Origin of the sequence: Sporosarcina sp. P26b (assembly GCF_002743245.1) — a bacterium.
In the GTDB taxonomy this organism is placed as follows: domain Bacteria; phylum Bacillota; class Bacilli; order Bacillales_A; family Planococcaceae; genus Sporosarcina; species Sporosarcina ureae_C.
The window spans coordinates 1-230,686 of the sequence record NZ_PDYW01000002.1 but is presented as its reverse complement, the minus strand read 5'-3'; the positions used below and the strand labels follow the sequence as shown (position 1 = coordinate 230,686).

The following is a 230,686-nucleotide window of genomic DNA, read 5'->3' as shown; positions in this document are numbered from 1 at the left end:
AACACTTCCCCTTTATCGCAGCCCGAACCAACTATTATGCCTTTTCGATACTTTACGAGCAACGAACGAGGGATACGTGGCACCCGATAGAAGAAGTCCATATGCGATATAGATACGAGCTTGAATAGATTTTTTAACCCTTCATTGTCTGTTGCAAGCAACGTGCAGTGTGAAGGTCTTGACCGCTTATAGGCATCTCCTTCACCGATGTTTTTATTAAGATCATCTAACCACTCGATCCCTTTTTCCTGTGCATCTGATAATAAACGCAAAAATAGATGTGCTGTAGCTTCTGTATCGTATATAGCACGGTGATGTTGTGTTAGTTCAATATCGAATTTTTTAGCTAACGTATTTAGACGATGATTTCGTAGTTCTGGATATAGGAATCGCGAAAGTTCCAACGTATCGATAACAGGATAAGCTACAGTTTCAATCTTCGCGCGCTTACATGAAGCATAAAAGAAGCCCATATCGAATGAAGCGTTATGAGCAATCAACACACTATCGCCTATAAAGTCTATAAACTCTGCCATGACATCTTCAACTTCGGGTGCATTTTCAACCATGTCATCTGTAATACCTGTCAAATTGGTAGTGATAGAAGACAGCGGATGATGCGGATTGGCAAAACGTTCAAAGCGATCAATGATTTCCCCATCTTTCACCCGCACAGCCGCCAGTTCAATGATTGTGTCGTAGACTGCTGACAAACCTGTAGTCTCAACGTCGAATACGACATACGTATCTGTTTCTAGCAAACGGTGTTGTTCTTCATAAACGATTGGCACACCGTCATCGACCAAGTTGATTTCTAAACCAAACAACACTTTTATACCATGCTTTTTACCTGCATTATACGCGTCAGGATAAGATTGTACGTTCGCATGATCGGTAATGGCAATTGCGGGATGTCCCCACTTGGCTGCTTGAGCAACTAAAGCTGAAGCTGAAACGACTGCATCCATTTGACTCATGGAAGTATGTGCATGTAATTCCACACGCTTCTGCCCATCTGGAGCTTTATCTTTCTGTTCAATTGTTGGAATAACCGCAATGTCCTGCGCCATCATGATTAAGTCTCTAACGAATGTATCGTTCTGTATACCGCCACGCGCACGAACCCACATACCTTTTTTGAAAGACTTCATGATTTCAGCGTCCTCATTATCTCGTGAAAACATTTTAACTAAGATCGAATCGGTGTAATCCGTTACTTTCAGTGTCAATAAAGAACGACCACTTCTTAATTCACGTACTTCTGCATCAAATACAAAGCCTTCTATAATCAAACGTCTTTCTTCATCTTGTATTTCATGGATTGGAACGATTGGCTCGTTAGCTTTGATTGGTGTACCAAGAGCAAGTACTTTATCAGAATCACCTTGTTCACTTTTCATCGATTCACGTTGTTGCAGCTGATGATAGGCCTGCTTGGATAGTACATCCTCTTCTTGTTTCTTTTGTGAGAGGAATTGTTGACGTTCTTCTTCTGCATTATGATTTTCAACTATTGAAACATCTAACATATACTTTGGAAAACCGAATTGTTGATACAGGGCTGATATGGTTTCGATATATTTGTTTTTTAACGTTTGACACTCCAAGTCGCTTGAGCAATTAAGCAATAACTTCTCACCATGTATCTTAGGTGTTTGACCCACTAAACATTGACGCAAAGGGGGAGATATATCTGCTAATTCATCAATTATAATTGGCCAATAATCTATAATTAATTGTTCGTTTACTTCGTTGTTTCTTGCTTCCATTTCAAGATGAACATTCGCTATCGCAGCAAACGATTCATGAACGCGTTGTTGCATAAACTGAAAAACATCAATCGGCAACACTTTATCCAATGTAATGTTGAATTTCCACACTCTTGATTTCTTCTGTACGGTGACACGATTCAACTCACCATTTTGAAAATAGTTCATTAACTGATCATCTGTTAGACCTGTCTGTTGGAGCAATGTTAAAAACTTTTGAGCGGCATCCACTATATATTCCTCCGTTCTATCGCGAAAAGAAGGGAAGTTCCGTTAACGGACTCCCCTTCTTGGATTAATCTGCACTAAAGAAGGACTGTAGTTTTTCCAACACTTCTTCTTTTTGCCATTCTATTGACTCACCACTGTGGCGATACATAACTTCCACAATTCCTTCATCTGCTCTTTTACCAATTATAATGCGAACCGGCAAACCAATCAAGTCTGCATCAGCGAATTTCACACCCGCTCTTTCGGCACGATCATCATATAATACATCATATCGATATGACTCTAGTACAGCATATAATTCATCAGCTAGTTGTACTTGCACTTCATCTTTAACATTCATCGCAATTAAATGTATATCAAACGGCGCTAAATGTTTTGGCCATTTCAAACCATTTTCATCATTAAACTGCTCAGCAATTGTCGCCAGTAAACGTGAGATTCCCATACTATAACTTCCCATAATGAATGGCTTTGTTCGACCGTGTTCATTGAGGAAAGTTCCTTTCATCTGCTCACTGAAAACAGTACCTAGTTTACGAATATGCCCGACACCAATTCCTTCAGTGAATTTAATCGTACCCATTCCGTCCGGTGAGGCATCTCCTTCTTGAATAAAACGAAGATCCACGTAATCGTCTATGGCAAAGTCACGTTCTGGGTTAACGTTCAATAAATGATAATCGTCAATATTTGCTCCTGCTACTACGTTAACCATTGCATTAACCGCATGATCTGCATATACCCTTACACCAATAGGTAGTTTCACAGGACCAATTGAACCAATATGACAGCCTAGTAATTCTTCGATCTGTTGTTTAGTTGCCAGTTCTATATGAGTTACATTTAAAAAACGCTTTAATTTATGTTCATTGATGCTATGATCACCACGACATATAACCATAACAAAATCTTCATCTGCTTTATACACCAATGACTTGATGATACGCTCAGGGTCAACCGATAAAAATGAAGCGAGATCCTCAATTGTTTGTTGGTTTGGCGTGGAGATTTTTGACATTTCCAATTGCTTTTCATCTGGTGTCTCATACTCCGCATTCACTTCAGCAAACTCCATATTCGCAGCGTAGGAGGAGCTATCACTATACGCAATCCGGTCTTCTCCATTTTCTGCTAACGCTATGAACTCATGAGATCCTGCCCCCCCATCCGACATGACCATGCGGAAATGCATTCCAAGACGGGTTAACATATTGGTATAGGCTTGCATGACTTCCAAATACTTTTCATCCAAACTTTCTTGTGTGGCATGAAATGAATAGGCATCTTTTCTTATGAATTCCCTACTATGAAGTAAACCTGCACGAGGTTTTACTTCATCCCGGAACTTCGTTTTGATTTGAAAAATGGTTAGAGGCAACTTTTTATATGATCGAACTTCGTCACGCAACAAGTCGATGATTGCTTCTTCATCACTTGAGCTCAACGTCAATTGATTAGTTTGTCTGTCAGCGACATGGAACATTTCCTTACCGTATGAGTCCCAACGCTCGGTTTCTTTTAGGATACTCGAGCTTTGCAATGCAGGCAAAGAGATTTCTATTCCTTCGATAGCTTCCATTTCTTGACGGATAATCGTCGCGATCTTTCTAAACACTTTTTGTGCAAGAGTTAAATACGTGTACACACCATTGGCATTCTGTCGGATATAACCTGCCCGCAACAATAACTGATGTGAACGCATCTCTATATCTGCTGGATTTTCACGCATTGTGGGTATAAACGTTTTCGATTGTTTCATCATATACTCCCACCTTCTTTAGAAGAAAAATCGTTGGATGTCATTCCATGTCACAACAAGCATCAAAACCATTAATAGCATGATCCCTACAAAATGCACCATACCTTCTTTTTGTTTATCAATTGGTTTACCTCGTAAGCCTTCAAACAGGAAGAATAATAATCTACCGCCATCTAATGCAGGCAATGGCAGTAAATTCATGATTCCCAGATTGATACTCAGCACAGCGCCCCAATTCATTAAGTTGAAAATACCATGTTGGGCCACTTCTTCTGTCGCCTTATAAATACCAACAGGACCCGATAGTGCGTCTATTGTAAACTGACCTGTAACGAGCATACCTAATAATTCGAAGATCTTCACAGTCCATGTGTACGTCTGTTCAGCGCCGAACACAATGGATTTGATAATTCCTTTTTCCAATGGACTTGAATACATAACGCCAATTTGACCGAATTCCTGTCCTGCATCTTCTACTGTATCAGGTACTACATCTAAAACAACTTGTTTACCTGCACGTTCCACTTCTATAGACATAGGGACTCCGGCACTGTTTTGAATTGCTTCAGAAAACTTTGGCCAAGAATCAATTGACTTACCGTCTACTCCAGTAATTAAATCATCTTTTTTCATTCCGGCCATTTCTGCCGGTGTATCCGGCTTCACTTCTGAGATGATGGGTTCATTGGTTGGTACACCATTCATTAAACCCAAAGCCAAGAAAATAAAAAATGCTAGAATAAAGTTGAATAGAGGTCCTGCAAATATTGCCAACGCCCTGCTACCCAATGACTTGGATTCAAATTGACGATCATAAGGAGCAATTAATGTTTCTTGACCTTTTTCGATAATCATTGCCGTTCTGGCAATTTTCAGATGAACCAGTTGGCCATCTTCGTCATATCCTTCAATATATAGTTCTCTATCTAAATCCGACTTTTCTACTTCTACGTTTAAAATATTCGGATTAGAAACATTTCGATTCAAATAAATCTTTTCTATCTCGTCTTGTGCATTCAATAATAGACCTACGCGGTAACCTGGCTGCAATTCGACTGTATCGAAATCTTCACCAGCCATGCGTACATATCCACCTAAAGGCAACAAGCGTATCGTATATTGCGTTTCACCTTTGCGGATCGCTAAAATTTTAGGTCCCATTCCGATAGCGAACTCTCGAACCATGATGCCGGCTCTCTTAGCAAACAAGAAATGACCAAACTCATGAAATGCTACAAGTGTCCCGAATATTACTATAAACGCAATAACCGTTTCCATTCAGTAACCACCTTCACCGGCTGTGTCAGCCTGAAATTAATCTTGATACTTAACTATACCATAGACTTTTTTTCTCGTATTGCGATCTGTCTCTAAAATTTCTTCCAAATCAGGATTTTGAATAGTTTGATGCTGATCCATCATTCTTTCAATAATATCTTCAATTTGCATGAAGGAAATATGTCCTTCCATAAACAGTTGAACCGCCACTTCATTGGCCGCGTTCATCGCTGTAGGCATAGTACCTCCTTCCCTACCTGCATCATATGCAAGAGACAAGGCTTTAAATCGTTCATAATCCATTTTTTGAAAGTGTAATTTCCCAATTTCATCAAGACGAAGACGTTTGGCATCAGCCATCGGAATACGATCCGGATACGTAAGTGCATACTGAATTGGAACACGCATATCAGGAGACCCCAGTTGTGCCATAACGCTTGTATCTTCAAACTCCACCATAGAGTGGATAATACTTTCTTTATGTAGTAAACATTCAATTTGATCATAAGGCATCGCAAATAAATGATGTGCTTCAATCACCTCAAGCCCTTTATTCATCATGGTTGCCGAATCGATTGTCAACTTATTGCCCATTGACCAGTTAGGATGCGCAAGCGCTTGTTCCACTGTGACGTGTTGAAGTTGATCCCGAGTATAGTCCCTAAAGCTTCCACCGGAGGCCGTTAAAATCAAATTGGTAATTCGCTTCGGATTTTCCCCATTCAGCGATTGGAATAAAGCAGAGTGTTCACTATCTACCGGAACAAGCGGTACGTTATGGTGCTTAGCTGCTTCTACAACTAAGTCCCCAGCCGCCACTAATGTTTCCTTATTAGCAATAGCAATTGTCATACCTGCTTTAATTGCAGCAAGTGTCGGTCTAAGTCCTACACTACCGATAACTGAGTTCAGCAAGACATCGGCTTCCATCCCAACCGCTGCTTCAATAAGTCCTTCATCACCATGAACGAATTGAACGTCAGGAAACTCATTTTGTAAGCGTACTGCGTCTGCTTCTTCCAATACAGAAACTAACTTAGGATGAAACTGTGCAATGATTTCACTTACTTTTTGAATATTTCTTCCTGCCGACATTGCTGTTAATTCAAAGCGATCAGGATGAGCTGCAATAATGCTTAATGTTTGAGTACCGATAGAACCAGTCGCACCAAGCAAATTGATTTTCTTCATATTATGAACTTCCTTTCCATTATCCTATGAATTGAACAAAATGAAGCAATGGGAGTACAAACAGTAAGCTGTCAAATCTGTCCATAATACCGCCATGTCCAGGCAACAACTTCCCTGAATCTTTTACGTTATAGAAACGTTTCAGTGCAGATTCAACTAAGTCTCCCATTTGACCTACAACCGATGCCACTATTGTAATAATAATGAATGATACATACGATGTAGAGATAGGATAGAACATATTATAAATCAAAGTAATTGCTACCGCACAAATAATACCTCCGACAAATCCTTCGATGGTTTTGTTAGGTGATATTTCAGGCCAAAGTTTTCGTTTCCCTATTTTCCGACCAACAAAATATGCACCAGAATCTGTTGACCAAATAATAAGTAACGCATAGCCTATGTATTCTAAACCAAATAAACGCGTTTCAATTAAATAGTAAAAACCGATGCCGACATATAATGCGCCAATCGCACTGAATGCAATGTCCTCAAATGTCCACTTGTTTTTCATGACTACAGTATAGACTAATAATAATAATACCAGTACATAGATCATTTCAAGTTTCCCTAACCGCAGAAAACCTTCTACCTGTCCCGTCCATCTTGAAGGAAGTAAAATGACGAGTAAAAGTAACCAAGAGATAAATCCACCTATTGAAAAGATGGACATATTCCGCATACGTAGTAGTTCATATAAACCAATCGTAGATATTGCAAAGATCATAATAATAAACGGTAATCCACCGACGATAATCAAAGGTACGAAAAATGCGAGTGCTACAATGGCTGTGATGATTCTTTGCTTCATCTTTTCTGATCTCCTTCCAAGCTTCCAAAGCGCCGATCTCTATTTTGGAAATCTTCTATCGCTTGTAAAAAGCATTCTTCATCGTAATCAGGCCATAGTACATCGGTAAAAATGAATTCTGCATACGCTAATTGCCACAGCATGAAATTGGATAATCGCACTTCACCACTTGTGCGAATCAGTAAATCTGGCTCCGGTAGATGTGCAGTCATCAGCTTAGATTCAATTGAATCTTCATTAATTTCATCCACTCTTAATGTTCCAGCAGCCACTTCTTCTGCCAATTCTTTCATAGCATGAACTAGCTCGACTCTACTTCCATAATTCATCGCAAAGTTCAATACTAAGCCTTTGTTATCTTTCGTTTGCTCTATTGCTTTCTTAATTGCTTTTTCTGTATGACTTGGAAGTGCATCCATATTGCCTATCATTTCCACCTTGATACCCTTTTCCATTAATTCGGGTAAATACGTATTAAGGAATTCACCAGGAAGATTCATCAAAAAGTCAATTTCGATTTTCGGTCGTTTCCAATTTTCGGTCGAAAATGCGTAGAGAGTGAGGGCCTTCACACCCATGGCATTTGCGAAATTGGTGATTTGACGAACCGTTTTCATTCCTTCATGGTGGCCGGCAATTCGCGGCATTTTACGTTGCTTTGCCCATCTTCCGTTTCCATCCATGATAATTGCCACATGGTTAGGAATCTGTCTATTTTTAACAGCGTCAATCCGTTCATCCAGCAACTGAATATCTGCCGTTTTTTTTCGCATTAGTTTTCTAAGCATAGCGTTCCCCCACTTGGCTCTATTCGGATACTCCTACTGACTATCCTACCAAATTGCATGGTAAATAGCATGCAAAAGAAAGAAAAGAGCGTCCTAAAAGTAGGACGCTCCTCCTTATAGAAAGTTCTGTACTCAAATTTCCAAGATTTCGTTTTCTTTATCTTTTGCTGTTTGATCAATCTTTTCGATAAATTCATCTGTCATCTTTTGTACTTGTTCAGTAAAACGGCGTAACTCATCTTCAGTAATTTCTGCATCTTTTTCAAGCTTTTTCAAATCTTCATTGCTGTCGCGACGAACATTACGAATCGCTACTTTTGCATCTTCCGCTTCACGCTTTACATCTTTAACTAAATCTTTACGGCGTTCTTCTGTAAGAGCAGGTACCGCTAGACGAATTACTGAACCATCGTTGGACGGTGTGATACCGATATCCGATTTCATAATCGCTTTTTCGATTTCACCGATTGTTGTTTTATCATATGGTTGAACTACTAGCAATCGTGGCTCAGGAACAGAAATTCCCGCCATTTGATTTAATGGTGTAGGTGCACCATAATAAATCACTGAAATTCTGTCTAATAGGCTTGCATTAGCTCTTCCAGCACGGATAGAAGCCAATTGTCTTGAATAGGCGCTATGTGCTTTATCCATACGTTCTCTCGTCTGATCCATTATTTCTTTAGTCATTGCTTGTTCCTCCTAACGACTGTCCCGATTTTATCACCGAGTACAGCTTTTTTGATGTTGCCATTTTCCATGATTGAGAATACTACAAGTGGGATATCGTTGTCCATACATAGTGTAGATGCAGTCGAATCCATTACTTCAAGACCTTGACTAATAACTTCAAGATAAGAAAGTTCCAAGTATTTCGTAGCAGATGAGTCTTTCATTGGATCGGCTGTATACACCCCGTCCACATTGTTCTTCGCCATTAAAATAACATCCGCTTCGATTTCAGCAGCACGTAATGCAGCTGTTGTATCTGTGGAGAAATAAGGGTTACCTGTTCCTGCCGCAAATATTACGACACGTTTTTTCTCTAAATGACGGATAGCTTTTCGGCGTATGTAGGGTTCAGCTACTTGTCTCATGTCAATAGACGACATAACCCGTGTTTCTGGTCCTAACTTTTCAAGAGCGTCTTGAAGTGCAAGAGAGTTCATGACCGTTGCAAGCATTCCCATATAGTCAGCTGTTGTACGGTCCATTCCCATTTCGCTTCCGACTTTCCCGCGCCAAATGTTTCCGCCGCCTACTACTACTGCTACTTCTACACCAAGCTCTACTACTTCTTTAACTTGGTTTGCGACCGATTTCACAACTTCCGGAGATAGTCCGTAACCTTGCTCACCAGCTAATGCTTCACCACTTAATTTTAACACGATACGCTTATATTTTGGAATACTCATGTTGGCCCTCCTGCAATTTCTTATTCTCAAAAAAGAGGAACACATAATGGATGTGCCCCTCTGTAAGATTGTATTATACTTAGTTACCTTTAACTTGACTCATTACTTCGTCAGCAAAGTTGTCTTCACGCTTCTCGATGCCTTCGCCTACTTCATAACGAATAAACTCTACTAATGTTCCACCAGTAGTTTTAACGAAATCACGAACTTTTTGGTCAGAGTTTTTAACGAAAGCCTGGTCTAGGACACAGATTTCTTCAAAGTACTTTCCAAGACGTCCTTCTACCATTTTCGCTACGATATTTTCTGGCTTACCTTCGTTTAGAGCTTGCTCAGTCAATACGTTACGCTCTTTTTCTACTTCATCAGCAGATACTTCATCACGTGAGATGTATTTCGGGTTCATTGCTGCGATATGCATTGCTACATCTTTCGCTGCATCTGAATCTGTTGAACCTTCAAGAACAGTCAACACTGCGATACGTCCACCCATGTGTAGGTATGGTCCGAAAGCATCTTGATCTGTTTTCGTACGGATTTCAAAACGACGAAGAGTGATTTTCTCTCCAATTTTAGCCACTGCGTTTGAAATGTGTTCAGATACAGTCAAGCCGTTATCCAATTTCGCAGAGTTTGCTTCTTCAACTGAAGCTGGTTTAGTAGCAATCAAGAACTCAGAAATTTCTTTAACAAGTGTTTGGAAGCCTTCGTTTTTCGCTACGAAGTCTGTCTCCGCATTCACTTCAAGGATTACTGCTTCGTTACCTTGAACTAGAATGTTTGCAACTCCTTCAGCTGCAATGCGATCTGCTTTCTTAGCTGCGCTTGAAAGACCTTTTTCACGCATGAAGTCCATTGCCGCTGCCATATCACCGTCTACTTGAGTTAGAGCTTTTTTGCAGTCCATCATACCTGCGCCTGTTTTTTCACGAAGTTCTTTAACCATTTGAGCTGTAATTGTTGCCATTTTGAAAATTCCTCCTATTATATATAATCTGAAGTCGCTTATTACTTTAAAAAGAGACGATAAGGGGTAAGCCACCTATCGTCTCGTCATTTACTAATTTCAGTCTGCAGAAACAGTTGCTGTTTCGTTCGCTGTTTCAGCTACTTCTTCATCTTCACCTTGACGGGATTCAATCAAAGCATCGGCCATTTTACTTGTTAGTAGACGAACTGCACGGATTGCATCGTCGTTCGCAGGGATGACATAATCGATTTCGTCCGGATCACAGTTAGTATCAACGATTCCAACAAGTGGAATATGCAATTTGATTGCTTCAGCTACCGCAATACGCTCTTTACGTGGATCTACAATAAAGATTACATCTGGTAAGCCTTTCATGTCACGGATACCGCCTAGGAATTTCACAAGACGTTCGTGCTCTTTATTTAATTGAGAAACTTCTTTTTTAGGAAGTACGTCAAACGTGCCATCCTCTTCCATTTTCTCAATAGCTTTCATACGCGCTACACGCTTTTGAATAGTTCCGAAGTTAGTTAATGTTCCACCCAACCAACGTTGGTTGATGTAGTACATTCCAGCACGTTCTGCTTCTTCTTTGATTGCTTCTTGTGCTTGTTTCTTCGTACCTACGAAAAGAACTTTACCACCATCAGCACCGACTTGGCGCATGAAGTTGTAAGCTTCCTCTAATTTTTTGACCGTTTTTTGAAGGTCGATGATGTAAATGCCGTTACGCTCCACGAAGATAAATTTCTTCATTTTTGGGTTCCAACGACGTGTTTGGTGTCCGAAATGTACACCAGCTTCTAGCAATTGTTTCATTGAGATTACTGACATGTTTAATTCCTCCTATTGGTTTTTATCCTCCGCGTACTTCTAGCGAATAAGTGACCACAATGGCACCAACTCATTCATCCGCACGCGTGTGTAGTAATACCATCTACAAAAATAACACAATTCTACGTTCTTTGCAACCTTTGCATTTAACTTTAGCCAAACTTTAATAATAATTCGATTTCAGTCTTACCTTTTTTTAGCTCTCTTGCAATATCTGAAATGGATTTCCCTTCAGCATATAGCTGTTTTGCTTTCTCCCTGTCATCGAGTGGTCTAGCTTGTGGCTCTTTTTGCGTTTCTTTTTCGTTCCTTTCGTTCTCCACCGTTTTCTGGTAAGATCGTAAAGCGAAATGGACAGGAACCGGATGAGGCTTCGGCTTTGGTATCGACTCGGGCGTTTCAGCTTCTTCATCTATTGAATACTCAGGCGTTGCTGTATTTGATAAAGGGTTCACATTGTCTTCCGTCCGTTGATTCAATTGATGGATCAAACGATCATTTTCTTCCTTGATCTCTGATAGATAAGCTAACACCGATTGATCCATCTCTTTCATAAGTTGTTGTTGCTTTTTCTCCAGATCATTGAACTTAGAAATTCTCAAGTACAGCAATGTCATTACCATAAAACCTACGATTTGTAAGATGAATAAAATAGCTAATAAAATCCCCATACTCATTACCCACTGTAATCAACGAACGAACCTTTAAACGGGTGCTTGGCTTGTTGTTGCTCTTTCTCTTTTTTTTCTTGTTGTGGAGATCCTTCTTTGGGTTGCCCATCATCTGCATCCAACTTTGCATACGGATCGGATTCCAAAACGGTTTCCTGATTTTTTAGTGCCTGCTTTTCTGTTTGCATATTCGCACTGTCCTGAGCAAGTTGAGACTGCTGTTGTTTTTGCTCCGCAATCTTTCCCGCTTCAAATGTTTTGGGTATAGCAATTTGAAGTTCAATCGCTTTCAAACTCATAAAATCCCTCCATCTGTAATTTCAGCGGCTAGTAACGACCGTAATTTAAACAGCGCTTTTGAATGTATTTGCGAGATTCTAGATGTAGATAAGCTTAATATCTCTCCGATTTCCGTCAACGTCATGTCTTCTTGATAAAAAAGACTGAGCACCAATTGTTCATTTTCATTCAGTTCTTTAATTTTCGTAACCAAATCCCCTATCAATTCGCTTTTTACAGCTTGTTGTTCAGGCGTTTTCGTTTGTTCATCTTGCAACACGAAAGTCTGATCGTGATCATCGTCTTCGTTCATTTTTTCATCGATCGATAATACATTTGCAAAATACTGTTCATGCACAGTTTGATAGACTTGATCGGTTGTCATGCCTAAATGATCCGCTACTTCCTCAGGTGTTACCGTTCGCAGGTAGGACTGTTCAAGCTTACTGATTTCTTCATCCATCTTTTTTGTTTTTTCTCGTGAAGAGCGTGACAACCAATCTTCCTTTCGTAGTCCATCTATAATGGTACCTCGGATACGAAAAGATGCATATGTGTCAAATTTCAAATCACGTGAAGGATCAAATTTTGTTAATGCGTCGAAAAGGCCTTGATAACCAAGTGATTTAATTTCATCACGCGATACATTTTTCGGCAACCCAGCGCTGATTCGTTGAACGTGATAATTCACAAGAGGTGTATACATTCGAACTAGCGTATCACCTGCATCAGGATCACGGTCTTCGATCCATAACTTCCACTGATGTCGTTCAGTTACATCTTGATTTGCCATCGAATTCACGCCTTTCCTGTGAGGTTTCTTCTACCGATCTTATCTCTTATGTATAAGTATAACAAATGCCAATAGATAAAGGCGACTAATGCATTAGCCGCCTTTGCTCTTACTGTTAAATTTCCTGTGTTCCGGCATTGACGGTACGAACATGTAGGATACCTGTATCAGGATCAAATTCAATTGTACGTCCACTCGAGCCACCCGTATCCTCTGCAACAATTGGGATTGAATATCTCTTCAATTCCTTTTTAACAGCTTCTACATTGCGCGGGCCGATACGAATTGTATCATTCGAACCGAATTGAAACATTTGTGCGCCACCCGCAATTTTTGCTTTAATACTGAAAGGTCTGACCCCTTCTGATTTTAATAATTCTAACAAAGCATGAATACCCGTGTCAGCGAATTTCGCTACATTTAGTTTTGTCGATTTACCTAACTCGCTGTCAGGCAACATAACATGTACCATACCTGCTATTTTCTTTGAAGAATCATACAGTATTACACCTACACATGAACCCAGTCCTGATGTGCGAATCGTGTGAGGGGATTTCACGATATTCATATCTGCAATCCCTACGCGTACTACTGTTTGGATAGCTGCCATCTACAAGACTCCTAGCGAACTGAATATCGTACGGTAAGACGGCGGGTCGGGTAATAAGAAGAAGTGTCCAGCCAGACTAGACATTCCTTGTTCACCTTCTTGCAATATTTCCGTCTCAATGACGATTACTTCATCACTATACTGAGATACTTCGATCAGGCCGAAGCTGACAATGGCACCCACCATGTCAATACTTAATGAGGGTACAGTTGGATAAATATTTAATGATGTGAAATCAGAAAGCGATGATAGATAGGAACCTGATAAGATATTTCCCAGTTCCTGAAGCGCAGATGCACCCATTCCCAAATCCTCTGCATCAGTAAAAGTAAAGCTCGTATCACCAGTTAGTTTGCGGATAAATTGTGTAGCAGATTCAATAGTCAGCACAAAAAACATCGTCCCTGTCAAATCGCCTTCTATGCGTAAAAAGATGCCAGCAACCACTTTTTCACTACCGCCTGCCAGATTAAACATTTCATCAAATGTAACTAGTTCAACATTAGGTACGCGCATATCAATCTTCTGACCTAAAAGCTGAGATAGTGACGTTGCTGCATGCGCTGCTCCAATATTACCGATTTCCTTTAAGACATCCAAATGCATTTCTGTAATTTCATTTTCAGAATTCATCTGCATTCGCCTTCTTAATCGGCTGCAAAACTTTATCTAGATTCAACATGACCAATAATCTCTTATCGACTTTTGCTACTCCTGAAATGAATTCGGACTCCACAGATCCCACTACTTCGGGTTGAGGCCCTATTGCACTTGTCGGCACATCCATCACATCATTCGCATCATCTACAATTAATCCGACCTCAGAATCTGCATGCGACACAATTATAATACAACTTGTCTCATCAAACTCTTTAGTCTCCATATCAAAACGTTCACGCAAGTCTACTACAGGCGTTACTACACCACGTAAATTTAACACTCCTTTGACATAAGAAGGCATACGGGGAACGCGTGTAATGGATAAAGATTTCTCAATCGATTCCACCACATCAATACCAATCGCATATTCTTTATTCATCAATTGGAAGACGATTACTTTCATATCACTTACTTCTACTGTATTTGTCATGTCATCACCTCGATTATTTAATCAATGCATTACAGTCAACAATTAATGCGACTTGACCATTTCCTAGAATCGTAGCACCTGAGATCGCAAAGACACTCTGCAAGTATTCTCCGAGTGATTTTAATACGATTTCTTGTTGACCAATAAATGAATCTACGACTAAACCAGCTAAACTTTCACCTTTACGAACAATTACGATAGACTGGAACTCATCTTCTTCATTACTTCTATTCTTCATTTCAAATATATCTTTCAAGTCTACTAACGGCACAATAGTCCCACGGAAGTCAATGACCGGTTGATTATGCGCATTTAAAATATCAGACTTCTGAATAATGGCAGTCTCAATAATAGAAGACAATGGGATTGCATATATTTCTTGATCCAATTCTACTAACATGACAGAAATAATAGAAAGAGTAAGAGGTAACTGCACCTGGAATAACGAACCTTTTCCTTCTGTCGAATCGATAGATATGTGTCCACCGAGAGATTCAATTGTATTTTTAACTACGTCTAGACCCACACCACGACCTGAGACGTCAGTTATGGAAGCTGCAGTTGAAAATCCTGAAGCTAAAATCAATTCGGCCACTTGCTTATTTGTTAATGAATCTGCCGCTTCCGGACTGATAATTCCTTTTTCAATTGCTTTACCTACTACACGCTCACGGTTTACACCAGCTCCATCATCTTCAAGCTCAATGAATACATGGTTACCCGAATGGTAGGCACGCAATGTTACAGTCCCTACTTCTGGCTTACCTTTCGCGATACGTTCTTCAGGCATTTCAATACCGTGATCTAAAGCATTTCTTATTAAGTGAACAAGTGGATCCCCTATTTCATCGATTACAGTACGGTCTAGTTCTGTTTCAGCTCCCACAATCTCCAAATCGATTTTCTTATTGAGATCCCGTGCCAATTGACGCACCATTTTAGGGAATCGATTGAAGACAGTTTCCACAGGCACCATTCGCATATTCAGTATAATATTCTGCAAGTCTCCTGATACACGTGTCATTCTCTCAACGGATTCATTCAATTCCGGGTTATGCAATTCACTCGCGATCGATTGAAGACGTCCGCGATCGATGACCAGTTCTTCAAATAAGTTCATCAAAATATCGAGTCGATCAATATTTACCCGTATAGTTTTATTGGAGTTTGAAGACGCAGACTTTTTAGTTTTAATAGCTTCTTTTGACACTTTTTCTGTTGGCGTAACATTAGCAACTGGCACTATTGTCGTTTCAATCACTTCTGGAGGCGTTTCATTTTCATTTATCGCAGCTTGCTTATATTTTTGCACATATTCATCTGTAATATGTGTGATTTTCACGTCTTCTATTTCAGAAACTTTCATTACTTTTGCTTTTAGGTCTTCAGCGTCCTCCTGTGTCAATAACACAATCGTAAATTTCTGATCGAAATCTTCATTTTCCAATTGTTCTACTGTAGGAACGGTTTTTATAACTTCGCCTGATTTTTCTAAAATCTCAAACGTCATGAATACGCGTGCCACTTTTAACAAGCAGTCTTCACGTAATGTAACCGTAATCTCTAGTGCATTAAAACCTTGCTCAGCAGATTGAGAAATAACCGTCAACTCAAATTCATCATATTGAACCCCTGTAGAAGTGACCACTTCAATTGGTGCTTCCTCAGTAGTCGCTGATACAGAATCCTCGACCAAATCAAGCGGTTGGCCTGCTTCAATTCGATTTAGCGTATCAACTAATTTGCTGACGTCTTTTTTTCCATCTCCACCAGATTCAATGTCTTGTACCATTAGTTCAAGATCATCCACCGCTTCAAATACAACGTCTAGTATTTCAGTTGTGACACTGATCTTTGAATTTCGAATTGCATCTAGAACGTTCTCCATCTTGTGCGTTAAATCTGCGATATCTTCATATCCCATTGTCGCTGACATTCCTTTAAGCGTATGTGCCGCTCTAAAGACTTCATTGACAATTGCCAGATCATCCGGATCATTCTCTAACGCGAGTAGTTGCTCACTACAAGCTTGTAAGTGTTCTTTACTTTCTTCGATGAACATGTCCAAATACTGACTTACATCCATTGCAAAGCCCCCTAGTTACTTCAAATTTCCCAATATGGCATTGGCGATCTCTTGCACGTCTTTTACTTCATCACTCAGACCCGCATCTATTATGGCTTTGGGCATTCCATACACAACGGAAGTTTTCTGGGATTCCGCTATGGTAATCGTTTTGCATGACGCACGTAAAAGTTCCATGCCTTCTTTTCCATCAGATCCCATGCCTGTCATGATAGCTGTTACAAATTTCAATTCTTTATGTGTGGCCGCTGATTCTAATAACACATTTACTGCTGGGCGGTGTCCAGAACGAGGTGCTTCGTTTCCATCCAATACAATTTGATAACCTGTTCTGGATTTCTCGAACTTCAAATGTAACCCCCCTGGTGCAATATAGGCTGTTCCATTTTCGATTAGCTCTCCATGTTCAGCTTCTTTAACTGCGATTTCACTTAAGCCATTAAGTCGTTCGGCTAATGACTTTGTGAAGCCGGGCGGCATATGCTGAACAATAAGAATTGGATAGGGAAATTCTGCAGGAAACCTAGTTATAACTTCTTGTAAGGCTCTTGGACCCCCAGTCGATGTACCTATTATAACAAACGTTTGGGCAATAAGTGTAATATTTTTAGAAAAATTTACAGTTTGTACCGGTACCGATGGAATGATTCTACTATCACTCGCTGTATTCATTCTAGTTGGCGGTGCTGTATACCTTTTTTGTGGCGGGGTAATTTTTCTTGTTAACGTCTGAATCCCCACATTTGAAGCGGCAAATACTTTCTCCACAATCTCTTTTTCTATTTCGTGAAGATTTAACGAAATAGCGCCACCAGGTTTCGCTATAACATCCACTGCTCCGTATTCTATAGCGAGTACGGCATTTTCCGTATTATGTTTTGTCGTACTCGATAATATCACTACAGGGATCGGCATTTGATCCATAATAAGCTTTAAAGCTTCTAGCCCATTCATCATAGGCATTTCAATATCCATTGTAATGACATCGGGATGAAGGTCACGTACCTTTTCCACTGCATCCTTGCCATTCCTAGCGATGCCGATGACTTCCATCAAGGGGTGTTTATTCAACATATCGGAAATTAACTTCCGCATAAAAGCTGAGTCGTCAACAACTAGAACTCGCCTTTTCTTTCCAGTAATCAAATCACACACGCCCCTTCTGAAATATACCTTTGATTTTATCTATGAATCCAGAGGTTTCAATAGAAGTGCTAGGCTTATCGCCATGCATAAATGTATCAGTGATGGCCAGCATACGCTTGCTGACTTTTGCATCGGGATACAACTTAACGAAAGGTGACTGTGCAATCACCGCATTACGTACATGTATATCATCAGGCAAGAATCCTAAAATACTGGTTTCGACAGATAAAAATCTTCGCATAGCTAATTGAAGACGTGCGACGGAATCCCGACCATCTTGCTCCTTCAGTACACGATTACTGACTATGCGGATGGTTTTATTCGCATCTTGTAAACAGATGAATTTTATCATCGAATAAGCATCCGTAATCGACGTTGGCTCAGGTGTCGCAATTAAAATTATCTCGTCCATCGCCAATATTAAATCGATAGAACTCTTCGTAGCTCCTGCACCCATATCGAATAAAATAACATCATACTCCATCTGTAAAATAGAGAACGCTTCAATCAATCGATTAAACATCGTATCCGACCATTCAACGACTGTTTCCAGTCCAGAACCTCCTGCAATAAATGCCAAGTTTTCTTCAATCGGTGTCACGACATCTTCTAATCTTTGGATGTCAGTCAAGTAATCTTTTAAATGATAAGTAGGAGTAGCGCCAAATAATATATGAATATTTCCCATTCCAATATCCATATCCACAATTAAGACTTTCTTGCCCTTTGCTACTAAAGCATAAGAAAAATTCGCAGTAAAGTTCGACTTGCCTACTCCACCTTTACCACTGATGATGGCAATTGAGCGAGCTACAGGTCTTTGATTTCTGATCATTTTTAGTCTAAGTGCTTCCGCCTGATCATGCATGTGGTTCACCTTCTAACAGAAGATTTATCACTTTTTCAAAACTGGCTTCTGTCAAATCCTCAGGTACCTCTTGTCCATCTGTGAAGTATGCCATGCCTATACCATATTTCATCATTAGGTTAATAATCGAGCCTACAGAATTTGTTTCATCTGTTTTCGTGAATATAAATTTATTGATCGGAAATTTATCAAATTGTCTGATGATAGTATCCATATCCTGTTCCTTTGAAGTCGTGGATAACACAAGAAACGTTTCCATTTCTAATGAAAAATCTATAAGTTTTGTTAAATCATCAACAAATTTTGCTTCTTTATAATTTCGTCCCGCTGTATCAATAAATATAAGATCTAGATCTTTCAATTTTTCAATTGCAGTACGGAAATCTTCTTCGTTATAAGCAATTTCAACTGGTGCCTGAAGTAAATTAGCATATGTTCGTAATTGTTCAATTGCCGCAATACGGTACGTATCCGTTGTGATGAAACCCACTTTCTTTTTTTCTTCTAATAATGCACGTGCTGCAATTTTGGCAATCGTTGTTGTTTTCCCGACACCTGTAGGACCTAGTACATTAATAAACTTCTTCTGATAAGAGATTCCACCAAACGGCATATTGTGAAGTTGATCCCAGAACCAGCTTCGAATCAATTCGATTTGCTGGTCTTCTGTAAAGTCCGTCTTATCTTGTTTCATACGATCGAATACCAAATTGCCGATTTCCATAATATGTTCATTTGCTAAACCTTGCACTTGCAATCTCTTCAACACTGGAAGAAGTTCATCAGGATATTTTCCTAATGTATGATCTACTTGCTTAATGTCTTTCAGCATTTGTTTGATTTCTCGCATTTCCCTCTGCATACGCTCAACCGACTCGGGTTGTGCAACAGGTTGTATAGTACGAACCTGTGATTCATAGGCACGTTGATCATTCGTTTTATCATAGCTTGCAACTACTTCTACTGAACGTTTACGAAATAGACCAAGAAAACCTTTTGTTTTTGTGACATTTGAACTAAGGATGACGGCGTCGTCTCCAAAATCTTCACGTACTTTCGCCATCGCTTCGACCATAGTAGGTGCTGTATACTTTTTCATTTTCATTAAATATCCACCACCCCTACACTTTGAACTTCCACTGATGCTTCCAATTCATTATAGGACAGTATAGGTATCTGTGGAAAATACCGTTCTGTGATTTGCCGCAAGTACATTCGAATTGCAGGTGAACATAAGATTACAGGGGACTGGTCGAGCATAGCTACCCGTTCAACTTCCTGCGCAATCCGTTCCAAAATCATTTGAGATTGTGATGGATCAATGGACAAGAAGTTCCCTTGATCAGTCTGTTGGATGCTATCCGCAATGAGTTTCTCCACTTTTCCGGATACCGTTAAAACTTTTAACGCTTCATTTCCTACTACGTATTGCCCCGTAATCTGACGCGCTAATGATTGTCTTGCATATTCTGTCAGCACATCGACATCGGAAGTATACTTTGAATAGTCTGCAAGTGTCTCGAAAATAATAGGTAGATTACGAACAGAAACTTGTTCATTTAATAATTTAGCAAGTACTTTTTGAATCTCACCAATCGATAGTGGAGTAGGTGTCAGTTCATCAACCAAAATCGGATACGTCTCATGAACGTGATCCACAAGTTGCTTCGTTTCCTGACGGCCTAGTAAGTCGGATGCGTTAGCACGAATGACTTCTGTCAAGTGTGTTGATACAACACTTGGCGGATCCACAACTGTGTAGCCCATGATCTCCGCTTCCTCTTTCGCTTCTTCAGTAATCCATTTTGCCGGCAATCCGAATGAAGGTTCAACAGTATCGATTCCTTCTATCAAATCTTCGCCACCAGGACTCATCGCTAGATAATGATCTAACAAGAGCTCTCCCCTGGCCATTTCATTTCCTTTAATTTTGATTCGATATTCATTTGGTTGTAATTGAATATTATCTCGGATACGAACAACTGGAATTACAAGACCAAGTTCTATTGCCAACTGACGACGAATCATTACGACACGATCCAATAAATCTCCGCCTTGTGTTGCATCTACGAGAGGAATTAGTCCGTAGCCAAATTCAAATTCAATTGGATCGACATTCAAAAGATCCACGACATTTTCTGGTCTCTTCAATCCTTCTGTTTCTACATCTTCTTCCATTTCCAATAATTCATCTGGATCTTCATCTTTTTTACGTGACATCATGAACGCACCCGTTGCCAATGCGCCTGCAATTGGAATTGTCAGTATGTCATTGATAGGAGTGGCAAGACCTAGTAAAAAGATCGTAATGGCAGCAACATAAAGTAGTTTAGGTTGACCTAATAATTGATTCGTAATGTCCGTACCTAAGTTTCCTTCTGATGCAGCTCGTGTAACTACGATACCCGTCGCTGTAGATATTAACAGTGCAGGGATTTGAGAAACAATTCCATCACCTACAGTTAATGTAGAGAATTGAAGAGCCGCTTCTGCAAACGGTAAGCCCATCTGCACAACACCGATAATCATACCGACCAACAAGTTGATCATGACGATGATAATTCCGGCAATCGCATCTCCTTTGACGAATTTTGTCGCACCATCCATCGCACCATAGAAATCGGCTTCATTACTAACTTTTTCACGACGTGTACGTGCCTCTATATCAGAAATCATTCCTGCGTTTAGATCAGCATCAATACTCATTTGCTTACCTGGCATCGCATCAAGTGTAAAACGTGCAGCAACTTCAGATACACGCTCCGAACCTTTCGTTATAACAATAAATTGAATAATAATTAAAATAACAAATACCACAAGTCCAACAATTATATTTCCCCCGGTAACGAACGTACCGAATGTATCGACTACTCCACCTGCATTACCTTCTGAAAGAATCGCACGTGTTGTAGAAACGTTAAGGCCTAACCGGAATAATGTAAGGAGTAGCAAGAGTGATGGAAAGATAGAAAACTGAAGTGCTTCTTGCATATTCATCGCAGTCAGTAAAACCATTAAACCAAGCGTGATATTTATAATAATCAAGAAACTTAATAACCAAGGTGGTAAGGGGATGACAAGCATCGCAATGATCATAATAACCGCTGCGAGTACTCCAATATCTTTAAACTGCATGCCACCCCTACTTTCTAATTTCACTTATATTTTTCTTTGAATCCGATAAACATATGCTAAGATTTCCGCAATTGCTTTGAAAAACTGTTCAGGTATCCGATCACCAATTTCTACCTCGTCATACATAGCACGTGCGAGAGGCCGATTTTCTACCATGACAATATCGTGTTCAGCTGCAATCATCTTAATCTTTTGTGCGACAAAATCTGCACCTTTTGCAATAACAATTGGCGAGTCCATCTGATCTTCATCATACTTTAACGCTATCGCAAAGTGAGTAGGATTTGTGATAACTACATCTGCTTCGGGTATTTCCTGCATCATACGTCGCATCGCCATTTCCCGCTGACGTTGTCTGATGCGAGATTTAATAAGCGGATCGCCGTCCATGTTTTTACTTTCATCTTTAATATCTTGTTTCGACATTTTAAGATTTTTTTCATAGTCAAATTTCTGATAAAGAAAGTCTAAAATAGAAATGAACAATAGTACTAGTGACGCGATGATTCCCATCATTCCGACTAATTTTGCAACAGTCACCAAAGTTACTTGTGGTGTTTTAAAAGCTAAGTCGAGCACTTGGCCAAGATTACTCCATACGATCAGTGTTGTAACTGTACCAATAAAAGAAATCTTTAAAATAGATTTTAGCAATTCTACAATTGCCCGAATAGAAAAGATTCGTTTTAATCCTTTTATAGGATCAATTTTCTTTAGATCAAATTTCAATGTCTCCGTAGTAAATAACAAACCAAATTGCAAAAGATTCGCTGCAATACTCGCAATAACTGCAATGATCATAATAGGCAACAAAATAATCGCCATTTGTTTAATAACACTTATGTATACTAACATGACTTGTTCTTCATCCATTGTTTTGATAGGGATAAAGTGTGTAAACGATTCTCGGAAAAACACAAAGAAATTATCTCGCATAAAACCTGCTGCAAAGAACATAAATGTGAAAATAGAGAACAGTACGATTGCAGCCGTTACGTCTTGACTTTTTAGTACTTGTCCTTTCTTACGCGAATCTTCCCTTTTTTTCGGGGTAGCTTTTTCCGTCTTCTCACCGGCGAAAAATTGTAAATCCAGCCTCAGTAACAAGTTAGCCACCTCCGAGCAATATCATCAGATTTCTCATCGTCACAATCATAATCTCAAACATTTTCTTCATGACGACTATGAATACACTCGCCATTGTCACGATCACCAAGAAACTGACACCAATTTTTATCGGGAAACCTACAACAAAAATATTCAATTGGGGTACAGCACGAGCTGTTATTCCAAGAGCCAGATCGACGAGAAATAATGTCGCCACGACAGGAATTGCCATTTGGAAAGCAATCGCAAATGATTTCGCAAACGTCAAGACAATGAATTCCGCCATATTAGGACTACCAAAAGGAGGCCACATAGCTGTAATTGGAACAAAGTCATAGCTGTAAAATATTCCATCCAACAACATATGATGGCCATTCACGACAAGTAATAACAACATCGCCAACGAATTTAGAAATTGTCCAAGCAGCGGCGACTGTGCACCTGTCTGAGGATCAATTACGTTCGCTATCGCAAACCCCATCTGAAAGTCGATGAATCCTCCAGCTACTTGAATAGCCGACATAATAATAAAAGCGGCAATGCCGATTGACAAGCCGACTACCGCTTCTTTAAGTACAAGTAATATGTATTGTCCATCAATCACCAATTCCGGCATTGTAATTGAGTAAGACATCATCCACGCCAATATGGCTCCGAATAGTAAACGCTGCGTGGCCGGAATGGTTTTATATGAAAATAATGGCAGTGTCACAAAGAAAGATGTAACACGGGTCAGAATAAGCAAAAATGCGGGTAAAGACGGAATGATTTCATTCATTCAATCACCCGACATACCTGGAGAGACTGGAAAAGATATCGCTCGCATAATTGGTTACATACGATAACATCCAAGGTCCAAAAAATATAATAGCAACCATTACCGCTACAATTTTAGGCACGAATGCCAATGTCTGTTCCTGGATCTGTGTAGTTGCCTGAAATATACTCACGGCAAGTCCTGTCATTAAAGCGACTATTAAGAGAGGACCTGAAGCGAGAAGAATAACCCAAACTGACCGTTCTGCAATGGTAATAACAAATTCACTCGTCATTCAAATTCCTCCCTAAAAGCTTTGCAGCAATGACTGGATGATAAGATACCATCCGTCTACCAGAACAAATAATAATATCTTGAACGGCAATGAAATCATAACAGGCGGAAGCATCATCATCCCCATGGACATAAGTACACTGGCAACAATCATATCGATGACTAGAAAAGGAATGAAAATCATGAAGCCCATTTGAAATGCGGTTTTAATCTCACTAAGGGCAAATGCCGGTACCATCATCGTCAACGGAATATCTTCAATCGTATCCGGTCGTTCCATTTGATTATATCGCATGAATAATTCCAAATCTTTCTGTCTCGTATGTTGACTCATAAACTCTTTGAACGGAATACTGGCACGTTCGTATGCCTCGTCCAAGCTAATTTCTTCATCAAACAGCGGAGTCAAGGCTTCTTCATTCACCTGAGATAACACAGGTGACATAATGAAGAATGTTAGAAATAAAGCTAAACCTACTAGCACTTGGTTAGGAGGCATTTGCTGTGTAGCAAGTGCCGTTCGTACAAATGACAAGACGATAATAATCCTTGCAAACGAAGTCATAAGGATTAAAATCGCTGGTGCGAGTGACAAGACTGTAAGTAACAACAACATCTTTATAGAAGTAGAGACGTTGGTCGGATCACTGTCGGAAAATGTTTCCAGAAAATCAACCATCGCGGTCGCTCTCCTTCCGATTTAACCGATTTAACTGTTCTCTACGATCAGATTTGATTTCATCCATTTTGGTTGAGAACACTTGACTGAAAGTGGGTTCTTCTACATGAGATTGCTCGGCCTTTGAGAAAAACCGGGTGTACAAATGTGAAAATATTCCCTTCTGAACTTCATTGCCTTGATCATAACGTTCAAGCAAATCCGCGATTTCATCAGGATCATCTATTTCTCTTAGTAGCTGAACATTTTCCCCTACACCCACCACAAAATAATGACTACCCATTTTTACTAGTTGAATAGATTTATGTTGCCCTAATGGAACACCGCCCAAATTCGTCATGAGGCGATTTTGATCAAAGCTTCTATTGCGCTTATTCATGAATCGCAGCAACCACACGAGCAAACCTATTACAAATATAAAAGCTAGAATAGTCCGGATGTAATCTTTTGCTGTAAGACCTTTCGGCTCGTCCAGGTCATTATCAGTTATGTTTTTTTCATCATTCTCAGCAACCGGTGCTTTTTCTTCACAATCTTTACCTTTTCCAATACAATCTGACACGCTGATGTCGGGATCCGTATCTGCAAGCGCTAATGGTGTCATAGTAAAACACAGAAGGAATAGTATAAAATATTGGACTACTCTTTTTACATTCATAAGACGCACTTAGCTCAATGCTTTGTCGATCGCTTCAATAACACGGTCCGCTTGGAATGGTTTAACGATAAAGTCTTTTGCTCCAGCTTGGATTGCATCGATGACCATTGCCTGCTGCCCCATTGCCGAACACATGATGATGGTCGCAGATGGGTGTGTACCTTTAATTGCTTTCAATGCGGCAATTCCATCCATTTCAGGCATTGTGATATCCATTGTGACTAGATCGGGCTTCAATTCATTATACTTTTCGACAGCTTGTGCACCGTCTGCAGCCTCTCCAACTACTTCATAGTTATTCTTCGTTAAGATATCCTTGATCATCATGCGCATAAATGCTGCGTCATCTACTACTAAAATTCGTTTTCCCATTCATATTCCCTCCAAGTATCTTCTATCGTAAATTGTTTAACCGATCCATTTGACTCAAAATATCCGTAATGCGGACTCCGAAGTTTTCGTCAATGACTACTACTTCCCCTTTTGCTATATAGCGATTATTGACTAATATATCAACAGGCTCCCCTGCCAATTTATCTAGTTCAATAATCGATCCTCCAGACATTTCCAGTATTTCTTTAACAGAACGCTTCGTACGTCCTAATTCTACTGTTACTTGGAGTGGTATATCAAGTAGTAAATTTAAATTATTTGATTCTTCCTTGTTTAAAGATGGTGCTTGGAAACTAGCGAACTCCGCTTGCTGAACGTGCACAGGCGCTTGAGTCTGTCTCGGTGCAGCTGGTTGTTGAACAGGTGGCGCTTGATAGGCTGTTTGTTGTTGCACGGGTGCAGGCTCTTCTGGTGCATACATAGGCTCTGGTTCTGAATAGTGGGATGTCTGTGGTGTGGGCGGTACTTCTGTCATAGTAGCCGCTTCTTCATCCCCCATCAGGGAAGACACTAACTTTTTACCGAACTCCAGTGGGAACAATTGCATTATGTCAGAGTCAATCAAATCACCGACTTTTAAATTGAATGACACGCGAATCAATAAATTATGTGCAGGAATATATTCGGTTCCTTGATCGATTTGAATATTCAACAAATCAATAGTGGGTGGTGAAATGTCGACTTTTTTATTAAAGATGGTAGACATCGAAGTAGCTGAAGATCCCATCATTTGATTCATCGCTTCTTGAACTGCACTCAAATGAATTTCACTTAAGTCTTGATTTGGTGCTGTGCCGTCTCCGCCGAGCATTAAGTCAGCGATAATGGCCGCGTCCGTTTGTTTGATGACAAGCAAATTAACACCGCTTAATCCTTCAGTGTATTCCACTTTGATCGCAACATATGGATGAACGAAATCATCTTCCAAGTTATCACGTTGGATTAGTGTAAGTTTAGGTGTTGTGATTTCTACTTTTTGGCCAAGCAAAGCGGACAACGCTGTTGCTGAACTACCGAATGAAATATTACCGACTTCACCTAATGCGTCTTGCTCCATTTCGGTCAAGTAATCGTTAATGTCGATAGTTTCTGATGCAGGTTCGGTCGTTTCCGCAGGCTCTAATGTTTCACCACGCAATAACGCTTCAATCTCTTCCTGTGAGAGAATATTATCACTCATCATCTTCATCCTCTCCCGTATTCAGTATTTCTAGTATTTGAACAGCCATACGGTTACGTAATTTTCCTGGCTGAGCAGTGAATTTAGGTTTTTCTCCTATCCGTATCGTCAGAGGTTCCTCAATACTAGTATCCAATGAAATAACATCCCCAAGCTGTAAATGCAAGAAGTCGTGAATGGATATTTCGCCTTTTCCAAGGTCTGCTACTACGGGCAGCATCGCATTTTTTATTCGTCGTTCCAACTGTATGCTTTGTTCAGGGGTAGGTTCTTTTTTATTCGTTTGCATCCAATACTGCACGGACAAGTTCGGAATAATTGGTTCTAGCACCACATGGGGAATACAAATGTTGATCATGCCGCTAGATTCACCAATCATTATATTGAACGAAATAACGATAACGGTTTCGTTCGGTGAAATCATTTGAAGAAACTGCGGATTTACTTCCATCTCGGTCAAATATGGATCAATTTCAATCAGTCCTGACCAAGCTTCCCGTAAGCTATCAAATGAACGCTCAAATAAATTCGTTAAAATCTTCGTTTCAATTTCAGTCATATTATCTGTTTTTCCTGAACTTGACCCAAAGCCGCCCATCAGTCGCTCCAACATGGAATAGGCTACGTTTGGATTGACTTCCATTAAAATGTTTCCTTCAAGAGGAGACACATCAAATATATTGATCAGTGTCATATTAGGTATAGAGCTGATAAACTCTTCAAAAGGAATTTGGTCTACCGACATTACATTGATCTGTACATACGTACGCAGCTGGGCTGAAAAGTACGTCGTCAGTAATCTGGCGAAATTTTCATGAATCCTAGTCAAACTTCGAATTTGATCTTTTGAGAAACGAAGTGCACGCTTAAAGTCATAGACACGTACTTTTCTTGTTTCTTCTTCTTTTTTCATTTCTTCTGCTGACATTTCACCCGTCGATAAAGCAGACAGCAACGCATCTATTTCATTTTGGGACAGTACATCTCCCGACATAAGCCCACCTCCCATCGCGCACACTTCTCTAGTACGTCATTCCAGCCGTCACTGGATGATATAAGAGACAATATACACCTTCTGTATTTCACCATCTTGCATCAGCTCATTCAACTTCGCTTTAATGGTATCTTCAAATTGCTGTTTGCCCACTTTCCCTTCAAGATCTTTTGCGGTCATTTCAGACAATTCTTGAATGGCTAGATTCTTCACTTGGAAATCACGTTTGGTTAATTCTTCAGCCGCTTTTTTACTATCTGTTTGGATTTTTAACGACACACGGACAAAATTACGACCTGACAAGTTCGTGGTAATCTCTTCCATATCCACTGACGACTCAATAATTTCATCAATCGATGGGGCTTTCTCTTCTCCATCACTATCTTTATTAAAATTCATAATCAAAACGACCGCCACGACACCGATCAACGTAATACTCACTAAAATGATCAATGAAATCGTCAACAACTTATTCTTCATCTTCTTCATCACCCCGGATATGCGGATTGGATAGCAGCTGGACCGCTTGATAAAATTCTATGATTCGGCTATTAACCTCTTCAGCTGAATCAAGAACAACATACTTTGACCCAGTCGTCAATGTGATCGTCGTGTCTGGAAACGACTCAACTCTCTCTATGTACAATGCATTTAACGTAAACGTCGTTCGATTTAGTCTTGTCACTTTAATCATATGTAAGGGGCCAGGCCAAGGCCGGCCCGACCCTCCTTCTCAAACTATGCTATGTTATCGCTTCAAGTTTACTAGTTCTTGCAAGATTTCGTCTGAAGTCGTGATGATTCGCGTGTTGGCTTGGAATCCACGTTGTGCAACGATCATTTCTGTGAATTCTTCGGATAGGTCAACGTTGGACATTTCTAGGGAGCCTGATTTGATTGCACCGCGGCCGTCTTCTTGGGGGGAACCCGTATTACCTAACGCCGGTCCAGAGTTCGCACTTTCACGATACAAATTCCCTCCCATTTTTGTCAAACCGCCAGGATTCGCAAATTTGGTCAGAACAATAACATCCTCTCCCTCAAGTTCCCCGTCTATTACGAACTTGACTTCTCCATTTTGACCTATTGATAGAGAAGTTGCATTTGGAGGAACAATAATACTACCGCCACCATCTTTAGATAGAACTCTTCCCTCACCATCGACAATCGCACCTGTTTCGTCCAAATAAAAATTACCTGCGCGTGTATATAGCGTTTCACCATTCGGATCCTCAACTACAAAAAAACCGTCTCCCTCAATAGCTATATCTAAGGTGTTTCCAGTGAATTGTGTTGAACCAGCACTGTGTATTGTATCAATGGCAGAGATTTGGGATCCAAGTCCTACCTGTTTTGGATTCATACCACCACGGTCATTACCGGGTCCTGTTGCTTCTGATATAGTTTGAGAATATAAATCCTTAAATACAACTCGTCCTTTTTTGAAACCATACGTATTGACGTTCGCGATATTATTACCGATTACATCCAATTTTGTTTGAAAGTTTTTCAATCCTGATATTCCTGAGTACATTGAACGAAGCATAATGTAGTTTCCCCTCTCGTTTTTAGAGTGCACCGCGTCAATCAGTCGGCGGGGCAATGGCATCCTGTTAAGGTCCTGCCGTGTTTAGCTAAGTAGTATCGTGCCGTCTATATTCGTAAATAGTTGGTCCTTCGCTTCCATGCGGTTCATCGCTGTGATGACGGTTGAGTTCTTCGCACTGACAATGAGTGCGGCTTGATCGGTCAACACGAGTGAATCACGGATTCCCTTCCTCTTCGCCTCGTCTACTTTTTGTGAGATATGCGCCCATTCTGAGTCGGTCATTTGAATACCCCGTTCTTGCAGCCGGTCGTTCGCATGTTTACTGATCTTTAGTTTTTCTGGCTGTGTCGCGAGCTGTAAGTGTTCGAGAAATGACTGCTTCGATTGTGCTTGTATCTGTCCTTGGCGTATAGGTGGCGGTGATGGAATGCGATGGATATCGATCTTGTTCATGACATCGCTCCATTCAATTATTCACTGATCGTTGTAAGTTGGTTACCTTCGATTTTCGTACCGTTTTGTAATATATAGTGTAAACTGCCTTCTTTATTCGTAACAGATATGACTTTTCCAGTAAATTCTTCGTCGCCTTTCATATAGCCTACTGTCTTGCCGATTAGCATACTAGCTTGTACTAGATTATTGGGTTGACCAATTGCGCCAGAGCCTGAACTAGAACCATTCCCCATTACTTCGGAAATGTTTCCTGGTGATAACTCTTTGCCATCTGCCATTGTGAAGATTACTGAGCCGTCGATATACTTAATTGACTGTATGACCCCTGTACCCTCATTGATAATCGGCTTATCATCCTCGCCTTTTTTGTCAGATACTTCGTGCCAACGTATTTCTTTTCCAACAAAGCTATTGTATTGAATCAATTGACTTTGGTTTTGAGAAGCAGCGAATTTTTCAAATGCATTCGCTAAGTTCATCGTTTGTTCCAATGAAGAGAATTGTGCCATCTGTGCAACAAATTCTGTATCTTTCATCGGATTCGTTGGATCTTGATTCGCCATCTGTGCAATCAATATTTTCATGAACGCGTCTTTACCCATTGTATCGGGTCCAGTTTTCCGCTGATCACGTTGCTTATTGACTAGATACATGGAATCTGTAATCGCACTATTAGTTGTTGTAGAATTTGTTCCTTCTGGCAATGTTTACGCCTCCAGTTCAATCATGAATTCTTGGAATGTTTGTTGTTGTTCATCTTGAGTTTCATTTTGATCGGTAGCTTGTTCTTTTTGTTGCTGGTTTTGCTTGTTGAAAGCTTGTTCTCTATCACTCTTCGACGGATCTTGAAGTGTTTGTGATAGATCAATTCTATCCATTTGCAAGTTCTGTTGATTGAAGGCATGTCGCAGTTGATGCATTTGGCTGTCGAGCATTTCACGTGCCATCGCTGTAGATGCCAAAATCCTCGCTGTCATCACACCGTTTACTTCCAGTAATTCTATTCGAATTTGTCCAAGATGTTCCGGATACAGTTTGATTGAAATCCGGTTCATTCCATTCGTCTGACCAAAGTTCGCGCGGTTCAATACAGCTTGGAATTCACGCATCAGAGCTTCACTTCGACTTTCTGGTACTTTCTCTGTGGTATTCATCTGGAATACAGGTCTAGCTTCATTCTGTGTGGTGGCTGTTACTGGTGTGACTGTCTCATTTGCCTTAGATTGTTGATCTTGTTGTTTCGCATCAGCTGCAGATTGCTCTGTTGTAAATCGAATAACATGTTGCATAGCAGATGGAATTTGTACAGGTTGCTTCGCTTCAGGTTGTACGACATTCGCCTCTAACTGACTTGCAAACTGGGATAGAATTGGTTGGATTGTTTTCACTAAATTCAATTGTTTTGTAAATAAATCCATCTTATGTGCTGTTAGTTCAATTGTTTTAAGCAATGCAGTTAATTCAACAGTGACTTTTGGTGGTAATTGCTCCATAGCTATTTTAATTTTTTCAGGCGGCAATTGCTGTAATACATCGAGCACAAACCAAATATCTCCTGTAGCTGCAATCTCATCTAGTTGTGTTTTTGTCACGCCGACATCTTCTAGGACATTTGTAACTACTTCTATAAGTTTATCAGGATTTTCACTAATAAGAGCAGCTAATTGTTGCAGACTTGGAAACTTATGAAGATTTGGTAGATCCGTTATAGTTAATTCCGTATTACCATTAACCAAACTTTCCTTTTCGAGACTAGCAATCATTTGCCCAAGCAACTCTTCAGCTTCTTCTGTTAGTTGAACAAGAGAATTTTGTATTTGATTTTGATTTTGTGTTGGTGTTGCTTGTTCAAGTTTTAACTCTTCTGTTTGTTCTTCTATAGTTTTTTCAATTATTTCAGTAGAGATTTTCTCAACAGCAGTTCCTTTTACCGAAATCGTTTGTCTTAATCCAGCCTCTTTCAATAATTGAGCTACAATAGGCGACTTCACAGATTGCTTTAACTCCTCAAGAAGTCCTTCTAACTCTTCCAACGAATCAGCGTTAAGAACTTCGCCGAGTAATTTAGTCAACTCTTGATCAGCGCCTAGTGTCTGGGGTTTTGCCGGTATAGCGGTTGCGGACATCAAACTTTGGAATACACTTCCGAACCCTTCTCCTTCAATATTCACTGTAGAAGGGGCTGAATTCATAGGAATGCTTGGAGAACCTATGCCCATTAATAGTCCTAAGTTCACTTTTTCACCTCCCTCAATTACTATTATACTACTTTGTAAGCATAGAAGTATATTTAGCGGCCTCTTCAGGGGACATTTTCTCTAGTATAGCTGCTAGCGTAGCGGGCTTTAGACTAGATAATATTTGAATGGCTTCTGCATCGCCCATTTTGGTAATGACAGGAGCCGATGATTTAGCCGACATTTGCTCATATGTCGTAACAATTTCTTTGAAATCACGTTTGGATTCACTTTGTTCTAGTTTTAGCTTCTCGATCTCTTCATTTAGTTTTTCTTTTTCGATTACAAGTGTTTCATTGGAGTCTTTCACTTGAGTAAGCTCATCTTGCACTTCGAATAATTGTGCTTCTTTTTCTTGGATTTCTGCTTGTAGAGAAATCACACGTTCTTCTAATATTAGATCTCCTTCGACTTTTTCATCAGGTGCTTTTTGTTCCAAGAACGGGACTTTTGATGTCCATTCTTTCGCCTGATCGAAAACGTTAACATCTGCTACTTTAGCTATTATTAAGACAACAGCTGTTGTGAACATAAGAGGAATGATGATCCATGCGAGTAAAATCTGAAAAAAGCCGATCGACTTTTTTTCTGATACTTCGACAGAGTCTTTAACCTCTTTTTTCTTTTTCGATTTAGCCACTTTACCACCCGTCTTCTTTTGAACGAAACTTCATCGTCGATAGTTCGTCAATTCGATTTGCTTCCACATGTTCCATCTCGGCATTATGTTGTTCTTTACCGATTTCCTTCATCTTCTCAAACTTCTTTACTTCTATGTTCTTTTCCAACAGCTGCGTTTCATACCAATTCATTTTTGAACGAGATTTCATTACTTCTTGTTGAATGTGATCTATCGTTACATCAAGTGTAGTAATAAAACGAGAGTAGTGGTGCAAGTCATCAATGGAAAAACCTGTAGTCATACGTTGTTGCTGTTCTTCCAAGATATTTTCTTTCTTTTTCATCTGGTCATACAACTGTGTTGCCACTTTTTCGAACTCTTCGATCGCTTCTTTATAAGCCATTTCTGTTTCATCACGCTCTTGTTCACGCAAATCTAAAACTTTATCAAAACGATAATGGAAAGAAGTCATTTACGCTCTCCTCCTCCAGAAGCTAACGCGACCATTTCATTTACCGTGTCTTCTAATTGGATATTCTCATTAAATTTTTGCTTTAGAAAATTGGTAATGATCGGCTCATATTCAATCGCTTCATCGATTTCTCGTGACGTTCCTTTTTTATATGCACCAATATTGATTAAATCCTCTGATTTGTCATAGGCATAATACAATTCACGCAATTTCGCTGCTGCTTTCAGGTGTTCTGGATCCGCAATATGATTCATTAGACGACTGACACTTTTCAACACATTGATTGCAGGATATTGGCCTTTATTGGCTAGCGTACGATCTAACACTATATGACCGTCAAGAATCCCTCGCACAGCATCTGCAATCGGCTCATTCATATCATCACCGTCAACTAACACAGTATAAAAAGCGGTGATAGCACCTTTTTCATTCGTACCACTGCGTTCTAATAGTTTGGGTAGAATAGCGAAAACAGAAGGAGTATACCCTCTTGTGGCTGGCGGTTCACCAACCGCTAAACCAATTTCACGCTGCGCCATGGCTACACGTGTAACTGAGTCCATCATCAGCATAACGTTCAGTCCTTTGTCGCGGAAGTACTCCGCAATCGCTGTAGCTGTCATCGCACCTTTTATTCGCATTAGCGCCGGTTGATCGGAAGTGGCAGCTACGACAATTGTTTTCTTTAATCCCTCTGGCCCTAGATCACGATCGATAAACTCCCGAACTTCGCGACCACGTTCCCCAATCAGTGCGATCACATTGATGTCCGCCTCCGTATTGCGTGCGATCATCCCAAGCAATGTACTTTTACCAACACCCGACCCCGCAAATATCCCGACACGCTGACCACTTCCCACCGTCAGCATGCCATCGATTGCCTTTACGCCTACAGCCAACTTGTCATTAATAGTAGGGCGTGTCAAGACGTTCGGTGGGCTGTTTTCCGTTCGTACTGTTGCCAGACCTTTAGGTAGGGGGCTATTATCAATCGGTTTTCCTAAAGAATCTAGAACTTGTCCTAGTAGATTCATTCCTACTTTCACTTCAAGTGGTTTACCTAGCGTTTCCACTAAACAACCACTTGAAATATTACGAATATCCGTATAAGGCATCAGCATGACAATTTCTTCTCTAAATCCTACAACTTCGGCTTGAATTAAGGAACGTCCTTCTTCTGGGACGTTCAAGTGAATAAAGCATACATCACCTATAGATGACTCGGGACCTTCGGATTCTATCAGCAATCCTACTACTCGAATAACGCGCCCAAACTTCTTTAACGTATTGATATTCGGAATGATTGGAATGAGATCTTCAGCTTTTTTCAAATTCACACACCATCTTCCATTATTTTCACCAATTGTTCTTTCAGTTCATTCAGTTGATCATCTACACTCACTACGATGCGACCATGGTTCGTTTCGATAAAACAATCTGTTGCATTGAAATCTTCATTGACAAAAATAAGGAACGGGGTTTCGGGCGGAAAAATCGAAGCGAGTTCCGACCGATGTGTCGTGACCATTTTAAACTGCTCAGTCGGTACGAATAATTTAATTTCTTTACTCTCCTGAGCTTCTTTAATGCCTTTGCGGACAATGGATAAATACGCTTCATCGTCTTCCTCTATCACTCTATTAATAATTCTTTCGGCTGAGTGCATGCCAATATCCAAAATCACGCGTTCTTGATTGATTAAGTATTGGGTTGCGTTCTCGTAAGATAAAGTAGTAGTTTCGTTCGCAGCCTCTATCATTTCACGCATTTCAGCCACTGCTTTATTACGACCATCTTCATACCCCGCCTGAAAACCTTCATCATAGGCTTGTTGCTGCAATTCTTCTTTTTCACTAGCCCACGCGGCATGCATCGATTCGACATCTGCAGCAGCTTGATCTAGTCGTTGTTTTATTTCGGTATCTACTATGCTTTTACGTTGCTCCATCTCCTGCAATAAGCGATTGCGTTCCATGAATACTTTACCCATACTTACCGGCTCTACTGTCTCTTCAACCGGTTGTGAAGGTTGCAAGTTACGGATTAAAATTTCTTTTGTAGGACTTTGATTCATTACCGTACGCTCGGATCGAAACAGATTAGACAATGATGTCATCTCCTCCACCACGCGCTATGATGATTTCTCCTGCATCTTCAAGTCTACGGATGATTCCGACGATACGGGATTGCGCTTCTTCTACATCACGAAGTCGTACCGGCCCCATAACATCCATTTCTTCCTTGAATGACTCTGCCATACGCTGTGACATATTCTTGAATAATATATCTTTTACTTCTTCGCTTGATACTTTCATTGCTAAAATCAAATCTTCATTTTCACAATCACGAATAACACGCTGAATGGAACGGTTATCCAATGTGATGATATCCTCAAAGACAAACATTCTCTTGCGAATTTCTTCTGCAAGTTCTGGATCTTGAATTTCAAGCGCATCGAGAATCGTTTTTTCTGTCGAACGGTCTACACCATTCAACACTTCCACGACTGCGTCTACGCCACCTGTTTCGGTAAAGTCCTGGGTAACAGTAGAAGATAATTTTCGTTCAAGGACTGCTTCAATCTCACTGATTACTTCCGGCGAAGTAGATTCCATTGTAGCAATGCGTTTTGCTATATCGGCTTGCATTTCTTGTGGGAGTTGTGACAGGATCAATCCTGCCTGCTCCGCTTCCAAATAAGATAAAATCAACGCGATTGTCTGTGGGTGTTCATTTTGTATAAAGTTTAAAATCTGTGATGGTTCTGCACGTCTAGCGAAATCAAACGGTCGCACTTGAAGTGAAGAGGTCAAACGGTTAATGATAGCTTGGGCATGGTCTTTTCCGAGTGCTTTTTCAAGAACTGTCTTGGCATAGCCAATACCGCCTTGTGAAATATAATCCTGCGCAAGAGCGATATTATGAAATTCTTCAATAATTTCTTCTTTTACAGAGGATTCGACTTTTTTCACACCCGAAATCTCCAACGTCAGTTGCTCGATCTCTTCTTCATTCAAATGCTTATAGACTGAAGCCGAAACTTCTGGCCCAAGAGAGATGAGCAATAAGGCAGCTTTTTGTTTACCTGACATGACTTTATCTTTCTTAACCAACTAATACCCCTCCGTTACTCCTTGGCAATCCATGTTCGCAATAACTTCGCGAATTCTTCCGGTTTATCTTTAGCCATTTTTTCTAGTTGTTTTCTTCTTGCTGTCGCCTCTGTTTCTGTTTCCAAGTTGATGTCATCAATTTGGACGGAATCTAATTGGGCTTGAGCTTGTTCCATCGCGAGCTCTTCATCCATTGCTGCTTCATTACGTCTCTTACGCAAGAACAGCACGACGAGTACGATAACTGCTAGCAGTAATACACCGCCAATTAAATACGCCCACCAAGGAATCACTGTCTTCGTATCTTCAAACGCGATATTCTTGCCTTTAAGTGGTTGAACGGAAACCGCGATTTTTTCGGCCAGTATTTCATCCGTTAATTCCCCAGCTGCTTCTTTATCCAAGGATGTACGTACAATAGTCTCCAAAATACGTTCAACATCTTGTCTAACTTCTGGAGCTAATGAAGTTGGATCATCTGCAGTTGGAGGTTCGATCATAACTTGAATACCGATATTGCTAATTTTGTACGGGCTCTCTACTATATCTTTTTTAATTCTGTTCACTTCATTATTAATAGTTTCTTCAAGACGTTCGTAATCTCCGTCTCCGCCTTCACCTTCTACATAAGTCGTACGATTATCGGTAGGGTCTTCTCCTTCAGGGGTTCCACCTACTGCCGGATTCGTACCAGAGAATGATTCCGTTATCCGTTGCACACTAAGAGCAATACCTTCCATGTTTTCGGGATCTACTGGCGTAACCAAGTTTTCTTCACGTTGTTCTTTCTTGAAGTCAATATCTGTCGTAACCGATACAACTACTTTATCTTGCCCCATCAATGTACCGAGCATCATTTGAACCTGTCGTTGCAAGTCGCGTTCAATGGTCTTTTTCACGCCCATTTGATCCGTCACACTAGCTCCATAAGAATCTCCTGAATCTTTTAGATCAAAGTACTCAAAATATTGGTTCTGTATGACGATATTATCATTGGATAGGTTAGGTAAGCTTTTTGAAACTAGATTATAAAGTGATGTGATTTGTTGTTCCGAAAAACTTTGTCCTGGATTCGTCTTCAACATGATCGCTGCACTAGCTTCGGATGTAGTATCGTTTACGAAGATTCCTTCTGTCGGTAAAGTAAGCATAACTTTTGCGTCCTTAATACCTTCTATACCCTTTATTAGATTAGCTAATTCTGTTTGCATCGCAGCAAGCTTAATCATATTGAATTCATTATCTGTAGTACCAAACCCTGCGTTATCCGAGAAGAATGAATAATCGATCAGTCCAGAGTCTGGGAAACCTTCTGCCGCAAGTGAAACACGCAAGTTATCTAGTTGCTTCTCAGGCACAGATATCGCTGTACCGCCAGGCTCTACAAGATAAGGAACGCCCTGACCGTCTAGCACTTCTTTTATGCGACCGATTTCAGATGGTGATACTTCTGAATAAAGTGTTACATACGTAGTACGTGACAAAGCCACTGTCAAAAAAACCGCCAGCGCGATTACACTGGCTGCTGTCACTATATATATAATTTTTTGATTTTTTGTTCGACTTCCCCAGAAGGCTTTAAGATCTGCTCTGAGTTTTGTCAATCTTTCTTTCATTCTAATCCCCCGGTCAGCCTCACTAGGCACGATTCCGCTTCTACCTAGTGCTTTCTATCTGTTAGACAGGCATTCTAATGATTTCTTGGTATGCTTCTACGACTTTATTACGCATTTCTACTGTTGCATTTAATGCGATACTCGCTTTTTGTGCCGAAATCATCACATTATGTAAATCGACATCTTCACCCTTAACAAGTTTAGCTGTCATAGTATCTGAGACTTTTTGTGTTTGATCCACTTGATGAATTGCATCATTTAACATTGCTGAGAAGTTCTGTTGAGCCTCGAAAGGTGTCCTTTGTGCTTTCATGTCAGATTGTTGGATCGACATAGCAGGCATTGCACCTGTAATAGATTGAATCGCCATCTAGTTCACTCCTAATAAATTACTAATATATTTATCTTCCGATCTCCAACGCTTTCATCAGCATGGATTTGTTTGCATTCAACGCCGTTACGTTCGCTTCATACGATCGAGTAGCAGACATTAAATCAATCATTTCGCGTAAAGGGTCAATATTCGGCATTTCGACATACCCTTCATCATTAGCATCTGGATGTGATGGGTCGAACACCAATTTAAATGGAGTTTCTCGGTCTTCTTTGACACGTGTTACTGCCACACCATTTCCTGCATTCCCATGCGAATGAACTCCTTTAGCTACTTGTAGGAATGAGGAGAATTGACCTTCCTTGGGTTGTAAGGTAACTGTTTTCCTTCTGTATGGCTGCCATTCGCCATCTACTTGCTTCGCCCTAGTTGAATCGACATTCGCCATATTGGACGAGATAACATCCATCCGTAACCGTTGAGCTGTTAATGCAGAAGTCGATGAATTTAGACTATGAAAAATACTCATGATTAACGACCTCCCTTAATAACACTCTGTAATGAATTGAATTTGCCATTTAATCGTTCAATCAAAGCAGAGTTATATATTTGATTAGCTGCTAAATCCGCTTGTTCTTTGTCCATATCCACACCATTACGATCTTGTCGATAACGCAAAGCAGATACATCGAATACTTTACTCGATGCTGAATGGGTAAAGTCTATATGTTTTGAATCAGTCTTATAAGCTTCAAGACCTTTACTTTTTTCACTGGAAAATACCTCTTTAAAGTTAGCATTCTTCGTTTTATAGTTCGGCGTGTCTACATTCGCTATATTTTGCGAAATCGCCTTGCTTTTTGCAGAAGAGTAGTCCAAACCTTTTTCAAGCAGGTTGATGGTCCCGCCATAAATCTCCATCGTCTCCCACCCTTTCCTCATTTAGTCCAATCTTCATGGTTTTTAATAGAGTTTTATTGATTAATATTGTTCTTCACTAATAAGTTTGTAGAAAAAGGATATTTTTCATGATACTACTACTCTATTGTAGCGGAGATTAATGATTTTTGTCCAATGTTTTCTAAAACATTTCATAGTATAAAGTAACCATTTTACCAGATTCATAGTAATAAACATAAATCATCTCGTTACTTTATATCATGTAAATCAATATTACTACATAATTAATATGATCTATTTAGTGGGTTGCTTACGTTTTTTGTCGTATAAGCTCATATAATGTAAACATAATATTTTCAGCAGACAGTATTTCCTTTTTCTTCCGTGAAGCAACTTTTTTTAATGAACGTAACAAACTTTATGAAAATAATGACCTTTCTTGTTGAAATGGTATAGTTCTTCCGCACTAGATACAGGAACACAAAGTATTTAGAAACTAAAAAACTGAAGCAAAGTCCGCAGTTACGGATCTCACTTCAGTTCTTAGATATGTTTTTTAGTGGCAATATTTTTTATGAATTATGCTTTTCAAGTTCTTCGAGGAATTTATCATTCAATACTTTAATATACGTACCTTTCATTCCTAAAGAACGTGATTCAATAACGCCAGCACTTTCTAATTTACGAAGCGCATTTACGATGACTGAACGCGTAATTCCAACTCGATCGGCAATTTTAGAAGCTACAAGAAGTCCTTCGTTACCGTCTAATTCTTTGAAGATGTGTTCGATTGCTTCGTGCTCACTGTAAGACAATGAGTTGATCGCCATTTGCACGACAGCTTTACTGCGTGCTTCATGCTCAATTTCTTCAGATTTCTCACGTAAGATTTCCATACCGACTACTGTCGCGCCGTATTCAGCAAGAATTAGATCATCTTCTGTGAATCCTTCTTTTAGTCTGGCAAGAATCAAAGTACCCAAGCGCTCGCCGCCACCAATAATTGGTACGATCGTAGTTAAACCGTCTTGGAATAGTTCTTTGTTTTCGATAGGGAATACTGTATGTTCGCTCTCGATATCAATGTTTGGAGACGTTTCATTAATCTGGAACAAGCGAGTCGTATACTCCTCAGGGAATTTACGATCTTCAAACATTTTCTTCATGCGATCATTGTCGATTTGGTGGTGGATTTCTAAACCAAGTAATTTACCTCTTCTGCTTACGATAAACGCGTTACAATCAATTACGTCACTTAGCTCTTCCGCCATCTCTTTAAAGTTAACAGGACCGCCTGCACCTTTTTGTAACATTGCATTAATTTTTCTTGTTTTAACTAATAAACTCATTTCTATTGTTCCTCCTCAAGGATTTCTTCTGACTTTAATGAATATTCTAAAGGTTTTCAATCGTTAAATAAACTATTACGACTCCCTTATAGAATAAAATGTGACAAATCTTTGTTCTTTACAATTCCATCCAGCTTTTCGTCCACATAGGCTGGTGTAATCTGTATAGATGCAGGGCCGATTTCTGCCGCTTCGAATGATAAATCTTCTAGCAACTTTTCCAAAATCGTATGCAATCTTCTAGCACCAATATTTTCTGTTTCATTATTTACTTCGTATGCAATTTCAGCCAGCTTGCTGATCGCTTCGTCTGTAAATTCAATTTCAACTTCTTCTGTCGCAAGAAGGCGTTCATATTGTTTTAATAAAGAAAAATCCGGTTCTCGCAGTATGCGCTCAAAATCATCTTTTGTCAATTTGTCTAATTCTACACGAATCGGGAATCTACCTTGAAGCTCCGGAATAATATCAGATGGCTTCGACATATGGAAGGCTCCAGCAGCAATGAACAAAATATAATCTGTCTTAACAGCCCCGTATTTTGTTGTGACTGTAGAACCTTCGACGATTGGCAAAATATCGCGTTGTACACCTTCGCGAGATACTTCACCAGAAGACTTTTGGTTGCTACTTGCGATTTTATCCATTTCATCAAGGAAAATAATTCCCGCTTGTTCTGTTAATTCAATCCCCTTGCGTGCCACTTCATCTTGATCAATTAACTTATCCGCTTCTTCTGCTTCCAATACGATTCTCGCGTCTTTTACTTTCATGCGACGCTGAACTTTCTTCTTCGGCATTAGTGATGATAAAGCGTCTTGCATGCCCGACATTTGATCCATACCAGACCCTTGCAACGCATCAAATAAAGAAGGTTGTTGCGCTTGCACTTCTACTGTCACCATTTTTTCTTCTATTTGACCATTCGCTAGCTGATCTGCAATATCTGAACGCTTTCGTCTAATCTCAGATTGATCTTCTGTTTGCACTGGTTCAGGTTGTGTCTTTTGACCAAAAAACATTTCAAATGGATTTTGACCTTCTGTATTCTTTTTCGCTTCAGGAACAAGTAATTTCACTAAACGTTCTTCCGCCAGCTTTTGAGACTGTGTTCTAACCGCTTCGCGCATATCTTCTTTAACCATACGCACTCCCACTTCAGTTAAATCACGAATCATGGACTCAACATCTCGTCCCACATAGCCTACTTCAGTAAACTTTGTCGCTTCCACTTTTACGAAGGGTGCATGAATTAACTTTGCAATTCTTCGAGCAATTTCTGTTTTCCCGACACCTGTAGGCCCAATCATCAAAATGTTTTTGGGTATGACTTCTTCCTGTTCTTCAGGTGTTAATTGCATACGGCGGTATCGATTACGCATAGCAACTGCCACTGCCTTCTTTGCTTTTTCCTGCCCAATAATAAAACGGTTTAAATACGCCGTGAGCGCTTTAGGAGTCATTTCTTGCTTCATTAGTTAAAGCACCTCCACGATAATATTATGATTAGTAAATACGCAAATGTCGGCTGCTGTCTCAAGTGAAATCTTCGCAATTTCTTCTGCTGTCAATTCACTGCTATGTTTTTTCAATGCACGTCCAGCAGCTAGAGCATAATTACCACCCGATCCGATTGCCAATACCCCGTCATCCGGTTCTATTACTTCGCCAGTACCTGAGACAAGCAATAGTGTATTTTCATCCATAACAAGTAACAATGCCTCTAGTTTACGCAGTATTCGATCCCCACGCCATTCTTTGGCAAGTTCAACAGAAGCTCTTTGAAGATTACCGTCGTATTCATTCAGTTTTGCTTCAAACAAATCAAATAACGTAAATGCATCTGCTACAGAACCAGCAAAACCAGCTAAGACTTTACCATTAAACAATCTGCGAACTTTCTTTGCTGTATGTTTCATGACGACTGACTCACCCATCGTCACTTGCCCGTCTCCTGACATAGCACATTGCCCATCATGATGAATAGCAAATATCGTTGTTGCATGAAATTCCATTATAGTTCCTCCTAAGCACGAGGGTGCGTTTGTAAATAAGTCTGGCGTAAGTGTTCATTTGTGATATGGGTATAGACCTGAGTTGACGACAGATGACTGTGCCCTAGTAGTTCCTGTACTGACCGAAGATCGGCACCAGCACTGAGCAAGTGTGTCGCAAACGTATGACGGATCATATGTGGTGAAATATTGGTATGCAATGATGCCTTCTTCATCAAGTCATCTAGTACATAGCGTACACCACGATCTGTTAATGGATCCCCACGTAGATTAACAAATAACTTCGTATGTTTCTTTTGCTTCATTAATCGTGGACGACTACTGTCTATATAGTTTTGCAATGCTTCCCCTGCAAAACTCCCGAACGGCACAAAACGTTCTTTTCGTCCTTTACCCATTACTTTCACAATTCCTAAATAATGATCCACATCTTGCACTTCGATTTCCACCAATTCACCTACACGGATACCGGTTGCATAAAGCATCTCAAGTAGAGCGCGATCCCGTAATGACCGAAAATCTTCACCCATCGTGGCATCAAATAATTTCTCCAACTCTTGTTGATAGAAAAAAGCAGGAAGACGTTCTTCTTGCTTCGGATGATACAATAATCGAAATGCCTGATCTTCAATTCCATATCGAGCATTAATGAATTTAAAAAAAGATCGGATAGCTGATATTTTTCTAGAGATACTCGTTCTAACGTACGAACGATCATATAAACGGGTAACATACAATCTAGCTACAGGATAATTAACATCATCCAACGCATCGATTTTCTCTTGCTGCAAGAATAATAAAAAATCTTGAAGATCTTTTTCATATTCTGCGACGGTATAGGATGAATAATTTTTCTCCAGACGAATATAGGATACGTATTCTTTTGCTAGTTGTTCTATTTCAGGAATCATTTTATCACCTCGATACGAATTTATCATCGTACAACGTGCACCTGAAGCTTCGAAAGATTATTGGTTGCAAATAATTGGGAATAGAATATTAAATCTAAATGTTGTCCATAAAACACTATACAATAGCAAGGAAATTTGGGCAACTTTGAAAACTGATTCCTGATCATATCTGTATTTATGAAGTATTTCCGTCACATAACGGTCAAATTAGTTTAACTTCCAACTACTTATACATTATATGTATGATCGTTTCTTCCTAACTACAAGACGTTATATCGATGAAGAAGTTGCACCGTTCAAATACAACTCAAAAACTGAAGATAGAGCTCCGATTAGATGGAGTCCTATCTTCAGTTTAATTTCAAACATATTAGATGATGTGATCATTATATATTTGTTGTTGTTTTGAATTCTTGTAGTGCATCTAACGCACGTGTCGCATGTTTGTTTGCACGTTCAGATTTTGTTCTATATCGTCTATTCAGTTCAGGGAACAACCCGAAGTTGATATTAATTGGCTGGAAGTTATTCGGATCAGCTTCCGTGATGTAGCGAGCCATGCTACCGAGGGCCGTTTCTCTAGGGAATCGGACCGGCTTCTCGCTCTTCGCCAATTGCGCCGCATTAATACCCGCTATCAACCCTGAACCTGCTGATTCTACATAACCTTCTACGCCAGTAACTTGACCTGCAAACAAGATCGTTGGTTTTGATTTCAGTTGGTATGTGCAGTTCAATACTCTAGGAGAGTTGATGAATGTATTACGATGCATGACCCCATAACGCACAATATCTACATTTTCCAATCCCGGGATCATTTGTAATATTTCTTTCTGTGCTCCCCATTTCAAATGTGTCTGAAATCCAACCAAATTATACAATGTTCCCGCTGCATTATCCTGTCGTAACTGAATAACTGCTTTTGGTTCTCTTCCCGTTTTAGGATTTTCAAGACCAACCGGTTTCAATGGACCGAATAACATCGTTTTCACACCGCGCTTCGCCATTTCTTCAATCGGCATACATCCTTCAAAATACAGTTCTTTTTCAAAGTCTTTTAAAGGGGCTACTTCAGCTGAAATTAACGCTTCATAGAAGCGTTCGAATTCTTCCGCATTCATAGGGCAATTTAAATATGCCGCTTCGCCTTTATCATAACGTGACTTCAAGTAAACTTTATCCATATCGATCGAATCTGCCTCTACAATCGGCGCCGCTGCATCATAAAAATATAAGTACTCTTCACCTGTCAGTTGTCGTATTTCTTCCGCTAATGCCGGGGACGTCAGTGGACCTGATGCAATTACCGTAATGCCTTCAGGTAATTTTGTTACTTCTTCATTGACTACTTCTATGTTCGGATGGGTACGGATCTTTTCAGTGACGTTGTTAGCGAATTCATGTCGATCTACTGCAAGCGCGCCGCCAGCAGGTACGGCACAAGCATCCGCGGCTTGAATGATCAAAGAATTGAATTGGCGCATCTCTTCTTTAATCACACCGACTGCATTTGTCAGATTGTTGGCACGTAGGGAATTGCTACATACTAATTCCGCAAATTTATCTGTGTGGTGGGCAGGCGTTTGCTTCACTGGGCGCATTTCAAATAGTTTCACCTGAACTCCCCTATTAGCCAATTGCCAAGCAGCCTCGCTACCGGCTAAACCTGCTCCGATCACATTTACAGTTTGCGTCATTTCAACTACCTCTTTCTCATTATACTGATTTACTTTGATGTTTTTTTAGCTTTGTGGTTCTTCTTTGTAATCACATTCTGTACATTGGATCTGAACACCTTTTTTCAAGCGTTTTTCGACCATTGTGTTCTGACATTTTGGACAGGGTCTCGAAATCGGTTTATCCCATGAAACATAATCGCATTCAGGGTATTGATCACAACCGAAGAAGATTCGCTTCGTCTTACTCTTACGCTCGACAACTTCGCCTTCTTTACACTTCGGACACGTCACGCCAATCGGCTTAATAATGGCTTTTGTATTACGGCAATCTGGGAAATTAGAGCAAGCCATGAATTTTCCATAGCGACCCATCTTATAAACCATCGGCGAACCACATTTCTCACAATCCTCACCCGCTGGTTCATCCTTGATTTCAATTTTCTCCATTTCAGCATCTGCAACTTCTACGTGTTTTTCGAAATCACGATAGAATTCATCGATTACTGTTCGCCACTCTATTTCGCCTTCTTCGACATGGTCAAGACGCTGTTCCATTTGTCTCGTGAATTCAATATCAATGATGTCCGGGAAATATTGATTTACCGCCTGATGAACGATTCCTCCAAGTTCTGTTGGAATAAAGCGTTTAGCATCCAAGGTAACATACCCACGTTTTTGAATGGTATCAAGTGTCGGTGCATACGTAGAAGGTCTACCTATACCTAGTTCTTCAAGTGTCTTCACTAGGCGAGCTTCCGAATATCTTGGTGGCGGCTGTGTGAAGTGCTGTTTCGGATCCACGTCCGCGTATTTAATACGTTCTCCTTCTTCAAGAGGCGGTAAAATATTTTCTTTTTCTTCTTGTTGATCATCATTGCCTTCGATATAAACTTTCATGAAGCCCGGAAATTTCACTTGAGAACCCGATGCTCTAAATCGAATATCCTCATTTAAGAAATCTGCGGTTACAGTATCCAAAACTGCTGGCGCCATTTGACTTGCAACAAGCCGTTCCCAAATGAGTTTGTATAAGCGATACTGATCTCTTGATAAGAACGCTTTCATCGCATCTGGTGTCCGCATAGCAGAAGTTGGCCGTACAGCTTCGTGCGCGTCCTGCGTCTTTGCTTTAGCTTTCGCCTTTTTGGTACTAGTTGAAATAAACTCTTCCCCGTACATCGTGTGGATGAATGATTTTACTTCTTCTTTTGCTGTATCGGAAATTCTTGTCGAGTCGGTACGCATATACGTAATTAAACCAACTGTACCTTCTTTTTTTCCAATTGCAATTCCTTCATATAATTGTTGCGCGAGCATCATCGTTTTTCTTGCACGGAAGTTCAGCTTTCGGGCTGCTTCTTGCTGAAGCGATGAGGTTGTAAACGGTAAAGCAGGATTACGTTTACGTTCTTTCTTTACTACTTTCGATACTTCAAATTCATCCGGTTTGATTGAATTGACTATCTTTTCTACTTGTTCTTGGTTTGTCAATTTGACTTTTTCTGAAGCATCACCATAAAATTGCGCTTCAAAAGTTTTATCACCTTTAGTAAACTGGGATGTGATCGACCAGTACTCTTCCGGTTCAAATGCATTGATTTCATTTTCTCGGTCAATGATTAATCGTAATGCAACTGACTGTACTCGTCCCGCGGATAATCCTTTTTTTACTTTCTTCCAAAGGATCGGGCTAATGTTATAGCCTACCAATCTGTCCAGGATTCTTCTAGCTTGTTGCGCATCCACTAAGTCCATATCAATAGGACGCGGATGCTTAAATGATTCCTTGATTGCATCTTTTGTGATTTCATTGAAGACTACGCGGCAATCTGATTCAATATCCACTCCCAATTGATGCGATAAATGCCAAGCTATTGCTTCCCCTTCGCGATCCGGGTCAGCCGCGAGAAATATTTTCTTCGCTTTTTTTGCTTCTTTTTTTAATTCTTGAAGTATCGGACCTTTTCCACGAATCGTTATATACTTCGGTTCATAATTATTTTCGGTATCTACTCCCATTTGACTGCGGGGTAAATCACGTAAATGACCAAGTGATGCACTAACTTTATACTTTTTTCCTAAGTAACGTTCAATCGTTTTCGCTTTAGCAGGCGATTCCACTATTACTAAGTAATCTGCCATATCGTTCCCTCCTCAGAGAGATTTCTTTATATTTATTCAGCAAAAGAATATCTGTTGCAAAATGTATAACAGTTTTCATGATAATGCAACCTTTTAAACATTTTACAAAAATAGGATATACCGATTTACTGTAAGGAATCAATAATTTGATAACCACTCCACAATGGCTTGGCTCCTTCATCTAACAGCCTATTCGGACCTGCAGAAAGAGGAGAATCTATAGCGCCTGGCACTGCAAAAATTTCTTTTCCGTGATCAAGCGCATGCTCGACTGTACTCATCGTTCCGCTTCTTTCGACAGACTCCGTAATGACTAACGCGCTGGATAATGCGCTGATGATCCGATTGCGCATAGGGAAAGTCCATTTTGCAGGGGGAAAGTACGGTGGGTATTCAGTTACAAGCAGGTGATTTCTCGCCATTTCCTCAGCTATTCGCTGATTCTTTTTTGGATACATATGAGAAAATCCATGACCTAATACACCGATCGTATCCCCACCATATTCAATCGCTGCTTGATGTGCCATAGTGTCTGCACCGTCTGCTAACCCTGACACAATTGGTATGTGATGATCAACAAGTGGGGGAACAATAAACGCTAGCGCTTTCCTAGAGTAGTCAGTAGCTTTGCGAGAGCCGATTATTCCCACGCGAGGATGTATTTTCAATAAATCAATATTTCCTTTGCCATATAGAACAGCAGGTGAATCGCATAATTGTTTCAGTTCTTCAGGGTAATCAGAATGAAAATATGGAATAGGAAAGCATCCTATTTCTCTTAATAGCTCCACAATAGGTAGTTCGGATATTTCCTTAAATTTCATAGGAAACTCTTCAGTTTTCGCCACCGGTAAGTTAAAAATATACGACCAGTGAAGCGCAGAATAAGAATGTAAGTTTTCTAATGAAGGATTTTCCTGTAATAACTTAGTGAAACGATTAAATGGTACAGGATGGATATAATGTAAGTTAAGTAAATGACGTTGCTGATTAGTATATAGCATCGAATTCTCCTCTATTCGACACTACAAGCATGAGCACGAAAAAAAGGAGCAGCGATTAAGCTACTCCTTTCAGTTTACTTCGTTTTACATTTCTCGTATAGTCCTTTTTCTTTCAGAACCTTGATTAATGTTTCACCTATGACAGAAGGTGTTTCTGCGACTTGAACATCAGCTTCTTCAAGAGCTTTAATTTTATCAGCGGCTGTACCTTTACCACCGGAAATTATAGCTCCTGCGTGTCCCATGCGCTTACCTTCAGGCGCCGTTTGACCACCGATAAAGCCTACAACAGGCTTCGTCATATTTTCTTTAATCCAAGCGGCTGCTTCTTCTTCTGCAGTACCACCAATTTCACCGATCATAACTACTGCATATGTTTCTGGATCTTCATTGAATGCTTTCAAGACGTCGATAAAGTTAGTACCATTTACCGGGTCTCCACCAATTCCGACAGCTGTAGTTTGACCAATTCCTTCTTGCGTTAACTGATGAACCGCTTCATACGTTAGTGTACCTGAACGAGAAACTACGCCCACGTGACCTTTTGTATGGATATAGCCAGGCATAATACCGATTTTTGTCTCGTCTGCCGTGATAACACCTGGACAGTTTGGACCGATCAATCGAGTATTTTTCCCTTCCATATAACGCTTCACTTTAATCATATCAAGTACAGGAATGTGCTCGGTAATACAGATAGTCATTTCAAGTTCTGCATCTACACCTTCCATAATTGCATCCGCTGCAAATGGTGCAGGAACATAAATGATGGAAACTGTTGCGCCTGTTTCTTTAACTGCTTCTTCTACAGTGTCAAATACCGGCACGCCTTCCACCGTCTGACCGCCTTTGCCAGGTGTTACGCCAGCGACAATTTTCGTACCATATTCCAACATTTGCTGTGTATGGAACAGGGCAGTGGAACCTGTAATTCCTTGTACAATTACTTTTGTATCTTTATTTACATAAATACTCATGATTTGTACCTGCCTTTCTTATCCTATCAACTCGACGATTTTTTTCGCGCCTTCTGCCATGGAATCTGCAGCAACAATATTGATGCCTGATTCTTTCAGCAAGGCTTTCCCGCGTTCTACATTCGTTCCTTCAAGACGTACAACAAGTGGCACTTGAAGTCCTACTTCTTTAGCAGCTTCAATTACACCTTCAGCAATTACGTCACATTTCATGATTCCGCCAAAGATATTAACAAAAATACCTTTTACCTTTGGATCTGATAATATGATTTTGAAAGCAGCCGCTACTTTTTCTTTCTTTGCGCCGCCCCCAACATCCAAGAAGTTAGCGGGTTCTCCGCCGTAGAAATGAATCGTATCCATTGTAGCCATAGCTAAACCGGCTCCATTTACCATGCAACCGATATTTCCATCTAAAGAAATATAGCTTAAGTCATGCTTGGATGCTTCGATTTCTTTCGGATCCTCTTCATCATAGTCACGTAATTCCATAATGTCTTTATGACGGAATGTAGCATTATCGTCAAAGTTGAATTTCGCGTCCAATGCAAGTACACGATCATCTTTTGTTACGACAAGTGGATTAATTTCAACGATTGATGCATCTTTTTCGCTGAATACTTTATATAAACCTAGGAAGAAACTTACTGCTTTATTGATTAGATTACTTGGGATTTCCATATTGAACGCCATACGACGTGCTTGGAAAGGAACCAACCCGACTACTGGATCGATCACTTCGTAGAAAATCTTCTCAGGGCTGTTTTCTGCCACTTCTTCGATTTCTACGCCACCCTCTGCAGATCCCATCAATGTTACACGATCTGTTGCCCGGTCTACGACAAGGCCGATATAAAATTCTTTTTCGATATCGATTCCTTCTTCAACAAGAAGACGTTTGACTTCTTGTCCTTTAGGACCTGTTTGGTGTGTTACGAGTTGCGTACCGATTAAATCAGCAGCTACCGCACGCACTTCATCAAGACTTTTCACGATCTTAACTCCGCCTGCTTTACCGCGTCCACCCGCATGTATTTGCGCTTTTACCACAATAGGCTCTGTACCGATTTCTTTCGCTATTGTCATTGCTTCTTTTGGCGAAAATGCGACACGGCCCTTCGAAACAGCCACTCCGTAATCTCTTAATAGCTGCTTCCCTTGATATTCATGGATGTTCATACGTACTGCCTCCATTCGATTTACAATTGCTTGAAGCTCAACTACTGTTTTATTGTAATCAAATCGTCACACATTGTCCAAGAATCACTATTGTAAAACTAAATTCTATAATTTCCAATAATTCAAATGGACTCTTATTGCTTACCGCTTTTCTCACGATCTAAACGATATATATAAGCAAAAACTTCAGAAACCGCCTGATATAATTCTTCAGGAATTGTTTCGTTAACGTTTAATTGACCAAGTAACTCCAATAGACTTGGATCTTCTTGTACAGGAATGTCATGCTCTAGTGCACGTTCAAGAATATTCTCTGCGATTTTTCCTTTTCCTTTAGCCAGTACTTTCGGCGCGTCCGAAACTTCAGGGTCGTAGGAAAGCGCAATAGCTTCTTTTCGTGTAAATCGCTGTTCTTCTTTCATATTCTGTAATCCACTCCTCCTTCATCTAAATGGAAGGGACTAGTTGGCTTTTGAGCAATTTGTTGCTGTTCATTGAAAGGCTTAAAAGTAACACCAGATAGTTTATAACCCGCTCCTTCAAGACCTTCTTTTAACAAACTTTGGAAATTTGAACCAATTGTTTTTAACGAAGATAATTCGTTAAATATCGTCAAGTTAACCACTTTGTTTTGCACATGCATATCAACTAACGTAGTCGACAGTGACTCCAATTCCAAATAAAACAATATTCGAGCGAATGCAGGATCGATTTTGCCATTTTCTTTCATACGACCATTCCATTGCAGAGTGGCATCGATTTTTTTTCCGAACATTTCAAGTGGTACTTGCATAATTAGTTGTTGTTGTAAGCCTGTATCTCCTGATTGGAGTACTGTGCCGTTCATACGCAACACCATGGTCTCTGCTGCATCACGTAGCGGCGGTGATAACGTAGGATCTTGTAGCATGGCCAGTAATTGCGGTTTTAACGTACTTGCCAAATTAGCTAAGTCAGGTTCTTTACCACCAAGCACGGCTTCATAATTCATACCTAATGTACTCAATACATGTTGCAGGGCTTCTTTCATGATAGGTCCGTTCATCGTTTGCGATACGCGTACTTCAGCTGCTTGAATCATTTGTTTCACTTGAGCATTTTCCGACTTTTCAGCGGACTGCATTAATGCACGAATGGCTTCATCAACTTTTTCAGTGGGTACCATAAGCGATGGGATGGATTGTTGTACTTCCTTTATGGCAGCTTGTTGCTGTAGGGGCACAGCAGTTGTTTCTTGTTTGCTTGCTTGTTGTACTACTGTCTGGCTAAGCTGTTCGACTAATACTGTTTTAGCCCCTTCTGTCATCGGTTGTTGCGCAAATTGATTCAAGACGTTCTGCAATGCCGTTTTCATCGATTCTGGCATCACTGGACTAGTATGCAATTGTTGCGTGATATTCTGTACAATTGCTTTGACCGCTTGGTGATCTGCTGCAGGTATTTGGCTTAATTGCCCAATAGCCGCTTGTACAGTTTGTACGGTAGCGGGGGCATTTGTAACTTGTTGCACTACGTTATTTATTGCTGCAGGTGGAGTGGTTGCCGTTGTGTTAGCTTGAGTAAATACTTTATTAAATTGCTCCACGACAGCTGCTTTAGAACTATCTGTCATCGGTTGTTGCGTTAACTGATTAATCACAGTCTGCAATGCATTTTTCACAGGTTCAGGAAGTACGGTAGTAGTTAATTGCTGCGTGATATTTTGCACAAGAGTTTTTACTGTTTGTTGATTTGATATAGGTGTTTGACTCAGCTGATTCATTAGGGACTGTATAGTTTTACCCGTTTCCATTTGATTCGCCATGGCGCTTGCTGAGTTGGGAGATTGCATACTCGCTTTCGTTACTAATTCAGCCAACACTTGTGGTAAGTTAGCCAATGAAGTTCGTGCTGGCAGTATGTCGGCATTTTTTAATAGTTGTAACGCAGCAAATCGATCTGTTTTCCCCGCTTGTGGATCCAGCAGCTGAGCTAAACTTTGATTAAGCAGTTCTTTTCCTACCGTTTGATTAAGAGGAGATGATAAAGCTTGCATCGTCGTTAAAAGCTCCTGACGCATCGCTGGAGGTAGATTAGGCTCGCTTTGGATAGCTGCAAGCAAAGTCGTGAGTTGTTGCGCAATCGTGCCTGTCTGCGTTTGTAGAAGTGATTGAAACACAGCGGGTGTGAAAGGCAGTCGCGCTTCAGCAATTTTCCCAAGCGTCGCGAGTGCGTTGGCTTTCATTTCAGCGGGTACGGATTTTAGAAGATTGACGGCTTCAAGCATATTCTCTTTCGTCATAGGAATTTTTTGCTTGATGATCGTAGCAAGAATATCTTTCATTTCTTGTGTTTTAGGTAAATTTAACGATTCCATTAATTGAGTCAGTTGAGCAGATTGACCTTCTCCACCGCGCATCGGCCCCGAAATAACCTGTAATTGTAATTCAGGTTCTGTACCGTTGACCTTGAAGTAATAATTGTCTCCTGCCTGCATAGGCACTTCCAGTTTTGCATACAACTGATGATTTCCTACTTGTACTTGTGCCATTTGACCAGGAAATAATTGTGTGATCTTTCCGTGTATCATTTGTCCTTCTTTCAGAGAAAGCGGTTGAGTTTCCGTAGCCGTGGCCCTGGCAGATGAGGCGGATAAAGAACTTAAATTCATTGTCGATCCCTCCACATCGTTTTGATCGGTTCAAATGTTTTACGATGATGTTCGCAATACCCATGTGTTTCAAGCCCTTGTAAATGTTTTGCTGTTCCATATCCTGCATTTTCATTAAATGCATACCAGGGAAACTCTTCGTGTAATTCATTCATCAGGGCATCACGGGTTGTTTTAGCTAATATAGAAGCGGCTGCGATAGTTAAGCTTTTTTCGTCACCTTTGACGACGGAGTAACATGGACACGCAGTGTGTAAATTCATTGCGTCAGCCACTACTGCGTGCGGAGCTATGTTTAGTTGACTTATAGCTGTCTCCATTGATTGTTTTGTTGCTTGATAAATATTCAAATCATCTATCGCTTTTGCCGATTGAACGTGTATGGAGTATGCTACAGCCTTTTCTTTAATTAGCTGAGCGAATTCCTGTCGCTTCTCTTTAGAAATCTTCTTCGAATCATCTACTCCAATGAGAGCAGAGCAATCTTCCGGTAGAATAACAGCTGCCGTGACTACCGGTCCTGCTAGAGGTCCCCTTCCGGCTTCATCAATTCCTGCCAATAACAATACTCGTGTAGATTTATACGAATCATCAAAGTCCTTTTTCTTTTGAAATTCTTGAATGAGCGCTTGCTTTTTATTATATCGAGCGCGCCATTGAATAATTGCTTGTTGGACACCTTTTCTAGTGTCGGTTTCTAGCTCTGTAAGCCACTCATTCGGTTCTTGTAATTCTATCAATTGATCTTTTATTTGCTGTATCGTTGTCATTTACTTCACCTGTCCATCTCAAATATGTTTGTCTATATAGTATATCGGTTTCTAAATGATTTTTTCGACAAAAAAGCAACGGTTCGGAAACAGAGTTCCTAGCCGTTGCTTCTAATTATTCGAATTCCTCAGGAAAATCGAATGTTAATTTGCCTACTTGCTGGTCGCGGATATCTTGTACGATCATTTCTGCTACTTTATCATAATCAATTTCTCCGCCAACCCCGTATACTTTTCTTCGTTCACCAATTTTATCAAACAATGTTTGAATATTATCCCCCACTGTTGTCATTTCGTAGCGCTGTGCCAATCTATCAGGGTAATGGGATTCTAAAAACTTAAGTGCATAGACCGCTAGCTCTTCCATATTTAATACGGAATCCTTGATCGCACCTGTTAATGCCAGTTTATAACCTACTTGTTGATCTTCAAACTTCGGCCACAATACACCTGGTGTATCGAGAAGTTCTAATTCTTTTTCGAATTTAATCCATTGTTGCGCTTTTGTTACACCTGGTTTATTGCCAGTTTTTGCGATGTTTTTCTTCGCTAATCGATTAATTAAAGTAGATTTCCCAACGTTCGGTATACCGACAATCATTGCACGGATTGCGCCAGGACGTATGCCACGTTGCTTCATACGGTCATACTTCGGTTGCAAGATTTCTTTTGCCGCTTTTGTAACCGTTTGTAGGCCTTTGCCTTCAAATGAATTGATCGCGACTGTACGTAAGCCTTGCTTTTCAAAGTATGTAATCCAACGCTTCGTTTGCATTTCATCAGCCAAGTCCATTTTATTCAAAATAAGCAGTCTTGGTTTATGCTGAGTTACTTCGTCTATCATGGGATTACGTGAAGAAAGTGGCAGTCTCGCATCTATTAATTCAAATACTATATCGACTAACTTCAGTTTTTCTGTGACTTCCCGTCTCGCTTTCGCCATATGGCCTGGAAACCATTGAATAGTCATTCGAATCGTCCCCTTTCGTTATTTCACAAGACCGAAATCTTTAATCGGCCAGAACACTACACTCGTACTACCGATTACTTCATCGATTGATACGGCTCCAATATGTCTAGAGTCTTTACTCTTCCGACGGTTATCGCCCATTACAAATATGTGATCTTCAGGCACAGTTTGGGCATCGATTTGCGGCACGTCTTGCAGAGTGAAATCTTCCGTCAGCGTTCCATCTTGAACCTCTGATTTGTATTGATCCAGATATGGTTCTTCATATGCTTTATCATTTACATATAGTACATCATCTTTATACTCTACTGTATCTCCTGGCAGACCGATTACACGTTTAATATAATCCTTCTGCTCGGGTGCGTGGAATACTACGATATCAAAGCGATGTGGTTCACCAATCGTGTAACCGATTTTATTGACGATCATACGATCTCCATGTTCCAATGTCGGCATCATGGAAATACCGTCAACAACGATTGGTGTGAATAAAAAGATACGAATAATGGCGGCTAATCCAAACGCTATTAACAGTGCTTTAATCCATTCTAGTCCTTCACTTCTCGTTTTTTTCTCTTCCATTAATCTAGCCTCCTGCCTTGTCTGTTATTATTGTACAGTCAATTGTCTTTCTGAGCAAAAAGAAAGGAGGCCAAGTGCAAGGCCCCCTTCGTTTCTGTTTATCTTATTAGCGTAGTTCTTTGATACGAGCTGCTTTACCACGTAACTTACGTAGGTAGTACAACTTCGCACGACGAACTTTACCGCGACGAGTTACTTCAATTTGAGCTAGCTTAGGTGTGTGTAATGGGAATGTACGCTCCACTCCAACACCGTTTGAAATTTTACGTACTGTGAAAGTTTCGCTAATTCCGCCACCACGACGCTTAATAACGATTCCTTCGAATAACTGGATACGCTCACGAGTTCCCTCGATGATCTTCACGTGCAAGCGAAGTGTGTCGCCAGGACGGAATGAAGGGTGTTCAGTGCGTAACTGATCTTTTGTAATATCTGCAATTAGTTTTTGCATGTTTTTCTCTCCTTCTTTTCTGATGTTCTTGCACGTCTTGAATTGCAGCGGAACAACAGTAAAATAGGCGCTCTTAAAAAGCGCTTAGTAAATCATAGCATATGCCTGTTAACGAATCAAGCAAATTCAGCCTCTTTTATGCTTCCATTGTTGAAAGAGTTTTTGTTGATGTTTCGTTAACGGCGCTTCTTCAAGAAGTTCAGGACGACGCTCTGCAGTGCGGAGGAATGCTTGCTCTTCTCTCCACTTCTCAATCTCTGCGTGATTGCCCGATAACAGCACAGGAGGCACTTCAAGGCCGTTGAATGTAGCAGGTCGAGTATATTGCGGATGTTCCAGCATCCCCGTCGAAAAAGAGTCGTGGACAGCCGACTGGTCGTTCCCAAGAACATCAGGGAGCAATCGTACTACACTATCAATGATTGCCATGGAGGCAACTTCTCCGCCTGTCAGTACAAAGTCACCAAGTGATATCTCATCAGTCACTAAATGTTCACGGATTCTCTCATCATATCCTTCATAGTGACCACAGATAAACACGAGATGCTGTTCTTCGGCAAGTTCTTCTGCCTTCTTTTGCGTAAACCGCTCACCTTGTGGACACATTAAGATCACACGTGGCTTACTGTCGCTTGTGCGAGTGACGGCTTCTACAGCAGCAAAGAGAGGTTCAGGTTTTAACACCATCCCCGCACCGCCACCATAAGGATAGTCATCCACTTTTCTATGTTTGTTTGTTGCGTAGTCACGAAAATCCGTCACTTGAAAGGATGCGGCCTGTTGTTCTTGCGCTTTTTTCATGATAGAGGAATGAAGTACACCTTCAAACATTTCAGGGAACAAAGACAGTACATCAATTTTCATCATGAAAGTAATCCGTCCATTAGTTCAATTTTGATGACCTGTTCATCGATATCGATGTCTTTTACAACATCTTCGATATACGGGATATAATGCGGCTTACCTTCAGCTGGTGTTACTTCCCACACATCGTTTGCACCCGTTTCAATAATTTCAGAAACCGTACCGATCTCTTCTCCTGTTTCTGTAATCACACGACATCCAATGATTTCATGATAGTAAAACTCGTTTTCCTCAAGTTCTGTTAATTCTTTCTCAGATACTTTAATTACGCCGTCACGAAACTTTTCGACGTCATTGATGTTCGGATAACCTTCGAACGTAAGCAAATCAAAGTTTTTATGCTTGCGGTGACTTGTTACCTTCACAAAAGTAGGTGCTTTTACTTTTGGCATAAAGATCGCGAGCTCACTTCCCACTTGATATCGCTCATCCGGAAAATCTGTTTTGGACATTACACGGACTTCACCTTTGATACCATGAGTATTAACGATCGTGCCTACATTAAACCATTCCATTATTTCGCCTCCAATGTATGAATAAAAGTATTTATACGTGCAAAAAAGGAAGGAACCGGGGCTCCTTCCTTTTGGATCAATCCAAGATATCCAAATACACTTTTTTGCCGTGGTGGCTGCCTGCTGCTGAGTAAACAATCGTACGGATCGCTTTTGCCACACGACCTTGCTTCCCGATCACTTTACCCATGTCTTCCGCATTCACTGATAACTGATAAACGACTCGTTGAGATTGTTCTTCAGATACCACTTTCACGTCATCTGGGTAATCGACTAACGGTTTTACAATTGTTTCAATCAGCTGCTTCATGTCCACCCCTCCAAATTACTTGCTGTATTTAGCGTTATGGAATTTTTCCATGATACCTTGTTCTGAGAACAAGTTACGAACTGTATCAGATGGTTTAGCGCCATCTTGAAGCCATTTCAAAGCCAATTCTTCATCGATCTTAACTGTTGCTGGTTTTGTAAGTGGGTTGTATGTACCAACCTGATCGATTTGACGGCCGTCACGTGGTGCACGTGCATCAGCTACTACAATACGATAAAAAGGAGATCTCTTAGCTCCCATACGTTTTAGACGAATTTTAACTGCCATTATTATCTACACCTCCGAATAGTTTCACACAAGATAGTATATTACCAAGGTTTTATTTGTTTGTAAAGGTTTTTTTCTTAACACCCTCTATTTTATTTAAAAAACGCATCAAAACCAGGCATTTTACCCTTCTTCTTACCTTTTTGTTGCATATTGGTCATTTGCTTAACCATTTTTTTCATTTCTTCAAACTGCTTTAGCAAACGGTTCACTTCCTGAGTGGAAGTTCCAGATCCTACAGCAATTCTTTTTTTACGGCTCGCGTTGATAATTTCCGGGTTTTCTCGTTCAGCAAGTGTCATGGAATAAATGACCGCTTCTACGCGACCCATCTGACTCTCATCCACTTTGGCATTATCGAGGCCTTTGATTTTATTTGCACCCGGCATCATTTTTAAAATTTCGTCGAGTGGCCCCATTTTTTTCACTTGTTGCATCTGATCAAGAAAATCATTGAGCGTGAAGCTTTGCGTGCGCAACTTCTGCTCAAGCTCTTTCGCTTTATCTTCATCCACATTTTCTTGTGCTTTTTCAATCAATGACATGACATCGCCCATACCAAGGATTCGTGATGCCATACGCTCGGGATGAAATGCCTCAAGCGCGTCCATCTTCTCACCCATACCGACAAACTTAATTGGTTTTTCAGTGACGGTACGAATTGATAAAGCAGCACCACCACGAGTATCTCCATCAAGTTTTGTCAGGATGACACCAGTGATTCCGATTGTATCGTCGAAATTTTTCGCGACATTGACTGCATCTTGACCTGTCATCGCATCCACTACAAGGAACACTTCATCTGGATTCGTTAACTCACGAATATCTTTCAATTCCTGCATTAACGCTTCATCTACATGAAGTCGACCCGCAGTATCAATAATTACCACGTCATTATGCTCACGTTCCGCCTCTTCCATTGCTTTACGTGCAATTTCAACAGGTGACTGGTCCGTTCCCATAGAGAATACAGGAACTGTGATTTGCTTGCCTAATGTTTCAAGTTGTTGGATCGCTGCCGGCCGATAAATGTCCGCTGCAACAAGCAAAGGTTTTTTATTATGCTTTTTGCGTAAAACCGTGGCCAACTTACCGGTCGTTGTGGTTTTACCGGCACCTTGCAACCCCACCATCATGATAACGGTAGGTGATTTACGTGCGAACTGGATGGGATTTTGTTCTCCGCCCATCAGATTCGTCAATTCATCTTTAACAATTTTTACAACTTGCTGGCCAGGTGTCAAACTCTTCATAACGTCCTGTCCCACTGAGCGTTCGCTGACCGTCTTGACAAACTGTTTAACGACTTTCAAGTTGACGTCTGCTTCAATTAGCGCAAAACGAACTTCACGCATCATTTCTTTTACGTCAGCTTCGTTGATTTTACCTTTGCCTGTGATTTTATTCATCGTTCCTTGCAGGCGTTCGGCTAGACCTTCAAATGCCATAGACAATCCCCCCTATTCAAAATCCTTTAAGGTATGTAGCAACTCCATGAAGCGATCTGGATTTACAGTAGGAACCATTTCCTCTAGCTTCTCTACGGTTTCCAGACGACCTTCATGCTTTTCGAACAGATTGAGTTTCTTCTCGTAATCCTCGAGCATAGCCTCAGTCCGCTTGACATTGTCATACACAGCCTGTCTCGATACGCCGTACTGCTCTGCGATTTCACCGAGAGAAAGATCATCTAAATAATATAATTGCATATATAAACGTTGTTTGTCAGTTAATAATGATTGATAAAAATCAAAGAGGAAGTTCACTCTTGTCGTTTTTTCAAGCATGATCACGACCTCCTTCAGTCACCATTATATATTATCTTGCATACACACTACTGTCAAGTATATTTACTTGTCTTCTTTAATTTCCTCTTCATCTTCTTTAGATTCTTCCATTTCCAATCCATCCGCAAATAATCCATAGACATATTTTTCTGGATCGAAGGGTTGTAAATCATCAATACCTTCACCAAGACCGACAAATTTCACTGGTATGTCCAGCTTATTACGGATCGCTAACACGATACCGCCTTTTGCCGTGCCATCTAGTTTTGTCAATACAATACCTGTGACATTCGTTACTTCGTTAAATGTCTGGGCTTGAATCAATGCATTTTGTCCAGTCGTCGCATCCAATGCTAATAATACTTCATGAGGTGCACCTTCAATTTCACGACCAATGATACGATGGACTTTTTCCAATTCATTCATCAAGTTCACTTTATTTTGTAAGCGACCTGCAGTATCACAAATAAGAACATCGACATTGCGCTTCTTTGCTGCTTTAACTGCATCAAAAATAACCGCAGCTGGATCTGAACCTTCAGCCTGACGAACGACCTCTACACCCGTTCGCTCTCCCCAGACGACAAGCTGTTCTATTGCCCCTGCGCGGAACGTATCCCCAGCAGCGAGCATGACCGTTTTGCCTTCCTTTTTCAACCGTGAGGCCATTTTACCGATCGTTGTCGTTTTACCGACACCGTTCACTCCAACCATCAAAATTACATTCAGTCGACCTTCTTCCAAATTCAAATCATTGGAAACTTCTTCTCCTGAATTGTAGATTTCTACAAGTTTTTCAGAAATGAGTGACTGCATACCCGTTGTATCTTTAATGTTTTTGCGCTGTACTTCTTCTTTCAGTAAATCAATTAATTCCATGACTGTTTCAAATCCAACATCCGCTTGAAGCAATACTTCTTCGAGCTCTTCAAAAAATTCTTCGTCAACCACACGGAATCGGAATACTAAATCATTCACTTTTGATGTAAATGAATCTCGGGTCTTTGTCAGACCATCTTTAAACTTCTCTGTTACTGCTTCGTTTGTACCTGAAATCTTATCTTTGATTTTCTTAAAGAAAGACATTCCTTCACTCCTTAGCTACTGATTTCTTCTGCTACTTCAGACAATTTCACGGAAAGTAATTTGGAGACGCCCGATTCCTGCATCGTGATGCCGTAGAGGACGTCAGCGCCTTCCATCGTACCTTTTCGATGCGTAATTACAATGAATTGGGTTTGCTCCGAAACTTTCTTTAAATAATTACTATACCGCACTACGTTCGCTTCATCCAGCGCTGCTTCCACTTCATCTAGAATACAGAATGGCACAGGGCGGACTTCCAATATGGAAAACAGCAAGGAAATCACAGTGAGCGCACGTTCCCCGCCAGATAATAGGCGTAAGTTCTGTAATTTCTTCCCTGGAGGTCGTGCTACGATATCAATTCCTGTTGTCAGTAAGTTAGTAGGATCTGTTAAGACTAGGTCCGCTTCTCCGCCACCAAACATGTCTTTAAACACACGCCGGAAATGACTTCGGATCGATTCAAATGTTGTTTCGAAACGACTTTTCATTTCTTGATCCATTTCTGCCATTGCCTCTTGCAGCGTATTTTTCGCTTCGACTAAATCATTACGCTGTGACTGTAAAAATTCATGGCGCTCTGATACTTCCTCGAATTCCTGAATCGCATTGGGATTGACAGGCCCGATCTTTGCAAGTTGTTGCTTACAATCTTCCACCGTTTTGCGAAGTAATGGAATATCCGACGACTCAATCTGCAACTCATTTGGTCTTAAACCATATTCTTCTTCTAGACGATCTCTGACTGTTTCATATTGTGTGTCTAATCTCGACAACTGGATCTTCACCGTATTCAAACGCTCAGAAATAGAGTCCACTTGTTGCCTAACTTGTTTCATATGCTGTTCGTGCTCCTGAACACGTTTAGCTTGCTGCAGACGTTTAGCTTTTTCTACCTCTATCGTTTTCAGCAATTTTTGTTTCGCTTCAGTTGCTTGATGACTTTGTTTTTCGATTTCCTCGGGCGTTAATTCTTTACCGATTACAAACTCTTGCACGTATTGCTGTTCTTCTTGCAGTCGGCTGATTGTCAGTTCCAATTCCTCTAATTGCGTGACGGTCTCCAACATACCCGTTGAATGATAGGCATCTTGTTCTTTCAATACAGCACTTTTTTGTTGCAAATTATGTAATCTCGTTTGCAAGGACTGCTGTTCTTCCCGTCTATTTTCTACTAGTCTTTCTAAACTCTCCAACTTTTCTAGCATCTGTTGAAGTTCATTTTTTAATGCTATATGACGAGTTTGCAAATCCTGTTTTTTAGTCGTTAATTGTTTTTCAGCAGATACTGTATCGGTACGTCCAACTTCAATTGTAGATATTTCCATTTCCACAGAACGCATTTCCATTTCAGTTTCCTGAATAGACGAATGAATAGAGGACTTTTTCTGTTGCACATCTTCTAGCTTAACGCGTAATTGATCACGTAAATGTAGACTATTACCGACCTGATTGCGAGTTTCAGACGTTTGGGCAGTAGCTTGCTGAATAGATTCATCCATTTGCTGCAATTGATTGGAGAGCGTCTCCAGCTCGGCCTTTCGGGAAAATAGAGTGGATTGGCCTTTTGCACCACCACCTGTCAACGAGCCGCCTGCATTGATAATATCCCCATCCAGCGTGACGATCCGATAGCGGTGTCCTATTATCTTTGCTAAACCTGACGCGGCTTGTAAATCACTGGCAATGATCGTTTGGCCTAATAGATTTTTAGCGACCGACTCATATTCCATAGAGGTTTGGATGAGTTCAAACGCTGTACCGATGAAACCTTGTTGTTGAGTGAGTACTTGTCGGCTATTCATTGGCAATTCACGCGCTTTTAAGATATCCATCGGAAGAAACGTAGCGCGACCGAAATTTCTTGATTTCAAATATCCGATAGCCTGTCTTGCATCACGCTCAGTCGTAGTAATAATATGCTGCATGGCAGCGCCAAGAGCTGTTTCAATTGCTTTTGTATAAGCTGGTTCCGTTGTGATAAGTTCCACTACAGCACCTTCGATTCCCTGTATACGTTGTTTCTGCTTTGCATGAAGTACTTCTTTGACACCTGAATAGAACCCGGAAAAATCTTTTTCAAGACTTTCTAGGGCGCGCAGTCTTCCTTGCATTTCGGACTGTTTGCGTAATGCTTTTTGAAGAAATTGCTGTTGAGTCGATAAACGTTGCTCTTCCTCTGACAATTTCTGTTGACAGGTTCTTGCTGACTTCTCCAATTCGTCCAACTGTTGCTGAACAGCCTCTTTTTGCTTGATCTTCTCCTGCTGTTCTTTGGTAAGTTGTTGTTTTCTCTCGGAAAGCAAGGCTGTCTGAACCGTGATCTTTTCTGTAGAAGACTTTTCACCTTGTAGTCGTTCTTCTACATGCTTAATTTCGTTGCGAACAGTAGCTTCTTCATTGAGCCGCTCAATATAATCAGATTTCAACTGTTCAATTTGTTGTTCAGTTTCTTTTAGTGAACTGTTTAACAGAGCCATGACTTGTTTACTTTCTTTCGTCACTTCTTCAAGTTCAAACCGAATCACTTTCTGTTTATTCTGCATGGAACTGAGTTTTTCTTTTGCTATATGTTGCGTTTGTTCAGCAATTTGTAACTCTGATTTAATTCGTTTTACTTGTTGCTCTGTATTGCGGGTCTTTTCTAAGGACAGTAATCTTCTACCATCCCACTTCTCCGCTTCTGCCGTTTTATTAATCAATTCGCTTTGGAATTCATCCAGTTGAAACTCTATTTTCCGAAGAACTTGTTTATCATGATTTAATTCCTCTTCACTTTGTGCAAGTTGAGCCGAAAACTTTTGCCGTTCTGCTTCATCACTTTTCATAACTACCGTTTTTTCGGTAATCTGCTGTTGTAATGCAGATGCGTCATGATGAAGCAATTGAACGTCAGCCTCACGAAGAGTCGAACGCAAATCAGAAGATTTACGTGCCAAAACCGCTTCTTTTTCTAGCGGCACAAGTCGATCATCGATTTCCTTTAATATATCCAGTACACGATCCAAATTATCGGTCGTCTCAAATAGTTTATGTTCAGCCTGAAGTTTATGGGTTTTGTATTTCAATACACCCGCCGCTTCATCGAAAACATTGCGTCTCTCATCTGCACGACTGTTCAAGATCTCGTCTACACGACCTTGTGAAATAATAGAAAAGGCTTCTTTGCCTAATCCTGAATCCATAAACAGCGTCGTGATATCTTTTAACCTACAAGTCTGTCCGTTTAATAAATACGCACTGTCACCAGATCGAAAAACCCTTCTAGTTACACTGATTTCGGTGTAATCGAGCGGGAATAAGTTTTGTGCATTATCTAAAATAAGGGTGACTTCTGCAAAATTTACCGCTCTTCGCGAATCGCTGCCTGCAAAAATGACATCTTCCATTTTACTTCCGCGCAATGATTTTGCAGACTGTTCACCAAGTACCCAACGAATTGCATCGATAATATTACTCTTCCCGCTTCCGTTAGGTCCAACGATGGCCGTTACCCCTGGCACAAAATCTATATGGATTTTTTCCGCAAAAGATTTAAAGCCTGCAATTTCCAGCCTTTTCAAAAACACGATTAGTTCTCCCCTTCGTTTGTCTGCATCGATAAATGTTCAATCGCACGACGGGCAGCTTCCTGTTCCGCTTCTTTCTTGGATTTACCTATTCCTTTTCCAAGTTGTTGATCATTGAGATTGACTACGGTAACAAACTTTTTCGCATGTGCAGGACCTTTTTCTTCTATGACTTCGTACTGAAGAGGTCCGTTATTTTTTTGCTGCACTAACTCTTGCAGGCGACTTTTATAATCTGTCACATGCGAAAAAGCTCCGATACTAATTTTCGGAAAAATGATTCGTTTTAGAAACTCTTCAACGACTTCCATGCTCTGATCCAAGTAGAGCGCACCGATATATGCTTCAAATACATCCGCAAGTAATGCTGGACGCATTCTTCCGCCAGTCAATTCTTCCCCTTTGCCAAGAAGAATATAATCACCGAAGTTTAATTCATTCGAAAACTTAACAAGTGATGGCTCACATACAATCGCTGCACGAAGTTTCGTAAGTTCCCCTTCGCTTTTTGCAGGTTCTGTGCGGAATAAAAACTTTGATACTCCAAGCTCCAAAACAGCATCTCCAAGGAATTCCAATCGTTCATTATCGGAAAACTTCTTGCGACGGTGTTCATTGACGTAGGATGAGTGGGTAAATGCATTGTACAATAGATTCTCATCTTCAAATTGAACGCCTAGTTCTTGCTGTAGCATGGTGAATTTTTCGCGTACAGCTTGTGGCAATGTAGGATGGGATGCTTGATCTTTCGATGTTCTTTTATTTTTCATAAACTACTCTGCCTCTCATCTATTAATTTTATATATGCGCTTTAAAGCGAAAAGAGACGCTTTCTTCTTTTCAGATGAAAGGAAGAAAGTGTCTCACCTAAAAGATCATTCGCCTACTTTTGCTGTAATGTACGTTACTGCATCTCCGACAGTTGCAATTTTCTCTGCATCATCATCAGAAATTTCCGTTTCAAACTCATCTTCAAATTCCATAACAAGTTCTACTACATCTAGTGAATCAGCTCCAAGATCCTCACGGAAAGAAGCTTCAGGTTTTACTTCGCTTTCATCGACACCTAGACGGTCGACAACTACTTTTGTTACGCGCTCAAGTACTGTTGACAACATAGTCACCTCCTCTCAAGGCCAAAGTCGGCTCATTAGCTACTATTGAATTATAGGGGTTAGTCCCCTTGTTACGCAACCATAAATAGCGCTTTCAAAGAAGTAGATCAATTACATCACCATACCGCCATCTACATTGATGGTCTGACCGGTAATATATTTTGCCTCATCGGATAGTAAGAAAGCGACAGTGCCCGCTACATCTTCAGCACTTCCAAGCTTACCTAAAGGAATCGTTGACAATAGTTGTTCTTTCATGTCATCGCCCAATTCATCTGTCATATCTGTTGTGATGAATCCTGGTGCTACGGCATTCACTAAAATATTACGTGCCGCCAATTCTCTTGCTGTCGTTTTAGTCAAACCAATGACGCCTGCTTTTGCCGCCACATAATTTGCTTGTCCTACATTTCCAACAACGCCTACAACAGAAGCGAGGTTGACGATTCTTCCTGAACGCTGACGCATCATTTGACGTGTGACAGCTTTAGTACATAAGAATACGCCTTTTAGATTAATGGATAACACATCATCCCACTCATCTTCCTTCATGCGCATTAATAAGTTATCTCGCGTAATGCCAGCATTATTGACAAGGATATCAATACTACCAAAGTGTTTGATCGTCTCGTCCATCATAGCTTTCACTTGATCAGCATCCGATACGTTTGCTTGAATGACGAGAGCTTCTCCACCTGCCGAACGTATTTCTGCCGCTACGGTTTCTGCTTTGTCTTGACTACCGCTATAATTGACAACTACTTTTGCACCTTCTGAAGCCAAGCGTAAAGCAACAGTGCGTCCAATCCCTCTAGAAGCTCCTGTGACAACTGCTGTTTTCCCATCAAACCTTCCCATCATGACCACCCTTTCGCTTCTTCTAGCAACTTCTCAAGCGTTTCTTCATCATAAACCGGGTACACTTTAGCTGTACGATCTATTTTACGGATCAATCCGCTCAATACTTTTCCTGGACCACACTCTACGAAACGAGTAACCCCAAGTTCAAGTAGTTTTTCAATAGACTCTTCCCAACGTACAGGAGAGTAAAGTTGCTCTACCAATAATTTTTTTATTTCATCCTGCTTCGTTACTTCGTCTGCAGTAACGTTTGCAATAACCGGAATTTCTGCATCCTTCATGTCAATATCTTCAAGCGTTTTTTGTAATTCCTCGGCAGCTGGTTCCATGAGTATGGAGTGGAATGGTCCACTGACATTCAATGGCAATGCACGTTTTGCACCAGCCTCTTTTAAAGCTGTACATGCTTTATCCACGCCAACTTTTGCACCTGAAATAACAATTTGTCCAGGGCAGTTTAAGTTTGCTGCTTGTACTGGATGTCCTGACTCTGTGATATTGGCCGTAATCGATTCCAATACTTCACGATCCATTCCAAGTATGGCAGCCATTGCACCTTTGCCTGCAGGTACTGCTTCATTCATATATAGACCACGCTTATGCACAGCGACTACTGCATCTTCGAACGAAAGCACCTTGGATTCAACAAGCGCTGTATACTCACCTAGACTGTGGCCTGCTGAATAATCAGGTATAATGCCTTCTTGTTCCAAACGTGCCGCGATCATCGCACCCACAGTTAGTAAAGCGGGTTGCGCATTATAAGTCAACGTCAACTCGTCTTGTGGACCTTCAAGTATTAATTTACTCAGTTCGAAACCAAGGGCTTCATCCGCTTTCTGCATGAATTGCTTAGACGATTCGTTCTTCTCTATGAATTCTTTACCCATCCCCACGGCTTGAGAGCCTTGTCCTGGGAAAACAAATGCCAGTTTACTCAAGATTCCTCTTCCTCTCCGATTGTTTCTTTAATCTTTTCACATACTTGGTATTGTACCATGGTTCTCGCTTGGCGAACTGCATTGAAAAGTGCATTGGCGTTGGATGAACCATGCGCTTTGATGACGGGTTGATTCAGACCAAACAATCCTGCTCCACCGTATTCCGAGTAATCCATTTTCTTTTTTAATCCTTTGAGATCATCTTTAACCAATCCTGCCGCAAGCTTGGTTTTCAATGATGACATAAATACGTCTTTAATCATGGAAAACACATTCATTGCAGTTCCTTCAATCGTTTTCAGCACCATATTCCCTGTAAAGCCATCCGTGACTACGACATCAGCCACACCATTTAACAAGTCACGTGATTCCACGTTACCGATGAAGTTGACTGGTGCAGCTTGCAACTCGGCATAAGCAAGTTTCGTTAGCTCATTCCCTTTTCCAGCCTCTGTGCCGATATTTAATAATCCGACACGGGGTTTTTCAATACCGCGCACTTTTTCTGCATAGATGCTGCCCATAATCGCAAACTGCGCTAGCTGTGATGGTTTACTATCTGAATTCGCTCCTACATCTAGCAAAACAAAACCACTACCATCAATCGTAGGTAAGGTCGGTGCCAGTGCCGGTCTTTGGATTCCATCCAAGCGTCCCACGATAAAGAGTCCTGCTGACATGAGTGCACCAGTATTGCCCGCTGACACACACGCCTGTGCCTCACCATCTTTTACCGCCTGCGCCATACGTACCATGGAAGCATCTTTTTTCTTTCTAATTGCGCGCACAGGTTCATCATCCGGTTCAATGATTTCCGAGCAGTGCACAACTTGAAGGCGTGGATGCGGTTCGAGGAATGGTGCCATTTTTTGCTCATCACCAAATATATGTATCTTGATGTCATCAAATGCATGAAGGCTCTGTATTACTCCTTTGACAATCTCTCCAGGGGCATTATCTCCACCCATTGCGTCTACTGCAATAATCATCTGTAATTACCTGCCTTTTTTTGTCGTACGATACATCTGGAACTCTCCTGAGAAAACAGGCTCACTCTCTACAGTTGACAGAACATCGACGATCGTACTTTTATTTTTCAAGGTTTCCTTACGCACTATGGCACGAGATACCACACGATCTCCTGCTCTCACTGGTTTTTGGAAATGAAGCGAAGAACGGACAGTCAAAGCCAAATCATCATCCAAAACCGCAACAGCCAATGAATTCGCCTGTGCAAATAGATGATGTCCTCTCGCAATACCATTTCTCTTGAAGACATGTGCTTCCGTGACGTCAAAGATCGAAAGTGCTTTATTATCTAATTCCACATCGATAATTTCACCAAAGATTTCTTCTGTTTGCATGGATTTTACTGTACCTAATATTTGTTGTGACGCTACCGATTTCAGCCGCTCTCTCAACTCTGGAATACGGCATTCCATTCGATCCAGTCGGACGGTTTGGATACTCACGGAGAAATGCTGGGCAATGTCCTCATCCGTTAGAAATGGATCTTCTTCAAGTAGCGTTACGAGTAATTGTTGCCTCTCATGTTTAGGAACTTTCAATTACTACACCCCTCCAGATTAGCACTTGGTATTAACACTAAGTATATAAAGAGCTAAAACAGATTGCAAGAGGAATAGAATATAGTAGTTGCACAGCTATCAATCTATCCTCTTATCAGTGAGTGCACCTGACTGCTCAAGTCGTTTGCGTAAAGTAGCATACTCGTCGCCTGTCCAAAATGCATCCGAATTCAATAAACGTTCTGCATCATCACGTGCTATAGTGAGCACTTTAATATCATGGACCAAATCAGCCATTTTAAATTCTGGCATCCCGCTTTGTTTCTTGCCGAAAATATCGCCTGAACCCCGTAACTCCAAATCCTTCTCAGCCAGAATAAATCCATCGTTCGTTTCCGTCATCGACTGCATACGCATCTTGCCTTCTTCTGAAGATGGATTCGCAAGCAATACACAGTATGATTGATCAGAACCACGTCCTACACGTCCTCTAAGTTGATGTAGCTGGGCAAGACCGAATCTAGTCGCATCGTAAATTAGCATGAAGGTTGCGTTCGGCACATTGACGCCAACTTCTACAACAGTCGTTGAAACGAGTATGTTCAACTGTCCTTCACTGAACTCCCGCATGACTTGTTCCTTTTCAGTCGAAGGCAAACGACCATGCATTAAGCCTACCGTATAGCGACCACCAAAATAATTACTTAGTTCCGCGTGTACCTCAACTGCATTTTGGACATCCAATTTATCTGATTCCTCGATCAAAGGACAAATGACATAGGCTTGTCTTCCTGCCCTCAACTCTTTTTCCATCTTTTGTAGCACAGGTATTAAGGAATCTTCTTTCAGCCAATGTGTTTCAATTTCTTTCCGACCAGCCGGCAATTCATCTAAGATAGACACATCCATTTCACCGAATACCGTAATTGCCAGTGTTCTGGGAATAGGTGTGGCTGTCATGAATAGCACATCAGGATTTAGACCTTTATCACGCAAGACACGACGTTGTTGCACGCCAAAACGGTGCTGCTCGTCTGTCACAACAAAGCCTAGTTTATGAAACTGCACTTCAGGTTGGATGAGTGCGTGCGTTCCAATCAGCAAGTCAATCTCTCCGTCCTCCAAACGTTCCAGCAACTCTTTTCTCGCTTTCGCTTTAGTAGATCCAGCTAGAAAAGCGACAGTAACACCGAAAGGTTCGAACCAATTGGCCAATAATTCGGCATGCTGCTCAGCCAAAATTTCTGTTGGTGCCATCAATGCCCCTTGAAAACCTGCCGTAACCGCTGCATACAAGGCTATAGCTGCTACAGCCGTCTTACCTGAGCCCACATCTCCTTGCAGTAAACGATTCATTCGGAGTGGTGATTTCAGTTCCGCACATAATTCATTCACTACACGTTTTTGCGCATTTGTTAGTTCAAATGGCAACGTACTGATGAATTTTTTCAGCAAATCTAGATCGTATTGAATAACAAGTCCTTTTTCCTGCTCTTTACGTAATTTTTTCATGCCTTGAATCTTTAATTGAAATAGTAATAGCTCTTCATAAACAAAGCGTCTACGAGCATGCTTGACGTCTTCAGGCGTAGTCGGGAAATGGACCATTTCTAAAGCTTGTGAAATAGAAGGTAATTTGTACGCACTGAGTATCTCTTGCGGCAAAGTTTCTGTTACATATTGCGCTGTTAGATCGATTACAGTTCGCATGTAGCGCCTAAATGTTTTTTGGTGCATAATTCCTTTTAAACTATACACCGGCTCGAAGTCAGTTTGCTCGCCAGTATGTAAACGATTGACTGTAATCACTTGACGTCCTCGGTCCCATGCTCCAGTTACATTAATTTGCATGCCTGGAAGTAGACGATCCTTTAAATAATGCTGATTGAAAAATACAGCTTTTATCAAATGATGACCGACTAATAAACGGACCTGCATTCTTGAACGGTTCTTTCCAGAATAAAAAACTGCTGGTTCGGACTCGATTCGTCCTTCCACAGTAACGCGTTCGCCATGCGGTGTTTCAGTCAAGTCTTTCATACGAAAATCTTCATGACGGTATGGGAATGTATACAGCAAGTCTTCGATCGTCAAAATCTCTAATTTTCCAAATTGCTCTGTCGTTGCTTTACCTATTCCTTTTACAGTTCCGACACTATTATTCAAAATATTTTCCATACGAAATCTACCCCCTCCCCATATCAAGTTAGAAAACGGATGTTCTTCTTTTAAGTTTACCATGAAAAGATAGGAAAATAAAAACGTTGCCCTACTTACAGGACAACGTGATGTGTTTATTCTACAGATATAATGTATGGATAAAGCGGTTGTTTTCCAGCATATAATTCTATATCGATATGATCAAATTGTTCTTCAATATAGCCACTGACTTTTTCCGCTTCTTCAGTCGTCACGTCTTCACCATAAATAATCGTGACAATTTCATCTTCCTCATCAATCATGGAAGATATTAAGTTCTTCGCCACATCTTCCAATGAAGGATTAGAGCTAGTAATTTTCCCTTGAGCGAGTCCCATGAAATCATCTTTATGGATAGTTATGCCATCAATCGATGTGTCACGAACCGCGTAAGTAACTTGTCCGGTTTTAATAGAAGAAGATGCTTGTAACATCGTTTGAGCATTCTTTTCTACTGTCGCTTCCGGGTTGAATGCCAAAATAGCTGCTAGGCCTTCTGGTACGGATGTCGTCGGCACAACCGCCGCTTGAATATCCAATACTTCAGCCGCTTGTTCAGCCGCCATTATAATATTTTTATTGTTTGGCAAGATCAATACTTTCTCCGCACCAATTTCTTGAATGGCTTTGACTATATCCTCCGTAGAAGGATTCATCGTCTGACCACCTTCAATCACTGCAGATGCTCCGATACTCTTTAGGAGCTCAGCAATTCCTTTACCCATCGAAACCGTTACAATTGCATATTTGTGTTGAGCCGGTCTCTGTGTTGACACTTCATCTCGATCCATAATATCGCTATGTTGTTCACGCATATTATCGATTTTCATCTTCGTTAACGAACCATACTTCTGACCGTAAGACAAAGCGTCTCCTGGTTCCTCTGTGTGGATATGTACTTTTACTACTTCATCATCTGAAATAACAAGTAGTGAATCACCCAGTTCGCTTAAGTCTTGTCGGAATACAGCTTCGTCAAAAGGTTGATCTAGAAGCTTATCTGAATCCAGTTTGACCATGAATTCTGTACAATAGCCAAACTCGATGTCCTCTGAGTTCATAAAGCCCTGAATACTACGATGATGCTCGGTATTCACTAAGTCATCCATTGAATGCATAACTACCTTTTCAGGTAATTCTTCACCTTTTAGACATGCCAAAAATCCTTCATAAACATATACAAGACCTTGTCCACCACTGTCTACTACGCCAACTTCTTTCAAAACAGGCAATAGATCAGGTGTACGTTTCAAAGAAGCTTTTGCCTCTTCCACAATGATTTCCAGCAATGCAATTAAATCAGACGCATCTTCAATATGTTCCACTGCCGCATTGGCAGCATCTTTGGCAACCGTCAAAATAGTTCCTTCTACAGGCTTCATCACAGCTTTATAAGCTGTATCGACACCGTACTTCAGTGCTTCTGCAAATTGTTTGACGTTTACTTCCGTCTCTTTTTCAATTTGCTTACTAAATCCTCTGAATAACTGGGATAAAATCACACCTGAATTTCCACGTGCACCCATAAGCAATCCTTTTGAGAATGCCTGTGCAGTCAAACCAATATGTTCTTGTGCATTTCTTTCTGTTTCTTTCGCGCCGGATGTCATGGATAAATTCATATTCGTTCCCGTATCACCATCTGGCACCGGGAATACATTTAAAGAATCCACATAATCCGCATTTTGATGAAGATGATGCGAACCCATTTCTACCATCTTCGCAAATTGCAATCCATTAATTGAAGTCATTGACTTGAAGGCCTCCTTTTACACGTTCGTTACACGAACACCCTGAACAAAAATATTTATAGAACTCACTGATAGTCCCAACGTCGTTTTCACTATATATTGCACTTTTGATTGTACTTGATAGGCTACTTCAGTAATTTTTGTGCCATAGCTCATAATGACGTAGATATCAATATGGAATGCATCACCTTCGTTACGCACAATCACGCCACGAGAAAAGTTTTCTTTGCGGAGGATTTCCGTAAGCCCATCGCGAATTTGGTGTTGGGAAGCCATCCCCACAATTCCATAACACTCGACCGCAGCCTCACCGACTACTTGTGCAATTACATCATTCGTAATATCTATCGTTCCATGCTCATTTTTAAGTTCGATTGACATTCCTCTTCTCCTCCCCATCCCTAGACACATCATACGTACATTATACGGTAATTCATCAAGAATGAAAGTATTGAAACCATTAAAAGATAGTGTAAAGGAAAAAACCTTGAAAGTATCAAAATAAATTGTTGCATCGATTCAACGCTTATGATAAAGTACTATGGTATGCGAATTGTAACGTGAATCGCTAAATAATTCACGAGGAGGAACTAAAATGGCTAAACAATGTGTTATAACTGGACGAAAAGCTCGTGCTGGTAACTCTCGTTCACACGCTCTGAACTCTAGCAAGCGCACTTGGGGCGCTAACCTTCAAAAAGTTAGAATCCTAATAGACGGCAAACCTAAACGCGTTTGGGTCTCTGCAAGAGCTCTTAAATCAGGCAAAGTACAACGAGTATAATTAAAAGCTGAAGACGGCGTTTAGCCGCGACAGGCACTGGAGGGCTAGAAAATAAAGGCGGGTTTTGCCTTTATCTTCTAGCCTGAAGTGTCCCGAGCGGTTGCCGTCTGAAGCTAGATATGATTTAAAGCTGAAAGCGCCTTGGTAGCCTCGACAGATGTTGGAGGAATTGCCATAAAGGCGCTTTTTTGCCTTTACAAAAAAAAAAAAAAAAACACAAAGCACCACTTAGGCGCTTTGTGATTTTTCTTTTTTGCGTTTTTTTGTCTTGGCGGCTTTTGGATTGGCAGCAACGGTTGATTTAGTACGGCTGTCCTTTTGGAAAGCTACTGCGCACTTTCTCACAATGTTACTGACAAACTTCGGCAATGTGAATGTATATACTCGCAAATCCCCAACTCCTTTCAGGAATCTGAACTCCTTACCATTAAGCATATGCCCTCACGGAAAGAGATAGTACAAACATCCGCCACTGTTTCATTACTCGTAAAGCGAGTAACACCGATTTCCAATCGTTCATTCACCGTTTCATACTTGAATCCTGTCAACGTCAGCCCTGTCACGACGGGGCCGAACGAGAAAAAGGATGTATAAGGATAGCGTAAATCCTTCTTTACACGTCTTACGCCAGGAAGCATGACACGAATATCATTTGTGGTATTGTGTATTTTGAATTTCACTTTACGATTTTCCGATTGCATGCGATACAATAAATGCAATGCGGACTGTAAGTGATCCAAACGACCACCCGTCACGCCTGTTAAAATAATATAATCTGGTTCATATGAAAGCGCTCGTTGCACAGCAAGTTCCGTATCTGTCTCATCTTTATCTTCATTAGCACGATGGACAATTTCTACATTCGAATTGATCTTTTCAAACTGTTCTTCTGTTACAGAGTCAAAATCACCAACCGCTTCAGTGGGCTGAATCCCTTTTTCCAATAAATACAATGCACCACGGTCTACACCGATATATACCGTATCTTCTTGATCGTATTCAGCTAAGTCGACCACTTCTTCTATAGGACCTGCTGCACACACGATGGCGTATTTCATTTTGCCATCACACTCTCGCCTGCAGACTTAATAGCTTGAAGCGCTTTAGCACGATCTTCTTTACTATAAATTGCAGATCCCGCTACAAATATTGTTGCACCAGCCTCTACGCAAGGCTTAATAGTTTCTTCGTTAATTCCACCATCGATCTCAATTTCAATGGAGAGATTGCGCTCTTTAATGAGTTCAGCGAGTTGCTTCACTTTGGGTAGAACGGAATGGATAAACGACTGACCGCCAAAACCTGGATTAACCGTCATGAACAATACCATGTCAATATCTTCTAGGACATGCATGATTTGCTCAATTGGCGTATGCGGATTCAATACGACACCTGGTTTCACACCCGTCGATTTGATCAACTGCAAAGTTCTATGCAAGTGAGGGCAAGCTTCTACGTGTACCGTAATATAATCAGCACCTGCTTTCGCAAAGTCCTCGATATAGGCGTCAGGATTCTCGATCATCAAATGGACATCAAGCGGTAATTCAGTCAATGGACGCAACGCTTCAACCACAATCGGTCCCATTGTAATATTCGGAACAAAATGTCCATCCATTACATCGATGTGAATCAGTTCTGCTCCTGCTTTCTCTACTTCCTTCACTTCTTCTCCAAGTTTTGCAAAGTTTGCTGCTAAAATAGACGGTGCAATTTTTATCATACTTAGTACCTCGGCTTTCTATCCATTATTTCTTGCAAAAATAACATGTAATTTTTATACCGACCTTCAGAAATTATTCCTTGCTCTACCTGCGCTTTCACTGCGCAGCCAGGTTCTTTCATATGAAGGCAGCCTCTGAATTTACAACTTTCACCGGCTTCTGAAATCTCCACAAAATAGTCTCTCAGCTCTTCTTTTTCGATATGTTCAAAATCTAACGAACTGAATCCGGGTGTATCGGCGACCAACCCATCGGCTACTTCAAGTAACTCTACGTGGCGCGTAGTATGTTTACCACGGCCAAGCGCATCAGATATCACACCTGTTTTTAATTGCAATTCGGGTAAAATCGTATTTAATAATGTAGATTTCCCCACTCCTGACTGGCCGGCGAGTACAGTAGTTTTGCCACTAAAATACGGGCGAAGCGTTTCAAGTAAAGAATCTTCATGATCGATATTACGCAAGATGGTATACCCTATTTTTTGATAATAAGCTAGATTCACTTCATTGTCTTCCAGCTTTTTCGTGGTCGCGATATCTTCTTTGGAAATATACAAAATTGGTTCCAACTGATGAGATTCAATAACTGTCAAGAAACGATCAAGTAAACGGAGACTCATATCGGGTTCAACAACTGAAAAAACAAGAAGAGCTTGATCTACGTTCGCAATTGGTGGTCTGACTAATTCGCTTTTTCTCGGATGAACTTCCGTAATCGTCGCATCATTGTCTCCATCCGGTACATACGTAACAAAATCTCCTACCAACGGATTAATTTTCTTCAGTCGAAAAACTCCGCGACTTTTACATTGAATCAATTCACCATTATGCTCTACATAATAAAAACCACTGATAGCTTTTCGAATCTGGCCTTCTGCCATCGAACTCCTCCTCTATTCTAAATCTTTATAGTCATACTTATTTTCTTCAATAACTGTTTGATCTCGCATGATTTTATATCCACCACGATCACCTTCTTGAAGTTCAATGGTAACCTTGCGCGTTGTATCTTCCGTAATTTCAAATTCTTCTATTGGATCATTCATTGTGTGTGTACGATCTTGTATATATATTTGAATTTTTTGCGGAATTAGTTCGGGCTCAGGTTTTGTTTGGGGATTGTTATCGGTATCTATTTCACCGTCTGTACTATCCTCTTCTATTGGTTCTTCAGGGGACTCATATGGGATGGTAATAGTTTTCACCAATAATTTGACAGGCTTAGAAGCAGGTCCTTTTGACACCACGACATCCACTCTTTGTCCCTTTTCCATTTTTTCACCTTTAGAAGGTTTTTGAGAAACTACATGTCCTTTTGGCACTTTTTCCGAGGATTCTTCACTAACGATATGAATTTTCAATCCAGTTCTCTTAGCATAATCCTCCAACTGTTTTGCTGACATGCCCGATAGATCGTCCAATGATTGGAGTTCTTTTCCTTTGCTTACTGTGAAGATTAATTCTGTTTCTTCAGGAATGACAGGTTGATCAGCTTCAGGTTGCTGACTAATGATTGTACCTTTTGGTTCATCAGCATAAACTTCGACTAATTCAATTGGCAAAAATCCATAACCTTCTAAAAAACGTTTAGTCGCTTCAAAGTTACGTCCTGTATAATCACTCAGAATCATCGTATCTTTTCCTGTACTGACAAATATTTTGACACCATCGCCCTCTTTGCGCTTCTTCCCCGCTTCAGGTACTGTTTTCGTTACTTGGCCTATAGTATATTCATCTGACGTCTCTTCGAAGCGTTCATCTATAACAAAGCCTTCTTTTTCAAGTATCTCTGTAGCTGCAAGTTCTTCTTCCCCTACTACTTTAGGTACGATAATTTCTTTAGGTTTCATCAACATAAACATTACGAATACTAGTAAAGAAATCAATAGAATACCACCGAGTAAAATAAATGGCCATTTCTTCTTTTTCTTTTTAACAGGACTTACTGGCTCAGGTTGTACTGGATTGATTTTCATAGTATCTTCTGCAACGACAGATTTCGGGATGTCTTTAATTACAGGAATAGCCATGGTTTTATCATCATCAAAAGGCAAGGCGAATTTACTTTCATCCAATCGATCAGCAGATAAAACGGTTAGTAAGTCATCATACATATCATCTGCGGTAGCGTATCGATAGATTGCATCTTTAGCAGTAGCTTTTAAAATAACGTTTTCTACGCTCTGAGGGATGTCAGGAAATTGATCACGAACAGATGGCGTTTCTTCCTGTAAATGCTTCAATGCAATTGCCACCGCAGTCTCTGCAGAAAAAGGTAGCTCCCCTGTAAGTAATTCATAAAATACGATACCGAGTGAATATATATCAGATCGTTTCGTAGCCATACCGCCTCTGGCTTGTTCAGGAGACAAATAATGGACCGTTCCAATTACAGAGTTCGTCTTCGTATGAGCTGTGGAATTTAAAGCCATCGCAATTCCGAAATCTGTTATTTTTACATCGTCCTCACCATTCATTAACACGTTTTGAGGTTTAATATCACGATGCACAATGCCATTATGGTGCGCATGTGATATGGCGGAGACAAGCTGTTGCATAATTGACACTGCATGTTCTGCCGACAATGCACCGTGAGTATGAATATAGTCTTTCAGTGTTTTGCCGGCTATGTATTCCATCACCAAGTAATGGAGTTCATCTTCTTGGCCGACATCAAAGATATTTACAATATGTGAATGTGTCAGGCTCGTCGCGGATAGCGCTTCCCGCTGAAATCGTTTTTTCAACTCTTCTTCATTGGCAAAATCATAATGCAGTACTTTGATCGCTACATCGCGGTCCAGTATTACATCATGCGCCAAATACACTCTGGACATTCCCCCATCACCGATGACCCGAATAATTTCGTAACGTTTACCAATTCGTTTTCCAATCATACGTGAGTCACCTCGATTTCAGGAATTGCCAGTAGTATAACTGTAATATTATCTTCACCACCGCGATGATTCGCTAGCTCTATAAATTTATCTGCTTTTTCTGCCAACGAACTTTCGTGCAACATAATATCAAGCATTGTTTCCTTTTCGATTTTATTGCTTAAACCGTCTGTGCAAAGTAGCAAAAAGGAGTGGGCTAGTAATGGAAACGAATAACGGTCAGGTACGATAGACTTCTCAGAGCCCACAGCTTTCATAATCCAATTCCGTTGCGGATGTACTTCAGCTTCCTGTTCCGTAATTTCTCCACTATCAATCAGCACATTAACAAAAGAATGATCCTTTGTTATTTGACGAATCGCTTTACCCGTTACTTGATAAATCCGGCTGTCTCCTACGTGAAAGACGATGCATTGATTGTCCAAGATCAATGCAAGATCTAGTGTAGTTCCCATGCCTTTATAGGTGTCATCTTCTTGAGCAGTTGTGAATAAAAATTGATTAATATCCACCACTGTGTCATACAGCAAGTCAACCCAGTCCTGCTCCGATACTACGTCTCTATCAGCGGACATGAATTGCTCGCCTATCATCCGTACAGCTGTGGCACTGGCGTAATCTCCACCTTTGTGACCACCCATTCCGTCTGCAACCACTGCGAGTATCGTCTGTTTTTCAGAATGAACGAATACCGCAGCTTCATCTTCATTTACTGTTCGTTTCCGTCCTGTATCAGAGCGTATTTCATACTCCATGGGCTACCCTCCATTCCAATTGGTCTGGTTAGTTGATTCTTTGTAACGTCGCGACAAAGAAACCGTCACTTTGATGATCGTGAGGTAAAATCTGTAAGTAGCCATTCTTCGTTTCATTCTCTAGAATATGAAGTGGAACTAGTACAAAGTCTGGTTGCTCTTTCAAGAACCATTTTACAATCTCTTCGTTTTCGGACTTATCGATTGTGCATGTACTATAAACTAAAAGACCATCCTTCTTCACTAGTTGACTAGCAACTTCAAGTAGTTCTTTTTGAATGACTGTAAGATTTTCAATATCTTTAATGGTTTTTTTGTATTTGATTTCAGGCTTTCTACGAATAACCCCTAATCCACTACATGGCGCATCTACTAATACGCGGTCAAAAGATTGAGGTTCGTATGTTTTCAATAATTCCCTGCTATCTCCACTATTTGTATGAATGGAACTCAACCCAAGTCGTTCTGCATTTTGCTCAATTAAACGTAATTTATGTGCATGCAGATCATGTGCCTGAATTTCCCCTTCATCTTTCATACGCTCTGCTATATGAGTAGTTTTACCTCCTGGAGCAGCACACATATCCAATACGCGCATACCGGGTTCTACTTGCAATGCAATGGCAGGAAGCATAGAGCTCTCATCTTGAATCGTCAACAACCCTTGTTTGAATACTTCTGTAGAAGCCAAATTTCCTGACTCCACTTGGATACTACTATCTGAAAGAGTACCCGCAATTGCAGTAATGCCTTCTTTTTTTAGTAGACCGATGACTTCACCAATATTCGTTTTGGTTCTATTGATTCGAGCTGTTGTAATAGGTGGTTGATTATTGACTACTGCCGCTGCGGTAGCTTCTTCCATACCGTATTGCTCAATCCATCTTCGGATCAACCACTCCGGGTGACTAGTCTCGATTGACAAACGAGTAATAGGATCTTCAATTTCATCTAATGAAGGTACACCTTCACGGTAGATTGAGCGAAGAATACCGTTCACCATGGACGAAACGCCTTTATGGCCTCGCTTATTGGCAATTTTTACTGCCTCGTTAACAATCGCGTGCTCAGGTATTTTGGAGAGATAAATGATTTGATAGACAGACAGACGAAGTAACTGCCGAACCCATGGCTGTAATTTCCCTCTCACAAACGGTGCTAAATAATAATCAAGCGTCATTTGCTGCTGTAACGTACCATATGTTAACTCTGTCAATAATGCACGGTCTTTTGATTGAAGATCATAGATTTCAATCGTTTTATGGAGCAATAAATTACTGTAAGCTTGCTCTTCTTCAATTTGCATTAACATCGATAATGCTGCATCGCGTACATTGCCTCGCCAAATCTTCTTTTTATAATTTGTCATTCAAATTTGTCTCCCACTTGCCATTTTGATCCGATTCCATTTAAGAACACGGTGGCTGTCATTCGTTTTTTACCTGCTGGTTGTAAGTCTGTAATGGCTATAGTGCCCTCACCTGTTTGTACTATAACACGATCTTTTTCCAGACCGACGATTTCTCCAGGCGTTGCATCAGATAATTGTTCCTCCAGCTGAGTCCACCAAATCTTCACTTGATCACCGGCAAACTTTGTATAAGCGACTGGCCACGGATGTAACCCGCGTACTTGGTTATATATCGAACGTGCTGAACTTGTCCAATCAATTCGCTCTTGTTCTCTTGAGATATTTCTTGCAAATGTCACTTGCGTCTCATCCTGTACTATACGCTCATTTGTACCAGCAAGGATGGAAGGTAATGTTTCTTTTAATAATGAAGTACCTGCTTTAGAAAGCTTTGTAAACATCGTCCCTGTATCGTCGGTCTCTTCAATTGGTGTAATGACTTGCGAAATGATATCCCCCGCATCCAATTTCTCCGCCATATACATGATCGTAACGCCTGTTTCTTTCTGACCATCCATGACTGCCTGATGAATGGGTGCACCACCACGATAGTTAGGTAATAAAGAAGCATGAACATTTATACAACCAAGTTTTGGTGCTTCGAGCAGTTCATTCGGAAGCAATTGACCGAATGCAGCCGTCACAATCAAATCTGGTTGGAGTTCGAGAATTTCCTGTAACTCCGCAGAACCTTTTAGCTTTTCTGGCTGAATAACAGGCAATCCTAAGCGTACTGCTTCTTCCTTTACGGGAGGTGGTGTCAATACGCGCTTGCGACCTACTGGACGATCTGGTTGTGTCACGACAGCGAGAATTTCATATTCTTCATTATGTAGCATCGTCAACACACCTACAGAAAATTCAGGAGTTCCCATGAAAATGATTTTCGTCATTCGTCACCCTCCTCTTCATCTTCATCTTCGTCTTCAAATTCAGATGGATCCACTACGCGTGTAATCTTTTTATCGAATAGAATGCCATTCAAATGGTCGATTTCATGTAAGATTGCTCGCGCTTCGTAGCCTTCTGCTTCTAATTCATATAAACTGCCGTCCCGTTCTTGTGCTTCAATTTTCACATGGAAAGGACGCTCTACTTCTCCGAATAGTCCTGGGAAACTTAAGCACCCCTCGACTTCTACTTCAGATCCTCCAATTGCCGTAACGACAGGATTGATCATTTCGATAATTTCTTGTTCTTCATCGAAGTCTACAATGGCTACACGAATAGACTTACCCACTTGTGGAGCTGCTATTCCCACACCGTCATGCTCTACCATTGTTTCATACATATCATCTAGTAAAACACCCAGTTTTTCATCAAATACAGTAACTTCCTCGCATGGAGTCGTCAGGATAGGTGATGGATGCCTAACGATTTCTAATATAGTCAAAATAATTTCCTCATTTCTTCATCGAAAGGTTAAAAGATCGATGTTGGTTCACGGTTAATCGACATAACCAAGCCGTCTTTTGCCCAACTTGTTTTGTAGTGTTTCAAAAGTTGTTGCAGAACCGGAATTAAAGCAGGTTCTTGTTTGTATTTTATCAAACTTTGGTAACGATATCTATTGTTGAGGCGACTGATCGCCGCAGCTGTCGGTCCAATGATGACCGTTCCTTGTGATAGACGCTCCGCCATAAATGCAGTGCCTTTATGTGCATAGTCTGCAGCTTTTAATACATCTTCATGACTGAACTGTACAACCGTCACATAATAGTAGGGTGGATAGCCAAGCAATCGTCTTCTATCCATCTCCATATCATAAAAAGGCACGTAATTCTGTGTCTTAGATAACTCAATCGCATAATGCTCAGGGTCATATGTCTGAATGACCACTTCACCCGGTAACTGATCACGTCCTGCCCTACCACTCACTTGTGTTAAAAGCTGGAATGTCTTCTCAGCAGCCCGAAAGTCGGCTAAATGGAGAGATGTATCCGCAGCCAATACACCTACAAGAGTGATGCGTGGAAAATCAAGCCCTTTGGCAATCATTTGAGTACCAAGTAAAATGTCTGCTTTTCCTTCACCAAAATCATGCAACAAACGCTCATGAGCACCTTTAGTATTTGTCGTATCAATATCCATCCGAATAACGCGTGCTTCAGGTACTAATTTATATAGTTCCTCTTGTGCTTTTTGCGTTCCCGTCCCAAAGAATCGAATATGCTCGCTTGTGCATTCAGGACATTCAAGAGGTACCCGTTCTTCATGACCACAATAGTGACATTTCAGACTTTCACTTGCACGATGGTAGGTTAATGAAATGTCGCAGTTTGGGCATTCAACAACCGTTCCGCAATCACGACAGAGAACAAAACTCGAAAAGCCACGTTTATTTAACAGCAGAACAATTTGTTCTTTGCGTGCCAATCGTTCGCGAATGCCTTCAGCGAGTGCAATAGAAAACATAGAGCGATTTCCTGCTTTAAGCTCTTCACGCATATCTACCACTTCAACACTCGGCAACGCTTGATTCTTCGCACGTTTTGAAAGGGTCAATAATGAATACACCCCTTTGGAAGCCCGGGCATAAGACTCCAGTGAAGGTGTCGCACTACCTAAGATAACAGGACATTGATAATATTCTGCTCGCCAAATAGCTACATCTCGTGCATGATACCTTGGCGATTCTTCTTGTTTGTACGTAGACTCATGTTCTTCATCCAGAATCAACAATCCCAAATTCGTGAAAGGAGCAAATACCGCTGAACGTGCTCCAATCGCAACTTTTACTTCGCCGCGATGAATCCGACGCCATTCATCATACTTTTCACCAGCGGATAAACCACTGTGTAAGACAGCTACTAGTTCTCCAAATCGTCCTTTAAACCGGGCCGTCATTTGAGGAGTTAATGCAATTTCAGGTACTAACACAATCGCTTCTTTACCTTGTTTTAACACATGGTCGATGGCCTGCAAATACACTTCCGTCTTTCCACTTCCTGTAATACCATGAAGTAAAAACGTCTCTTGAATATGCTTATCACTCGAAAGTTCAATAGCAGAAAGCGCAACTTGTTGCTCATCTGTTAGCTGTTCCGGTTTACCGCTATCCTTCATTTTTGGTGATTCTAACTCACGATACACCTCGACCTGTGATTGCTCGACTATCTCTTTGTCTACAAGTGATTTCAGTACACTCGATGCTACACCTGATTCATTGAGGAGCTTACTCGCCTCTACTGATTCTGTCGGATGAAGCAATAACCAACTGAGTAGTTCACGTTGTTTCTTAGCATTTGGATGCGTTTCTTCCAATGCAATTTCTAATCGAGTGGCATCCGGTATATGAATCATACGTACTTTTTTCATCTTAGTTTTCTGTTGGATCGCTGTATCGATTTCAACAATTCCCTGTTCGTTATACTTCTTTACTTCATTTAATAAATTAGCATCTTGAATTGCTTTTAACGTCACTTGCTGGCGGTTACCTAAAAATGTGCGAAATGATTCGTTGAGTTCATCCGGTTTGATGACGGTCATAATCTTTTCATATTTAGCACGCATAGCAGCGGGTAACATTACTTGCAGTGCATCGATTTCATAAGCGATCGTTTCCGTTGCCATCCACTTCGACAGTACCAATAACTCTGCAGATAACACCGGTTCTAAATCTATAATTTCGGCTAGTGGTTTTATCTTGTTACTATCCAGCTCGCTTTCTTCTTTGATCGCTGTAACATAGCCCGCAACTTTCCGCGGACCAAAAGGAACTTTAACCCGTAAGCCTGGTTCCATCACATGTTCCCACTCAACAGGAACTGCGTAATCAAATGGACGGTCGATTGGATAGGCTGCTACATCCACAATGACTTCAGCGATCATGCAGCTTACTACTTTCTTGCTGAATAATCGTTTCAAATAACCGTTCGGCTAATTGATCTTTTGGCATGGCTGAAAAAGGGATTGCTTCTCCTTCTCTAGAAAGTAATGTCACAACATTCGTGTCACTACCGAAACCGCCGTCTGGGTCAGTCACATCATTGACAATAATGTAATCCAGATTTTTAGACTCCAATTTCTTTTGACCGTAGGCTACCACATCTGTAGTTTCAGCAGCAAAGCCGACTAATAATTGATTTTCTTTCCGCTGTCCTAACGTTTTCAGAATATCGGTTGTCCGCTCCAATTCGAGTACATCATCGCCATCTTTTTTCTTCATTTTCTGACCATGTATATTTTTCGGACGATAATCTGCAACGGCTGCCGACTTCACTACAATGGAAGCATCATCATACTGACTCATTACAGCATCAAACATTTCTGCAGCACTTTCTACATATATCACTTGAACGCCAGTCGGAACCGGTAGCTCGACTGGTCCTGAAATCAGCACAGTCGTAGCACCTAGTTTTTGTGCAGCTTCCGCCATTGCGTAGCCCATCTTGCCACTTGAAAAATTGGATACATAGCGGACGGGATCTATACGTTCACGAGTCGGTCCAGCTGTAATGACCACTTTTTTGCCGTGCAAAGGCTGATAAGTAACTCCATTAAAGTGATTGCAAATTAATTCAGTAATTTTTTCAGGTTCTTCTAAGCGACCCTTGCCTACATAACCGCAAGCTAAAAAACCTTCTGAAGGTTCGATAAATTGATAGCCATCCGCATGTAATTGGTCAATATTACGCATAACAGCAGGGTGGGCATACATATGTACATTCATAGCAGGTGCAATCCACACGTCTGCTTCTGTTGCTAGTAAAATAGTCGTTACCATATCGTCTGCAATTCCGTTTGCAAGCTTACCAATTACGTTAGCGGTGGCAGGTGCTACAACTACTAAATCGGCCCAGTCCGCTAAATCGATATGTGCAATGACACGAGAGTCTTTTTCATCAAATGTATCAAAATATACATCATTGCGTGACATCACTTGAAAGGATAATGGTTGAACAAATTCTTTTGCTGAATCCGTCATGACGACTTTTACATTAGCTCCAGCTTGGGATAATTTACTGACTAGCGCAACGGCTTTATATACTGCAATACCACCTGTTACGCAGAGTAAAATATTTTTATTATCTATCTTCATGAAACTCATTTCCTTTCCGAAAATAATAAACTCCCTGAGAACGATTGAATTCTTAGGGAGTTGTTTTTTATTTCAAATCAAACTTCATCTTCATAAATGATTGATTCATCTGCTGCTTCATTGATCAAAACGCCTGCGGCTACTTCTTCAAGTGCTCTGCCCACACTTTTCACCGAACGGTATGAGTGAAGTAATTCATTTTCTTTTTCCTGTAGTTCACGTGCTCGCTTAGCTGCAAGTGTGACTAGCGTGTATTTAGAATCTACTTTTCCCTTTAGTGAATCAACTGATGGATATAACATAGTTTATTCTCCCTCCAACATCTGTAAGTATCTCTGTTCCACACGTTCTCTTCTACAATGCTCTGCCGTAACAATCGCATTGACCCGATCACATGCTTTGGAGACCTCGTCGTTCTCTACTACATAATCGTACAGGTGCATCATTTCGAGTTCTTCCCTTGCTTTTAATACACGGTCTGCAATAATATCGGATGCTTCTGTACCTCTACCAATCAAACGACTTTCTAGGTCACTTAAACTTGGAGGTGCCAAGAAAATAAACAGACCGTTCGGTACTTTTTCACGTACTTGTGCTGCGCCGACTACTTCAATTTCTAGGAAAACGTCACGACCAGCGTCTAATGTTGCGTTGACATAGTCGAGTGGTGTTCCGTAGTAGTTCCCTACATATTCTGCGTATTCGAGAAGTTTTCCTTCTTCAATCATTTTTTCAAAGACTTCTTTTGAACGGAAGAAGTAGTCGACACCGTCGACCTCCCCTTCACGCGGGTTTCTTGTGGTCATGGAGATGGAATATTCGTAATTGGTGTCCGGGCTTGAGAATAGTTCTTTCCGAACAGTTCCTTTTCCGACGCCGGATGGACCAGAAAGGACAATTAGTAGTCCACGATGTTTGTACATGTAATCCCTCTTTGTTATGTATTCATTAGCACGCCATTCCTAATTATAACCTATACATACGATAATTAAAGTAGATAGCCCCGTTGATTTCCCTTCCAGGTGGGACGCTTTCCACTACAATCAACTAGATATCATATACATACATTTAGAATCGAAAGAACAATTCATAAAGATTTGTCTAGTTAGACTACGTAGGCCCATGTGTGCAATCTGTTCATATTATACCATAATCATACGATGAGTGCTAAAATGGAACAAAACGAAATGAAAGAGGAATCCGTATGGCATTTGATGGTTTATTTACGAAAGCAATAGTAAGCGAACTGCAACAACTGAAAACTGGTCGGATTTCGAAGATTCATCAGCCGAATTCGCAGGAGATTATTTTTCAAATCCGAGCCAATAATAAAAATCATAAATTATTAGTATCTTTGCATCCTTCTTTCTCACGGTTGCAGTTGACTGAAGAAGTGTTGACGAATCCCCCTGAGCCACCGTTATTTTGTATGGTGTTGCGAAAGCAGCTTGAAGGCGGGATGATTACGTCAATTGAACAACATGAGAATGACCGAATTGTGAATATAAGTGTGCAAGCGAGAAATGAATTAGGTGACCAGATCGAGCGAAAGTTAGTTATTGAGATTATGGGGCGACATAGTAATCTAATTTTACTTGATGCTTCACGCGATATGATTATCGACAGTATGAAGCACTTGCCGCCTTCTGTTAATAGTTATCGTACAGTTTTACCTGGACAGCCCTATATTCCTGCACCTCCACAAGATAAACTAGATCCGTTTGAAGTAACAGAAACAGAATTTAATACACTTGTTGGAGCGTTTCACGAACCAAAAGACATCGTGAAACAATTTGCGGGCTTCTCTCCTTTAACTGCGGCTGAATTATTGTACCGCGTAAAGCAAAACGAGCCTTCCTTTACTATTTGGCGCGAGTTTCTCAATAGCTTCCATGTAGATACTATGAAGTCGACAGTCGTGGAAAACGACAAAAAAACTTTATTCTCAGCCATTGAATTAACACATACAGAAGGAACAACGCAAACATTCTCTACACTGGGCGATTTGCTGGATAAAGTATATTTTGCCAGAGCCGAACGCGAACGTGTGAAGTCACAAGCTATTGACCTCGAACGCTGGTTATCGAATGAAATTGCAAAGCTAGAAAACAAAACAAAGAAGCTTCAAAAAGAGCAAGAAACGGCACAAGATTTGGACACGTTAAAACTATACGGTGAGTTGTTAACTGCAAACAGCTATAAGTTGCATAAAGGTGATAAAGAAGTGACGGTAGAAAATTACTACGAACAAGGTACAACTGTCACAATTCCGCTAGATCCAAGAAAATCACCAATCGATAACGCACAACGCTTTTTCTCCCGTTATGCCAAAGCAAAAACTGCACTAATTCGGATTGCGGAACAACTTGAAAAGACTAAAGACGATATTGAATACTTTGAAATGGTAAAACAGCAAGTTTACCAAGCTTCCCCAATCGATATAGAAGAAATACGTCAAGAACTAATAGAACTCGGATTTATGCGTGCCCGTAGAAGCAAAAAGAAAGCAAAACTGAAAAAACCAAAACCAGAAGCTTTCATTTCTTCCACAGGCATTCCAATCTCAGTCGGAAAAAACAATAAACAAAATGACTACCTAACATTTAAACTAGCAGCACGCGATCACATATGGCTACACACAAAAGACATACCTGGCTCTCACGTCGTCATACACGACACCGACCCAGATGCTCAAACAATCGAAGAAGCAGCCGCACTATCCGCTTACTTCAGTAAAGCACGCGAGTCGTCATCTGTTCCAGTAGACTACACAGGAATCCGGCACGTCAAAAAACCATCCGGCGCAAAACCCGGATTCGTCATCTACTTCGAACAAAAAACCGTATTCGTTACACCGGATGAAGACTTGGTCCGTAAACTAAGAAAATAAAGTATTGTCTAGATATAAATTTCAAACTAATTAAGATAGAAGAGAATTCCTGCTATTACAGGTTTCTTTTCTATCTTTTTTCAAAAAATAATGCATCATAGTTCTACGTTTTGAAAAAGACACCAGTTGATCGTAAGTGGAAGGCGGCGACTCCCGGAGGATCAGCGTGCGCCTTGAGACCCTGTCAGGTGCCTTAATTTCTGCAAAGTACACAGAAATACAGCAAAGCGAACCCTTCGCTGTTCGCCTGGCTCAAGCCACGCCCTCGGGAAAGCGTCCGCCTGGAACGTCGATCAACGTTGCCTCCCCGTACCCTTCTCTAAATGAAAAACGGCTCCCATTACGGGAACCGTCTTTCATTACAGCGTACCAAGCTTCAACTTCGAATGCCATTCCATCAATTCATTCATAGACTCTTCCTTAACCGCGCCCTCTTCTTTCGCAACTTCAGCAAGCGCTGCAAAATTCGTCAAGCTGTGATATGAAAGATTCGCCTCAGCGAACTTCTCATCCGCCTTCTGTAATTCATATGTAAAGATCGAAACAATTCCGCATACTTCCACGTCCTCTGCAATCAATGCATTCGCTGCATTCAAGCTGCTTCCACCTGTCGAAATCAAATCTTCAATAATAACGGCTTTCGCATTCGGCTCGATTCTTCCTTCAATTTGACGACTCTTACCATGTGCTTTTGCAGTAGAGCGTATATATACCATCGGCAACTTTAGAATATCCGCAACCCATGCTGCGTGAGGAATACCCGCAGTTGCTGTCCCTGCAATGACTGTCGTTTCAGGGTAATGAACACGAATCAATGCCGCAAGCCCTTCTGCGATTTCTTTACGTCCTACCGGATCTGCCATCGTTAGGCGGTTGTCACAATAGATAGGTGACTTAATACCTGAAGCCCATGTAAATGGCTCTTCAGGATTGATCGCCACAGCTCCTACATTTAACAGGATTTGCGCAACTTCTTTTTCTCTAGTCATGATGTAATCCCCTCCCACAATGTTTTCACTTCCAGATATGCTTCTAGCGGATCATTGGCACCTGTAATGGCACGCCCTACTACGATATGTGTTGAGCCTTCCTGCCTAGCTTTTGCTGGTGTCGCCACACGCTTTTGATCGTGAACATCGCCTTCTGCTAAGCGAATGCCAGGTGTCACTTTGAAGAAATCCTTGCCGCATACTTCTTCAATAATTTTTGCTTCCTGCACTGAACAAACTACGCCATCTAAATGTGCCGATGAAGCTAGTTTCGCGTAATGCTCCACTGATTCACGAAGTGGTACACTGATCAGTTGTTCTTCTTTTACTTGACGTTCGTCCGTTGAGGTCAGTTGAGTCACTGCAAGTAACGCAGGACGCTGAACACCGGAAGCTGTACCCGCATCAAGACCTTCTAACGCCGCTTCCATCATCGACTTACCGCCAGCCGCATGCACATTGACCATATCGACTTCCAGCGAAGCCAATACTTTCATTGCGGATTTAACCGTATTGGGGATATCATGTAATTTCAAATCTAAAAAGATAGAGTATCCCTCTTCCTTTAGTTTTGCAATCAGGGCCGGTCCTTCTTTATAATACAATTCCATTCCTACTTTGACATTGACCGACTGGTCGAATGCTTTCAGGAAATCGAATGTTCTTTCAGCTGAATCAAAGTCTAGTGCAATTATTGGAGAACGATTCATACACGATGACTCCTTCCCACTAATTCTGAAATATGATCTATTCCTAGTTCATCTAACTTTGCAGGTAACTGCTCGATAATCGTAGGACAGACGAATGGATCGACAAAGTTTGCTGTACCAACTGCTACGGCACTTGCACCGGCAGACAAAAAGTCCACCACATCTTGTACACATGTAACGCCACCCATTCCAATGATTGGAATATTAACAACTTGACTTACTTCATAGACCATGCGAATCGCGACTGGTTTAATTGCTGGGCCTGATAATCCGCCTGTTTTATTCGCAATAACCGGTTTACCTGTCTTTTCATCCAAGCGCATACCGACTAAAGTATTGATCATCGTAATACCATCTGCACCACCTGCTTCTACCGCCAATGCCATCGCTCTAATATCCGTGACATTTGGTGACAGCTTTACATACACAGGCACAGAAGATACAGCTTTTACTGCTGCTGTTAGTTCTTTCGCAATTTCAGGATCTGTTCCAAAAAGAATCCCGCCACATTTAACGTTTGGGCAAGAAATATTTAGTTCAAGTGCATGAACATTTGGCGCTTTTGAAATTTGTTTTGCCACTTCTACATAGTCCGCAGTCTCAGATCCTGCAACGTTCGCAATGATCGGAACATCAAATTTCTCTAACCATGGTAATTCATTTTCCAAAACACCTTGCAGTCCTGGATTTTGAAGTCCGATAGCGTTCAACATACCTGAAGAGGTTTCCGCCACACGTGGTGTCGGGTTACCATAACGCATTTCTTCTGTTGTCGCTTTGATCATGATGGCCCCGAGCTTTGACAAATCGTACAGATTACCATACTCCTTACCAAAACCAAAACAGCCAGATGCAGGCATGATTGGATTTTTTAATTCGAGTCCTGGCAATGTAACCATTAATCTATTCATATCTGCACCACCCCTGCTGGAAATACTGGACCGTCTGAGCATACTTTGACATACGGTTGATCTGTTGCATTTTCATTCGTATGGCAAACACAAGCGAAACAAGCCCCTATACCGCAACCCATTCGTTGTTCAAAAGATAAGAATCCTTTTTTATTCACATACGCTTTTTGAACTGCATCAAGCATCGGCATAGGTCCACAGCTGTAATACGTTTCGAATTCATTGGATAACTCACTCATAACGTTCGTAACGAAACCTTGTGTACCATTACTTCCATCCACTGTCGCGATATGCGTTTCGCCTAAGGCGGCAAATTCTTCTTGATAGAACACTACTTGATCTGATTCAAAGCCAAGTATATGGATACAGTTAACACCTTTAGCCGTAAGTTGTTTAGACAACTCATACAATGGCGGCACACCAATTCCCCCACCAATTAAAACAGCCGTTTGACCAATCGCTGTTTCTTCAACTGGAAAGCCGTTTCCTAAAGGTCCGAGTACATTCACTGTATCTCCCTCACGTTTTTCAGACAAAAGCGATGTGCCTCGTCCTTCTGCACGATAGATGATCGTCATTTCATTTTTCTCAGGATTGATTTCAGCAATGGAAATCGGGCGCCGTAATAATGGTTCAAATGAATCCGATACACGGATATGGACAAACTGGCCCGGAGAAGTAATTTCTCCGACCAATTTGCCTGTTAATTTCATTTCGAAAATATCTTTCGCGATTTCCTGTTGCGATCCGACGGTCATCAAATCTTGGATGATCATTTAACCACCTGCGGTTTTGGCATGGCATCCGTCTGGAATGTCATGGATTCAATGACAGACAACATAGCCGCCGCTGTATCAATTGAAGTTAAGCAAGGAATGCCATTTTCGACAGTTTCACGACGGATTCTAAAGCCATCACGTGCCGGTTGTTTTCCTTTAGTCAAAGTATTGATGACCAATTGCGCTTGTCCTTTTTGTATCACGTCGATCAAAGTCGGACCTTCCGTGCCAATCTTTCCTACTGTTTTCACTTCGATATTTTCTGCTTCAAGAGCTTTTGCCGTTCCTTCTGTTGCTACAATACGATATCCAGTTTCAATGAAACGTTTCGCGATATCGACAATTTCTTCTTTATCTTTATCAGATACTGTCATCAAGACTGTTCCGTATTCTTTTACTTCCATTCCAGCCGCTACTAAGCCTTTGTACAATGCTTTTTCCAGTGTAACGTCTTTACCCATAACTTCGCCCGTCGATTTCATTTCTGGTCCGAGTGTAATGTCTACACGACGAAGCTTTGCGAAAGAGAAGACTGGCACTTTGACGTAGACGCCTGCTGGAGCTTCTGCAAGACCGTCAGTATAGCCTTGTTCTAGAATTGATCTACCCAAGATCGCCTGTGTTGCCACATTTGCCATCGGAATATTCGTGATTTTACTCAAGAACGGTACTGTACGGCTTGAACGCGGGTTCACTTCGATTACATAAACTTGTCCTTCTGAAATAACGAACTGGATGTTCATTAATCCACGGATCTTGAGACCGAGTGCTAAACGTTTCGTATAATCAGCGATCGTTTCGATCATGGACTGAGAAAGGTTTTGTGGCGGATAGACTGCAATCGAGTCCCCCGAGTGAACACCTGCACGCTCGATATGCTCCATGATTCCCGGTATTAATACCGTTTCACCATCACAAATTGCATCCACTTCAATTTCCGTTCCTGTTAAGTAGCGGTCGATCAATACCGGATGTTCTGGGCTAGCTTTTACCGCATTCTCCATGTATTGAAGTAATTCTTCTTCGTAGTAAACGATTTCCATTGCGCGTCCACCTAATACATACGAAGGTCGTACTAATACTGGATAGCCAATTTCTGATGCGATAACAACTGCTTCAGGTACTGATAAAGCTGTCTTACCAAGTGGTTGTGGTACCCCAATGTCATGCAATGAACTTTCAAACTTATCACGGTTTTCTGCGCGGTCGATATCTTCAAGTGATGTACCAAGAATCTTCACTCCACGCGCTTCCAATTCATCTGCCAAGTTGATCGCTGTCTGACCACCGAACTGTACGATGACACCTTCTGGTTGCTCGAGATCTACGATATGCATAACATCTTCAATTGTTAACGGTTCGAAGTACAACTTATCAGAGATAGAGAAATCAGTCGAAACGGTTTCAGGATTATTGTTGACGATAATCGCTTCGTAACCCGATTCTTGGATCGCCCATACACAGTGTACTGTCGCATAATCGAATTCCACACCCTGCCCAATACGGATTGGACCTGATCCTAATACGATTACACTTTTCTTATCTGTTCTTACAGACTCATTTTCATCTTCATACGTACCGTAGAAGTACGGTGTATCAGACTCATATTCTCCTGCACATGTATCAACTTTCTTATAAACCGGAACCAACCCTTGTTCTTGTCTCCAGTCGTATACTTCACGTTCTGTTGTCTTCCATAATTGTGCAATCGTCACGTCAGGGAACCCAAGACGTTTTGCTTTATAACCAATTGCTTTATCGTATGGATTCTCTTTTAATATTTCTTCATAACGAACGATGTTTTCGAATTTACGCAAGAAGAATAAATCGATTGCGCTCCATTCGTGTATGGTTTCAATTGTTACACCGCGACGCAATGCTTCTCCGATGAAGAATAAACGCTCATCGCCCGCTTTGCGAATACGTTGTTCGATCCATTCGTCGGACATTTCACTACCACCCGGAAGTGACAAATCAAATTGGCCTGTTTCCAATGAACGAACAGCTTTCATGATGGATTCTTCGAATGTACGGCCCATCGCCATTACTTCGCCCGTTGCTTTCATCTGTGTTCCTAAATTACGCTTTGCTGATTCGAACTTATCAAAAGGCCAACGTGGAATCTTCGTTACTACATAGTCTAATGTCGGCTCGAAGCAAGCATACGTGTTGCCTGTTACCGGATTTATCATTTCATCTAGCGTTAAACCGACAGCAATTTTCGCCGCAAGTTTTGCGATTGGATAACCTGTCGCTTTAGATGCTAATGCAGACGAACGGCTGACGCGTGGGTTAACCTCGATAATGTAGTAATCAAAGCTATGCGGATCCAGAGCAAGCTGAACGTTACAGCCACCTTCGATTTTCAACTCGCGAATGATGTTCAATGAAACATTACGAAGCATCTGGTTCTCACGGTCGGTCAATGTCTGACATGGCGCCGCTACGATAGAATCTCCTGTATGGATTCCAACTGCGTCGACGTTCTCCATGTTACATACGACAATTGCATTATCTGCGGAGTCACGCATGACTTCATATTCTATTTCTTTAAATCCTGCGATGGATTTCTCAAGCAGACACTGTGTAACTGGGCTATATTTCAAACCGCTTGCTACGATTTCTTCTAAGTCTTCGTCGTCATGACAAATCCCGCCACCTGTTCCACCTAGCGTGAACGCAGGGCGAACGATAACTGGATAACCGATTTCATTTACAAATGCATAAGCTTCATCAATGTTATGGATGATTTCACTGTCTGGAACAGGTTCGCCCATTTCATTCATTAATGTCCGGAACAAATCGCGGTCTTCAGCTTTATGGATCGCATCAAGCTTTGTACCCAAAATCTCAATTCCTAGTTCATCTAAGATGCCTGATTCATGTAATTCAATTGCCATGTTCAAACCAGTTTGTCCGCCTAGAGTTGCCAGTAGTGCATCCGGACGTTCTTTACGAATAATGCGACTAACGAATTCAAGTGTGATCGGCTCGATATACACTTTATCTGCCATTTCAGTATCCGTCATTATAGTTGCAGGGTTTGAGTTGATCAGAATAACTCGATAACCTTCTTCTTTAAGAGATAAACAGGCTTGTGTACCTGCATAGTCAAATTCTGCTGCTTGTCCAATTACAATAGGACCTGAACCAATCACGAGGATGGATTTTATGTCAGTACGTTTAGGCATTAGTATTCTCCTTTCGGTTGCTTGCAGTCATCAATTGAATGAAACGTTCGAATATATAGTTAGAATCTTGTGGTCCTGGTGATGCTTCTGGGTGGAACTGAACAGTGAATGCTTCCAACTTTTCACTTCGAAGCCCTTCAATACAATTGTCGTTCAACGCTCTATGTGTTATTTCAAGACCTGTTCCTGCTAAAGATTCTTCAAGCACTTCATAGCCGTGACTTTGTGATGTCAGATCAGTACGATTCGTATTCAAGTCTTTAACTGGATAGTTCCCTCCAATATGGCTGTTCTTCATCTTCGCCGTTTTAGCACCGCAGGCGAGTGCGAATAATTGATGACCCAATCCGATACCGAAGATAGGTTTTTTACCAATTAATTCTTTTATTGTTTCAACTGCACCTTCTACGTCCTCAGGATTTCCTGGTCCGTTTGACAGCAAAATGCCGTCTGGGAATAGCGCTAAAATTTCTTTTGCTGATGTATCATGAGGAACGACTATTACGTCGCAGTCCTTTTTATTTAATTCACGCAAAATGCCATGTTTAATGCCGTAGTCGATGACGACGACACGCTTGCCTAAGCCTGGACTTGGATATGGGCGCTTAGTAGATACTTTCGCTACTAAATCGGTTGGCAATTCATATTGTTGAAGTTCTGCAACTGTTGCATCCGGATCGATCTCTTCCCCAGCAGCCGTTAATTTACCTCGCAGTGAACCTTTATCACGTAAAAGACGTGTTAGTTTACGTGTATCTATTTCTTGAATACCTGGGATCCCTTTTAAAATTAGCAAGTCTCCTAGTGACATGCCGCTACGGAAATTTGAAGGTTCTTCTGTTAGCTCTCTAACGACTAAACCGTTAATTGCTAAATCGATGGACTCATAATCGTCTCGGTTAATACCGTAGTTACCGATTAGCGGATAGGTCATAACGACAATTTGTCCACAACCTGATGGATTTGAAATCGTCTCCTGATATCCTGTCATGCCTGTTGCAAATACAGCTTCTCCTACTGAAGCGCTGTCTGCTCCAAATGCTTTCCCTTCAAAAATAGAGCCGTCTTCTAATACTAAGTATCTTTTTGTCATCATTGACCATCCTTCCATACGATGTTTCCACCGAAAATTGTCATTACAGGCCATCCAGCACATTCTACGCCGTCAAATGGTGTGTTCTTTCCTTTTGATACAAATGTCGTACGGTCAATCTTTTGTTGTTTTTCCAGATCAAGTAACACTAAATCTGCTTCAGCACCTACTTCAAGTTTGCCGTATGGCAAGTTGAACACTTCCGCTGGTTTCACTGTCATCCAGTCAAGAAGCTGTTTGAGTGTCCAGTGTCCTGGCTTAACGAAGTTTGTGTACAGTAAAGGAAATGCCGTTTCAAATCCTGTAATTCCAAATGGTGCTTTTGCGAATCCAACTGCTTTTTCATCTGCCGTATGTGGTGCGTGATCTGTTGCGATACAATCCAATGTGCCATCCATCAAACCTTCACGTAATGCATCTCGATCTTCCGTTGAACGAAGTGGCGGATTCATTTTCCAATCTGCATCATCGTTAGGTATATCATCTTCAGTCAACAACAAGTGGTGCGGGCTAACTTCTCCTGTGACATGAATACCGGCTTTTTTTGCGTCTCGGATAATGCGAACAGATTCTTTTGTGCTGACGTGACATACGTGGTAATGTGCACCAGCTGCTTCCGCGAGTAAAACATCCCGCGCGATATGTACAGATTCTGCAATAGAAGGAATTCCTGGCAAGCCCAGTTCTTTATTACGTTTTCCTTCGTGCATTGCGCCACCATAGATCAATGTGTTGTCTTCGCAGTGCGCAACAATCGCCATATCGATCTTCGCCGCATCCTGCATCGCTTCGTACATCATCCCTGCTTCTTGTACACCTACACCGTCGTCCGTAAACGCGAAGGCACCGTGTTCTTTTAATTCAGATAGATTAGTGCGTTCTTTTCCCGCTTCTCTGATCGTGATCGACGCATAAGGAAGTACACGAATTTTTGCATTGTCTTTAATTAATGTATTGATTTTTTCAAGATTTTCTTTCGTGTCGGGTACTGGGCGTGTATTTGGCATTGGACAAATGGTTGTATATCCGCCTTTAGCTGCTGAATATGTACCTGTTTCAATTGTTTCTTTATGTTCGCCACCCGGTTCACGTAAATGGACGTGCACGTCGATGAAGCCAGGAGATACAAGTAATCCTTCCCCTTCAACAATTTCACATCCGTCTACTGCTAATTGATTGCCAATTTCCGCAATCTTTCCATCTACAATTTTGATGTCCGTTACGATGATCTTGCCCTCTTCGTTTACCATTTGTACTTGTTGAATTAACGTGTTCATATTACTTCCGCCCCTTCAATATAAGTTCTAGAACAGCAGCCCGAATATAGACGCCGTTTTCTACCTGTTTAAAAATTCTCGACTGTGGACTTTCTATTAAACAGTCTGCTATTTCTACATCTCGGTTCACTGGAGCAGGATGCATGATGATCGCACCTTTTTTCATTCTGGCCGCCCGTTCAATCGTAAGACCATATTGTTCATGATAAGCAGCTTTCGTATACGCCATCTCTGTATTATGACGTTCGTGCTGTACTCGGAGAAGCATGACCACATCACTTGTTTCAATAACCTCATCCCAGTTGTCGACGCTATCGAATTCTCCTGCCCATTCCGGCGGGCAAAGGAACGTGACGTCGGCTCCTAACTTGCGCAAAGCTTCTGCGTTCGAACGTGCTACTCGACTATGGGCGATGTCTCCTGCAATCAATACTTTTAACCCTTCAAATTGACCGAACTCTTCTTGAATCGTGAAGATGTCGAGCAAGGATTGTGTGGGATGTTGACCGGATCCATCTCCTGCATTAATGATTGCGACATTCGTTCGTTTTATTAGCTCTTCATAGAAACCATCGGCTGGATGTCGTATAACTAGTGCATCCAAACCTATTGCTTCCAACGTCCTAATCGTATCATATAGTGTTTCTCCCTTTAACGTACTAGAGAAACTCGTCTCAAAGGGGATAATTTGCGCGCCTACTTTACGCTCTGCCATTTCAAAACTCGTTTTTGTTCTTGTACTAGGTTCAAAAAACAAGTTGCAGACGGTATAAGTTCCAGGCAATTCCCGGAATCCCAGCCGCTTGAAAATCGCTGCCCTATCGAGTATGAGCATGATTTCTTCCACTGTCAGGTCTTTCATTGAAACTAAATGTTCCATCACATATTCCCCCTTCACGAAGTGCACGTACTACTTTTGTTTTCTATTCTTCTTCATCCATCAAGGTATCATTCGTTTTACCTGGCAATACTAGATTCAGCAGCACTCCGACAATTGCTGCCAGTGCCATACCTCCGACTTGGAATGTCTCGCTTATATTGATAGTCGCTCCACCTATTCCGATGACCAAAATGATGGATGCGATGACTAGATTTCGTTGATTATCAAAGTCGATTTTGTGGTCGATGAGCATCCGCATCCCTGATGAAGCGATGATACCGAACAATAGAATCGATATACCACCAAGTACCGCTGTAGGAATCGTAGCAATTAACGCCATTATTTTACCTATGAAAGAGAAGAGTATCGCAAATACGGCGGCCCCCATGATGACATACACACTGTAAACGCGTGTAATAGCTAGTACACCGATATTCTCTCCGTATGTAGTTTTAGGTGGTCCTCCGACCAATCCACTCAGTAAAGTACCTAGTCCATCACCAAGCAATGACCTATGCAATCCCGGACTTTCGATGTAATTCCGATCTACTACTTTGCCGAGTACAAGCTGGTGACCAATATGCTCAGAGATCGTTACAATCGCGATTGGCACCATGATGATCAATAGCGTTGGCGTTACGACAAATTCATAGTCAATACCTGGAATGAGCATCTCCGGTACCGCAAACCATTTCGCTTCTACTACTTTGCTGAAATCCAGTATGCCGATGAAGGCAGAGTAGATATACCCGACCATAATACCGATTAGTACTGGCATCAAGCTGATAATTCCTTTAAAGAACATCAGGCAGAACACTGCAGAAGCAAGTGTGACTAGAGCTGCTGAAAAGTGCAAACCACTATAAACGTCTACTCCATCCACATTAATCGTGCTTGCCATACTAATAGCTGTTGGTGCAATTGCCAATCCAATTACCATGATGACTGGACCAACTACGATTGGCGGTAATAACTTCATAATCCAGTTATAACCTGTCTTGTAAATCAGTAACGATATAATGGCATAGACTAGCGCAACGAACATGCTACCAATCATCGCACTGCCTATACCGCCTGATTGAGTCGCCATCTGTATCGGAACAATAAAGGCAAATGAAGAGCCTAGATATGCGGGCACTTGAAATTTCGTTACGATAATAAATACTATAGTTGCAATTCCACTAGTTAATAGTGCAATAGCAGGACTTAAACCTACTAGTTGCGGTACTAAGATTGTCGCGCCAAACATTGCGAACATATGCTGTAAACTTAATGCAAGCCAGCGCACCGGTTGCGGCTTTTCATGTACATCCAATACTTTTACGCTCATCCGTCATTTCCCCCAGCTGCTTATAATGTACGTGTGTGAATAGTGACTCCATCCGTTGCATCTGTTTCGATCATACTGACTACGACTCGTTCTTCATTTGAAGTTGGAATGTTTTTTCCGACAAAGTCCGGTCGAATCGGTAGTTCCCGATGACCACGGTCTACTAGTACCGCCAGCTGTATGGAAGAAGGTCTTCCTAAGTCCATTATCGCATCTAATGCTGCTCGGACTGTTCTTCCTGTGTAGAGAACATCATCAACTAGGATGACTTTTTGATTGGCCACATCGTGCTCTATATTTACTTGTTGAACAAATGCTTCTCCTTGGGCATTCTTCAATTGAAGATCATCTCTATACAATGTGATATCCAATTCACCCTTTTTAATTGGTTTTCCTTCAATTAATTCAATTTTATCGGCTAAGCGCTTAGCCAAGATGGCACCTCTTGTTTTAATGCCTACTAATATACATTGATCAATGCCACGGTTTTTTTCAATAATTTCATGTGCAATACGTGTGATCGCCCGAGTCATGGCTTGCTCATCGAGTATTGCTGCTTTTTCCGCCATATCATAAATCCCCTTCCTATTTTACCTATAGTCTACAAAAAAAGCCCTCCAGTCAGAGTAGACTGGAGGGCGGACGTGCAGAAAAAAGCATACATCGATACTTACCGCAGTAAGCTATCATGTAATTCCGTGCAACCTTCCCAGCCTCACAGGACTGACATTAAAGGTATCGCTATTCAATTGCTTAATAGAGTATACATCTCACCACAAGCGTTTGTCAACGACTATCAAGGACGTAATTCATTGAGTAATTGTTTATAATTTTCAGGCAATGGAGCGGTGAATTCCATATATTCACCCGTTTCGGGATGATCAAATCCTACCGTTCCGGCATGTAGTACTTGTCCTCCAAAATCGATTGTTTTTCTTTGGCCATATTTCGGATCTCCTACAAGTGGATAGCCGATATATTTCATATGCACGCGGATTTGGTGAGTCCTTCCTGTTTCCAAACGGCATTCAACCAATGTATAGTCTCCAAAACGTTCAAGAACCTTAAAATGTGTAACAGCATGTTTTCCATCATCCACAACGGCCATTCTTTGACGATCTCGTTTATCTCGTCCAATTGGTGCATCGATCGTACCGTTATCATGTGGAATATGTCCGTGAACTAATGCTGTATAAACACGATTTACTGATTTATCCACTAGCTGATTCACTAATGAAACATGCGCTTTATCATTTTTAGCTACCATCAATAACCCTGAAGTATCTTTATCGATACGGTGCACGATACCCGGTCTCATAATACCGTTAATACCTGACAAGTCTTTCACTTGGTACATCAACCCGTTAACTAATGTCCCACTTACATGGCCAGCTGATGGATGGACAACCATCCCAACTGGTTTGTTGACAACCAACACGTCTTGATCTTCATAGACGATTTCTAGGTTTAAGTTTTCTGCTTCTACATCATATTCTTCCACGTCTGGTTGCTCTAAAGCGATTTTATCATCTGTTTTGACCTTATAGTTTGGTTTAACTGAACTATCATTTACTTTAACATGCTCATCTTTCACCCATTGCTGGATTTGCGTACGTGACCAGTCTGGCTGAAGAGTCGCCAATGCTTTATCTATTCTATTACCTGTAAGTTCTTCTGTTATTACATATTCAAATCTTTCCATTACGACACCTTTTTCTTTTTCTTTTTCTCATCAAGTAGCACATGTAACAAAATCAGTATGACAGCAATTGTCAGTGCAGCATCCGCCACATTAAATATCGGAAAATCATAGTTAATCACAGGAATCAGGACGCTAATAAAATCTACTACTTCTCCCCTTACTAGTCGATCGATGAAGTTGCCGATCGCACCGCCGAGCAATAGCATCAGACTCACACCTAGTAGTCGATCCTTTTTACCTTCTGTATGGAAGAAATAAATTATAGCCACCACTACTACAATAGTTACAATGAAAAACAGCCACATTTTCCCTTCTAGCATTCCCCACGCAGCGCCACGGTTACGGTGGGACAGCAATGCGATATAAGGATCCAGAACAGATATATGTTCACCTAGTTCCATATTTTTTACGATTAGCCACTTCGTCAGCTGATCCAAGCCGATGACCAGTACAGCAATAGCATAATAAACGATCACTTCATTACCCTCCGTCCAGCTAATTTCTTCTTTAGTTTACCACAAATTTTGTCTTGCAATATGATTGTCGGTCCTACTGTGCAAAAAAAGCCATCATCATCCACGAATGAATGATGATGGCTGAGACATCAAGATTGCTTACGCATAGTTTTCTTTCACAACAGTTGCGCATCGTGTACATAGTGTCGGATGGTCAGTGTCTTCTCCAACCGTCTTGGAGATAGTCCAGCATCGTTCACATTTTTCACCTTCTGCAGGTTCAACCAAGACCGTTGCGTGATCTAGTTTCATTGCATTTGGCAGTTCTGCATTTGTACTTTCTTCAAATGCGGATACGATAAAGAATTGCGCAAAATCAATATCCTTTGCTTGCAGAATACCACGTTGATCTTCAGGCAATACAACTGTCACTTTAGCTTCCAAAGATTTACCGATTACTTTCGCGTTACGGGCTTCTTCTAGTGCCTTCAAGACATCATCACGGATATCCATCAAGTCATCGAAGCGCTCACGTAGCTTGTCCGCTTCTTCGCCTTTATGATCCGCTTTCGGCATATCCGTCAATTGGACACTGTCTTCTTCAACATGCTGAATATATTTCCACATTTCATCTGCTGTGTGTGGCAAGATCGGTGTGATGAGCTTGACTAGTGTAATCAATGTATCATGCATCACCGACTGCATTGCACGTCGATCTGGATGATTCGCAGCTTCAATATAGACTACATCTTTCGCAATATCCAAGTAGAGCGAGCTGAGTACGCCTGTACAGAAATTATTGATTGCGTGGTAGACGGTAGGGAACGCATACTGCTCGTAAGCTGTAAGCACTTCCTCAGTCAAATCTTGCAACTTCACATAGACATACTGATCAACTGCACGCATATCATCAAATGCTACGCGATCTGTAGCTGGATTAAAGTCGGCTACGTTACCATGCAAGAAACGGATCGTATTACGGATCTTACGGTAAACTTCTGAAACTTGCTTAAAGTTCGAATCAGATACACGAACATCGGCTGTATAATCTACAGATGATACCCATAGACGCACGATGTCTGCGCCAAGTTGATTGATGACTTTTGAAGGGACGATTACATTCCCTAGAGATTTACTCATCTTACGACCATTTTTGTCCAATGTGAAACCATGGCTCAAGATACCTTTATACGGTGCAATACCATTGATCGCTACGCTAGTTGTCAATGATGAGTTAAACCAACCTCGATATTGATCCGAACCTTCAAGGTATAAATCTGCCGGATAACGAAGGTCATCACGCTCATCAAGTACACCTTGATGTGTTGTTCCTGAGTCAAACCAGACATCCATAATGTCCGTTTCTTTCGTGAACTCGCCATTCGGACTTCCTTCGTGTGTGTAGCCTTCAGGCAATAGTTCTTTTGCAGAACGCTCGAACCAAATATTCGATCCGTTCTCACGGAATAAATCTGCTACATGACTGACCGTTTCGTCTGTCAGAATTACTTCTCCATTTTCCGCATAAAATACTGGAATCGGAACACCCCATACACGCTGACGAGAAATACACCAGTCTCCACGGTCACGGACCATATTGAATAAACGTGTTTCACCCCAAGATGGCGTGAATGTAGTAGTACGGATCGCTTCGAGTAAATCACTTCTGAACGATTCAATAGAAGCGAACCATTGTGAAGTCGCACGGTAGATGACCGGCTTCTTCGTACGCCAATCATGCGGATACGAGTGAGTGAAAAATGACAACTTTTGAAGTGCGCCGACTTCTTCCAACTTTTCAGTTACGGCTTTATTCGCATCCTCATAGAACATACCAGCGAAAAATGGTGCTTCTTCCGTCATGACACCGCGGTCATCAATTGGAGATAATGCATCGATTCCGTATTGCTTACTCACGTAGAAGTCGTCTTCACCATGACCTGGTGCTGTATGAACACAGCCTGTACCAGCATCTGCTGTAACATGCTCACCTAGCATAACTAATGAATCACGATCATAGAATGGATGTCTGGCAACAATCCGGTCAAGGTCTGAACCTTGAACTTCTTTTTCGATCGAGTACTCTTCCCATTCCAGTTCTTTCGCCAAATACTCCACTAAATCTTTTGCTACTACAAATTTCTCATTCTGCACTTTTACTACTGCATACGTAAATTTAGGATGAACGGAAATTCCTAAGTTTGCAGGAATCGTCCATGGTGTCGTTGTCCAGATCAGGAACTTCACATCTTCATCTAGTACACCTTTTCCATCTTGGATCGGGAAGCTTACATAAATAGACGCAGACTTTTTATCTTGATATTCAATTTCTGCTTCCGCCAATGCCGTTTCACTTGAAGGTGACCAGTAAACAGGCTTTAATCCTTTATAGATATATCCTTTTTTAGCCATTTCACCGAATACTTGAATTTGACGAGATTCAAATTCAGGCTTCAGCGTGATATATGGATTGTCCCAATCTCCGCGAACACCGAGACGCTTAAATTGCGTACGCTGATTGTCGATTTGTTGAAGTGCATACTCCTCACACATTTTGCGGAATTCAGCCGTGCTCATTTTCTTGCGATCGACTTTTTTATTTACAAGTGCTTGCTCAATTGGCAAACCATGTGTATCCCATCCCGGTACATACGGAGCGCGGAAGCCAGACATTGATTTATAACGAATGATAAAATCTTTTAGTACTTTGTTAAGTGCGTGGCCCATGTGTAAGTCACCGTTCGCATAGGGAGGTCCATCATGCAATATGAAGGACGGACGATCTGCAGTACGTTCCTGCACTTGCTGATAGATATTCTTTTCATTCCATTCTTCCTGCATTTTCGGCTCATTATTTGGCAGATTGCCACGCATAGGGAAATCGGTTTTCGGCATAAGCAATGTATCTTTATATTCCATTATAATTCCTCCTTAAAATATGTGTGAATCATTTTTTTGATTGGTATGAACGTTTTTCGAGCCTAAACGGCGCTTTCCACTTTTGATTTCGGCTAGCTGCAAGCGCCAGGCTCTCGGGACGTTTCAGACCATCCAGAAAGGCAAAGAACGCCTTTTTGGATGGTCTTCCAACGCCTGTCGAGCCTAAACGGCGCTTTCCACTTTGGATTTCGGCTAGTTGCAAGCGCCAGGCTCTCGGGTCGTTTCAGATCATCCAGAAAGGCAAAGAACGCCTTTTTGGATGGTCTTCCAACGCCTGTCGAGCCTAAACGGCGCTTTCCACTTTTGAATATAAAAAACCCCATCCCAAAAAGGGACGAGGTTCATTCTCGCGGTACCACCCTACTTGCAATTGCATAAAGCAATTGCCGCTTAGACACTAATAACGGCAGTGTGATACCGAGAACCCAGATCTATATAAAGGTTCTAGCTCAGGAGTGATTTTCGTTTCTAATGTACCACCGGGCTTACACCGCCCCCGGCTCGCTATGGGTATAATTAGAAAGTACTCTTTCCGTCAACGCTTCTTCATTTTAATTTACATTTCATTATAAAAATGTGTTCGGAAGTTGTCAAGCTTCTTCCGTCTTCTTAACTAGTTCTTCGCCTAGACTGTCTACATTTGGAAGATCTAGCTCTTGCTCTGCTACACTTTCTACGCTCGTTGTATCCAATTCATACTTCAACAAGTCGTCCCAGTCTTCCGTATTGATCATATCAAGCTGCGCTTCTACCATCATTTTGAAGCGGCTTTTGAATACTTTTGACTGTTTCTTCAACACTTCCACTTCGAGTGCAATTTTTCTTGCTTGCGCGAGTGCGTCATTCACAAGACGATCTGCATTTTTTTCGGCTTCAGAGATAATTAATTTTGATTCTTGAATCGCATTTTTTCGTACATCTTCTGCAGCCTCTTGTGCAATCAAAATAGATTTCTGCATTGTTTCTTCAATTAAATTAAAATGAGTAATCTTTACCTCATTATCAGAAACCGTTTTTTCAAGATCTTCATTTTTCTTTAAGACGTTTTCATAGTCTTTCATAAGTTGTTCTAAAAACCCATTAACTTCATCTTCATCATAGCCACGAAATTTCGTATTAAACGTTTTGTTATGTATATCCGTAGGGGTTAAAGCCATAATACGCTTTCTCCTTTCAGTATGCTTACATAGTTTACAATGTGATTGTGTTTACTACTTGATTAAACACTACTTTTCTTAATTTATCAAGGATTCTCTCTATACTAGCGATCCAATCATTACACGGATTTTGTCTTTTTTCGTGCGTCCTTCGATACTCATGATTCTAAACCGTCCATATCCTCTAATTGAAAGAACATCGTATTCTTCTATTTCAAATGCCTGTTGATCAATCATAGCCCAATTTACTTTTACTTTTTCTCCTTTAATTAAAGAGGAAGCTTTGGCTCTTGAACTGTTCGTTAATGCGGCTACGACAGTATCTAGACGCAATGAGCTTATAATATATAGATCTTCTGTCCATTCTTCTTTTATATCAATAAAATCTTCAGCATTTAGTACCGGCTCTACGGATACTTTCACTTTACCAACTTGTGTGAAATTGACATGAATATACTCTGAGACTTCTTGTGCAACTGCGAATTGGACCGCTTCTTCTGTTAGTTGAATATCACCAAATCGGGAACGTTCAATACCTATAGACATTAGGGATCCGAGCAATTGAGAATGTTTCATTGTAACAAATTTTTGTGGGTAGTTCACTTGATAAATACTGATTTGAAAATCATCTTTAGTCGGCATATAGTAATCTGGATAAATGAGTACTCTCTGGCGCTCTGCATCTAAAAAACCACCGTCAGCTGTCAGTGTAAGATCTGAGTTCCTGACGATCGACTCAGTAATAAAGCGCTGTCGAGGATCTAGAAATTCTGTTAACTTGGGTGCGTATGTGTCTTCTACTTCCTTCACCCAACTATTTACTTTCTCAATAAAAGGTTGTTCATCTTTACGAAAATGTTGAAATATCGAATCCATTTTATTTCTTCTCCTTATATAAAAAAATCCTCACCTTGTGAGGATTTCCATTTTCAATTAAGGTTATACTTAATATACCAATGCTTGGAAGATCATTAAGTAGATTTGGCCGATTCCTCTACTGATTAATTGTAATGCCAACAGTGCGACAATCGGTGAAAAATCAATCATTCCGAATGGTGGAATGAATTTACGGAAAAATCCTAAATACGGTTCCGCTATTTTCCCTATAAGTTTACCGAATTTTGTTTCTCTAGTGGAGGGAACCCATGACATCAAGATATAAATGACTAACAGGATTGAAAATAATTGTAACGCTCCAGAGATCAAAAGATATGAATTATTTAATAATGCGATCATAATAACATGTACACCTCATTCAAATTGTTCAACCTTCATTTAATGAAAGTCCTAAGTTGTGTAGCCTATCGATCTTGTTGCTCTGATAGAAATTCTGTGATTTTACCGGCTACTTCTACGTTGTCAGGTGCACACAGAAAAATATCTGCGCCAATCCGCTGAATATCGCCACCGAGTGCATATACTGTCCCACTCAAGAAATCAATGATACGAAACCCTTGATCTCGTTCTATCTGTTGCAAGTTAACTACGACGGAACGACGATTCTTTAAATGTTCTGCAATGTCTTCTACTTCTGCATAAGAACGTGGTTCGAGCAAAATAACTTTTGATGATTTTTGAAGACTTTGTAAGCTAATCACTGGAGCTTGAGCAGGCGAAGACTGTTGTTGTCCACTTTGAAGACGGCTATTGACAGCTCTTTTCTTACCTCCAAGTTTCTTCATCTCTTTGCGAGCAATAGCCTGTTCACTTTTTGAAGGCTTGCTTTGAGCTTTAGGTTGAGGTTGTTGAACTAAGTCTTCTTCTTGTACCCAAAACATTTTTTCTAATCGTTTTTTGAGGCTCATTCAGTTTCCTCGCTTTCTGATCCGGCCAATGCAGTGCCGATGCGTATATGGGTTGCACCTTCTTCTATTGCGATTGTAAAGTCATTGGACATCCCCATAGACAGCTTTGTACAGGGAGCGTAGGAGTACTTTTTCGCTGCAATTCGGTCACGCAGTTCACGTAAAGAACGGAATGTATTGCGAATTATGGATTCATCTTCCGTATTTTGCGCCATCGTCATGAGTCCAATAACATGAACATTCTCATAAGTTGCTAATTGCTCAAAAAATTCATCTACTTCATCAGGAGTAATACCCGATTTAGATTCTTCACCCGAAACATTGACTTGTACAAAACAATTCAACGGCTGACTTGCCCGCTTATTCACTTCTTTCGCAAGACTCATACGGTCTAGCGAATGAAGACAGTCAATTGTATGGACTAATTCTTTTACTTTTCGTGTCTGTAAGTTACCAATGAAATGCCAATGTACCGAATCCTTAATCGCTTCTTGCTTTTCAAGCAAGCCTTCAAGACGATTTTCTCCTAAGTCCTGTATACCAACATCCAAAAGAGACTGTGCCCGAGCTGAAGAAACTTGCTTCGTGACAGCTATCAACGTGATGTCTTCAACTGAACGATTTGACGTTTCACATGCTTCATTTATTTGTTTTTGTATAGTTGCTAGTCGTTGTTCTACTTGTTCCATATTATCACTACTTTTCATCATCTTTATTTCATTGTATCAATTAGAGCACTATATATCAACGATAAGTCACTTATTAAGCTGTTTATTATCTATCAAGATAATATCTTTTCCAATCGTCATGACATCTTTATAATCGATTTTCTGCACACCTTTTGACTTGCTATCCGTGAAGAATGAGCGTTCAAGTTCCCCAATGTGAAGTTGTGCTATTTCACCTTTTTCGATGTCTATTGTGGCGTCTTGAACAAAACCGAGGAATGATCCTTTTTTTAATTCAATCACTTCTTTTTTCTGCAAGCTGGAAAAACGCATAGTTTCCCCTCCTTCTTTCATACTATGCATAGTGAGTTTTAATGAGAACGTGAAAAACTGCTTCTCAAATCAGGAAGTGTATAGAGAACTAAGACATTGGATAGTGGTTTGGGATCTCCGTTGCAGAAATGGACGCTTTCCACGGGGCATGATTTTGGGCGCTTCGCTATCCAAAAACAAAAACTGCCCTAACCACACTTAAGTGGCAAGGACAGTCTCTGTATATTAATAGCTATTACTATTTCTTCTGCTCAATTCCAAGCCGAATCTGCTCCATCGCATGCTTTTCAATTCTAGAAATTTGCGCTTGCGATATTCCAAGTTCCTTGGCAATTTCAGTTTGCGTCTGACCGAGGTAAAATCGTTTGGAGACGATAAGCTGTTGACGTTCATCTAAATCGCCCATTTTATCTTTTATGGACACATAGTTCATCCAGCGGTCTTCAGACACTCTCTGATCATGCAGCTGATCCATCATATAAATCGGATCGCCGCCATCACTGTTCATCGGCTCATGCAACGACATGGGATCTTGTATAGCATCTAAAGCAAAGAGTATATCTTCTTCCGGTATTCCCGTAATCTTCTCCAGATCAGAGATTCTTGGTTCGTGTTGATGCTCGTTGACATATTGTTCTTTTGCCCTAATGGCTTTATAAGCTATATCACGTAACGATCTGGATACACGGACAGCATGATGATCACGAAGATGCCGTTTAATTTCTCCAATAATCATCGGCACGGCATAGGTGGAAAACCTGACATTATGTTTTAAATCAAAATTGTCTATGGCTTTCAACAACCCAATACAACCAACTTGGAATAAATCATCAGCCTGTTCTCCACGATAGTTAAAGCGTTGAACTAGGCTGAGTACTAGACGCAAATTCGCAAACACCAATTCATCTCTGGCAAATTCGTCACCGCTTTGCAAACGAATGAATGTTTCTTTCATCACAGTTGGCGTCAATAATGGCAGCTCGGACGTATTGATTCCACAAATTTCTACTCTTGTACGTACCATTGGCTTTTCCTCCGCATTCTATAGGTGAGTGTACAGAGTAGTCTGTCCTCAACTCTTTAGAATATGCGAATTCAGGAATCGCCAATTTCTGCCGATAAGTCCATTTAGGAAATTGGTTGATTTAGTCGATCACGGAGTTCGGAAATGATTTTCTTTTCCAATCTCGATATATAGGATTGTGAAATGCCTAGTAGATCCGCTACTTCTTTTTGTGTCATTTCGTTTGTACCCATCAAGCCGAATCGCTGTTCCATAATGTAACGTTCTCTTTCATCTAAAATGGAAATGGCATCAATCATATATTGACGCTCCAACTTTTTCTCTACATCGTCTGTAATAATATCTTCATCTGTACCTAAAATATCTGATAGTAGCAACTCATTGCCATCTGCATCTGAATTTAAAGGTTCATCAAATGAAATCTCTGAGCGAATACGATTAGTTTTACGCAAGTGCATTAAAATTTCATTTTCAATGCAACGTGAAGCGTATGTTGCAAGCTTAATATTCTTATCCGCTTTAAATGTTTCGATTGCTTTAATCAATCCGATCGTCCCTATGCTGATAAGATCTTCAATATTCGTATTGGTATTATCAAAACGTCTTGCGATATAGACGACTAGACGTAAATTCTTTTCAATTAATGTGTCACGTGCAGCAGGATCTCCATTCATTAATGCTGCAATGGTTTTTGCTTCTTGTTCTTTATTGAGGGGTTTTGGAAGAGATTCATGACCCCCGATATAAAATATGCCACCTTTTCGTCTGAAGAATCCTGCAATATATGAAACCCACTTTTTTACTTCTATCAACATGTAGCTGTTCTCCCTTCTTCTTTTAGTACATCCATTGCGCTCACTTGCAAAATAGCTGCAGCACCTTGTGGATATTTACGCTGTTCTTTCGTCAAGACAATATATCCAGTAGGTAATAACTCTCCATCGAGAAGCCAACTATCATACTTGATTCCTACAGCCCACGAAGCACCTTGAACAGTTTGCAATCGTATCAATCGAAGACTTCTTTGATAAGGGGCGGGGAAACAGGCCAAGTCTGGAGATTCTGCAGGATTCCAGGACTCCAGTGCTAAAGCAAAATCTACGGGTAGTTGTTCTTTAACTGCCCGATAGCCAATAAAATGTACAGGATCCCCTGATAACGGTTCTACGCAATGATTACCCGTATCGATGAATACTTTAAGTGGAATGGATTGTCCCCATAACATCAATTCCGAATCGAGCGTAAAGCTCATTAACTTATTCATCATGCGTGTGTCAATCCATTTATGCTTCACAATATACAAAGATAGATAAGTGAGGCCAATGGCTACGAATAAAAAGCTCTGATTTGCGCTGATACTGATTTGTGCATAGATGAGTGTCAGCAATCCTCCTGCAAAAAATGTTGCAATTAATACAGCAAGGATAGAACTTTTCCAACTACCAAATGTTTGTCCAAATGCAATATACGTCATTCCTAAGAAAGTGAAGATCATCGCTGGCACAGAATACGGGAACAATGTAACAAAGAAGGCACCGATAAATGCTGCGCTCCATAACCTCCTTCTGCTCGTGTGATGATTTCCAACTTTATTAGTAAATGATAGGATGGCGTAGTTAAAGAGCATGTTGATCCCTATCATCAGTTCACCATACATATGCCGGCCTCCTTACAAACAGATTATCATGGCTGTAATGAAAAACCTGTCAGGCTTTGGATGCTTTAAGATAAAAGCTTCGACATATTTTTAAATATGACGGAACGAGCGATTATTATGAAAGCAAAAAAGCTCCCCACTTGAGAATTTCTTCTCAAGTGGGGAGCTCGTTCTATTTATTATTTACGACGCGTACGATTACGTAAGAACGTTGGAATATCCAGTTGTTCATCGTGCTGATGCTGATTAGCTTGTGGCTGTCTCGGCTCAGATTGTTGCTCGTAACGTGGTTGCTCTTCATATCTGCTTTGTTGTGTTGGTGGCTGCTGTTGTACAGGACGTTGTGGACGAATGCCCCCTGTTACACCAGGACCTCTTTGTCTTGAAGGAGCTAGTTGTTCTTCGTTAAATCCTGTAGCGATAACCGTTACGATGATTTCATCTTTCAAGTCGTCGTTGATCACAGAACCGAAGATCATATTGACGTTTTCGTCTGATGCAGTTGCAACAATATCCGCTGCTTCCTGTACTTCAAACAAGCTTAAGTTCGAACCGCCTGTAATATTCATCAAGACACCTTTTGCTCCATCAATTGATGTTTCAAGCAATGGACTAGAAATCGCTTTTTTCGCAGCTTCTGCAGCACGATTTTCACCAGTGGACATACCGATACCCATCAATGCAGAACCTTTGTTGTACATGATTGTTTTCACGTCAGCAAAGTCGAGGTTAATCAATCCAGGTACTGCGATCAAATCAGAGATACCTTGGACACCTTGGCGCAATACATTGTCAGCTTCTCTAAATGCTTCAAGCATTGGCGTGTTTTTGTCTACAATCTCAAGCAGTTTATCATTTGGAATAACGATTAGTGTATCAATTGCTTCTTTCATGCTTGCGATACCGCCAGCTGCTGAAGTAGATCTCTTTCTACCTTCGAATGTAAATGGACGTGTAACTACACCTACAGTCAATGCGCCAATATCTTTAGCGATTTGAGCAATAACTGGTGCTGCACCCGTACCTGTTCCACCGCCCATTCCAGCTGTAACGAACACCATATCTGCTCCACGTAGTGCTTCTTCGATCTGTTCTTTACTTTCTTCAGCCGCTTTTTTGCCTACTTCAGGGTTAGCGCCTGCGCCTAGTCCTCTAGTAAGCTTCTCACCAATTTGTAGTTTGATTTCAGCTGATGATAATTGCAATGCTTGTGCATCTGTGTTTACCGCGATAAACTCTACGCCCTGCACCCCATGTTCGATCATACGATTGACCGCATTGTTTCCGCCGCCGCCTACTCCAATAACCTTAATTACTGCTAATGCATCTATGTTCGTCTCAAATTCAAGCATTGATTTTCCTCCTCTAAATTATCTGCAATTCCCCATCTAAAGCAATATATTACTCAAAGAAATTGTCGAATACTTTTTTAGCGCGTTTCATGAATCCTTGACTTTTTTCTTTTTTCGGTTTAACCGGTTTAGCTGAAGGTTCCGCGACTTCATATATGGAGTCTGGTGATTGAGGTGAACCAACTGGCTCTTCTTCATAACCAAAGAATACATCTTCCATGTACGCATAGCGAATCAAGCCAACCGCTGTGGAATACATCGGCTCACGGACACCAATATACTCTGGTGTGTATAATCTTGCTCTAGTTTTAAAGACATCACGAGCTAACTGTAAAATACCGTCCAATTTAGCTGTTCCGCCTGTGATGACGATACCACCAGGCAAATCACGGATACCTGTTGCATATAAATCTTCAAGAATCAATTCGAACAATTCTTCTAGACGTGAACCGATAACATCAGAGATATAACGCTGACTGTATTGATCTTTAGCATCTGAACCTACTACCGGCACTTCAAATAATTCTTCATCGGAAGCGTCATCATAATAGGCATGTCCATACTGATGCTTAATCATTCTTGCTTGTTCTGTAGGTGTTTTTAAGACAATGGATAAGTCTTTTGTAATATGATCCCCACCGACTGGTAATACAGACGTACTGATCAAACGATTTTCAGCAAATACCGATACCGTAGTTGACCCTCCGCCAATATCGATGAAGGCAGTTCCATGATACATTTCATCTTCAGATAATGCGAATGTACCTGCCGCCAATGGTTGCAAATAAATTTCACGAATCTGTAAACCTGCTTTTTCTACACAGCGTAAAATGTTATGTAGTTGAGTTTTGGACGTCGTAATCAACGTTGCGTCCATTTCCAATCTTACTCCCATCATACCACGGGGATCTGTTATTTCATCATAATCATCGACAATAAATTGCTTAGGCACTAAATTGACGAATTCTCTTTCAGGTGGAACATTCATTACTTGTGATGATTTCATAACTCTTTCCAAATCATCATCTGTAATTTCACGATTTTCAGAGTTTACTGCTACTACACCTTTAACGTTTTGGAACTGGACACCATTTGCAGGTATACCAAGAACCACCTCTTCAATTTTCAAGCCTGTCATTCGTTCAGCCTGCTCAATCGCTTTACGGATTGACTGGACAGTGGCATCAATATCAATAATTGTTCCTTTTCGAATTCCAGCAGATTGCACATTCCCCACGCCAATTACATGCAGGGCATTTTGATCCATCTCCCCAATTAAGACTTTAATTGTGGATGATCCTATATCAAGTGATACGTAATGATTTGATTTACTCAATTATTGACACCTCCTTAATGTAACTAGTAACTTCCATTCTATTGTATTATGACTGCTTTGTCTAAATATTTTCAACACCCTCTTCTAAAAACATTTAATATCACGCATTTGTATTGGGATTTTTGTTTCTTCCTGTCCATTTTGCAAGCAGGATTCTTCGGATGACCGCGATGTTTTGAAACAATCTCACACCAAACGCAAAGACCGCTGCCAAGTACAGATCTACACCAAGGTGCACACCGATAAAAGCAAGTGCTGCTGCTAAAAGAATATTGAAGAAAAATCCGCTGACGAATATTTTGTCGTCATACACTTGCTGAAGATAGGCTCTGATTCCACCAAATAGTGTATCAAATGCAGCGAGAATCGCAATAGTTAAATAGTTATTATATACTTGCGGGATCTGTATATCCGAGAGCAAACCTAGTGAAACGCCAAGGAGGAGCCCAAGTAAGGGTAGCCACATATTGTCATTACTCCTTTGTTTGTTCTTTTAAAAACCGATTTTCAAAACCACCCGTCCAGCCTTGTAAAGTAATGCGGTTCGCTGGTTCACTAATTGTTAAAACTAAGTCGTCTAAATAAAATTCATCCTGTATGGTAGTCGTCAATAATTGATTATACAATTTTTCACTGGCTTCCTTTGTAGGAGAAACGACTTTAATATCGAACGGTGGTGTGGAAACTACTTCCCCACTAACAGTCAGGTTACCGTTAATATCTCGGATCCAACTTAACGTGGTGAAGCGCTTTCCATCAATCTCCAACTCATTACCTTGTTGTTGATTAACCACATTAATAAACCAAGCCAGTAGTTCAGATGATACTGGCACTACTTCATAACCGAACGCAATACTTTCTGGGGATGGAGCAACCTCTATTACAAATCCTGGACCAGTGGTCGGCATGAATCCCGCTTGTTTGTACAGTTTGTCCAATGTGTCTTGTAGTACGCCAGTTGCATTTGCTTCAGGTGATGCATTGTATGAAGCAAGGGTCTGGTCAATTTCCCTAAGTTCTTCTAAAAGTTCAGAGTGTATTTTCTTTTCATTCGACAACTCTTTACGAATAGCCCATAAATCTCGTGTATCACGTGGAGATGTAGTATTCATTGAGTTATATTGTAAAGCTAATACAAATCCCACTATACCCAGAATCAATGTGAACTTCCAGTGTATTTTTTGCTTCACTCTACCCCCCCACAATCCATCATACTTCGTCACGAATCGCAGGCAGTTGAACTTCCTTCATGTCTTCTAATGTGACGACAATATTATCTCGCAACAATCCATCAATGACACTGCCCTTTAAATGCAGAGCTGGAGACAGCACTTTCGGGTCCCCTACTGCTTCTATAATAAAAGGTGCCGGAAACGTTCTACCATCAACCATAATAACAGGGCCTGTACATTTAATATACGAATTCGAATTAATTCGTTGCCCGTTTATAGTCATTCCTTGCGCACCTGCGATTTTCAATTCATTAATTACACGTAAGACATGACTTTCATGAACAATGTAATCATTGGGATTCTGTACTGAGGGATCATAATCCGCGTCTTCCAGTGTCACTTTAATCCCCGGACCTTTCGACGGAATATCACCTAGTAATAATCTTAAATCCCGCGCTTTTTCTACAAGAACTGCATGGTTTTTTTCTTTATCGGAGAAATCTTGTTCAAACGAATGCACTTCTTTTTGTTTCTCCAGCAATTCATTTGTCAATTCTTTGTTTCTTTCTTGCTGTTCAATTAGATCTGCACGGTATTGTTCTTCTTGCTGAAATAAATTGGTATGCTCCGGACTCAATACTTGTTGCTTACTGCCAATTGTTCGATAGGAAAATGCAAGCATGAAGCCCAGTACTAAAAAGACGATTGACAACACAAGTTGTTTGCCGCGCTTCTCTCTAGTTTTCTTCAGTTTCTTGCTCACTTTCTTCCTCCTTTTCAATTTCTACATCCACCGGTTTTCCTTTTGTTACGTCCGGCTTTCCATCTAGTAGTGGGATTTCCACATCCACCGGTACTGGTTCTTTGTAGAAATCTGTATATGTTTTAAAGTACACGCCAATTTCAATATCAAGTACCCCTTTTTCTTCTTTAGGCAATTGCGCAATAATATCTGGGTAGTAGGACATTTTTTCAGCAAAACCTAAAATTACAGCATGAACTTCATATCCATCACTCATATATACGTCGACTTTGTCTTCCCCTTCATAACGAAGCTCCGAGAGAAGTTCAAAGACTGAACTATCCAGCTCTTGTAGTTGTTCAATCATTCGATCTGTCGCTTCGGGTTCGTTAAAACCAGAGAGTATCGGTGCGTGTGAGAGGATGTCAGGATCTGCTGTTACCAACCGTTCACCATTTTCTAATAGAAGATCATATTGAGATTGATTTTCTACATAGGCAATAGGTTCCCATTCCGTCACGTTGATGGAAACATCATTATAAAAATCTCTTTTAACGTTCGCATCTTTTACGCCAGGAATTTTCTCAATGTTTTTTTCTATATCTTTAGCACGGAAGCCCCATAGTGATTGTCCCTTGTACAACCCGCTTTGATCTATATACTCCTCGCTTTCGTGTAAAACAGTCTCATTAATAGATATTTTCGAAACATCACTTAATGAAGATTGGAAATACAACAAGGCAAGAAGAACAAGGACGAATATTACGACGAGCAGAAGAAAGCTCATATTAGCTCTTCTTCTGCGTTTTTTACGCATGGATGGAATTCGATCTTCAATATCTATTATTTTCTCCACATCCTGTTCTCCTTTCATCCTGCCCTTTTATTCGCAGAGTAATGTAGAATCGTTCCGATAGCCAGCCACGTAGTCAACAACGAGGACCCTCCATAACTAATGAAAGGCAATGTCACGCCTGTTACAGGCAGCAACCCGGAGACGACTCCCATATTTAAAAACGTTTGGAAAGTGATCATGGACACCATACCGGTGACAATTAAAAAAGAATTCCAGTTATTTAATCGAATTGCTATACCGAATGCAGAAGCGAATAACAAGATAAACAGCAACACGATAGATGCTGCACCGATAAACCCAATTTCTTCTGCAATAATGGAAAAGATAAAATCATTTTGAGGTTCAGGCAAGTACAAAAACTTTTGACGACTATTCCCGAAACCATGGCCGAATAAACCACCAGGGGCAATCGCGAATAACGATTGAATACTTTGAAACCCCGTACCGAGAGGATCGTTCCATGGATCAATATAGGATTTAATTCGATCCAGACGATAGGGTGCAGCTAGGATAAGTGCGATAAAAGCACCGAGACCTGAGACGAAAAGAAAGATAAAGAATGACAATGGATAGCCCGCTAAGAAAAGAATGACAAAAGCAGATACTATCATGATGACGGCAGAGCCAAGGTCAGGTTGCAACATGATCAACGTTGCGGGTAATAAAATCCAAGCGAAATGTTGCCATTGCCAAGACTTGTCTTTATGTTTCTTCATACCGCTTGCTAATTTTCCAAGCAAAGCTACCTTTACGAATTCTGCCGGTTGCAAACTGATTGGACCAAACGCGATCCAGCTTTGAGAACCGTTTCGCACAGCTCCAATACCCGGTATTAATACCGCAACCAACATGAGAATTGATCCAATATAACAATACGTCCAGAATTTAGGATGTGATGTCAACGGGCTTTTGACCAGCACATAAGCGACAGCCAAGGAAATAATCATATAGATGCCTTGCTTGACGATAAATGGAGAAGAATCTTGATAATGAACTTCTCCCCAATAAGATCCTGCCGATTGCACAAATACTAATCCAATCAGCGACAATAGTAAGGCGGTTGTCAAAAAGATTATTCGGTAGGTTCTCTCCAGCGTTCGCATCCTTCCTCAAATTAATCAGTCAGTTTTTCATTTTACTCTCCAACTATTACAAAGGATTTACAACTTCATTACTGCATCAATAAATTCGTTGCCCCGAATTTCAAAGCTCTTGTATTGATCCCAACTTGCACAGCTCGGCGACAATAGAATCACATCATCTTCACAGCTACACTTATATGCCTTCTGGACTGCGTCCTGCATAGTTGTTGCCTGAACTGTCTCAGTGATGCCACAAGACATAGCAAAGTCTGCAAAACGCTTTGCCGTCTCCCCTATCGTGACGACAGCACGAACATTTTTCATATAAGGTCGTAATTCTTCAAATGAATGGCCTCTGTCTAGTCCCCCAGCAATCAAAACGATTGGCTTTTTAAATGAGGAAAGTGCACTTTTTGTTGCCAATGTATTCGTCGCTTTTGAGTCATTGTATATTGTACGGCTATTTGCTTCACGTACAAATTGCATGCGATGGCGAACACCGGTGAAAGAACTCAAAACATTTTCTATCGCTGTTTTTTCACACCCTGACAATATGGCTGCCGCCGTTGCGGATAAAACATTTTCTAAATTGTGACGACCCGGTAATTTAATATGCTTAATTTCTATGAAAGGTTCACCAAGCCAATAAATCCATTCTTCATCTGCTGAAATACCTTCTCTAGTTTTTCCAAGTACTGAAAAGGGTACTTTGTGAGATTCGAATGATTCTATTGCTTCTTTTATTAACTGTTGATCCGCATTAAAAATTAAGTATTCTTCCGAAGTTTGGTTGCGGGCTACTTGCAACTTCGCATCGAGATATTCATTCATCGATCCATGATAATCCAAATGCGCTTCATACAAATTCGTAAAAATTGCAATGCGTGGAGTAAAGCTTTCTGTCCCAGCTAACTGAAACGACGAAGCTTCAAGTACAATTACTTCATTCGCTTTCGCCTTTTCAGCGACCGTACAAGAGACCGTTCCAATATTACCCGCTATTAGTGGATGTTTCTTACCCATATTTAGCATGTGATACAACAATGTAGTGGTTGTCGTTTTACCGTTCGATCCAGTAATCGCAATAATTGGTGCCTCGCTGAGAATACTAGCCAATTCAACTTCAGTCCAAATCGGAATATTCTGCTCAACTGCCTTCGCTAGTAGCGAATTAGTGTAAGGGATACCCGGATTTTTTACGATGAAGTCGAAATTTCGCTCTAGTAAATCACTCGGGTGCCCCCCTCCAATAACTTCAATTCCTTGCGCTTGAAGTTCCATCGCTTCTTCATTACCTTCTACAGGCTTTGAATCATTGACTACAACTTCCGCACCAAGACGCTGAAGCAAACCTGCCGTTGCGACTCCGCTCTTCGCAAGTCCGACTACAAGTACCCGTTTCCCTATGAATTGTTCTGTATTCTTCATTTACATAACCTCCAAGAAGACCGGTACGAGGGCAGCAAGCAATGCCACACCCCAGAACACAATCACTACTTTCCATTCTGACCAGCCAGATAATTCAAAGTGATGATGAATGGGACTCATTTTAAATACGCGTTTTCCAGTCATTTTAAAACTGATAACTTGAATAATGACAGAAAGCGTTTCTACTACGAATACAATTCCGATGACCAAAAGCAACAACTCCTGTTTGATCAATACTGAAATCATAGCGAGTGCCCCTCCTAATGCCAGTGAACCTGTATCACCCATAAATACTTTCGCTGGTTTGATGTTGAATAATAAAAATCCAAGCATTGCACCCGCTACTACAAATGCAAATAACGCAATATCATTTTGCTCATACGCTAACGCAAATACACCGAAGGCAGAGAATGCAATAGTCGATGTTCCGCCTACTAGACCATCTAAGCCATCCGTTAAATTGACTGCGTTAGAAAAACCTACAAGCCAAAACACTAAAAACGCCACATAAAACACACCGAGATCTATCCCAAGATCCGTGAAAGGAATCGTTACGGTCGTTTCGAATGGTCCGAGTTTCAGTAAGAAAAAGGCAACGATCGCAATAATGATCTGACCGATTAATTTCTGAAGTGATGTCAATCCTAAGTTGCGCTTCGCTACGATAATAATAAAATCATCGAGGAAGCCGATGATTCCGAAACCGATCAGCACGATCAATAACACAATCGTATGAGTAGTTAGTGTGTCGTTTATGTAAGATAAAGTTAGTGTTGAAATCAATATAGAAAGAAGGAAGATGAGCCCTCCCATAGTGGGAGTACCCGCTTTTTTCATATGCGCTTGTGGGCCCTCTTCTCGTATACTTTGACCAAATTTCAACCTTCTAAGTAATGGGATGATGATCACCCCGATAATCGCTGATACAAAAAATGAAACAGCGATTATCGTGACTGTGGTGCCGAGTGTCATGTTAAGTTCTCCTTCTACTATCAATTGCGTGTCAGTGAAGCACTGCTTATTCTGTGTACAAATGAATTGTGTCTTCCACGGTCATCAAAGTATTAGGAGCTGGTAACTGTCGAATAACCTTCTTACCTTTTCCATGCCACTTAACTTTGAATGTGTAATTTTGAGACAACAATTCTTTTTCATTCATTCCAAGTAAATCAGGTGAACGGAATGTGATCGCGTCTCCCCATCGGTACTCTTTTTCTAACTGTTCTTTCCTTCGTTCTATGTTAGCGATTGGAGCAATTTCTTCAATGATTCGTCCGACGATCGGTGCAGCGATAACTCCTCCGAATTGAATCGAGTTTTTCGGACTATCGATCGCTAGATATACGAGTAGTTCAGGATCATCTGCAGGCGCGAAACCAATGAAGGAGACAATATAATCACCATCTTTATAGCGACCATTCTCTACTTTCTGTGCCGTCCCTGTTTTACCACCTATTCGAAGACCATCTGCAAAAGCATTACGACCTGATCCATTCGCTACAACTGATTCAAGAGCGTGACGCACTTTAGCTGATGTTTCTTCGCTTATTACTTGTCTTTTCAATTCAGGTTTGAATTCTTTAATCGTCTTACCGTCAGAGTCTTTTATGGATTTAACAATATAGGGCTTATAAAGTTTACCACCATTAATAGCTGCGGCAACAGCTTGCACTTGTTGAATCGGAGTGACAGAGATTCCTTGCCCGAACGAAGTGGTTGCCTGTTCAACAGGTCCAAATGCTTCCTTGGAAAACAAAATACCTTTCGATTCTCCAGCGATGCCTGATTCTGTTGAGCTACCGAAGCCAAATTCACGGATATAGCGATCTAACCTTTCACTACCGAGTCGCTGCCCCATCGTAATGAAACCGGGGTTACATGAATTCTCTACTACTTCCAAAAATGTTTGATCTTTATGACCTTCTCGTTTCCAGCATCGTAATCTGGCATTTGCAACGATTTTGTAACCAGGATCATAAAAGTTTTCATTTTCCAAATCGATGACGTCTTCTTCCAAGCTGGCTGCCAAGGTAAGAATTTTGAATGTGGAGCCTGGCTCGTATGTCATCCATACAGGCAAGTTGCGGTTATAGATAGTGGAATCCGCTGATTGATATTCGCGTGGATCAAAGCCTGGCACGGATGCTAGTGACAATAATTCACCCGTTTTCGGATTCATAATGATAGCTAACGCCTGTGTTGCATCATACTTCTCCATCGCTTGAATCAGTTCGCGTTCCACGATTTGATGCATTTTAAGATCAATCGTCAGTTCCAAAGTCGAGCCATCTTTGCCATGTTCGAAGCTATCCTCTACATGAGGCAAGGCAATTCCTTTGGCATCAGTGAAGAGTCGTACTTTGTCCCCTGTTCCGTTCAGAATTTCATCGTACGCATACTCAATTCCCGCTAAGCCATTGCCATCATATCCAGTAAAACCAAGCAAACGAGCTAACAGATCATCATATGGATAGTAACGGATAAAATCTACACCTACATACAAGCCGGCGACTTGCAGTTTCGAGATCTCATCCCCTTGCTCTTTGGTGATGTTTTTTCCTTCGGGAGCTAGTTTCACCATATAGGTTTTTTTCTTCAGTTTCTCCTCCAATGTTTTTGGAGGCATTTGAAGAATTTTTGCAATCGCAGGTATATCACTGGAAATGTCAGGATTTTGTGCTGGCATGAAATATAACGTGGGCGCTAGTTTGTTTCCAACAATTAACTTCCCACTTCGATCCGTAATATTCCCACGCATAGATCCAAAAGGTACTTCAATATCCCAGTTTTCTTCCGCTTTTTCTTTCAGCCACTCATGTTTAATGATCTGCACATGAAATAGTTTCCCTATAACGAGTAGTAGACCGAGGAGAAAACAAATGAAGGCTACACGTAAACGTTTTTTTGACTGCATATCAATAAATGACCGCAAAGACTCACTACCTTTTTTTCTATTAAGGTATGCTGTGAAATTGCGTGCTATACATTAGCCACCCATGATTTGCTCCTCTTCGCTCTCTTCTTTATTATCATTACTTTTCTTTTTATTATATTGTTGCTCCGGCGTTCGAAGTTCTACGACAATTGGATCTTTCTTGTTTACTGACGTCCCTTCTGTGATGCTTTGTCCAACAACATAACCTTCGCCATTGATTCGAATATCCAACTTTGAAAGATGCGTAAATGAAAGTACCATCTTTTTAGACCAACCTGTCATATCAGGGAATGTCGTGTCTCCTTTTGTTTCCAACAAGACTATCGAATCCTCCGTTAACTTCGTGTCTGCTTTTGGTATTTGTTTGGATACCTTGCCACCCTCTCCGATCAACACGGTTTGGAAGCCATCCTCAACAGCCAAAGAAGCTGCCGTTTCTGCATCTTCTCCTTCGTAATCCCCAACCTTTTTCACTGGAACTACTTGTTCATTCTCAGGTGCGATGTTCAAATACTTTAAGCTGTTTTCCATAATTGGATTAAACACTTTCGATACAGGATCTGAACCTAGCTCTCCCGCTTTTAATTTCGGTTGCTGAACTGTTACATAAATCAGGAGTTGAGGGTCATCTATCGGTGCCATTCCAAGGAATGAGTACAAATAGTTCCCAGCCCCCGTCATATAATCCTTACTACCTTTTTGGGGGAGTTGGGCAGTACCAGTTTTACCACCTACTGCGTAATTTTCTAAATGATATTTTTTTGCAGTACCATTTTCTGAAGTAACAGTTGTCGCTAAAATTTCCCGCACTTCTTTAGCGGTCGCTGCAGAGATTGGTGATCCGCTCTCTTCAGGCTCATGATTCTCCAATACTTCTTCCGTATTCGGATCAATAATTTGATCAATTACATACGGCTTCATCATTACCCCGTTATTTGCAATTGCAGAAGCCGCCTGAATCATCTGTAATGGCGTGACCGTTGACCCTTGTCCGTAAGAAGTCGTCAATCTTTCAGATGGATAATTATCTAGTACAACACCGGGCGCTTCATTTGGCAAATCTATCCCAGTTCGTTTTCCAAAACCGAACTTATGAACGTACTCGATAAATTTCTGATCTCCGATTCTTTCCAGCAAGTACGCCATCCCTACGTTAGAGGAACGTTGCAATCCTTCAAGGAAGGTGATCGTGCCCCAGCCATCTACATTGACATCACGAATTGTTTGATCGTAGATTTGATAAGATCCAGATCGGAAATATTCGTCTGGTTCCCATTTACCCTCTTCCACGGCAGTTGCCAACGTGAACATCTTCATTGGAGAACCTGGTTCAATCGTCTGCTCAACTGCATCATTCAGCCAGTTTTCTGTCAGACCTTCCCTAGTCATAGGATTAAACGTTGGCCGCTGGCTCATCGCTAAAATTTCTCCTGTTTTAGGATTAGATACGAGCACTAGCATTTTTTTAGGCGAGTATTCCTCTTCTACTTTATCCATCGCTTCTTCCACGAAATTACTGATTGTCTTATCCAATGTCAGTTTAATCGTCTGACCGTCTTGTGGTTCTTCAATTTGTTTGCTAGCAGTAGGTAATAAAGTACCCCAGACATCCGCTTGGTAATTTACTTTTCCATCGACACCGGTTAGTTGCTTGTCATACGTTTTTTCAAGCCCCATTTTTCCTTTGGTGACTGTTTGGTTATTTTCCGTTTCTTCTTTTTGAGCAAAGCCCACTAAGTACGAAGCGAATCGACCATTAGGATAGAATCGTTTTTTACCCTCTACAAACAAAATACCCGATAATTTTTTTCTATCGAGTTCTTCCTTCATTTTCAATACCGTTTCTCGGTTTAGATCTTTACCGGCACGACCAAACTCAATTTGCCATGCGCCCTCTCTAGCATTTTTCATTTTATCGTAAATTTCACGTTCTTTTAGCGGTAAGTACTTGGCCAGTACTTTAGCTGTTTCTTTATAATCAATCACATGATATTTTCTCTTACTATTTTTACTTGCAGCTTCATTAAGTACAGCGACTACATGATAACTTAATGTATCCGATGCAATTGCCACGTCGTTTCGGTCTACGATAGCGCCGCGGCTAGCTTGTAAGACTGCATTTCTTTCATATTGGTTAGAAGCGATCTTCGCTAATTCTTTACCGTCTACTTGGCCCGTCATCTGAATAAAAAGAATTCTGCCGAATAATATGAAAAAGAGCCCTCCGAATACTACAAACATTAGAAAGGCTCCCCATTGAAAGCGAAACTTCTTCATCGTCCTGGTACGACCTTTACGTTACTTTCGTTAAGGTTCAAACCATTCTCTTGTGCTTTTTTCCAAATACGTTCGTAGGTGGATTTGTCACTCACTTGAATGGACAATTCATTATTCTGTTTTGTAGTATTTTCAATTTCCGTATTCATCAACTGCACTTCTTTATTGACAGCGTTTATATCTGAATGTGTCTGTAAAAGCATAGATGAAGTACCGATTGTAAATGCTGCAAATAAAGTGAACAATACCTTTTCGCCCTTAGAAAAACGTTTTTTTACACGGCGGACAACCTGTTGCTGATTTTGATCAGTATGTTGTTCTACCTCCGGTGTCTGTGGCGTATTAAGGTTCCGTTGTTCTAGTCCCATGGCTTGATTCCCCTTTTCTATTTTTTCTCAATGATTCGTAATTTTGCTGATCTAGCACGTTTGTTATGCTCTATTTCTTCATCTGTCGGAATGATCGGCTTGCGAGTAATTAGTCGGAAGTCCGGATCCATTCCCTCAGGTATAATAGGTAAGTTCGGCGGCAACTCTGGCATAGAAGATGCTTCCTTAAATATGGTTTTACATAAGCGATCTTCAAGTGAATGGAAAGTAATGACGCTGATTCGACCTCCTTCACGTAATAACGTGAGGGCGTCAGTTAAAGATTGCTCAGCTGCTCCCAACTCATCATTTACCGCAATTCGGATAGCCTGGAAAACACGTTTCGCAGGATGGCCACCGGTTCTTCTGGCAGCTGCTGGAATACCCGTTTTAATAAGTTCGGCGAGTTCCCCTGTTGTACGTATAGGCGCATCAGCGCGTGCTTCTTCAATTTTACGGACGATTTGCTTTGAGAACTTCTCTTCACCGTAGCGGAAAAATATCCTAACCAAGTCGGAATACGACCATTCATTGACTACTTCGTAAGCTGTCAATGGCGCAGACGTATCCATGCGCATATCCAATGGTGCATCAAGATGGTAACTGAATCCTCGCTCGGCTGTATCCAATTGTGGAGAAGAAACTCCTAGGTCATATAAAATGCCATCTACATGAGATATTCCCAATTTCGCTAATTCATTTTTCAAGTCCTTAAAGTTTGCATGGACAAATTGTACTTGTGCTGTATAGTGCGCTAGTTTTTGTTGTGCTGCTTCAATGGCCGTCATATCTTGGTCAAAGCAGATTAGTTGTCCTTTAGATGAAAGAAGTTTGACTATTTCTTCACTGTGACCTGCACCACCAAGTGTGCAATCCACGTAAATGCCATCTTCCTTTACATGCAAGCCATCGACGGCTTCATGCAGTAATACTGTTGTGTGGTTAAACATGTTTATTCCGCCTGCTTTCAAAATTCAAAATCAATAAGGTTTTCTGCAATGTCATTAAATGATTCCTCAGATTCCTCGTAGTACGCTTCCCAAAGTTCTGCAGACCAAATTTCAATACGGCTGGATACACCGATAATCATACAGTCCTTTTCAATCTTTGCGAACTCTCGTAAATTGGCAGGTATATTGACTCTCCCCTGCTTATCAAGACTTGCTTCGCATGCTCCCGAGAAGAAGAAGCGAGTGAATGCACGAGCATCTTTTTTTGTGACCGGCAACGCTTTCAACTTTTCTTCAAGCTTTTGCCATTCGTCCAGTGGGTATCCAAACAAGCAATTATCAAGTCCGCGGGTTAAAATAAAGCCATCTTCCAACAGTTCCCGAAATTTCGAAGGAACAATCAGACGACCTTTCATATCAATTGAATGTTGATACTCTCCCATGAACATATAATTCACCCCACTGTATGAAATAATGTACCACATCCCCCCACTTTCCTCCACCCACTTGGCTATTTTTCTTCTCATATTTATTAAAATGTGTCAATAGTACTTCTTTCTGATTTGTTTTCCTGCTCATATCGCGAAAAAACCACTGTTTTCGCTAGTAACACTAGGAATTGTCGTAAGATGAAATCCCAGTGAAAATTAAACAATTAGTGAGTACGAGTGGATTGAAGCTCTAGTTGGGGACGCTTTCCGGTGGGCCCGCGGGAAGAGCCGTAACGAAGGACTGCTTTTGCGAGTAAAAGTGGGGCGTTGAGAGCACAGCTTTGCCCGCAAAATCCCTACCCAGCATCCTTGCTAGTCGATCCATTCAACGCAAATTAAACCCGCCATTCATAGAACGAATGACGGGTTTAAGGGGTTTCTTATAAATACACGAGCTGATGAGATCCATCGAAGGTATACGACTGTTTTAGTAACTCGTCTATCAAGTCTTCGCCAAATTGATTCATGTAGAAGTAAGGCGAATAGAGACGCTCTTGCAAGGAGCCTTCTGGAAATAGCTGTTCAGAAATGACATGGTAACGCTCGTACTGTACATGATGTTTCACTAAGATTGATTGTTCTTTTTTCTTCTGTAAATAATCAAACTGACTCTTATGGAACTGCAAATTCTTTTGAAGTAATTGAAGTAAGCTTGGATCTGTCGTTTCTAAATGTGTATGCAACTTTTCATACTGTGCTTCTAGTTGACTCTTCGTCTCGTCAAGCAAACGATCAAATGGCTCATCCCTTTGTTGCTCTAGCCATTGTTCCTGATGTTCCGGTAATTGATAATCCATTACTTGAGCCATCGTAATATCTGTCAGTTCCAGTGCTTCTTGGACTTGTCTGTTGACCAGTGTGATAGAAAGCCTTGGAACGATGACTGGCATATGGATACCCATAATATGAAATGCATCTTTCAACAAAGACCAATACGCAATTTCACCCGGTCCGCCAACGAATGCTAATACAGGAAATACCAAATCTTGCATAATGGGTCTAGTTGCTACGTTATTACTTAGCAACCAAGGTTCATTCTTGGCAAGCTCATACATCTTCTGCTCGGTGAAGGAAATACCTGATTGTTCATTAACGAACTTTCCGTCTTTTCTTCGGAGCAAAATTCTCCCTGTATCATGAACATAAAAGATGTTGGCATCCGACTCTTCGGATTCGATCGGCTTCGAGTAACCATGTGACTGAAGCTGTTGTTCTGTTGTGTAGATACTTCTTGCCATCGCTTCAGAGCTTTCAATCATTTGCGAAAAATATGGTGATTCCAATTGGCGTAGTGGTTTATAGGCTGCATCCATAAACAACAACCCGTGCTTTGTAAACAAGTCGTTCATCAACGAGGTAAAAAAACCTGTGAACGTTTGCTGTTGTTTCACGGTTTGCAATACATGATCTAGCAACCCGCGTGTATAAGTTGTTTCTCCATAGCTTTTGAAAACTTTTCTGATGAAAGCAGCCATTTCCTTTTGATCGTATGGCGTATCCGAAGCCATCGTTTTCAGAATGGTAGGCTGTTTAAATTGTCGCTTTGCCGCCTTTCCTGCTTTGGCAGTATATGTATGATTAATTTCATTGATGTCATGATCTTCTCCTGCAATCCAAAAAACAGGTATTACGGGTTTCTTTAGTGCTTTGCGTTGTTCTTTTGCCAATAAAATAACAGAAATAGCCTTATGAACAGAATATAAAGGCCCCGTCAAAATTCCCGCTTGTTGTCCTCCAATAACGACAAGTGCATCATTAGAAAGTTCTTGAATATGTTGAGCGGCCAAATCCGATATGCCAAACGGCTCCATATAGTGTTCTATGGCAAGCGCTAGTTGTTCCCGTTGAAATGAACGCCCTTGCAACTCTTCTGCTCTATTCTCATATCCAGCCTGTGTTACTTCATAATCAAAAAATGTATGAAAAAATTGTGGATCATGCCGATACGCTTCCATCAATTTATTCTTTTTTGGCAATTCCATTGTGTCCAAATACATGTCACAAACTCCTTTATGTCGCATACTTATCGCAAGTATATCATTTCATCCGAATAGGATGAATTGATACGCTTATGAGCGCATTTTAGTTCACATAGCGAATAATTTGCAATGTGATTCCGATAACGAACAGCAAGAAGTAAGTTACAGCCAACAACAAGAAATAAGCTCGCCACGTTCTGCGCAGTACCCAAGAAGTCCGGAATTCCTTTTCCCTCGAACGCTCCATGATAGAGAAGCCAATCGCAATTATGCATAATACACCAATCAATAAAATAGGAAGCCAAACATCCCAAATAGCCCGTATTAAGATTAGCACGGTTAGAACCATGAATGGCGTCGTCCAGTCAATAGCCCAGCCAATTCTTTTTTTCTTCGTGATTCCAATCTTCTTTGCCACAATAATTAATACAATTAAAATAATAAACGGAAACAATAATAATGCCCCAAGTATATTCGTCAACATCCGCTAGATTCACTCCTGTTTATTCCAAGCAACATCGTCTCAAGCATTTGTAAAAAAGGAGCACTTCCACCTTTTCTTTCAATCTCCTTCAAGACTGCCGTTAGAATCGTTTCAATTTCCATCTTTCTTCCTTTTTCTCTATCTACTAGCATAGAAGATTGATTATGAGCTGTTTTACGGCACACTTCTTCTATATCCTTATAGTTCAATAGATCACTATACTCTTCGAAATTACTTAACAACTCATCACATAACTGCTGGAACAATGAATAAAAATGGGGATTCTCCAACAATTGTCCGTTCTTCACTTGCAACAGTGCTGTGAGAGGATTAATTGCACAATTTATCAATACTTTACGGAAAAGTAAGCGTTCCACACTTTTTTGTGTAGCGATTGGAAAATTCAGCGGATCGATTTCAGCCATCCACTGAATCGTTGATAGAATCCGCTCATTTTCCGCAATGGTTATAGGCCCAACACCGTTATGTGAAACTGTTCGATCATTTATTCTTCCTGCACCATGCTCAACTGTCGCGAATGACACATGCCCTAGCGAATATCGTTTTACAAACGACAGATGACCTATCCCATTTTGAACAAATAACAAATCCGGTTGTACAGATAATGTACTAATTTCAGACAAGATAACTGGCAATGCATCATACTTCACCGCAATAATCCATAACGCGTCTGTCGGCAATTCCTCAATATGTATGGTTGAACGTACTTCATATGTATTCTTTTCAGGCTCTCTTACTAGACCACTACGTAAGCGCTTTGCTTGTTCCTCGCGCCTTACCCAGAAGGTAACCTCTGCCTGATGTTGAGCTAAATAGGAGCCAATTAACAAACCTATTGATCCTGCTCCCACCACTACAAATTGCATAGCTTTCCTCCTTAAAAAAGAGACCCAGTAAAGGCGTCTCTGTTGGTACATTTTATTATACAGGATAGACAGGATGTTTTCTCGAAGAATTCATAATTTTTTTCGTTTCATAGAATCCAAATCTTTCAGCTAGTACTGAGCGAAGATTATGTGGTGCAACTACTTCGTCAATAATGAGTTCTGATGCCATTCTATAAATATCAATTTCCTCTTTATACTCTTGTTGCTTCTCTTTAATAAATGCGATTTTTTCTTTTGGATCTGTAATGGCTTCGATTTTATTCGAGTACACTGCATTGACAGCTGCTTCAGGGCCCATTACGGCGATTTGCGCAGTTGGCAAGGCAATACAGACATCGGGCTCAAATGCGGGTCCTGCCATCGCATATAGGCCTGCTCCGTAAGCTTTGCGCACAACAACCGAAATTTTCGGGACAGTAGCGGAACTCATCGCCATAATTAACTTTGCACCATGACGGATAATTCCTTGTCGTTCCACTTTCGTCCCAATCATGAATCCTGGCACATCTGCAAGGAACAACAACGGAATAGAGAAAGCATCGCATAGTGTAATGAACTTTGTTACTTTATCTGCGGAGTCCACAAACAGGACGCCACCTTTTACTTTTGGCTGATTGGCAATGATCCCTACAGGCCGGCCGTCAATACGCGCAAGTGTAGTGATGACCTCCCCAGCAAACAACTTCTTGATTTCAAACAAACTATCTTCATCTACCAATTGATCAATTGCCTCATGCATATCGAATGGAGCGTTTTGATTTTCTGGTATGATCTCTTCCAACGTGCGTCCTATCTTCGCCTCACGAGGTGCAGCCATTTTGGCAGGCGCTTCATAGTTTTCAGGGAAGTAGGACAAGTATCTGCGGGCTTCTACAATTGCTTGCTCTTCGCTGTCTACCAACACATCACCACAACCACTTACGGAACAATGCATGCGCGCTCCGCCCATTTCTTCCAACGTCACTTTCTCACCTATAACTTTTTCAGCCATTCGAGGTGACCCTAGATACATCGAAGCATTGCCTTCTACCATAATGACAATGTCACAGAAGGCCGGAATATAAGCCCCACCTGCTGCGGAAGGTCCGAATAAAAGACAAACTTGTGGAATGACACCAGATAAACGTACTTGATTGTGGAATATCCTACCGGCACCACGGCGATTCGGGAACATATCCAACTGATCTGTAATTCGTGCTCCTGCAGAGTCCACTAAATAAAGTAGAGGTACGCGAAGTTTTTCAGCTGTTTCCTGAATACGAATAATTTTCTCTACTGTTCGTGCACCCCACGAACCTGCTTTGACTGTTGAATCATTGGCCATCACACAAACGGTTTGACCATCGATTTTCCCAGTAGCTGTTACAACCCCGTCTGAAGGAAGATCTTTTGCTTCACAATTCGCAAATTTACCATCCTCAGCATACTTACCATCATCAAATAATAAGCGAAGCCGTTCTCTTACAAACAACTTTCCATGTTCTTCCGATTTAGCATGATATTTTTCTGCACCGCCTGCTATAATGCGAGTAGTGATTTCTTGAAGCTTTTCATTATAAGCCGTCTTTGTCGATTCGTTTTTCAAAGGATTTCCCGCCTTCCATTACGATTGAATAGTAACCAATACGTCATCTTCATCTACGAAATCGCCCTCAGCTCCGTGGATTTTACTTACTGTTCCATCAATTTCCGCTTCAAGCGGAATCTCCATTTTCATCGATTCCAAAATGACGACAACTTGTCCCTTCGTCACTGCGTCTCCTTCTTTCACTTCAATCTGAAAGATCGTCCCTGCCATCGCTGCTTTTACTTCTTGCATACAATCACTCCTCGTATTCTTAGTACTTACATTTGTTGAAAACTATTTCTTTATAGTTAGTGTATCTTATTTATGAAACCGTTTACAAGTAAATGTTAAACAGTCCCGACAGTCTATGCCTATCAGGACCGTAACTTTACTTGCTTTTCGTTAAAAATCGTTGTACTGCTTCATGATGTGCATCGCTTTCCCACAGAACAGAACAAATGCGAGCCTCTTCTTGCATCGCTTGCTCAAGCCCACTCGCTCCCCACTTTCTCGTCGCGATAGATTTATATGCACGGTGTACATTTCTATGCACTTTCAGCTTAGGAGCTAAGAATTGATCAAGTGCAGTTTGGGCATCCCCCTCATACACTTCAGTCGCCCATCCAAGCTCAAGTAATTCTTCAGGCGAATGAACGCTCGCTCTACTCGTAAACTGCAGCATACGATCATGTGGACCGTTTTTCTCGAATAACAATGTTGCGCCACCCCAACCTGACGTGATGGCTAACGTACCCTGAATGAAACCTGCTTTTGCGTGAGACGCAACTAGACGGTAATCACAAGCTGTTGCTAGTTCACAACCGCCACCAACAGCTGTCCCATTCACAAGCGCTATTGTAGGCATCGGCAACGTGGCAATACGGTGCAATATACTTGCTCCCCTACTAAGCATTGGAATAGCATCCTCCGCTGTTTGAAAGCCGTGAAAATCACTTAGGTCTCCCCCTGAACAAAATGCAAGGCTTCCTTCTCCTGTTATGACAGCGAAAGAAATTTCAGGATCATCCTCAATTTTATCTAAGAAAAGTTCAAGCCCCTCCATGACGTCATAATTTATTGCATTTCGCATAGCAGGACGATTAATTGTGAAGCTAGCTATGGACTGATCTATATTTATAGAATAAGACAAAAAAATTCCCCCTTTTTATTCAGCATACCATTTTTGTGTAAAACAAAAAAGACTACCTTGAGCCATGGTCTCAAGGTAGTCTTCTATTTCGTTGTGCAGAATCTAAATTATTCGCCTACAACGTCTTTTCCTTTGTAGTGTCCGCATGATTTGCAAACGTGGTGTGCCAACTTCATTTCTCCACAGTTGCTACAAGTAGTCATACCTGGCGCTTCAATTTTGTAATGAGTTCGACGCATATTTTTCTTCGTTTTAGAAGTTCTTCTCTTTGGTACTGCCATTGGGGGGCACCTCCTTATAAGGGTTTACTCTTTATCGGTTTCAAAAAAATTAGCCAATCCTGCTAAGCGAGGATCCACTGTTTCTCCTGCTTCTTGTCGTTGCGCTTCCAATTCTTCATCGGTTGTATAGGACCAACCTTTGCCTTCAACCTGCTGCATTTCATCTGCGTTATCACAGAATACTTGCATCGGGATCTCTAGCAAAATGAGTTCTTCCAATACAGGAATAAAATCAATTACTTCTCCTTCAACCGGATGAATTTCATCATCCATCTGAAGTGTTTCATCGTCCCAGCTGAATTGCTCAAACGATTCAATAGAGAAAGGATAATCGACGTCTTCCCACGTACGTGCACAAGGCAAAGTCATTGAACCTTCTAACTTAAGCCGGCATGTTAACTTTTTCTCACCAATTGTACATGTTCCACTTACTCGAACAGGCTGAATTGCCCTAATTTCTTGATTCCGATTTTTCACAGAATCCAAATTTACTGCTTCGTCAAACAGTAGCGGGCCTTGCCTATGTTTCCGTAATTGATGAATGGACCATTTCATGTCTATCACCTCAAGACAACAATGTTGATTATAGTATTTAAAATATGGGATGTCAAGATATTTTCTTGTCACCCTAATAAGTTTAACGTTATAATTCATTATACGCAAGTACAGAGGAGGATTTCATTGATAGCTACTGGTATTGTCGTCGAATATAATCCCTTCCATAACGGTCATTTATTTCATCTGAATGAAGCAAAAAGGCTTACGAACGCGAATGTAATCATCGCTGTGATGAGTGGGCATTTTCTTCAACGTGGTGAACCCGCGATTGTCGATAAATGGACACGGACGCGAATGGCTCTCGCTGGCGGGGCTGATCTCGTCATTGAGTTACCCTATGCTTTTTCTACAGCACATGCCCCGAAATTTGCGAAAGGTTCCGTACAAATCCTTGACGCCCTTCAATGCAAATACATTTGCTTCGGCAGTGAAGAAGGGAGTATCGCACCGTTTACGAATAGTTTAGACACAATGGACACAAATAAAGAACTTTACGAAAAAACAATAATGTCTTCCGTGCAAGAAGGTATTAGTTATCCAAATGCATTGCGGATCGCCTATGAAGAAATTTCCCGCACTACTGATGAGCCTTTAGCTGACTTGTCAGAACCAAATAATATTTTAGGTTTTCATTATATGCAGTCTGCAAGAGAAATTAGGTCGGATATGACGCCTGTCACGATCGCGAGAAAAGGTACACATTTTCATGATGAAGCATTACCTGAGAACTCTATTGCTAGTGCTACAGGAATACGCAAAGAGCTGTTTGCAACCGATACGGAGCACGTGCAAACATTCATGCCACCAGCTTCCTTTAAACTTCTCAAACAACTGCCACATCAGAGCTGGGACCATCTCTACCCGTTTCTTCGGTACACGATTCTTCGGGAAGGACCTGAACAATTGGCTCTCATTGCAGATATCACGGAAGGCATCGAGTTTTCTATTTGGCGCGCCGCAAAACAATATTCTACATTCCAACTGTTCATGCAGGCCGTCAAATCAAAACGCTATACGTGGACACGCATACAACGCATGTTAGTGCACATATTGACAGGTTACCGTAAAACGACACGCGCACAAATTAGTAGTCCGTCTTACTTAAGACTTCTCGGCATATCGGAAAATGGAAGAAGTTATTTACGGTCTGTAAAAAAAGAATTACCGTTGCCGCTCATAAGCCGTGCCGGTTCCCACAAAGACCCATCACTGTTGATGGATATCAAAAGTACAGATATTTATATGTGTGGTATCCAAAGAGAGCCAGGACTTGATTTTAAAACACCGCCAATTTTACTGTGAGTGGTTACTTCTCGTCCAATTTTTCCAGATAACTCAGTGCATCATCAATCGTTTTTACAGGTACGACTTTCATTTTCGTACCGATTTTATCCGCAGTTTCTTTCGCTTCTTCATAGTTGGAGCGAAGCTGCGGGTTTTTCTTTTTCACTTCATCCGGTAATTCATCGTCAGGCGCGAAAAATATTTCGATATCTTGACGATCGGCAGCCATAACTTTAAAATCAATTCCACCGATTCTTCCTACAGAACCATCTTCGAGCATCTCACCGGTTCCTGCGATATTATAGCCTTTTGTCAAATCGACATCCACTAAACGATTCATCAATTCCAGCGTAAACATCAAGCCAGCTGAAGGCCCACCAATGTCTTCTGTGCGAATGTCGACCTTTGGCTCTGTTTCTAGTTTGATCTGTTCTTCAAACTCTATACCAAGCCCTGCACGACCATTTGAATCAGGTAATTCTTTTAATTCTATTGGTACATCTAGTTCCTGTTTCCTTCGTTTCACTCGCAATTGTACCTTCTGACCTTCCGACTTATCACCAATCTCTTGCATAAATTCTTTTGCTGAAGCAAGCTCTTGCTGATCGATTGATTGAATGATGTCCCCAACTTCTAGCTTACCCGCAGAAGCACCTGCAGGTAATACGCCTGCCACAAAAACACCGGTAAACTTCCGATTGATTGGCAAACCTGCCTTGTCAAATGCGACGGATATGGCATGTGTTTTGGAATCATTCATCAATTTCTTCTGTCGCACTCCGTACTCTTCGTCACTTTCACCATGCCTTCTCACTTGGGTAGCTGGTAGTAGTTTCATTTTATCGGAAAACTTTGACCACGCATAAGTGATGGGAGTCGCTTTGCCGATTGCAATCGTCATCAAACTAAATGTTCCTGCATCATCTGTATCTCCGCCTGCTACTTCTACAAGCGGTGCTAAATCATACGCTCCACCTGGCCGAGAAATATACATATCTAACGGATAAAGTGCTATAACAGCGATTACTATTAGGATTACTGCCGCTATTCCCCATTTCCGCATTTTCATAAAAGTTCACCTCCATTAATAGCCTGTACGAATACTACATATATATTACGGTAGATTTTATTGTAATTCAAAAATAAGGAAGGAGTGCGACAGATGCTTATTAAATTGCGATTCTGCCGTATCGAACAATGAGTAACGTACTCGTCATCTGGGCACTGATTATTTTATTTATTTTGCAACCAGATGTCGCACATGAAGGAGCCGTCACTGGTGCTCAATTATTCACTACTGCGTTACTTCCCTATTTGCTACCTTATATAATTTTAACGCAGTGGTTATTGAAAATGCCGAGCAAACGGGTCACCAGTCAATGGAGTCGATACATAAAAGCTTATGTGCTTGGTTCGTTTGGCGGCTTTCCTGTAGGTGCCGTGACTGTTAGTGAAATGAAGAAGAACGGCGAGATTTCTGCAGCTGAAAGTAGTTTGCTCGTTGCCTCCTGTCATGCACCAGGACCCATGTTTATTATCGGCTTTGTTGGTAACGAATTATTCGGCAGCACAACGAGTGGCTGGAAGTTGTTGATCGCCATTCATTTAGCTAATATCATATTTTTCATATTGGCGATGTCAATTATAGGCAGGCGGCATCAAGAGAGCATTGTGCCAATTGTTCCTGAACAACACAGCACGTCTCCTTTACTTCGCTCTATCAAGGACAGTTCCTCAGTTATTTTATTGGTGGCAACAACGGTTATATTCTTCTCTTCACTCAGCAATGTGCTTTCGTATTCTATTTCTTCTGTCATCACGGTTGATATGGGCGTGACAAAAACTTTATTACTCGCTGTGTTCGAAATGACTTCCGGAGTCCAGTCTGCCACTGAACATTTTGCCGGGGATGCAATTTATCCGATGCTCATCGCGGCTATTCTCTCGATCAACGGCCTGAGCATCCATATGCAAGTCATGACGATCGCTAAGGGCGCCGGCATACGAATATTCCCCTATGTCATCGCAAGGGTCTGGAACACGTTGCTCGTGCCTATACTGTTCATTTGGATTTATTGAGTTAGTGTAAATGTGTTTAAAGGTAGTAGGTGGCAGGGTTTTAGGGGTGGGGATCTGCGCTCTAGGCGGACGCGTTCGAGAGGGTGGGCGGTGAACCACACCCCTCGCTTCGCTCGCTGGGTGTTTCACCTGTCCCACTGATCCTCCCCGAGTCGCCGCCTGCCGCTCCAATCCCTTGCAATGTGAGTGGAAGATACTTTTTGTTGTACATTAAAGTAAGTGTTGTAAACCATTCTGAACTTCTTTATTTGAACTTAAAACAAGTTAAAAAACAAGAATTAACACACTAGCTACAGTGAGTTATCTAAGTGTCTCCACTATAAATGTAAGATGGAAGCGGAAGTTGGGGGCGAAGTGCAAAGATGTGCTCCTAACACTGCGCTTTTACTCGCAAAAGCCGTTCTTCGTTATGGCCCTTCCCGCAGGCCCATAGGAAAGCGTCCGCCAGTTTGAGCTTCCATCCCTTCGCACTTACTCTTAACTCACATGTCGAGGTATTCGTTTCTGCACTACACTCTATACAAAAAGGATGCCCATAATGGACATCCTTTTTTCATTCTCGAAATATACTGTTATTTTGCAAACTTTTCCTTCAGTGCCGCATTGACATGTGGCGGGACGAGGGAAGAGACATCTCCACCGTAACGTGCGACTTCTTTGACGATGCTTGAGCTAAGGAATGAATACTGGCTCTTCGTCATAACGAAGAACGTTTCAATGCTTTCATCCAACACTCGGTTCATCGATGTGATTTGCATCTCATACTCAAAATCCGAAATCGCACGCAAGCCACGAACGATGACCGATGCGTTAATTTCCTGCGCGTAATCAATCAATAATCCCGAAGATGTGTCAATCTTGACATTGTCATATTTCGACGTTACTTCTTGAATAAGCGCTATACGCTCCTCTACCGTGAATAACGGCTTTTTAGAAGAGTTATTCATTACTGCTACGTGAACTTCCCCAAATGTTTTTGCTGCTCTTGCTATGATATCTAAATGTCCATTCGTTACCGGGTCAAAACTTCCTGGCACGATTGCGATTTGTGTCATGCTGTTAGCCTCTTTTCTCGTAAATCGTAATAGCAGTGTTTCCATAGTTGGCAGAACTGACTTGAATATATGTATCGTACTTTTCGGGCAAATCTATATGTTTATCGTGTTCACAAATGATTGTTGCATCTTCCGCCACTAGTCCTTGTGCTATTACGTCTTTAATAACATCATAGTATTCTACCGTTGCATAGGGAGGATCTACAAACAGTAGATCTATGACAACTTCTTTTTGCTTAAGAATTGCCGCAGCTTGTCGGGCATCTTTTTTCTCAATCTGCAAAGCCCCCTCCATACGGCACTTCTCTGCATTCGCTTTAATTATAGCGCATGCTTTGGGATTCTTTTCAAACACAATGGCTTTTTCCATCCCTCGTGATAGTGCCTCAATGGCGATGGAGCCACTGCCGCCAAACAATTCGACAACAGTGCCTCCATCGAAATATGGGCCAATCTTGTTAAATATGGATTCCTTTACTTTGTCTGATGTAGGTCTAGTAGACGTACCTGGTAGAGATTTTAAAGGTGTTCCTTTTCTCGAACCGGAAATGACTCTCACTCATTTTCCATCTCCTTTATCAACTTTTCAATTTGTTCGATCGTTATGGTTTCATCGGACTTATCAATTAATACTAAAAAGATACGCCGTAGCCAATTTTCATCAAAATACATTTTTTTATTAATTGAAGTATAAGGCTTTTCTTTGTAATCATATTTGCGGTTATTCATGACGTAGAATGGCCCTACTTTAGAAAATCGATAGGTGCGGCTTGGACTATCGATATAAATCGACTGCTCGTTTGAACGGATAGTATAGCCCATCTTCGATAATAACTCTTCTGCCGGATAAAAACTTTTCCCATTCTGCACTACTACTTTGACTTCAGGAACTTCCTCTCCATCGAGCATCACCAGACGTGGATCCAGTAATAGGAATGGATAGTTATATCGTTCCTCTTTCATTGTTTTTTGGAAATACTGTGTATCGAATGCCAGTATTTTTGACAATGATTGATCTAAATCGGATGACGAAATTTCTTTACCTATTTTCTCATGGATGTTTTGACGGAATGACTGATACTGCTCTTCAGAGATCGAATCTTTCAAACGAAGAAATGCTCCTTGTTCCGCTTTCGTTCCCACTGGCTCGTCTCCAAGTATAGAAGCAAGCATACTATTCATGGATGGCTCGTCCGTTGGTAAAACGAAACGTGACTGCACACTCATTCTAGCTACTTGTTTAATCACTTGAGACATATTGCCGGTTTTCTCCACAATAAATCGCTCAGCATACAGTGGTTGATTACGTGGAGCTAACACTACACTCACATGGTTTCCACCGACACTTTCAAGCATTTTCACTAAACGATCATTATGTTTTTTGTCAATACCTTCACCGAACAGAGTCAGCTTGTTTGAAGAGTATGCCAGCGGAACGTCCTCAGGCTGCCAATACAGCTCATTAACAAATCCTACTCCGCGGTATAATCGATACGTTATACGCTCTTTATCGGCCTTCCCTACACGTTCAAGACCTGTTACCCACATACCGCCAATATTTTGTTCGTCTGTCATATGAAGAACAGTCGTCAATGGTTTGGCATCCTTCAATAATACAAATGGCTTTTTAAATAACTTTCTACTAGTTAGCGGCTGTTTTTTTGGCATTTTATACATAATGGACTGCTGATCACGTTCTCCCTCTTCAAACGCTACACTGGAATCATTCAGACGGGCACATGACGAAGAATCCTCCACTTCACAACCTCGCTCGACACTTCCTTCTGGCCAAATAATTTCGTGTCTGCTTTCGGATAAGTTGTAAAAGTGATGACGGATATACAATCCATCTGCTCGATTAACGACTTCGATTTCTTGACGATACGTTCCTGAATTCGCGCCTTCTCCATCTGCATTTGCTGACTGGCTGTAGTGTAAATAAACGAGTCCTCCGTTTACTGCCGCCAAAAGAAATAAAATCCTGACAATAGCTTTCAACGTACAACACCTCATCACATGGTATGATGGATACGAACCATTACTAATCGCCTGAAAGGAAGCGCTTGATTATGATCCAACAACGTTTTATCGAACTAGGAGAAGGCTATAGTGACATCTATGAATTGCTTGAATTAATGTCCACAAACTCCCATCGAATTCATAAGTCTTATATTTTTTCATCCAAACACAACTCTAATGAACAGTTGTCATTCGCTGTTTCTTTTTCCCCTGCTACTGAGAACAATCATTTCATGCCGATCTATATTTGCAGGGAAGGAATTCGTTATTCTGCAGACAAGCCATCTAAACGCTATGACATGTTTGTTGAACATGCAGAATCACTGAATAAAAAACCCGTTAGAGTAGAGATAAAGCATTCATCTCAATTTGCTGAGAAAGAGTTATTTTATCAGTATATCACTGGTATCTTACGCTTAAACCACTTGTTGCCGCCGCTAAATTAATAAAGCGGCAACAAGTTACAAACCTGTTTTATAATCGTATTCTTTTGCTTTATCTGGCTTTGCATTTTCATATACTGTGCTGACAAAGGGACGCTGCGAAGGCAATACTTTCCGTACAGCCGATAAACGCTCCAACTTAGTGATTGTTGTTTCCACGTCTTCCATATCACAGTAAAGCACAACGTATTTCATTCGTTTTGAAATATAATGAACATGCCCAAATTTGCGCAATGATTTTGCTTGTTTTAAATGATGGAGATAGACAATTATTCCTTGTCGATCAATCATGATTCTCCCCCTCTTTCTTACTCCATACAATACCATAGGTGAGAAAAGTCCTGCAACCTTGCATATGAAATGTTTGTGTGAAGGTACGTGCTCTCGGACCGAACCTCAATCTTTGTTTGCACACCTTCTCTTAGATAGGTTACACTTAATAAGACATTTATTTGAATCCTCGCTGTCTATTTTACACATGATGAGGGTTACAAATATTTTATATTCGGTTGCAACACAAACTTCTGCTATACAAGAAAGAGAAGAGATACTATTTATTGAGGAGGTTCTAAATTGGGTAGAAAAACAAATGTTGCAATAACTGTGGGGGCGGCGAGTGTAGCTGCATGGGCTGCTTCAAAAGTAATAGCAAAACAAGAACCTCGTGCCGAAAAGAAAGCGCTTCGTTTTTCGGAAATAGCTGTTTTGACTGACCCACAAATGCGCCAGGACGCAGAAGTTGATCCACTTTCCGCTTATACGAAAGTAGCTGATTTAGGTGTTCATGGATTCGCGATAGATGTACAGCTAACAAAAGATGAAGAAATTCTTTTAGTGCCAAGTCAGGAAGTTATACTTTCCGACGAAATCTCCGACTATACACTAAAAGAAATCCAAACTGAATATAGCAGTGCCGATGAACTTGATACTTTGCAGGATGGTTTATCTGTTGTATCGCTTCGTGAACTGTTGGAGAAGTTCCCCCAACTATTGCTGGTCATCTCTATGAGTGATTCACCTACTACGTACGAAGGTAGTTTAATCCCTTCGAAGTTGTGGCGTTTACTAAAAGAAATGGATGCTACTGAACGAGTTGTCGTAACAAGTCTATACGATGAACAAATTGATCGGTTTAATCTATATGCGCAGAATTCTGTTGCATTAGGTGCCGGAAGTGAGGAAATCAAAAAAGCATACGTTGCGTATTCGAGCAAGTTCGGTCATTTGTACCGTCCAAATGCAGACCTCTTCTGCTTGCCCGAAAAACTTGGCATGTTCCCACTAGCTTCAGAAGGTTTCGTCCACTTTTTACAAGACCTGAATATTACCGTATTTTATGAGATGAATGAAACAAGTGAACTTTCGAAGTTAGCTAAATTGAATGTAGACGGCTTTATAACAAGTCACCCAAAACAGTTACTAACCTTTTTTAACGAGAACTAAACCCTGCTGACTTTTGCAGGGTTTTATTTATGGATAAAGTGATTGAATACGGCACTGTGGATCGATATTTTCAGCTGTTCTGTTACATATACAACAAATAAAAATAACCCCTTGCAGAGAAACTTCTCTGCAAAGGGGTTATTTGTAGTTATAAAGTTCATTATGCTGAACAAGAACAGCTGCCGCCTGAGCCGCATCCGCCGCCACAAGAACTGTTGGAGAATGTCCCGTCTCCTGCAGGCACTTTCACTGCATCGGAAACCGACTGGCCAATCAGAATACCTATTTCATCTAGCAAATCCTGAACGTCATTTTCAGCTAGACGCAAGGCCGCCACCTCATCTTGTAAATCCAGTTCACGCTTTTGAAGACGAATACTCTTCATAATTACTTTATAATCTGGATGATAGCGTCCAAAGCGCTGTACATCCTCATATTGTTCTTTCATTTTAGTGAAATCCATGATCTGCTTTCGTAGATCAGCGTTTGAATATACACGGTCGTGTGCGTCTTGATAGGTTTTCACCACTTCAGAACGCAGCAGCATATCGGAAAGATCTTCCGCCATATCGATGACTCGCATCCACTCATCTGTCATCATTACCAATTGCCGCACCTCCTATCACAACCATCATATCAAAAAACGGGTTGCTCGACTATTCATTAAGATTTTTATTTTTACGTATTTCGGCTACTAAATGATTTTTTTACTTCTTCCATATCGCAAAAGTGAGTAGTTTGATTTCCTATTTGCTGAATCTGTTCATGTCCTTTACCTGCAATGAGTACAATTTCCCCTGGTTGCGCTTGGCTGATAGCATATTGAATTGCAAGATGACGATCGATCAAGATATCGATCGGTGTTGAAAAACCTGCCATGCCTGCCAATATGTCTATGATAATTTGTGACGGATCCTCTTTCCTTGGATTATCTGATGTTAAAATTACATGAGAACTATAGTGAGCAGCTACTGCACCCATTTGTGGGCGTTTCTCACGGTCCCTTTCACCTCCACATCCAAATACAGTGATCAATCGTCTAGAGCGATCTGACAACGCCTGCAGAACGGCTTGCAACGCATCCGGTGTATGTGCATAGTCCACATAAACTTCGACTCCCACTTCTTCGTATTTCTCTAGACGTCCGGTAGGTAAACGTAAGCCGCTCACATGTGGTCTAATCGCCCGTAAAGAATAGCCTAGCGCTATAAGTGCACATATAGCAGCCCTAGCATTCATTTCATTATGTTGACCTTGATTTGGAAATAATGGTGCTTGCTGTTGCTTTCCATTGATATGTTGACTACTGAAATAAATAGGTGTATCAGACATTCCCTCGCCTATTGCGCGACAAATTTCGTCATCTTCATTTATCACAAGCTGATCAGCCAGTGAGGTCAATAACTTTTTCGCCTCTATATACGGCTGTCTACCCCCATGTTCTGCATAATGATCCATTCCGATATTCAAGAAAACACCTACAGTTAACGGACAATGCGCCAATCGATTAGTTGATAATCCAATCGAAGAAGCCTCAAGAACGATATGCGTCACTTGCTGATTAATACATCTACGTAAAATCGGATGAAATTGTTCCGCTGGCATCGTTGTCATAGAGTCTTGAATCGTCTCCATCAACTTCCCGTCTATATAAAGTCCTGTTGTTCCTATAACAGCTGTTTTATGCCCAAGTTTATTTAACAATTGTCCTATAAAGTGACTGACTGTAGTTTTACCATTCGTTCCTGTAACGCCAATGATTAGTAGTTCTTCAGCCGGATCACCGGAAAGTTTTGCACTTCCATACGAAATAAATAGCGAACTATCAGGAACAAGAACCACCGTAATATTAGATGGTATATGCGTAAGATCTATGTTCGTTCGATCGATTACGAGTGTCTTGGCTCCATTAGATATTGCTTCTTCAATAAATGACGTTCCATCTGCCATAACCCCTTTCTTTGCAACAAATACATACTTCTCCTTTACCCTCTTTGAAGATTCCGTGATTCCATTGATATTTAACCGTATGGATCCCTGTAAAATAGTGCATGGCCAATCCTTTAGTAATTCAGATAAAAGCAAGGTATCCCGCCCCTTCCCGAACATTTTATTCGTCAGAGAATATAATGAAACGAAGCATAAAGTATTCTATGAAAGGCGTAAGAAGAATGTCACGAAGAAAGTTGGGATTCTATGATTATCCAGAAGTTTGGCGGGATTGCCATGCAGAATCAACAACAACGGGCAAAGTGTATTCAGCATATTCGACAGGCTTTGTCGAAGCATCGTGCTGTCATCGTTGTAGTATCTGCAATGGGTAGAGGAGGCGACGCCTATTCCACAGACGATTTACTTACTCTTACGGACTCCTTCTCGAAATCCGGCGAAGCCAGAGATTTGGCGGCTGCATGCGGGGAATTGATTGCTTCGGCAGTCTTATCTGCAGAATTATCTACTGAAGGTATAAACAACACGATAATCTATGGACAAAATACAGGCATTCGGACATCAGGCGAATTCTGCAATGCAACAATTGACAAAATAAACAGCACACATATCGTCAATACACTACAAAAGCACTCATGCATCATCGTCCCTGGATTTCAAGGGATGAATATACAGGGGCAGTTTATGACTCTTGGTAGAGGTGGCAGTGATCTGACTGCGATCGCATTAGCATCTGCATTACAAGCCAGTCATGTAGAATTTTTTAAGGATGTACCAGGCGTTATGTCAGCAGATCCTCACAAAACGTCTGACTATAAGCGGTTTGACAAGCTCCTATTTGATGAATTCCTTCCGTTATTAAAATGTGATCGACCTGTTATACAAGAGAAAGCAGCCATTTATGCACAACAAAAAGCGATGCCTCTTCATATACGAGGCATCGGCTCAAATGAGGAAGGTACATGGATTCTTCCTTAGTCTTCATCTATTGATTGTTCAGTTTCAGTTTGCGCTATGAATGCCTGTGTATAGTATTTATTATAAACGCCAATGCCGGTATCGGTGAAGTCGGGATTTAATAAGACATCTCGATGTTTTTGAGAATTCAACCAACCATGCACAGTTTCAATCGCATCAATATAATTGAACGCTATGTTTTCCCCTGCTTTGCTAGGGGTTAGTCCAACCGATTTTAAACGCTCAGTATAAACTTGAACAGGCTCTTCCTCATGGGAGCTATATTTACGAAATATCATTTCCTGGCTATGCTTTCTTGAAAGTATAGCCAGCTTATCATTATAAGATAATAGTGGCAGTTCATGTTCTTCGCGCAACTGATTAGTCAATTCAAACGTCTGTCGTTCCATGGCACGATCTACCTCTGTCTGTACAGTTGACGAAGGTTTAGGTGCTTCCATCATTTCCCCTAAGTACGTCATATCATAAGGTTGATGTTTCACCAAAGTACCTGGGCTAATAAAGCGAACACCTTCAATACCACCATCTATCTGATCAATATATAATTGCACAAATAAATTTTCATATGGAATCAGTATGCGATTTTTTATATCTTCACTATTTAATGAAAATGTATAAATATTTTCTTGAATCTTTACGTCAATCTCGGATTCGATAGGTGTAAACCGATGAATTTCTTGCACATTTTGACCGATTTTAAAAGGAACTATATCCGACGTACTATCAGCAGTATAAATCTGATTCACTTTCCCTTTTAGAACCCCCGCCATAAAACGCGGTCCTTCCGTATAGATCCACCACTCATATTGAAAACTTGAAGGTTCAATCCTAGAAGGCTCACCATATTGTTCTTCCATCTTCTCGACTTTCTGTCCAACAAGTACTGACATACCTTCTGTTGGCCGCGGCATTCCTTCCCCGCCTATCGATGGACCTTTTTCAGGAACGGCTATTGGTGAACCGTGCTGCACTGGTGATTCCAGTAGCTCATTCTCACTTACTTTATCACTCATGAAATAAAAGACTCCCATTACGATAAAAAGCAAAAGAAGAATCTTCCATCCTACTCTCCACATGTAATCTCCCTTTCCACACGTATCTGTTGTTACTTTGTTAGTTTAGCGTATTGTAAAAACCATGGTGTGATGAATATTTTTCTTAAAATGCAACTTTCTTTCATTGTACAGAAGACACTCGCGCTAGTCACTTATATAAGTCAGAAAGAAAGCGTTGACACAATGTTGTCATTGCAAGTAAAATCGATTTGTTTTATGATATAATAGTATACGTATTCGTCAGGATGAACATAGAGGGGGATATACTGATGTATGTTGAAAATATTGGTCTTAAAGGCCTTGTAGCAGATTTACGCGTAATGGAAGAAATTATGAATAAGAATAATCTTGAGATTGATGGACAATGGGATTATGAGCGTGTAACTTTTGACAAAAAGTATATTGTCAAGGAAGGTACATACTACTTGCGAGTTTTCGGTGAACTAGTTGAAGGCGATATAGATGGTAGAAAAGCTACAGTACGTCTAAAACAACCAGTTCTAGGAAAGCACTACTATCCACACGGTGTGGAGTACGGCGAAGAAGAAAACTTCCCAGCTAGCTTAGTTAAGGACTGCGAACTCACGCTAAAGAAAGTATATGATGAGTTAAAGCAATATAGTTTGTAATGATACGAAAAAGCCGAAGAGCTAAATGTTCTTCGGCTTTTTCTACTATTACTCCACTAATTTGGTTATAATAAAAACAGTATCTATGTGGAGGACGATCACTTTTGAAATTGCTGACAAAACGAAATATCATGATTGTGTTCAGTATTATCGTATTATTAGTTATCATATTCTTTATTTTACCCGTTTCCATCCCTATCATTTTAGCGTTGTTGACCGCTATATTTTTAGATCCTCTCGTTAAATGGGTGGAAATGCGATTTAAGTGGAAACGTAAAGTTTCTGTAATTGTGAATTTTATTGTATTTGTTGGAATCAGTGTTTTTCTACTTTACTATACGGTTACCACGCTCATCGGTAAAATAGTTTATTTCACAAAAGAGATTCCAAATTATTTAAATTCCCTCTCAAGTGTATGGATTAACACGCAAAGCAAATTGTTTCAGTACACCGTCGGCATGCCGGAAGATATACTGGCGATGCTGGAAAATGAATTTAATGAAATAATTGAATCGATACGTATTTCAATTATTACACTTTTGAGCTATGACCGGATTTTGGCTTTGATTTCCGATATCCCTAATTTCCTTGTTAGTTTTATCGTGTTTATGATTGCCCTATTCTTATTCATGTTGGAATTACCTAACTTGAAAAAGACTTTCTATTTTCACTTAACAGATGCTACCGCAGAAAAGGTCCACTATATGATGAACAGATTACGATATGTCATATTAGGCTTTGTTAAAGCGCAATTACTAGTTAGTGTAATCATTCTAGTCGTTTCCTTTATCGGATTGTTGCTAATTATTCCTAAATATGCAGTAGTTATGGCTTTAGTTATTTGGATTATCGATATCATTCCGATACTCGGTTCCATTATTATTCTCGCCCCTTGGTCGATCTATCAATATGTTTCAGGCGATATTGCAATGGGTACAAAATTGGCGATATTAGCTGTCATTCTCTTAGTCATCAGACGAACAATCGAACCGAAAGTAATGGGTTCACAAATCGGATTGTCTCCATTACCTACTTTGATTGCGATGTTTATCGGTTTAAAGCTTATCGGATTTCTTGGCTTCTTCATTGGACCATTGCTTGTCATTCTCTTCAATACAGCAAGAGAAGCAGGTATTATCAAACTGAATTTCAAAATTTAATCCCAAAAAGGGATATCTCAATCGAGATATCCCTTTTTAGGTTGTACAGCTATAATGTTCCTAGATAAAAGACTGAAGTCAAACACATTTACATGTAATTCGACTTCAGCCTTAGAATTTTATTAAAATCCGAGAATTGCTTTAAACATCGAAGTAGTTTCTCCGCCTTTGTAAAAGACATACAGCAACAAGTACACAGCGACTCCTGTAATGGCCGTGAAGAACCAGATGATACTTGTAACAGGACCGATTTTACGATGGCGTGCAAGATTGTTCTTCAAGCCTGCATTGATCGTAATAACTCCAAAGACGGCCCCTGTCGTTGCTAATACGATGTGGAATATTAAAAACACTGTGTAATAAATTTTCAACTCATCAGGTCCACCAAAAGCAGTGTTGCCTATAAATACAGTTCTAGAGATATAAATAATAAAGAATAGAACTGCTGATACAGCGGCTGCGATCATCGTTTTTTGATGCGCTTCTATCTTTCTTTGTCGGATCAAATTCCAACCAACCGCAACCAAAATAGCAGATAAGATGATGAAAAATGTGCTGATCGTCGGTAATAGTGGTAGTCCCATCCTACACTAACTCCTTTTTGCTCAATCAGCCATGCATCGTCAAATTCTGGCGTTTGAGTAAATCTTGTCTAGTAATTTCTTCCGCATTATCTCTTTCATACTGTGACCAACTTAAGAAAATGCGGCCGATAACAACTACATAAACGAGTTCCTGGATGACTTTCATCAGGATACCGCCTAATTGCTGATCGTATAACGTAGGCATATTTGTGAACAGCTCAGGTCCCGAGATGCCAAGGCCTGATAGTCCAGCTAGAGTTCCACTTGGCACACATAATGCCATAGCTTGAAGCCACGCTTCACCACTGCTGTATGTTTCGTAAACGGGTACGTCGACAAAGATGATCAACGAACAGGCAGGTGTAATGAGCAAAGCACTCAATATGACATAACCAATTTTTTTCAAGCCGTGTAATTGTGGCTGTCCTTTTACCGTATTGACTACAGGCCACCAGAGACAAATAGCAGAGAAGAAAAGTGTGATGGTGAAAATAGTGTGTAACGGCAAACTTAACTTCACTTGGTCCAAGATCAGTGGATAGTGATACATCGAGAACATAAATGTAAATACTAACAAACTAATAAGCGGTTTAGTCAATAGCATGAATACTTTTCTGAAAAACTTGAAGGATAGAAGCTTTTCCCATATCCAGTTCGGTATACCGATAATGAAGAACGGTGCTACGACTAAAAGCAATAAAGCCATTTGAGCCATATGGACCGAAAATAAAATATGACCAATTAAATCCATTGGAGAACCTTTGACAATATAGAGCAACACCATGGAAGATAAAAAATAAACAGCTTGGTGTTTCTTTAACGGCTGCGACCCTTCGAAACGATCGCGCCATTTAACGGTTATCAGATAATATAAAACGATTCCAAGTGCAATGGCTATTAAGAAATAAGGACTCCACAAAGCCCTAAAACCAAAAATACTTAACGGCAAAACAATCACTCTCCTTTTATAATCAATTCGCTGAATCTACTCTGTATGTAGTGCTGGGATATTCGCAACACACTCAGCATCAAAGCACAAAGTTGACGAAGTTCTTTCCTATGCCTATTATACGAGCTTATAAACGATAACTCAATGTACGAACTTTGACAATTTCATCTAAAAGCGAATGAAAAAAGAGCTTATGGAAGAATCCATAAGCTCTTTCTATTGCTTACCACCAAACGATAGTTACAAATGTAAGTGGGATTAAGAATCCTAGCAAAGCACCTGTAAACATAAACATTTGTGGAATGCCATGTCCTTTTTCATTCATATGCATGAAGTAGTAAAGTTGAAGACCAACTTGTACAGCTGCAAAGAGGAATAACGTTGGAATGATAAAGAATTTTGAGAAACCAGCAACGTCATTTAGATGAGCAAACACCATGGAAAATGATACAAGTGTTAAGAAAATCATCAGAGCAAACATCGCAACTTGACTGCGCATTGATTCTTTTGCACGACGTTGAGACAGTGACTGTTCAGCAGGAGATCTTTTAATCATTTGAACTTCTGACATCAACCGACCACTCCCATCAAGTAGACTACAGTAAAGATGAATACCCAAACTACGTCAATGAAGTGCCAGTAAAGTGAAAATGTATAATATTTAGTTGCATTATACAAGTTCAATCCACGCTTTGAGTTACGGAAGATCAACAATGTGATCCATACTAAACCAACTGCCACGTGGAAGCCGTGTGTTCCTACTAAAGTATAGAACGCAGAACTGAATGCACTATTACTGAACGTAAATCCTTCTTGAACGTAATGAGAGAACTCATACACTTCCAACATTAAGAATCCTAGTCCTAATAATGCTGTAATACCTAACCATAGCTGCATTTTTTTGAAGTTGAAACTCTTCAAATGATACATTGCATACACACTTGTTAGTGATGATGTCAAAAGCAACATCGTCATAACAAATACTAAAGGTAATGTGTATAGCTCTTGTGTTGTGAAACCAAAGCCACTAGGACCCTTGTTTTTCAGTGCCATATATGTTGCGAACAACGTAGCGAAAAGGATTGTCTCTCCACCAAGGAAAAGCCAAAAACCAACAAATTTATTCTTTGCTTCCAAAGTAGCTCTCTCAGGATGAGCGGGCCACGTTTCAGGGGTGAATTTTGTATTCAAATCCATTAGTTACGCCCCCTTTTCATATTCTCTTGATCCTGAAGGATTTGCTCTTTTGTTACATAGTAACCAAGATCATCTTTCAATGAACGAGTTGCCATTGCAACAAATGTAAATGCAAGACCAAAGATTAACACTGGAAGTCCCCAAGATGTTTCTTGGTGGAACATTGCACCGAATCCAGCAATGAAGAGTCCTAGAGACATCAACATTGGAATAATTGAACCATGCGGCATGTGAATATCCGTAATAGGTTCAGCCGGTGTAATCATTTCCTTACTACCTTCCATTTTCTCAATCCATAGAGTATCCAAACCACGAACTAATGGAGTTGCAGGGAAGTTATAGAAAGGTGGTGGAGATGGGATCGCCCACTCAAGTGTACGTCCGTCACCCCAAGGGTCATTTCCAACGCGCTCATTTTTAACAGTTGTCATAATGATATTTATTACCATTACTGTGAATCCAATTGCCATTAAGAGCGCACCGATTGTACTTACCATGTTTGCAATATTCCAGCCTTGTCCGTCCATAAATGTCCACACTCGACGTGGCATTCCCCAGAAACCTAACCAGTGTTGAATTAGGAATGTCATGTGGAATCCGACAAAGAAGAATACAAATGTAATTTTACCTAAGAATTCACTTAGCATTGTACCGAACATTTTTGGCCACCAATAGTGAAGTGCCGCAAAAATAGCTAGCACTACTCCACCAACGATAACGTAGTGGAAGTGAGCTACGATGAAATAAGAATCGTGTAACTGATAGTCAAGTGGTGCTGCCCCTTGCATAACGCCTGTTACTCCACCCATTACGAATGAAGGAATAAACGCTAAAGAGTAAAGCATTGGTACTGTAACTTTAATGCTACCGCCCCAAATGGTGAGCAACCAGTTAAAGATTTTAACACCTGTAGGAACAGCAATTGCCATCGTCGCAACTGCGAAGATTGCGTTCGCTGTTGGCCCAAGACCAACTGTAAACATGTGGTGAGCCCATACCATGAATCCTAGGAAACCGATTAATACTGTAGCGAATACCATCGCTGTATAACCGAAAAGACGCTTCCGTGAGAATACAGAGAATATTTCTGAGAAAATACCGAATGCCGGTAAAATCAAGATATATACTTCAGGGTGACCGAATATCCAGAAAATATGCTCCCAGATAATTGTGTTTCCGCCCATTGTATGGTCGAAGAAGTTACCACTAAACATTCGATCGAATGTTAAGAAGAACAATCCAACTGTCAATGGAGGGAATGCGAACAAGATCATTGCAGATGCAACAAATGTTGTCCAAGTGAATAGTGGCATACGCATGTACGTCATACCTGGCGCACGCATGTTGATGATCGTAACAAGGAAGTTAATCCCCGCCATCAACGTACCACCACCTGCGATTTGTAAACCAATGGCATAGAAGTCCACACCATGTCCTGGCGAGTGAAGTGATAACGATGCATAAGATGTCCATCCAGCATCTGGAACCTCACCGAACAACCAAGAAATGTTTAGGAATAAACCACCAAATACGAACATCCAAAAACCTAATGAGTTAATGAATGGGAACGCTACGTCACGTGCTCCAATTTGAAGCGGCATAATAGCGTTCATGAAACCAAAGAGAATCGGCATGGCTGCCAAGAAAATCATGGTCGTTCCGTGCATTGTAATCAAGTCATTAAAAAGCCCTGCGCTTACGAGATCGTTGTTTGGTGTCATCAACTGAAGACGAATGATCATCGCTTCAATACCACCAAGAACGAAGAAGAATAATCCCCCGAGGAGATACAGAATTCCGATCTTCTTATGGTCGACTGTTGTCAGCCAATCCCATAGCGTTGCGCCAAAGCCACTTTTTTGAGCAACTGAACTCACTGTGTTACCTCCTATTCAATTTCCGTTTGAAAATTATTTTGCGACTTTTAAGCCCATTAAGTATTCAGCTAATGCATCCAATTCTTCATCAGAAATTTGATCTTTACTGAATGAAGGCATTGTGTTGCCTGGCTTGTATTTCTGTGTATCTCGAATCCACTCTTTTAATTCTTTTTCATCGTGTTTAAGGTATCCTGCAACACGATTGCGGTCACCGAATGAAGTCAAGTTAGGTCCTTGTGCACCAGACTCACCTACACCGGAAACTGCGTGACACCCGATACAACTTTGAGAGAAGACTTCTTCGCCGTCAGCATTTGCAACAACAGGTTTTTCTGCTGATTCCTGCATAGCTGCAACCCAACTATCAAATTGATCTCTCGGTAATGTTTTTACTTTAAAGTCCATCAATGCGTGAGAAGGTCCGCATAGCTCAGCACATTTCCCGTAGAAAACGCCATCTTTCAAGCCTTCAGATTCTTTCTCAAATGATAGATAGAACTTATTCACGTTCTCAACGTTCGTATCTAACTTACCGCCAACTGACGGTATCCAGAATGAGTGCTTTACGTCTGCTGCAATCAAGTTGAAATAAACTTTTTCATCAGTAGGTACTACTAGTTCCTGAGCCGTAACAATTCCTAGATCAGGATACTCAAACTCCCACCAATATAATTTCGCTGTAACGTCTACTACCAAGTTTTCCGCATTACCATCATCATCAACTGCTCCCATTGCTTGCACATCACCTAATTTATACGTGTAGTGAACAGTAGGAATTGCAAGGATAAGAAGTAATACGATTGGAATGAATGTCCAAATCAGTTCAAGTGTGTGACTTCCTTCTACTTGCTCTGGTATATGATCTTCACCCAATTTGGAACGTCTGAAGCGGAATAATGCAACAGTGTAAATAATTACTACTACAATGATAACCAGTAACATGATGCCTGATGCTAATAGCAACAATTTGAACTGGTCATTAGCGACTTGTCCAGCCGGTTGGAAGGTTGAAATTTCTTCATTACCACAACCTGCCATGAACACAGCAAAAACCGCTAGTAAAGAAAAGAGACGCCACTTTTTGAGTCCTTTAATCATCGCTAACTAATACCTCTCTTTCTAAAAAAATGTTTTTCTACTATGGAGGACTGAATGCCTCTTTATGATGAATTCCTGTTTTAAAGAAAGAATTCCGATACGTTAGATGAATATTGAGAAGATAATCATAGATACAAACAAGATTGTCATGTAATTCAAAGAATAAACAAACATCCCGGTTGCCCACTTCAAATCTTCTTTGGCTTTAAATCCTTTCAGCGCTAGATAAAGCCACCCGACATTCAACAGTGTTGCAAAAACTATAAACGCAGTACCGAGCTCCGATAACAAGAAAGGCAATGGGAACAACAGTAGTACCCACATAAGCATGGACTTTTTCGTCCGCTCAAATCCTTTTACTACAGGTAGCATCGGAATGTTAGCTGCCCGATACTCTTCTGTTCTGCGCATAGCCAACGCATAGAAATGCGGTGGTTGCCATATGAACATGATTAAAAACAATGCCCACGCTCCCATTGGCAGTGTAGGATCAACAGCTGCCCATCCGATAAGGGGTGGTATTGCTCCTGAAAGACTTCCTACTACAGTATTGCTTACATGCCTACGTTTCGACCACATGGAGTACAAAACAACGTAAGCGAATACACCCAGGATGCCTAGCCAACCAGCCATAGATGATGCAGAGAATAATAACACTTCTCCTACCACTAGAAATGTAACGGCTAACGTCATCACAGCGGGAGCTTTAAATCTACCTGTTACTGTCGGTCTCGACTTCGTTCTCGACATAACGGGATCAATATCGCGATCAATCAAGTTATTCATAGCACCTGACGATGCGATGATCAATCCAGTACCTAAAATCGCAAATACCAGTAGATCAAAATTGTGGAGAAAACTTTTACCGGTGAATTGAAATGCCAAAAAAAGACCGGTGAACGTGGTGATCAAATTCGAATTGACAATACCAATTTTGATCAGCGCCAAAAAGTCTTTCCATAAGGTGATTGTCTCTACTTTTGGATCTGCAACTGTCGAAAGCGTTCGACCGTTTGACATAATAACCCTCCTTTCAAAGTTTTCAGCAAAGACCCTATCACCTACTATATCGAAAAACGTCCGCAATTTCTAGACCATTTCTCAATTTATAGCGGTTTCGTGCAACCTTTGTGTCTTTGACCTTCACCTCCTATATAGTAAAGCATTTCTGACTCCCATTTGTGAAGTTAAAGAGACTATTTTATGAACAATTTGTGAAAAGCCTTATACATCAGTGGTTTATTACGTACATGCATTGTGTTTCCAAGAGTTTTTCGTTATCATAAAGCTTGCAATAGCTGCCCTGATTCAACAGAATTCCACGAGATTCACTCATATGTTTCCAGATAATTATTTCTGTTTACCGGGCAAAATTTACTGTAAATCGACCTTTTTATGGTCAATTCAATAGAAGAAGGTGTTTCATACTTGCGATACAACAGATTTTTAAAGTGGTTTGGAGTAGCTTCCACGATCGGAATGCTTGCGATTTTACTTGGTGGAGCTCTCGTTACGAAAACCGACAGCGGCATGGGGTGCGGAAGACATTGGCCGGGATGTAATGGACAACTTATTCCGGATGACATCACAGCAGAAGTATTAATCGAGTTCTCGCACCGTTTAGTAACTGGTGCAGTAGGTATTTTCATCGTCATCTTAGCTGTATGGTCGTGGAAAGCACTTGGTCATGTCCGTGAAACAAAGTTCTTGGCATTCATGGCAATATTTTTCTTGGTTTTACAAGCATTGATAGGAGCAGCACAAGTTTTATGGGGTCAAGGTGACTTTATACTTGCGCTTCACTTCGGTATATCGCTTATCTCATTTGCAGCAGTATTCCTGCTGACATTATTGGTATTTGAAGTGGATCAAAAATTTGATTCAGATAAATTACGTATAGATAATTCAATGCGCTTCCACACAATTGGCGTAACGATTTATTCATACATTGTAATTTACACTGGCGCACTTGTTCGTCATACGGATTCTGGTCTGATCTGTTCTGATTGGCCACTATGCCGCAATAACGAATTTAGCTTACCTAACAACATGTACGAATGGATTCAGATGGGCCATCGTTTGGCTGCCGCCATGATAGTTATATGGATTGGTTTTATCGCTATTCAAGCAATAAAGCATTACAAGAATCAGCGTGTTCTATACTGGGGATGGATCTCAGCATTCGCCTTAGTACTTGCACAAGCCACAACTGGAATGATAGTTGTACTGACGAAGTTGAATCTCTATTTTGCTTTACTACACTCCTTGTTCGTCACTTTATTATTCGGTTTGTTAACTTATCTAGTCCTACTCGTTTCACGAAGTCGTTTGAAGAAGTAACAAGAGGTGTGCAACAGCTGTTTGGCGGCCGTTGCACGCTTTTTGTATACTTATGACAGAAAACAGCTTCCACTGCCCTGAAGGCGTGTGGAAGCTGTTTTTTTAGTGTTCTAATTCAATTAGCAAGTCTCCTGTTGATATAGAATCTCCGGGGCCTGCATATATGGCTTTAACAACACCTGCAAAAGGAGCTTGAATTGTTGTTTCCATTTTCATAGCCTCTGTAATCAGTAAGTGTTCCCCACGTTTTACTCTCGCACCTAATGAAACCGCAACTTGCAAAACAGTTCCAGGCATCGTAGCTGCAATATGGGACTCATTTGTAGGATCAGCCTTTTGTTTCGCCTCATCTTTTGTTTCCACTTGGAAATCTTGAATGATAATTTCACGTGACTGACCGTTCAACTCAAAGTATAGCACCCGTGTTCCGTCCGGATTTGGCTCACCAATTGATACTAGTTTGACGATAAGGGTTTTCCCGAACTCAATCTCGATTTCGATTTCTTCACCTAAACGTAAACCGTATAAGAATTCAGGAGTATTGATGACGGAAACATCACCAAACTGTTTTCTCGTTTCGATGTACTCATCAAACACTTTCGGATACAAGACGTAAGCTAGCGCATCATGCATAGTAGCTGGTTTGCCCATTTTCTCCGTTAGCTTCTTAAGTACGTCTTGGAAGTTCACCGGCGCCAATAACTCACCGGGACGAACAGTGATGGCTTTGCGACCTTTCAATATTACTTCCTGCAACTCTTTAGGGAAGCCGCCATACGGTTGACCGATTGAACCTTCGAAGAACTCAATAACAGATTCAGGGAAATCAATTGTTTGTCCCTTTTCAATAACCGTATGCTCATCCAATTCATTTTGCACCATGAACAACGCCATATCCCCTACTACTTTGGATGAAGGTGTTACTTTGACAATGTCTCCAAAGAGGAAGTTCACGCGGGAGTACATTTTCTTCACTTCTTCCCAGCGTTCTCCCAGTCCAACGGCTTTAGACTGTTGTTGTAGATTTGAATATTGTCCCCCTGGCATTTCATGTACATAGATCTCTGAATGCGGACTGTTCATACCACTCTCAAACGGTTTGTAGTATTTTCGTACATCTTCCCAGTAGTGCGACAGTTTTTCTAATGACTCTGTATTTGCACGAACATGTCGTTTATTATTTTGCATGGCGTAAGCAAGTGAATTGGCAGATGGTTGTGACGTCATACCCGCCATGGACCCAATTGCTGTATCGACAATGTCGACACCAGCATCAATTGCTTTAGCATACATATAAATACCGTTACCGCTCGTATCATGCGTATGCAAATGAATTGGCAGACTTGTTGACGCTTTCAATTCTGACACTAGACGATAAGCCGCTTCAGGCTTCAACAATCCTGCCATGTCTTTGATTGCCAATATATGAGCACCGACTGCTTCGAGCTCTTTGGCCATCTCTTTGTAGTAGTTGACCGTATATTTGGCACGGTTGTCGTCCAGAATATCACCTGTATAACAAATCGTTGCTTCTGCAATCTTTCCTGTCGAACGTGCTTCATCAATTGCGACTTCCATGCCTTTGATCCAATTCAAGCTGTCGAATATTCGGAATACATCAATACCTGATGAAGCCGATTCTTTTATGAATTCACGAATGACGTTATCGGGGTAGTTTGTATAACCAACGGCATTGGCCCCTCTGAATAGCATCTGGAACAACACATTAGGAACTTGCTCACGTAATTTCTCCAGTCGATCCCACGGGCTTTCTTTTAAGAAACGGTACGCTACATCGAATGTCGCGCCACCCCACATCTCAAATGAGAAGAGATCAGGTAATAGATGCGCACTTTCCGTTGCAATTTGTGTTAACTCTTTCGTTCTCATACGCGTAGCCAACAAAGACTGATGCGCATCGCGGAACGTAGTATCTGTCAATAGTACATCGTCTTGCTCCAACACCCATTTGACTAATCCATCTGCACCTTGCTCATCTAAAATTTGTTTCGTTCCCTTTTTTACTGGCGCACTGTAATCGATTTTAGGGATACGTACTGGATGGAGAACTGGACGTGTCGCATCATCAATACCAGGGAATCCATTAATAGTGACATTTCCAAGATAAGATAACATTTTCGTTCCTCTATCTTGTTTCTTGGCAAATGCAAATAACTCAGGCGTTTCATCGATAAAGCTTGTGTTGTACTCGCCTGATAGGAAGTTTTCATGGCACACTACATTTTCCAGGAAAGGAATATTTGTTTTAATTCCACGCATTCTGAATTCCTTCAAATTTCTGTGCATTTTGCTTGCAGCATCCCCAAATGTCTGTCCCCAAGTTGAAACTTTTACTAACAGCGAATCATAGTAAGGACTGATAACAGATCCTTGGTACGCATTACCCGTATCCAAGCGAACACCGAATCCGCCACTTGAACGATAGACCATTACTTTGCCTGTATCCGGCATGAAATCATTTAACGGATCTTCCGTCGTGACACGGGACTGTATTGCGTAACCAAATAACGGAATATCCTGTTGTACTGGAATGTTAACCTTTTCAGAATGAAGAGACTCTCCTGCAGCAATCATAATCTGTGATTGAACGATATCAATTCCCGTAATCATTTCAGTAATTGTATGCTCCACTTGAATCCGTGGATTGACTTCGATGAAATAGAAGGAATCATCAGCTACTAAAAATTCTACTGTACCCGCGTTAATATACGATATATTTTTTGATAGTTTAACAGCTGCATCACAAATTGCATGCCGTAATTCTTCCGTAAGTGAAATGGAAGGAGCAATTTCCACTACCTTTTGGTGGCGGCGCTGAATTGAACAGTCACGTTCGTACAAATGGACAATTTCCCCATATGTATCACCTAGTATTTGTACTTCTATGTGTTTAGGTTTCGTAATATATTTCTCTACATACACCTCATCCGAGCCAAACGCAGATTTCGCTTCGGATTTCGCGCGATTAAACGCTTCTTGTACTTCTTCTGGTGATTGGACGATACGCATACCGCGTCCCCCGCCGCCTAAAGAAGCTTTAATAATAATAGGATAGCCATGCTGCTCACCAAAACTAGCAACCTCTTCAACTGAAGTAACTGGTCCATCACTACCTGGGATAACCGGGATGTCAGCTAATATTGCTTGCTCTCTAGCTTTTACTTTATCGCCAAACATTTCTAAATGTCTGGATGTCGGGCCAATAAAGATAATCCCTTCTTCTTCTAGACGTGCAGCGAACTGGGCATTCTCTGCTAAAAAACCATAGCCTGGATGAATTGCATCGACATTTGCTTTCTTGGCGATGTCGATAATCCCTTCAATATCCAAGTATGCATCGATAGGTTTCTTACCCTCACCTATTAAAAATGACTGATCGGACTTGTAACGATGTAGAGATGCACGGTCTTCTGCTGAATAAATACCTACTGTAGCAATGCCTAATTCTGTACATGCTCGAAATACACGAATTGCAATCTCGCCGCGATTCGCGACTAGTACTTTCTTGATCTCTCTTCTCTCCACCAACAAATCCATCCCCTCTATTCTGATCTCTCATACTTCACAAACATCGAAACGTTCATCAGTATGCCAAGCGCAATCGACAAGAATACAACCGATGTACCACCATAACTAATAAATGGCAACGTAACACCTGTTAACGGAATCAATCCTGTCAATCCTCCTAAGTTCACTAGTGTTTGAATAGCAATTAAACTACCAACACCAGCTGCGAGCATTCTTGCATGTGCGTCTTTTGTACGCAGTGCAACAGAAAACGCTCTCATCACAATGAAAAAGAGTCCCCCTAGAACAAGTGTCGTTCCAAGTATTCCAGTTTCTTCAGAGATTACTGCCATGATAACATCAGTATGTGGCTCAGGTAAATAGCCAAGTTTCTGAATACTGTTTCCTAAGCCTACTCCTTTAAGCCCTCCAGCACCGATTGCAATGTATCCATTGACTATTTGTAAGCCTGAACCTTGTATGTATTCAAAGGGATCTGTAAAGGCTAAAAAACGCCCCATGCGTGAAGCAGTCATGACTGTTTCCCACTTAATCCACAACACAATACCGATCAACACACCTAATAATGCAAAGAAACGACTGATGATCAAGTAATTTTTTACTTTCATGCCGCTTGCCATAATTACGGATATAGCTACCAAGAACAAAATCATAGTCGCACCAAAGTCTGGTTCTAGCAACACTAATAGCAAAGATGCGGTTAAAACAGAGAATGTCGGAAAAATTGTAGTTCTGATTTCATCCAATGTGCCTGCGTAGTATTTATTTGCAAATACTCCAGAAAAATAAACGATAAAAGCAATTTTCGCTATTTCTGTCGGCTGTAAGTTACCAAGTCCAAATGGCATAGTAATCCAGCTCTTTGCACCTACTGTGTCACCGCCGAAGCCGATGAACTTTACTAGGATCAATAAGCTAAACATCAATATTAGCGTGCCGTAAAGGAACTTTTTATTCCTATAATGTCGGTACGGTATAATTGAGACCATAAGGAACGCTGGAATTGCTAAGGCCAGGTTCTTCAACTGTTTTATAAAGAAGTGCGATGGTTCATAATTATAGATATTTACCGCCCAGACTATACTTGCACTGTAAATCATAATCAATCCAAATACACAGAGCAGCAAGTATACGATAAATAATGGATAGTCAAAATTGCGTAAAATTCGATTCATATAAGTCTTCATTTGTTAGTACCTCATCGTCCTAAATAAAAAACTCAAACCGTTGGAGTAGTTTGAGTCTTCCATTTATTTATTTGTATACAGTTCATGTAAGATATTTAACTCTTTTTCCAGTACAGAGATTATTTCACGGCCTTTGTCTTGTTCGACTAAACCAAGCTTTACAGCAAAATCAATCTCACGGGATAACCCGTACATTTGCGTATCAAGCACTTCCTCATATAGTGGGCATTGCGGCATCGTTAAATTATCCATTTGAACTTTGATCAGTTTTGCAATTTTATCCGCATCAATTTGCAATTGTTTCATGGCTTGTTCTTTATACGTATCTTGAACTTCTATATCCATGGAGACGCCCCCATTATTCATTATTCCCGCAAGGTGTTAATGATTAAATTGTATCTTTTGCTCTTGCAAAATGCAAGTGTTACCCAATGAAAAATATGAACTGAAATGAAATCCTTTTCACTTCTTCTATGAAAAGGTATACTTACTCTAGTGACTATGGAATGAGGGGGAAGTATTTTGGAACTTATTATACCGATTACCGGAAATGTAAAACATGCAATCACACTGGATCCAACTGTTTGGATATTTGATGATCGACGTATCGATCTGGATGAATTCTTCACTGAGGAATTTGTCGAGAAAGATGAAATGGAAGAGTATAAAGAGAAAATGGGTAAACACTGGTCTAGAGAGATTATGGAAGGTGCCATTCAACCACCTACATTAAAAAGTGAAAAGCGTTATGAAAAAGATAAAATGTTATCTAGTAGCTTTGGTATTATATTAAAACCATTCATACACAATGCGGTTCCATCAGCAAACGCTACAACATTTACGCTTATTACGGAAGATGATAAATACACGTATCCACTTGAGGAAGCAGCCAACATTATATTCAAATTCAGTCATAAAGGTAAACCTCTTCGAGAAGATGGTCCTGTACATGTACTGTTTAAAGACGGTTCGAATGAAGATTCTCCGATCCGTCATGTTCAAGCGATCCAAGTGGATTGAAGGAGAGGATCGAATGCGCGTTAAATGTGTCCTTTGTGACGAAATCGATCATTTAGAAGATGATAATCCACTTGCTAAGAAACTGAGAAATCGGCCTATTCATACGTATATGTGCCCTACTTGCAGGGAGCGGATTAGCGATTTGACAGAGAAACGAATTGCAACCGGTAACTTTGTTTTTTATCGCAGCTCACATCTTACAGAAAAAGATTTTTAATCATATAAAAAGACTCCGTTACTGAGTAACGGAGTCTTTTTTGTGTTCATTCATGCGACGAACTCGATAGATAATGAGAATGGCAGCAGCTACGAACAGTCCTTCCACGATAGGAAGGAAGAAGGCTAAAAATGTCAATATTAAGCATCCTATAAATAGGAATGCATATATGATAAAGTTCTGCCAAAAACTGATCTTTCTCGCAAATCCAAGCTTATACACAATAGCAGACATGATGAAAACGAGGGCGAACAGAATATAGCCGGCAGCCGAGAAACTCGGCGCAAATTCATAGATCATGCGCGCAGTGCCCGACATTCGATTATAGACCATTTCTGAATCCTCTACTCTCATTTCATACATCCCCTTCTATTTATATTATTCGCCAAGTTTTTTCTTTTTGTTTACACGTTCGCGTTCACTCTTATCGAGAACTTTCTTGCGCAAACGAATTGTTTGTGGTGTAACTTCACAGTACTCGTCATCACCAATGTATTGTAGTGCTTCTTCAAGCGATAAAATACGTGGTTTTTTCGTTGTAACTGTTTGGTCTTTCGTAGCAGAACGAACGTTAGTAGCGTGCTTGATTTTCGTTAAGTTGATTGTCAAGTCGCTATCACGATTACTTTCTCCAACTACCATACCTGCATAGATTTCCGCTCCTGTTTCTACAAACATAGTTCCGCGGTCTTCTAATTGCATTACACCGTAACCCGTTACAGTACCGTTCTCCATTGAAACTAGAACACCGTGACGTCTGCCACCGATTTTACCTGTAGTGACTGGCTTATAGCTATCAAACGTGTGGTTCAGGATTCCATATCCACGTGTTAACGTAAGGAAATCTGTAGTGTAACCAATCAATCCACGAGCCGGTACCAAGAAGATTAAACGCACTTGTCCGTTACCGTTATTGATCATATCCAACATTTCACCTTTACGCTCACCGATAGATTCGATGATAGATCCAGTGTGTTCTTCCGGTACATCAATTTGAACGCGCTCATAAGGCTCGCTACGCTTACCATCGATTTCACGGATGATTACTTGAGGTTTGGACACTTGAAGTTCGAATCCTTCACGACGCATGTTTTCAATGAGAATAGACAAGTGAAGTTCTCCACGTCCAGATACAATCCATTCGTCCGGAGAATCTGTTGGTTCTACTCGCAATGAAACATCAGTCTCAAGCTGTTGATCCAAACGTTCTTGAATCTTACGTGCCGTTACCCATTTACCTTCGCGGCCTGCGAATGGACTGTTGTTCACTAGGAAACGCATTTGCAGTGTCGGCTCATCAATATGAAGCTCAGGAAGTGCTTCTTGATGATCAGTTGGACATACTGTCTCGCCGACATCAATATCGCCCATTCCAGAAACAGCTACCAAGTCACCAGAATATGCTTCTTGTACTTCGACTCTTTTCAAGCCCATGAATCCGTATAATTTTGTTACACGCAAAGTCTTTACAGAACCATCACGCTTAAGAACAGCAACTGACTCTCCAACTTTCATCGTTCCACGGAAAATACGACCGATTCCGATACGACCAACATAGTCGTTGTAATCAAGTAGTGATACTTGGAACTGAAGTGGTTCGTCACGATTGTCGATTGGTGATGGAATGTTTTTAAGAATTGACTCATAAAGAACACGTAATGTGTCTTCTTGTGTTTCAGGATCAGGAGAAAGACTTGCTGTACCGTTGAATCCTGAAGCATAAACAACTGGGAATTCCAATTGCTCATCATTTGCATCAAGCTCAATGAATAATTCAAGTACTTCGTCTACTACTTCTTCTGGTCTTGCAAACTCACGGTCAATTTTATTTACAACAACAATTGGCTTCAAGTTTGTTTCCAAAGCTTTTTTCAATACGAAACGAGTTTGTGGCATACAGCCTTCGAATGCGTCAACAACTAAAATTACGCCATCAACCATGCGCAAGATTCGTTCTACTTCGCCACCAAAGTCAGCGTGACCTGGTGTATCCAAGATGTTGATTTTTGTGTCATTATATTCAATAGCCGTGTTTTTAGCTAGAATCGTAATTCCTCGCTCACGCTCTAATTCGTTTGAGTCCATTGCGCGGTCATCAACGTGCTCGTTCGAACGGAAAATACCGGATTGTTTAAGTAATTGATCGACTAATGTCGTTTTACCATGGTCTACGTGGGCAATAATTGCAATATTTCTAAGATCAGTACGTTCGTTTGTCATTTTTTCACTCCGTTTATCTTTATTTCAGATGTTCAACTGTGTTATTATAGCACAAGATAGTTCAATTAAATAACATTTTAAATTATATGGAGGGATTTTTTTGAAAGACATTAAGTGGATTTTCGTAATTTATTCACTGGGCGCCGTACTTTCCATGTCTGCAATAGGTGTCGGAGTAGGTATGCGTAGCATACTAGTTGTCATTCTGGCCATTGTCGCTCTAATTTTAATAATGGGTAACGGATTCAAAACAAAAGCACGTATGCGTAGGGAAGGCACGCTTTAAACAGCTTAAAGGGACTGTACATTAAACCACTTAGGTTTAACAAACAGCCCCTTTTTTATTTTAGTCGGATGTATTTCGATAAAATCTCCTCATGCAATCCTGGACGTGTGACAATAAATGTGTCAGATCCAAGAAGATGTGGGTTTTCGCCCTCTAAATTCGTCGCCACAGCTCCTACTTCTTGTGCAATGACGATCCCTCCAGCAATATCCCAAGGCGCTAGTCGCATAGATATATACGCGTCAATTCTTCCAGATGATACATATGCTAGCTCAATCGCCGCTGAACCGTATGATCGCGTTCCACGACAACGAGTGATAAGTTCGATTATTTTTTCATTTTCCACTCGTTCATTTGGCGCAACCCAACTAGCATTGATACCAATAATTGCTTCTTCAAGTGGTGTGATTTCCAGCTGCGGAAGTCGCTCATCATTAAAATAAGCCCCCTCATCTTTCGCCGCATGGTATAACTCATCCCGCATTACATCATATATGTAGCCCAGCATCCCCACGCCGTCTACATAAATCCCCAATGAAATCGCAAAGTTTCTTCTTTGATGGATAAAATTCATCGTTCCGTCAATTGGATCCAAGAACCAGACTACTCCGTCAAGCGAAGAAATCTTATCTCCAAATCCCTCTTCTGAAACCATTTTATGCTCCGGAAAATCTTGTCTTACCCGTTCAATAAAAAAGCTTTCCACTTCCCTATCGATATTGGTAACCAAATCATTAGCGTCTGCCTTTGAATCGATGTCAATTGTACTAAAAAAAGACACTCGTATTTTGTGGCCAGCCTCTTTGATTAACGATTTTGCATATCGATCTATCGCATTAAGATTCATTCTGCCACCTCTTCCCATTCCGACTAGTGCTAGTATAACACAGAGGTAACGGAACAAAAGAGATAACGGTTACAGGGTATTAAGTAAAAAGACACCCCGTCACATTTTCTTCAAATCTGAAGTAAATGGGGATGTCTTTTGCATAAGTCATACTTACATCGAGAAAACATTCAGCGTCTCCAATTCGTTGTGAATTTCACTTAACCTTAGTTTACTTTTATCAACTTGAACCGTGTCTTGATCTTGCAGGGCATCGTATAGAGTAGCTAATTCATAATCCAATTCCAATTGTAAAGTTCTCACATATTCTCTCTCAACATCTTCTTTTCGGATAAAATGAACGACCTGTTTCATAAGTAGCACCCCTTTTAAGTTAATATTTGACTCTAACCGTCTTATAATAAGATATGCGAAAATTCCGACTCCTATTGGTTAGAAGCCTTGTTATTTTAAATTATTCCCCGTTTACTGATAAGATAAACGTAGTCACTACAAACTGGAGGAGATTTTCTTGATTCAGTCTTATTGGTCATCAAATGATTTCGATGTTTTTACCATTGATGGCTTGGATAATCGCATGAAAGCTTTGCAAGAAAAGATACAACCTAAGTTCAAAGATTTAGGAAATCATTTTGCACACCGCCTTTCCGCACACGGTACGGGTGAGTTTTTTCCACATGTTGCAAAACACGCAAGACGAACTGTAAATCCGCCACGAGATAGCTGGGTGGCATTCGCTCCTGCTAAGAGAGGTTATAAAGCGTTACCTCACTTTCAGATTGGCTTATGGGGCACTCATTTATTCATCGTGCTTGCAATTATTTATGAAAATCCCGATAAAAAAGGGATTGCTGAACGTTTAGAAAAGAACTTGAACGTACTAACTTCTTTACCTGATGATTTTGTGGTATCAGGAGATCACATGAAACCTGATGCCGAGCGTATTAGCGAAGTAGGTAACGAAGGCCTTGAGAAGTTATTGGATCGTCTGCAAACGGTGAAAAAGGCAGAGTTTTTAGTTGGTCGCCATCTACCACAAGAAGAAGCGGCAAAGCTAAATGAGGAGCAATTTTACGAGTATGCAGAAGATACGTTCACGAAGTTATTGCCTGTTTATGATGTAGTTATTCATTCTTTTGATTGAAAAAATATTACAGTAAATTAGAGATGCCCCTGAAGTTATAGTGGGCATCTTTTTTATATGAGTGAAAGTTCAAAGTCAAAGACTTCGAAGTAGTAAGTGAGTTTGTGAGTAGGAGGGATGGAAGCTCCAGTTGGAGGACGCTTTTCCATGGGCCCGCGGGAAGAGCCGTTACGGAGAACGGCTTTTGCGAGTAAAAGCGAAGCGTTAGGAGCACAAATCCCTACTCAACACTCTTAGCCGTCACTTTTCTATCGTCATCCTTTATCTACACACTGAAACCCAAAAAGAAGCTGTCCTAGATAGCCATTTAAAATAATGACTTCTAAAACAACTCCAAGACTAGTGACTATTCAAAATGCACTTTTTTACGTTTCTCTCATTTTCAATCCATCGTGTACATAGTAATTACTCGTGAGGACTGCTCAATATAAGTGCGATTTTGTTATTTTTTCACCTTGAGTAATTCGCCTGGCTGACTTTCTTTTGCCGCTTTTACTACGCGGAATGCTACATAGCTACTACTTTCCTCGAATTCTTTGCACAGCGTTTTTTCTTCTGCCATGGATGGCACTACACTTTTAAAGCCACGGTAATACCTCATGAATTCGTCTCGCTCGATTGTTGATTCGTATGCTTGCTCTACTTTGGTGAAAAAGTCGATCACCTTTACAATTTCTTCTGTCGACCATTCCGCGCGTAGCGGATATTGATAACCTGCCATCTATTTCTCTCCTTATCTGATACTCCATTTTTCTCGTATGGATGTCGCTTCGTTTTTCATTCGTTCAAACAATTCAGCTACGCTAGGTACATCATCGATCATACCGGTTACTTGGCCACCCCAGCCGAAACCTTGATCTTCCGAACCTTCGTGAATAAACTTACAATTGGCTTCACCGCTAATATATGTTTTTAATCCTTCATAACCAGCGTTTTCTGCTTCTAGCTGCAGAATCTTTTTAGTCCATTCATTCGATAATGCACGTGCAGGCGCACCGATTGTACGTTTAATGATCGTTGTATCTTGCTCGCTACTCGCCAAAAGGGATTCTATATAAGCAGGTGACGCGTCGACACATTCTTTCGTCGCAATAAAACGTGTACCCATCTCTATTCCCTCTGCTCCGAGTGCTTGAGCTGCCATCCAGCCTCGCCCATCACCAATGCCGCCTGACCCTATTACTGGTATACTGACTGAATCTACAATCCTCGGAATTAATACCATCGTGCCAATATCATCACGACCTAAATGTCCCCCGCCTTCTTGCCCAACTGCTATGACAGCGTCAGCTCCAATTTCTTCAGCCTTTTGCGCTTGTCTTCTGGCTGCTACTAGCACTAGTTTCTTGACGTCAGTTCCTTTTAACATTTCAAATAAAGGTGCGGGATTCCCACCCGTAACCGAGATAATATTAATATCTTCTTCTAGTGCCGCTTCCACCATCGCTTCATATGATCTTCCATGATTACCAATGGCAAAATTCACACTGAATGGTTTAGTTGTTTTTTGACGTACACGGCGGATTTCTTCTTTCAATGCTTCGGGAGATGGCAAACTCATTGCTGTTATTTGACCAAGACCTCCTGCTTCAGAAACCGCAGCTGCAAGATCTGCATACGCTAAATACGCAAGACCACCTTGCACAATCGGGTATTGAATTCCAAATAGTTCTGTCACTCTAGTTTTCCACATGACAACACCTCCAGTTAATTCAAAATATGAAAATAGCCCATGAGAAAAAATATTCCCATGGGCTGTTAAATTCTAGTTGTTTTATTTCGTCATCATATGAATCGGCTTACCAAGAGCTACTTCTGCTGCTTCCATGGAAATCTCACCTAAAGTAGGGTGAGCATGGATCGTCATAGAAATATCTTCAAGAGTCATACCCGCTTCAATCGCTAGTCCTAGCTCTGCAATCATATCAGAAGCATTTTCACCAACGATTTGTGCACCAAGTAATAAGCCATCTTCTTTACGGCCAACAAGCTTCACGAAACCTTCTGTAGCATCCAAAGAAAGAGCACGTCCGTTTGCTGCAAACGGGAATTTACCAGTCACAACATCGTATCCTTCGTCTTTTGCTTGCTTTTCGTTTAAGCCAACCGTAGCAAGTTCTGGATCTGTGAAGCATACAGCTGGAATAGCCATATAATCAACTTCAGATTTTTCTCCAGAAATAGCTTCTGCTGCAATTTTCGCCTCATAAGATGCTTTGTGTGCAAGCTGTGGTCCAGCTACGATATCACCGATCGCGTATACATTCGGGATATTTGTGCGGCACTGCTTGTCCACTTCGATCAAACCACGGTCAGTCATGTTCAAGCCAAGACCTTCCAAACCAATTTCATCTGTATTCGGACGACGACCTACAGTTACTAAAACGTAGTCCGCTTCAACTTTCACTTCTTCACCTTTAGCTTCGTATGTTACTACGACGCCATCTTTTGTTTCTTCAACGCCCTTAGCAGATGCTTTAACAACTACTTCAACGCCTTTTTTCTTTAAGCCTTTTTTGACGATTTGAGTCATTTGTTTCTCGAAACCTGCAAGAATATCGTCTGCACCTTCAAGAATGGTTACTTCAGAACCTAGATTCGCATAAGCTGACCCTAGTTCTGTACCGATATAACCGCCACCAACAACGACAAGCTTTTTCGGCAATTCTTTTAAATTTAAAGCGCCAGTAGAATTGATTACGCGATCAGTAAATTTGAAAGAAGGAATTTCAACTGGACGTGCACCAGTTGCGATAATGACATTGTTGAATTTATACGTTTGTGCAGATTTATCTGTCATGACACGTACAGTGTTAGCATCTACGAAATATGCTTCCCCTTCAACTGTCTCTACATTATTACCTTTTAACAATCCTGATACGCCACCTGTTAATTTGGAAACAACGCTCTCTTTAAACTTCTGAGCTTTCGAGAAATCTAATTCGACAGATTGTGCAGTAATTCCCATAGAATCAGAGTTCTTAGCAGCCACAAAACGATGTCCAACAGAAATCATAGCTTTAGAAGGAATACAACCAACGTTTAAACATACGCCACCGATTGTATTTTTTTCTACAATTGTTACTTTTTGACCGAGTTGTGCTGCGCGAATTGCTGCAACATAACCTCCGGGACCTGAACCAACTACGAGCGTGTCTACTTCAATTGGAAAATCTCCTACTACCATTTGCTTTACGCCTCCATTAATAAAAGTGATGGGTTACTTAGTAATTCCTTAAGATAGTTTAACGCTAACTGCCCCGTTACGCCATCAATCACTCTGTGATCAAACACTAAAGATAATGCTAACATAGGTGCAGGTACAATTTCACCATTTTTTACAACAGGTTTTTCAGAAATTCTTCCGATACCTAAAATAGCTACTTCTGGGTGGTTAATAATCGGTGTAAACCACAATCCACCTGCTGAACCAATATTCGTGATCGTACATGATGCGCCTTTCATTTCTGCTGCTTGAAGTTTTCCATCACGCGCTTTACCAGCGAGTTCATTCACTTCATCCGAAATAGCGAACACGGATTTACGATCTGCATTTTTTACAACCGGTACCATTAAGCCACGGTCTGTATCTGCTGCAATTCCAATATTATAATAATGTTTTTGAATTAACTCTTCAGTTTCATCATCTAATGACGTATTTAATTGCGGGAATTTACGCAAAGTAGCAACAAGTGCTTTCACTACATAAGGAAGATACGTTAATTTAATATCTCTTTCCGCTGCAATTGCTTTAAATTCTTTTCTGTGTGCCACGAGCGCTGTAACATCCACTTCATCCAGCAATGTAACGTGTGCTGCTGTATGTTTGGAGTTCGACATAGCTTTTGAGATTGCCTTTCGCATAGGTGACAATTTCTCGCGTGTTTCCGGGAATTCACCTTCAAAGACAGGTGCTTGTTTTTCAGATGATGCTTGTGTCTGTGCATCTTGTGGTAATTCTGTTGATTCAGCCGCAGGTTGTTGTTGACCACCTGATTTAAATGAATCTATATCTTCTTTTAAAACACGACCATTTTTGCCACTGCCTGCTACTTGTGCAATCGTGACATCATTTTCACGTGCATATTTACGTACAGATGGCATTGCAATGACACGGCGATTTTCATCCACATCACCACGAGATGCATTAGAAGGTTGCGCTTGTTCCAGTTCAGCAGATGGCTGTTGCTCAGTTGTCTGTTCCGGTTTTTTGGAATCTACGCTTCCCAAAGCTTCCCCGACTTGCTCATGGGATTTTTCCGCACTTGCTTCTTCTTTTGAGGAGTCTACGCTTTCCTCATCCTCATCATCATGATCCGGTATGTCATGATCTGGCGCGTCAAAACGCACCAATTTATCTCCAACCACTGCTACGGTACCTTCAGAAACATAAATTTCTTCTACAGTACCCGATACAGGTGATGGAATTTCTACTACTGATTTATCATTTTGCACTTCTAGTAATGTATCATCTTCCTGGATTACATCGCCTGGTTTAACGAACCACTTGACGATCTCCCCTTCGTGTATACCTTCACCAATATCTGGTAATCGAAATTCATAAGTCACGTAATTCACCCTTCCTGGATTGTCCAATAAGTATTTAGAATGTCAGAACTTCTTTTGCTTTCGCTGCAATATCTTTCGCGTTAGGCAACCATGTATTCTCGCCTGCTGCGAATGGATACACTGTATCTGGCGCTGTCACACGTAGCACAGGAGCTTCTAGGCTCAAGATTGCACGTTCCGTAATTTCAGCTACTACGTTAGCAGCAATTCCGGCTTGACGTTGCGCTTCTTGTACAACAATTGCACGATTTGTTTTTTCAACTGATTTGATAATTGTTTCTACGTCAAGTGGCTGAATTGTGCGCAAGTCGATTACTTCCACTGAGTAATTTTCTTTTTCAAGTGCTTCAGCAGCTTTCAGGCTTTCTTGAACCATCGCGCCGTATGTGACAATTGTTAAATCTGTACCTTCACGCTTCACATCTGCTTTTCCTAAAGGAATAGAATATTCTTCTTCAGGAACTTCTTGTCTGAATGAACGATACAATTTCATATGCTCCAAGAAAATGACTGGATCATCACTCTTAATTGCAGAGATCAGCAGACCTTTTGCATCGTAAGGAGTCGAAGGAATAACGACAGTTAAACCAGGTTGTGATGCTACAAGACCTTCTAGGCTGTCCGCATGCATTTCAGGTGTTGCTACACCGCCGCCAAATGGTGCGCGAATCGTAATAGGTGCATTGAAGTGTCCACCTGTTCTAAAGTTCATTCTTGCGATTTGACCACTTACAGAATCCATCACTTCAAATAGAAAACCGAAGAATTGAATTTCCATGATAGGACGGAAGCCAGTAAGCGCTAGACCAATTGCTAATCCGCCAATACCAGACTCAGCCAGCGGCGTATCAAATACTCGCTCTTCGCCAAATTCTTTATGGAGGCCTTCCGTGGCACGGAAGACACCTCCGTTAGCCCCAACGTCTTCACCGAATAGCAATACATTTTCATCTGCTTTCAGCTCAGTACGGAGTGCTTCTGTAATTGCTTGAATCATTGTTAATTCTGCCATGGGTTATTTCGACTCCTTTCCAACATACGCATCTAATTGCTCTTGTAGGTTAAACGGTATTTCGCCTTTATACATAATCTTCATAAAGTCTGAAGCCTTTTGTTTAGGCTCACCGTCTGCTTTTTTGATTGCTTCTTTAATTTCTTCTTTCGCACGTTCAATCACTTTTTCCTCTTGCTCTTTAGACCAAATACCTTTCGCTTCTAGGTATGTTCTGAATCGAACGATTGGGTCACGCTTTTCCCATTCAGTGTCAACATCGGATGTGCGGTAGCGTGTTGGATCATCGCCTGCCATCGTATGTGGCCCATAACGGTAACACATTGTTTCAATAAGTGTCGGTCCATCTCCATTAACTGCACGCTCTCTAGCATCACGTGTTGCAACGTATACTGCTAACGGATCCATTCCATCAACCAATACACTTGGCACGCCTGCCGCTACACCTTTTTGGGCAAGTGTTTTAGCTGCAGTTTGTACATCACGGTGTGTAGAAATCGCATACTGGTTATTCTGAATGATGAAGATAGCAGGCACTTGATATGCTCCTGCGAAGTTCAATCCTTCATAGAAGTCCCCTTGAGATGTTCCGCCGTCACCCGTGTACGTAATAACAACTGATTTCTTTCCTTTTTTCTTAAAGCCTAGACCTACTCCTGCTGCTTGAACGTATTGTGCACCAATAATGATTTGTGGTGGGAAGATATTAAGTCCATCAGGAATGACACTGCCCGCATAATGTCCTCTTGACCATAAGAAAGCCATATGCAACGGCCAACCGTGGAATAACAACTGAGGAACGTCACGATATCCAGGTAAAATGAAATCATCTTTTTCCAGCACATACTGTGATGCTAACTGGGAAGCTTCTTGTCCTGCAGTCGGAGCATAAAATCCAAGACGGCCCTGTCTATTTAATGAAATAGAACGCTGATCAAGGATACGTGTATATACCATGCGATTCATTAATTCCACTAATTCTTCATCAGAAAGTTTAGGATCCAAGTCCTTATTCACGATCTTTCCTTCTTCATCCAGAATTTGTACCATGTCAAATTGGCTTTCAATCAGTTGAAGCGCTTTCACTGGATCATACTGATTTCCTTTTTTAGCTACCATATCTCGATCTCTCCTTCTTATCTGTATTATATTGTTTTCAAATAAAGTTAATACAACTTCTTATATTTTTCAGTATACGCAAAACTGAGCGCTTGGTCAACCATTGTAATCAAAGACTTTCACTCGTTTGGCATATATCATTTCAAACAAGCTGTACTATTACAATATCGATTCTGTATTGGTACAGAAGAGTTTTTCACTAGCATTCTATACGCCGAACTTTATCTGCAAAATGCTTGTTTAGACTACATATGAACAATCTCTGTCTCAGGCTTGTTAACACGCTTTAAAATTTCTATCGCAGATATTTAATGTGTAAGCTTTTGCATGCAAAAATTCTCTATTCCATTCTTGCCGTCTACTATATACTTCCTTATTTTTGCTGTTCTAAACTTTTTGATGTACGACTCGCTAATCGATTTACTTCCCGAGTCGTCTCATTAAACTCTATTAGAGTTTGCTGACTAGCAGCAATTAGATCATTTACTTCACTTACTTGTTTTTGAAGTCCTAGTTCACGCACCGATTGATCTTCAAGCTGCGTATATAATTGCATTTGACTATCTAAAAGTTTTTTATACTGCAAAATGAAAGCTTCATGTATTCCTGAACGTTCAGTAAGTGCATCCACTACATCTTCTACTTGGCTAGTGAATCCCTTTTGATTCATACTTTCAGCTAATTGCCCTATAGTTTCCTTCGACTCGCGAACAGCACTCTCCTCTTTTTCAAGCAACATGGACCGTTCACGTACAGATCTTTTCAATGCAACTACTCGCTGCTTCACTTCTGGATATTGCTGTTGAGTTAATTCCATTAGTTGAATAAATAACTCCTGTTCTTTGTGCTCTTTTTCGTATAACTTCCTTCCAAAGTTGTTCCCCTTATTTTCTTTTTCATTCACAGCGATTAGGAAATCCCTGAATTGCTGCGCTATGGTAGGCTCTTTTGAACAACCACTTAACAGAATCAGTATGAACATTGTGCAAACTACTTTCTTCATCTACAATCCTCCTCGCTCTTTATATACTTTTTTCTTTCACCATTTTTCTCATTCGTTTATACTGTATTAAAGGAAATTAGTTTTTACGATTATATAACTTTAATCCACATGTTCTACAAGCAAATTGTAGATTATGCTATATACTAACTATACCTAATATATCCGAGAGGAAGAGTAGAAATGATTTTAATGAAAGACATCATTCGTGAAGGTCATCCGACGTTGCGCTTGAAAGCAAAAGAGGTAGACTTTCCTTTAAGTAATGAAGATCGTCAATTATGCGATAATTTATTGGAGTATGTCGTCAATAGCCAAGACGACGAACTGTGTGAAAAGTACGGCTTACGTTCGGGTATTGGCTTGGCTGCTCCCCAAACAAATGCGTCAAAAAGAATTTTCGCCCTGCATATACCTGACGGCGAGAATTTACTGGAAAACTTCATCGCAATTAATCCGAAGATTATTAGTCACTCTGTCGAAAAGACCTATATAGAAACTGGCGAAGGCTGTTTATCAGTAGATCGCGAAGTTCCGGGATATGTTCCCCGTTACGCGAGAATTACTGTGAAAGCATTTGATAAGGAAGGAAATGTTATTAAGAAGCGTTTGAAAGGATTGCCAGCAATTGCTTTCCAGCATGAATTGGATCACTTAAACGGCATCATGTTCTATGATCACATTGATGAAAGTTCTCCTTACAAGGAAATACCTGGTGCTACAGCTTTCGACAGAGAGTAAAGCGTTTATACTTGACAGGATGAGAAATTTCTGTTACTGTCTTGTCAAGGAGTGATGATGCCATGTATAAACGTCTAAAACGCAAACTGCTAAGACGACTTAATGGCCTGCTCGGTAAAAAGACGATTGCCTAGACTTTTACGCCCGCCAAGTAATTGGTGGGCTTTTCTTTATTTTAGGGAAATTGCATGCTATTATTGATGATATGTATTATTACGAACGTAAAAGGAGAGTTTAACATGATTTTCAAAGTATATTACCATTTAAACGTACATGAAGTTCCAGTCCGCGAGAACACACTTAGCTTGTACGTAGAAGCTGAAAACGAAAGAGAAGTTCGGAATCGATTAAAAGACCGTGATCTAATGATTGAATTCGTGCAAAAGTTGGAAGGCGAACATTTAACTTATGAACAAGCTTCCCCAGCCTTCCACATTGAGCAGGTTTAATTTATGAAATCTATTAAAAATAATGAAACAGCTGTTTTTGCCCTAGGCGGACTAGGTGAAATCGGTAAAAATACGTATTGTATCCAATTCCAAGATGAAATTATTATTATCGACGCCGGAATCAAATTTCCAGAAGATGAATTACTAGGTATTGACTATGTAATTCCAGATTATACTTATCTCGAACGCAATATCGATAAGATCAAAGGACTTTTCATCACACACGGTCATGAAGACCATATTGGTGGCATCCCTTATCTATTGCGCAAAGTGAATGTTCCCGTCTATGGCGGTAAACTCGCGATTGGATTACTTCGCAATAAGTTGGAAGAGCATGGATTATTGCGCACAACGGAAATTCATGAAATTGAAGAAGATGATTTTATTAAATTCCGTAAAACAGCAGTGTCATTCTTCAGAACTACGCACAGTATTCCTGACGCATTCGGAGTAGTAGTGAAAACTCCTTCCGGTAATATCGTCCATACAGGAGACTTTAAATTCGACTTCACGCCAGTCGGTGAACCTGCTAACTTGCATAAGATGGCGAAAATCGGTAGCGAAGGCGTACTTTGTCTATTATCAGACAGTACGAATGCAGAAGTGCCTAACTTTACAATGTCTGAACGTAAAGTAGGAGAAAGCTTAAACGATATCTTCCGTACAGTAGATGGTCGAATTATTTTTGCTACATTCGCTTCGAATATCCACAGATTACAACAAGTCATCGAATCAGCACAGATCTTCGGTCGTAAAATCGCTGTCTTTGGTCGCAGTATGGATAATGCCATCACAATCGGTCGCGAACTAGGTTATATTGACGCTCCAAAAGATTTATTCGTGGATGCTCAATCGCTTAATCGTCTTCCTGCCAACAAAGTAATGATTTTATGTACGGGTAGCCAAGGTGAACCGATGGCAGCTTTATCACGTATCGCAAACGGTACACATAGACAAGTACAAATTCAACCTGGTGATACAGTAATCTTCTCATCTTCACCTATCCCAGGAAACACACTAAGTGTCAACAAAGCGATTAACTCACTGTTCCGTGCAGGTGCAGAAGTTATTCATGGTCCATTGAACAACATCCACACATCCGGACACGGATCACAGGAAGAGCAAAAGCTTATGTTACGTTTAATTAAGCCTAAATACTTCATGCCGATTCACGGTGAGTACCGTATGATGAATATGCACTCTCAACTAGCGATAGACTGTGACGTCGAGCCTGATAATATCTTTATTATGGGGAACGGTGACGTCCTCGCACTTACTGATTCAACAGCAAGACTAGCAGGACGCGTACCGTCAGGCGATGTCTATATTGATGGAAGTGGTATAGGCGACATCGGTAACGTCGTGCTACGTGACCGCCGAATCCTCTCTGAAGATGGTCTAGTTATTGTAGTCGCTACAATCGACACGAAAAAGAATCGCTTAGTATCCGGTCCTGACCTGATCTCACGTGGATTCGTCTACATGCGCGAATCAGGCGCAATGATCAACGAAGCACAGTATATGCTTTCGAAGACATTACAGCGCAAACTAGCTGCTAAACCTGATTCCATCAACAATTTAAAGGGCGACATCATCGATACACTCGTTCCATATTTATATGAAAAAACGAAGCGTAAACCAATGATTCTTCCTGTCATTATGGAACTTTAAAAATTCATAAAAAAAGCAAGTGCATAGTAGCACTTGCTTCAGACTGAAGGCAACTCCTATAAACTAGGAGTCTGTCTTCAGTTTTTTGTTTATTGCTTCCAGTAAAGGATAGTAGTTGTTCTAGAGCGAAAGGTGGCAATTCCACGCTATCCCCTATCTATTCGTTAGTGCAATGCTTTCCGTTCAAAGCGGTGGATATCTAAATCTGATCCTATCACGATGAGAACGTCGTTTACTTCGATCTGCTCAATCGCCTGAGGAGAAACTAGGATATGGGTCCCCCGTTTAATAGCCACAATATTGACGCCATACTTCGCGCGAATATCTAAATCGATCAACGAAGAGCCGGCGATGTGGTTATTGGCTTGAATTTCCACGATGGAATATTCATCGGACAACTCTAGATAATCCAAAATATTATTCGATACCAAGTTATTCGCGATTCGCTTCCCCATATCACGCTCAGGGTGAACGACTTGATCCGCACCGATTTTACGTAATACTTTTTCATGGTAATCATTTTGCGCTTTTACAGTAATACGTTGTACACCGATTTCTTTTAAAATCAACGTAGTCAGAATACTAGCTTGAATATTTTCCCCGATCGCGATTACAACATGTTCGAAATTTCGTATACCTAACGAACGCAATGCCGCTTCATCTGTCGTATCGACCGCCACTGCCTGGGTTGCGATATTCGCAAACTCTTCCACGCGTTCCTGTGACTTATCAATCGCCATAACGTCTGCTTCGAGCTCAATCAGTTCTTTAACGATACTACCGCCAAAACGACCCAAACCAATCACTACAAATTCCTTTTTCATCTCATTACTCCTCGCTATTGCGAATAGTTATTCGTTTTATCGCAATCCCATTTTGAATTTCAGGAATAACTCATTATACACCCCAAGTGTTTCTAAGCCTAAATTTTCATACACTTCTAGATTCTCTCTCGCTTCTTCGTCAGGATAAAACCGTTCATCTTCCGTAGTTTCTTTATCCATAAACGATAAGGCTGAAATGTTCGGCGTAGAATAGCCTACGTAATCTGCATTTTGCGCCGCCACTTCAGGATCCAGCATGAAGTTTATAAATTTATAGGCACCTTCGATATTTGTTGAAGTTCTCGGGATGACAATATTATCGAACCATAGATTTGAACCTTCTTCCGGCACAATGTAATCAATGTCTTCATTCTCCGAAATCATATCTGCTGCTTGCCCTGACCAAGTCAGCGCTACGGATGCTTCATTATTAATCATTAACTGCGTGACTTCATCGCCAATGACGGCTTTGACATTCGGGCCCATCGTTTCCAACTTGTCGGTTGCTTCTTTAAGTTCTTGGAGACTGGTGGAGTTCAATGAGTAACCGAGTGAATTTAACGACACGCCAATTACTTCGCGCGCACTATCTACTATAATAAGTTTTTGACGCAATGACGCATCCCATAAACTTTCCCAGCTTTCAAACGTCTGACCATTTAATAATGATGCGTTATACGCGATACCTACAGTTCCCCAGAAGTACGGAATTGAATACTGATTATCTGGATCAAAAGCTAAATTCATAAAATACGGATCGATATGTTTAATGTTCGGAATTTTAGAGAAATCCAGTGGAAGTAATAAATCCTTTTCTTCCATCATCTGCACTGCGTATTCAGACGGAACTGTAACATCATAAGCGGTTCCACCTTGTTCGATTTTCCCCATCATTCCTTCATTTGAATCAAATGTTTCATAAATGACTTTGATCCCTTCCTCTTCTTCAAACTGCTTCAGAAGATCTGGATCAATATATTCGCCCCAGTTGTAAACTGTGATCGTATCTTTGCCTGCACGTCCCGCTTTATGTTCAAGCTGATAGTTCGTAAATAATAGAACACCAGAAACGAGTAGGATCGCGATTGCACTGCTGACTAATCCTTTCATTTCTTCACCCCCTGAGGTGACTTTGCTTTATTTCCAACAATATAATAACCAATCACCAACACGATCGTGATCAAGAAAATTAATCCCGATAGAGCATTAATTGTCAATGTGATTCCTGTTCGCGCCATAGAATAAATCTCTACGGATAATGTCGAGAAGCCATTTCCTGTGACGAAAAAGGTAACCGCAAAGTCATCAAGTGAGTAGGTTAAAGCAAGGAAAAATCCTGCAAAAATACCCGGCTTAATATATGGCAATATAACACGTGTCAGTACATCTTTACGCGACGCACCTAAATCGAGTGCTGCATCTATTAACGTAGTACTCATTTCCAGCAATTTCGGTAATACCATGATGACAACTATAGGTATACTGAAGGCAATATGGGAAATCAGCACCGAAGCAAAACCTAATCTCACTCCAATTAGCGTGAATAATATTAAGAATGAGGCACCGATAATGACATCCGGGCTAACAATTAAAATATTATTCAGCGACAATACCGTTTTACGCGCAGACTTATTTTTCATGAAATAGATGGCAAGCGCGCCTATTACACCTATAGTTGTAGAAAGTAAGGCAGACAATAATGCAATAATTACGGTATTCATCACAATAATTAAAAGCCGTGTATCTTGAAACACCGCTTGATAATGCTCCAATGTGAATGATTCGAAATGCGACATCCCGCCTCCCGAGTTGAAGGAGTAATAAATGAGATAAAAAATAGGAGCATATAAAATTACAAAGACTGCCGCCAAATAAATTCTCGGCAAACTACCCAGTTTCTTCATTTAGTTATGCCCCTCTCTTTGCCTGACGTCAGCACCATAATTAAGAACATGAAGATAATAAGGAATACGGCAATTGTCGAACCCATCCCCCAGTTTTGCGTCACGAGGAATTGCTGTTCAATCGCAGTACCCAGTGTGATTACTTTATTACCTGCAATTAAGCGAGTAATCATAAATAAAGACAGAGCCGGAATGAACACGACTTGTACACCCGATTTCACACCATCTGTTGTCAATGGCCAAATCACCCGTTTAAAGGTTACCCATGCATTCGCCCCTAAATCCTTCGATGCGTCAAGAAGTGCTGGATTGATTTTATCTAAGGAGTTAAAAATCGGTAAAATCATAAATGGAATAAAGATATATACAGAAACAAACACAAAACTAAAATCCGTGAATAATATTTGCTGACTACCTATGCCAATCGTTTCCAAAAAGGCATTAATCGGTCCATAAATCCCCATCAACCCAATAAAGGCATATGTTTTTAACAACAGATTAATCCACGAAGGTATGATAATGAGCAATAACCATAATTGCTTATGCTTCGTCTTAGTTAAGAAATAAGCTGTCGGATAGGAGATCAATAAAGCAAAAAAGGTAATAAGAAAGGCATACCAAAATGAGCTCATCGTTAATTTGAAATAAATCGATGTAAAGAAATTCCGATAGTTAGCCAACGTTAAATGGCCGGATAAATCGAAAAATGAGTAATACACGATAACAACGATCGGCGCTAGTACGAATAATAATAACCAAGCTGCATACGGTGTGGCATATATAAAACGTAAAGGTTTTTTATTCCTCATCTTCCGCCACTCCAAACGATTCCAGACGTGCATCAAAGTCTGCTTCAGATTCATTCAGTCGCATAACATGAATGTCTGCAGGTTCAAAATCCAAACCGATTAACATCCCTACATCCGCTGGTTTCGTAGAATGGACTAGCCACTCATTACCATCAGAGTCATACGTTGAAAGCTCATAGTGTACACCTCGGAATAATTGCGTATCTACTGTGACACTGAATCTTCCTTTTTCAACAGTAGTCATTTCCAAGTCTTCAGGACGAATGACGATATCCACTTTTTCATTAGGATAAAAGCCACCATCTACACACGGGAATTGTTTACCTGTGAATTCCACTAGATAATCTTCAATAATTCTCCCACTTACTATATTAGATTCTCCAATAAAGTCTGCCACGAAACGGTTAATTGGCTCATCGTAAATGTCGATTGGTGTCCCAGATTGTTGAATTTCTCCGTTATTCATGACGAAAATCTCATCGGACATCGCAAGTGCTTCTTCCTGGTCATGCGTAACAAAAACAAATGTTTTACCAAGACGCTGCTGGAGCTCTCGTAATTCATACTGCATTTCAGAACGCAACTTCAAATCGAGTGCAGACAATGGTTCGTCTAGTAAAATCACTTCAGGGTCATTGACGATCGCTCTAGCAATCGCAACGCGTTGACGCTGCCCACCCGACATTTCAGTAATTTCCCGAGATTCGTACCCTTCTAGATTGACAAACTTCAACGCTTCTTTTACCCGTCGATCCACTTCATTCTTTTTCACTTTCTTTATACGTAAACCGAATGCTACATTTTCATATACATTTAAATGAGGAAACAATGCATAATCTTGAAATACTGTGTTCACTTGACGTTCATTTGCAGGTACAGCGTTAATCTTCTTACCATTAAATAAGATTGTTCCATCTGTAGCTTCCGTAAAGCCGGCGATCAAACGTAAAATAGTCGTTTTTCCACAGCCAGAAGGCCCAAGCAATGTATAAAATTTCCCGCGTTCCATTTCAAATGAAACTCGGTTGAGTACAGTTGTAGATTCATCATAGCGTTTTGTAACATTCTCAAAACGAATAATCGGTTCAGTAGTCAATAGATTTCCTCCTTGCGTAACGTATTATTTCTTGTGATTAATGAACAGTTGTAAACCTACTCATTATACACAAAATGATAGTGAAATCAACCATCTATATAATGTAAAATAGGAATACAGCATACAGGAAAATGGTCATGAAAATTGTTTTTTCGCAGATGACATAGTAGAATGAAACCATATGTTAAGGAGGGATTCAGTTGGAAGACCATTTATTTTTTTATCTGGACTCTGATGCCAAGCGGAATCGAAAAGCCGAGCCCGCTACAAAAGAAAATCATCTAGAAGGGATTTTCCTAGTAAACAATAAGAAAATCCGAACGTGGAAAGAGATGGCTTCTCATTGCGTAGAGTGCATGGAACCATTACATTATAGCGACGAATTTGACGCGCGTTATTGCAAAGATTGCGATGAATGGCGAGAAATGATTTGTGATCCAAATTGCAAAACATGCCAAACACGCCCTGTAAAACCTTCTGACTGTACACAAGACTTTGAGTAATTATCTACTCAAATCCTAAATATATAAGGTTTACCGCTCTTTATAATAATTATTATCATCTTCGAGTCATTCTAATTGAATTCGACTCGGGATCTTGTTATTCTAGATAAGAATTGTACAGCGCAGTCATGTGGTTGTACAAAAGATTAATTGGAGGTTTTATATAATGGCTGAACGTATGGTAGGTAAACAAGCTCCAGATTTTACAATGGAGGCAGTACTAGCTGACAAATCTTTTGGTAAAGTTAGTTTACAAGAAAACATTAAAAACGACAAATGGACAGTTCTTTTCTTCTATCCAATGGACTTCACTTTTGTATGTCCAACAGAAATCACTGCCATGTCGGATCGTTACGATGAGTTCGAAGACTTGGATGCAGAAGTAATCGGTGTTTCTACTGATACTATCCACACTCACCTTGCTTGGATCAACACTGATCGTAAAGACAATGGTCTTGAACAACTAAAATACCCACTTGCAGCAGATACTAACCATTTCGTTTCACGCGAATACGGTGTATTGATCGAAGAAGAAGGTATTGCATTGCGCGGCCTTTACATCATCAATCCTGAAGGTGAACTTCAGTATCAGACAGTATTCCACAACAATATCGGTCGTGACGTAGATGAAACTCTCCGTGTACTACAAGCACTACAAACTGGCGGTCTTTGCCCAGCAAACTGGCGTCCAGGTGAAAAAACTCTTTAATTTTTAGACAAGCATCCCCACGCGTTACGATAATCGTGGGGATTTTTTTATCACAAAATATACTACACTCTTAGCTAGGGGGAATTCTTGATGAAATTACGTCAACAAATGCCTGAACTTCAAGGTGCTACTACTTGGTTGAATGGTGAAACTTCTAAATCAGAACTCATCGGTGAAAAACCAACACTTATCCATTTCTGGTCTGTAAGTTGTCACATGTGCAAAGAAGCGATGCCGGATGTAAACAATTTCAGAGATCAATACAAAGATGAATTGAATGTTGTAGCAGTCCATATGCCTCGCTCAGAAGATGATGTCGATCTTGAACAAATCAAAACTGTAGCAGCTGAGCATGATATTACACAACCCATTTTCGTTGATAGCGAATTAAAACTTAATGATGCATTTGAAAACCAGTACGTTCCTGCTTATTACGTCTTTGATAAAGACGGTCAGTTACGTCACTTCCAAGCAGGCGGAAGCGGTATGAAAATGCTTGAAAAACGTGTAAACCGCGTACTTGATGAAATGAATAAAGAAGATTAATTTAAGAAACGACTCCTGATCAAAAAGGAGTCGTTTTTGTTTTCTTTTTTCATGTCAACACATAGCAAGCACTATACAGACATTCCAGAATTGTTTGTGATACGATTAGGAAAAAGTTTCTGGAAAGTGAGCTACCGAATGAACAAACCACCTACAAATATCGCACTCTATATTCTGATGTTCAATATGTTCATCGCCATGGCAGGTATCGGCCTCATCATCCCCATTATGCCCGAATTTTTAGGTACTTTTGGCGTCGCGGGACGCGCACTCGGACTGCTGATTGCCATCTTCTCTTTCGCGCAGTTTATTTTATCTCCTATTTCAGGAAACCTTTCCGACAAATACGGAAGAAAACGTATCATTATTTTCGGTTTGATAATTTATAGTCTTTCTCAATTAGCTTTCAGTCTATCAACAGAGCTCTGGATGCTCTACGTTGCACGATTCTTTTCAGGCTTTGGCGCTGCCTTTATTATTCCACCGACTATGGCATTTGTAGCGGATATTACTTCTTTAGAAAATCGCGGACGTGGAATGGGATTACTAGGTGCTTCCATGTCGTTAGGTTTTATGGTTGGGCCTGGTATCGGAGGATTTCTATCTAAAATCAGCTTACACTTCCCATTTTATTTTGCTGCATCTGCATCAGTCCTAGCAGCGGTAGTCTCTTTATTCTTTCTGCCTAATCCGAAACCTGTACTACAAGGAGCTGCAACGAATGAAAACATTTTTCAGCAAATGCGTAGATCTACGAAAACCCCCTACTTTATCATGCTGATTGTCATGTTTGTATTTTCATTCGGTTTGGCTAATTTTCAATCGACCATTTCGTTGTATGTAGATCAGAAGTATAATTACACTCCTTCGCAAATTGCAGTCATTATTACCGTTGGAGGTTTTGTGGGTGTCATCATTCAAACGTTCGTCATCGATCGCTTATTCAGGCGGTTTGGAGAAATGCGTGTCATTTTAATTAATTTAGTTATAGCGGCACTCGCTATGCTAGGTATTTTATTCGTCAATACATTCTTCACTATTCTTTTAGTGGCGACAGTTTTCTCAACCGCCACTTCATTACTGCGACCGGCAGTAAACACCTTGGTTTCAAAACTCGCTGGTAAAGAACAGGGTTATGCAGCAGGTATGATGAATGCTTACATGAGTTTAGGTAACATGATCGGCCCTGCTACCGCTGGATACATCTTTGACATCAAAATGGAATCGCCGTATATAGTCGGCACGATCATTTTGTTGTTGTGCTTCACTCTTGCTCTATACTGGTCAAGGAATAACAAGCCGCTTCTTGAGTCTGCTAGAACTCGATAAAAAAGACTTCCACATTTACTGGAAGTCCAACAACTAAAGACAACTTCGTGAAACACGGAGTTCGTCTTTTTTTGAATTTAACTATTCTTTGTTATAAGAAACAGTAGTTTACCGACTTTGCTTACTCTATTTTAACTATATAGACTTTACTCTATTGACTTTTCCTCAACAACTCTGCGTAGTCCTGCACAATATCGACGAATGCTCTCACTTGCTTCAGTTCAAATGTAGAAGCGTATCCGATCATCCACGTATCACGCGTCAATTCGAACTCTTCTTCGCTATTTAGCAACGGAATTCGATTGACTTTCTCATCTCCCGACAAAGTAATAGATGGCAGGATAGCATAGCCTATACCCTTCAGCGCAAGTTGTTTGCATGTCTCGATCTGATCCACAACAATTTGACGTCCGGGGTCTTGATTAAAATGCTTATGCCACCAGCGTTGAATTTCCATGTAATAGTTCGAATCACTTTTATATTGTATGAAATGACGATTTGTATCTTTTAATTCATCTATAGTCGAAATTTCGGAATCCACCAAATACAGTTGATCACGGAATAGATACACCCGATTACTCTTCCAATCAGTTTGCCCCCTGACAATACCGATATGGGCTTCTCCTTCATACAGCGCTTTAGAAATTTCCGAACTCCATCCCGTCATCAAAGAAATCTTGGCATCAGGGTACAGTGCGACATAGTCTTTCAATACTTGTGGCAACCACGTCTGACCAATAATCGAAGCACAGGCAATCTTCAAAGTTCCGTGGACCTTATCTTCTAAAGATGCGATCAATTCTATTGTCTCATCCTTCTTCGCTAACGACTCCTTCGCGTAGCTGATAACGTGTTCACCTGCTGGCGTCGGTTCCAGCCCTTTCTGTGATCGAATGAATAACTGCATACCCCATTCTTTTTCGATCGTCTGGAGGCGTTGTGACAAGGCTGGTTGTGATAAATGAAGACGTTCTGACGCTTTGCGCATATTCCCCTCTTCTGCCAACGCTTTAATTATATCTAGTTCAGTTGTTGACATAATCTTGCACCTTCCCCCGCGGAATTCGTAAAATCAATAATAAGCTGATCACAGCAAATATAGCAATTGCTATATACACCCAGTGCAATGAACTATCTAAACCGCTCTGCAAACTGACAAGCTCCTGTGACGAAATCATTGAACGACCATCTTTGGTGAGCAATGTATTGACATCATCAATTGTGTAAGCCAACTTTTCTTTTGCAAAATAGGCAATGAGTGTACTGTTCAAAATCGCACCAAACACAGAGGCACCAATTGTGTTTCCAAAGTTTTTCATGAACATATTCGCTGCAGTAGCCGACCCTCTTTGTACGCGCGGCACAGCTCCTTGAATCGTTACAATGAATGAAGTATTAGTCAGACCCATACCAACACCTATGAAGAAACTAGAACAACCTGCCCAGATCGGTCCTAGTGTAGCATTCATGAACACAAACATGGTCGTCCCGATCACGAGTGACACACCACCGGCAAACGATACAAGAAAAGGACCAAACCGTATGAGTAGGTGTCCTGCCAGTGAAGAAGCTAAGGGCCAGCCGATCGACATAGCCGTCAGTGTAAAGCCCGCTATAATTGCTGGTTGTTCCATAACTCCCGACACATATGTAGGTAAATAAGAAGAGACCCCTATTAAAATAACGCCAGTGGTCAATGAAACTAGATTCGCATATAAGATGACTGGATTTCTCCAAATACTAAATGAAATAAGCGGATCTTTCGCACGTTTTTCTTGCCTGAAAAATAACCAAAATAAAATCCCTGAAAGTACAATCAATCCTATACCAAGAGCTGATAAACGTCCGAACCCTTGCCCACCTTCTACTAGCCAAATCAAAAGTGTAGACAATGCGAATGTTAGTAAAAATGCACCTTTGTAGTCAACGGACGCTTTTTGTGTTTCTTTCGGTTCATGTAAAAAGAAGTAAATGACACCCATTGATAGTATTCCAAGCGGCACGTTCACCCAGAATACATACTGCCAGCTAACATACTGTACGAGTAACCCACCAATGACAGGACCTGAAACTGCTGAAACACCCCATACACTTGATAAGTATCCTTGTATTTTTGCCCGTTCTTCTGTTGAATAAATATCTCCAATAATTGTGGTCGCGATTGGCATGACAGCACCTGCTCCCAACCCCTGTATAAGACGATAAACAATCAATTGCTCCATCGAGACGGCAAATCCGCAAAGTATGGAACCAATTAAAAAAATGGTCAATCCTATAAAAAATATGGGCTTTCGTCCAAATAAGTCCGCTAATTTTCCATAAATCAATACCGTCACTGTACTCATCAATAAATAAGAGGAGAAGATCCAACTATATCGAGAAAATCCACCTAAGTCGGAAGCAATCGTTGGCATGGCAGTGGTGACAATAGTCGCTTCAACTGCTCCTACAAACATAGCAAGCATCACAGCAGCAAGTACAAGAGGGCGATTTGTTTCTTTTCGCACAAATAGATCAACTCCTTCTATTAGAAAAAGACCCCTTTTATCGGAGCCTTTTAACGTTTTTCTATACTAGCTACTTTACTGATCTTCAAATCGATTTATTAAACATTATAAATATACTTTTTAAATTCTTTCATCACAACGCGTCTAGTAATAATGCCCGCAAATGTGCCATCTTCTTCAGTAACACATAAAAATGGATGATTGATCAATAAATCTAACGCGCGTTGAAAACGATCATTCACTCGAATCGTTGGTAAATCTGTGTCCATAATCTCATCGACTTTTATATCTTCTAATCTCTCATATTCAATACGTTCCATGCCTAAAATAGAGTCTGTAATCATACCAATTCCAAGGAGCCCCTTCAAACGATACTGATTATCCAGTACAGGGATAGCAGAGTATCCGGTCTTCGTTAAAACAAGTAAAGCATGCTCGGCATTATTACCCAGTTGCACATGGGCAACTTTCTCTGAAGAAATAATTTGGTCCGCTATAGGCGCGGTGAGAAAGTCTTTGTTATTTATAGAAACCATAGGTGATCTCTCCTTCTGTTCATCATCTAAATACATATACCTAAAAGTCCGTCCATTGTTTCAATTCCATCATACCACAAATAGCCTTTTTCCACCTAAAAAGAAAGCGCATTCCAAAAACAAAAAACCCCTTTCTTTAATAGAAAGAGGCCCAGTAATAAAAAACGATGATAAAGATAAACGCTGAGGCTATTATGATAATCCACAGCAATGGATTCATGGCATATGGATGTTCAGCTGCTGTATCAGGGATTTTGTTCTTTTCATTTAACTGAAATGAACGACTTGTTTTTCTAACTCCAGCAATTCCGATCCCGAGCATGACGACTGTTACAATAATCATAGGCCATAACCAAATATCCCACACATGACTCACTCCTTTTCACGCATCTTATACTAAAGAGCATGTGCAAGAAGTAAGAATTTATGTGCCCTTATAAATTCAAATAGTCGTTCATGAATAGCTTTTATTGATCTTCATGAAATACTGGAGCTAAAAAGCGAAGTGTTGGAATTACGCTAATGCATTTAACTTCTTAGGTTTTTTAGTCAATATACTTCTTGATCAAGACTTGCGTTCCATTTTCGCCATAGCCTTTTGCGAGCAAATCAGTATACATATCGCGAGCGAGCTGTAGTCCAGGCAATTTTAAATTCAGTCTTTCGGTTTCTTCTAGTGCAATATTTAAATCTTTCACAAAGTGTTTTACATAAAATCCTGGCTCATAGTCTTCCTTAATAATTCTAGGGCCGAGATCAGACAAGCTAAAGGAGTTCGCAGCACCCGAAGTGACGGACTGTAACATCGTATCCGGATCAAGTCCCGATTCCATTGCATAAGCAATTGCTTCACATGCACCAATCATATTTCCTGCAACAGTTATTTGATTGCACATCTTGGCGTGCTGGCCAGCTCCAGCTTCTCCTTGATACACAATTTGCTTACCGAAAACAGATAAGATCGGCAATAGTTTATCAAATAATTCCTTTTGACCTCCACACATTATAGAAAGTGTTCCGTTCCTCGCCCCAATGTCTCCACCTGATACAGGTGCATCAAGTGAATACATTTGTAAAGATGCAGCTTTCTCAGCAATCGTAATAGCTAACTCAGGACTGGAAGTAGTCATATCCACTACGATCTGTGAAGGCCGACTGTTAGCAAATATACCTTGTTCAGATAGATATACCTCTTCTACATCAGACGGCATCCCAATCATCGTAAAAATAATATCTGCGTCCTTAATTGATTCAGCTACATTATCCGTCCATTTGGCTCCTAGTGCTACCAATGGTTCTGCTTTTGATTTCGTTCTAGTGAATACAGTTACGTCATAAGATGCGTCAAGCAAATGTTTGACGATGCTCGATCCCATTACACCTGTTCCAATAAAGGAAATTTTTTCTTTTTGCATATTCCCACTCCTCTTTATGTATGAATATATCCATCGTACAGAAATTCAAATATTTTTACAATTAAGAAAACCAAAAAAGAGGACCAATATGTAATTGGTCCACAAAAGGGGGAAATGAGAATGTTGCTGTGTTCTTTCATATTATGCCCATTATAACAATGAGTTAAACATCTATTCCGATAATTTCAAACTTCTTTTTCAACCTTATTATTTTCGTACTCATTAATTAACACATCTAATTTACAGCTGAGTTTAATGGTATTTTCAGATTGCATACCATATTCTTGGGCAACATGGATTAATTGCTGTCTAAGTTTCTCTATTTCCAATTCACGTTTATGCACGAACCTGCACACCTTCCATATGTAATTACTCTACTCTTATACATACCAACAACTACATAAGATTAAACAGAAAGATTTTCGACGTTTCGCGACAAAACGCTGTTGTATATTTCTCGCGTTATTAAAAATATGCCTTTACGTTTTGTATTTTATAAGGCAAACTATAAAGTAATTCTTTATAGTACATTTTCATCACTCTTGTAAGAGCACATTATGATCGGAGAAAGGATGGATAGTATGACGATAGCTGAAATTGGTGATATCATTGAATTTAAAGAAGGTTTGCAAGGTGTAGTTGAAAAAGTGAACGAAAACTCTGTAATTGTAAATTTAACGTATATGGAAGATTTCGATGAATTGGCAATGGAAGAGAAAACTGTCATCAATCACAAACGGTATAGTATATTAAAACGTACACAAGAATGAAACTTTCTTTGCAGTTATCCGTCCAATAATTAGAATAGTATATGAAGGAGTGGAACGATTTGAACAACAAATGGCGTATTATTTTCACCTCACTAACAGCTTCCGTCATGCTTGCCGCATGCGGAACATCTGATGCTGATGCAGAAAAAGATGCAACAGATCCTGCGATCGAAGAACCTGCTACTCCCGAAACAGATGTAGAAGAAAGCACTTCTACTGAAAATGAAGCAGAAATAGAAACGGATGCTGAGGAAGAGACAAGTGAAGTTTCAATGGAAGATGCTGTGGAAACTGCGAGTGATGAACAAGACTACTCCATGATGGTGCTTCCCGGATACAAACTAACAAGCGAAGAACCAGGCAGAGATACTCTCTATTTTGAAGAAGATAGCGAAACGTTCATGCGTATTGAAACAATGCCTAAAGATGATGAGTCGTATACTTTTGATGAACTTTATACAAATATGGAAGAGTTATTGACAGCTTCAAGTGATGGTGAAACACCTACTGAAATCACAGAGGAAGCAGATCTTCCACAAGCTGACGGCATTACGTCTGTTAAAGGCGCAACGGTAGAGTCAACTGAAGGGTATTTCACAGGCTATGTCATGGAGCATGAAGACAAATTGGTGCGAGTGACAGTGTACGCTAAAGAAGATAACGAACATATGAAAGAATTTAAGCAAATGGCGGCTACAATCAAATAATATTGTCTTATAAATAAAAGGCCAATCCATAGAAATAAAATGGATTGGCCTTTTTCCTTGTATGAACTCTATGTTATTCCGATAATGCTACAGAAACAAGAGGAAATGATAAATAAAAAACAGTTCCCTTATCCAGTTCACTAGTAACAGAAATAGTCCCGCCATACTCAAGTACGGTTTTTTTGACAAACGGAAGTCCTAAACCCGTCCCCCCTGGTTTATCTGATACGAATGGTAAGAATATGGTTTCCATCGTCTTCTCGTCCATCCCAACCCCCGTATCGGATATTAAGATATCAATTTTATGTTGTTCACCTTCATTTACACTGATAGACAATGTATCATTAGGAATCATAGCTTCCATTGCGTTCTTAAGTAGATTAATTAATACTTGTTTAATACGATTGGGGTTCGCCCGAATGAGCATTGGTTCTTTTGAATTAAATTCATTCACTAAATGAATTTGATCCAATAGCGCCTTAGGTCGTAGCAATAATAGTACGTCTTCTATTAGAACAGATAATGAAAATACAGTAATTTCGTCAACCACAGGTTTTGAGAGCGCAAGCATTTCATTCAATATTTCATTCATTCGTTTGACTTCTTCTTGAATAACGCTAACATACATTTGAGCATTACCTGTCACTTCATGTTCAAGTAGTTGAAGAAACCCTTGTAACGTCGTCATAGGGTTACGTACTTCATGTGCGATGCTTGCAGCAATTTCACCTGTTGTACATAACTGATCAGAGTGTGCTAACTGATCTAAAAGACGTTCTCTTTCAGTTATATCTAATATTCTTAAAATGAACATTCTAGTTTTATGGTCCAATGTTAAGCTAACTTCGTAAATATGAGTAAGTCCGTTCGCGGAATACGACATATTGACTTTTGAAGATGCTTGGATAGTTGCTTTTTGAATATAATCTTCATAGGAGAATGTGGAAGTAGGTGTCATTAGTGCAAAATGATCCTGCAAGTGAACAAACTCACTAGATGAATGAGAAGGGAATTCATTAGAAAATTCATTATTAGTTGAAATGATATACCCCGATTCATTCACTAATGCCATAGGTATAGTGGCTGTTAAATAGGCGTTTTCATACAATTGAAGAAGTTTTTCATTCTGTTCACCAATTTTTATTGTTATAATCGCCTTATCTGCATGCTGTTGGTATATAATATAGCATGGTTCCTTTTTTTCATTCGATACAATTAAATGACCTGTCAATACATTATGCCCTGAAATTACTTGGGTTTTGGCTAGATGCAAGCGCGTCTCAATTTGTTCTAATAAAGGTTGATCGAATATATCGGACATATGCTTAGGTGTACCCATATGATCCATCAACAACTTGATTGCCTCAGTCATTTCAAGCACATTTCCATTTTCATCCAAAATAATTTTAAATAGAGAGTTCTCTAGAAATCTGCTGATATCTAGTGTTTTCATAACCAAATTAGGACCTCCTCAACTCTTTAGAAACCACATAATTAGGATGTCATATAATTTCTACAATTGTAAATATATCCATATTCAATCTTATTATTGCACAGTATCCCGCCTCTTGACATAGGTATTTAGTCTCTTTTATAGTCAATCTTATTATTACAATTTTAGGTTAGGAGTTTTACAATGAATATCGTTTTATCAACATTAAACGCCAAATATATACACACAAATATCGCTATACGTTATTTGAAAGCTTTTGCAGCTCCAGAGTTTGACTGTGAATTGGCTGAATTCACCATCCATGACCCTACCCTTTCCATCGTCTCCGAGCTTTATCAACACTCTCCGGACGTCGTTGGATTCAGTGTGTATATTTGGAACATAGAAGAAACACTAAAGGTAATTCGGTTATTAAAGCTGACTAGTCCGAAGACTGTCATAGTTTGTGGTGGGCCTGAAGTAACATACGATTACGATCAATGGTTAAAAAGAGTACCAGAGATCGATATCATTGCAATCGGTGAAGGTGAAAAAACTTTTAAAGATATATTATGTGCTGTGGATGGACAAACCGATCTTGCTTCCGTACAAGGTATTGCCTATCGCAAAGAAGGTAAACTAAAAATCACAGCGCCGGGACCTAAATTGGATCTTCGGGAACTGCCTTCCCCTTTTCGTTTTGCAGAGGATATTCCCCATCTCTCAAATCGCGTAATGTATATCGAAACGAGTCGCGGCTGCCCATTCTCTTGTCAATTCTGTTTATCGTCTATTGAAGTGGGCGTTCGATATTTCCATCGAGAAGCAATAAAAGATGATATTCGCTATCTGATGGAGCATGGTGCTAAAACGATAAAATTTGTTGATCGGACATTCAATATTAGTAGAAGTTATGCAATGGAAATGTTCCAATTTCTCATAGATGAACATTTGCCTGGAACTGTATTTCAGTTTGAAATCACAGGAGATATTATGCGTCCAGAAGTCATTCAATTTCTAAATGACAACGCACCGAAAGGCCTGTTCCGCTTTGAAATAGGAGTTCAATCTACTAATGATTTGACTAATGAACTTGTGAAGAGACGACAAAACTTCACCAAACTTTCACGCACCGTTACGATGGTCAAAGAAGGTGGAAAAATTGATCAACACCTAGATTTGATTGCTGGATTACCTGAAGAAGATTATGATTCTTTCCGTGATACATTCAACGAAGTATTTGCATTACGACCTGAAGAATTACAATTGGGCTTTTTAAAGCTACTGCGTGGAACGGGCTTACGTATTCAGGCTGAGCAATATGGTTATCAATATATCGACACCGCTCCTTATGAAATTGTATCGAATAATGTTCTGTCCTTTGATGATATGCTGAAAATTAAACAAACAGAAGACATTCTTGAAAAATATTGGAATTCGGGACGTTTTATACACTCTATGGAGTACATCGTCACTGAATTGGTGGATACACCGTTCGACTTCTTCCAATTATTCGGCGCATTCTGGGAGAAACAAGGTTGGTCACGTATTGGCCATCAGTTCGAAGACTTATTCACTCGTCTGGAACGCTTTCTGATTGAAATATTGAAAGTGGACACTTCTATAGTAGTCAGTCTTTTAAAGATGGATTATTTACTTCACCAAAAATTCTTACCAAGGAAGATTTGGTGGCATACTACTTTACCCGAAGAAGAGTTAAAGGATATCTATCAAGTTCTTCTACGTTCTCCTCACTTGCTTGGCGAATCATTTGAGTCGACTGGTTATACTGAGCGAACAATTCGCAAGCAAGTCTTCATCACAAAGACCTTTGCCGAATTGAAAGAGGATCTAACTGTCATAAAAGATCCTGGATATCTTATTATCCAATACACGCCAGGCGAAAAAGCACAGCATTACCACCTATCTGAACAGGTACTAGAATCCGTTTATCAATAAAAAAGAGCTATCCACGAAGTCATAGATGATATGACTTCGTGCGATAGCTCTTTTGCTTTGTGAAGTATAGCAGTGTAATGGTCTGGTTAGCAGGCGTCTTCGGGTGGGAATTGGCGCTACGGAGGGGACGCTTTCCTAGAGGGCTCGCGGTGAGCCAACCAGTTCGCTTTGCTCTCTTTGGTTGTCTCGCCTGTCGAGCTGATCCTCTGGGAGTCGCCCCTCCTACGCGCCAATCCCTTGCAATGTAAGTGGGTGATACCTTTTGTTGTTCATTAAAGTTAGTGTTGTAACAGATTTTAAACTGTAGAACTTGAATCTAAAGAAGTTAAAACAAATCAATAATTCAAATACTACCTACAGTGAGTGATCTAAGTAACACAACTATCAACGTAGGATGGAAGCGGAAGTTGGCGGCGAAGTGCAAAGATGTGCTCCTAACGCTTCGCTTTTACTCGCAAAAGCCGTTCTTCGTTACGGCTCTTCCCGCAGGATCAGCTCGAAAGGTGAGACAACCAAAAGGGAGCTCGCGACCTGGTTGGCTCACCGAGAGCCCATGGGAAAGCGTCCGCCAACTGGAGCTTCCATCCCGAACCACTCACAAACTCACTCATCACTCTTAAGACTTTGCTCTTGAGATTTTCATACGAACAGTAATCTAAACAAAAAAAGAGACACCCCGTCATGATTTCCGGGACATCTCTTTTCCACTTCATCTTAGCCAATAATAACACGCTCTTTTGGATAATGATAAGGCGTTTTATTCGACTTGCCACCTATTGTATAGATGAACGATATCAACCCTACACGTCCAATAAACATCAAAACCATAATAATGATCTTGCCAACTATCGATAAATCTCCTGTTATACCTAAGGACATTCCACAAGTTCCGAAAGCAGATGTAATTTCGAATAACAATGGAACAACAGGAATTCCAGGCTCCGTAAGCAACAACAACAACAACGCGGCCAATACCATAAAACAAGCTACGAGAATGACTGCATACGAACGGAATACATCGATGAGTTTAATTCGACGCTTAAATATATGGATGACGTCATTTCCTCGTGCAAAGTTAATGAGGAATAAAAGCGCAATTGCAAATGTTGTCGTACGTATTCCGCCACCTACTGAACTTGGGGAAGCACCAATGAACATTAGCGCACTAACAAAAATATCTGTAGCTTCACTAAATTGCGTTACATCATATGTTACCAGACCTGCTGATCGTGCAGATACGGAGTGGAATAACGCCGTAAAGAATTGCTGATGCCAACTCATTCCTTTGAATGAATTGAATGATTCCAGCAACCAAATAATCAATGTACCTACAAGCAATAGAACACCGAATGTCGCAGTTGTGATTTTAGTAAAAAGTGAAAAGCGGAAATGTGGGACCTTTTTTGAAAAGAAGCTCTTTACCTCAATCAAAACTGGGAATCCAATAGCACCCAAAATGATCAACGTCATCAGTATGAGCTGTACGAAATAATCATCGTGATAAGGCATCATCGAAGAACCCGTAATATCAAAACCCGCATTCGTAGTTGCAGACACAGACATGAACATTCCATTCAATAGCGCTTCACTAAACGAGTTATAAAAACGATATATATATAAGGTTAGAATGCCACCACCGATAATCTCAATGGCTACGATAATTTGGATGATCTGACGAATTAATTGAACTACGCCTTGTAATGTGTACTGATTGGTATCGACCATAATCAGTTGACGCTCTCTCATGCCGATTTTTTTCTTCACAAGTAGCCAGAAAAACGTACCTAATGACATGATACCGATTCCACCTAGCTGAAGGACGAGCATAATCATGCAAAGGCCAAATACTGAGTACGTTTCACCGATGCTGATAGGAGACAGTCCTGTGACACTTACTGCGCTGACAGCGGTAAACAAACTATCTATAAATGCTACTTTCACACCCGGTTTATATACTCCTGGTAAATTCAACAACAGAAAAGAAGATGCAATCGCTAAAAAATAATAAAAGGCAATGATCTGCGCTGGAGTAAACTTATGAAAAAATTCCCTGGAAAGCCTCATTTTTTTCAAATTCCTTTCATAACGGAAACTTCATTTTTCTACTTTATCAAATCCCATGATGAAAAGATAGCTATACATATAACTTTGCACTCTTTCCTATCTTCCAAACCCCAGTTAAAAAACGCAGCCCCTCCTATTTTACACGGGAGGGACTGCTTTCGTTTTACCTATTCGATTTTACTTTAAACTTCGCAACTGCTAGTAAATAACCGCCAACTGCTAAGATCAATAACACAGCCCAGAACGTTGTTTTCCACAATGTAGAGTGTGGGAATGATTCTGGAATGATGAGAAGTGCTGGATGCGCAAGAGTTAACACAACCAACTTCACACCTACCCAGCCGACGATTAGGAAAGCCGCTGTTTCAAGTGTAGGATACTTTTCAAGCATAATAACAAATTGTTTCGCTGCAAAACGGATCATGATTAAACCGATCATTCCACCTAACAACATCACAATGAACTGTCCACCGTTGATGCCGCCGACATGGAAGTTACCTAACTCTGGCAACGTAACTGCAAGCGCAACTGCCGCAAGCATAGAGTCCAGTGCGAACGCAATATCTGCAAGCTCAACTTTCAAAACGGTCATCCAGAAACCAGATTGTTTTTTAGGTTTCTTATTGGGATGTCCTTCTGGCTTATGTGTAATTTTATCGTATATATTTTTACCAGCAATAAATAACAAATAAGCGGCACCGATTGCTTGTATTTCCCAGAACTTCACTAAGAATGTAATCATGAAGAGTGCTGTAAATCGGAAGACGAATGCTCCTAGTAAACCATAAAATAAAGCTTTCTGTTGTTGAACTTTCGGTAAATGTTTCACCATTACGGCCATTACGACGGCATTGTCTGTTGCTAATAGGCCCTCTAGTACGATCAATACTACGAGTACCCATGCGTATTCTAATAAAATCGGATCCAACATAATTCCTCCTTGTTTTTTACAATATAAAAAGACCCTCACCTAATAAATAGGCAAAGGTCTCGCTAAGTCGGAATTTCACGTACAAATCCAGCTATCATAACCGATGACCGTTGAGTCAGTCACGTATTGACGATTATGAAATAGGTTTCCCTATAGCTACTCCCCTTTGACAGTGCGTCAAAGTTATTAAGTTATTGGATACTTTTAAAGTATTATAACATGATAACTTTACTTTGCAAATAGTTTAGGCGATGTCTATTGTGCTATTTAATTCGAAGTGAAGATTTGTATGATAGTATGCTGCACACTTTTCTATTACTACTATACTTTTCTTTCACAAAATTTATTCTGCAAAAAAACCGGCAAATGGAAGATTCCATTTGCCAGCAACACTTATTGTTTAATTTCTCTAACCGTTACAGTTTCAGTTACTGTCTCCGTTACGGTTACAGTTTCTGTTTCTTTCACTGTACCAGGTTGATCTACTATCACAGATTGCGCTTTTTTAGGTGTCTTCATTCCACGACGTGTCTCCCGATCAAACAAGCTATAAATAATAGGAACAATATACAACGTCAGGAATGTAGAACTGATCAATCCACCAATTACTGCTATCCCCATCGGCTGGTTTAACTCCGAACCTTCACCAAGGCCCAGTGCTAACGGTAGCAAGCCTAATATAGTTGTGAGTGCAGTCATTAGGATTGGACGGACACGGTCGCGTACAGATGACATGATAGCGTCGTAGGAGCTGAGTCCTGCTTCTTTACGCTGATTGATATAATCAACCAATACAATACCATTGTTGACGACTATCCCGACCAATATGAGAAGACCTATAACTGCTGTGATACTAACAGGTGTGTTCGTAAAGAATAAAGCAAGTGAGACACCGATTAGCATGAGTGGCACAGAGAACATGATAACAAATGGATATTTGAACGACTCGAACTGTGCTGCCATTACGATATACACTAATACGACGGCCAATACTAAAGCCAATAGCATATCGTCAATCGCACTTTCGAATAACTCACGATCACCACCGTATGAAAGTTCCACTTCACTTGGCAAGTCAAGATCATCAACAATATCATTTACTTTTTTCGTCATATCCCCTAGTGATTCACTGGATAGATATTTTACTGTAAATGTGATCGAATGTGCTTGATCCACACGAATTATTGCCGCAGGTCCTTCTGCGATTTCTACATCTGCTACATCTTTCAATTTCACAAACGTATTTTGTGGTGTTTTTAATTCCAGTTCTTTTAATTTATCTATACTATTGCGGAAACGCTCATCATAGCCAACGTTTACTCCGACTACTTCGCCTGTTTTTTCAAAGACGATTTGTGAAGCAAAGACGCCACGTGTAACGTCACTAACCGTTTGCGCTATCTGATACGGAGCTAATCCAACATCTGAAGCTTTTTCACGATCTACTTCAATTTTAATTTCCTCTACTGTATCTATTAAATCATTTTCCACTTCAGTTACAGTATCCATGTCACGCAACTTCTTATCTAACTTGGAAACTGCTTTTCCTAACCGTTCTTCATTTGTATCATTTAGAGAGAATGTTAGAGTATTTGGACTTGAGCCAGCGGCAGTCTGTAGATTGAAACTAATGTCTGCATCATCACCAATTTCTTCTTCTACAATTGGTTGCACTTTGTCTACGAATTCAAATACAGAGCGATCACGTTCATCAAGTGGTATTAGCTTCACATACACTTCCGCCATATTACTTTCTGATCCGCCTTGCGCCATACTTTGTTGTGTTCCGCCGACTAAACTGACGTACACTTCCACATCATCTTGCTTCTTCATTTCTTCTTCGATTCGTTTTACTACATCATCTGTCGCATCGAGTGAAGCGCCATTTGGTAAATTAACATTAATACTGAACGATCCTTCATCAGTAGCAGGCAGGAATTCTGTTCCTACTTTTATAATTCCGAATACACTGGCTGCAAGCAATACACTCGTTAATAACAGTACAAGTAAACGATGACTCAATGCCCACTTGACAGACTTTTCGAATCTATGATTTTTCTTCACACGAGACTTTTTCTCTAGTGTTTCTTCTGTAGGTGTCTTTAACAAACGACTCGCAAGCATCGGTACGACAGTCAATGCAACGACTAACGATGCAAATAAACTGAATGAAATCGTCAACGCGAACTCTGTGAAGATTTGACCAATGATACCCGTAATGAAGATCACCGGTACAAATACAGCTAGAGTAGTTAACGTAGATGCCGTTATAGCTCCGCCCACTTCCTTCGAACCATCTTTTGCGGCTTCTGTCGGTGTTTTCCCCATGGCTAGATGCCGTTCGATGTTTTCTATCACTACTATGGCATTATCGACTAACATACCAATACCTAGAGCAAGTGCACCGAGTGTCATAATATTTAATGAGAAATCCGCGAAATACATGAGAACGAACGTCACAATAACCGAATACGGAATGGCTACTCCAATGATGATTGGACTCTTAATTCCACGTAAGAAGACAAATAATACGATCATCGCGAACAAGCCACCAAGAATTAGTGACTGGCCGATATTGCCGATCGCCAGCTGTACATAGTCCCCTTGGTCAAAAATAACGTCCGATTCAATATCTTTATATGCATCTTTCTCTAATAACTTATCCAATGATTTTTGAAACTCTTTAGAAACCGTTGCAGTATTTGCTCCCGATTCTTGAAGTACAGACAATAATACTGCCTGATTATCATTAGCTCGTGTTTCTGTTTGTACTTTCGGTTCCAATAATGCTACATCCGCCACGTCAGAGACTTTGATTTTATCACCTGTCTGAGGATTGGCACCTATTTGGATCCCTCGAACATCCGAGATATTTTGAACTGTACTTAAGATTCTGGTCGTTAACTTTCTTCCGTCACTCGTATCAATCGGATCACCTGGCATGGATAAATTACTAGCCTGTATCGCCTGCACGACATCTGATTGAGCCAAGCCAAACTCTTTTAATTTTTCAGGATCTAAAATAACCTGAACATCTTCAATGATTTTCCCTGAAACGTTAACACTTGCTACGCCATCAATACGGCGTAATTCTTTTTCTAGCTCCTCTGCGATTTTCCGTATATTTGCATCTTTATCTACTGAACGTAAAGATAATTGAATAACCGGAAATTGAGAAGGATCAAATTTCATGAAACGTGGTTTATTGGCACCATCGGGCACTTCCACTTGATCAATCCGTTGAAGAATATCCATTTGTACATCATCAATAGAAGAATCCCAATCAAATTGAAGAAATACTAAGTTAGCACCTTCCTGCGAAGAAGATTGCATGGACTTTAAGCCCGGCGCTGTCGACAAACTTTCTTCTAACGGTTTGGTGATTTTCTCACTCACTTCTGTTGGCGAAGCGCCCGGATAATTCGTGACTACTACCGCAACAGGCGGATTTAAATCAGGAATTAGTGTAACCGGAATTTTAAAGAAAGACACGGCTCCTAATATAATGACAAGAAACATCGTAACTAGCGTAAAAACAGGTCGTTTGACCGAGAAACTACTAATCTTCATTTATTTATTCCTCTCTATTCTCAGCACAATAGCCGAGGTAACCTTTTAATATTTTCACCATACCACTTGAATGCAGTACTTTCCTCATATTTTGCTCTAATTTCAACAAATTGACACAACAAGTTTTCACAATTTTAACAAATAACCCGATCGGATTACAATTAATCCGACCGGGCGTGTATGTTATAAGTATTATAATTGATTGTACAACTTGATATCAGGGAACTTATCTTGGAACCAGCGCATCGCGAAATTATTTTCAAACAAGAATACTTTACGCTCATAACGGTCTTTTACGAGCAATGCACGTTGTCCTGCCATCGTTTCTTTTACATCTTCTTCGTTTTCAATCCAGCGTGCTACTTTAGAACCCATTGTTTCCATTTGCACTTCCACATGGTACTCTGCTCTCATTCGGTGTTCAAAGACTTCGAATTGAAGCTGACCTACTGCACCTAAAATAACTTCTTCCGTATGCAGTGTTTTGTAATATTGAATAGCTCCCTCTTGAACGAGTTGTAAAATACCTTTATGGAACTGTTTAGATTTCATAACATTTTTAGCACTTACTCTAACGAATAGCTCAGGGGTAAATTGCGGTAGAGCTTCAAATTGGAAGTTGGCTTTTCCGCCAACGACTGTATCACCAATTTGATAATTACCTGTATCATATAATCCAATAATATCACCCGCTACCGCTTGATCAACAGTTTCACGATCATCCGCTAGAAATTGAGTCGTTTGTGACAACTTGAAGTTCTTGGAAAGTCTCGGAACATTTACAGACATGCCACGTTCAAACTCTCCCGACACGATTCGAACAAAAGCAATACGATCCCGGTGTGCAGGATTCATATTAGCTTGAATCTTGAAGATGAAGCCAGAGAAAATATCCGAAATGGGATCTACGTATTCAGCATCCTTTGTCAGCCTAGGTTGTGGTTCAGGTGCGAATTGCAAAAATGTTTCCAAAAATGTTTGGACACCGAAATTAGTCAACGCACTTCCGAAGAATACTGGAGTTAAATCTCCTTTAGCAATTCGTTCTTCATCAAAGTCGTTTCCTGCTTCATTCAATAGCATGACATCTTCTAACGCCTGCTTATAATAAGAAGTTTCCTGCATGGAGTGTTCTACTGCAAGCTCGCCTTCTTCATCAATCGGAAGGAAACGATCTTCACCATTAGTAGGACGTGCCAATTCTATACGTTTATTAAAACGATCATAAATACCAAGGAACTCTTTCCCCATACCGATCGGCCAATTCATTGCGTACGATTGGATTTCTAAAACTTCTTCTAAATCTTCCAGTAGTTCCAATGGCTCTTTACCTTGTCGGTCCATCTTATTAATGAATGTAAAAATAGGAATCCCACGCATTTTACAAACTTTGAACAATTTAATCGTCTGTGGCTCAATACCTTTTGCAGAATCGACCATCATAACGGCCGCATCGACTGCCATTAAGGTTCTATACGTGTCCTCACTAAAATCTTCGTGTCCAGGTGTATCTAAAATATTGACACGCTTACCATCATAGTCAAATTGCAAAACGGAAGAAGTTACAGAAATCCCACGTTGCTTTTCAATTTCCATCCAGTCAGATGTAGCGAATTTCCCTGACTTCTTTCCTTTAACTGTTCCAGCATCGCGAATTGCACCGCCAAAATACAGTAGTTTTTCAGTTATTGTCGTTTTACCGGCATCCGGGTGAGAAATAATCGCAAACGTTCGTCGCGAAGATATTTCATCTTGTATATTCTTTTGCATCAATCGTACTCTCCTTTTACTTACGTTTTCTATCATAGAGAGAATAGGGATGCATTTCAATGATTTTCATTGAATTGACTAAAAAACTATACGCTCTCAAATCTTCTCTGTTCTTCATTTATTGATAGTTGTATCGCCAAACTTTTTAGTTGCTTCCTCAAGTGCAATCTTTGCATCGGAATGTGCATATTTTGTATTGCCGATAATTTGGAAGTCTTCATGACCTTTTCCTGCAAATATGATGATATCCCCTGCATTTGCTTGCTCAATTGTATGCCGTACTGCCTCTTCCCTATCCCCTATACAAATGTACTGATCATGTGGCATCGTGGCACTCAGTTCCGATAGGATGGACTCATACGGTTCGTCTCGCGGATCATCCGTCGTAAACACGACATAATCAGCAGCTGCTGCTTTTTCTCCCATAATTGGGCGCTTAAGACGATCTCGGTTACCTCCTGTTCCAATCAAAAAGAGAAGACGACTTCCTTCCTGTTTTAAAGGGTGTACAGTAGCGATGGCTTTTTCAATTGCATCTGGTGAATGTGCGTAATCGATAAAAATCGTCAATGGTAAAGAAGTTTCCACCTTTTCCAAGCGACCTTTCACTGTCGATACATTCGCGATGAGTGGTAAAATATCTTCCGTCTTCAATCCTTTTGCATATAACGCCGCAATGGCAGCTAATGAATTATATACGTTAAACTCTCCAATCAATGGCATCGTGACAGAGAATATCCCATCTGGGGCTTGTAATTGAAATTTCGTACGGTTAGACTGCATCTCGATTGCTGTCGCTTGAAATGAAGATTTTACGTGAATCCCATATGTAAAAATCGGGAAAGAAGTCATTTCGATCATTTTACTACTCCACGGATCATCTGCATTAATAATGGCAAACTTTTGCTGATCCAGTTGCTGACCGAGTTGTGCAAACAATAATCCTTTTGCCGCACTATAATTTTCCATCGTTTTGTGATAATCCAAATGATCATGCGTCAAGTTAGTGAAAATCGCGATATCAAATTCTGTTCCCGCCAGTCGACCTTCAACCAAGCCGTGTGAAGAGACTTCCATGATCATCGATTCACAGCCTTCATTTGCTGCTTGTGCGATCATTTGCTGAGTAGTTAAAACGTCAGTCGTTGTATTTTCTGTTTCATAAAGAATATCATTTAATTTAAAACCAATCGTGCCCGACACAGCAGTCTTTTCATCTACCTGTCGCAGCATGTCATGAATGATGTTGCCGACACTTGTCTTGCCGTTAGTACCTGTCACGCCAATCATCTTCATGCGCTTTGAAGGATACTGATAGTACTTAGATGCCAATAACTCGATCGCTTTTGCTGTGTTTTCTACGTATACAACCGCTGTACGCTCTTCATCAATTAAAATAGGTTCAGACGCCACAATAACGCGGGCGCCGCTCAATAGGGCTTTCTGTGCGAATTGATGGCCATTTACAGTGTAGCCTTTTAGACAGACAAATACCCCTCCATCTTGAACAGCTCTAGAGTCTACCGCCACATCCGTGATATTCTCAGGCAATGTCCCTTTTATTGTTTTTACAGGCAGTACGGATAGCAATTCTTTCGTATTCATGTGATTTCCTCCAGTGAGTTGGTGAATAGCCTTAATCATTATAACAAATAAATGAATTTCACTAAAAAGGCTTTATTTATTGAAAAAATGAAGTACTAATTAATTAATCAATTACTAGTATCATACGCGTATTTTCTTATCACATCCACCTAAAACCTCATACATTGAATATTGAATGAAGAGTATTAAACATGTCAATAGAACAGACTACTGCTGTCCACCATTCTACATATCTACTTTTTTGAACAGCCGCAGGATCTCATCCCAATATTTGATCTAAACAATAAAGTCATAGATTACATGATACTTCTCTTCTCTCTATAGTAGAAGTCATTAAAAAGATATTTATTGACCACAAAGGCACTCTGCTGGTTGAAAGTCAGCAGAGTGCCTAGACAATAATTCGCTTTCTGTTAGCGAAGGAAACGCTTCACTAATTGCAGTTTCCCTTTGTATGGTGGAAACGCTAGGGGCACCGAAACGACGGTGCTCTTTTTCATCATCGATTTAGAATGGGTGAACGTTTCAAAACTCGCTTTGCCATGGTATTGATTCATTCCGGAAGGCCCTACTCCACCAAACGGTAAATGAATGTTGGCAACATGTGAGACCGTATCATTGATGCAACCTCCACCAAACGGTAGTGCTTCTATAAAGTGATTAGCTGCTTCATCGTTTTCTGTGAAAAAGTAGGCAGCTAACGGTTTAGGCAACGTACTAATTTGTTGTATCGCAATCCCTAAATTATCATACGGAAGTACAGGCAAGATCGGACCGAATAATTCATCTTGCATACTTGCGCTATTCCAATCGGATAATACCAAAATCGTCGGTTCAATATATTTATCTGCGGCGTCTGTATGGCCGCCTTCTACGATATATGCTTGATCTTGTTCTAATATTTTTGCCAAACGATCGAAATGACGATCTGCAATTATACGACCGTAGTCCGTACTCTTCTGCGCATCTTTTCCGTAAAAACGATGAATAGCGTTCTTCATTTCTTCTACTAATTCATCGTGAATCGATATATCAGCCAGTACATAATCTGGAGCTACACACGTTTGACCTGCATTCATAAACTTACCCCAAACAATTTTCTCCGCAGCTTTTTTAATATCTGCCGTATGGTCGACAACCGCTGGGCTTTTCCCACCCAATTCCAGTGTAAATGGAGTTAATCTTTCCGCACAAGCCCTCATGACGATTTTCCCTACGTTTGCACTTCCCGTAAAGAATACATAATCAAATGGTGCTTGTAACAACAGTTGCGTCTCTTCTTTGTAACCATGGACAACTGATACATACTCGGCAGGAAAAATACTTGACATGATTTTGTCCACGACAGCTGCCGTATGTAGTGCATCCTCTGACGGCTTCAATACTGTACAATTTCCTCCTGCTATGGATCCTACAAGCGGATCAAGCAATAGTTGGAATGGATAGTTGAATGGTCCAATAATCAAAGCCGTTCCATACGGTTCCTTCACGATAAAACTCGTTGCAGGCTGCAGATGGAGAGGTGTCTTCACTTTTTCAGGCGTTGCCCATTCATCCAAGTGATCTATCATGTGTGTAATACTGGACAAGACGAAACCTATTTCTGATACATACGCTTCAAGTGGATGCTTGTGCAAGTCTTTATGCAAAGCTTCCAAAATTTCTTTTTCATGCTTTTGAATTGCTTTGTATAGTTTTTCCAGCATCATGATTCGGAATGAAATACTACGCGTCACACCCGACACATAATATTGTTTCTGTTTGTTCATAATCATTTCAAGTTCTAAGTTCGTCATTGCCAAATTATCCACACTCCTCATAATTGTTGTTATTATCAGTCTACCATCTTATGCACCAGAAAAAACTTCAGACGAATTATTCGTCTGAAGTTTCTACTTAATTAGTATATTTTACTTCTCATGAGTCGCAATGAATTTAATACCACTATGACAGTCGCACCCATATCCGCCATGACCGCCATCCATAATGTTAGCCAGCCTGGAATAATGAGCAACAACGCAATCACTTTTAATCCAAGCGCGATTGAGATGTTCTGTACTATAATTTGTTTCGTGCGCGAACTCAATTTGATTGTATACGGAAGCTTTTCCAAGTCGTCCGCCATCAATGCAATATCCGCTGTTTCCAGTGCCGTATCTGTTCCCGCACCGCCCATCGCAATTCCAACATTCGCTGTAGCTAACGCTGGAGCATCATTCACTCCGTCTCCTACCATGGCTACTTTACCGTACTGCCCCAATGATTTGATCATCTCAACCTTTTGATCAGGTAACAATTCCGCTTTGACTTCAGTTAAGCCAAGTTGCGCACCGATCGCTGAAGCCGTTGATTGATTGTCACCAGTAAGCATTACCGTCCGCTTACCCATTTCATGTAGCTTTTGAATAACTTTTAGACTACTTTTACGAACTTGATCTGCTACTGCAATGATTCCTTCTAGGCCAGCTTCAGACCAAACGAGCATCACGGTCTTACCTTGTTTTTGTAATGTTAGAATCTGCTGTTCAATCGCCTCATCCATAGCATGTAGTTCTTTGAATAGATTTGGACTTCCCACATGTACCAAATGCTCTCCAATCTTGGCTTTTGCACCTTTACCGGTAATAGACTGGAATTGATCCACCGCAAGCAACCCAACCGGTAATTTCTCTGCTGCCCGCATAATAGAGGATGCCAATGGGTGTTGGGAGAATTTCTCGATAGAAGCAGCTTGTTGCAATACTTCATCTTCCGTTAATGACGAAACCGTCAAAACATCTGTTACTTCCGGACGTCCTTCAGTCAACGTACCCGTTTTATCGAAAGCCACGACTTTGATTTGGCCCGTTTCTTCTAAATGAATGCCACCTTTTATTAACACACCATTACGCGCTGCATTTCCTATTGCGGTCACGATTGCAATCGGTGTCGAAATGACTAATGCACAAGGACAGCCTACTACTAGTACGACAAGTCCTTTATAAAACCATTCGCCCCATATTCCACCCATTAAAAGTGGAGGTATAATCATGATCAATAAGGAAATAATTAAAATAGCTGGTGTATAATATCTCGCAAAACGATCGACAAATTGTTGTGTCGGTGCCTTTTCCGCTTGTGCTTCTTCGACTAAATGAATGATCTTGGCAATCGTCGTATCTTCAGCAAGCTTTGTCACACGTACTTGCATTGCACCTTCTTCATTCAACGTACCTGCAAACACTTCGTCTCCAAGGACTTTGTGGACAGGTACAGACTCGCCTGTAATAGCAGCCTGGTTAACCGAGGAATCACCTTGGATCACTTCACCATCCATCGCAATCTTTTGTCCTGGTTTAATTAAAATAACATCATCAATACGTAAATCTTCTACATCTACTTCAAATTCATTACTTCCACGGAGCACAATTGCTGTAGTGGGGGCAATTTCAATTAATGAGGTAATGGAATTTCTCGCCTTATCGATGGAGTAACTTTCCAACGCTTCACTAACAGAGAAAAGGAACACTACTACCGCACCTTCAGCCCAGTCACCGATCAGTGCGGCTCCAATCACTGCAATCGTCATCAATGTGGACATATCGAATTCAAGTTTAAAAAGATTCGTTAATCCTTCTTTCATCAAACTGAATCCACCAATTAGAATGGCGGCTAAAAACAATCCGACGGACAGCCAATTATTATCACCATTTGCGGTAGACACTGCATACCCTGCCAATAGTAGAATTAAGGAAGCAATTGTCGTTTGATTTTCACGTTTTTTCCAAAAAGGCATATGCTGTTTAATGATCCGTTGCTTTTCAGGGAACACTTTAATACCGTCAAACGCTCCTGCTTCTTCCAGTTGTAAGATCGAGGCATCACCCGCGACCGTTAATTTAGAAGCGCCGAAGTTCAGTTGAACATCTTCTACAGTAGAAATTTGACGAACATTCTTCTCAAACTTCGCAGCACAACTTGTGCACGACAGATTCTGTAAGCGATAGACATTTTTCTCAGAAGCCATGTAACCAGTCCTCTCAAAAAATTCATCATTTTTCAGGTTTTCTTCATTCAACCGTTCATTTGATTGATTAGTTTTAGTATATGCAATGAATGACTTTCTGTCAATTCATACATTCAAATATCAGTTTGAATGTCAAGTTATAAAAAAGCAGCCCCTTGGATGAGCTAAGAGACTGCAAATGACATGATTCATTATTTAGAACGCGCAACAAAGATCTGTGGTACTTCTGCTTCAAAGCGAACCAATTCGCCCGTACGTGGATGCAGGAAGGCCAATGCCGTCGCATGAAGCCCTACTCTGCGTATAGGATTGCCAGTAGCACCGTACTTTTTGTCTCCTATCACAGGATGACCCAATTCTTCCATATGTACTCGAATTTGATTTTTTCGACCCGTTTCCAGAAGAACCTCTAACAATGAAAAGTTTTTGTTTGCCTGAATTCTTCTATAATGTGTAATCGCATGCTGCCCGCCATTGTCAGTCGGGCTTGAATAGACTCGAAATGCACTATTTTCAGTTAACCAAGAATTGATAGTACCCGATTGTGTACGTACTTTTCCTTCTACAAGTGCCGTATACAAACGTTCCTTTACGGATTCATTCCACGTGCTTTGTAAAGCTTGCTGAGTTTCTTCATTTTTAGCAAACATCATGACGCCGGATGTATCTCGATCCAGTCGATGCACAACAAAAATCCGATTCTCGGGATGACTTCTTTTAACATATTTCGTAATTTCACGATATGCTGTCTGATCTTTTTCTTTTTCCGACGCAACAGAAAGAACACCTGCGTCTTTATTGATTACGATGAGATCCTCATCTTCATGCAGAATAGCTACACCTACTAATTGAGACACATTTATAGCCGCTTTGTTACTTTGTATTTCAACCGTTTGTCCAGGTTCTAATGACTGATTATGCTTTGTTGTCATGTGACCATCCACCATAACTTGTCCACGTGTAAGAACTGATTTAACGGAATTCCGACTACTTTTTGACATGATCTTCAATAAATATGGCAATAATTCTATTTGTTCTTCCACTATATATTCTTTTACATTGGATGTTTCTTGTTTTCTTTTCATCAAAACGTATCCCTCCTGCTTACCTACATGCTTATTTGTACTTTAAGTATACACCGTGCGACCTATGTGTGTATTGTAATTATATTTTGCCGAAAATAGTAAAGACTATCTGAAATCAAGACATAAAAAAAACAGCCCCTAGACATTCGGTCTAATAGGACTGTTTATTGTTATAAACCGTGTTCCGACGGTAAATAACTTAGGTTTGGCACCTATGACCCCGACTGGGCTCGAACCAGCGACCTCCACCCTGTCAAGGTGGCGCTCTCCCAGCTGAGCTACGGAATCGATAATACTAGTATGTGCGTGTAAGAAGCAAGCCAGTTAGGCTCTCAAGCACAAGTACTATAATAGCATTATCCATCCTTGTTGTAAACAACAAAATTAAAAATCGACAATTTTTCTACGACGACAGAAAAATTACCGATTTTCATGGAAGTTAGTTACCTTATTCAGAGAAGATTCTCCTTTCTCTTATTGCATAGGATGAATAGGTTCTTCTATTGATTCATTCTCGAAATATAAAAATTCTTCTTGTTCTAGCTCACTCATACGTTCTTTGTTAAAGCCATGCGCTAAGTGCCCTTCAAATACGTTTTCCCACCATGTCTCTTGTGTATTCATATTATTTCGCTCCCTTTTGATTTGATTGGTTTCTGTACCGATCTTTATATTTTGTTTGCAATGACTGATTCGCTTATATGTAGTATATACATAATCAGCGTTGCCAAAACTGCGTAATTAGTCCAAATTCGATTGACTTTTTTATAGACCTTTGACTTCTTGACTTTACGATCATGGTGTGTTTTAAAACATCCACTTGTTTTGCAAACCCTTACAAATACTAAACTTGTCTTCTATTAATTACACCACTCACTATAGTACAAACCTCCCAAATAGACTAATAGAATCTTTAGTTTACGTTGGAGATAATTCAATAAATTTACTATTTCTTCAAAAAAATAAAGACTTGCAAGCTCATTTCGAGCTAACAAGTCTTTTAGTTATTTAATTTGACGCTAATTTAGGCGGAGTATTTTTCTTGTTACCCATCCACTGGAATGCCAGCAAGATAATGAATAACACCAAACCAATGATATCAGTCATAGTTTCAGGATAGATCAACAGCATACCTGTACCAATCGTTATAATTCGCATAATCCAATTCAATTTACTGTACCAGTAGCCAATTATTCCAGCACCGATTGCGACCATACCTACAATGGCCGTCAAGGTCACCCATACAATCTCCGTTATACTCGAGTCGAGCATCAGCATCGCTGGATTAAAGACGAACATATACGGAATGATGAAGGCGGCTATTGCCAATTTCGCAGAAGTGATACCGGTCTTGATCGGATCTCCACCAGAAATACCTGAAGCTGCAAAGGCTGCCAACGCAACAGGCGGCGTGATATCTGCAATGATACCAAAGTAAAATACGAATAAGTGTGCTGATACTGCCACTACAATCGGCACAGCTGCCCCTACAGGCTCATCAAGCATCAATAGTGTAATGATGGCAGGCGCTGCAATTGTAGATGTAATAACATAGTTTGCTGTCGTTGGAGAGCCCATCCCCAAAATAATTGCTGCAAACATTGTGAAGATTAATGTAAGCAAGACGTTACCACCGGCTGCTGAGATCAAGCCGGTTGCCAAGCTTAGCCCAAGACCCGTCTTTACAACGACGCCAACAATAATACCTGCACAAGCAGTCGCTGCCGCAACAGCCAATGCTGTACGTGCACCATCTACTAATGCATCAATCATATCTCTAAATCCAATTCTCGTCTCTTTGCTAATTGAACTGACGATAATCGTAAGAACAATACCGAGTAATGCTGCCTTCATCGTAGGAATACCCGCCAATAAGAAGACGATAATTCCAAGGATCGGAAGCAATAAATAAATCTTTTTTAATGTTTCTTTCCGATTTGGAATCTGTGATGCGTCCATTCCTTGCAAACCTACGCGCTTTGCTTCGAAATGCGTCATGATCCAAATTCCTGTGAAGTATAACAATGCAGGAATAGCTGCCGCTTTGGCAATTTCCCAATACGTTACACCGCCGATGAATTCAACCATTAGGAACGCTGCTGCTCCCATGATCGGTGGCATAATCTGTCCACCCGTAGAAGCCGCAGCCTCTACTCCACCCGCAAATTCTTTACGGTAGCCAAGCTTCTTCATCATCGGAATCGTGTATGAACCCGATCCAACAACGTTTGCTACGGAACTACCTGAGATCGTACCTTGCAAAGCACTTGAGAAAATCGCAACTTTTGCCGGCCCACCAGTTAAGCGACCCGCTAATACTACTGCTAAGTCATTGAAGTAGTTACCTACGCCTGTTTTCACCAGAAACGCCCCAAACAGTAGGAAGACGAATATGAAGGTGGCGGATACGCTAATCGGTGTACCGAGGATCCCGTCTGTTGTAAAGAACATTAATTGAACGAGATTTTCCACGCTTTGTCCTCTATGTGCAAGGAACCCTGGGAAATAAGGTCCAAAGAACGCATACGCGAGAAACACGATCGAGATGATCGTAATCGGCATTCCTACCGCACGTCTCGCTGCTTCTAGTGTGAGTAGAACTGCTAAAATACCGATAATTAAATCGATATCGGATACACGCCCCACACGAAATACTAATTCATCGATGAATAACGGCCAGTATAAACCAACGGCTATTGCCAATATGGATAGAATAATATCGTAAAACGGTACTTTATTACGGCGTTCACCAATCTTCTTTCTAGCAGGGAACATGAGGAATATAAGTGATAAAGCAAAACCTAAGTGAATCGAACGCTGGATTTGAGCCGTAAATGGCTTACCAATTGCTGTATACAACTGAAAAATTGAAAATGCTAGCAAACCGAAAAACACAATTTTTCCTAGTAGCCCTTTTAAATCGCGTGTATTGGATTCCGGGTCATACTTTTGAAGAATTTCGAGTTGCTCTTGTTCGGAAAGCGTACCCATTTCTTCATCTGAAAGTACGGGTATGTCTTTTTCCTGATCTTTATTACGATCCATTTAATCTAACTCCTTTCAACAACTTATAATTTGGTACCTTCATTACATGAAATTCATAAGAATGACCCTTTTCAAGGAATTCTTTTAGATGATACTCTTGTTGCTCATATCGCAAAGACAGATCTGCATTCACCCTACCCACATAGAGAACAAACGAATCTATCACGCGTTTTTCGAATGTAAGCGTATAAACACCATCTTCCACATGCAGTGTTTCGCCTTCTTCTGCGTAACCTGGCAATCCGATGGCTACGTCTTCATACTGCATAAATTCGAAACGGAGCTTACCGTCGTCGGTAATGCGATATTGCTCCTTCACATTAGACAAGTGAATCGAGTGAATATAGTTCACTTGAAAATTTCGATCCTTATGTAATGGAAGATAATACGCTTTTGGCTGTTCGCTCCGAACCTCTTCAAGTACGATCATTTGTCTGTATGGATAAAACAATACGACCAGCATTACAATTCCTATTAGAAACGTCAGCAGAAGAACAATCTTTCGTGTTTTCATCCACTTAATCCTCTCTGTTACATTACATGCAATAGGCATAATAGTGTATGAATTTTGCAAATTTCTTTAAAAAATTAAGAATGGGACGGACAAAGCTCTCGCTTCACCGTCCCCATGCTTCTATCAGATAACTAATTCAGTTTATTAGTTCACTTCGTCAAAGTACTTCTGTGCACCTGGGTGTACAGGAATACCAATACCATTCAAACCGTTTTCTGCTTTAATCAAAGCACCTTTAGCATGTTGAATTTTTGAAGCGTTTTCATAAATTGCCTTTGTGATCTGGTAACCAAGTTCTTCAGAAATATCGTTCTGCATAACAAGCATTGCACCTACTGATACTGCAGGTGTTTCTACTTCAGAACCATATGTTCCAGCAGGGATCATTTCTTTTGCATAGTATGGATATTTCTCGATTAATTCGTCAGCTTTTGCGTCTTCTACTGGAACAATGAAAACATCAGAAGTAGCGTTAAGACCTTCAACAGCACCTGTTGGAGTTCCAGCTGTAATGAATGCAGCGTCGATTTGTCCAGCTTGTAGACTCTCTTGAGACTCACCGAAGTCTAAGTTTTGTGCTTTGATATCGCTTAGAGCTAAACCGTGAATTTCAAGTAGTTGCTCAGCATTAGCTGCTGTACCTGATCCTGGTGCTCCAATTGAAATACTTTTACCTTTTAAGTCTTCAAATGTCTTGATGTTGCTTTTCTTCAACGTAACCAATTGAACTGTTTCCGGGTAAAGTGAACCAACAGCAGATACTTCGTCGATTACTTCTCCGTCAAACATCATTTCACCTTTAGAAGCATAGTACGCGATGTCTGTTTGTACGAATGCAATGTGTGCATCTCCATCTTTAAGCGCTGTCATGTTTGCAGCAGATGCTTGAGATACCTCAGCAGTAGTTTTGATTCCTGTCTCTTGGCTGATGAATTCAGCAAAAGATCCACCTAGTGGATAATAAGTTCCTTGTGTTCCCCCAGTAAGTAAGCTCAAGAACTTGTAGTCTTGTTCCGTTTTACCTTCGTCTTTGTTTCCGTCTGCGTCTTTATCGCCGTCAGCTTTTTCGTCGTTACCGCAAGCTGCGAGTACAAGAAGTGCAAGCATGGAAACTAGCGCCAGTAGGCGAAGTGAGTTTTTCTTCATGTGACCATCTCCCCTTTACTATTTGTAGTCATAGACATTACCATTCTACCATGAAAGCGCTTTAGCTTGTCAATATTTTATAAAATTTTATTGTAGTTATAGATAAATAGGTGGGATGTGTAGTATGGAGGTACTGTGTTGAGGTGTTGGGTCGTTGCTCGACTGGTTGTTGGGGACTGGAGTTAGTGAGGGTCTGCTTTTTGGACTCGCGCAGGCACGTGGGGGATTGCCTACAGCCATGAGCCAACTAGCGGTGGAGCTGCTAGCTGTCTCATGGCCACGGCCTCCCCCGCAGTTGTGCCTGCGCTAGTAAGTGGTTGACAAGTTAGATTGTGGTTTATAGAAGATGAAAACCAGTGACTGGGTGGTACGATTCTTCTGTCTTAGCTAAGTCATTAGGAGATAGATTAGGTCGTTGCACGAGATTGGCTTGTTCATTGAAAGTGGTGAGGGTCATGCTTTGGACTCGCGCAGGCACGTGGGGGGATTGCCTCCAGCCATGGGCCAACTAGCGGTGGTGCTGCTAGCTGTCTCATGGCCACGGCCGACCCCGCAGTTGTGCCTGCGCTACTGAGTGGTTGACAAGTTAGATTGTGGTTTATAGAAGATGAAAACCAGTGACTAGGTGGTACGATTCTTCTGTCTTAGCTAAGTCATTAGGAGATAGATTAGGTCGTTGCTCGAGATTAGCTTGTTCATTGAAAGTGGTGAGGGTCATGCTTTGGACTCGCGCAGGCACGTGGGGGATTGCCTACAGCCATGAGCCAACTAGCGGTGGAGCTGCTAGCTGTCTCATGGCCACGGCCTACCCCGCAGTTGTGCCTGCGCTACTGAGTACTTATCAAATCATGTTGTGGTTTATAGGAGATAAAACCAGTGACTGGGTAGTACTAGTTCCTATCCTTGCAAAAGAAAAATCTGAAGTGTCCTACACATAATCTAACGTAGGCGGCTGCACGTGGTAGGCGTAGTAATGAGACAGCCAGGCGCACTTCCTGTCTGGCTCATTGCGGAAGCCATCCACCACCGCCGAAGTGGGGCCAATGATCGCCCCACTTACTTTGCCAGTCAAACCGCTACCTCCGCAAAAACTAGGAAAAGAAAAGCTTTAGTAGAACAACGACCCAATGCCGTTTATTATACACTTCTAAAGCATCAGAAAAAGTTCTAACATTAAAAAGACCATCCATAGAAATTAATCTAGGACAGCCTCACTTTACTTATGAACCCTTGCCATTCTGTACATCCTTAAACGTTAGACCAGCCTCTTGTAAATCACGTGTTCTGTGCGCAATTCTAGACGCCGCACACGCTGCCACACTCGCTACTAGATCATCCAAGAACGTATGGATACCAATTCCTTTTTTTGTATCCAACTCATTAATGATCCCCACTTTGTTCTTATCCAAGTGACCGAATGTAGTGACTGCGATCGAACCGTATGTGTAGACTGCACCCAATGCAATCGTTTCATCGACTCCGAATAAACCTTCGTCTGATTCAACGATTTGCTGAAGTGGTTGCGATAGCTGACCTCTTTCAGCCATTTCGTCTAATTCAACACCGACCAGTATCGCGTGCTGCAATTCACGTTTGCGAAGAACGCTTTCTACCGAGTCGACACACTGTTCGAGTGACAAGCCTTTGTTATAGGGTACTTGCAATTCATAAACAATTTTTGCGATATCTTGAATTTTAACTCCACGACGGATCAGCGCGTCTTTTGTTGCCGCTGTCACGACGTCCGAATGAACAATATTCTTACCTTCATCCATATTATTTCCCCTCTCTTTCTTCATACGCAATAGTTTTCACTAGCTTTACACTGTTATTTATCGGTATGATATTTACTAAGTGTACATTAATTATGGAGGTCCTACAAAATGAATCCAGGAAAAATTGAAGAAATCCGTTTTTATAGTAATGAGCTACAAGAAGAAATGGAATTGTTGATATATTTACCATCCCGCTACTCCCCTTTGTACAAACATAATGTCATGCTCGTCTCAGATGGGAAAGATTATTTTCAATACGGACGGATTGGACGGATTGTTGATGAGTTAATGGAAGAAGAAATCATTGAACCTGTCATCATTGTAGGTATTCCATACAAAACGGTGCAAGAACGCAGACGTATGTATCACCCTGAAGGTGACAGACACAAGGCGTATATCCGCTTTTTAGCACACGAGTTAATTCAGTATATTGATGAAACCTATCCAACATACCAAATGGGATCCTCAAGAACATTAGTTGGTGACTCATTAGCAGCATCTATCTCATTATTGACTGCATTAAAATATCCTAATTGTTTTGGAAATGTAGTATTGCATTCACCTTTTGTGAATGAACAAGTACTTGGAGCCGTCCAAGCCAATCAAAGCCCAGCAAACCTTTCTATATACCATGTAATTGGTGATAAAGAAACGTACGTACCAACTACTTCTGACGGCAGACTCGACTTTCTGACGCCTAACCGAGAGTTGCATAAAGTTATTAAAGAAAAAAGATTTCCTTACTTTTACGAAGAGTTGGATGGCGATCATACTTGGAAGTCATGGCAACCAGATATTCGCCGTGCGCTGATCGAAATAAATAGTCTTTAGTAGTAGAACAGGACAAGTCAGACTATTTTCTGATATACTAAAATAGATGTACCTAAAATTCAATCAATTTACAAGGAGGCAATCTTAAATGAAATATGGTATTGTTGCATTCCCTTCAAAAAAGCTTCAGGACTTAGCAAATGGTTATCGAAAGAGATATGATCCACATTACGCGTTGATTACACCTCATATGACGCTGAAAGATCCGTTCGAAGCAAATGATAAGGAAATTGAAGAAGTAGCAAAAGCGTTAAGAGAAATTACCATCAAGAACCATCCTTTTGAATTGAACGTTACAAAGGTCGGTTCATTCGCACCGACTACGAATACGATTTACTTTAAAGTTGTACCAAACGATGAACTTCTTGCTTTGCATAAGGATTTAAATGTGAATTTCTACCACGATGAAAACAACTATGCTTTTGTTCCGCATATTACAATTGCACAAAAATTGAGTTCCGGTGAACATGACGATGTGATAAACCAAATGAAAATGGTAGGTGTTGACCATTCGGAAGTCATCGACCGTATTCACATGCTTTATCAACTAGATGACGGATCGTGGACAGTGTACGAAACATTCCGTCTTGATCGTGAGTCATAATTTGCAGATCACAGTGAAAATCGTCACAGATGAAAAGGGTCGCCAGGATGCTTATGCAGTCCGCCAGAAAGTATTTGTGGAAGAGCAAGGCGTCCCTCTAATCCTTGAGTTAGACGAATACGATCAAGATGCCATCCACTTCGTCGCCTACGATGAAGCAGATCAGCCAATTGGCGCCGGTCGTATGAGGGGTCTGGTCAATGCACATGCGAAAGCAGAAAGAATTTGCATATTGCCGGAACATCGTGGAAAACACCTTGGTAATCTAATTATGAATGCTTTAGAAGAACATGCGAGAAATAAATCTATGAAGAAACTTCTTTTGAATGCCCAGTCTTATGCTGTGCCATTCTATGAGAAACTAGGCTATGTGGTCACTTCTCCTGAATTCATGGATGCAGATATACCTCATCGTGCTATGGAGAAAGATTTGCGGACTACATGATGCTAGACAAATAAAATAACCCTAACTGCTTGTAATAAGCAGTTAGGGTTATTTTATTTGTTTTAGACATATGCGTTAATCGCTTGACCTTTACCTACTACATCTGCAATCTCAGGTGAGAACTGGGCCGGATTCGGAGCAATAAATCCATTTTTTACTAAAGGTTGAGGTGCACGTTTTTTTCTTTGCTTCATCTGCTCTTCACGACGTCTGTTTTCATCTTCTAGAACGTCTTCCCAATAACTCGACTCCTCATTTGCCAGACGCACAGGACTCACTCGCCCGATATACGCAAAATTATGACGATCATTGTTCATACGTTCTGCATATTGTTGTGCTTGGTAATTTTGTATTGGTAGAATGTATCCCATGATGTGCACCTCCTTTTTTTCATGTATTATCACTTGTAGTATATCCGCTAAGCAACTAATCTAAACCTATTTTTGAATGTTTATTTATTTTCCGCCAAGCATTTGTGAAATATCGTTCAGATTTAGTCCTCTACCACTTTTTACGATGGAATGGACCAATTCATCTTCTACTGCTTGTGGCACGTCTTTATTTGCCACTTGGCTCACTTTTCGAATGATTTTTCGTACTTGGTTTTCATCTTTGAAATCTGCATATTGAATTGCATTCGCTAACGCAAAGACTTCTTCCATTGGAACACCGGTTTTGGATTCTATTTTTTTAAAAAATGAATCGTTCATAGTCAGTTCTCCTCCTTAGAAATAGCTTCTGCCTACAATAATCAATAAAATAAACAGAACTACAATCAAGACGAATGAAGAACCGCCATAATTCACACCGCATCCTCCGCCGTATCCGTAACCACCTTGTGATGGATAACATCCGTACATGAAAAACCCCTCCTTCCTATCTTCTCTACTATATGCAGAGAAGAATGAATTGGAGAGGGCGTTTAAGTAATTTAGACATTTCCTTTTGAAGTAAAGAGCAATGCACCGATTAGTCCGAAAATGATCGCTGCACTGATTCCTGAACTTGTCACTTCGAACATTCCAGTTACTACACCGACCAGACCATGTTTCTCTGCTTCCACCATGGCACCATGTGTCAATGCATTACCGAATGAAGTAATAGGAATCGTTGCGCCTGCACCGGCAAAATCAATAAGTGGTTCATACCAACCAATACCGTCCAACACCGAACCTGTCACTACCAATGAAACCAATGTATGAGCAGGCGTTAATTTGGCAACATCCATTAATAATTGTCCAATGACACAAATCAAGCCACCTACTATAAATGATGTGATGTATATAGATATCATTCTGCCATCACCTCATCCATTGACAGTTCAATCGCGTGCGCAATACATGGAATCGTATCCCCTTGTTGAAATGACAAAGGAGATAGCAAAGCACCAGTTGCCAATAATAAAACCCGCTTATACTCTCCCGTCAGCAATTTTTGATAGACATCGGAAAGAAATACGGCTGCCGAACAACCAGATCCACTTGCTCCCGCTTTGAAGGACGGATCATTTCCATAAAACTCTTCTCCGGCATCCCGAAAGTTTTTCGTATGTGGTAAACCATTTTCATTTGCTAACGCTTTAAATATATTAAACCCATTACTTCCTAAATCTCCAGTTATGATCGTGTCATAGTCATCGATTGTCCGATCATGTCCCGTTAAATGATTCATCAATGTATCACTAGCAGCTGGGGCCATCGCAGATCCCATATTGAGTGGATCCGTCATCCCCATGTCTATCACTTTACCTACAGTAGCGCAGTTAATAACGGGAGTTCCTTGTTTATGTTGTCCGATTAATACTGCACCAGCCGCCGTGACGGTCCATTGTGCAGTTGCTCCTTTTTGCGAACCATACTCTAGTGGATATCGAAACTGTCTTTCAATTGCGTTATGTTGACTAGAAGATCCGGCTATGATCCAGTTTGCTTGCTTAGCATCCGCGAGTAATGCCGCAGTGATCATAGAAGAGACAGAAGTAGCGCATGCAGAAAACAGACCGATATATGGAATAGCTAGTGCTTGGGCTGCAAAATTAGATGGGGTCATCTGATTAACCAAATCACCCGTTAAGAAGAAATCAACTTTCTCTGGCTGTTTCTTCGCTTTACTAAGTGCGATCAACACAGCGTCATACATTAACTGCTTATGACCGTCTTCGTTTGTCGGCAAATCACAACGCTCATCTTCATATACTTTATCGAATTGCTGTGCAAAGACACTTTTCTTTTTTTCCAATGGACCCGCTGTTACACCTGTTGCGTAAATACTTGGCTTGGACTGAAAGGTTAGCACTCCCCGCTTTACCATGAGACCACTCCAAACTTCACTAAGATAGTTTTAATCAGAGCTACTACAAATGCCGAAAAAACACCGAATAAAATAACAGATCCTGCTAGTTTAAACATGTTGCCACCTACGCCTAATACGTATCCTTCTGATTTATGTTCAATAGCCGCTGATACGACCGCATTGCCAAAGCCGGTAATTGGCACCGCCGCTCCCGCTCCACCAAACTGCGAAATCTTTTTATATAATCCGAAACCAGTTAATAACATCGCAATGAAAATCATCGTAGCAACCGTCGGATTACTCGCTGTGCGTTCCGTAAAGTCAAAATACGTAATATAAAAGAGTGCAATGAACTGTCCAATCAAACAAATCAAACCACCTGTCAAGAAAGCTTTAATTACATTTTTCAAAATAGGAGGTTTAGGTGATAACTCTTTCTCTATTTGGGCATACTTTTCTTGTTGCATTAGGTTTGCTCCTTTTCGATTGATTTGATTTTATCGATTTTCTTTCGATAATCTTTTTCACCTTTTTTACGGATCAACTTCTCCGTTTCCATCAGAATTTTACTATCTGCCGACACCGTAATTTTCATGTCAGGATACTCCTTTTCCAATTTCTTCTGAATATCCGTAGCGATCTTTTTCTTTTTAAATCGGGAAAACGTATTGACACGAATTCCTACCAGTAATTCATCCTCAAATAGCAGTACCTTTGCTAGCTTCACATGTTCATTACTCATGATGACTTCCTCTACTGAATGCTCATCCTGCGAAGTTGTATTTTTAATATAGGTTCCCTTTTCACTACAACCAGTAAGTAGACCAAGAATAATTAACAAGATACTCAGTTTCTTCAAATGCAACGCCTCCCTTCTGTCTAGCATGTAACTTTTATGTCGGATTTATGCATAATGAGGAAAGCGCCCTGTCATGTCGATTACCCATGCATAGAGTATAGAGAACGACAAACAGGAGGTGGACAGTAGTGGGATGTGAAAAGAAGGACAGCAAACATGGTGGCTGTCATAAGTCAAATTGTATTTGTGAAGTAGTGCGCTTTATCCAACGCGTCCAGAATACGAGTCCGGAAGTGGATTGTGTAGAGTGTGATACGGATTGCTTCATGGCGCCGCTTGGCAGTTTAGTAAGCCCGGTTAGAGGCCGCGTCAACACACGCGTATTTAGTTTATTGACGGGTAATGGGGATTATTTCAAGGCAGTGTTCAGAGGTGGCAATAAGCATAAGCCGTATCCTAAGATGACTAAAGAAGAATCTATGGGTAATCACAACCCGTCATCTTACCATCATACGAGCTGCGTTTCTGTATTCTTCCGCGTGCAGACGGTGTTTGATTCGTGCTGTGCTACCATTCAAGTGTTGCAGCCTTTATATAACGGAAAGCCGTTTGATATTACTACAGACGGAAAAATCTGTTTTGAGAAGATTTGTAAGGTGAATGGTTTCGGACCTACGAATACGTGCTTGACTGTGGATTTAAATTGTTTCTGCGGTGTTCAATGTATCGATGATGTGTTTATCGATTTCTGCGATGAGGCTTGATTTATTGCTTGCAATGCTAATTGGCGAACCCTATTCAATAGGGTTCGTCTTTTTTTGGTTTCACGATAGAAATTGAAAGACGTGAGGACACCGTTGATCGACATTCCAGGTGGACGCTTTCCACTTACGTTCAACTAGTGTCGTTTTTCAATATAGAAAGATAGTGCAATAGCAAACAAAAAGGCGAACCCGTTTAGCGGGTTCGCCTTTTTGTATTAAGAATTAAATAGTGAATGATTGCTGTTTCCAAAGGATATCTAAGATTTCTTCAATGCGAACTGATGTGATCTCTTCGTTTGTCTTGATCCACACCATTTCATCTTCTAGATCGTGAAGCTTGCCTTTAATTTTTTCCTTTTCGGTGACGATTTCTAATGGCGCATATAGTTCTTTGCGAAATGGGTGATGTAAGTATTCCAAACGTTTTCGAATAGGTTCGTTAGTAGATTTTTCTTGTTGTATTTCTTGTAACTCTTCTGTCGATTGGAATTCAGGGGCAGCTATAACTTCAGATCTTTCTATTACCCTCGAATGCTCCAGCTCGAAGACAGATGTGCTTTCTTCTTCCACGATAGGCGTATACCGATATTTTCTTATGATGGGGCTCGTGATAAACAGTAATGGCTTTTCATGACGCATTTTCATCACTTCCTTTTAGATAGCATATGTGAGCTAATCGCCTAAGGTTCCAGAATAAAAAAACAGTATTCCTAGTTCATAATGAACTTAGGAATACTGTCGCTAGGCCTAGATAGATAACGACACTGATGACGTCGTTAAGTGTTGTAATAAATGGTCCTGAGGCAACAGCCGGGTCCACTTTGAGTTTATGCATGAATAATGGAATAAATGATCCTGAAATAGTCGCAACGAAAATAGACACCAACATCGCTGCTCCTACTAGTAAAGCGATAACTAATTCATGCTTCCAAATGAAGATTAATAGAACGACGAATATTGCACAAATGACACCCGTAATAATTCCAGTTCCTGCTTCACGTATCAGCAACTTGATCTTACTTTCATCTTCAATGTCACGTGTAGCAATACCTCGAACCGCAACAGCAAGAGACTGTGTTCCACTGTTTCCGGCAGTACCGGCGATCAAAGGGATAAATGCGGCTAATAAAGCAACTTTAGAAATCGTCTCAGTAAATAAATCTATTAAGTTCGCTGTCAACATTCCAAGCACTAATAAAATAAGTAGCCAAGGAATCCGTTTTTTCGCAGCAGAGAATGGGTTTTTATCAAATGTATCCATTGTCGAAACACCGGCAAGTTTAGAATAGTCATCCGATGCTTCTTCATCGATAACGTCGATAATATCATCGACGGTGATAATCCCTAGAATATGTTGTTGGAAGTCGACGACCGGAACAGCCAAGAAGTTATAATCCTGTATGGTTCGGGCAACGTCTTCCTGGTCGTCCGAAACAGATACACTCACTAGACGATCACTCATAATGGAGCGAATTAATGTATCTTCATCTGCAATAATCAAGTCACGCAACGAAACGACACCCGTTAAACGCTGGAAATCATCTACAACGAAAATATAGTAAATGGTCTCAGCGCTCGGTGCTTCACTTCGCAATATTGTCATAGCCGAACGTACTGTAGAATTCTCGGATACCGTGACGAATTCTGTTGTCATGATCGAACCGGCTGTGTATTCTTCATAATGCAGTAATGCTTTAATTTGTATAGCAGCTTCTTTATCCATCAACGTTAAATAGCTGACGACTTTCTTTTTATCAAGTTCTTTCAGGACATCTACCGCATTATCCACAAACATGTATGAAATCATCTCTGCGGCATATGTCGCGTCCATCTCCTCAAGGAACTCTTCGTATTCATCTTCCTCAATTTCACTTGTTTCGAATATCTCCGCAAGTTCTTTTGGTGATAGATAAAAATACATCAGTTCCCGAAGTTCTGCGCCAACTTCTTCATAAAAAATTGCTCGATCGTATGGATGAAGCACTAGATATTCTTGTCTAAACGAATGGATATCTTCGTTGCTCAGCAATCTACGCAACTTATCTTCATCCAAAACGACTTCACTTTTTATTTGTTCTGGTTGAGTAGTCATGATTTCACACCTTCCCTTCTGCACTTACCGTACGCTAAAACATACCATTAAGTTCCATTATATTGCACATATTATTTTATATAAGAGAGTTGTTGCTTAGAGTATTCGCACACTTGTTGACTTTGCCGTAAATAGTATTGCATATCTTCCGGCAGTGAACTAGTAAAATGCATTCTCTCTTTCGTGATCGGATGAAGAAAACTGACACGTGAGCAATGCAATGCTTGGCGCGGGAACATCTCTTGATCCGCACCATATAAATCATCTCCTACAAGTGGATGACCTAGCCATTGCAGATGCACACGGATCTGATGCGTACGTCCCGTATGCAATGTCAAGTCTATAAAGGAGAAATGGTTCGCTTCATTTCGATAATGCGCACTTACTGACACATCCGTTTTCGAATACTGGCCATCTTCCCGGACAATTCTTTCAATAATACTCCCCTCTTTTCTTCCAATCGGTTGTTCGATTGTTAAAAATGATGGAGTGATTATACCTTCTGCGAATGCCGTATATTGTCGTTGAAATAGATCTTGTGCCATTTGTTGGCTCAATACATGATGAATATGACGGTTTTTCGCCACACAAATAATACCTGATGTATCGGTATCAAGGCGTGTCACCATATGGGCTGTAGATAGAATGCCTTCTCTTAGAAATTTTCCACAGACAAAATTCGCAAGCGTTCCAGTAGGATGATTGCGGGAAGGTATTGTGCTCTGTCCAGCTGGCTTATCGAGAATCAGAAGGGTTTCATCTTCATATAAAATAGATAATACTCCATCTTGCGGAGTCAATCCGTCACTTATTTGCTCAGGAGGAAACGAGACCGTTATCTGATCATCTATCTGAAGCTTATATCGCACGTTTTGAGGCTGGCCATTCACCAAGATCTCTCCGCCACGATATTTAATAGCCGTCAATGTTGTTTTGGAAATTTCATGTTGCGCCAAAAACTCGCGAAGTAATCCACTTTTCTTCGCAACAAATTGTAATTGAAATGGTGTGTTAATTTTTCTTTTCATCATCTTCTCGTTCATAGATTAAATCACTCGCTATAAATGACTCTTCAACACGTTTCCAGAATGGGAATGGACGGAAGCGTGCAAAGCCCATTTTTTCATTGGATACTTTGTACTCAATGGATTTAACATCTTTATGAAGAAGCTGTAAATGATCGACAGTTACCATGAAATCGGGTCCTTTTACAGGTGTCAATGTACAAATATGGTGATCCGGTAAAATAAGTGGTGAACCTACCGTACGGAATACACGATTGTTAATCGAAGCCATTTCTGTCAGTTGCATAGATGGTAACGAAGGATGAATTATGGCACCGCCAAGTGATTTACTGTAAGCAGTTGATCCGGATGGCGTCGACATGCAAAGTCCGTCTCCTCTAAAGCGTTCGAAGTGTTCTCCGTTTAACTCAACGTCCATCACCAAAGTGACTTCAGGTGATTTTACTGTGGATTCATTCAACGCTAAATACGATGCGCTTTTTTCAGAATGTCGATAATTGATCGTCACTTCAATCAATGGATACTCAATCACTTCGTATTCTTGTCTAGCGATTAGAATAACCAACTTTTCTATCTCGGAAGGTTTCCAATCTGCATAAAACCCTAAGTGACCTGTATGAATTCCAACAAAAGAAGTTTTATCCAAGCGATGTATATATTTATGGAAAGCATGCAATAACGTGCCGTCACCACCAATAGACAATACAATATCCGGTTCTTCCTCATCATATTTCAAACCAAAATCGCGTAAATACACGCGAGCTTCTTTCATTAGTTTATTGGAGATCTCATCATTCCGCGATTGAATTGTGAATTTCATTACGTCACTTCCATTCTTTTTGTGAAATTCTTTTGCCATATATCAATTCACCTTTTCCAGCACCGGCTTGAAGATATCTTCGACAGCTGTACTGAATTCCTCGCCGTAATTATCATTTCCTTCAATATTGAAAATAAGCGCCTGCATTTCTTCTGCAGCACCTGTTAATGGTATTTTCTCATCTTGCCAAATCAGCACAGGCTCTGCTTGTTGTAACAGCATATCCACTAACCCGTTCCAACTATCTTTTGGGAAATACGCATAGCGATAGCCAGCATCGTGATCGAAGATATAAACGAACGATTGTCGATCCGTGTCTGTCAACATTTTCCCCGCTGGAGAACCTAACGGCCACTCTGCCTCAGGATTCAATATAAAGTGAACTTCATTACCGTTCTTACGTGTTTCAATGATTTCATTTTTCATATCCAAGACATCCACTTCCTTAATATAAGTCTTTACGTTTAGTCTACCATATGCCACTCACAGTTGCATTTTGTTATTGTGCATTATGGTAAGAAAGTTGGTATAATAGATATAATAAATCAATCCATATACTACTTGAAAAATATAGGGGGAAAAAGAATGAATCTTGACCCACGTAACACTCGGTTGCTCCTAGAAATAAATACCTTACAAACTCTTGGAGCGGTTCAGTCCTTCAGTAGCAATTCATCTACCGGCTCCAATGAATTCCAAATGATGTTGACGCAATTGATGGCGGGAAATAATATGAGTTCAGAACTCGCAAATCAAGCCGAGCAACTACTCAGCCAAGGCACAAGCGCTACTTCATTCAACTTTTCCACAAGCCCAGTTGAAACTGTTGCCGCTGTACCAGCCACTACGTCTGCACCTGGAACCAACAATCAATACGCAGACATTATCAAACAAGCAGCAGACAAATACCAACTACCCGAAAAACTGATTGCCGCCGTCATCAAGCAAGAGTCCAACTTCAAAAGTAACGCAAAAAGCCATGCAGGCGCAGCCGGTCTCATGCAACTAATGCCAGGCACTGCCAAATATCTTGGTGTATCCAACCCAATGGATCCTCAGCAAAACATCATGGGCGGAGCCAAATACCTGCGCAAAATGCTTAACCAATTCGGCTCAAATGAAATGGCACTAGCAGCCTACAACGCAGGTCCGGGGAACGTAAAAAAATACGGAGGCATCCCCCCGTTCAAAGAAACACAAAATTACGTAAAAAAAGTCATGAACAACTATCACTCAATGGTCTAACATTTTCCATATCAACGCGTCATAATGTTTACGTACAACTATCCAGTTGATCGTAAGCGCAAGGCTCCGAGAGGATCAGCCAACTTAAGGGGAGCTCCGCGACATGGTTGGCTTACCGCGAGCCTTCCGGAAAAGTGTCCGCCTAGAGCGTCGATCAATTGTTTTCCTCACGTCACTACTGTCCTTCCAGTTGCTTTTCTCAATGTTTCTCAGTCTCTGAATATTCAATCTGTAATATAACAACAAACAAAATAAGTTCTTTTATTTGTATAGAAATTCGTTCATTGATAGAATAAAGACACAGATGAACGAAGGGGTGTGAATGCAATGACTCGAAAACCTGTCATCCCTTATGAGGAGATCGGCGAGAAGAAACTACACGAACTGATTGATACATTTTATGAAAAAGTGGCTGTTCACCCAGACCTCATACCAATATTCCCTGATGATTTGACAGAAACTGCCCGGAAACAAAAACAATTTCAGACTCAATATCTAGGCGGCCCGAACCTGTTCACAGAAGAACACGGTCATCCTATGATGAAGGCTCGACATAACCCTTTCCCTATAACACCTACACGCGCAGAAGCATGGCTAGCTTGCATGGCGGAAGCGATGGATGACGTAGGACTGGAGGGTCCACTTCGGGAAGTCTACTATAAACGCCTTGTCTTAACAGCCAACCATATGGTAAATAGGAACGAGGAGGAAGATCAGTGAACTATCTAACAGTAATCGATGATACGTTACACTACTCTGCTTCAGTAAAGCCCATTGAACTCTATGTATTTTTAGATCCTTATTGCAAGGATTGTTGGTCACTTCAACCATTGCTACGTAAATTGCAAGTCGAATACGATCACTATTTCACGTTACGCATCGCGTTGAAGACTCCCATGACAAAATTGAATGTACCGTCTCTACTTGACCCTAAGGATGCCAAGACAACCAAACGGTCTAATCCTTGTTTTCCTAGCATCGCGGTTAAAGCCGCTGAGTTTCAAGGTAAACGTGCTGGATTCCGTTATTTATCATCCTTGCTTGAGTATTCCTTTTTGAAAAAGCGGGATGTTGCTTCGTTTTCAGTACTTGTGGAAATTGCCGCACGTATTAATCTAGATGTGGATGAGTTTATAACAGACTTCACTTCAGAAGAGACACTGCGCGCATTGCAAGTCGATATGTATTTAGGTAATGAAATGGAAGTGGACGAGGCGCCAACCTTCGTTTTCTTCAATAGTAATATTGAAGATGAAGGATTAAAAGTGGGTGGTCTCTACGACTATTCGATTTATGAACAGATTCTAGAAGAGCTTGTCGGAGGACAACTCCTTCCTGACATGCCACCTTCCATGGATTCGTTATTCAATCGCTTCGATCTGCTTACGACTAAAGAAATCGCGGAAATGTGTCACATGACCGAAAAAGAAGCTGATCGCGAATTGAAGAAACGGATACTCAAACAGGAAATCGAAAGAGTTTGTGTACCAGAACGTACATTATGGCGTAAAAAACAACCTAACTGTTCTTTAATTAAATAGCCCTTATACTAGCCGAAGCCCTATTTGGAGCTTCGGCTTTTTATGTAGACAAAAAGAAAAGAGCATCCGCTCCTGGGGGGGAGTGAATGCTCTCTTTCAAAGGGAATGGGAGAAATGTTCACGTTCAAACAAAAGGGGTGTATGTTTGGTATGTGATTTATTCCACATTTACACCATATCATAAATGACAAATGACTTCAACAAATACTAACAGCTTTCATCCATATGTCATGATTTTCGCAAATGTCTGTCGAAACATGCAGGAAAATATTACCCTCTCTTTTCCAATAACTGTTCTAACTCGTTCAATCGTTCTTCAAATACTCTACACGCTTCTTCAATCGGCTTTTCAGATGTCATATCGACACCCGCCTTTTTGAGGACTTCAATCGGATAATCAGATGATCCAGCCTTCAGGAAATTCGTAATATACCGTTCTACTGCTGGCTCACCTTCTTCAAGAATTTGCTTGCTGAGTGCAACAGCTGCGCTATATCCTGTTGCGTATTGATAGACATAGTAATTCATATAGAAGTGAGGAATACGTGCCCACTCCATACCTATTTCTTCATCGCTAATAATAGCGTCCCCATAATACTTTTCATTTAACGCGTAATATTCTTCTGTTAACTTTTCAGCCGTCAGTGGTACCCCTTCTTGATCCAGCTTATGAATCAAATGCTCAAATTCCGCAAACATCGTCTGACGGAACACCGTTGCACGGAATCCATCGAGCCAATAGTTCAATAAATAGATTCGTTGATCTTCATCAGTCGTCACTTTCAGTAAGTGGTCATTCAACAGCGCTTCATTTACAGTTGATGCTACTTCTGCTACAAATATGGAATAGCCACTATAAATGAATGGTTGATTTTCACGGGAGTAATAACTGTGTACACTGTGACCGAATTCATGAGCAAGTGTAAACAGGTTGCTTACGTTATCTTGCCAGTTCATCAAGATGTATGGGTTTGTTCCATACGTGCCAGATGAATAGGCACCTGAACGCTTCCCTTTGTTTTCACGAACATCGACCCAGCGATTATCAAGACCTTCTTTTACAACGGCTTTATACCCTTCGCCAAGCGGATGGAAGCTCTCGAGCATCGTTTCTTTTGCTTGCTCGTATGTGTACTTCATCTCCGTGTCCTCAACTAACGGCGTGTAGATATCCCACATATGCAGCTCATCTAGTTTCAACACCTTCTTACGCAAAGCTACATAGCGATGCAATAAACCTAGATTTTTATTGATTGTAGATAATAGATTTTCATATACTTGCTCTGGAATATGGTTATTTGACAAAGCTGCTGCTCTTGCCGAACTATAATTCCGAATTCTTGCGCTGACATTATGACCTTTTACGTTACCACTTAACGTAGAAGCAAATGTATTTTTGAATTCACCATATCTTGAATACATTTCTTTAAATGCTGCTTCCCGCACCTTCGGATCTTTACTTTCAAGAAATTGTGAATAACGACCATGTGTCAATTGAACATCATTACCGTTTTCATCTTTGACCATTCCGAAAGTCAAATCCGCATTGTTTAACATGCTGAATGTTTCAGAAGACTTCCCTGTCACTTCAGACAACTGCGCAATTAATTCTTCTTGTTCCGAAGACAAGATGTGAGCACGTTCTGCATTCAATTCCTCGAATTCTTGCTTATATACTCGTAAACCTTCATGTGACTCAATCGTTTCATTCAGTTGCTTTTCATCGATAGAAAGCAACTCGGGTGTGAAATAAGACAATGCTGTAGAGATTTTCACGACCAATGTTCTGATTCGACCATCCATTGCCTGATAAAAGCTATTTGTCGTATCTTGATCTGTTTTTAAATGAGCATACGTATATAACCTACGGAGACGTTCTGCTAATTTATCACGATATGTTAACGCTTCAAATAATGGACGTGCACCGTTCCCAAGCGTACCTTTATAGTTTTCAGCTTCTTTAGCCATCTCTTCGACTTTTCGGTACTCTTTATCCCATGCTTCATCAGAAGAAAATATATCCTCCAAGCGCCAAGTTTCTTCTTCAAATACCTCATCGCGCGTCAATACTTTGTTTTCATTCGTCAATCCAATTCCTCCTTCAGCATTTACCGTTATTTGACTCTATTGTATTTTCTCAATTCCTCGCATGCATTGCAAGAAATCTCCCTGAAAGTACATCCAGTGTAAAATCTCTTCCAATGAATTTATCGAGCCTGTAGATATCTATGCGTTGCTCTCTTAAGAAATCCATATAGTGTTCGCAAGCTTCCAACTGCAATGTCGAGTTTCCTTCAAATGTCTTTACGAATGTACGAAGAAGAGATCGATCCGGTTGAAAGGGTGTCCTCATCGTTTGTCGGATAGCTGCAATAAGTAGTAGTTGCCATTCGCAATCGGACTCACTAAATGCTTCTTGCCCGAATGTAGGAACGCCAATCCATGCAGGTAATTGAATCGGCTGGACACGCATTTCATAACAAGCACGCAAAAAGCGATGATGGATACCTCTTTGATTATACCCAATTACCGACCGAAGATACTTTCGACGTGCAGTTTGATAATGACGTGTCAGTCCTTCTACATCTGTAGTCGACGGAGCGGCAGGAATAGCAAACGGAATGGTTTGATGTTTGATACGCATGACGGAGTGACACAGCGCAAACGATGTACCGCGAAGATGAATGAAATGACTTAAATAGTGGAATTGTTGCTTCAGTGGATTATATGTCAGAAGGATCGACAGAGTTTCTTTAGTGCTCGAATGAATTGGACGGATGAAGTGTTGTTGGAATTGAGAGAAACGATGAGTCAATACACATGCTGAAGAGTCTTGAATTTTCGGAGGGGTCAATAGGATCCAAATGGGTTGCATGTTCATGGAATGGTAACCTGCATTGCGTTCGAGGATGAGTGCAATCGGAATCGTGCTGCACTGGAATTCAATGGGTACTTGCTGATTTTGCCATGTGACTAGCAGGTCGGGTCGTTGCTGGATATCAGGCAGATAAGGTTCCATTTCAGTTTGTAATGGTAGATGTGAAAATAGTTCATAGAGTTGGATTTTACCGAGTAGATGGGTTGGGGATTCTCCTTCTGAGAAGCTGTCTCGGCAGTTGGTTTGTTGGTGGTGGGCAAAGTGCGGGATGATGATGTCGCCGACTTTCAAGAGTACTTGTTCTTTGCATTGTGGACAATGAAAGGTTTCGGTTTTACGCCACTCTCGTAAGCTGTCAAGAGATGTCTGCCGTGTTAGCACGACTTGCTTCCCTTGGCTTGTAAGAGCTGTTAACAAGGCCTTCACACTCCTTCTCTTACATGATACGAATTTTCTGATTGTTTGGCAAGGGGAAGTTTTTTGATTTGAATATAGCGCGGCTGGTAGACGTGTGGATACCGTTGATAGGCGTTCCAGGCGGACGCTTTCCCATGGGCTCTCGGTGAGCCAACCAGGTCGCAAGCTCCCTCTTGGTTGTCTCTCCTTTCGAGCTGATCCATCGGGAGCATTCCTGTTTGGTTAGTGGAACCCTATTGAAATAGAAAAGTCCCCTTGGTATGATTCGGGGTGTCAAGGCGTCGACGGCTTGACCCCTA

237 protein-coding genes, 1 tRNA gene and 1 other annotated feature (1 of these 239 cut by a window edge) are annotated in these 230,686 nt (G+C 40.7%); of the genes, 34 read left to right on the top strand and 204 right to left on the bottom strand.

Annotated elements, in window-relative coordinates; translation table 11 throughout:
* From CSV69_RS03090 to CSV69_RS02715, 76 genes are all read right to left on the bottom strand, one after another.
* Positions 1-2,000: the start of a PolC-type DNA polymerase III gene (locus CSV69_RS03090; RefSeq protein ID WP_369823931.1), read on the bottom strand. 2,308 nt of this gene lie to the left of the window's left edge; only the first 2,000 of its 4,308 coding nucleotides appear in the window; its start codon is at positions 1,998-2,000; its stop codon lies off the left edge, out of view.
* A gap of 64 nt (positions 2,001-2,064) precedes the next feature.
* Complete coding sequence (locus CSV69_RS03085) at positions 2,065-3,759, bottom strand: proline--tRNA ligase (protein ID WP_099624605.1); 1,695 nt, start codon at positions 3,757-3,759, stop codon at positions 2,065-2,067.
* A gap of 18 nt (positions 3,760-3,777) precedes the next feature.
* On the bottom strand, positions 3,778-5,037 hold the full coding sequence (gene rseP / locus CSV69_RS03080) for an RIP metalloprotease RseP (RefSeq protein WP_085428674.1): 1,260 nt from the start codon (positions 5,035-5,037) through the stop codon (positions 3,778-3,780).
* A gap of 36 nt (positions 5,038-5,073) precedes the next feature.
* Entirely contained in the window at positions 5,074-6,228 is a 1,155-nt protein-coding gene (gene dxr, locus CSV69_RS03075; RefSeq protein ID WP_099692674.1) for a 1-deoxy-D-xylulose-5-phosphate reductoisomerase, read from the bottom strand.
* 19 nt (positions 6,229-6,247) lie between these two features.
* Entirely contained in the window at positions 6,248-7,042 is a 795-nt protein-coding gene (locus tag CSV69_RS03070; RefSeq protein WP_099624512.1) for a phosphatidate cytidylyltransferase, read from the bottom strand.
* Positions 7,039-7,830 (bottom strand): undecaprenyl pyrophosphate synthase, encoded by a 792-nt coding sequence (locus CSV69_RS03065; RefSeq protein ID WP_085428671.1) that lies wholly within the window; start codon positions 7,828-7,830, stop codon positions 7,039-7,041. The genes CSV69_RS03070 and CSV69_RS03065 overlap by 4 nt, the downstream gene beginning before the upstream one ends.
* Positions 7,831-7,962: 132 nt before the next feature.
* Entirely contained in the window at positions 7,963-8,520 is a 558-nt protein-coding gene (gene frr / locus CSV69_RS03060; protein WP_085428670.1) for a ribosome recycling factor, read from the bottom strand.
* On the bottom strand, positions 8,517-9,245 hold the full coding sequence (gene pyrH / locus CSV69_RS03055; RefSeq protein ID WP_085428669.1) for a UMP kinase: 729 nt from the start codon (positions 9,243-9,245) through the stop codon (positions 8,517-8,519). The genes frr and pyrH overlap by 4 nt, the downstream gene beginning before the upstream one ends.
* A gap of 79 nt (positions 9,246-9,324) precedes the next feature.
* Complete coding sequence (gene tsf / locus CSV69_RS03050) at positions 9,325-10,212, bottom strand: translation elongation factor Ts (protein ID WP_085428668.1); 888 nt, start codon at positions 10,210-10,212, stop codon at positions 9,325-9,327.
* A 99-nt stretch (positions 10,213-10,311) separates the two neighbouring features.
* Positions 10,312-11,049 (bottom strand): 30S ribosomal protein S2, encoded by a 738-nt coding sequence (gene rpsB, locus CSV69_RS03045; RefSeq protein ID WP_085428667.1) that lies wholly within the window; start codon positions 11,047-11,049, stop codon positions 10,312-10,314.
* A 152-nt stretch (positions 11,050-11,201) separates the two neighbouring features.
* Entirely contained in the window at positions 11,202-11,720 is a 519-nt protein-coding gene (locus CSV69_RS03040) for a helix-turn-helix domain-containing protein (RefSeq protein WP_085428666.1), read from the bottom strand.
* 5 nt (positions 11,721-11,725) lie between these two features.
* The gene (locus tag CSV69_RS03035; protein ID WP_099624511.1) at positions 11,726-12,019 is read right to left on the bottom strand and encodes an RNA polymerase subunit sigma; all 294 of its coding nucleotides are present in this window, start codon (positions 12,017-12,019) and stop codon (positions 11,726-11,728) included.
* Positions 12,016-12,792, bottom strand: coding sequence for a FliA/WhiG family RNA polymerase sigma factor (locus CSV69_RS03030; RefSeq protein WP_085428664.1), 777 nt, complete (start codon positions 12,790-12,792; stop codon positions 12,016-12,018). Before CSV69_RS03030 ends, CSV69_RS03035 begins: the two co-directional genes overlap by 4 nt.
* 115 nt (positions 12,793-12,907) lie before the next feature.
* Positions 12,908-13,402, bottom strand: a complete 495-nt coding sequence (locus CSV69_RS03025) for a chemotaxis protein CheD (RefSeq protein WP_085428663.1) — start codon at positions 13,400-13,402, stop codon at positions 12,908-12,910.
* Entirely contained in the window at positions 13,403-14,035 is a 633-nt protein-coding gene (locus CSV69_RS03020) for a chemotaxis protein CheC (protein ID WP_099624510.1), read from the bottom strand.
* The gene (locus CSV69_RS03015) at positions 14,025-14,492 is read right to left on the bottom strand and encodes a chemotaxis protein CheW (protein ID WP_085428661.1); all 468 of its coding nucleotides are present in this window, start codon (positions 14,490-14,492) and stop codon (positions 14,025-14,027) included. The genes CSV69_RS03020 and CSV69_RS03015 overlap by 11 nt, the downstream gene beginning before the upstream one ends.
* A gap of 13 nt (positions 14,493-14,505) precedes the next feature.
* Positions 14,506-16,578, bottom strand: a complete 2,073-nt coding sequence (locus CSV69_RS03010; protein WP_099624508.1) for a chemotaxis protein CheA — start codon at positions 16,576-16,578, stop codon at positions 14,506-14,508.
* A 15-nt stretch (positions 16,579-16,593) separates the two neighbouring features.
* A complete protein-coding gene (locus CSV69_RS03005) occupies positions 16,594-17,673 on the bottom strand; it encodes a protein-glutamate methylesterase/protein-glutamine glutaminase (protein ID WP_233192315.1) in 1,080 nt (359 codons plus the stop codon).
* A 52-nt stretch (positions 17,674-17,725) separates the two neighbouring features.
* The gene (locus CSV69_RS03000) at positions 17,726-18,592 is read right to left on the bottom strand and encodes a MinD/ParA family protein (protein WP_085428658.1); all 867 of its coding nucleotides are present in this window, start codon (positions 18,590-18,592) and stop codon (positions 17,726-17,728) included.
* Positions 18,585-19,697, bottom strand: coding sequence for a flagellar biosynthesis GTPase FlhF (flhF, locus tag CSV69_RS02995; RefSeq protein WP_085428657.1), 1,113 nt, complete (start codon positions 19,695-19,697; stop codon positions 18,585-18,587). Before flhF ends, CSV69_RS03000 begins: the two co-directional genes overlap by 8 nt.
* On the bottom strand, positions 19,697-21,727 hold the full coding sequence (gene flhA, locus CSV69_RS02990) for a flagellar biosynthesis protein FlhA (protein ID WP_099624505.1): 2,031 nt from the start codon (positions 21,725-21,727) through the stop codon (positions 19,697-19,699). The genes flhF and flhA overlap by 1 nt, the downstream gene beginning before the upstream one ends.
* 24 nt (positions 21,728-21,751) lie before the next feature.
* The gene (gene flhB / locus CSV69_RS02985) at positions 21,752-22,843 is read right to left on the bottom strand and encodes a flagellar biosynthesis protein FlhB (protein WP_085428655.1); all 1,092 of its coding nucleotides are present in this window, start codon (positions 22,841-22,843) and stop codon (positions 21,752-21,754) included.
* Entirely contained in the window at positions 22,836-23,612 is a 777-nt protein-coding gene (gene fliR, locus CSV69_RS02980; RefSeq protein WP_099624504.1) for a flagellar biosynthetic protein FliR, read from the bottom strand. Before fliR ends, flhB begins: the two co-directional genes overlap by 8 nt.
* A gap of 4 nt (positions 23,613-23,616) precedes the next feature.
* Entirely contained in the window at positions 23,617-23,886 is a 270-nt protein-coding gene (gene fliQ, locus CSV69_RS02975; protein WP_085428653.1) for a flagellar biosynthesis protein FliQ, read from the bottom strand.
* Positions 23,887-23,898: 12 nt separating this feature from the next.
* Positions 23,899-24,564, bottom strand: coding sequence for a flagellar type III secretion system pore protein FliP (gene fliP / locus CSV69_RS02970; protein ID WP_085428652.1), 666 nt, complete (start codon positions 24,562-24,564; stop codon positions 23,899-23,901).
* On the bottom strand, positions 24,557-25,168 hold the full coding sequence (locus CSV69_RS02965) for a flagellar biosynthetic protein FliO (protein ID WP_158232597.1): 612 nt from the start codon (positions 25,166-25,168) through the stop codon (positions 24,557-24,559). The genes fliP and CSV69_RS02965 overlap by 8 nt, the downstream gene beginning before the upstream one ends.
* 63 nt (positions 25,169-25,231) lie before the next feature.
* The gene (locus tag CSV69_RS02960; protein ID WP_085428650.1) at positions 25,232-25,594 is read right to left on the bottom strand and encodes a response regulator; all 363 of its coding nucleotides are present in this window, start codon (positions 25,592-25,594) and stop codon (positions 25,232-25,234) included.
* 22 nt (positions 25,595-25,616) lie between these two features.
* Positions 25,617-26,795 carry a flagellar motor switch phosphatase FliY gene (gene fliY, locus CSV69_RS02955; protein WP_085429109.1) on the bottom strand — a complete coding sequence of 393 codons (1,179 nt, stop codon included), beginning with the start codon at positions 26,793-26,795 and terminating at the stop codon, positions 25,617-25,619.
* On the bottom strand, positions 26,788-27,789 hold the full coding sequence (gene fliM, locus CSV69_RS02950) for a flagellar motor switch protein FliM (protein WP_085428649.1): 1,002 nt from the start codon (positions 27,787-27,789) through the stop codon (positions 26,788-26,790). The genes fliY and fliM overlap by 8 nt, the downstream gene beginning before the upstream one ends.
* A gap of 48 nt (positions 27,790-27,837) precedes the next feature.
* Positions 27,838-28,269, bottom strand: a complete 432-nt coding sequence (gene fliL, locus CSV69_RS02945; protein WP_085428648.1) for a flagellar basal body-associated protein FliL — start codon at positions 28,267-28,269, stop codon at positions 27,838-27,840.
* On the bottom strand, positions 28,259-28,483 hold the full coding sequence (locus CSV69_RS02940) for a flagellar FlbD family protein (protein ID WP_085428647.1): 225 nt from the start codon (positions 28,481-28,483) through the stop codon (positions 28,259-28,261). Before CSV69_RS02940 ends, fliL begins: the two co-directional genes overlap by 11 nt.
* Before the next feature lie 54 nt (positions 28,484-28,537).
* On the bottom strand, positions 28,538-29,335 hold the full coding sequence (flgG, locus tag CSV69_RS02935) for a flagellar basal body rod protein FlgG (RefSeq protein ID WP_099692672.1): 798 nt from the start codon (positions 29,333-29,335) through the stop codon (positions 28,538-28,540).
* Positions 29,336-29,419: 84 nt separating this feature from the next.
* A complete protein-coding gene (locus tag CSV69_RS02930) occupies positions 29,420-29,791 on the bottom strand; it encodes a TIGR02530 family flagellar biosynthesis protein (RefSeq protein ID WP_099692671.1) in 372 nt (123 codons plus the stop codon).
* A gap of 17 nt (positions 29,792-29,808) precedes the next feature.
* Entirely contained in the window at positions 29,809-30,498 is a 690-nt protein-coding gene (gene flgD / locus CSV69_RS02925; RefSeq protein WP_233192314.1) for a flagellar hook assembly protein FlgD, read from the bottom strand.
* Between the two features lie 3 nt (positions 30,499-30,501).
* Positions 30,502-32,031 (bottom strand): flagellar hook-length control protein FliK, encoded by a 1,530-nt coding sequence (locus CSV69_RS02920; RefSeq protein WP_099692670.1) that lies wholly within the window; start codon positions 32,029-32,031, stop codon positions 30,502-30,504.
* A gap of 28 nt (positions 32,032-32,059) precedes the next feature.
* Complete coding sequence (locus CSV69_RS02915; protein WP_099692669.1) at positions 32,060-32,671, bottom strand: MotE family protein; 612 nt, start codon at positions 32,669-32,671, stop codon at positions 32,060-32,062.
* Position 32,672: 1 nt separating this feature from the next.
* On the bottom strand, positions 32,673-33,125 hold the full coding sequence (gene fliJ / locus CSV69_RS02910; protein ID WP_085428641.1) for a flagellar export protein FliJ: 453 nt from the start codon (positions 33,123-33,125) through the stop codon (positions 32,673-32,675).
* On the bottom strand, positions 33,122-34,462 hold the full coding sequence (gene fliI, locus CSV69_RS02905) for a flagellar protein export ATPase FliI (protein WP_085428640.1): 1,341 nt from the start codon (positions 34,460-34,462) through the stop codon (positions 33,122-33,124). The genes fliJ and fliI overlap by 4 nt, the downstream gene beginning before the upstream one ends.
* Positions 34,459-35,232, bottom strand: a complete 774-nt coding sequence (locus CSV69_RS02900) for a FliH/SctL family protein (RefSeq protein WP_158232596.1) — start codon at positions 35,230-35,232, stop codon at positions 34,459-34,461. The genes fliI and CSV69_RS02900 overlap by 4 nt, the downstream gene beginning before the upstream one ends.
* The gene (gene fliG / locus CSV69_RS02895) at positions 35,225-36,238 is read right to left on the bottom strand and encodes a flagellar motor switch protein FliG (RefSeq protein ID WP_085428638.1); all 1,014 of its coding nucleotides are present in this window, start codon (positions 36,236-36,238) and stop codon (positions 35,225-35,227) included. The genes CSV69_RS02900 and fliG overlap by 8 nt, the downstream gene beginning before the upstream one ends.
* Positions 36,239-36,252: 14 nt before the next feature.
* Positions 36,253-37,854, bottom strand: coding sequence for a flagellar basal-body MS-ring/collar protein FliF (gene fliF / locus CSV69_RS02890; RefSeq protein ID WP_085428637.1), 1,602 nt, complete (start codon positions 37,852-37,854; stop codon positions 36,253-36,255).
* Between the two features lie 61 nt (positions 37,855-37,915).
* Positions 37,916-38,224, bottom strand: coding sequence for a flagellar hook-basal body complex protein FliE (fliE, locus tag CSV69_RS02885; protein ID WP_085428636.1), 309 nt, complete (start codon positions 38,222-38,224; stop codon positions 37,916-37,918).
* A gap of 31 nt (positions 38,225-38,255) precedes the next feature.
* Complete coding sequence (gene flgC, locus CSV69_RS02880; protein WP_085428635.1) at positions 38,256-38,717, bottom strand: flagellar basal body rod protein FlgC; 462 nt, start codon at positions 38,715-38,717, stop codon at positions 38,256-38,258.
* Positions 38,718-38,719: 2 nt separating this feature from the next.
* A complete protein-coding gene (flgB, locus tag CSV69_RS02875; RefSeq protein WP_085428634.1) occupies positions 38,720-39,109 on the bottom strand; it encodes a flagellar basal body rod protein FlgB in 390 nt (129 codons plus the stop codon).
* A 551-nt stretch (positions 39,110-39,660) separates the two neighbouring features.
* Positions 39,661-40,437 carry a GTP-sensing pleiotropic transcriptional regulator CodY gene (gene codY, locus CSV69_RS02870; RefSeq protein ID WP_099692667.1) on the bottom strand — a complete coding sequence of 259 codons (777 nt, stop codon included), beginning with the start codon at positions 40,435-40,437 and terminating at the stop codon, positions 39,661-39,663.
* A gap of 86 nt (positions 40,438-40,523) precedes the next feature.
* Positions 40,524-41,912: an ATP-dependent protease ATPase subunit HslU gene (gene hslU / locus CSV69_RS02865; protein WP_085428632.1), complete on the bottom strand. Its 1,389-nt coding sequence runs from the start codon at positions 41,910-41,912 to the stop codon at positions 40,524-40,526.
* 3 nt (positions 41,913-41,915) lie between these two features.
* Positions 41,916-42,455, bottom strand: a complete 540-nt coding sequence (gene hslV / locus CSV69_RS02860; RefSeq protein ID WP_099692666.1) for an ATP-dependent protease subunit HslV — start codon at positions 42,453-42,455, stop codon at positions 41,916-41,918.
* Between the two features lie 8 nt (positions 42,456-42,463).
* Complete coding sequence (xerC, locus tag CSV69_RS02855) at positions 42,464-43,363, bottom strand: tyrosine recombinase XerC (RefSeq protein ID WP_085429108.1); 900 nt, start codon at positions 43,361-43,363, stop codon at positions 42,464-42,466.
* A gap of 386 nt (positions 43,364-43,749) precedes the next feature.
* Complete coding sequence (gene trmFO / locus CSV69_RS02850; protein WP_085428630.1) at positions 43,750-45,060, bottom strand: FADH(2)-oxidizing methylenetetrahydrofolate--tRNA-(uracil(54)-C(5))-methyltransferase TrmFO; 1,311 nt, start codon at positions 45,058-45,060, stop codon at positions 43,750-43,752.
* A gap of 45 nt (positions 45,061-45,105) precedes the next feature.
* The gene (gene topA, locus CSV69_RS02845; RefSeq protein WP_085428629.1) at positions 45,106-47,184 is read right to left on the bottom strand and encodes a type I DNA topoisomerase; all 2,079 of its coding nucleotides are present in this window, start codon (positions 47,182-47,184) and stop codon (positions 45,106-45,108) included.
* Between the two features lie 125 nt (positions 47,185-47,309).
* Entirely contained in the window at positions 47,310-48,188 is an 879-nt protein-coding gene (gene dprA / locus CSV69_RS02840) for a DNA-processing protein DprA (RefSeq protein ID WP_085428628.1), read from the bottom strand.
* Positions 48,189-48,262: 74 nt separating this feature from the next.
* On the bottom strand, positions 48,263-49,165 hold the full coding sequence (gene sucD / locus CSV69_RS02835) for a succinate--CoA ligase subunit alpha (protein ID WP_085428627.1): 903 nt from the start codon (positions 49,163-49,165) through the stop codon (positions 48,263-48,265).
* An 18-nt stretch (positions 49,166-49,183) separates the two neighbouring features.
* The gene (gene sucC / locus CSV69_RS02830; protein WP_085428626.1) at positions 49,184-50,344 is read right to left on the bottom strand and encodes an ADP-forming succinate--CoA ligase subunit beta; all 1,161 of its coding nucleotides are present in this window, start codon (positions 50,342-50,344) and stop codon (positions 49,184-49,186) included.
* A 134-nt stretch (positions 50,345-50,478) separates the two neighbouring features.
* Positions 50,479-50,766, bottom strand: coding sequence for an EscU/YscU/HrcU family type III secretion system export apparatus switch protein (locus CSV69_RS02825; protein ID WP_085428625.1), 288 nt, complete (start codon positions 50,764-50,766; stop codon positions 50,479-50,481).
* Positions 50,763-52,994, bottom strand: a complete 2,232-nt coding sequence (locus tag CSV69_RS02820) for a phage tail family protein (protein WP_099692665.1) — start codon at positions 52,992-52,994, stop codon at positions 50,763-50,765. The genes CSV69_RS02825 and CSV69_RS02820 overlap by 4 nt, the downstream gene beginning before the upstream one ends.
* Positions 52,991-53,764 carry a ribonuclease HII gene (locus CSV69_RS02815; protein ID WP_099692664.1) on the bottom strand — a complete coding sequence of 258 codons (774 nt, stop codon included), beginning with the start codon at positions 53,762-53,764 and terminating at the stop codon, positions 52,991-52,993. The genes CSV69_RS02820 and CSV69_RS02815 overlap by 4 nt, the downstream gene beginning before the upstream one ends.
* A 115-nt stretch (positions 53,765-53,879) precedes the next feature.
* A complete protein-coding gene (gene ylqF, locus CSV69_RS02810) occupies positions 53,880-54,734 on the bottom strand; it encodes a ribosome biogenesis GTPase YlqF (protein WP_085428622.1) in 855 nt (284 codons plus the stop codon).
* Positions 54,735-54,752: 18 nt separating this feature from the next.
* Complete coding sequence (gene lepB, locus CSV69_RS02805) at positions 54,753-55,316, bottom strand: signal peptidase I (RefSeq protein ID WP_085428621.1); 564 nt, start codon at positions 55,314-55,316, stop codon at positions 54,753-54,755.
* Positions 55,317-55,422: 106 nt separating this feature from the next.
* Positions 55,423-55,767, bottom strand: coding sequence for a 50S ribosomal protein L19 (gene rplS / locus CSV69_RS02800; protein WP_085133217.1), 345 nt, complete (start codon positions 55,765-55,767; stop codon positions 55,423-55,425).
* A 126-nt stretch (positions 55,768-55,893) separates the two neighbouring features.
* Positions 55,894-56,631, bottom strand: coding sequence for a tRNA (guanosine(37)-N1)-methyltransferase TrmD (trmD, locus tag CSV69_RS02795; protein WP_099692732.1), 738 nt, complete (start codon positions 56,629-56,631; stop codon positions 55,894-55,896).
* Positions 56,631-57,146: a ribosome maturation factor RimM gene (gene rimM / locus CSV69_RS02790; RefSeq protein ID WP_085428620.1), complete on the bottom strand. Its 516-nt coding sequence runs from the start codon at positions 57,144-57,146 to the stop codon at positions 56,631-56,633. The genes trmD and rimM overlap by 1 nt, the downstream gene beginning before the upstream one ends.
* Positions 57,147-57,222: 76 nt before the next feature.
* A complete protein-coding gene (locus tag CSV69_RS02785; RefSeq protein ID WP_081244337.1) occupies positions 57,223-57,456 on the bottom strand; it encodes a KH domain-containing protein in 234 nt (77 codons plus the stop codon).
* A 15-nt stretch (positions 57,457-57,471) separates the two neighbouring features.
* Positions 57,472-57,744, bottom strand: coding sequence for a 30S ribosomal protein S16 (gene rpsP, locus CSV69_RS02780; protein ID WP_085428619.1), 273 nt, complete (start codon positions 57,742-57,744; stop codon positions 57,472-57,474).
* Between the two features lie 92 nt (positions 57,745-57,836).
* A complete protein-coding gene (gene ffh / locus CSV69_RS02775; RefSeq protein WP_099692663.1) occupies positions 57,837-59,192 on the bottom strand; it encodes a signal recognition particle protein in 1,356 nt (451 codons plus the stop codon).
* Between the two features lie 12 nt (positions 59,193-59,204).
* On the bottom strand, positions 59,205-59,531 hold the full coding sequence (locus CSV69_RS02770) for a putative DNA-binding protein (protein WP_085428617.1): 327 nt from the start codon (positions 59,529-59,531) through the stop codon (positions 59,205-59,207).
* Between the two features lie 63 nt (positions 59,532-59,594).
* Entirely contained in the window at positions 59,595-60,617 is a 1,023-nt protein-coding gene (gene ftsY, locus CSV69_RS02765) for a signal recognition particle-docking protein FtsY (protein ID WP_085428616.1), read from the bottom strand.
* Positions 60,618-60,628: 11 nt separating this feature from the next.
* The gene (gene smc, locus CSV69_RS02760; RefSeq protein WP_233192313.1) at positions 60,629-64,186 is read right to left on the bottom strand and encodes a chromosome segregation protein SMC; all 3,558 of its coding nucleotides are present in this window, start codon (positions 64,184-64,186) and stop codon (positions 60,629-60,631) included.
* 2 nt (positions 64,187-64,188) lie between these two features.
* Positions 64,189-64,956 carry a ribonuclease III gene (rnc, locus tag CSV69_RS02755; protein WP_085428614.1) on the bottom strand — a complete coding sequence of 256 codons (768 nt, stop codon included), beginning with the start codon at positions 64,954-64,956 and terminating at the stop codon, positions 64,189-64,191.
* A 105-nt stretch (positions 64,957-65,061) separates the two neighbouring features.
* Positions 65,062-65,301: an acyl carrier protein gene (locus CSV69_RS02750; RefSeq protein WP_085133672.1), complete on the bottom strand. Its 240-nt coding sequence runs from the start codon at positions 65,299-65,301 to the stop codon at positions 65,062-65,064.
* Between the two features lie 111 nt (positions 65,302-65,412).
* Entirely contained in the window at positions 65,413-66,159 is a 747-nt protein-coding gene (gene fabG, locus CSV69_RS02745) for a 3-oxoacyl-[acyl-carrier-protein] reductase (protein WP_085428613.1), read from the bottom strand.
* Complete coding sequence (gene fabD / locus CSV69_RS02740; RefSeq protein WP_085428612.1) at positions 66,159-67,103, bottom strand: ACP S-malonyltransferase; 945 nt, start codon at positions 67,101-67,103, stop codon at positions 66,159-66,161. Before fabD ends, fabG begins: the two co-directional genes overlap by 1 nt.
* Positions 67,100-68,092 (bottom strand): phosphate acyltransferase PlsX, encoded by a 993-nt coding sequence (gene plsX, locus CSV69_RS02735; protein ID WP_085428611.1) that lies wholly within the window; start codon positions 68,090-68,092, stop codon positions 67,100-67,102. Before plsX ends, fabD begins: the two co-directional genes overlap by 4 nt.
* Positions 68,093-68,098: 6 nt before the next feature.
* A complete protein-coding gene (gene fapR / locus CSV69_RS02730) occupies positions 68,099-68,671 on the bottom strand; it encodes a transcription factor FapR (RefSeq protein ID WP_085428610.1) in 573 nt (190 codons plus the stop codon).
* A gap of 99 nt (positions 68,672-68,770) precedes the next feature.
* Positions 68,771-70,810 (bottom strand): ATP-dependent DNA helicase RecG, encoded by a 2,040-nt coding sequence (gene recG / locus CSV69_RS02725; protein ID WP_099692661.1) that lies wholly within the window; start codon positions 70,808-70,810, stop codon positions 68,771-68,773.
* Between the two features lie 116 nt (positions 70,811-70,926).
* Positions 70,927-72,582, bottom strand: coding sequence for a DAK2 domain-containing protein (locus CSV69_RS02720; RefSeq protein WP_099692660.1), 1,656 nt, complete (start codon positions 72,580-72,582; stop codon positions 70,927-70,929).
* 18 nt (positions 72,583-72,600) lie between these two features.
* Complete coding sequence (locus CSV69_RS02715) at positions 72,601-72,963, bottom strand: Asp23/Gls24 family envelope stress response protein (protein WP_085428607.1); 363 nt, start codon at positions 72,961-72,963, stop codon at positions 72,601-72,603.
* A gap of 214 nt (positions 72,964-73,177) precedes the next feature.
* On the opposite strand from CSV69_RS02715, the gene rpmB reads away from it, so the two are divergent.
* Positions 73,178-73,366: a 50S ribosomal protein L28 gene (gene rpmB / locus CSV69_RS02710; RefSeq protein ID WP_085428606.1), complete on the top strand. Its 189-nt coding sequence runs from the start codon at positions 73,178-73,180 to the stop codon at positions 73,364-73,366.
* 228 nt (positions 73,367-73,594) lie between these two features.
* Here rpmB and spoVM read toward each other — a convergent pair whose 3' ends face one another.
* The 13 genes from spoVM to gmk form a co-directional block, all read right to left on the bottom strand.
* Positions 73,595-73,756 carry a stage V sporulation protein SpoVM gene (gene spoVM, locus CSV69_RS16595; RefSeq protein WP_099638033.1) on the bottom strand — a complete coding sequence of 54 codons (162 nt, stop codon included), beginning with the start codon at positions 73,754-73,756 and terminating at the stop codon, positions 73,595-73,597.
* A 14-nt stretch (positions 73,757-73,770) separates the two neighbouring features.
* Entirely contained in the window at positions 73,771-74,424 is a 654-nt protein-coding gene (locus CSV69_RS02700) for a thiamine diphosphokinase (protein WP_085428605.1), read from the bottom strand.
* Complete coding sequence (gene rpe / locus CSV69_RS02695; protein ID WP_085428604.1) at positions 74,421-75,089, bottom strand: ribulose-phosphate 3-epimerase; 669 nt, start codon at positions 75,087-75,089, stop codon at positions 74,421-74,423. The genes CSV69_RS02700 and rpe overlap by 4 nt, the downstream gene beginning before the upstream one ends.
* Positions 75,090-75,091: 2 nt before the next feature.
* Positions 75,092-75,973 carry a ribosome small subunit-dependent GTPase A gene (rsgA, locus tag CSV69_RS02690; protein ID WP_085428603.1) on the bottom strand — a complete coding sequence of 294 codons (882 nt, stop codon included), beginning with the start codon at positions 75,971-75,973 and terminating at the stop codon, positions 75,092-75,094.
* Between the two features lie 12 nt (positions 75,974-75,985).
* The gene (gene pknB, locus CSV69_RS02685; RefSeq protein ID WP_085428602.1) at positions 75,986-77,989 is read right to left on the bottom strand and encodes a Stk1 family PASTA domain-containing Ser/Thr kinase; all 2,004 of its coding nucleotides are present in this window, start codon (positions 77,987-77,989) and stop codon (positions 75,986-75,988) included.
* Entirely contained in the window at positions 77,986-78,744 is a 759-nt protein-coding gene (locus tag CSV69_RS02680) for a Stp1/IreP family PP2C-type Ser/Thr phosphatase (RefSeq protein WP_085428601.1), read from the bottom strand. The genes pknB and CSV69_RS02680 overlap by 4 nt, the downstream gene beginning before the upstream one ends.
* Positions 78,745-78,772: 28 nt before the next feature.
* A complete protein-coding gene (gene rsmB / locus CSV69_RS02675; protein ID WP_085428600.1) occupies positions 78,773-80,113 on the bottom strand; it encodes a 16S rRNA (cytosine(967)-C(5))-methyltransferase RsmB in 1,341 nt (446 codons plus the stop codon).
* The gene (gene fmt / locus CSV69_RS02670) at positions 80,110-81,048 is read right to left on the bottom strand and encodes a methionyl-tRNA formyltransferase (RefSeq protein ID WP_099692659.1); all 939 of its coding nucleotides are present in this window, start codon (positions 81,046-81,048) and stop codon (positions 80,110-80,112) included. The genes rsmB and fmt overlap by 4 nt, the downstream gene beginning before the upstream one ends.
* Positions 81,045-81,548 (bottom strand): peptide deformylase, encoded by a 504-nt coding sequence (gene def, locus CSV69_RS02665; RefSeq protein WP_085428598.1) that lies wholly within the window; start codon positions 81,546-81,548, stop codon positions 81,045-81,047. Before def (CSV69_RS02665) ends, fmt begins: the two co-directional genes overlap by 4 nt.
* Positions 81,549-81,577: 29 nt before the next feature.
* A complete protein-coding gene (priA, locus tag CSV69_RS02660; RefSeq protein ID WP_085428597.1) occupies positions 81,578-83,986 on the bottom strand; it encodes a primosomal protein N' in 2,409 nt (802 codons plus the stop codon).
* Positions 83,976-85,196, bottom strand: a complete 1,221-nt coding sequence (gene coaBC / locus CSV69_RS02655; protein ID WP_085428596.1) for a bifunctional phosphopantothenoylcysteine decarboxylase/phosphopantothenate--cysteine ligase CoaBC — start codon at positions 85,194-85,196, stop codon at positions 83,976-83,978. Before coaBC ends, priA begins: the two co-directional genes overlap by 11 nt.
* A gap of 77 nt (positions 85,197-85,273) precedes the next feature.
* Positions 85,274-85,498 carry a DNA-directed RNA polymerase subunit omega gene (rpoZ, locus tag CSV69_RS02650; protein WP_085428595.1) on the bottom strand — a complete coding sequence of 75 codons (225 nt, stop codon included), beginning with the start codon at positions 85,496-85,498 and terminating at the stop codon, positions 85,274-85,276.
* A gap of 3 nt (positions 85,499-85,501) precedes the next feature.
* Positions 85,502-86,119 carry a guanylate kinase gene (gene gmk / locus CSV69_RS02645; RefSeq protein WP_085428594.1) on the bottom strand — a complete coding sequence of 206 codons (618 nt, stop codon included), beginning with the start codon at positions 86,117-86,119 and terminating at the stop codon, positions 85,502-85,504.
* 281 nt (positions 86,120-86,400) lie between these two features.
* On the opposite strand from gmk, the gene CSV69_RS02640 reads away from it, so the two are divergent.
* The gene (locus CSV69_RS02640) at positions 86,401-88,086 is read left to right on the top strand and encodes an Rqc2 family fibronectin-binding protein (protein WP_085428593.1); all 1,686 of its coding nucleotides are present in this window, start codon (positions 86,401-86,403) and stop codon (positions 88,084-88,086) included.
* A gap of 252 nt (positions 88,087-88,338) precedes the next feature.
* On the opposite strand, the gene CSV69_RS17090 is transcribed toward CSV69_RS02640, so the two are convergent.
* From CSV69_RS17090 to CSV69_RS02415, 46 genes are all read right to left on the bottom strand, one after another.
* A complete protein-coding gene (locus tag CSV69_RS17090) occupies positions 88,339-88,479 on the bottom strand; it encodes a hypothetical protein (protein ID WP_158232722.1) in 141 nt (46 codons plus the stop codon).
* A complete protein-coding gene (pyrE, locus tag CSV69_RS02635; RefSeq protein WP_085428592.1) occupies positions 88,446-89,075 on the bottom strand; it encodes an orotate phosphoribosyltransferase in 630 nt (209 codons plus the stop codon). Before pyrE ends, CSV69_RS17090 begins: the two co-directional genes overlap by 34 nt.
* A complete protein-coding gene (gene pyrF / locus CSV69_RS02630) occupies positions 89,072-89,785 on the bottom strand; it encodes an orotidine-5'-phosphate decarboxylase (RefSeq protein ID WP_085428591.1) in 714 nt (237 codons plus the stop codon). The genes pyrE and pyrF overlap by 4 nt, the downstream gene beginning before the upstream one ends.
* A complete protein-coding gene (locus tag CSV69_RS02625) occupies positions 89,782-90,696 on the bottom strand; it encodes a dihydroorotate dehydrogenase (RefSeq protein ID WP_085428590.1) in 915 nt (304 codons plus the stop codon). Before CSV69_RS02625 ends, pyrF begins: the two co-directional genes overlap by 4 nt.
* Entirely contained in the window at positions 90,693-91,472 is a 780-nt protein-coding gene (locus CSV69_RS02620) for a dihydroorotate dehydrogenase electron transfer subunit (protein WP_085428589.1), read from the bottom strand. The genes CSV69_RS02625 and CSV69_RS02620 overlap by 4 nt, the downstream gene beginning before the upstream one ends.
* Entirely contained in the window at positions 91,469-94,666 is a 3,198-nt protein-coding gene (carB, locus tag CSV69_RS02615) for a carbamoyl-phosphate synthase large subunit (protein WP_099692658.1), read from the bottom strand. Before carB ends, CSV69_RS02620 begins: the two co-directional genes overlap by 4 nt.
* The gene (locus CSV69_RS02610; protein ID WP_085428587.1) at positions 94,659-95,759 is read right to left on the bottom strand and encodes a carbamoyl phosphate synthase small subunit; all 1,101 of its coding nucleotides are present in this window, start codon (positions 95,757-95,759) and stop codon (positions 94,659-94,661) included. The genes carB and CSV69_RS02610 overlap by 8 nt, the downstream gene beginning before the upstream one ends.
* The gene (locus tag CSV69_RS02605) at positions 95,759-97,036 is read right to left on the bottom strand and encodes a dihydroorotase (RefSeq protein WP_085428586.1); all 1,278 of its coding nucleotides are present in this window, start codon (positions 97,034-97,036) and stop codon (positions 95,759-95,761) included. Before CSV69_RS02605 ends, CSV69_RS02610 begins: the two co-directional genes overlap by 1 nt.
* Position 97,037: 1 nt before the next feature.
* A complete protein-coding gene (locus CSV69_RS02600) occupies positions 97,038-97,916 on the bottom strand; it encodes an aspartate carbamoyltransferase catalytic subunit (RefSeq protein WP_085428585.1) in 879 nt (292 codons plus the stop codon).
* 43 nt (positions 97,917-97,959) lie between these two features.
* On the bottom strand, positions 97,960-99,246 hold the full coding sequence (locus CSV69_RS02595) for a uracil-xanthine permease family protein (RefSeq protein ID WP_085428584.1): 1,287 nt from the start codon (positions 99,244-99,246) through the stop codon (positions 97,960-97,962).
* Between the two features lie 20 nt (positions 99,247-99,266).
* Positions 99,267-99,815, bottom strand: coding sequence for a bifunctional pyr operon transcriptional regulator/uracil phosphoribosyltransferase PyrR (pyrR, locus tag CSV69_RS02590; protein ID WP_085428583.1), 549 nt, complete (start codon positions 99,813-99,815; stop codon positions 99,267-99,269).
* Positions 99,816-100,042: 227 nt separating this feature from the next.
* On the bottom strand, positions 100,043-100,948 hold the full coding sequence (locus tag CSV69_RS02585; protein WP_099624473.1) for an RluA family pseudouridine synthase: 906 nt from the start codon (positions 100,946-100,948) through the stop codon (positions 100,043-100,045).
* Positions 100,948-101,424 (bottom strand): signal peptidase II, encoded by a 477-nt coding sequence (gene lspA / locus CSV69_RS02580; protein WP_099692657.1) that lies wholly within the window; start codon positions 101,422-101,424, stop codon positions 100,948-100,950. The genes CSV69_RS02585 and lspA overlap by 1 nt, the downstream gene beginning before the upstream one ends.
* A 138-nt stretch (positions 101,425-101,562) precedes the next feature.
* A complete protein-coding gene (gene ileS / locus CSV69_RS02575; RefSeq protein WP_099692656.1) occupies positions 101,563-104,322 on the bottom strand; it encodes an isoleucine--tRNA ligase in 2,760 nt (919 codons plus the stop codon).
* Positions 104,323-104,350: 28 nt separating this feature from the next.
* Entirely contained in the window at positions 104,351-104,545 is a 195-nt protein-coding gene (locus CSV69_RS02570; RefSeq protein WP_085428579.1) for a hypothetical protein, read from the bottom strand.
* Between the two features lie 125 nt (positions 104,546-104,670).
* Positions 104,671-104,891 (bottom strand) — a binding site (T-box leader).
* Positions 104,892-104,933: 42 nt separating this feature from the next.
* Positions 104,934-105,500 (bottom strand): DivIVA domain-containing protein, encoded by a 567-nt coding sequence (locus tag CSV69_RS02565; protein WP_085428578.1) that lies wholly within the window; start codon positions 105,498-105,500, stop codon positions 104,934-104,936.
* A 99-nt stretch (positions 105,501-105,599) separates the two neighbouring features.
* Positions 105,600-106,376: a YlmH family RNA-binding protein gene (locus CSV69_RS02560; RefSeq protein ID WP_085428577.1), complete on the bottom strand. Its 777-nt coding sequence runs from the start codon at positions 106,374-106,376 to the stop codon at positions 105,600-105,602.
* A gap of 69 nt (positions 106,377-106,445) precedes the next feature.
* Positions 106,446-106,736, bottom strand: a complete 291-nt coding sequence (locus CSV69_RS02555; RefSeq protein WP_085428576.1) for a YggT family protein — start codon at positions 106,734-106,736, stop codon at positions 106,446-106,448.
* A 65-nt stretch (positions 106,737-106,801) separates the two neighbouring features.
* Entirely contained in the window at positions 106,802-107,305 is a 504-nt protein-coding gene (locus CSV69_RS02550) for a cell division protein SepF (RefSeq protein ID WP_085428575.1), read from the bottom strand.
* Positions 107,302-107,994, bottom strand: coding sequence for a YggS family pyridoxal phosphate-dependent enzyme (locus tag CSV69_RS02545; RefSeq protein ID WP_199170387.1), 693 nt, complete (start codon positions 107,992-107,994; stop codon positions 107,302-107,304). Before CSV69_RS02545 ends, CSV69_RS02550 begins: the two co-directional genes overlap by 4 nt.
* Before the next feature lie 66 nt (positions 107,995-108,060).
* On the bottom strand, positions 108,061-108,306 hold the full coding sequence (locus CSV69_RS02540) for a PRC-barrel domain-containing protein (RefSeq protein WP_158232594.1): 246 nt from the start codon (positions 108,304-108,306) through the stop codon (positions 108,061-108,063).
* Between the two features lie 238 nt (positions 108,307-108,544).
* Entirely contained in the window at positions 108,545-109,330 is a 786-nt protein-coding gene (sigG, locus tag CSV69_RS02535) for an RNA polymerase sporulation sigma factor SigG (protein WP_085428573.1), read from the bottom strand.
* A gap of 104 nt (positions 109,331-109,434) precedes the next feature.
* Positions 109,435-110,145 carry an RNA polymerase sporulation sigma factor SigE gene (sigE, locus tag CSV69_RS02530; RefSeq protein ID WP_085428572.1) on the bottom strand — a complete coding sequence of 237 codons (711 nt, stop codon included), beginning with the start codon at positions 110,143-110,145 and terminating at the stop codon, positions 109,435-109,437.
* Positions 110,139-110,987: a sigma-E processing peptidase SpoIIGA gene (locus CSV69_RS02525; protein ID WP_099624469.1), complete on the bottom strand. Its 849-nt coding sequence runs from the start codon at positions 110,985-110,987 to the stop codon at positions 110,139-110,141. The genes sigE and CSV69_RS02525 overlap by 7 nt, the downstream gene beginning before the upstream one ends.
* Positions 110,988-111,166: 179 nt before the next feature.
* On the bottom strand, positions 111,167-112,339 hold the full coding sequence (gene ftsZ / locus CSV69_RS02520) for a cell division protein FtsZ (protein ID WP_085428570.1): 1,173 nt from the start codon (positions 112,337-112,339) through the stop codon (positions 111,167-111,169).
* Between the two features lie 49 nt (positions 112,340-112,388).
* Complete coding sequence (gene ftsA / locus CSV69_RS02515; protein WP_085428569.1) at positions 112,389-113,675, bottom strand: cell division protein FtsA; 1,287 nt, start codon at positions 113,673-113,675, stop codon at positions 112,389-112,391.
* Positions 113,676-113,775: 100 nt separating this feature from the next.
* Positions 113,776-114,141 (bottom strand): small basic family protein, encoded by a 366-nt coding sequence (locus tag CSV69_RS02510; protein ID WP_085428568.1) that lies wholly within the window; start codon positions 114,139-114,141, stop codon positions 113,776-113,778.
* Positions 114,142-114,148: 7 nt separating this feature from the next.
* On the bottom strand, positions 114,149-114,865 hold the full coding sequence (locus tag CSV69_RS02505) for a DUF881 domain-containing protein (RefSeq protein WP_085428567.1): 717 nt from the start codon (positions 114,863-114,865) through the stop codon (positions 114,149-114,151).
* A gap of 19 nt (positions 114,866-114,884) precedes the next feature.
* Positions 114,885-115,610: a DUF881 domain-containing protein gene (locus tag CSV69_RS02500; protein WP_232319549.1), complete on the bottom strand. Its 726-nt coding sequence runs from the start codon at positions 115,608-115,610 to the stop codon at positions 114,885-114,887.
* Positions 115,585-116,445: a cell division protein FtsQ/DivIB gene (locus CSV69_RS02495; RefSeq protein ID WP_158232593.1), complete on the bottom strand. Its 861-nt coding sequence runs from the start codon at positions 116,443-116,445 to the stop codon at positions 115,585-115,587. Before CSV69_RS02495 ends, CSV69_RS02500 begins: the two co-directional genes overlap by 26 nt.
* Positions 116,446-116,459: 14 nt before the next feature.
* Positions 116,460-117,512 (bottom strand): putative lipid II flippase FtsW, encoded by a 1,053-nt coding sequence (gene ftsW, locus CSV69_RS02490; RefSeq protein ID WP_335696112.1) that lies wholly within the window; start codon positions 117,510-117,512, stop codon positions 116,460-116,462.
* A gap of 93 nt (positions 117,513-117,605) precedes the next feature.
* Entirely contained in the window at positions 117,606-118,955 is a 1,350-nt protein-coding gene (murD, locus tag CSV69_RS02485; RefSeq protein ID WP_099692654.1) for a UDP-N-acetylmuramoyl-L-alanine--D-glutamate ligase, read from the bottom strand.
* Positions 118,956-119,927: a phospho-N-acetylmuramoyl-pentapeptide-transferase gene (mraY, locus tag CSV69_RS02480; RefSeq protein WP_085428563.1), complete on the bottom strand. Its 972-nt coding sequence runs from the start codon at positions 119,925-119,927 to the stop codon at positions 118,956-118,958.
* Positions 119,928-119,973: 46 nt separating this feature from the next.
* Positions 119,974-121,869: a penicillin-binding transpeptidase domain-containing protein gene (locus CSV69_RS02475; protein ID WP_099692730.1), complete on the bottom strand. Its 1,896-nt coding sequence runs from the start codon at positions 121,867-121,869 to the stop codon at positions 119,974-119,976.
* A gap of 72 nt (positions 121,870-121,941) precedes the next feature.
* The gene (locus tag CSV69_RS02470) at positions 121,942-124,131 is read right to left on the bottom strand and encodes a penicillin-binding protein (protein ID WP_233192312.1); all 2,190 of its coding nucleotides are present in this window, start codon (positions 124,129-124,131) and stop codon (positions 121,942-121,944) included.
* Between the two features lie 32 nt (positions 124,132-124,163).
* On the bottom strand, positions 124,164-124,535 hold the full coding sequence (ftsL, locus tag CSV69_RS02465; RefSeq protein ID WP_085428561.1) for a cell division protein FtsL: 372 nt from the start codon (positions 124,533-124,535) through the stop codon (positions 124,164-124,166).
* Between the two features lie 17 nt (positions 124,536-124,552).
* Complete coding sequence (gene rsmH, locus CSV69_RS02460) at positions 124,553-125,485, bottom strand: 16S rRNA (cytosine(1402)-N(4))-methyltransferase RsmH (protein WP_099624466.1); 933 nt, start codon at positions 125,483-125,485, stop codon at positions 124,553-124,555.
* Between the two features lie 17 nt (positions 125,486-125,502).
* Complete coding sequence (gene mraZ, locus CSV69_RS02455; protein WP_085429104.1) at positions 125,503-125,934, bottom strand: division/cell wall cluster transcriptional repressor MraZ; 432 nt, start codon at positions 125,932-125,934, stop codon at positions 125,503-125,505.
* Between the two features lie 422 nt (positions 125,935-126,356).
* Positions 126,357-127,973, bottom strand: coding sequence for a bacillithiol biosynthesis cysteine-adding enzyme BshC (gene bshC, locus CSV69_RS02450; protein WP_158232592.1), 1,617 nt, complete (start codon positions 127,971-127,973; stop codon positions 126,357-126,359).
* Positions 127,974-128,058: 85 nt separating this feature from the next.
* Positions 128,059-128,439 (bottom strand): DUF3397 family protein, encoded by a 381-nt coding sequence (locus tag CSV69_RS02445; protein WP_099692652.1) that lies wholly within the window; start codon positions 128,437-128,439, stop codon positions 128,059-128,061.
* Complete coding sequence (locus tag CSV69_RS02440; protein WP_158232591.1) at positions 128,433-129,326, bottom strand: ketopantoate reductase family protein; 894 nt, start codon at positions 129,324-129,326, stop codon at positions 128,433-128,435. The genes CSV69_RS02445 and CSV69_RS02440 overlap by 7 nt, the downstream gene beginning before the upstream one ends.
* Before the next feature lie 55 nt (positions 129,327-129,381).
* A complete protein-coding gene (locus CSV69_RS02435) occupies positions 129,382-130,932 on the bottom strand; it encodes an acyl-CoA carboxylase subunit beta (RefSeq protein WP_099692650.1) in 1,551 nt (516 codons plus the stop codon).
* A gap of 18 nt (positions 130,933-130,950) precedes the next feature.
* The gene (locus CSV69_RS02430) at positions 130,951-131,166 is read right to left on the bottom strand and encodes an acetyl-CoA carboxylase biotin carboxyl carrier protein subunit (protein ID WP_085428557.1); all 216 of its coding nucleotides are present in this window, start codon (positions 131,164-131,166) and stop codon (positions 130,951-130,953) included.
* 136 nt (positions 131,167-131,302) lie between these two features.
* Complete coding sequence (locus tag CSV69_RS02425; protein WP_099692649.1) at positions 131,303-132,064, bottom strand: enoyl-CoA hydratase/isomerase family protein; 762 nt, start codon at positions 132,062-132,064, stop codon at positions 131,303-131,305.
* Positions 132,065-132,171: 107 nt separating this feature from the next.
* Positions 132,172-132,345, bottom strand: a complete 174-nt coding sequence (gene rpmF / locus CSV69_RS02420) for a 50S ribosomal protein L32 (RefSeq protein WP_085428555.1) — start codon at positions 132,343-132,345, stop codon at positions 132,172-132,174.
* Between the two features lie 24 nt (positions 132,346-132,369).
* Positions 132,370-132,900: a YceD family protein gene (locus CSV69_RS02415; RefSeq protein WP_085428554.1), complete on the bottom strand. Its 531-nt coding sequence runs from the start codon at positions 132,898-132,900 to the stop codon at positions 132,370-132,372.
* A gap of 126 nt (positions 132,901-133,026) precedes the next feature.
* Between CSV69_RS02415 and CSV69_RS02410 the strand changes: the two genes are divergently transcribed.
* The gene (locus tag CSV69_RS02410) at positions 133,027-134,205 is read left to right on the top strand and encodes a nucleotidyltransferase (RefSeq protein ID WP_085428553.1); all 1,179 of its coding nucleotides are present in this window, start codon (positions 133,027-133,029) and stop codon (positions 134,203-134,205) included.
* 4 nt (positions 134,206-134,209) lie between these two features.
* On the opposite strand, the gene CSV69_RS02405 is transcribed toward CSV69_RS02410, so the two are convergent.
* Positions 134,210-135,256 (bottom strand): SepM family pheromone-processing serine protease, encoded by a 1,047-nt coding sequence (locus CSV69_RS02405; protein WP_085428552.1) that lies wholly within the window; start codon positions 135,254-135,256, stop codon positions 134,210-134,212.
* 128 nt (positions 135,257-135,384) lie between these two features.
* On the opposite strand from CSV69_RS02405, the gene CSV69_RS02400 reads away from it, so the two are divergent.
* Complete coding sequence (locus CSV69_RS02400; protein ID WP_085428551.1) at positions 135,385-136,266, top strand: hypothetical protein; 882 nt, start codon at positions 135,385-135,387, stop codon at positions 136,264-136,266.
* A gap of 572 nt (positions 136,267-136,838) precedes the next feature.
* On the opposite strand, the gene coaD is transcribed toward CSV69_RS02400, so the two are convergent.
* Genes coaD through CSV69_RS02385 form a run of 3 tightly spaced genes read right to left on the bottom strand, consistent with a single transcriptional unit; the run spans position 136,839 to position 139,319 of the window.
* Entirely contained in the window at positions 136,839-137,321 is a 483-nt protein-coding gene (gene coaD, locus CSV69_RS02395; RefSeq protein WP_085428550.1) for a pantetheine-phosphate adenylyltransferase, read from the bottom strand.
* 4 nt (positions 137,322-137,325) lie between these two features.
* On the bottom strand, positions 137,326-137,880 hold the full coding sequence (rsmD, locus tag CSV69_RS02390; protein WP_085428549.1) for a 16S rRNA (guanine(966)-N(2))-methyltransferase RsmD: 555 nt from the start codon (positions 137,878-137,880) through the stop codon (positions 137,326-137,328).
* Positions 137,877-139,319, bottom strand: a complete 1,443-nt coding sequence (locus CSV69_RS02385; protein WP_085428548.1) for a hypothetical protein — start codon at positions 139,317-139,319, stop codon at positions 137,877-137,879. Before CSV69_RS02385 ends, rsmD begins: the two co-directional genes overlap by 4 nt.
* A 71-nt stretch (positions 139,320-139,390) precedes the next feature.
* Between CSV69_RS02385 and CSV69_RS02380 the strand changes: the two genes are divergently transcribed.
* Positions 139,391-139,786 carry a DUF7147 family protein gene (locus CSV69_RS02380; RefSeq protein WP_085428547.1) on the top strand — a complete coding sequence of 132 codons (396 nt, stop codon included), beginning with the start codon at positions 139,391-139,393 and terminating at the stop codon, positions 139,784-139,786.
* Between the two features lie 15 nt (positions 139,787-139,801).
* On the opposite strand, the gene CSV69_RS02375 is transcribed toward CSV69_RS02380, so the two are convergent.
* Positions 139,802-140,074: a YlbG family protein gene (locus CSV69_RS02375; protein ID WP_085428546.1), complete on the bottom strand. Its 273-nt coding sequence runs from the start codon at positions 140,072-140,074 to the stop codon at positions 139,802-139,804.
* A 282-nt stretch (positions 140,075-140,356) separates the two neighbouring features.
* Here CSV69_RS02375 and CSV69_RS02365 point away from each other — a divergent pair, with 282 nt between their 5' ends.
* Positions 140,357-141,226 (top strand): glycerophosphodiester phosphodiesterase, encoded by an 870-nt coding sequence (locus CSV69_RS02365; RefSeq protein WP_085428544.1) that lies wholly within the window; start codon positions 140,357-140,359, stop codon positions 141,224-141,226.
* A gap of 160 nt (positions 141,227-141,386) precedes the next feature.
* Here CSV69_RS02365 and CSV69_RS02360 read toward each other — a convergent pair whose 3' ends face one another.
* Positions 141,387-141,827 (bottom strand): YlbF/YmcA family competence regulator, encoded by a 441-nt coding sequence (locus CSV69_RS02360; protein ID WP_085429102.1) that lies wholly within the window; start codon positions 141,825-141,827, stop codon positions 141,387-141,389.
* A 77-nt stretch (positions 141,828-141,904) separates the two neighbouring features.
* Entirely contained in the window at positions 141,905-143,311 is a 1,407-nt protein-coding gene (locus CSV69_RS02355) for a UDP-N-acetylmuramoyl-L-alanyl-D-glutamate--2,6-diaminopimelate ligase (RefSeq protein ID WP_158232590.1), read from the bottom strand.
* A gap of 111 nt (positions 143,312-143,422) precedes the next feature.
* Here CSV69_RS02355 and CSV69_RS02350 point away from each other — a divergent pair, with 111 nt between their 5' ends.
* Positions 143,423-144,154: an amino acid kinase family protein gene (locus CSV69_RS02350; RefSeq protein WP_085428542.1), complete on the top strand. Its 732-nt coding sequence runs from the start codon at positions 143,423-143,425 to the stop codon at positions 144,152-144,154.
* Here the strand turns inward: CSV69_RS02350 and CSV69_RS02345 are convergent.
* The gene (locus CSV69_RS02345) at positions 144,151-145,167 is read right to left on the bottom strand and encodes a CAP domain-containing protein (protein WP_158232589.1); all 1,017 of its coding nucleotides are present in this window, start codon (positions 145,165-145,167) and stop codon (positions 144,151-144,153) included. The genes CSV69_RS02350 and CSV69_RS02345 overlap by 4 nt on opposite strands.
* Before the next feature lie 311 nt (positions 145,168-145,478).
* Here CSV69_RS02345 and CSV69_RS02340 point away from each other — a divergent pair, with 311 nt between their 5' ends.
* Together CSV69_RS02340 and ytvI are read left to right on the top strand one after the other, a co-directional pair.
* A complete protein-coding gene (locus CSV69_RS02340) occupies positions 145,479-145,838 on the top strand; it encodes a YugN family protein (RefSeq protein WP_029052401.1) in 360 nt (119 codons plus the stop codon).
* A gap of 104 nt (positions 145,839-145,942) precedes the next feature.
* Positions 145,943-146,998, top strand: coding sequence for a sporulation integral membrane protein YtvI (gene ytvI / locus CSV69_RS02335; RefSeq protein WP_085428540.1), 1,056 nt, complete (start codon positions 145,943-145,945; stop codon positions 146,996-146,998).
* Between the two features lie 122 nt (positions 146,999-147,120).
* On the opposite strand, the gene CSV69_RS02330 is transcribed toward ytvI, so the two are convergent.
* From CSV69_RS02330 to cyoE, 7 genes are all read right to left on the bottom strand, one after another.
* On the bottom strand, positions 147,121-147,582 hold the full coding sequence (locus CSV69_RS02330) for a DUF420 domain-containing protein (RefSeq protein ID WP_085428539.1): 462 nt from the start codon (positions 147,580-147,582) through the stop codon (positions 147,121-147,123).
* Between the two features lie 25 nt (positions 147,583-147,607).
* The gene (gene ctaG, locus CSV69_RS02325) at positions 147,608-148,531 is read right to left on the bottom strand and encodes a cytochrome c oxidase assembly factor CtaG (protein ID WP_085428538.1); all 924 of its coding nucleotides are present in this window, start codon (positions 148,529-148,531) and stop codon (positions 147,608-147,610) included.
* Positions 148,532-148,754: 223 nt separating this feature from the next.
* On the bottom strand, positions 148,755-149,102 hold the full coding sequence (locus tag CSV69_RS02320; protein WP_085428536.1) for a cytochrome C oxidase subunit IV family protein: 348 nt from the start codon (positions 149,100-149,102) through the stop codon (positions 148,755-148,757).
* Positions 149,102-149,728 carry a cytochrome (ubi)quinol oxidase subunit III gene (locus tag CSV69_RS02315; RefSeq protein WP_085428535.1) on the bottom strand — a complete coding sequence of 209 codons (627 nt, stop codon included), beginning with the start codon at positions 149,726-149,728 and terminating at the stop codon, positions 149,102-149,104. Before CSV69_RS02315 ends, CSV69_RS02320 begins: the two co-directional genes overlap by 1 nt.
* On the bottom strand, positions 149,728-151,605 hold the full coding sequence (locus CSV69_RS02310; protein WP_085428534.1) for a cytochrome c oxidase subunit I: 1,878 nt from the start codon (positions 151,603-151,605) through the stop codon (positions 149,728-149,730). The genes CSV69_RS02315 and CSV69_RS02310 overlap by 1 nt, the downstream gene beginning before the upstream one ends.
* 33 nt (positions 151,606-151,638) lie before the next feature.
* Positions 151,639-152,706, bottom strand: a complete 1,068-nt coding sequence (gene coxB, locus CSV69_RS02305; RefSeq protein WP_085428533.1) for a cytochrome c oxidase subunit II — start codon at positions 152,704-152,706, stop codon at positions 151,639-151,641.
* A 102-nt stretch (positions 152,707-152,808) separates the two neighbouring features.
* Positions 152,809-153,726 (bottom strand): heme o synthase, encoded by a 918-nt coding sequence (gene cyoE / locus CSV69_RS02300; protein WP_099624455.1) that lies wholly within the window; start codon positions 153,724-153,726, stop codon positions 152,809-152,811.
* A 375-nt stretch (positions 153,727-154,101) separates the two neighbouring features.
* Between cyoE and CSV69_RS02295 the strand changes: the two genes are divergently transcribed.
* Positions 154,102-155,046 carry a COX15/CtaA family protein gene (locus CSV69_RS02295; protein WP_085428531.1) on the top strand — a complete coding sequence of 315 codons (945 nt, stop codon included), beginning with the start codon at positions 154,102-154,104 and terminating at the stop codon, positions 155,044-155,046.
* A gap of 102 nt (positions 155,047-155,148) precedes the next feature.
* On the opposite strand, the gene CSV69_RS02290 is transcribed toward CSV69_RS02295, so the two are convergent.
* From CSV69_RS02290 to CSV69_RS02280, 3 genes are all read right to left on the bottom strand, one after another.
* The gene (locus tag CSV69_RS02290; RefSeq protein ID WP_099692648.1) at positions 155,149-158,604 is read right to left on the bottom strand and encodes a pyruvate carboxylase; all 3,456 of its coding nucleotides are present in this window, start codon (positions 158,602-158,604) and stop codon (positions 155,149-155,151) included.
* Positions 158,605-158,609: 5 nt separating this feature from the next.
* Positions 158,610-159,770 (bottom strand): FtsW/RodA/SpoVE family cell cycle protein, encoded by a 1,161-nt coding sequence (locus CSV69_RS02285; RefSeq protein WP_335696130.1) that lies wholly within the window; start codon positions 159,768-159,770, stop codon positions 158,610-158,612.
* Between the two features lie 75 nt (positions 159,771-159,845).
* Positions 159,846-160,127, bottom strand: coding sequence for an Fpa/YlaN family protein (locus CSV69_RS02280; RefSeq protein ID WP_085428528.1), 282 nt, complete (start codon positions 160,125-160,127; stop codon positions 159,846-159,848).
* A 177-nt stretch (positions 160,128-160,304) separates the two neighbouring features.
* Here CSV69_RS02280 and CSV69_RS02275 point away from each other — a divergent pair, with 177 nt between their 5' ends.
* Together CSV69_RS02275 and CSV69_RS02270 are read left to right on the top strand one after the other, a co-directional pair.
* The gene (locus CSV69_RS02275; protein ID WP_085428527.1) at positions 160,305-160,802 is read left to right on the top strand and encodes a hypothetical protein; all 498 of its coding nucleotides are present in this window, start codon (positions 160,305-160,307) and stop codon (positions 160,800-160,802) included.
* A 13-nt stretch (positions 160,803-160,815) separates the two neighbouring features.
* Positions 160,816-161,019 carry a YlaI family protein gene (locus tag CSV69_RS02270; RefSeq protein ID WP_085428526.1) on the top strand — a complete coding sequence of 68 codons (204 nt, stop codon included), beginning with the start codon at positions 160,816-160,818 and terminating at the stop codon, positions 161,017-161,019.
* Positions 161,020-161,037: 18 nt separating this feature from the next.
* Here the strand turns inward: CSV69_RS02270 and CSV69_RS02265 are convergent, their stop codons facing one another.
* Together CSV69_RS02265 and typA are read right to left on the bottom strand one after the other, a co-directional pair.
* A complete protein-coding gene (locus CSV69_RS02265; protein WP_335696111.1) occupies positions 161,038-161,373 on the bottom strand; it encodes a YlaH-like family protein in 336 nt (111 codons plus the stop codon).
* A 24-nt stretch (positions 161,374-161,397) separates the two neighbouring features.
* Entirely contained in the window at positions 161,398-163,239 is a 1,842-nt protein-coding gene (gene typA / locus CSV69_RS02260) for a translational GTPase TypA (RefSeq protein ID WP_085428524.1), read from the bottom strand.
* Positions 163,240-163,339: 100 nt separating this feature from the next.
* Between typA and CSV69_RS02255 the strand changes: the two genes are divergently transcribed.
* Positions 163,340-163,525: a YlaF family protein gene (locus tag CSV69_RS02255; protein ID WP_085428523.1), complete on the top strand. Its 186-nt coding sequence runs from the start codon at positions 163,340-163,342 to the stop codon at positions 163,523-163,525.
* 55 nt (positions 163,526-163,580) lie between these two features.
* Here CSV69_RS02255 and CSV69_RS02250 read toward each other — a convergent pair whose 3' ends face one another.
* Positions 163,581-164,372, bottom strand: a complete 792-nt coding sequence (locus CSV69_RS02250; protein WP_085428522.1) for an inositol monophosphatase family protein — start codon at positions 164,370-164,372, stop codon at positions 163,581-163,583.
* A 153-nt stretch (positions 164,373-164,525) separates the two neighbouring features.
* On the bottom strand, positions 164,526-164,726 hold the full coding sequence (locus CSV69_RS02245) for a hypothetical protein (protein WP_085428521.1): 201 nt from the start codon (positions 164,724-164,726) through the stop codon (positions 164,526-164,528).
* A 160-nt stretch (positions 164,727-164,886) separates the two neighbouring features.
* Between CSV69_RS02245 and CSV69_RS02240 the strand changes: the two genes are divergently transcribed.
* Positions 164,887-165,516 (top strand): YktB family protein, encoded by a 630-nt coding sequence (locus tag CSV69_RS02240; protein WP_085429101.1) that lies wholly within the window; start codon positions 164,887-164,889, stop codon positions 165,514-165,516.
* 442 nt (positions 165,517-165,958) lie between these two features.
* Here CSV69_RS02240 and CSV69_RS02235 read toward each other — a convergent pair whose 3' ends face one another.
* From CSV69_RS02235 to CSV69_RS02205, 7 genes are all read right to left on the bottom strand, one after another.
* A complete protein-coding gene (locus tag CSV69_RS02235; RefSeq protein ID WP_085428520.1) occupies positions 165,959-166,237 on the bottom strand; it encodes a UPF0223 family protein in 279 nt (92 codons plus the stop codon).
* A gap of 12 nt (positions 166,238-166,249) precedes the next feature.
* Positions 166,250-167,209, bottom strand: coding sequence for an NAD(P)H-dependent flavin oxidoreductase (locus tag CSV69_RS02230; protein WP_085428519.1), 960 nt, complete (start codon positions 167,207-167,209; stop codon positions 166,250-166,252).
* Between the two features lie 81 nt (positions 167,210-167,290).
* Entirely contained in the window at positions 167,291-168,703 is a 1,413-nt protein-coding gene (gene lpdA / locus CSV69_RS02225) for a dihydrolipoyl dehydrogenase (RefSeq protein WP_099624454.1), read from the bottom strand.
* A gap of 5 nt (positions 168,704-168,708) precedes the next feature.
* On the bottom strand, positions 168,709-170,085 hold the full coding sequence (locus CSV69_RS02220; protein WP_099692647.1) for a dihydrolipoamide acetyltransferase family protein: 1,377 nt from the start codon (positions 170,083-170,085) through the stop codon (positions 168,709-168,711).
* Positions 170,086-170,119: 34 nt separating this feature from the next.
* Positions 170,120-171,097, bottom strand: coding sequence for an alpha-ketoacid dehydrogenase subunit beta (locus CSV69_RS02215; RefSeq protein ID WP_085428516.1), 978 nt, complete (start codon positions 171,095-171,097; stop codon positions 170,120-170,122).
* Positions 171,098-171,100: 3 nt separating this feature from the next.
* Positions 171,101-172,216 (bottom strand): pyruvate dehydrogenase (acetyl-transferring) E1 component subunit alpha, encoded by a 1,116-nt coding sequence (pdhA, locus tag CSV69_RS02210; protein WP_085428515.1) that lies wholly within the window; start codon positions 172,214-172,216, stop codon positions 171,101-171,103.
* 373 nt (positions 172,217-172,589) lie between these two features.
* Positions 172,590-173,219, bottom strand: coding sequence for a YkyA family protein (locus CSV69_RS02205; RefSeq protein WP_085428514.1), 630 nt, complete (start codon positions 173,217-173,219; stop codon positions 172,590-172,592).
* Between the two features lie 180 nt (positions 173,220-173,399).
* On the opposite strand from CSV69_RS02205, the gene def (CSV69_RS02200) reads away from it, so the two are divergent.
* The 3 genes from def (CSV69_RS02200) to rnjA all read left to right on the top strand — a co-directional run bounded on the left by def (CSV69_RS02200) (position 173,400) and on the right by rnjA (position 176,077).
* Entirely contained in the window at positions 173,400-173,957 is a 558-nt protein-coding gene (def, locus tag CSV69_RS02200) for a peptide deformylase (RefSeq protein WP_085428513.1), read from the top strand.
* 239 nt (positions 173,958-174,196) lie between these two features.
* Positions 174,197-174,406, top strand: a complete 210-nt coding sequence (locus tag CSV69_RS02195; protein ID WP_085428512.1) for a DNA-dependent RNA polymerase subunit epsilon — start codon at positions 174,197-174,199, stop codon at positions 174,404-174,406.
* 3 nt (positions 174,407-174,409) lie between these two features.
* Positions 174,410-176,077, top strand: coding sequence for a ribonuclease J1 (gene rnjA, locus CSV69_RS02190; protein ID WP_085428511.1), 1,668 nt, complete (start codon positions 174,410-174,412; stop codon positions 176,075-176,077).
* Positions 176,078-176,241: 164 nt separating this feature from the next.
* On the opposite strand, the gene CSV69_RS02185 is transcribed toward rnjA, so the two are convergent.
* From CSV69_RS02185 to CSV69_RS02165, 5 genes are read right to left on the bottom strand one after another with little or no spacing between them, the layout of a single operon-like run.
* Positions 176,242-176,901: a potassium channel family protein gene (locus CSV69_RS02185; RefSeq protein WP_085428510.1), complete on the bottom strand. Its 660-nt coding sequence runs from the start codon at positions 176,899-176,901 to the stop codon at positions 176,242-176,244.
* Between the two features lie 36 nt (positions 176,902-176,937).
* Positions 176,938-178,011: an ABC transporter substrate-binding protein gene (locus CSV69_RS02180; RefSeq protein ID WP_085428509.1), complete on the bottom strand. Its 1,074-nt coding sequence runs from the start codon at positions 178,009-178,011 to the stop codon at positions 176,938-176,940.
* Entirely contained in the window at positions 178,008-178,805 is a 798-nt protein-coding gene (locus tag CSV69_RS02175) for an ABC transporter permease (RefSeq protein WP_085428508.1), read from the bottom strand. Before CSV69_RS02175 ends, CSV69_RS02180 begins: the two co-directional genes overlap by 4 nt.
* Entirely contained in the window at positions 178,802-179,614 is an 813-nt protein-coding gene (locus CSV69_RS02170; protein WP_085428507.1) for an ABC transporter permease, read from the bottom strand. Before CSV69_RS02170 ends, CSV69_RS02175 begins: the two co-directional genes overlap by 4 nt.
* Complete coding sequence (locus CSV69_RS02165; protein ID WP_085428506.1) at positions 179,604-180,710, bottom strand: ABC transporter ATP-binding protein; 1,107 nt, start codon at positions 180,708-180,710, stop codon at positions 179,604-179,606. Before CSV69_RS02165 ends, CSV69_RS02170 begins: the two co-directional genes overlap by 11 nt.
* 200 nt (positions 180,711-180,910) lie before the next feature.
* Here CSV69_RS02165 and CSV69_RS02160 point away from each other — a divergent pair, with 200 nt between their 5' ends.
* The 4 genes from CSV69_RS02160 (at position 180,911) to CSV69_RS02145 (ending at position 183,797) form a co-directional block, all read left to right on the top strand.
* Entirely contained in the window at positions 180,911-181,213 is a 303-nt protein-coding gene (locus CSV69_RS02160; RefSeq protein ID WP_085428505.1) for a hypothetical protein, read from the top strand.
* 166 nt (positions 181,214-181,379) lie between these two features.
* On the top strand, positions 181,380-181,922 hold the full coding sequence (locus CSV69_RS02155; RefSeq protein WP_085428504.1) for a peroxiredoxin: 543 nt from the start codon (positions 181,380-181,382) through the stop codon (positions 181,920-181,922).
* Positions 181,923-182,012: 90 nt separating this feature from the next.
* Positions 182,013-182,468, top strand: coding sequence for a TlpA family protein disulfide reductase (locus tag CSV69_RS02150; RefSeq protein ID WP_099692646.1), 456 nt, complete (start codon positions 182,013-182,015; stop codon positions 182,466-182,468).
* Between the two features lie 138 nt (positions 182,469-182,606).
* The gene (locus CSV69_RS02145; protein WP_085429100.1) at positions 182,607-183,797 is read left to right on the top strand and encodes an MFS transporter; all 1,191 of its coding nucleotides are present in this window, start codon (positions 182,607-182,609) and stop codon (positions 183,795-183,797) included.
* A 151-nt stretch (positions 183,798-183,948) separates the two neighbouring features.
* Here the strand turns inward: CSV69_RS02145 and CSV69_RS02140 are convergent, their stop codons facing one another.
* The 6 genes from CSV69_RS02140 to CSV69_RS02115 form a co-directional block, all read right to left on the bottom strand.
* Complete coding sequence (locus tag CSV69_RS02140; protein WP_099692645.1) at positions 183,949-184,836, bottom strand: transcriptional regulator CcpC; 888 nt, start codon at positions 184,834-184,836, stop codon at positions 183,949-183,951.
* Positions 184,823-186,262 (bottom strand): MDR family MFS transporter, encoded by a 1,440-nt coding sequence (locus tag CSV69_RS02135; protein WP_199170390.1) that lies wholly within the window; start codon positions 186,260-186,262, stop codon positions 184,823-184,825. Before CSV69_RS02135 ends, CSV69_RS02140 begins: the two co-directional genes overlap by 14 nt.
* A 140-nt stretch (positions 186,263-186,402) precedes the next feature.
* Positions 186,403-186,840, bottom strand: a complete 438-nt coding sequence (gene cbpB, locus CSV69_RS02130) for a cyclic-di-AMP-binding protein CbpB (protein WP_085428500.1) — start codon at positions 186,838-186,840, stop codon at positions 186,403-186,405.
* A 136-nt stretch (positions 186,841-186,976) separates the two neighbouring features.
* Positions 186,977-187,207 carry a hypothetical protein gene (locus tag CSV69_RS02125; protein WP_085428499.1) on the bottom strand — a complete coding sequence of 77 codons (231 nt, stop codon included), beginning with the start codon at positions 187,205-187,207 and terminating at the stop codon, positions 186,977-186,979.
* A gap of 178 nt (positions 187,208-187,385) precedes the next feature.
* Positions 187,386-188,255, bottom strand: a complete 870-nt coding sequence (locus CSV69_RS02120) for an NAD(P)-dependent oxidoreductase (RefSeq protein ID WP_099692644.1) — start codon at positions 188,253-188,255, stop codon at positions 187,386-187,388.
* A gap of 185 nt (positions 188,256-188,440) precedes the next feature.
* On the bottom strand, positions 188,441-188,599 hold the full coding sequence (locus tag CSV69_RS02115; protein WP_233192311.1) for an aspartyl-phosphate phosphatase Spo0E family protein: 159 nt from the start codon (positions 188,597-188,599) through the stop codon (positions 188,441-188,443).
* 237 nt (positions 188,600-188,836) lie between these two features.
* Here CSV69_RS02115 and CSV69_RS02110 point away from each other — a divergent pair, with 237 nt between their 5' ends.
* Complete coding sequence (locus CSV69_RS02110) at positions 188,837-189,025, top strand: YkvS family protein (protein WP_085428496.1); 189 nt, start codon at positions 188,837-188,839, stop codon at positions 189,023-189,025.
* Positions 189,026-189,084: 59 nt separating this feature from the next.
* Positions 189,085-189,732 (top strand): hypothetical protein, encoded by a 648-nt coding sequence (locus tag CSV69_RS02105; protein ID WP_085428495.1) that lies wholly within the window; start codon positions 189,085-189,087, stop codon positions 189,730-189,732.
* Between the two features lie 73 nt (positions 189,733-189,805).
* Here CSV69_RS02105 and CSV69_RS02100 read toward each other — a convergent pair whose 3' ends face one another.
* Positions 189,806-191,185 (bottom strand): ATP-binding protein, encoded by a 1,380-nt coding sequence (locus CSV69_RS02100; protein ID WP_233192319.1) that lies wholly within the window; start codon positions 191,183-191,185, stop codon positions 189,806-189,808.
* Positions 191,186-191,368: 183 nt separating this feature from the next.
* Between CSV69_RS02100 and CSV69_RS02095 the strand changes: the two genes are divergently transcribed.
* Positions 191,369-193,123, top strand: coding sequence for a B12-binding domain-containing radical SAM protein (locus CSV69_RS02095; protein ID WP_099624446.1), 1,755 nt, complete (start codon positions 191,369-191,371; stop codon positions 193,121-193,123).
* 714 nt (positions 193,124-193,837) lie between these two features.
* Here the strand turns inward: CSV69_RS02095 and CSV69_RS02085 are convergent.
* The 13 genes from CSV69_RS02085 to CSV69_RS02030 all read right to left on the bottom strand — a co-directional run bounded on the left by CSV69_RS02085 (position 193,838) and on the right by CSV69_RS02030 (position 212,859).
* Positions 193,838-195,187: a TrkH family potassium uptake protein gene (locus tag CSV69_RS02085; RefSeq protein WP_085428492.1), complete on the bottom strand. Its 1,350-nt coding sequence runs from the start codon at positions 195,185-195,187 to the stop codon at positions 193,838-193,840.
* A gap of 163 nt (positions 195,188-195,350) precedes the next feature.
* Positions 195,351-196,115: a TerC family protein gene (locus tag CSV69_RS02080; protein ID WP_085428491.1), complete on the bottom strand. Its 765-nt coding sequence runs from the start codon at positions 196,113-196,115 to the stop codon at positions 195,351-195,353.
* Positions 196,116-196,511: 396 nt separating this feature from the next.
* Entirely contained in the window at positions 196,512-199,688 is a 3,177-nt protein-coding gene (locus tag CSV69_RS02075; protein ID WP_099692642.1) for an efflux RND transporter permease subunit, read from the bottom strand.
* A gap of 192 nt (positions 199,689-199,880) precedes the next feature.
* Positions 199,881-201,458 (bottom strand): peptide chain release factor 3, encoded by a 1,578-nt coding sequence (locus CSV69_RS02070; protein WP_085428489.1) that lies wholly within the window; start codon positions 201,456-201,458, stop codon positions 199,881-199,883.
* Positions 201,459-201,572: 114 nt separating this feature from the next.
* Positions 201,573-203,063, bottom strand: coding sequence for a UDP-N-acetylmuramoyl-L-alanyl-D-glutamate--2,6-diaminopimelate ligase (locus tag CSV69_RS02065; protein ID WP_085428488.1), 1,491 nt, complete (start codon positions 203,061-203,063; stop codon positions 201,573-201,575).
* 413 nt (positions 203,064-203,476) lie between these two features.
* Positions 203,477-204,865 (bottom strand): aldehyde dehydrogenase, encoded by a 1,389-nt coding sequence (locus tag CSV69_RS02060; RefSeq protein WP_369823928.1) that lies wholly within the window; start codon positions 204,863-204,865, stop codon positions 203,477-203,479.
* 98 nt (positions 204,866-204,963) lie between these two features.
* Entirely contained in the window at positions 204,964-207,069 is a 2,106-nt protein-coding gene (locus CSV69_RS02055; protein ID WP_099692641.1) for a heavy metal translocating P-type ATPase, read from the bottom strand.
* A 191-nt stretch (positions 207,070-207,260) separates the two neighbouring features.
* Entirely contained in the window at positions 207,261-208,154 is an 894-nt protein-coding gene (locus CSV69_RS02050; protein WP_085428486.1) for an RluA family pseudouridine synthase, read from the bottom strand.
* Positions 208,155-208,369: 215 nt separating this feature from the next.
* A tRNA-Val gene (locus CSV69_RS02045) sits at positions 208,370-208,442 on the bottom strand.
* Positions 208,443-208,628: 186 nt separating this feature from the next.
* Positions 208,629-208,778, bottom strand: a complete 150-nt coding sequence (locus tag CSV69_RS16990) for a hypothetical protein (RefSeq protein ID WP_198166179.1) — start codon at positions 208,776-208,778, stop codon at positions 208,629-208,631.
* Between the two features lie 384 nt (positions 208,779-209,162).
* Positions 209,163-211,199, bottom strand: coding sequence for a TRAP transporter permease (locus CSV69_RS02040; protein WP_085428485.1), 2,037 nt, complete (start codon positions 211,197-211,199; stop codon positions 209,163-209,165).
* Complete coding sequence (locus CSV69_RS02035; RefSeq protein WP_158232588.1) at positions 211,189-211,713, bottom strand: DUF1850 domain-containing protein; 525 nt, start codon at positions 211,711-211,713, stop codon at positions 211,189-211,191. Before CSV69_RS02035 ends, CSV69_RS02040 begins: the two co-directional genes overlap by 11 nt.
* Before the next feature lie 144 nt (positions 211,714-211,857).
* Positions 211,858-212,859 carry a TAXI family TRAP transporter solute-binding subunit gene (locus CSV69_RS02030; RefSeq protein WP_085428483.1) on the bottom strand — a complete coding sequence of 334 codons (1,002 nt, stop codon included), beginning with the start codon at positions 212,857-212,859 and terminating at the stop codon, positions 211,858-211,860.
* A gap of 356 nt (positions 212,860-213,215) precedes the next feature.
* Between CSV69_RS02030 and CSV69_RS16755 the strand changes: the two genes are divergently transcribed.
* From CSV69_RS16755 to CSV69_RS02020, 3 genes are all read left to right on the top strand, one after another.
* Entirely contained in the window at positions 213,216-213,371 is a 156-nt protein-coding gene (locus tag CSV69_RS16755; protein WP_158232587.1) for a hypothetical protein, read from the top strand.
* 105 nt (positions 213,372-213,476) lie between these two features.
* The gene (locus tag CSV69_RS02025; protein ID WP_143560791.1) at positions 213,477-213,797 is read left to right on the top strand and encodes a hypothetical protein; all 321 of its coding nucleotides are present in this window, start codon (positions 213,477-213,479) and stop codon (positions 213,795-213,797) included.
* 20 nt (positions 213,798-213,817) lie between these two features.
* A complete protein-coding gene (locus tag CSV69_RS02020; protein ID WP_099692639.1) occupies positions 213,818-214,030 on the top strand; it encodes a hypothetical protein in 213 nt (70 codons plus the stop codon).
* Positions 214,031-214,079: 49 nt separating this feature from the next.
* Here CSV69_RS02020 and CSV69_RS02015 read toward each other — a convergent pair whose 3' ends face one another.
* Positions 214,080-214,634 carry a phosphatidylglycerophosphatase A family protein gene (locus tag CSV69_RS02015; protein ID WP_085428480.1) on the bottom strand — a complete coding sequence of 185 codons (555 nt, stop codon included), beginning with the start codon at positions 214,632-214,634 and terminating at the stop codon, positions 214,080-214,082.
* A gap of 108 nt (positions 214,635-214,742) precedes the next feature.
* On the opposite strand from CSV69_RS02015, the gene CSV69_RS02010 reads away from it, so the two are divergent.
* The 3 genes from CSV69_RS02010 to CSV69_RS02000 all read left to right on the top strand — a co-directional run bounded on the left by CSV69_RS02010 (position 214,743) and on the right by CSV69_RS02000 (position 216,514).
* Positions 214,743-215,465 (top strand): alpha/beta hydrolase, encoded by a 723-nt coding sequence (locus CSV69_RS02010; protein WP_099626238.1) that lies wholly within the window; start codon positions 214,743-214,745, stop codon positions 215,463-215,465.
* An 88-nt stretch (positions 215,466-215,553) separates the two neighbouring features.
* Positions 215,554-216,069: a YjcG family protein gene (locus CSV69_RS02005; RefSeq protein ID WP_085428478.1), complete on the top strand. Its 516-nt coding sequence runs from the start codon at positions 215,554-215,556 to the stop codon at positions 216,067-216,069.
* The gene (locus CSV69_RS02000) at positions 216,053-216,514 is read left to right on the top strand and encodes a GNAT family N-acetyltransferase (protein ID WP_369823927.1); all 462 of its coding nucleotides are present in this window, start codon (positions 216,053-216,055) and stop codon (positions 216,512-216,514) included. The genes CSV69_RS02005 and CSV69_RS02000 overlap by 17 nt, the downstream gene beginning before the upstream one ends.
* A 62-nt stretch (positions 216,515-216,576) precedes the next feature.
* Here CSV69_RS02000 and CSV69_RS01995 read toward each other — a convergent pair whose 3' ends face one another.
* The 7 genes from CSV69_RS01995 to CSV69_RS01965 all read right to left on the bottom strand — a co-directional run bounded on the left by CSV69_RS01995 (position 216,577) and on the right by CSV69_RS01965 (position 219,665).
* Positions 216,577-216,885, bottom strand: coding sequence for a hypothetical protein (locus CSV69_RS01995; protein ID WP_085428476.1), 309 nt, complete (start codon positions 216,883-216,885; stop codon positions 216,577-216,579).
* Between the two features lie 84 nt (positions 216,886-216,969).
* The gene (locus CSV69_RS01990; RefSeq protein WP_085428475.1) at positions 216,970-217,224 is read right to left on the bottom strand and encodes a stage VI sporulation protein F; all 255 of its coding nucleotides are present in this window, start codon (positions 217,222-217,224) and stop codon (positions 216,970-216,972) included.
* A 15-nt stretch (positions 217,225-217,239) separates the two neighbouring features.
* Positions 217,240-217,374, bottom strand: coding sequence for a YjcZ family sporulation protein (locus CSV69_RS17230; RefSeq protein ID WP_085428474.1), 135 nt, complete (start codon positions 217,372-217,374; stop codon positions 217,240-217,242).
* Positions 217,375-217,445: 71 nt separating this feature from the next.
* Complete coding sequence (spoVAE, locus tag CSV69_RS01980; RefSeq protein ID WP_085428473.1) at positions 217,446-217,808, bottom strand: stage V sporulation protein AE; 363 nt, start codon at positions 217,806-217,808, stop codon at positions 217,446-217,448.
* The gene (locus tag CSV69_RS01975) at positions 217,805-218,824 is read right to left on the bottom strand and encodes a beta-ketoacyl-[acyl-carrier-protein] synthase family protein (protein ID WP_085428472.1); all 1,020 of its coding nucleotides are present in this window, start codon (positions 218,822-218,824) and stop codon (positions 217,805-217,807) included. The genes spoVAE and CSV69_RS01975 overlap by 4 nt, the downstream gene beginning before the upstream one ends.
* On the bottom strand, positions 218,818-219,273 hold the full coding sequence (spoVAC, locus tag CSV69_RS01970; protein ID WP_085428471.1) for a stage V sporulation protein AC: 456 nt from the start codon (positions 219,271-219,273) through the stop codon (positions 218,818-218,820). Before spoVAC ends, CSV69_RS01975 begins: the two co-directional genes overlap by 7 nt.
* Positions 219,273-219,665: a YhcN/YlaJ family sporulation lipoprotein gene (locus tag CSV69_RS01965; protein WP_099692638.1), complete on the bottom strand. Its 393-nt coding sequence runs from the start codon at positions 219,663-219,665 to the stop codon at positions 219,273-219,275. The genes spoVAC and CSV69_RS01965 overlap by 1 nt, the downstream gene beginning before the upstream one ends.
* Before the next feature lie 128 nt (positions 219,666-219,793).
* Between CSV69_RS01965 and CSV69_RS01960 the strand changes: the two genes are divergently transcribed.
* Positions 219,794-220,369, top strand: a complete 576-nt coding sequence (locus CSV69_RS01960) for a CotY/CotZ family spore coat protein (protein ID WP_099692637.1) — start codon at positions 219,794-219,796, stop codon at positions 220,367-220,369.
* A 222-nt stretch (positions 220,370-220,591) separates the two neighbouring features.
* Here CSV69_RS01960 and CSV69_RS01955 read toward each other — a convergent pair whose 3' ends face one another.
* From CSV69_RS01955 to CSV69_RS01935, 5 genes are all read right to left on the bottom strand, one after another.
* Positions 220,592-221,008, bottom strand: coding sequence for a hypothetical protein (locus tag CSV69_RS01955; RefSeq protein WP_099626235.1), 417 nt, complete (start codon positions 221,006-221,008; stop codon positions 220,592-220,594).
* 76 nt (positions 221,009-221,084) lie between these two features.
* Positions 221,085-222,461 carry a magnesium transporter gene (gene mgtE / locus CSV69_RS01950; RefSeq protein WP_085428467.1) on the bottom strand — a complete coding sequence of 459 codons (1,377 nt, stop codon included), beginning with the start codon at positions 222,459-222,461 and terminating at the stop codon, positions 221,085-221,087.
* Positions 222,462-222,532: 71 nt separating this feature from the next.
* Positions 222,533-223,492 carry an RluA family pseudouridine synthase gene (locus CSV69_RS01945; RefSeq protein WP_233192310.1) on the bottom strand — a complete coding sequence of 320 codons (960 nt, stop codon included), beginning with the start codon at positions 223,490-223,492 and terminating at the stop codon, positions 222,533-222,535.
* Complete coding sequence (locus CSV69_RS01940) at positions 223,473-224,306, bottom strand: NAD kinase (RefSeq protein ID WP_099626239.1); 834 nt, start codon at positions 224,304-224,306, stop codon at positions 223,473-223,475. Before CSV69_RS01940 ends, CSV69_RS01945 begins: the two co-directional genes overlap by 20 nt.
* A 42-nt stretch (positions 224,307-224,348) precedes the next feature.
* Positions 224,349-224,732 carry a UPF0738 family protein gene (locus tag CSV69_RS01935; protein ID WP_232319652.1) on the bottom strand — a complete coding sequence of 128 codons (384 nt, stop codon included), beginning with the start codon at positions 224,730-224,732 and terminating at the stop codon, positions 224,349-224,351.
* Between the two features lie 159 nt (positions 224,733-224,891).
* On the opposite strand from CSV69_RS01935, the gene CSV69_RS01930 reads away from it, so the two are divergent.
* The 3 genes from CSV69_RS01930 (at position 224,892) to CSV69_RS01920 (ending at position 227,092) form a co-directional block, all read left to right on the top strand.
* Complete coding sequence (locus CSV69_RS01930) at positions 224,892-225,551, top strand: lytic transglycosylase domain-containing protein (protein WP_099692636.1); 660 nt, start codon at positions 224,892-224,894, stop codon at positions 225,549-225,551.
* 327 nt (positions 225,552-225,878) lie between these two features.
* Positions 225,879-226,271 (top strand): globin domain-containing protein, encoded by a 393-nt coding sequence (locus CSV69_RS01925; RefSeq protein WP_085428464.1) that lies wholly within the window; start codon positions 225,879-225,881, stop codon positions 226,269-226,271.
* Positions 226,268-227,092: a DsbA family protein gene (locus tag CSV69_RS01920; RefSeq protein WP_085428463.1), complete on the top strand. Its 825-nt coding sequence runs from the start codon at positions 226,268-226,270 to the stop codon at positions 227,090-227,092. Before CSV69_RS01925 ends, CSV69_RS01920 begins: the two co-directional genes overlap by 4 nt.
* 270 nt (positions 227,093-227,362) lie before the next feature.
* Here CSV69_RS01920 and pepF read toward each other — a convergent pair whose 3' ends face one another.
* Both pepF and CSV69_RS01910 read right to left on the bottom strand, forming a co-directional pair.
* Positions 227,363-229,180, bottom strand: coding sequence for an oligoendopeptidase F (gene pepF, locus CSV69_RS01915; protein ID WP_099692635.1), 1,818 nt, complete (start codon positions 229,178-229,180; stop codon positions 227,363-227,365).
* A 49-nt stretch (positions 229,181-229,229) separates the two neighbouring features.
* Positions 229,230-230,387, bottom strand: a complete 1,158-nt coding sequence (locus CSV69_RS01910) for a competence protein CoiA (RefSeq protein ID WP_158232586.1) — start codon at positions 230,385-230,387, stop codon at positions 229,230-229,232.
* Between the last annotated feature and the right edge of the window lie 299 nt (positions 230,388-230,686).

Coding starts and splice junctions, on each gene's coding strand:
- CSV69_RS02290 (WP_099692648.1), bottom strand. CDS start 158,604: ATGGATTTGTTGGTGGAGAGAAGAGAGATCAAGAAAGTACTAGTCGCG.
- CSV69_RS02445 (WP_099692652.1), bottom strand. CDS start 128,439: ATGTTGACGAATATACTTGGGGCATTATTATTGTTTCCGTTTATTATT.
- dxr (WP_099692674.1), bottom strand. CDS start 6,228: ATGAAGAAAATCAATTTGCTTGGTGCGACTGGTTCTATCGGTACTCAA.
- CSV69_RS03000 (WP_085428658.1), bottom strand. CDS start 18,592: ATGCATGATCAGGCGGAAGCACTTAGACTAAAAATGATCAGAAATCAA.
- CSV69_RS02525 (WP_099624469.1), bottom strand. CDS start 110,987: ATGTATGGTGAACTGATGATAGGGATCAACATGCTCTTTAACTACGCC.
- CSV69_RS02350 (WP_085428542.1), top strand. CDS start 143,423: ATGATTATCCAGAAGTTTGGCGGGATTGCCATGCAGAATCAACAACAA.
- coxB (WP_085428533.1), bottom strand. CDS start 152,706: ATGATTAAAGGACTCAAAAAGTGGCGTCTCTTTTCTTTACTAGCGGTT.
- xerC (WP_085429108.1), bottom strand. CDS start 43,363: ATGATTCCTGAAATAGAACAACTAGCAAAAGAATACGTATCCTATATT.
- pyrF (WP_085428591.1), bottom strand. CDS start 89,785: ATGAATCGTTCTCCAATAATTGCACTAGACTTTGATTCAGCTGAAAGA.
- CSV69_RS01990 (WP_085428475.1), bottom strand. CDS start 217,224: ATGAACGATTCATTTTTTAAAAAAATAGAATCCAAAACCGGTGTTCCA.
- rsmB (WP_085428600.1), bottom strand. CDS start 80,113: ATGACAAATTATAAAAAGAAGATTTGGCGAGGCAATGTACGCGATGCA.
- fliF (WP_085428637.1), bottom strand. CDS start 37,854: ATGAAAGAAAGATTGACAAAACTCAGAGCAGATCTTAAAGCCTTCTGG.
- lpdA (WP_099624454.1), bottom strand. CDS start 168,703: ATGGTAGTAGGAGATTTTCCAATTGAAGTAGACACGCTCGTAGTTGGT.
- CSV69_RS02005 (WP_085428478.1), top strand. CDS start 215,554: ATGAAATATGGTATTGTTGCATTCCCTTCAAAAAAGCTTCAGGACTTA.
- pyrR (WP_085428583.1), bottom strand. CDS start 99,815: ATGGCGGAAAAAGCAGCAATACTCGATGAGCAAGCCATGACTCGGGCG.
- CSV69_RS01945 (WP_233192310.1), bottom strand. CDS start 223,492: ATGATGAAAAGAAAAATTAACACACCATTTCAATTACAATTTGTTGCG.
- CSV69_RS02825 (WP_085428625.1), bottom strand. CDS start 50,766: ATGAAAGAAGAACAGCGATTTACACGAAAAGAAGCTATTGCGCTTTCC.
- recG (WP_099692661.1), bottom strand. CDS start 70,810: ATGGAAAATATTTTGAATAATAGTGTCGGAACTGTAAAAGGAATAGGT.
- CSV69_RS01925 (WP_085428464.1), top strand. CDS start 225,879: ATGACTCGAAAACCTGTCATCCCTTATGAGGAGATCGGCGAGAAGAAA.
- CSV69_RS02230 (WP_085428519.1), bottom strand. CDS start 167,209: ATGTGGAAAACTAGAGTGACAGAACTATTTGGAATTCAATACCCGATT.
- CSV69_RS02625 (WP_085428590.1), bottom strand. CDS start 90,696: ATGAATAGATTAATGGTTACATTGCCAGGACTCGAATTAAAAAATCCA.
- CSV69_RS02110 (WP_085428496.1), top strand. CDS start 188,837: ATGACGATAGCTGAAATTGGTGATATCATTGAATTTAAAGAAGGTTTG.
- mraY (WP_085428563.1), bottom strand. CDS start 119,927: ATGACACTCGGCACCACAGTCACGATAATCGCTGTTTCATTTTTTGTA.
- fabG (WP_085428613.1), bottom strand. CDS start 66,159: ATGGGAAGGTTTGATGGGAAAACAGCAGTTGTCACAGGAGCTTCTAGA.
- CSV69_RS02620 (WP_085428589.1), bottom strand. CDS start 91,472: ATGATCATCCAAGATTTGATGACCGTCGGATCGCAACAGGAAATCGCG.
- CSV69_RS02605 (WP_085428586.1), bottom strand. CDS start 97,036: ATGAACACGTTAATTCAACAAGTACAAATGGTAAACGAAGAGGGCAAG.
- spoVAC (WP_085428471.1), bottom strand. CDS start 219,273: ATGCAACAAGAAAAGTATGCCCAAATAGAGAAAGAGTTATCACCTAAA.
- CSV69_RS03040 (WP_085428666.1), bottom strand. CDS start 11,720: ATGGGGATTTTATTAGCTATTTTATTCATCTTACAAATCGTAGGTTTT.
- ftsZ (WP_085428570.1), bottom strand. CDS start 112,339: ATGCTTGAATTTGAGACGAACATAGATGCATTAGCAGTAATTAAGGTT.
- pknB (WP_085428602.1), bottom strand. CDS start 77,989: ATGATTGGAAAACGAATTGGTAAACGTTACGAAATTATTCGGGTCATC.
- pyrE (WP_085428592.1), bottom strand. CDS start 89,075: ATGACTAGAGAAAAAGAAGTTGCGCAAATCCTGTTAAATGTAGGAGCT.
- sucC (WP_085428626.1), bottom strand. CDS start 50,344: ATGAACATCCATGAATATCAAGGGAAGCAGCTATTAAGAGATTACGGA.
- fliQ (WP_085428653.1), bottom strand. CDS start 23,886: ATGACGAGTGAATTTGTTATTACCATTGCAGAACGGTCAGTTTGGGTT.
- CSV69_RS02270 (WP_085428526.1), top strand. CDS start 160,816: ATGCGCGTTAAATGTGTCCTTTGTGACGAAATCGATCATTTAGAAGAT.
- hslU (WP_085428632.1), bottom strand. CDS start 41,912: ATGAAGCAAGAAATGACTCCTAAAGCGCTCACGGCGTATTTAAACCGT.
- fliM (WP_085428649.1), bottom strand. CDS start 27,789: ATGTCGGGAGATGTACTGTCCCAAAATGAAATAGATGCGTTGCTGTCT.
- CSV69_RS02470 (WP_233192312.1), bottom strand. CDS start 124,131: ATGTTTGTAGTATTCGGAGGGCTCTTTTTCATATTATTCGGCAGAATT.
- cyoE (WP_099624455.1), bottom strand. CDS start 153,726: ATGTCAAACGGTCGAACGCTTTCGACAGTTGCAGATCCAAAAGTAGAG.
- CSV69_RS02170 (WP_085428507.1), bottom strand. CDS start 179,614: ATGAGGAATAAAAAACCTTTACGTTTTATATATGCCACACCGTATGCA.
- rplS (WP_085133217.1), bottom strand. CDS start 55,767: ATGCAAAAACTAATTGCAGATATTACAAAAGATCAGTTACGCACTGAA.
- CSV69_RS02145 (WP_085429100.1), top strand. CDS start 182,607: ATGAACAAACCACCTACAAATATCGCACTCTATATTCTGATGTTCAAT.
- CSV69_RS02070 (WP_085428489.1), bottom strand. CDS start 201,458: ATGCAAAAGAATATACAAGATGAAATATCTTCGCGACGAACGTTTGCG.
- CSV69_RS02075 (WP_099692642.1), bottom strand. CDS start 199,688: ATGAAGATTAGTAGTTTCTCGGTCAAACGACCTGTTTTTACGCTAGTT.
- CSV69_RS02030 (WP_085428483.1), bottom strand. CDS start 212,859: ATGAAGAAAAACTCACTTCGCCTACTGGCGCTAGTTTCCATGCTTGCA.
- priA (WP_085428597.1), bottom strand. CDS start 83,986: ATGATCGCTGAAGTCATTGTGGATGTAGCAGCCTATCCAATCGACCGT.
- pdhA (WP_085428515.1), bottom strand. CDS start 172,216: ATGGTAGCTAAAAAAGGAAATCAGTATGATCCAGTGAAAGCGCTTCAA.
- ftsL (WP_085428561.1), bottom strand. CDS start 124,535: ATGGGACTAGAACAACGGAACCTTAATACGCCACAGACACCGGAGGTA.
- CSV69_RS02700 (WP_085428605.1), bottom strand. CDS start 74,424: ATGAAATACGCCATCGTGTGTGCAGCAGGTCCTATAGAAGAAGTGGTC.
- CSV69_RS02340 (WP_029052401.1), top strand. CDS start 145,479: ATGTATGTTGAAAATATTGGTCTTAAAGGCCTTGTAGCAGATTTACGC.
- fliE (WP_085428636.1), bottom strand. CDS start 38,224: ATGGCGATTCAATCTATTACAGGTGCAATGCCTGCTATGTCGATCCAA.
- CSV69_RS01955 (WP_099626235.1), bottom strand. CDS start 221,008: ATGCGTCATGAAAAGCCATTACTGTTTATCACGAGCCCCATCATAAGA.
- flhF (WP_085428657.1), bottom strand. CDS start 19,697: ATGAAAATGAAAAAGTATACAGCACCTACTATGGTCGAAGCGATGGCG.
- CSV69_RS01995 (WP_085428476.1), bottom strand. CDS start 216,885: ATGGGATACATTCTACCAATACAAAATTACCAAGCACAACAATATGCA.
- CSV69_RS03010 (WP_099624508.1), bottom strand. CDS start 16,578: ATGGATGTAAGTCAGTATTTGGACATGTTCATCGAAGAAAGTAAAGAA.
- CSV69_RS03065 (WP_085428671.1), bottom strand. CDS start 7,830: ATGCTTAGAAAACTAATGCGAAAAAAAACGGCAGATATTCAGTTGCTG.
- CSV69_RS03015 (WP_085428661.1), bottom strand. CDS start 14,492: ATGACAAATACAGTAGAAGTAAGTGATATGAAAGTAATCGTCTTCCAA.
- CSV69_RS02010 (WP_099626238.1), top strand. CDS start 214,743: ATGAATCCAGGAAAAATTGAAGAAATCCGTTTTTATAGTAATGAGCTA.
- CSV69_RS02095 (WP_099624446.1), top strand. CDS start 191,369: ATGAATATCGTTTTATCAACATTAAACGCCAAATATATACACACAAAT.
- CSV69_RS02770 (WP_085428617.1), bottom strand. CDS start 59,531: ATGCTTGAAAAAACGACAAGAGTGAACTTCCTCTTTGATTTTTATCAA.
- CSV69_RS02815 (WP_099692664.1), bottom strand. CDS start 53,764: ATGACAACGATACAGCAAATAAAAGATCAATTGATAGAATTACAAGAA.
- flgC (WP_085428635.1), bottom strand. CDS start 38,717: ATGAGTATTTTTCATAGTCTAAATTCATCGACTTCTGCATTAACAGCT.
- CSV69_RS02510 (WP_085428568.1), bottom strand. CDS start 114,141: ATGTGGCTACCCTTACTTGGGCTCCTCCTTGGCGTTTCACTAGGTTTG.
- ylqF (WP_085428622.1), bottom strand. CDS start 54,734: ATGACTATTCAATGGTTTCCAGGCCATATGGCGAAAGCGAGACGGGAA.
- CSV69_RS02640 (WP_085428593.1), top strand. CDS start 86,401: ATGGCATTTGATGGTTTATTTACGAAAGCAATAGTAAGCGAACTGCAA.
- CSV69_RS02215 (WP_085428516.1), bottom strand. CDS start 171,097: ATGGCAGAATTAACAATGATTCAAGCAATTACAGAAGCACTCCGTACT.
- CSV69_RS02430 (WP_085428557.1), bottom strand. CDS start 131,166: ATGCAAGAAGTAAAAGCAGCGATGGCAGGGACGATCTTTCAGATTGAA.
- ftsY (WP_085428616.1), bottom strand. CDS start 60,617: ATGTCTTTCTTTAAGAAAATCAAAGATAAGATTTCAGGTACAAACGAA.
- frr (WP_085428670.1), bottom strand. CDS start 8,520: ATGACTAAAGAAATAATGGATCAGACGAGAGAACGTATGGATAAAGCA.
- CSV69_RS03070 (WP_099624512.1), bottom strand. CDS start 7,042: ATGAAGCAAAGAATCATCACAGCCATTGTAGCACTCGCATTTTTCGTA.
- sucD (WP_085428627.1), bottom strand. CDS start 49,165: ATGAGTATTTATGTAAATAAAGATACAAAAGTAATTGTACAAGGAATT.
- CSV69_RS02940 (WP_085428647.1), bottom strand. CDS start 28,483: ATGATTAAAGTGACAAGACTAAATCGAACGACGTTTACGTTAAATGCA.
- CSV69_RS02550 (WP_085428575.1), bottom strand. CDS start 107,305: ATGAGCCTCAAAAAACGATTAGAAAAAATGTTTTGGGTACAAGAAGAA.
- fliL (WP_085428648.1), bottom strand. CDS start 28,269: ATGAAGAATAAGTTGTTGACGATTTCATTGATCATTTTAGTGAGTATT.
- CSV69_RS02440 (WP_158232591.1), bottom strand. CDS start 129,326: ATGCAATTTGTAGTGGTGGGAGCAGGATCAATAGGTTTGTTAATTGGC.
- CSV69_RS01930 (WP_099692636.1), top strand. CDS start 224,892: ATGAATCTTGACCCACGTAACACTCGGTTGCTCCTAGAAATAAATACC.
- CSV69_RS02820 (WP_099692665.1), bottom strand. CDS start 52,994: ATGAATTTAAGTTCTTTATCCGCCTCATCTGCCAGGGCCACGGCTACG.
- CSV69_RS16990 (WP_198166179.1), bottom strand. CDS start 208,778: ATGAATACACAAGAGACATGGTGGGAAAACGTATTTGAAGGGCACTTA.
- CSV69_RS02245 (WP_085428521.1), bottom strand. CDS start 164,726: ATGAAACAGGTCGTTCATTTTATCCGAAAAGAAGATGTTGAGAGAGAA.
- CSV69_RS02280 (WP_085428528.1), bottom strand. CDS start 160,127: ATGGATATAGAAGTTCAAGATACGTATAAAGAACAAGCCATGAAACAA.
- fliP (WP_085428652.1), bottom strand. CDS start 24,564: ATGGTTGATTTTCTGGAAACATTTTCCGACAGTGATCCGACCAACGTC.
- CSV69_RS01940 (WP_099626239.1), bottom strand. CDS start 224,306: ATGAAATTCACAATTCAATCGCGGAATGATGAGATCTCCAATAAACTA.
- CSV69_RS02050 (WP_085428486.1), bottom strand. CDS start 208,154: ATGAAAAGAAAACAAGAAACATCCAATGTAAAAGAATATATAGTGGAA.
- CSV69_RS02015 (WP_085428480.1), bottom strand. CDS start 214,634: ATGGATGAAGGTAAGAATATTGTTCATTCGGACGTCGTGACAGCGGCA.
- topA (WP_085428629.1), bottom strand. CDS start 47,184: ATGGCAGATTACTTAGTAATAGTGGAATCGCCTGCTAAAGCGAAAACG.
- CSV69_RS02345 (WP_158232589.1), bottom strand. CDS start 145,167: ATGAGTGATAAAGTAAGTGAGAATGAGCTACTGGAATCACCAGTGCAG.
- fliR (WP_099624504.1), bottom strand. CDS start 23,612: ATGAATGAAATCATTCCGTCTTTACCCGCATTTTTGCTTATTCTGACC.
- CSV69_RS03020 (WP_099624510.1), bottom strand. CDS start 14,035: ATGAATTCTGAAAATGAAATTACAGAAATGCATTTGGATGTCTTAAAG.
- CSV69_RS02180 (WP_085428509.1), bottom strand. CDS start 178,011: ATGAAAGGATTAGTCAGCAGTGCAATCGCGATCCTACTCGTTTCTGGT.
- ffh (WP_099692663.1), bottom strand. CDS start 59,192: ATGGCATTTGAAGGTCTAGCCGAACGCCTGCAAGGAACGATGAATAAA.
- CSV69_RS02405 (WP_085428552.1), bottom strand. CDS start 135,256: ATGAAAATGCGGAAATGGGGAATAGCGGCAGTAATCCTAATAGTAATC.
- murD (WP_099692654.1), bottom strand. CDS start 118,955: ATGAAGAATACAGAACAATTCATAGGGAAACGGGTACTTGTAGTCGGA.
- CSV69_RS02250 (WP_085428522.1), bottom strand. CDS start 164,372: ATGAATCTTAATGCGATAGATCGATATGCAAAATCGTTAATCAAAGAG.
- CSV69_RS02150 (WP_099692646.1), top strand. CDS start 182,013: ATGAAATTACGTCAACAAATGCCTGAACTTCAAGGTGCTACTACTTGG.
- rpsP (WP_085428619.1), bottom strand. CDS start 57,744: ATGGCAGTTAAAATTCGTCTAAAACGTATGGGAGCTAAGAGATCTCCT.
- flgG (WP_099692672.1), bottom strand. CDS start 29,335: ATGCTTCGTTCAATGTACTCAGGAATATCAGGATTGAAAAACTTTCAA.
- CSV69_RS02330 (WP_085428539.1), bottom strand. CDS start 147,582: ATGGGACTACCACTATTACCGACGATCAGCACATTTTTCATCATCTTA.
- CSV69_RS02175 (WP_085428508.1), bottom strand. CDS start 178,805: ATGAAGAAACTGGGTAGTTTGCCGAGAATTTATTTGGCGGCAGTCTTT.
- CSV69_RS02965 (WP_158232597.1), bottom strand. CDS start 25,168: ATGACACCATTAGCGCTTGCAGATACGGATCCCGACATCAGCGTGTCA.
- CSV69_RS02085 (WP_085428492.1), bottom strand. CDS start 195,187: ATGAGGCTTTCCAGGGAATTTTTTCATAAGTTTACTCCAGCGCAGATC.
- CSV69_RS02960 (WP_085428650.1), bottom strand. CDS start 25,594: ATGGGAAAACGAATTTTAGTAGTAGATGACGCAGCATTTATGCGCATG.
- CSV69_RS03030 (WP_085428664.1), bottom strand. CDS start 12,792: ATGGCAAATCAAGATGTAACTGAACGACATCAGTGGAAGTTATGGATC.
- trmFO (WP_085428630.1), bottom strand. CDS start 45,060: ATGACGCAAACTGTAAATGTGATCGGAGCAGGTTTAGCCGGTAGCGAG.
- cbpB (WP_085428500.1), bottom strand. CDS start 186,840: ATGGTTTCTATAAATAACAAAGACTTTCTCACCGCGCCTATAGCGGAC.
- CSV69_RS02155 (WP_085428504.1), top strand. CDS start 181,380: ATGGCTGAACGTATGGTAGGTAAACAAGCTCCAGATTTTACAATGGAG.
- CSV69_RS03035 (WP_099624511.1), bottom strand. CDS start 12,019: ATGAGTTTGAAAGCGATTGAACTTCAAATTGCTATACCCAAAACATTT.
- bshC (WP_158232592.1), bottom strand. CDS start 127,973: ATGTATTTGGACACAATGGAATTGCCAAAAAAGAATAAATTGATGGAA.
- rpmB (WP_085428606.1), top strand. CDS start 73,178: ATGGCTAAACAATGTGTTATAACTGGACGAAAAGCTCGTGCTGGTAAC.
- CSV69_RS02595 (WP_085428584.1), bottom strand. CDS start 99,246: ATGAGCGTAAAAGTATTGGATGTACATGAAAAGCCGCAACCGGTGCGC.
- CSV69_RS02415 (WP_085428554.1), bottom strand. CDS start 132,900: ATGAAATGGTCCATTCATCAATTACGGAAACATAGGCAAGGCCCGCTA.
- CSV69_RS17090 (WP_158232722.1), bottom strand. CDS start 88,479: ATGGCATTCGAAGTTGAAGCTTGGTACGCTGTAATGAAAGACGGTTCC.
- coaD (WP_085428550.1), bottom strand. CDS start 137,321: ATGACACAAATCGCAATCGTGCCAGGAAGTTTTGACCCGGTAACGAAT.
- flgB (WP_085428634.1), bottom strand. CDS start 39,109: ATGGAGATTTATGGCGGGACCATCAACCTGCTTGAAAAAGGTTTGGAC.
- CSV69_RS02545 (WP_199170387.1), bottom strand. CDS start 107,994: ATGGAACAAGTAGAACAACGACTAGCAACTATACAAAAACAAATAAAT.
- CSV69_RS02555 (WP_085428576.1), bottom strand. CDS start 106,736: ATGATCGCATTATTAAATAATTCATATCTTTTGATCTCTGGAGCGTTA.
- CSV69_RS02100 (WP_233192319.1), bottom strand. CDS start 191,185: ATGAAAACACTAGATATCAGCAGATTTCTAGAGAACTCTCTATTTAAA.
- CSV69_RS17230 (WP_085428474.1), bottom strand. CDS start 217,374: ATGTACGGATGTTATCCATCACAAGGTGGTTACGGATACGGCGGAGGA.
- rnc (WP_085428614.1), bottom strand. CDS start 64,956: ATGAAAAATAAAAGAACATCGAAAGATCAAGCATCCCATCCTACATTG.
- lepB (WP_085428621.1), bottom strand. CDS start 55,316: ATGGAAGAGAAAAAAACGAGAAGTGAAGGACTAGAATGGATTAAAGCA.
- fmt (WP_099692659.1), bottom strand. CDS start 81,048: ATGACGAAAATCATTTTCATGGGAACTCCTGAATTTTCTGTAGGTGTG.
- pyrH (WP_085428669.1), bottom strand. CDS start 9,245: ATGAGTATTCCAAAATATAAGCGTATCGTGTTAAAATTAAGTGGTGAA.
- CSV69_RS02055 (WP_099692641.1), bottom strand. CDS start 207,069: ATGGCTTCTGAGAAAAATGTCTATCGCTTACAGAATCTGTCGTGCACA.
- CSV69_RS02195 (WP_085428512.1), top strand. CDS start 174,197: ATGATTTTCAAAGTATATTACCATTTAAACGTACATGAAGTTCCAGTC.
- rsmH (WP_099624466.1), bottom strand. CDS start 125,485: ATGTTTAACCACACAACAGTATTACTGCATGAAGCCGTCGATGGCTTG.
- CSV69_RS02315 (WP_085428535.1), bottom strand. CDS start 149,728: ATGGATTTGAATACAAAATTCACCCCTGAAACGTGGCCCGCTCATCCT.
- CSV69_RS02140 (WP_099692645.1), bottom strand. CDS start 184,836: ATGTCAACAACTGAACTAGATATAATTAAAGCGTTGGCAGAAGAGGGG.
- trmD (WP_099692732.1), bottom strand. CDS start 56,631: ATGAAAATTGATGTACTGTCTTTGTTCCCTGAAATGTTTGAAGGTGTA.
- CSV69_RS02400 (WP_085428551.1), top strand. CDS start 135,385: ATGAGTAACGTACTCGTCATCTGGGCACTGATTATTTTATTTATTTTG.
- CSV69_RS02185 (WP_085428510.1), bottom strand. CDS start 176,901: ATGAAAAAGGAATTTGTAGTGATTGGTTTGGGTCGTTTTGGCGGTAGT.
- CSV69_RS02475 (WP_099692730.1), bottom strand. CDS start 121,869: ATGCAGTCAAAAAAACGTTTACGTGTAGCCTTCATTTGTTTTCTCCTC.
- CSV69_RS02135 (WP_199170390.1), bottom strand. CDS start 186,262: ATGCTTGCTATGTTTGTAGGAGCAGTTGAAGCGACTATTGTCACCACT.
- CSV69_RS02585 (WP_099624473.1), bottom strand. CDS start 100,948: ATGGAAAGATTTGAATATGTAATAACAGAAGAACTTACAGGTAATAGA.
- CSV69_RS02235 (WP_085428520.1), bottom strand. CDS start 166,237: ATGGCAGGTTATCAATATCCGCTACGCGCGGAATGGTCGACAGAAGAA.
- CSV69_RS02380 (WP_085428547.1), top strand. CDS start 139,391: ATGATCCAACAACGTTTTATCGAACTAGGAGAAGGCTATAGTGACATC.
- fliJ (WP_085428641.1), bottom strand. CDS start 33,125: ATGACTTCTTTCCATTATCGTTTTGATAAAGTTTTAGATTTGCGTGAA.
- sigE (WP_085428572.1), bottom strand. CDS start 110,145: ATGTTGATAGAAGTAAAAAAGTGGGTTTCATATATTGCAGGATTCTTC.
- CSV69_RS03025 (WP_085428663.1), bottom strand. CDS start 13,402: ATGGCAGCTATCCAAACAGTAGTACGCGTAGGGATTGCAGATATGAAT.
- CSV69_RS02065 (WP_085428488.1), bottom strand. CDS start 203,063: ATGAATACGAAAGAATTGCTATCCGTACTGCCTGTAAAAACAATAAAA.
- CSV69_RS02320 (WP_085428536.1), bottom strand. CDS start 149,102: ATGTCAGAAGTTCAAATGATTAAAAGATCTCCTGCTGAACAGTCACTG.
- CSV69_RS02785 (WP_081244337.1), bottom strand. CDS start 57,456: ATGAAGCAGCTGATTGAAACAATTGTAAAACCGTTAGTCGATTACCCA.
- rpmF (WP_085428555.1), bottom strand. CDS start 132,345: ATGGCAGTACCAAAGAGAAGAACTTCTAAAACGAAGAAAAATATGCGT.
- rpsB (WP_085428667.1), bottom strand. CDS start 11,049: ATGTCAGTAATCTCAATGAAACAATTGCTAGAAGCTGGTGTACATTTC.
- rseP (WP_085428674.1), bottom strand. CDS start 5,037: ATGGAAACGGTTATTGCGTTTATAGTAATATTCGGGACACTTGTAGCA.
- flhA (WP_099624505.1), bottom strand. CDS start 21,727: ATGCAGTTTAAAGATATTGGAGTACTCGCAGCGGTTATTATGATCATT.
- CSV69_RS02680 (WP_085428601.1), bottom strand. CDS start 78,744: ATGGAGTATGAAATACGCTCTGATACAGGACGGAAACGAACAGTAAAT.
- CSV69_RS02720 (WP_099692660.1), bottom strand. CDS start 72,582: ATGACTTCAATTAATGGATTGCAATTTGCGAAGATGGTAGAAATGGGT.
- CSV69_RS02040 (WP_085428485.1), bottom strand. CDS start 211,199: ATGGATCGTAATAAAGATCAGGAAAAAGACATACCCGTACTTTCAGAT.
- ileS (WP_099692656.1), bottom strand. CDS start 104,322: ATGGAATATAAAGATACATTGCTTATGCCGAAAACCGATTTCCCTATG.
- rimM (WP_085428620.1), bottom strand. CDS start 57,146: ATGGAATGGTTTAATGTAGGCACGATCGTTAATACTCATGGTATCAAA.
- typA (WP_085428524.1), bottom strand. CDS start 163,239: ATGACAAACGAACGTACTGATCTTAGAAATATTGCAATTATTGCCCAC.
- CSV69_RS02285 (WP_335696130.1), bottom strand. CDS start 159,770: ATGAATCGAATTTTACGCAATTTTGACTATCCATTATTTATCGTATAC.
- CSV69_RS01975 (WP_085428472.1), bottom strand. CDS start 218,824: ATGGTAAAGCGGGGAGTGCTAACCTTTCAGTCCAAGCCAAGTATTTAC.
- rpoZ (WP_085428595.1), bottom strand. CDS start 85,498: ATGTTATATCCATCAGTTGATTCACTAAAGGGAAAAGTAGATTCTAAA.
- CSV69_RS02715 (WP_085428607.1), bottom strand. CDS start 72,963: ATGTCAATCGAACTTAAAAATGAGCATGGAACGATAGATATTACGAAT.
- CSV69_RS02375 (WP_085428546.1), bottom strand. CDS start 140,074: ATGATTGATCGACAAGGAATAATTGTCTATCTCCATCATTTAAAACAA.
- CSV69_RS02205 (WP_085428514.1), bottom strand. CDS start 173,219: ATGAAGAAAGTAGTTTGCACAATGTTCATACTGATTCTGTTAAGTGGT.
- def (WP_085428513.1), top strand. CDS start 173,400: ATGATTTTAATGAAAGACATCATTCGTGAAGGTCATCCGACGTTGCGC.
- dprA (WP_085428628.1), bottom strand. CDS start 48,188: ATGCTATATACTAATCAGCAACGTCATTTACTTAACTTACATTATATC.
- mgtE (WP_085428467.1), bottom strand. CDS start 222,461: ATGACTACTCAACCAGAACAAATAAAAAGTGAAGTCGTTTTGGATGAA.
- CSV69_RS02560 (WP_085428577.1), bottom strand. CDS start 106,376: ATGGATTCGATATTTCAACATTTTCGTAAAGATGAACAACCTTTTATT.
- rsgA (WP_085428603.1), bottom strand. CDS start 75,973: ATGGCAGAAGGCCAGATTCGAAAAGCTATCAGTGGTTTTTATTATGTA.
- CSV69_RS02565 (WP_085428578.1), bottom strand. CDS start 105,500: ATGGCTTTAACCCCTACGGATATACATAACAAAACGTTTAATACGAAA.
- plsX (WP_085428611.1), bottom strand. CDS start 68,092: ATGATTATTGCAGTAGACGCAATGGGTGGAGATAATGCCCCTGGAGAG.
- tsf (WP_085428668.1), bottom strand. CDS start 10,212: ATGGCAACAATTACAGCTCAAATGGTTAAAGAACTTCGTGAAAAAACA.
- CSV69_RS03005 (WP_233192315.1), bottom strand. CDS start 17,673: ATGCGGAAGTTAATTTCCGATATGTTGAATAAACACCCCTTGATGGAA.
- sigG (WP_085428573.1), bottom strand. CDS start 109,330: ATGGTACGTACAAGAGTAGAAATTTGTGGAATCAATACGTCCGAGCTG.
- CSV69_RS02295 (WP_085428531.1), top strand. CDS start 154,102: ATGGTCAATTCAATAGAAGAAGGTGTTTCATACTTGCGATACAACAGA.
- fliY (WP_085429109.1), bottom strand. CDS start 26,795: ATGAGTGATAATATTCTCTCACAGGAAGAGATTGAAGCGTTATTGCGT.
- CSV69_RS02930 (WP_099692671.1), bottom strand. CDS start 29,791: ATGAACAAGATCGATATCCATCGCATTCCATCACCGCCACCTATACGC.
- rpe (WP_085428604.1), bottom strand. CDS start 75,089: ATGATAAAAATTGCACCGTCTATTTTAGCAGCAAACTTTGCAAAACTT.
- CSV69_RS03085 (WP_099624605.1), bottom strand. CDS start 3,759: ATGAAACAATCGAAAACGTTTATACCCACAATGCGTGAAAATCCAGCA.
- CSV69_RS02035 (WP_158232588.1), bottom strand. CDS start 211,713: ATGAAAACACGAAAGATTGTTCTTCTGCTGACGTTTCTAATAGGAATT.
- CSV69_RS01935 (WP_232319652.1), bottom strand. CDS start 224,732: ATGAAAAATGAAATCATTGAAACACGTAAGAACGGTAATGAAGTTCAC.
- CSV69_RS02360 (WP_085429102.1), bottom strand. CDS start 141,827: ATGATGACAGATGAGTGGATGCGAGTCATCGATATGGCGGAAGATCTT.
- CSV69_RS02540 (WP_158232594.1), bottom strand. CDS start 108,306: ATGCGTTTTTCCAGCTTGCAGAAAAAAGAAGTGATTGAATTAAAAAAA.
- CSV69_RS02610 (WP_085428587.1), bottom strand. CDS start 95,759: ATGACAAAAAGATACTTAGTATTAGAAGACGGCTCTATTTTTGAAGGG.
- gmk (WP_085428594.1), bottom strand. CDS start 86,119: ATGTACAAACATCGTGGACTACTAATTGTCCTTTCTGGTCCATCCGGC.
- CSV69_RS02265 (WP_335696111.1), bottom strand. CDS start 161,373: ATGAGAGTAGAGGATTCAGAAATGGTCTATAATCGAATGTCGGGCACT.
- carB (WP_099692658.1), bottom strand. CDS start 94,666: ATGCCTAAACGTACTGACATAAAATCCATCCTCGTGATTGGTTCAGGT.
- mraZ (WP_085429104.1), bottom strand. CDS start 125,934: ATGTTCATGGGAGAGTATCAACATTCAATTGATATGAAAGGTCGTCTG.
- codY (WP_099692667.1), bottom strand. CDS start 40,437: ATGAGTTTATTAGTTAAAACAAGAAAAATTAATGCAATGTTACAAAAA.
- CSV69_RS02600 (WP_085428585.1), bottom strand. CDS start 97,916: ATGGAACATTTAGTTTCAATGAAAGACCTGACAGTGGAAGAAATCATG.
- spoVAE (WP_085428473.1), bottom strand. CDS start 217,808: ATGATATCTATATACATCACATCATTTATAGTAGGTGGCTTGATTTGT.
- rnjA (WP_085428511.1), top strand. CDS start 174,410: ATGAAATCTATTAAAAATAATGAAACAGCTGTTTTTGCCCTAGGCGGA.
- coaBC (WP_085428596.1), bottom strand. CDS start 85,196: ATGAAGATAGATAATAAAAATATTTTACTCTGCGTAACAGGTGGTATT.
- CSV69_RS02120 (WP_099692644.1), bottom strand. CDS start 188,255: ATGCAAAAAGAAAAAATTTCCTTTATTGGAACAGGTGTAATGGGATCG.